General features: G+C 64.2%; 215 protein-coding genes and 2 tRNA genes (2 of these 217 only partly in view). 150 read left to right on the top strand and 67 right to left on the bottom strand.

Annotation, left to right across the window (positions count from 1 at the left end; all coding sequences use genetic code 11):
• The 3 genes from AC1D0O_RS03825 to mfd form a co-directional block, all read right to left on the bottom strand.
• Window positions 1-552, bottom strand: the start of a protein-coding gene (locus AC1D0O_RS03825; protein ID WP_477652211.1) for an ABC transporter ATP-binding protein. Its footprint begins 1,308 nt before the window's first position; the window shows 552 of its 1,860 coding nt (coding positions 1-552); its start codon is at window positions 550-552; the stop codon falls past the left edge of the window.
• Window positions 553-667: 115 nt separating this feature from the next.
• Complete coding sequence (gene serB, locus AC1D0O_RS03820; RefSeq protein WP_477652210.1) at window positions 668-1,378, bottom strand: phosphoserine phosphatase SerB; 711 nt, start codon at window positions 1,376-1,378, stop codon at window positions 668-670.
• The gene (mfd, locus tag AC1D0O_RS03815) at window positions 1,375-4,881 is read right to left on the bottom strand and encodes a transcription-repair coupling factor (protein WP_477652209.1); all 3,507 of its coding nucleotides are present in this window, start codon (window positions 4,879-4,881) and stop codon (window positions 1,375-1,377) included. Before mfd ends, serB begins: the two co-directional genes overlap by 4 nt.
• A gap of 136 nt (window positions 4,882-5,017) precedes the next feature.
• On the opposite strand from mfd, the gene ispD reads away from it, so the two are divergent.
• Complete coding sequence (gene ispD, locus AC1D0O_RS03810; protein ID WP_477652208.1) at window positions 5,018-5,749, top strand: 2-C-methyl-D-erythritol 4-phosphate cytidylyltransferase; 732 nt, start codon at window positions 5,018-5,020, stop codon at window positions 5,747-5,749.
• Between the two features lie 38 nt (window positions 5,750-5,787).
• Complete coding sequence (gene ispF / locus AC1D0O_RS03805; RefSeq protein ID WP_477652207.1) at window positions 5,788-6,270, top strand: 2-C-methyl-D-erythritol 2,4-cyclodiphosphate synthase; 483 nt, start codon at window positions 5,788-5,790, stop codon at window positions 6,268-6,270.
• Window positions 6,271-6,290: 20 nt separating this feature from the next.
• Here the strand turns inward: ispF and AC1D0O_RS03800 are convergent, their stop codons facing one another.
• From AC1D0O_RS03800 to AC1D0O_RS03790, 3 genes are all read right to left on the bottom strand, one after another.
• Window positions 6,291-7,667, bottom strand: coding sequence for a sensor histidine kinase (locus AC1D0O_RS03800; protein ID WP_477652206.1), 1,377 nt, complete (start codon window positions 7,665-7,667; stop codon window positions 6,291-6,293).
• A gap of 241 nt (window positions 7,668-7,908) precedes the next feature.
• Complete coding sequence (ompR, locus tag AC1D0O_RS03795; protein WP_007866319.1) at window positions 7,909-8,646, bottom strand: osmolarity response regulator transcription factor OmpR; 738 nt, start codon at window positions 8,644-8,646, stop codon at window positions 7,909-7,911.
• A gap of 134 nt (window positions 8,647-8,780) precedes the next feature.
• Window positions 8,781-9,059: a hypothetical protein gene (locus AC1D0O_RS03790; protein ID WP_477652205.1), complete on the bottom strand. Its 279-nt coding sequence runs from the start codon at window positions 9,057-9,059 to the stop codon at window positions 8,781-8,783.
• Here AC1D0O_RS03790 and AC1D0O_RS03785 point away from each other — a divergent pair.
• Window positions 9,059-9,775 (top strand): SIMPL domain-containing protein, encoded by a 717-nt coding sequence (locus AC1D0O_RS03785; RefSeq protein WP_477652204.1) that lies wholly within the window; start codon window positions 9,059-9,061, stop codon window positions 9,773-9,775. The genes AC1D0O_RS03790 and AC1D0O_RS03785 overlap by 1 nt on opposite strands.
• A gap of 40 nt (window positions 9,776-9,815) precedes the next feature.
• Here the strand turns inward: AC1D0O_RS03785 and AC1D0O_RS03780 are convergent, their stop codons facing one another.
• A complete protein-coding gene (locus AC1D0O_RS03780) occupies window positions 9,816-10,277 on the bottom strand; it encodes a multidrug/biocide efflux PACE transporter (protein WP_477652203.1) in 462 nt (153 codons plus the stop codon).
• Window positions 10,278-10,406: 129 nt separating this feature from the next.
• Here AC1D0O_RS03780 and AC1D0O_RS03775 point away from each other — a divergent pair, with 129 nt between their 5' ends.
• The gene (locus AC1D0O_RS03775; protein WP_477652202.1) at window positions 10,407-11,312 is read left to right on the top strand and encodes a LysR family transcriptional regulator; all 906 of its coding nucleotides are present in this window, start codon (window positions 10,407-10,409) and stop codon (window positions 11,310-11,312) included.
• 66 nt (window positions 11,313-11,378) lie between these two features.
• On the opposite strand, the gene AC1D0O_RS03770 is transcribed toward AC1D0O_RS03775, so the two are convergent.
• Window positions 11,379-11,999: an outer membrane beta-barrel protein gene (locus tag AC1D0O_RS03770; RefSeq protein WP_477652201.1), complete on the bottom strand. Its 621-nt coding sequence runs from the start codon at window positions 11,997-11,999 to the stop codon at window positions 11,379-11,381.
• Window positions 12,000-12,222: 223 nt separating this feature from the next.
• On the opposite strand from AC1D0O_RS03770, the gene AC1D0O_RS03765 reads away from it, so the two are divergent.
• From AC1D0O_RS03765 to AC1D0O_RS03755, 3 genes are read left to right on the top strand one after another with little or no spacing between them, the layout of a single operon-like run.
• Window positions 12,223-13,068, top strand: a complete 846-nt coding sequence (locus AC1D0O_RS03765; RefSeq protein WP_477652200.1) for an N-formylglutamate amidohydrolase — start codon at window positions 12,223-12,225, stop codon at window positions 13,066-13,068.
• 45 nt (window positions 13,069-13,113) lie between these two features.
• Window positions 13,114-14,154, top strand: a complete 1,041-nt coding sequence (locus tag AC1D0O_RS03760; protein WP_477652199.1) for a histone deacetylase family protein — start codon at window positions 13,114-13,116, stop codon at window positions 14,152-14,154.
• A complete protein-coding gene (locus tag AC1D0O_RS03755) occupies window positions 14,154-15,248 on the top strand; it encodes an NAD(P)/FAD-dependent oxidoreductase (protein ID WP_477652198.1) in 1,095 nt (364 codons plus the stop codon). The genes AC1D0O_RS03760 and AC1D0O_RS03755 overlap by 1 nt, the downstream gene beginning before the upstream one ends.
• Before the next feature lie 16 nt (window positions 15,249-15,264).
• Here AC1D0O_RS03755 and AC1D0O_RS03750 read toward each other — a convergent pair whose 3' ends face one another.
• Window positions 15,265-16,047, bottom strand: a complete 783-nt coding sequence (locus AC1D0O_RS03750; RefSeq protein WP_477652197.1) for a 3-hydroxybutyrate dehydrogenase — start codon at window positions 16,045-16,047, stop codon at window positions 15,265-15,267.
• Between the two features lie 118 nt (window positions 16,048-16,165).
• On the opposite strand from AC1D0O_RS03750, the gene AC1D0O_RS03745 reads away from it, so the two are divergent.
• The 5 genes from AC1D0O_RS03745 to rimO all read left to right on the top strand — a co-directional run bounded on the left by AC1D0O_RS03745 (window position 16,166) and on the right by rimO (window position 21,979).
• Window positions 16,166-17,077: an alpha/beta fold hydrolase gene (locus AC1D0O_RS03745; protein WP_477652196.1), complete on the top strand. Its 912-nt coding sequence runs from the start codon at window positions 16,166-16,168 to the stop codon at window positions 17,075-17,077.
• A gap of 29 nt (window positions 17,078-17,106) precedes the next feature.
• Entirely contained in the window at window positions 17,107-19,368 is a 2,262-nt protein-coding gene (locus AC1D0O_RS03740) for a RelA/SpoT family protein (protein ID WP_477652195.1), read from the top strand.
• A gap of 182 nt (window positions 19,369-19,550) precedes the next feature.
• Window positions 19,551-19,627, top strand: a tRNA-Val gene (locus AC1D0O_RS03735).
• Between the two features lie 277 nt (window positions 19,628-19,904).
• The gene (gene phaR / locus AC1D0O_RS03730; protein ID WP_477652249.1) at window positions 19,905-20,396 is read left to right on the top strand and encodes a polyhydroxyalkanoate synthesis repressor PhaR; all 492 of its coding nucleotides are present in this window, start codon (window positions 19,905-19,907) and stop codon (window positions 20,394-20,396) included.
• A 173-nt stretch (window positions 20,397-20,569) separates the two neighbouring features.
• Window positions 20,570-21,979 (top strand): 30S ribosomal protein S12 methylthiotransferase RimO, encoded by a 1,410-nt coding sequence (rimO, locus tag AC1D0O_RS03725; RefSeq protein ID WP_477652194.1) that lies wholly within the window; start codon window positions 20,570-20,572, stop codon window positions 21,977-21,979.
• A 132-nt stretch (window positions 21,980-22,111) separates the two neighbouring features.
• On the opposite strand, the gene AC1D0O_RS03720 is transcribed toward rimO, so the two are convergent.
• A tRNA-Leu gene (locus tag AC1D0O_RS03720) sits at window positions 22,112-22,196 on the bottom strand.
• Window positions 22,197-22,363: 167 nt separating this feature from the next.
• Between AC1D0O_RS03720 and rnr the strand changes: the two genes are divergently transcribed.
• Window positions 22,364-24,685 carry a ribonuclease R gene (gene rnr, locus AC1D0O_RS03715; RefSeq protein ID WP_477652248.1) on the top strand — a complete coding sequence of 774 codons (2,322 nt, stop codon included), beginning with the start codon at window positions 22,364-22,366 and terminating at the stop codon, window positions 24,683-24,685.
• 59 nt (window positions 24,686-24,744) lie between these two features.
• Entirely contained in the window at window positions 24,745-25,302 is a 558-nt protein-coding gene (locus tag AC1D0O_RS03710) for a YggT family protein (protein ID WP_477652193.1), read from the top strand.
• Here AC1D0O_RS03710 and AC1D0O_RS03705 read toward each other — a convergent pair.
• The 3 genes from AC1D0O_RS03705 to AC1D0O_RS03695 all read right to left on the bottom strand — a co-directional run bounded on the left by AC1D0O_RS03705 (window position 25,299) and on the right by AC1D0O_RS03695 (window position 29,581).
• Window positions 25,299-26,798, bottom strand: coding sequence for an NAD(P)H-hydrate dehydratase (locus AC1D0O_RS03705; RefSeq protein ID WP_477652192.1), 1,500 nt, complete (start codon window positions 26,796-26,798; stop codon window positions 25,299-25,301). The genes AC1D0O_RS03710 and AC1D0O_RS03705 overlap by 4 nt on opposite strands.
• A gap of 51 nt (window positions 26,799-26,849) precedes the next feature.
• Window positions 26,850-28,109 (bottom strand): D-amino acid dehydrogenase, encoded by a 1,260-nt coding sequence (locus AC1D0O_RS03700; protein ID WP_477652191.1) that lies wholly within the window; start codon window positions 28,107-28,109, stop codon window positions 26,850-26,852.
• Between the two features lie 119 nt (window positions 28,110-28,228).
• Window positions 28,229-29,581, bottom strand: coding sequence for an amidase (locus AC1D0O_RS03695; RefSeq protein WP_477652190.1), 1,353 nt, complete (start codon window positions 29,579-29,581; stop codon window positions 28,229-28,231).
• A gap of 189 nt (window positions 29,582-29,770) precedes the next feature.
• Here AC1D0O_RS03695 and rpsB point away from each other — a divergent pair, with 189 nt between their 5' ends.
• The 20 genes from rpsB to AC1D0O_RS03595 all read left to right on the top strand — a co-directional run bounded on the left by rpsB (window position 29,771) and on the right by AC1D0O_RS03595 (window position 50,827).
• Window positions 29,771-30,523, top strand: a complete 753-nt coding sequence (gene rpsB, locus AC1D0O_RS03690) for a 30S ribosomal protein S2 (protein WP_007866397.1) — start codon at window positions 29,771-29,773, stop codon at window positions 30,521-30,523.
• Window positions 30,524-30,649: 126 nt separating this feature from the next.
• Window positions 30,650-31,564, top strand: coding sequence for a translation elongation factor Ts (tsf, locus tag AC1D0O_RS03685; protein WP_477652189.1), 915 nt, complete (start codon window positions 30,650-30,652; stop codon window positions 31,562-31,564).
• A gap of 63 nt (window positions 31,565-31,627) precedes the next feature.
• On the top strand, window positions 31,628-32,338 hold the full coding sequence (gene pyrH, locus AC1D0O_RS03680; protein WP_477652188.1) for a UMP kinase: 711 nt from the start codon (window positions 31,628-31,630) through the stop codon (window positions 32,336-32,338).
• 49 nt (window positions 32,339-32,387) lie between these two features.
• A complete protein-coding gene (gene frr, locus AC1D0O_RS03675; protein WP_477652187.1) occupies window positions 32,388-32,948 on the top strand; it encodes a ribosome recycling factor in 561 nt (186 codons plus the stop codon).
• A 27-nt stretch (window positions 32,949-32,975) separates the two neighbouring features.
• The gene (gene uppS / locus AC1D0O_RS03670; protein ID WP_477652186.1) at window positions 32,976-33,716 is read left to right on the top strand and encodes a polyprenyl diphosphate synthase; all 741 of its coding nucleotides are present in this window, start codon (window positions 32,976-32,978) and stop codon (window positions 33,714-33,716) included.
• Entirely contained in the window at window positions 33,716-34,576 is an 861-nt protein-coding gene (locus tag AC1D0O_RS03665; protein WP_477652185.1) for a phosphatidate cytidylyltransferase, read from the top strand. The genes uppS and AC1D0O_RS03665 overlap by 1 nt, the downstream gene beginning before the upstream one ends.
• 6 nt (window positions 34,577-34,582) lie before the next feature.
• Window positions 34,583-35,773 carry a 1-deoxy-D-xylulose-5-phosphate reductoisomerase gene (ispC, locus tag AC1D0O_RS03660; protein ID WP_477652184.1) on the top strand — a complete coding sequence of 397 codons (1,191 nt, stop codon included), beginning with the start codon at window positions 34,583-34,585 and terminating at the stop codon, window positions 35,771-35,773.
• Between the two features lies 1 nt (window position 35,774).
• Window positions 35,775-37,124 (top strand): RIP metalloprotease RseP, encoded by a 1,350-nt coding sequence (rseP, locus tag AC1D0O_RS03655; RefSeq protein ID WP_477652183.1) that lies wholly within the window; start codon window positions 35,775-35,777, stop codon window positions 37,122-37,124.
• A 13-nt stretch (window positions 37,125-37,137) separates the two neighbouring features.
• Complete coding sequence (gene bamA, locus AC1D0O_RS03650; RefSeq protein ID WP_477652182.1) at window positions 37,138-39,435, top strand: outer membrane protein assembly factor BamA; 2,298 nt, start codon at window positions 37,138-37,140, stop codon at window positions 39,433-39,435.
• Window positions 39,435-39,941 (top strand): OmpH/Skp family outer membrane protein, encoded by a 507-nt coding sequence (locus AC1D0O_RS03645; RefSeq protein ID WP_477652181.1) that lies wholly within the window; start codon window positions 39,435-39,437, stop codon window positions 39,939-39,941. The genes bamA and AC1D0O_RS03645 overlap by 1 nt, the downstream gene beginning before the upstream one ends.
• A 49-nt stretch (window positions 39,942-39,990) precedes the next feature.
• Window positions 39,991-41,052 carry a UDP-3-O-(3-hydroxymyristoyl)glucosamine N-acyltransferase gene (gene lpxD / locus AC1D0O_RS03640; RefSeq protein ID WP_477652180.1) on the top strand — a complete coding sequence of 354 codons (1,062 nt, stop codon included), beginning with the start codon at window positions 39,991-39,993 and terminating at the stop codon, window positions 41,050-41,052.
• On the top strand, window positions 41,049-41,489 hold the full coding sequence (gene fabZ / locus AC1D0O_RS03635) for a 3-hydroxyacyl-ACP dehydratase FabZ (protein ID WP_122956731.1): 441 nt from the start codon (window positions 41,049-41,051) through the stop codon (window positions 41,487-41,489). The genes lpxD and fabZ overlap by 4 nt, the downstream gene beginning before the upstream one ends.
• Before the next feature lie 31 nt (window positions 41,490-41,520).
• The gene (gene lpxA, locus AC1D0O_RS03630; protein ID WP_477652179.1) at window positions 41,521-42,333 is read left to right on the top strand and encodes an acyl-ACP--UDP-N-acetylglucosamine O-acyltransferase; all 813 of its coding nucleotides are present in this window, start codon (window positions 41,521-41,523) and stop codon (window positions 42,331-42,333) included.
• A gap of 94 nt (window positions 42,334-42,427) precedes the next feature.
• On the top strand, window positions 42,428-43,558 hold the full coding sequence (lpxB, locus tag AC1D0O_RS03625; protein ID WP_477652247.1) for a lipid-A-disaccharide synthase: 1,131 nt from the start codon (window positions 42,428-42,430) through the stop codon (window positions 43,556-43,558).
• Window positions 43,530-44,147, top strand: coding sequence for a ribonuclease HII (gene rnhB / locus AC1D0O_RS03620; protein WP_477652178.1), 618 nt, complete (start codon window positions 43,530-43,532; stop codon window positions 44,145-44,147). The genes lpxB and rnhB overlap by 29 nt, the downstream gene beginning before the upstream one ends.
• On the top strand, window positions 44,144-44,959 hold the full coding sequence (locus AC1D0O_RS03615) for a TrmH family RNA methyltransferase (protein WP_477652177.1): 816 nt from the start codon (window positions 44,144-44,146) through the stop codon (window positions 44,957-44,959). The genes rnhB and AC1D0O_RS03615 overlap by 4 nt, the downstream gene beginning before the upstream one ends.
• A 373-nt stretch (window positions 44,960-45,332) precedes the next feature.
• Entirely contained in the window at window positions 45,333-46,514 is a 1,182-nt protein-coding gene (gene carA, locus AC1D0O_RS03610; RefSeq protein WP_477652176.1) for a glutamine-hydrolyzing carbamoyl-phosphate synthase small subunit, read from the top strand.
• Window positions 46,507-49,737: a carbamoyl-phosphate synthase large subunit gene (gene carB, locus AC1D0O_RS03605; RefSeq protein WP_436154250.1), complete on the top strand. Its 3,231-nt coding sequence runs from the start codon at window positions 46,507-46,509 to the stop codon at window positions 49,735-49,737. The genes carA and carB overlap by 8 nt, the downstream gene beginning before the upstream one ends.
• Window positions 49,738-49,881: 144 nt before the next feature.
• Window positions 49,882-50,358, top strand: a complete 477-nt coding sequence (gene greA, locus AC1D0O_RS03600; RefSeq protein ID WP_477652175.1) for a transcription elongation factor GreA — start codon at window positions 49,882-49,884, stop codon at window positions 50,356-50,358.
• A 10-nt stretch (window positions 50,359-50,368) separates the two neighbouring features.
• Window positions 50,369-50,827, top strand: a complete 459-nt coding sequence (locus tag AC1D0O_RS03595) for a DUF4149 domain-containing protein (protein ID WP_477652174.1) — start codon at window positions 50,369-50,371, stop codon at window positions 50,825-50,827.
• A 10-nt stretch (window positions 50,828-50,837) separates the two neighbouring features.
• Here the strand turns inward: AC1D0O_RS03595 and folD are convergent, their stop codons facing one another.
• From folD to AC1D0O_RS03580, 3 genes are all read right to left on the bottom strand, one after another.
• Window positions 50,838-51,683 (bottom strand): bifunctional methylenetetrahydrofolate dehydrogenase/methenyltetrahydrofolate cyclohydrolase FolD, encoded by an 846-nt coding sequence (gene folD / locus AC1D0O_RS03590; RefSeq protein WP_477652173.1) that lies wholly within the window; start codon window positions 51,681-51,683, stop codon window positions 50,838-50,840.
• A gap of 84 nt (window positions 51,684-51,767) precedes the next feature.
• Window positions 51,768-52,394: a response regulator transcription factor gene (locus tag AC1D0O_RS03585; protein WP_411877690.1), complete on the bottom strand. Its 627-nt coding sequence runs from the start codon at window positions 52,392-52,394 to the stop codon at window positions 51,768-51,770.
• A gap of 49 nt (window positions 52,395-52,443) precedes the next feature.
• Window positions 52,444-55,011: a PAS domain-containing sensor histidine kinase gene (locus AC1D0O_RS03580; protein WP_477652172.1), complete on the bottom strand. Its 2,568-nt coding sequence runs from the start codon at window positions 55,009-55,011 to the stop codon at window positions 52,444-52,446.
• A gap of 294 nt (window positions 55,012-55,305) precedes the next feature.
• Here AC1D0O_RS03580 and aceE point away from each other — a divergent pair, with 294 nt between their 5' ends.
• The 5 genes from aceE (at window position 55,306) to AC1D0O_RS03555 (ending at window position 63,969) form a co-directional block, all read left to right on the top strand.
• Window positions 55,306-58,041: a pyruvate dehydrogenase (acetyl-transferring), homodimeric type gene (aceE, locus tag AC1D0O_RS03575; protein WP_477652171.1), complete on the top strand. Its 2,736-nt coding sequence runs from the start codon at window positions 55,306-55,308 to the stop codon at window positions 58,039-58,041.
• Between the two features lie 52 nt (window positions 58,042-58,093).
• Window positions 58,094-59,752, top strand: coding sequence for a dihydrolipoyllysine-residue acetyltransferase (aceF, locus tag AC1D0O_RS03570; RefSeq protein WP_477652170.1), 1,659 nt, complete (start codon window positions 58,094-58,096; stop codon window positions 59,750-59,752).
• 14 nt (window positions 59,753-59,766) lie between these two features.
• Window positions 59,767-60,357, top strand: coding sequence for an MFS transporter (locus tag AC1D0O_RS03565; RefSeq protein ID WP_477652169.1), 591 nt, complete (start codon window positions 59,767-59,769; stop codon window positions 60,355-60,357).
• Window positions 60,354-62,192: a dihydrolipoyl dehydrogenase gene (lpdA, locus tag AC1D0O_RS03560; RefSeq protein ID WP_477652168.1), complete on the top strand. Its 1,839-nt coding sequence runs from the start codon at window positions 60,354-60,356 to the stop codon at window positions 62,190-62,192. Before AC1D0O_RS03565 ends, lpdA (AC1D0O_RS03560) begins: the two co-directional genes overlap by 4 nt.
• A gap of 358 nt (window positions 62,193-62,550) precedes the next feature.
• Window positions 62,551-63,969, top strand: a complete 1,419-nt coding sequence (locus tag AC1D0O_RS03555) for a reverse transcriptase family protein (RefSeq protein ID WP_477652167.1) — start codon at window positions 62,551-62,553, stop codon at window positions 63,967-63,969.
• Between the two features lie 6 nt (window positions 63,970-63,975).
• Here AC1D0O_RS03555 and soxA (AC1D0O_RS03550) read toward each other — a convergent pair whose 3' ends face one another.
• The 8 genes from soxA (AC1D0O_RS03550) to AC1D0O_RS03515 form a co-directional block, all read right to left on the bottom strand.
• Window positions 63,976-64,764, bottom strand: coding sequence for a sulfur oxidation c-type cytochrome SoxA (gene soxA / locus AC1D0O_RS03550; protein ID WP_477652166.1), 789 nt, complete (start codon window positions 64,762-64,764; stop codon window positions 63,976-63,978).
• Window positions 64,761-65,084, bottom strand: coding sequence for a thiosulfate oxidation carrier complex protein SoxZ (soxZ, locus tag AC1D0O_RS03545; RefSeq protein ID WP_477652165.1), 324 nt, complete (start codon window positions 65,082-65,084; stop codon window positions 64,761-64,763). Before soxZ (AC1D0O_RS03545) ends, soxA (AC1D0O_RS03550) begins: the two co-directional genes overlap by 4 nt.
• Window positions 65,084-65,557 (bottom strand): SoxY-related AACIE arm protein, encoded by a 474-nt coding sequence (locus AC1D0O_RS03540; protein ID WP_477652164.1) that lies wholly within the window; start codon window positions 65,555-65,557, stop codon window positions 65,084-65,086. Before AC1D0O_RS03540 ends, soxZ (AC1D0O_RS03545) begins: the two co-directional genes overlap by 1 nt.
• A 12-nt stretch (window positions 65,558-65,569) precedes the next feature.
• Window positions 65,570-66,022, bottom strand: coding sequence for a sulfur oxidation c-type cytochrome SoxX (soxX, locus tag AC1D0O_RS03535; protein WP_477652163.1), 453 nt, complete (start codon window positions 66,020-66,022; stop codon window positions 65,570-65,572).
• Entirely contained in the window at window positions 66,019-68,211 is a 2,193-nt protein-coding gene (locus tag AC1D0O_RS03530; RefSeq protein WP_477652162.1) for a xanthine dehydrogenase family protein molybdopterin-binding subunit, read from the bottom strand. Before AC1D0O_RS03530 ends, soxX (AC1D0O_RS03535) begins: the two co-directional genes overlap by 4 nt.
• A complete protein-coding gene (locus tag AC1D0O_RS03525) occupies window positions 68,208-68,711 on the bottom strand; it encodes a (2Fe-2S)-binding protein (protein WP_477652161.1) in 504 nt (167 codons plus the stop codon). Before AC1D0O_RS03525 ends, AC1D0O_RS03530 begins: the two co-directional genes overlap by 4 nt.
• A gap of 162 nt (window positions 68,712-68,873) precedes the next feature.
• On the bottom strand, window positions 68,874-69,989 hold the full coding sequence (locus AC1D0O_RS03520; RefSeq protein ID WP_477652160.1) for a winged helix DNA-binding domain-containing protein: 1,116 nt from the start codon (window positions 69,987-69,989) through the stop codon (window positions 68,874-68,876).
• Window positions 69,990-69,991: 2 nt separating this feature from the next.
• Window positions 69,992-70,900: a glycosyltransferase family protein gene (locus AC1D0O_RS03515; protein ID WP_477652159.1), complete on the bottom strand. Its 909-nt coding sequence runs from the start codon at window positions 70,898-70,900 to the stop codon at window positions 69,992-69,994.
• A gap of 442 nt (window positions 70,901-71,342) precedes the next feature.
• Between AC1D0O_RS03515 and AC1D0O_RS03510 the strand changes: the two genes are divergently transcribed.
• Both AC1D0O_RS03510 and AC1D0O_RS03505 read left to right on the top strand, forming a co-directional pair.
• Window positions 71,343-73,049, top strand: coding sequence for a ShlB/FhaC/HecB family hemolysin secretion/activation protein (locus tag AC1D0O_RS03510; RefSeq protein WP_477652158.1), 1,707 nt, complete (start codon window positions 71,343-71,345; stop codon window positions 73,047-73,049).
• A gap of 71 nt (window positions 73,050-73,120) precedes the next feature.
• Entirely contained in the window at window positions 73,121-78,181 is a 5,061-nt protein-coding gene (locus tag AC1D0O_RS03505) for a beta strand repeat-containing protein (protein ID WP_477652157.1), read from the top strand.
• 132 nt (window positions 78,182-78,313) lie between these two features.
• Here AC1D0O_RS03505 and AC1D0O_RS03500 read toward each other — a convergent pair whose 3' ends face one another.
• Window positions 78,314-79,009 carry a C40 family peptidase gene (locus AC1D0O_RS03500; protein WP_477652156.1) on the bottom strand — a complete coding sequence of 232 codons (696 nt, stop codon included), beginning with the start codon at window positions 79,007-79,009 and terminating at the stop codon, window positions 78,314-78,316.
• A 225-nt stretch (window positions 79,010-79,234) separates the two neighbouring features.
• On the opposite strand from AC1D0O_RS03500, the gene AC1D0O_RS03495 reads away from it, so the two are divergent.
• Entirely contained in the window at window positions 79,235-80,392 is a 1,158-nt protein-coding gene (locus AC1D0O_RS03495; RefSeq protein ID WP_477652155.1) for a PQQ-dependent sugar dehydrogenase, read from the top strand.
• Between the two features lie 6 nt (window positions 80,393-80,398).
• On the opposite strand, the gene AC1D0O_RS03490 is transcribed toward AC1D0O_RS03495, so the two are convergent.
• From AC1D0O_RS03490 to AC1D0O_RS03480, 3 genes are all read right to left on the bottom strand, one after another.
• Window positions 80,399-80,881 carry a RidA family protein gene (locus tag AC1D0O_RS03490; RefSeq protein ID WP_477652154.1) on the bottom strand — a complete coding sequence of 161 codons (483 nt, stop codon included), beginning with the start codon at window positions 80,879-80,881 and terminating at the stop codon, window positions 80,399-80,401.
• Window positions 80,882-80,939: 58 nt separating this feature from the next.
• Window positions 80,940-81,575, bottom strand: coding sequence for a LysE family translocator (locus AC1D0O_RS03485; protein WP_477652153.1), 636 nt, complete (start codon window positions 81,573-81,575; stop codon window positions 80,940-80,942).
• Window positions 81,576-81,638: 63 nt separating this feature from the next.
• Entirely contained in the window at window positions 81,639-82,007 is a 369-nt protein-coding gene (locus AC1D0O_RS03480) for a hypothetical protein (RefSeq protein WP_477652152.1), read from the bottom strand.
• Between the two features lie 191 nt (window positions 82,008-82,198).
• Between AC1D0O_RS03480 and AC1D0O_RS03475 the strand changes: the two genes are divergently transcribed.
• A complete protein-coding gene (locus AC1D0O_RS03475; RefSeq protein ID WP_477652151.1) occupies window positions 82,199-83,659 on the top strand; it encodes an aminotransferase-like domain-containing protein in 1,461 nt (486 codons plus the stop codon).
• Between the two features lie 4 nt (window positions 83,660-83,663).
• Here AC1D0O_RS03475 and rhtB read toward each other — a convergent pair whose 3' ends face one another.
• Complete coding sequence (gene rhtB / locus AC1D0O_RS03470; RefSeq protein ID WP_477652150.1) at window positions 83,664-84,314, bottom strand: homoserine/homoserine lactone efflux protein; 651 nt, start codon at window positions 84,312-84,314, stop codon at window positions 83,664-83,666.
• Window positions 84,315-84,415: 101 nt separating this feature from the next.
• Here rhtB and AC1D0O_RS03465 point away from each other — a divergent pair, with 101 nt between their 5' ends.
• Genes AC1D0O_RS03465 through AC1D0O_RS03450 form a run of 4 tightly spaced genes read left to right on the top strand, consistent with a single transcriptional unit; the run spans window position 84,416 to window position 87,263 of the window.
• On the top strand, window positions 84,416-85,219 hold the full coding sequence (locus AC1D0O_RS03465) for an MlaE family ABC transporter permease (RefSeq protein WP_477652149.1): 804 nt from the start codon (window positions 84,416-84,418) through the stop codon (window positions 85,217-85,219).
• Between the two features lie 22 nt (window positions 85,220-85,241).
• A complete protein-coding gene (locus AC1D0O_RS03460; RefSeq protein WP_477652148.1) occupies window positions 85,242-86,276 on the top strand; it encodes an MlaD family protein in 1,035 nt (344 codons plus the stop codon).
• A complete protein-coding gene (locus tag AC1D0O_RS03455; protein ID WP_477652147.1) occupies window positions 86,273-86,947 on the top strand; it encodes a hypothetical protein in 675 nt (224 codons plus the stop codon). Before AC1D0O_RS03460 ends, AC1D0O_RS03455 begins: the two co-directional genes overlap by 4 nt.
• Before the next feature lie 10 nt (window positions 86,948-86,957).
• The gene (locus AC1D0O_RS03450; protein WP_477652146.1) at window positions 86,958-87,263 is read left to right on the top strand and encodes a hypothetical protein; all 306 of its coding nucleotides are present in this window, start codon (window positions 86,958-86,960) and stop codon (window positions 87,261-87,263) included.
• A gap of 12 nt (window positions 87,264-87,275) precedes the next feature.
• Here AC1D0O_RS03450 and AC1D0O_RS03445 read toward each other — a convergent pair whose 3' ends face one another.
• A complete protein-coding gene (locus tag AC1D0O_RS03445) occupies window positions 87,276-87,515 on the bottom strand; it encodes a hypothetical protein (RefSeq protein WP_477652145.1) in 240 nt (79 codons plus the stop codon).
• Between the two features lie 147 nt (window positions 87,516-87,662).
• On the opposite strand from AC1D0O_RS03445, the gene AC1D0O_RS03440 reads away from it, so the two are divergent.
• Window positions 87,663-88,115, top strand: coding sequence for a nuclear transport factor 2 family protein (locus AC1D0O_RS03440; protein ID WP_477652144.1), 453 nt, complete (start codon window positions 87,663-87,665; stop codon window positions 88,113-88,115).
• A gap of 24 nt (window positions 88,116-88,139) precedes the next feature.
• Window positions 88,140-88,604: a MerR family transcriptional regulator gene (locus tag AC1D0O_RS03435; protein ID WP_477652143.1), complete on the top strand. Its 465-nt coding sequence runs from the start codon at window positions 88,140-88,142 to the stop codon at window positions 88,602-88,604.
• On the opposite strand, the gene AC1D0O_RS03430 is transcribed toward AC1D0O_RS03435, so the two are convergent.
• Window positions 88,601-89,161 carry a TetR/AcrR family transcriptional regulator gene (locus AC1D0O_RS03430; protein WP_477652142.1) on the bottom strand — a complete coding sequence of 187 codons (561 nt, stop codon included), beginning with the start codon at window positions 89,159-89,161 and terminating at the stop codon, window positions 88,601-88,603. The two genes, AC1D0O_RS03435 and AC1D0O_RS03430, sit on opposite strands and share 4 nt — an antisense overlap.
• Before the next feature lie 99 nt (window positions 89,162-89,260).
• Here AC1D0O_RS03430 and AC1D0O_RS03425 point away from each other — a divergent pair, with 99 nt between their 5' ends.
• The 7 genes from AC1D0O_RS03425 to AC1D0O_RS03395 all read left to right on the top strand — a co-directional run bounded on the left by AC1D0O_RS03425 (window position 89,261) and on the right by AC1D0O_RS03395 (window position 97,136).
• Entirely contained in the window at window positions 89,261-89,728 is a 468-nt protein-coding gene (locus AC1D0O_RS03425) for a nuclear transport factor 2 family protein (protein ID WP_477652141.1), read from the top strand.
• 149 nt (window positions 89,729-89,877) lie between these two features.
• The gene (locus tag AC1D0O_RS03420; protein ID WP_477652140.1) at window positions 89,878-90,402 is read left to right on the top strand and encodes a hypothetical protein; all 525 of its coding nucleotides are present in this window, start codon (window positions 89,878-89,880) and stop codon (window positions 90,400-90,402) included.
• Window positions 90,399-91,655 (top strand): Hsp70 family protein, encoded by a 1,257-nt coding sequence (locus tag AC1D0O_RS03415; protein ID WP_477652139.1) that lies wholly within the window; start codon window positions 90,399-90,401, stop codon window positions 91,653-91,655. Before AC1D0O_RS03420 ends, AC1D0O_RS03415 begins: the two co-directional genes overlap by 4 nt.
• 250 nt (window positions 91,656-91,905) lie before the next feature.
• A complete protein-coding gene (locus AC1D0O_RS03410; protein ID WP_477652138.1) occupies window positions 91,906-94,026 on the top strand; it encodes a TonB-dependent receptor domain-containing protein in 2,121 nt (706 codons plus the stop codon).
• 155 nt (window positions 94,027-94,181) lie between these two features.
• The gene (locus AC1D0O_RS03405) at window positions 94,182-94,523 is read left to right on the top strand and encodes a helix-turn-helix domain-containing protein (protein ID WP_477652137.1); all 342 of its coding nucleotides are present in this window, start codon (window positions 94,182-94,184) and stop codon (window positions 94,521-94,523) included.
• A complete protein-coding gene (locus tag AC1D0O_RS03400) occupies window positions 94,523-95,869 on the top strand; it encodes a type II toxin-antitoxin system HipA family toxin (protein WP_477652136.1) in 1,347 nt (448 codons plus the stop codon). The genes AC1D0O_RS03405 and AC1D0O_RS03400 overlap by 1 nt, the downstream gene beginning before the upstream one ends.
• A 454-nt stretch (window positions 95,870-96,323) precedes the next feature.
• Window positions 96,324-97,136 carry a hypothetical protein gene (locus AC1D0O_RS03395; protein WP_477652135.1) on the top strand — a complete coding sequence of 271 codons (813 nt, stop codon included), beginning with the start codon at window positions 96,324-96,326 and terminating at the stop codon, window positions 97,134-97,136.
• A 4-nt stretch (window positions 97,137-97,140) separates the two neighbouring features.
• On the opposite strand, the gene AC1D0O_RS03390 is transcribed toward AC1D0O_RS03395, so the two are convergent.
• A complete protein-coding gene (locus AC1D0O_RS03390) occupies window positions 97,141-97,917 on the bottom strand; it encodes a glutathione peroxidase (protein WP_477652134.1) in 777 nt (258 codons plus the stop codon).
• Window positions 97,918-98,160: 243 nt separating this feature from the next.
• Between AC1D0O_RS03390 and AC1D0O_RS03385 the strand changes: the two genes are divergently transcribed.
• The 15 genes from AC1D0O_RS03385 to AC1D0O_RS03315 all read left to right on the top strand — a co-directional run bounded on the left by AC1D0O_RS03385 (window position 98,161) and on the right by AC1D0O_RS03315 (window position 110,221).
• Window positions 98,161-98,916 (top strand): DNA-formamidopyrimidine glycosylase family protein, encoded by a 756-nt coding sequence (locus tag AC1D0O_RS03385; RefSeq protein WP_477652133.1) that lies wholly within the window; start codon window positions 98,161-98,163, stop codon window positions 98,914-98,916.
• Window positions 98,917-98,979: 63 nt separating this feature from the next.
• Entirely contained in the window at window positions 98,980-99,432 is a 453-nt protein-coding gene (locus tag AC1D0O_RS03380; RefSeq protein ID WP_477652132.1) for a DUF2721 domain-containing protein, read from the top strand.
• A gap of 196 nt (window positions 99,433-99,628) precedes the next feature.
• Window positions 99,629-100,174, top strand: coding sequence for a hypothetical protein (locus tag AC1D0O_RS03375; protein WP_477652131.1), 546 nt, complete (start codon window positions 99,629-99,631; stop codon window positions 100,172-100,174).
• Between the two features lie 759 nt (window positions 100,175-100,933).
• Window positions 100,934-101,557, top strand: coding sequence for a TetR/AcrR family transcriptional regulator (locus AC1D0O_RS03370; RefSeq protein ID WP_477652130.1), 624 nt, complete (start codon window positions 100,934-100,936; stop codon window positions 101,555-101,557).
• 27 nt (window positions 101,558-101,584) lie between these two features.
• Window positions 101,585-102,208: an isochorismatase family protein gene (locus tag AC1D0O_RS03365; protein ID WP_477652129.1), complete on the top strand. Its 624-nt coding sequence runs from the start codon at window positions 101,585-101,587 to the stop codon at window positions 102,206-102,208.
• A 29-nt stretch (window positions 102,209-102,237) separates the two neighbouring features.
• Window positions 102,238-102,570: an energy transducer TonB gene (locus tag AC1D0O_RS03360; protein ID WP_477652128.1), complete on the top strand. Its 333-nt coding sequence runs from the start codon at window positions 102,238-102,240 to the stop codon at window positions 102,568-102,570.
• Window positions 102,571-102,639: 69 nt separating this feature from the next.
• Complete coding sequence (locus AC1D0O_RS03355; protein WP_477652127.1) at window positions 102,640-103,137, top strand: DUF2059 domain-containing protein; 498 nt, start codon at window positions 102,640-102,642, stop codon at window positions 103,135-103,137.
• A gap of 84 nt (window positions 103,138-103,221) precedes the next feature.
• Complete coding sequence (locus tag AC1D0O_RS03350; protein WP_477652126.1) at window positions 103,222-103,725, top strand: anthrone oxygenase family protein; 504 nt, start codon at window positions 103,222-103,224, stop codon at window positions 103,723-103,725.
• A gap of 776 nt (window positions 103,726-104,501) precedes the next feature.
• Window positions 104,502-104,960 (top strand): hypothetical protein, encoded by a 459-nt coding sequence (locus AC1D0O_RS03345; protein ID WP_477652125.1) that lies wholly within the window; start codon window positions 104,502-104,504, stop codon window positions 104,958-104,960.
• A gap of 76 nt (window positions 104,961-105,036) precedes the next feature.
• A complete protein-coding gene (locus tag AC1D0O_RS03340) occupies window positions 105,037-105,510 on the top strand; it encodes a hypothetical protein (RefSeq protein WP_477652124.1) in 474 nt (157 codons plus the stop codon).
• Between the two features lie 97 nt (window positions 105,511-105,607).
• Window positions 105,608-106,138, top strand: a complete 531-nt coding sequence (locus AC1D0O_RS03335; RefSeq protein WP_477652123.1) for a hypothetical protein — start codon at window positions 105,608-105,610, stop codon at window positions 106,136-106,138.
• 116 nt (window positions 106,139-106,254) lie between these two features.
• A complete protein-coding gene (gene arr, locus AC1D0O_RS03330) occupies window positions 106,255-106,650 on the top strand; it encodes an NAD(+)--rifampin ADP-ribosyltransferase (RefSeq protein ID WP_477652122.1) in 396 nt (131 codons plus the stop codon).
• 54 nt (window positions 106,651-106,704) lie between these two features.
• Window positions 106,705-107,127: an SgcJ/EcaC family oxidoreductase gene (locus AC1D0O_RS03325; RefSeq protein ID WP_477652121.1), complete on the top strand. Its 423-nt coding sequence runs from the start codon at window positions 106,705-106,707 to the stop codon at window positions 107,125-107,127.
• 171 nt (window positions 107,128-107,298) lie between these two features.
• Window positions 107,299-108,276: an acrylyl-CoA reductase (NADPH) gene (gene acuI / locus AC1D0O_RS03320; RefSeq protein ID WP_477652120.1), complete on the top strand. Its 978-nt coding sequence runs from the start codon at window positions 107,299-107,301 to the stop codon at window positions 108,274-108,276.
• A gap of 31 nt (window positions 108,277-108,307) precedes the next feature.
• Complete coding sequence (locus tag AC1D0O_RS03315; protein WP_477652119.1) at window positions 108,308-110,221, top strand: propionate--CoA ligase; 1,914 nt, start codon at window positions 108,308-108,310, stop codon at window positions 110,219-110,221.
• 58 nt (window positions 110,222-110,279) lie between these two features.
• Here the strand turns inward: AC1D0O_RS03315 and AC1D0O_RS03310 are convergent, their stop codons facing one another.
• Window positions 110,280-110,537: a hypothetical protein gene (locus AC1D0O_RS03310; protein ID WP_477652118.1), complete on the bottom strand. Its 258-nt coding sequence runs from the start codon at window positions 110,535-110,537 to the stop codon at window positions 110,280-110,282.
• 351 nt (window positions 110,538-110,888) lie between these two features.
• On the opposite strand from AC1D0O_RS03310, the gene AC1D0O_RS03305 reads away from it, so the two are divergent.
• From AC1D0O_RS03305 to AC1D0O_RS03295, 3 genes are all read left to right on the top strand, one after another.
• Window positions 110,889-111,353: a (2Fe-2S)-binding protein gene (locus AC1D0O_RS03305; RefSeq protein WP_477652117.1), complete on the top strand. Its 465-nt coding sequence runs from the start codon at window positions 110,889-110,891 to the stop codon at window positions 111,351-111,353.
• A gap of 11 nt (window positions 111,354-111,364) precedes the next feature.
• A complete protein-coding gene (locus AC1D0O_RS03300) occupies window positions 111,365-113,512 on the top strand; it encodes a xanthine dehydrogenase family protein molybdopterin-binding subunit (protein WP_477652116.1) in 2,148 nt (715 codons plus the stop codon).
• A 63-nt stretch (window positions 113,513-113,575) separates the two neighbouring features.
• Window positions 113,576-114,631, top strand: a complete 1,056-nt coding sequence (locus AC1D0O_RS03295; RefSeq protein WP_477652115.1) for an XdhC family protein — start codon at window positions 113,576-113,578, stop codon at window positions 114,629-114,631.
• Here AC1D0O_RS03295 and AC1D0O_RS03290 read toward each other — a convergent pair.
• Window positions 114,628-116,796 carry an O-linked N-acetylglucosamine transferase family protein gene (locus AC1D0O_RS03290; RefSeq protein ID WP_477652114.1) on the bottom strand — a complete coding sequence of 723 codons (2,169 nt, stop codon included), beginning with the start codon at window positions 116,794-116,796 and terminating at the stop codon, window positions 114,628-114,630. The two genes, AC1D0O_RS03295 and AC1D0O_RS03290, sit on opposite strands and share 4 nt — an antisense overlap.
• 52 nt (window positions 116,797-116,848) lie before the next feature.
• Here AC1D0O_RS03290 and AC1D0O_RS03285 point away from each other — a divergent pair, with 52 nt between their 5' ends.
• The gene (locus AC1D0O_RS03285) at window positions 116,849-117,856 is read left to right on the top strand and encodes a glycosyltransferase family 4 protein (protein ID WP_477652113.1); all 1,008 of its coding nucleotides are present in this window, start codon (window positions 116,849-116,851) and stop codon (window positions 117,854-117,856) included.
• Between the two features lie 10 nt (window positions 117,857-117,866).
• On the opposite strand, the gene AC1D0O_RS03280 is transcribed toward AC1D0O_RS03285, so the two are convergent.
• The 3 genes from AC1D0O_RS03280 to AC1D0O_RS03270 form a co-directional block, all read right to left on the bottom strand.
• Window positions 117,867-119,222 (bottom strand): FecR family protein, encoded by a 1,356-nt coding sequence (locus tag AC1D0O_RS03280; RefSeq protein ID WP_477652112.1) that lies wholly within the window; start codon window positions 119,220-119,222, stop codon window positions 117,867-117,869.
• 68 nt (window positions 119,223-119,290) lie between these two features.
• Window positions 119,291-120,733, bottom strand: a complete 1,443-nt coding sequence (locus AC1D0O_RS03275; RefSeq protein WP_477652111.1) for a FecR family protein — start codon at window positions 120,731-120,733, stop codon at window positions 119,291-119,293.
• 25 nt (window positions 120,734-120,758) lie between these two features.
• On the bottom strand, window positions 120,759-122,093 hold the full coding sequence (locus AC1D0O_RS03270) for a surface lipoprotein assembly modifier (protein WP_477652110.1): 1,335 nt from the start codon (window positions 122,091-122,093) through the stop codon (window positions 120,759-120,761).
• Window positions 122,094-122,349: 256 nt separating this feature from the next.
• Between AC1D0O_RS03270 and AC1D0O_RS03265 the strand changes: the two genes are divergently transcribed.
• From AC1D0O_RS03265 to AC1D0O_RS03200, 14 genes are all read left to right on the top strand, one after another.
• Window positions 122,350-122,733 carry an ArsR/SmtB family transcription factor gene (locus AC1D0O_RS03265; protein ID WP_477652109.1) on the top strand — a complete coding sequence of 128 codons (384 nt, stop codon included), beginning with the start codon at window positions 122,350-122,352 and terminating at the stop codon, window positions 122,731-122,733.
• Window positions 122,734-122,752: 19 nt separating this feature from the next.
• The gene (gene soxC / locus AC1D0O_RS03260) at window positions 122,753-124,093 is read left to right on the top strand and encodes a sulfite dehydrogenase (protein WP_477652246.1); all 1,341 of its coding nucleotides are present in this window, start codon (window positions 122,753-122,755) and stop codon (window positions 124,091-124,093) included.
• On the top strand, window positions 124,080-125,222 hold the full coding sequence (locus AC1D0O_RS03255) for a c-type cytochrome (RefSeq protein ID WP_477652108.1): 1,143 nt from the start codon (window positions 124,080-124,082) through the stop codon (window positions 125,220-125,222). Before soxC ends, AC1D0O_RS03255 begins: the two co-directional genes overlap by 14 nt.
• Window positions 125,223-125,349: 127 nt before the next feature.
• Entirely contained in the window at window positions 125,350-125,817 is a 468-nt protein-coding gene (gene soxY, locus AC1D0O_RS03250) for a thiosulfate oxidation carrier protein SoxY (RefSeq protein ID WP_477652107.1), read from the top strand.
• Window positions 125,818-125,853: 36 nt separating this feature from the next.
• Entirely contained in the window at window positions 125,854-126,165 is a 312-nt protein-coding gene (gene soxZ, locus AC1D0O_RS03245) for a thiosulfate oxidation carrier complex protein SoxZ (RefSeq protein WP_477652106.1), read from the top strand.
• A gap of 61 nt (window positions 126,166-126,226) precedes the next feature.
• Window positions 126,227-127,033, top strand: a complete 807-nt coding sequence (gene soxA, locus AC1D0O_RS03240) for a sulfur oxidation c-type cytochrome SoxA (RefSeq protein ID WP_477652105.1) — start codon at window positions 126,227-126,229, stop codon at window positions 127,031-127,033.
• Between the two features lie 31 nt (window positions 127,034-127,064).
• Window positions 127,065-127,724: a sulfur oxidation c-type cytochrome SoxX gene (gene soxX / locus AC1D0O_RS03235; RefSeq protein WP_477652104.1), complete on the top strand. Its 660-nt coding sequence runs from the start codon at window positions 127,065-127,067 to the stop codon at window positions 127,722-127,724.
• 75 nt (window positions 127,725-127,799) lie between these two features.
• A complete protein-coding gene (gene soxB, locus AC1D0O_RS03230; RefSeq protein ID WP_477652103.1) occupies window positions 127,800-129,518 on the top strand; it encodes a thiosulfohydrolase SoxB in 1,719 nt (572 codons plus the stop codon).
• Between the two features lie 267 nt (window positions 129,519-129,785).
• Window positions 129,786-132,674 carry a 2-oxoglutarate dehydrogenase E1 component gene (locus tag AC1D0O_RS03225; protein WP_477652102.1) on the top strand — a complete coding sequence of 963 codons (2,889 nt, stop codon included), beginning with the start codon at window positions 129,786-129,788 and terminating at the stop codon, window positions 132,672-132,674.
• Between the two features lie 51 nt (window positions 132,675-132,725).
• Window positions 132,726-133,997, top strand: coding sequence for a 2-oxoglutarate dehydrogenase complex dihydrolipoyllysine-residue succinyltransferase (gene odhB, locus AC1D0O_RS03220; protein WP_477652101.1), 1,272 nt, complete (start codon window positions 132,726-132,728; stop codon window positions 133,995-133,997).
• A gap of 11 nt (window positions 133,998-134,008) precedes the next feature.
• Window positions 134,009-134,482 (top strand): hypothetical protein, encoded by a 474-nt coding sequence (locus AC1D0O_RS03215; RefSeq protein ID WP_477652100.1) that lies wholly within the window; start codon window positions 134,009-134,011, stop codon window positions 134,480-134,482.
• A gap of 5 nt (window positions 134,483-134,487) precedes the next feature.
• The gene (gene lpdA / locus AC1D0O_RS03210) at window positions 134,488-135,915 is read left to right on the top strand and encodes a dihydrolipoyl dehydrogenase (RefSeq protein ID WP_477652099.1); all 1,428 of its coding nucleotides are present in this window, start codon (window positions 134,488-134,490) and stop codon (window positions 135,913-135,915) included.
• A gap of 19 nt (window positions 135,916-135,934) precedes the next feature.
• Window positions 135,935-137,038: a cell division protein ZapE gene (zapE, locus tag AC1D0O_RS03205; protein WP_477652098.1), complete on the top strand. Its 1,104-nt coding sequence runs from the start codon at window positions 135,935-135,937 to the stop codon at window positions 137,036-137,038.
• Window positions 137,035-137,697 (top strand): hypothetical protein, encoded by a 663-nt coding sequence (locus AC1D0O_RS03200; protein ID WP_477652097.1) that lies wholly within the window; start codon window positions 137,035-137,037, stop codon window positions 137,695-137,697. Before zapE ends, AC1D0O_RS03200 begins: the two co-directional genes overlap by 4 nt.
• Here the strand turns inward: AC1D0O_RS03200 and AC1D0O_RS03195 are convergent.
• A complete protein-coding gene (locus AC1D0O_RS03195) occupies window positions 137,686-138,471 on the bottom strand; it encodes a PP2C family protein-serine/threonine phosphatase (RefSeq protein WP_477652096.1) in 786 nt (261 codons plus the stop codon). The genes AC1D0O_RS03200 and AC1D0O_RS03195 overlap by 12 nt on opposite strands.
• 84 nt (window positions 138,472-138,555) lie before the next feature.
• On the opposite strand from AC1D0O_RS03195, the gene AC1D0O_RS03190 reads away from it, so the two are divergent.
• Together AC1D0O_RS03190 and AC1D0O_RS03185 are read left to right on the top strand one after the other, a co-directional pair.
• The gene (locus AC1D0O_RS03190; RefSeq protein ID WP_092125858.1) at window positions 138,556-138,759 is read left to right on the top strand and encodes a DUF465 domain-containing protein; all 204 of its coding nucleotides are present in this window, start codon (window positions 138,556-138,558) and stop codon (window positions 138,757-138,759) included.
• A complete protein-coding gene (locus AC1D0O_RS03185; RefSeq protein ID WP_477652095.1) occupies window positions 138,759-140,765 on the top strand; it encodes an ATP-dependent DNA helicase in 2,007 nt (668 codons plus the stop codon). Before AC1D0O_RS03190 ends, AC1D0O_RS03185 begins: the two co-directional genes overlap by 1 nt.
• Here the strand turns inward: AC1D0O_RS03185 and AC1D0O_RS03180 are convergent.
• A complete protein-coding gene (locus AC1D0O_RS03180) occupies window positions 140,728-141,552 on the bottom strand; it encodes an outer membrane protein assembly factor BamD (protein WP_477652094.1) in 825 nt (274 codons plus the stop codon). The two genes, AC1D0O_RS03185 and AC1D0O_RS03180, sit on opposite strands and share 38 nt — an antisense overlap.
• A gap of 17 nt (window positions 141,553-141,569) precedes the next feature.
• Here AC1D0O_RS03180 and AC1D0O_RS03175 point away from each other — a divergent pair, with 17 nt between their 5' ends.
• From AC1D0O_RS03175 to AC1D0O_RS03070, 22 genes are all read left to right on the top strand, one after another.
• Entirely contained in the window at window positions 141,570-142,604 is a 1,035-nt protein-coding gene (locus AC1D0O_RS03175; RefSeq protein ID WP_477652093.1) for an RluA family pseudouridine synthase, read from the top strand.
• A gap of 121 nt (window positions 142,605-142,725) precedes the next feature.
• Window positions 142,726-143,538 carry an SMC-Scp complex subunit ScpB gene (gene scpB / locus AC1D0O_RS03170; RefSeq protein WP_477652092.1) on the top strand — a complete coding sequence of 271 codons (813 nt, stop codon included), beginning with the start codon at window positions 142,726-142,728 and terminating at the stop codon, window positions 143,536-143,538.
• A gap of 3 nt (window positions 143,539-143,541) precedes the next feature.
• On the top strand, window positions 143,542-145,161 hold the full coding sequence (locus AC1D0O_RS03165) for a pseudouridine synthase (RefSeq protein WP_477652091.1): 1,620 nt from the start codon (window positions 143,542-143,544) through the stop codon (window positions 145,159-145,161).
• Between the two features lie 127 nt (window positions 145,162-145,288).
• On the top strand, window positions 145,289-145,714 hold the full coding sequence (gene ndk, locus AC1D0O_RS03160) for a nucleoside-diphosphate kinase (protein ID WP_122956648.1): 426 nt from the start codon (window positions 145,289-145,291) through the stop codon (window positions 145,712-145,714).
• A gap of 80 nt (window positions 145,715-145,794) precedes the next feature.
• Complete coding sequence (gene rlmN, locus AC1D0O_RS03155; protein ID WP_477652090.1) at window positions 145,795-146,943, top strand: dual-specificity RNA methyltransferase RlmN; 1,149 nt, start codon at window positions 145,795-145,797, stop codon at window positions 146,941-146,943.
• Window positions 146,940-147,758: a type IV pilus biogenesis/stability protein PilW gene (gene pilW, locus AC1D0O_RS03150; RefSeq protein WP_477652089.1), complete on the top strand. Its 819-nt coding sequence runs from the start codon at window positions 146,940-146,942 to the stop codon at window positions 147,756-147,758. The genes rlmN and pilW overlap by 4 nt, the downstream gene beginning before the upstream one ends.
• Window positions 147,751-148,776 (top strand): helix-turn-helix domain-containing protein, encoded by a 1,026-nt coding sequence (locus AC1D0O_RS03145; RefSeq protein ID WP_477652088.1) that lies wholly within the window; start codon window positions 147,751-147,753, stop codon window positions 148,774-148,776. The genes pilW and AC1D0O_RS03145 overlap by 8 nt, the downstream gene beginning before the upstream one ends.
• A gap of 2 nt (window positions 148,777-148,778) precedes the next feature.
• On the top strand, window positions 148,779-150,053 hold the full coding sequence (gene ispG, locus AC1D0O_RS03140) for a flavodoxin-dependent (E)-4-hydroxy-3-methylbut-2-enyl-diphosphate synthase (protein WP_477652245.1): 1,275 nt from the start codon (window positions 148,779-148,781) through the stop codon (window positions 150,051-150,053).
• Window positions 150,054-150,058: 5 nt separating this feature from the next.
• On the top strand, window positions 150,059-151,411 hold the full coding sequence (hisS, locus tag AC1D0O_RS03135) for a histidine--tRNA ligase (protein ID WP_477652087.1): 1,353 nt from the start codon (window positions 150,059-150,061) through the stop codon (window positions 151,409-151,411).
• 93 nt (window positions 151,412-151,504) lie between these two features.
• On the top strand, window positions 151,505-152,197 hold the full coding sequence (locus tag AC1D0O_RS03130) for a YfgM family protein (protein ID WP_477652086.1): 693 nt from the start codon (window positions 151,505-151,507) through the stop codon (window positions 152,195-152,197).
• A complete protein-coding gene (gene bamB / locus AC1D0O_RS03125; protein WP_477652085.1) occupies window positions 152,194-153,348 on the top strand; it encodes an outer membrane protein assembly factor BamB in 1,155 nt (384 codons plus the stop codon). Before AC1D0O_RS03130 ends, bamB begins: the two co-directional genes overlap by 4 nt.
• A gap of 30 nt (window positions 153,349-153,378) precedes the next feature.
• Window positions 153,379-154,722 (top strand): ribosome biogenesis GTPase Der, encoded by a 1,344-nt coding sequence (der, locus tag AC1D0O_RS03120; RefSeq protein WP_477652084.1) that lies wholly within the window; start codon window positions 153,379-153,381, stop codon window positions 154,720-154,722.
• Between the two features lie 69 nt (window positions 154,723-154,791).
• On the top strand, window positions 154,792-155,043 hold the full coding sequence (gene hfq, locus AC1D0O_RS03115; protein ID WP_007871209.1) for an RNA chaperone Hfq: 252 nt from the start codon (window positions 154,792-154,794) through the stop codon (window positions 155,041-155,043).
• Window positions 155,040-156,221, top strand: coding sequence for a GTPase HflX (hflX, locus tag AC1D0O_RS03110; protein WP_477652244.1), 1,182 nt, complete (start codon window positions 155,040-155,042; stop codon window positions 156,219-156,221). Before hfq ends, hflX begins: the two co-directional genes overlap by 4 nt.
• A 57-nt stretch (window positions 156,222-156,278) precedes the next feature.
• Entirely contained in the window at window positions 156,279-157,703 is a 1,425-nt protein-coding gene (gene hflK, locus AC1D0O_RS03105) for an FtsH protease activity modulator HflK (RefSeq protein WP_477652083.1), read from the top strand.
• Between the two features lie 11 nt (window positions 157,704-157,714).
• The gene (gene hflC / locus AC1D0O_RS03100) at window positions 157,715-158,617 is read left to right on the top strand and encodes a protease modulator HflC (protein WP_477652082.1); all 903 of its coding nucleotides are present in this window, start codon (window positions 157,715-157,717) and stop codon (window positions 158,615-158,617) included.
• A 6-nt stretch (window positions 158,618-158,623) separates the two neighbouring features.
• Window positions 158,624-158,812 carry a DUF2065 domain-containing protein gene (locus AC1D0O_RS03095; RefSeq protein ID WP_477652081.1) on the top strand — a complete coding sequence of 63 codons (189 nt, stop codon included), beginning with the start codon at window positions 158,624-158,626 and terminating at the stop codon, window positions 158,810-158,812.
• A 117-nt stretch (window positions 158,813-158,929) separates the two neighbouring features.
• Window positions 158,930-160,120 (top strand): ATP phosphoribosyltransferase regulatory subunit, encoded by a 1,191-nt coding sequence (locus tag AC1D0O_RS03090; protein ID WP_477652080.1) that lies wholly within the window; start codon window positions 158,930-158,932, stop codon window positions 160,118-160,120.
• 54 nt (window positions 160,121-160,174) lie between these two features.
• Complete coding sequence (locus AC1D0O_RS03085; RefSeq protein ID WP_477652079.1) at window positions 160,175-161,518, top strand: adenylosuccinate synthase; 1,344 nt, start codon at window positions 160,175-160,177, stop codon at window positions 161,516-161,518.
• 83 nt (window positions 161,519-161,601) lie between these two features.
• Window positions 161,602-162,126, top strand: coding sequence for a phosphoribosyltransferase (locus AC1D0O_RS03080; RefSeq protein ID WP_436154379.1), 525 nt, complete (start codon window positions 161,602-161,604; stop codon window positions 162,124-162,126).
• Between the two features lie 253 nt (window positions 162,127-162,379).
• Complete coding sequence (locus AC1D0O_RS03075; protein ID WP_477652078.1) at window positions 162,380-163,558, top strand: PLP-dependent transferase; 1,179 nt, start codon at window positions 162,380-162,382, stop codon at window positions 163,556-163,558.
• Window positions 163,559-163,639: 81 nt separating this feature from the next.
• Window positions 163,640-163,825 carry a hypothetical protein gene (locus AC1D0O_RS03070; protein WP_477652077.1) on the top strand — a complete coding sequence of 62 codons (186 nt, stop codon included), beginning with the start codon at window positions 163,640-163,642 and terminating at the stop codon, window positions 163,823-163,825.
• A 128-nt stretch (window positions 163,826-163,953) separates the two neighbouring features.
• Here the strand turns inward: AC1D0O_RS03070 and AC1D0O_RS03065 are convergent, their stop codons facing one another.
• The 3 genes from AC1D0O_RS03065 to AC1D0O_RS03055 are packed head-to-tail and all read right to left on the bottom strand — an operon-like array spanning window position 163,954 to window position 166,804.
• Complete coding sequence (locus AC1D0O_RS03065) at window positions 163,954-165,051, bottom strand: SMP-30/gluconolactonase/LRE family protein (protein ID WP_477652076.1); 1,098 nt, start codon at window positions 165,049-165,051, stop codon at window positions 163,954-163,956.
• The gene (mnmH, locus tag AC1D0O_RS03060) at window positions 165,048-166,115 is read right to left on the bottom strand and encodes a tRNA 2-selenouridine(34) synthase MnmH (RefSeq protein WP_477652075.1); all 1,068 of its coding nucleotides are present in this window, start codon (window positions 166,113-166,115) and stop codon (window positions 165,048-165,050) included. The genes AC1D0O_RS03065 and mnmH overlap by 4 nt, the downstream gene beginning before the upstream one ends.
• On the bottom strand, window positions 166,112-166,804 hold the full coding sequence (locus AC1D0O_RS03055; RefSeq protein WP_477652074.1) for an arylesterase: 693 nt from the start codon (window positions 166,802-166,804) through the stop codon (window positions 166,112-166,114). Before AC1D0O_RS03055 ends, mnmH begins: the two co-directional genes overlap by 4 nt.
• A gap of 58 nt (window positions 166,805-166,862) precedes the next feature.
• On the opposite strand from AC1D0O_RS03055, the gene AC1D0O_RS03050 reads away from it, so the two are divergent.
• The gene (locus tag AC1D0O_RS03050; RefSeq protein WP_477652243.1) at window positions 166,863-167,582 is read left to right on the top strand and encodes an ABC transporter ATP-binding protein; all 720 of its coding nucleotides are present in this window, start codon (window positions 166,863-166,865) and stop codon (window positions 167,580-167,582) included.
• Between the two features lie 14 nt (window positions 167,583-167,596).
• Here AC1D0O_RS03050 and AC1D0O_RS03045 read toward each other — a convergent pair whose 3' ends face one another.
• Both AC1D0O_RS03045 and AC1D0O_RS03040 read right to left on the bottom strand, forming a co-directional pair.
• Complete coding sequence (locus AC1D0O_RS03045; RefSeq protein ID WP_477652073.1) at window positions 167,597-169,903, bottom strand: protein kinase domain-containing protein; 2,307 nt, start codon at window positions 169,901-169,903, stop codon at window positions 167,597-167,599.
• 40 nt (window positions 169,904-169,943) lie between these two features.
• Window positions 169,944-170,822, bottom strand: a complete 879-nt coding sequence (locus AC1D0O_RS03040) for a c-type heme family protein (protein ID WP_477652072.1) — start codon at window positions 170,820-170,822, stop codon at window positions 169,944-169,946.
• A 209-nt stretch (window positions 170,823-171,031) separates the two neighbouring features.
• Between AC1D0O_RS03040 and rlmB the strand changes: the two genes are divergently transcribed.
• Together rlmB and AC1D0O_RS03030 are read left to right on the top strand one after the other, a co-directional pair.
• Complete coding sequence (rlmB, locus tag AC1D0O_RS03035) at window positions 171,032-171,784, top strand: 23S rRNA (guanosine(2251)-2'-O)-methyltransferase RlmB (protein WP_477652071.1); 753 nt, start codon at window positions 171,032-171,034, stop codon at window positions 171,782-171,784.
• Entirely contained in the window at window positions 171,781-172,926 is a 1,146-nt protein-coding gene (locus AC1D0O_RS03030; RefSeq protein WP_477652070.1) for an NAD(P)/FAD-dependent oxidoreductase, read from the top strand. Before rlmB ends, AC1D0O_RS03030 begins: the two co-directional genes overlap by 4 nt.
• A gap of 15 nt (window positions 172,927-172,941) precedes the next feature.
• Here AC1D0O_RS03030 and AC1D0O_RS03025 read toward each other — a convergent pair whose 3' ends face one another.
• From AC1D0O_RS03025 to AC1D0O_RS03010, 4 genes are all read right to left on the bottom strand, one after another.
• Window positions 172,942-173,535, bottom strand: coding sequence for a chromate transporter (locus AC1D0O_RS03025; RefSeq protein ID WP_477652069.1), 594 nt, complete (start codon window positions 173,533-173,535; stop codon window positions 172,942-172,944).
• Window positions 173,532-174,107, bottom strand: coding sequence for a chromate transporter (locus AC1D0O_RS03020; RefSeq protein WP_477652068.1), 576 nt, complete (start codon window positions 174,105-174,107; stop codon window positions 173,532-173,534). Before AC1D0O_RS03020 ends, AC1D0O_RS03025 begins: the two co-directional genes overlap by 4 nt.
• Window positions 174,108-174,252: 145 nt before the next feature.
• On the bottom strand, window positions 174,253-175,236 hold the full coding sequence (locus tag AC1D0O_RS03015) for a bifunctional helix-turn-helix transcriptional regulator/GNAT family N-acetyltransferase (RefSeq protein ID WP_477652067.1): 984 nt from the start codon (window positions 175,234-175,236) through the stop codon (window positions 174,253-174,255).
• Window positions 175,237-175,317: 81 nt separating this feature from the next.
• The gene (locus AC1D0O_RS03010; protein WP_477652066.1) at window positions 175,318-175,677 is read right to left on the bottom strand and encodes a cupin domain-containing protein; all 360 of its coding nucleotides are present in this window, start codon (window positions 175,675-175,677) and stop codon (window positions 175,318-175,320) included.
• A gap of 73 nt (window positions 175,678-175,750) precedes the next feature.
• Between AC1D0O_RS03010 and AC1D0O_RS03005 the strand changes: the two genes are divergently transcribed.
• The 10 genes from AC1D0O_RS03005 (at window position 175,751) to AC1D0O_RS02960 (ending at window position 182,390) form a co-directional block, all read left to right on the top strand.
• Entirely contained in the window at window positions 175,751-176,602 is an 852-nt protein-coding gene (locus AC1D0O_RS03005) for a helix-turn-helix domain-containing protein (RefSeq protein WP_477652065.1), read from the top strand.
• Window positions 176,599-176,925 carry a hypothetical protein gene (locus tag AC1D0O_RS03000; protein WP_477652064.1) on the top strand — a complete coding sequence of 109 codons (327 nt, stop codon included), beginning with the start codon at window positions 176,599-176,601 and terminating at the stop codon, window positions 176,923-176,925. Before AC1D0O_RS03005 ends, AC1D0O_RS03000 begins: the two co-directional genes overlap by 4 nt.
• Window positions 176,926-176,996: 71 nt before the next feature.
• A complete protein-coding gene (locus AC1D0O_RS02995) occupies window positions 176,997-177,587 on the top strand; it encodes a DUF4240 domain-containing protein (RefSeq protein ID WP_477652063.1) in 591 nt (196 codons plus the stop codon).
• 53 nt (window positions 177,588-177,640) lie between these two features.
• Complete coding sequence (locus AC1D0O_RS02990; RefSeq protein ID WP_477652062.1) at window positions 177,641-177,868, top strand: hypothetical protein; 228 nt, start codon at window positions 177,641-177,643, stop codon at window positions 177,866-177,868.
• 26 nt (window positions 177,869-177,894) lie between these two features.
• A complete protein-coding gene (locus AC1D0O_RS02985; protein ID WP_477652061.1) occupies window positions 177,895-178,566 on the top strand; it encodes a hypothetical protein in 672 nt (223 codons plus the stop codon).
• Between the two features lie 46 nt (window positions 178,567-178,612).
• Entirely contained in the window at window positions 178,613-178,993 is a 381-nt protein-coding gene (locus AC1D0O_RS02980) for a RidA family protein (protein ID WP_477652060.1), read from the top strand.
• 33 nt (window positions 178,994-179,026) lie between these two features.
• Window positions 179,027-179,302: a hypothetical protein gene (locus AC1D0O_RS02975; RefSeq protein ID WP_477652059.1), complete on the top strand. Its 276-nt coding sequence runs from the start codon at window positions 179,027-179,029 to the stop codon at window positions 179,300-179,302.
• Between the two features lie 105 nt (window positions 179,303-179,407).
• Window positions 179,408-179,758, top strand: a complete 351-nt coding sequence (locus AC1D0O_RS02970) for a hypothetical protein (RefSeq protein ID WP_477652058.1) — start codon at window positions 179,408-179,410, stop codon at window positions 179,756-179,758.
• 74 nt (window positions 179,759-179,832) lie between these two features.
• On the top strand, window positions 179,833-180,240 hold the full coding sequence (locus AC1D0O_RS02965; protein ID WP_477652057.1) for a GNAT family N-acetyltransferase: 408 nt from the start codon (window positions 179,833-179,835) through the stop codon (window positions 180,238-180,240).
• 272 nt (window positions 180,241-180,512) lie between these two features.
• Window positions 180,513-182,390, top strand: a complete 1,878-nt coding sequence (locus AC1D0O_RS02960; protein ID WP_477652056.1) for a PAS domain-containing hybrid sensor histidine kinase/response regulator — start codon at window positions 180,513-180,515, stop codon at window positions 182,388-182,390.
• A 32-nt stretch (window positions 182,391-182,422) separates the two neighbouring features.
• Here the strand turns inward: AC1D0O_RS02960 and AC1D0O_RS02955 are convergent, their stop codons facing one another.
• Entirely contained in the window at window positions 182,423-182,665 is a 243-nt protein-coding gene (locus AC1D0O_RS02955) for a hypothetical protein (RefSeq protein WP_477652055.1), read from the bottom strand.
• A gap of 424 nt (window positions 182,666-183,089) precedes the next feature.
• Between AC1D0O_RS02955 and AC1D0O_RS02950 the strand changes: the two genes are divergently transcribed.
• The 7 genes from AC1D0O_RS02950 (at window position 183,090) to AC1D0O_RS02920 (ending at window position 188,385) form a co-directional block, all read left to right on the top strand.
• Window positions 183,090-183,398 carry a hypothetical protein gene (locus tag AC1D0O_RS02950; protein ID WP_477652054.1) on the top strand — a complete coding sequence of 103 codons (309 nt, stop codon included), beginning with the start codon at window positions 183,090-183,092 and terminating at the stop codon, window positions 183,396-183,398.
• 54 nt (window positions 183,399-183,452) lie between these two features.
• Complete coding sequence (locus AC1D0O_RS02945; protein WP_477652053.1) at window positions 183,453-184,013, top strand: hypothetical protein; 561 nt, start codon at window positions 183,453-183,455, stop codon at window positions 184,011-184,013.
• Window positions 184,010-184,384 (top strand): hypothetical protein, encoded by a 375-nt coding sequence (locus AC1D0O_RS02940; RefSeq protein WP_477652052.1) that lies wholly within the window; start codon window positions 184,010-184,012, stop codon window positions 184,382-184,384. Before AC1D0O_RS02945 ends, AC1D0O_RS02940 begins: the two co-directional genes overlap by 4 nt.
• Window positions 184,385-184,421: 37 nt before the next feature.
• Complete coding sequence (locus AC1D0O_RS02935) at window positions 184,422-185,336, top strand: helix-turn-helix domain-containing protein (protein ID WP_477652051.1); 915 nt, start codon at window positions 184,422-184,424, stop codon at window positions 185,334-185,336.
• Window positions 185,337-185,572: 236 nt separating this feature from the next.
• Window positions 185,573-186,043 (top strand): SRPBCC family protein, encoded by a 471-nt coding sequence (locus tag AC1D0O_RS02930; RefSeq protein ID WP_477652050.1) that lies wholly within the window; start codon window positions 185,573-185,575, stop codon window positions 186,041-186,043.
• An 89-nt stretch (window positions 186,044-186,132) separates the two neighbouring features.
• Complete coding sequence (locus tag AC1D0O_RS02925) at window positions 186,133-186,696, top strand: DUF4124 domain-containing protein (protein WP_477652049.1); 564 nt, start codon at window positions 186,133-186,135, stop codon at window positions 186,694-186,696.
• A gap of 138 nt (window positions 186,697-186,834) precedes the next feature.
• Window positions 186,835-188,385 (top strand): ankyrin repeat domain-containing protein, encoded by a 1,551-nt coding sequence (locus tag AC1D0O_RS02920; protein ID WP_477652048.1) that lies wholly within the window; start codon window positions 186,835-186,837, stop codon window positions 188,383-188,385.
• Between the two features lie 37 nt (window positions 188,386-188,422).
• On the opposite strand, the gene fabG is transcribed toward AC1D0O_RS02920, so the two are convergent.
• The 3 genes from fabG to AC1D0O_RS02905 are packed head-to-tail and all read right to left on the bottom strand — an operon-like array spanning window position 188,423 to window position 192,574.
• Window positions 188,423-189,166 (bottom strand): 3-oxoacyl-ACP reductase FabG, encoded by a 744-nt coding sequence (gene fabG, locus AC1D0O_RS02915; protein ID WP_477652047.1) that lies wholly within the window; start codon window positions 189,164-189,166, stop codon window positions 188,423-188,425.
• A 46-nt stretch (window positions 189,167-189,212) separates the two neighbouring features.
• Window positions 189,213-191,360 carry a 3-hydroxyacyl-CoA dehydrogenase NAD-binding domain-containing protein gene (locus AC1D0O_RS02910; protein WP_477652046.1) on the bottom strand — a complete coding sequence of 716 codons (2,148 nt, stop codon included), beginning with the start codon at window positions 191,358-191,360 and terminating at the stop codon, window positions 189,213-189,215.
• Between the two features lie 5 nt (window positions 191,361-191,365).
• On the bottom strand, window positions 191,366-192,574 hold the full coding sequence (locus AC1D0O_RS02905) for an acetyl-CoA C-acetyltransferase (protein ID WP_477652045.1): 1,209 nt from the start codon (window positions 192,572-192,574) through the stop codon (window positions 191,366-191,368).
• Between the two features lie 133 nt (window positions 192,575-192,707).
• Here AC1D0O_RS02905 and AC1D0O_RS02900 point away from each other — a divergent pair, with 133 nt between their 5' ends.
• Window positions 192,708-193,871, top strand: coding sequence for an acyl-CoA dehydrogenase family protein (locus tag AC1D0O_RS02900; protein WP_477652044.1), 1,164 nt, complete (start codon window positions 192,708-192,710; stop codon window positions 193,869-193,871).
• A 31-nt stretch (window positions 193,872-193,902) separates the two neighbouring features.
• Here AC1D0O_RS02900 and AC1D0O_RS02895 read toward each other — a convergent pair whose 3' ends face one another.
• Complete coding sequence (locus tag AC1D0O_RS02895) at window positions 193,903-194,307, bottom strand: GFA family protein (protein ID WP_477652043.1); 405 nt, start codon at window positions 194,305-194,307, stop codon at window positions 193,903-193,905.
• 63 nt (window positions 194,308-194,370) lie between these two features.
• On the opposite strand from AC1D0O_RS02895, the gene AC1D0O_RS02890 reads away from it, so the two are divergent.
• The gene (locus AC1D0O_RS02890) at window positions 194,371-194,898 is read left to right on the top strand and encodes a MarR family winged helix-turn-helix transcriptional regulator (RefSeq protein WP_477652042.1); all 528 of its coding nucleotides are present in this window, start codon (window positions 194,371-194,373) and stop codon (window positions 194,896-194,898) included.
• Window positions 194,899-194,913: 15 nt separating this feature from the next.
• Here AC1D0O_RS02890 and AC1D0O_RS02885 read toward each other — a convergent pair whose 3' ends face one another.
• The 7 genes from AC1D0O_RS02885 to AC1D0O_RS02855 all read right to left on the bottom strand — a co-directional run bounded on the left by AC1D0O_RS02885 (window position 194,914) and on the right by AC1D0O_RS02855 (window position 202,986).
• The gene (locus AC1D0O_RS02885) at window positions 194,914-195,084 is read right to left on the bottom strand and encodes a hypothetical protein (protein WP_175456022.1); all 171 of its coding nucleotides are present in this window, start codon (window positions 195,082-195,084) and stop codon (window positions 194,914-194,916) included.
• Window positions 195,085-195,174: 90 nt separating this feature from the next.
• The gene (locus AC1D0O_RS02880; protein WP_477652041.1) at window positions 195,175-196,371 is read right to left on the bottom strand and encodes an ROK family protein; all 1,197 of its coding nucleotides are present in this window, start codon (window positions 196,369-196,371) and stop codon (window positions 195,175-195,177) included.
• Window positions 196,372-196,386: 15 nt separating this feature from the next.
• The gene (locus tag AC1D0O_RS02875; protein WP_477652040.1) at window positions 196,387-197,184 is read right to left on the bottom strand and encodes an ATP-binding cassette domain-containing protein; all 798 of its coding nucleotides are present in this window, start codon (window positions 197,182-197,184) and stop codon (window positions 196,387-196,389) included.
• A gap of 1 nt (window position 197,185) precedes the next feature.
• Window positions 197,186-198,373 (bottom strand): sugar ABC transporter permease, encoded by a 1,188-nt coding sequence (locus AC1D0O_RS02870; RefSeq protein WP_477652039.1) that lies wholly within the window; start codon window positions 198,371-198,373, stop codon window positions 197,186-197,188.
• Window positions 198,374-198,475: 102 nt separating this feature from the next.
• Entirely contained in the window at window positions 198,476-199,492 is a 1,017-nt protein-coding gene (gene xylF, locus AC1D0O_RS02865; protein ID WP_477652038.1) for a D-xylose ABC transporter substrate-binding protein, read from the bottom strand.
• Between the two features lie 312 nt (window positions 199,493-199,804).
• Complete coding sequence (locus AC1D0O_RS02860; protein WP_477652037.1) at window positions 199,805-200,854, bottom strand: Ldh family oxidoreductase; 1,050 nt, start codon at window positions 200,852-200,854, stop codon at window positions 199,805-199,807.
• Between the two features lie 176 nt (window positions 200,855-201,030).
• Complete coding sequence (locus AC1D0O_RS02855) at window positions 201,031-202,986, bottom strand: PhoX family protein (RefSeq protein ID WP_477652036.1); 1,956 nt, start codon at window positions 202,984-202,986, stop codon at window positions 201,031-201,033.
• A gap of 367 nt (window positions 202,987-203,353) precedes the next feature.
• Here AC1D0O_RS02855 and AC1D0O_RS02850 point away from each other — a divergent pair, with 367 nt between their 5' ends.
• Window positions 203,354-204,022 (top strand): DsbA family oxidoreductase, encoded by a 669-nt coding sequence (locus AC1D0O_RS02850; protein WP_477652035.1) that lies wholly within the window; start codon window positions 203,354-203,356, stop codon window positions 204,020-204,022.
• Between the two features lie 10 nt (window positions 204,023-204,032).
• Here the strand turns inward: AC1D0O_RS02850 and AC1D0O_RS02845 are convergent, their stop codons facing one another.
• Window positions 204,033-204,377, bottom strand: coding sequence for a MoaF N-terminal domain-containing protein (locus tag AC1D0O_RS02845; protein ID WP_477652034.1), 345 nt, complete (start codon window positions 204,375-204,377; stop codon window positions 204,033-204,035).
• Between the two features lie 219 nt (window positions 204,378-204,596).
• On the opposite strand from AC1D0O_RS02845, the gene AC1D0O_RS02840 reads away from it, so the two are divergent.
• Window positions 204,597-205,325, top strand: coding sequence for a glutathione S-transferase (locus AC1D0O_RS02840; RefSeq protein WP_477652033.1), 729 nt, complete (start codon window positions 204,597-204,599; stop codon window positions 205,323-205,325).
• Window positions 205,326-205,513: 188 nt separating this feature from the next.
• Complete coding sequence (locus AC1D0O_RS02835) at window positions 205,514-206,497, top strand: ferritin-like domain-containing protein (protein WP_477652032.1); 984 nt, start codon at window positions 205,514-205,516, stop codon at window positions 206,495-206,497.
• Between the two features lie 101 nt (window positions 206,498-206,598).
• Here AC1D0O_RS02835 and AC1D0O_RS02830 read toward each other — a convergent pair whose 3' ends face one another.
• The 5 genes from AC1D0O_RS02830 to ku all read right to left on the bottom strand — a co-directional run bounded on the left by AC1D0O_RS02830 (window position 206,599) and on the right by ku (window position 211,546).
• On the bottom strand, window positions 206,599-206,925 hold the full coding sequence (locus AC1D0O_RS02830) for a hypothetical protein (protein WP_477652031.1): 327 nt from the start codon (window positions 206,923-206,925) through the stop codon (window positions 206,599-206,601).
• Window positions 206,926-207,187: 262 nt separating this feature from the next.
• Window positions 207,188-207,415 carry a hypothetical protein gene (locus AC1D0O_RS02825; protein WP_477652030.1) on the bottom strand — a complete coding sequence of 76 codons (228 nt, stop codon included), beginning with the start codon at window positions 207,413-207,415 and terminating at the stop codon, window positions 207,188-207,190.
• Between the two features lie 93 nt (window positions 207,416-207,508).
• Complete coding sequence (locus AC1D0O_RS02820; RefSeq protein WP_477652029.1) at window positions 207,509-207,799, bottom strand: hypothetical protein; 291 nt, start codon at window positions 207,797-207,799, stop codon at window positions 207,509-207,511.
• A gap of 144 nt (window positions 207,800-207,943) precedes the next feature.
• A complete protein-coding gene (gene ligD / locus AC1D0O_RS02815; protein WP_477652028.1) occupies window positions 207,944-210,592 on the bottom strand; it encodes a DNA ligase D in 2,649 nt (882 codons plus the stop codon).
• 27 nt (window positions 210,593-210,619) lie between these two features.
• Complete coding sequence (ku, locus tag AC1D0O_RS02810) at window positions 210,620-211,546, bottom strand: non-homologous end joining protein Ku (protein WP_477652027.1); 927 nt, start codon at window positions 211,544-211,546, stop codon at window positions 210,620-210,622.
• A gap of 182 nt (window positions 211,547-211,728) precedes the next feature.
• Between ku and AC1D0O_RS02805 the strand changes: the two genes are divergently transcribed.
• From AC1D0O_RS02805 to AC1D0O_RS02765, 9 genes are all read left to right on the top strand, one after another.
• Window positions 211,729-212,190 carry a CHRD domain-containing protein gene (locus AC1D0O_RS02805; RefSeq protein WP_477652026.1) on the top strand — a complete coding sequence of 154 codons (462 nt, stop codon included), beginning with the start codon at window positions 211,729-211,731 and terminating at the stop codon, window positions 212,188-212,190.
• Window positions 212,191-212,299: 109 nt separating this feature from the next.
• Window positions 212,300-213,943, top strand: coding sequence for an FAD-dependent oxidoreductase (locus AC1D0O_RS02800; protein ID WP_477652025.1), 1,644 nt, complete (start codon window positions 212,300-212,302; stop codon window positions 213,941-213,943).
• A 16-nt stretch (window positions 213,944-213,959) separates the two neighbouring features.
• Window positions 213,960-214,154: a hypothetical protein gene (locus tag AC1D0O_RS02795; RefSeq protein ID WP_477652024.1), complete on the top strand. Its 195-nt coding sequence runs from the start codon at window positions 213,960-213,962 to the stop codon at window positions 214,152-214,154.
• A 50-nt stretch (window positions 214,155-214,204) separates the two neighbouring features.
• Window positions 214,205-215,179: a Bug family tripartite tricarboxylate transporter substrate binding protein gene (locus AC1D0O_RS02790; RefSeq protein WP_477652023.1), complete on the top strand. Its 975-nt coding sequence runs from the start codon at window positions 214,205-214,207 to the stop codon at window positions 215,177-215,179.
• Window positions 215,180-215,221: 42 nt separating this feature from the next.
• Window positions 215,222-215,683: a MarR family winged helix-turn-helix transcriptional regulator gene (locus AC1D0O_RS02785; protein ID WP_477652022.1), complete on the top strand. Its 462-nt coding sequence runs from the start codon at window positions 215,222-215,224 to the stop codon at window positions 215,681-215,683.
• Window positions 215,684-215,707: 24 nt separating this feature from the next.
• A complete protein-coding gene (gene hmgA, locus AC1D0O_RS02780) occupies window positions 215,708-217,015 on the top strand; it encodes a homogentisate 1,2-dioxygenase (RefSeq protein WP_477652021.1) in 1,308 nt (435 codons plus the stop codon).
• A 28-nt stretch (window positions 217,016-217,043) separates the two neighbouring features.
• Window positions 217,044-218,312: a fumarylacetoacetase gene (gene fahA / locus AC1D0O_RS02775; protein ID WP_477652020.1), complete on the top strand. Its 1,269-nt coding sequence runs from the start codon at window positions 217,044-217,046 to the stop codon at window positions 218,310-218,312.
• 64 nt (window positions 218,313-218,376) lie between these two features.
• Entirely contained in the window at window positions 218,377-219,555 is a 1,179-nt protein-coding gene (locus AC1D0O_RS02770; protein ID WP_477652019.1) for a cytochrome P450, read from the top strand.
• 42 nt (window positions 219,556-219,597) lie between these two features.
• A complete protein-coding gene (locus AC1D0O_RS02765; RefSeq protein WP_477652018.1) occupies window positions 219,598-219,942 on the top strand; it encodes an antibiotic biosynthesis monooxygenase family protein in 345 nt (114 codons plus the stop codon).
• A gap of 12 nt (window positions 219,943-219,954) precedes the next feature.
• On the opposite strand, the gene AC1D0O_RS02760 is transcribed toward AC1D0O_RS02765, so the two are convergent.
• The gene (locus AC1D0O_RS02760; protein WP_477652017.1) at window positions 219,955-220,353 is read right to left on the bottom strand and encodes a DUF2784 domain-containing protein; all 399 of its coding nucleotides are present in this window, start codon (window positions 220,351-220,353) and stop codon (window positions 219,955-219,957) included.
• Window positions 220,354-220,510: 157 nt separating this feature from the next.
• Between AC1D0O_RS02760 and AC1D0O_RS02755 the strand changes: the two genes are divergently transcribed.
• The 3 genes from AC1D0O_RS02755 to AC1D0O_RS02745 form a co-directional block, all read left to right on the top strand.
• Complete coding sequence (locus AC1D0O_RS02755) at window positions 220,511-222,913, top strand: YgiQ family radical SAM protein (protein ID WP_477652016.1); 2,403 nt, start codon at window positions 220,511-220,513, stop codon at window positions 222,911-222,913.
• Between the two features lie 89 nt (window positions 222,914-223,002).
• Window positions 223,003-224,610, top strand: a complete 1,608-nt coding sequence (locus AC1D0O_RS02750) for a hypothetical protein (RefSeq protein ID WP_477652015.1) — start codon at window positions 223,003-223,005, stop codon at window positions 224,608-224,610.
• A gap of 1 nt (window position 224,611) precedes the next feature.
• On the top strand, window positions 224,612-224,784 hold the 5' portion of the coding sequence (locus AC1D0O_RS02745) for a hypothetical protein (protein ID WP_477652014.1). The gene runs 1,006 nt beyond the window's last position; only the first 173 of its 1,179 coding nucleotides appear in the window; the start codon lies at window positions 224,612-224,614; its stop codon lies off the right edge, out of view.

Here is a 224,784-nt window from a genome sequence, read left to right as displayed (position 1 = left end):
TTTCATGTCGAAGGCCGCGGCCAGCACCGTCATGGTGGCGATATAGACCCCCATGGCGACCAGCACGTCGGCCAGCACGAAGAGCGTGTCACGCACGGCCAGCGCGGTCTGCATGACCTTGGTGGTCAGCCGGCCGGCAAACTCGTCCTGGTAGAAGGACATGCTTTGCCCCAGCATCAGGCGGTGAAAGTTCCAGCGCAGCCGCATCGGGAAGTTGATGGCCAGCGTCTGGTGCTTCACGGTGGTCTGCAGCGCCACGGCCGCGATGCTGCCCACCACGATAAACGCGAGCCAGCCCAGCGCGGTGCCGTGCTCGGCCCACAGCTTGGCGGGTGCTGTCGCGCCCAGCCAGTCGACGATGCGGCCCAGCATGGCGAACAGCAGCGCCTCAAAAATCGCCAGGACTGCCGAGAGCAGCGCCAGCTGCAGGATGTAGCCGCGCGCGCCTTCGGTACAGGCCCACAGAAAGGCCATGAAGCCCTTGGGCGGCAGGGAGGGATCGGCCTCGGGATAGGCGGGTAGCTGGCTTTCGAATCGCTTGAAAAAAACCATGGATGTTGCTTGTCTTTGGGTGCAGGTTCCTGCTTATAAGGCCTTATGGCTGCGGGATCGTTGACTTATTCTGGAAGGATTGATGCGCCGGCGGAGATGTGGCCGTGTGGGCGCCTCAGCTGAAAAGCTCCAGCAGGCGGTCCAGGCCGCCTTCGTTGATGGCCACCATGGCCTGCTCGCGCACGCGCGGCTTGGCATGGTAGGCCACCGAGAGGCCGGCCACGCCCATCATGGGCAGGTCGTTGGCGCCGTCGCCCATGGCAATCGCCTGCAACGGGTTGATGCCCAGCTTGCCGCAGGTCTCCAGCAGCATCCTGCGCTTCTCGTCGCCGTCGCAGATGTCGCCCCAGGGCTGGTCCACCATGCGGCCGGTGAGGAAGCCGTCCTCGACCTCCAGCACGTTGGAGCGCGTGTAGTCGATGCCAAGCTCGTCGCGGACACGGTCGGTGAAGAAAGTGAAACCGCCGCTGACCAGCAGCACCTTCATGCCGGCCTCCTTGCAGGCGTGCACCAGCTCGGCGGCGCCTGGGTTGAGCTTGAGGCGCTCATGGTAGACCTGGTCCATGCTGGCCACGCTGACGCCCTTGAGCAGGGCCACGCGCTGGCGCAGGCTCTCCTTATAGTCGGCGATCTCGCCGCGCATGGCGGCCTCGGTGATGGCCGCCACCTCGGCTTTGCGGCCGGCGGCGTCGGCGATTTCATCGACGCATTCGATGTTGATGAGGGTTGAGTCCATGTCGAAGGCGATCAGCTTGAAGTCGCCGAGCTTCAAATCGGGCGTGGAGACGTTGACGACAAGGCCGGGAGAGATTTCTGCGGGGGTCATGCGGGAGTGGCTTCCGTGGTGGGCGTGGTGGGCGTAGTGGGTGTTCCGAGTGAACGCAGGACGTCGCGCACCATCTGGGCGCGGTCCTTGGGGTTGTCGAGCTCGCGCTCTATGCGCAGCTTGTCGTTGCCAGCCAGCCGGATATGCCGGTTCTTCTGGATCAGCTGCATGATGGCCATGGAGTCGATGGGCGGGTCCTTCTTGAAGGTGATGCTGATGGCGCCGGGGGCGGCATCGACCTTGACCACGCCGTAAGGCCTGGCGATCACGCGCAGGCGGTGCACGTCGATCAGCGTCTGCGCCTGCGGCGGCAGCTTGCCGAAGCGGTCGACGATTTCCTCGAGCAGCGCGTCGATCTGGTCGGTGTTCTTGGCCGTGGCCAGTTTTTTGTAGAAGGACAGGCGCAGGTGCACGTCGCCGCAGTAGTCGTTGGGCAGCAGGGCCGGGGCGTGCAGGTTGATCTCGGTGGTCACGCTGAGCGGCGAAAGCAGGTCCGGCTCGCGCCCGGCCTTGAGGGAGGCCACGGCTTCGCCGAGCATTTCGTTGTAGAGCTGGAAGCCGACCTCCAGCATGTTGCCGCTCTGGTTTTCGCCCAGCACTTCGCCGGTGCCGCGGATTTCCAGGTCGTGCATGGCCAGGTAAAAACCCGAGCCAAGTTCTTCCATCTGCTGGATGGCCTCGAGCCGCTGGCCGGCCTGCTTGGTCAGGCCCTCGATGTCGGGCACCATCAAGTAGGCATAGGCTTGGTGGTGGCTACGGCCCACGCGGCCGCGCAGCTGGTGCAACTGCGCCAGGCCGAACTTGTCGGCACGGCTCATCACGATGGTGTTGGCGGTCGGCACGTCGATACCGGTCTCGATGATGGTGGAACACAGCAGCAGGTTGTAGCGCTGGGCGATGAAGTCTTTCATCACGCGCTCCAGCTCGCGTTCGGGCATCTGGCCGTGGGCCACGGCGATGCGCGCCTCGGGCAGTATCTCTTCAAGTTTCTCGCGCCGGTTCTGGATGGTTTCGACTTCGTTGTGCAGGAAGTAGACCTGGCCGCCACGCTTCAGTTCGCGCAGCACGGCCTCGCGGATCACGCCGTTGTTCTCGCTGCGCACAAAGGTCTTGATGGCCAGGCGGCGCTGCGGCGCGGTGGCGATGACGCTGAGGTCGCGCAGGCCTTCGAGCGCCATGCCCAGCGTGCGCGGAATCGGCGTGGCCGTCAGCGTCAGCACGTCGACCTCGGCGCGCATGGCTTTCATGGCCTCTTTGTGGCGCACGCCGAAGCGGTGCTCCTCGTCGATGATCAGCAGTCCCAGGCGCTCGAACTTCACGTCCTGGCTCAGCAGCTTGTGCGTGCCGACCACGATGTCGACCGTGCCGTCGGCCAGGCCCTTGATGGCAGCCGTGATTTCCTTGCCGGAGCGGAAACGGCTCATCTCGGCGATCTTGACCGGCCACTTGGCGAAACGGTCCACCAGCGTCTGGTAGTGCTGCTCGGCCAGCAGGGTGGTGGGCGCCAGCAGGGCCACCTGTTTGCCGCCGGTGACGGCGATGAAAGCGGCGCGCAGCGCGACCTCGGTCTTGCCGAAACCCACGTCGCCGCAAACCAGCCTGTCCATGGGCCGCGGGCTGATCATGTCCTGGATCACGGCGTGGATGGCGGCGCGCTGGTCGGCGGTCTCTTCAAAGCCGAAGTTGTTGGCAAAGGTTTCGTAGTCGCCGGGCGAGTAGCGGAAGGCATGGCCTTCGCGAGCGGCGCGGCGGGCGTAGATGTTGAGCAGCTCGGCGGCCGAGTCGCGGATCTGCTCGGCGGCCTTGCGTTTGGCTTTTTCCCACTGGCCGCTGCCCAGCTTGTGCAGAGGGGCTTCCTCGGCGCTGACGCCGGTGTAGCGGCTGATCAGGTGCAGCTGGCTGACGGGCACGTAGAGCGTGGCCTTGTCGGCGTATTCGAGGTGCAGGAATTCCTGCAGCAGGGGTGTGCCGTCGGCATTCACGCCCTGGCCCAGATCCATGTTGATCAGGCCGCGGTAGCGGCCTATGCCGTGGGCGCTGTGCACCACCGGGTCGCCGACGTTGAGTTCCGAGAGATCCTTGATCAGCGCTTCGACATCGCTGACCTGTTCCTGCTTCTTGTTGCGGCGGCGCACCGTGACGCCCGCCGCGAACAGCTCGGTCTCGGTGATGAAGTCAATGCCTTCCTCTAGCCAGCTGAAGCCGGTGTTCAGCGCCGCGGTGGCGATGCCGAGTTTTTCGTCGCTGGCCTGGAAGTCTTCGAGGGAATCGAAGGCGGGCGGGCTGACGCTGCTGGCGCGCAGGAAGTCCAGCAGGCTTTCGCGCCGGCCCTCGCTTTCGGCCAGCACCAGCACGCGGTGGGCGGTGTTGCGCACATGGCCCTTGAATTTGGCCAGCGGGTCTTCGGCGCCGCGCACCACGGCCATTTCGCCGAGCTTCTGGAACTGGGCGTTGTCGGCCACGTCTTCGACCGTTGCCCGAATCGCCAGTTGCGCATAGTCGTTGGCGCGCGCGTAGAACTGCTCGGTGCCCAGGAACAGCGATTCAGGCGGCAGCGCCGGGCGGTCGGGCGCGTCGCGCACCAGCCGGTAGCGGTCCTTGGTGTCTTGCCAGAAGCGCTGGAAGGCCGGCTCCAGGTCGCCGTGCAGCACCACGGTCGCGTCATTGCCGAGGTAGTCGAACACCGTGGCGGTTTCTTCGAAGAAGAGGGGCAGGTAGTACTCGATGCCGGCGGTGGCCACGCCGTTGCCCATGTCCTTGTAGATGCGGCTCTTGGTCGGGTCGCCATCCAGCAGTTCGCGCCAGCGGCTGCGGAACTTGGCGCGCGCATCGTCGTCCATGGGGAATTCGCGGCCGGGCAGCAGGCGCACTTCGGGGACGGGATAAAGGCTGCGCTGGCTGTCGGGGTCGAAGGTGCGGATGCTGTCGATCTCGTTGTCGAACAGGTCGACGCGGTAGGGCACGGCCGAACCCATGGGGAACAAATCGATCAGCCCGCCGCGCACTGCGTATTCGCCGGGGCTGACGACCTGGGTGACGTGGCTGTAGCCGGCCAGCGTGAGCTGGGCCCTCAGGCGCGTTTCATCGAGCTTTTGCTTGACCTTGAAGTGGAAGGTGTAGCCGGCCAGGAAGCTGGGCGGCGCTAGCCGGTACAGCGCCGTGGTGGCGGGCACGATGACCACGTCGGCGCCGGTTTCCTTGTCGCGCTGCTGGATGCGCCACAGCGTGGCCAAGCGCTCGCTGATCAGGTCCTGGTGCGGCGAGAAGGTGTCGTAGGGCAGGGTTTCCCAGTCGGGGAACAGCGCGCAGCGCAGCTCCGGCGCGAAAAATGCGATCTCGTCCATCAGGCGCTGGGCCGTGGTGGCGTCCGAGGTGATGATGGCGGTGAGCTTGCCGGCGGCTTTTTCGCGGCTGCCCAGGCGTGCCAGCAGCAGGGCATCGGCGGAACCGGCGGGCTGGGGCAGGGTGTAGCGTTTGCCGGAGGCGAGTGGAGGTAGATGCATTGAGCGGTGCGCGGCTGGCCAGGTTTTCAACAAGTCAATCGGAAAATCATTCGGCAAAAGGCAGGCACCCCAAACCATCCGGAGTGGGGTGCCTGCGTGTGTTCAATCCCTTGATTTTAGAATCTATGATGAAGTTATGACGACAAGCCGCGCCAATATCCATTCCGAGTCCCGTTTTTTTGCCCTGATCCCCTGTGCCGGGCAGGGCAGCCGTGCCGGCACGGTCCAGGCCAAGCAGTACCAGGTGATCGCCGGACTGCCCATGGTGCGGCACACCGTGGAGGCTTTTCGGGCGCTCTCAGGAACTTTTGCCGCGCTCTGGGTGGTGATTTCGCCGTTCGATCAGGAGTTTTTGAGCGTCTTTCCCGATTACAAGCAGCCCAACGAGCACTTGCTGCCGGGCGGCGGCGCGACACGGGCGGCAACGGTGCTCAACGGCCTCAAGGCCATGGTGGCGCAGCCCGGCGGTGCCACGCTGGACGACTGGGTGCTGGTGCATGACGCCGCGCGCTGCCTGGTGATGCCCGAACAGATCGAAGCCCTGATTGCCGCCTGCCGCGACGATGCCGTGGGCGGCCTGCTGGCGCAAAAACTGCCGGACACGCTCAAAAGCGAGCGTGGCGGCCGCGTGGCGAGCACCATAGACCGCAGCGAAAAATGGCTGGCGCAGACGCCGCAGATGTTCCGCATCGGCATGCTGATCGACGCGCTGGAGAAAACCGGCGACCGCGTTACGGACGAGTCCAGCGCGATGGAGGCGGTGGGCCTGGCGCCCCGGCTGGTGAGCAGCAGCGCGGAGAACTTCAAGGTCACCTATCCGGAAGATTTCGCGCTGGCGGAAGCGATTTTCGGGCGGCGCGGCAAGTAGTCCCCGAGTCCCATCACAACTCCGACAAAAAGGCATCCATGAGCAGCGTCAACTTTCGAATCGGCGAGGGCTGGGACACGCATGCGCTGGTGCCCGGGCGCAAACTGATCATCGGCGGGGTGGATATCCCTCATAGCGTGGGCCTGCTGGGGCATTCGGATGCCGACGTACTGCTGCATGCGATCACCGACGCCTTGCTGGGCGCTGCGGCCCTCGGCGACATCGGTTCGCACTTCCCCGACACCGATGCGCGTTTCAAGGGCGCCGACTCGTCGGTGCTGCTGGCGGAAGTGGGGCGCCTGCTGAAGGAGCGCGGCCACAGCATCGCCAACATCGACAGCACCGTGATCGCCCAGGCGCCCAAGTTGGCCCCCTACATCGCGGCCATGCGGGCGAACATCGCCAAAACCCTGGGGCTGGAGGTGGGGCAGGTGAACGTCAAGGCCAAGACGGCCGAGAAGCTGGGCCCGGTCGGGCAGGGCCTGAGCATGGAAGCCCGCGCGGTGGTGCTGATTTACTGAGCGGCTTCCCGAGGGGAGGCCTAGCTCCGGCGCAGCTTGATGTGCGCGGCCAGTCCGCCCGAACCGGTGTTGGCCAGGCCGAACACGCCGCCCATGCGGTGAATGGTTTTTTCGACAATCGCCAGGCCCAGGCCCGCGCCGGTAGCCGCCGTGCGCGCCGCATCGCCGCGGAAGAACGGCCGCGTGAGCTTGGACAGGGTTTCGGGCGCCACGCCCATGCCGTGGTCGCGCACCTTGATCAGCACCCACTGGTCGCGGCTCTTGGCCGCGATGTCCACCAGCGCGATGCCGGTTTCAGGCGTCTTGCCGTAGCGCCTGGCGTTTTCCAGCAGGTTGGAGATCACGCGGGACAGCTCGACCTCGTCGGCCAGGACCGCCATGTCGTCGGGAATGGCGACGGTCACGCGCATGTCTTCGTAGTCGGCCACGGCATACACCGCGGCATCGACGACGGCATTGAGCGAAACGCGCTCCAGCCGTGGCGGCTCGGGCCGGGCGTAGTCGAGGAACTTATCGATGATGGCGTCGAGCTGGGTGATGTCGGCCGCCATGTGTTCGCGGGCGTCGGCGTCGGTGACGCTCATCTCGGTTTCCAGGCGCAGGCGCGCCAGCGGCGTACGCAAATCGTGCGAAATGCCGGCCAGCATGATGACCCGGTCCTGTTCGATCTTGGAGAGCTGCTCGGCCATGCGGTTAAAGCCGATGTTGACCTCGCGGATCTCGCTGGTCGCAACTTTCTCGTCGAGCAGGCTGGCGTCGAAATCGCCGTCGCGCATGCGGCTGGCCGCGAAGGACAGCTGCTTGAGCGGCCGGTTGATCAGCCTGGCGATAAAGGCCGCGCCCGCGAGCGACAGCACCGCCGCCGTGATCAGCCAGATGACCCAGGTGCTGTTGCGGGACGGGCCTATCTTGGAGGGGTCGGTGAGCAGCCAGTAGGAGTCGCCGTCGATGGCAAAGCCCACCCACAGGCCCTTCTGGCCGTTGACGCTGCTGGCCACGACGGTGCCGTTGCCCAGCCGTGCCTTGAGTTCCTCGGCGGTGCGCTCGCCCAGCTCGTCGCTCTCGAACAGCTCGAACTTGTCCTTGGGCTCACGTGGCGTGATGCGCACGCGTTCCTCGTCGGCCAGGGTCTTGATCAGCGAGACGCGGGCGATGGCGTCGGAGTAGCGCAGGGCGGCCCGGCTCAGGTTGACCAGCGAGGCCAGCTGCTGCGCGCTCTGGATGGCGCGCGGCTCGGATTCGAGTGCCCGGAAGGTCTGAAGCCAGGCCACGATGGAGCCGAACAGCAGCAGCGACAGGAAGAAAAACGTCCGCCAGAACAGGCTGAAGCCGCGCCGCGGGCGCATCTCCAGCGGTGCCGGGGCGGTTTCAAGGGGGACCGGGTTGGTGGCGTCCATAAAAAGTGGGTACGTGCCGCGAGTGCAGGCGATCAATCGATCATGGACGTTAGCACGATAAGCCTGCGCGGCAGCAGGCATGCTGTTGCCGCCTGTTGCGGGCACACGTCGTGTCCAGGCGGCCTCCACTGGCGATGGAATTCTTCAAGCCAGCATGAGCCGCGGAACTGGCTTTGCCAGGCCGCAGGCGGGCGGCCCCCTCGGGGGGCAGGGAGCTACACAAAGTGAGCGACCGTGGGGGCTAGTTAGTGCCGTCCGGCACGAACACGTAGCCAATGCCCCAGACCGTCTGGATGTAGCGGGGCACCGCCGCGTCCACTTCGATCAGCTTGCGCAGGCGGGAAACCTGCACGTCCAGGCTGCGGTCGAAGGGTTCGAACTCGCGGCCGCGGGCCAGCTGCGCCAGCTTTTCGCGGGACAGCGGCTGTCGCGGGTGGCGCACCAGGGTTTTCAGCATGGCGAATTCGCCGGTGGTCAGCGGCAGTTCTTCGCCGTTCTTGTGCAGGGTACGCAGGCCCATGTCGAACGAGAAGGGGCCGAAGGTGATGACTTCCTGGTCGCTGGATGGGGCACCGGGCACTTCGGCTGTCGGCCGGCGGCGCAGCACCGCGTGGATACGGGCCAGAAGCTCGCGGGGGTTGAAGGGCTTGGCGAGGTAGTCGTCGGCGCCGACTTCCAGGCCGACGATGCGGTCCACGTCCTCGCCTTTGGCGGTCAGCATGATGATGGGGGTGCGGTCGTTGGCGGCGCGCAGCCGGCGGCAGATGGACAGGCCGTCTTCGCCGGGCATCATCAGGTCCAGGACGATCAGGTCGACGGCATCACGCAGCATGATGCGGTTCAGGGCCTTGCTGTCTTCGGCCAGGATGACTTCAAAACCCTCCTGGGCCAGGTAGCGGCGCAGCAGGTCGCGGATGCGGGCATCGTCGTCAAGAATCAGGATTTTGTCGGCACGGGCGTTGGGTTGGGCTTGGGTCATAGTCGTCTGGTAATTTGTAACAGAGCCATTTTGAAGGCTGAAAACACGCGATGTCTCGTTTTTCAGTCACTTTGACACACTGTTACATAAGTTGCGGCTGCATGCACGCACGGGATTTGATTGTGGAAATCCTCCTACACCTGCCGGGAAAAGAGCATGTGAAAATCGCGGCCCACGCGTTGTGCGAAACGCCGGCACTTCCTCAAAACGGCCACTTGCCAAGCCGGAAAAATCCGGCGGACCGAGCGGCTACCGGCGAGCACGTGGCAGGCACGACTTGCCAAATCCCCAAATTCCTGGCCTTTATTCCTGGCCTCTCCAACCCCTTTTTGTTTTCTTTTTCGTTTCATGTCTTTCCCGGCTGCACAACTGTGGCCAAAAGCAAGATCAACCACCTGAAAGGTAAATTCCAATGCGAACTTCCAAATCGATTGCTGTCTGTGTCCTGCTGGCGGGCGCTGCCATCGCCTCCAGCGTGATGGCCCAGACCATGCGCCCTGAAACCCTACAGAACGTGGCCCAGCTGTCGGCCACGGGCTCTGTGGAAGTGCAGCAGGACCTGCTGTCAATTTCCCTGAGCACCACGCGCGACGGCACCGATGCCGGCGTTGTGCAGACCCAGCTCAAACAGGCGCTGGATACCGCGCTGGCGCAGGCCAAGCAGGCGGCCGCGCCGGGCCAGATGGACGTGCGCACCGGCAACTTCAGCCTCTACCCGCGCTACGGCAAGGACGGCAAGATCAACGGCTGGCAGGGCTCCACCGAACTGGTGCTGGAGGGAAGGGACTTTCCGCGCATCACCGGCACGGCGGGCAAGATCCAGACCCTCACCATGAGCAACGTGAGTTTTGCCCTGAGCCGCGAACAGCGCGCCAAGGTGGAGGGCGAGGCCCAGGCGCAGGCCATCGAGCGCTTCAAGGCCAAGGCCGGCGAAGTGGCGCGCAGCTTCGGCTTTTCGAGCTATAGCCTGCGCGAAGTCTCCATCAACGCCAACGACCAGAATCCGCCGCCGCGTCCCCGCATGATGGCGATGTCGGCCAAAGCCGAAATGGCCGATGCCAGCGTTCCGGTCGAAGCCGGCAAAAGCACGGTGCTGGTCAACGTGTCGGGCTCTGTGCAGATGAAATGACGGAGACGGGGCGGTGCAGGCTGCCCCCGGATTGGATCGCTCAGGCCGCCGAGGCGCAGGCCTTCTGCTTCTGGCGGCGCTTGCGGGCGACGACCTTGGCACGCAGGTGGTCGTATGCCCAGTTGAAGCAGAAGGTATAGGGCAGGAAGAACAGCACGATGGCGATGTCCAGTACAAAGGCTTCCCAGAGGCCGATGTCCAGCCACCAGGCGGCCAGCGGAACCACTGCGATGATCAGGCCGATCTCAAACAGCACGGCGTGCACGGCGCGGGCGCCCAGCGTGCGCTGAAAGCCCATGCGTTGCTGCGCCTGGTCGAAGAGGGCGTTGAACACCATGTTCCAGCTCATGGCCATGAGCGAAACCATCAAGGTCAGCAGGCCCATGTGCGCCAGCGAATAGCCAAGAAGCCAGGCGCCCAGCGGCGCACAAATGGCGATGGCCAGGATTTCGAACCCCAGGGCGTGGAAAAAGCGTTCCTTGACTGATTTCTGCGGACTCACGGTGCACTTCACTTTCTGCTTGATGTCGGCCCCCAAGCTTGATATCGGGTGGCGATGACTGTATTTTCATCGCTATTTTGGATGGATTAAAATCAATAATCATCTATTAAACAGATAAAAAGCCGCGCCATGCGCCATTCCCCGGAAGCACTGACCGCCTTTGCCGAAGCCGCCACCCTGGGCTCGTTTTCGGCTGCGGCCCGCAAGCTAGGCAAAAGCCAGTCGACCGTGAGCACCGCGATCGCCAACCTGGAGATCGACCTGGGCATCACCCTGTTTGACCGCGGCACCCGCAAGCCGGCGCTGACGGAGCATGGCCGGGTGATGCTGGGCAAGGTGCAGGAAATCCTGGCCGCCAGCGACCGGCTGGACCGCGCCGCCAGCCAGTTGGGCGGCGGCATGGAGCCTAAGCTCAGCGTGGTCTGGTCGGACACCTACCAGTCCGACCGATTTGAGGAAATGCTGCTGGCTTTTGAGCAGCGCTTTCCCGACCTTGAATTCGAATGCCTGATTGCCGAGCACGGCGACCTGGTCTCGCTGGTGCAGACCGGGCGGGCGCACATCGGCGTGGTGGCCGCGCAAAACGCTTACCCGCCCGACATCGGCTCGGCCACGATTGCCGAGCAGTCTGAAATCACCTTGTTCGTCGCCACCGCCCATCCGCTCGCCAGCCTCAAGGACCTGACGCCGGACCTGCTGACCGACTACCGTGAGCTGCGGCTGGATACCTATATAGAGCAGGGTGCCCAGGGCCTGCCCCAGTCGCGCCGCGCATGGTCGGCGCCCAGCTATCTCATGCTGATGGAAATGGCGGTGCTGGGGTTTGGCTGGGCGGCGATTCCGCGCTGGATGGTCACGCGCTTTGCCACCGGCAAGTTGGCGGAGCTCGACGCGCGCGGCTGGCCGCGGCGGGTGCCGGTTGATGCCGTGTGGTCGCGCCAGCGCCCTCTGGGGCGTGCCGGCACCTGGCTGTTGCAGGAAATGCTGGCGCCTGCGGGGCCCGCGAACCCAGGCGGGAGCCTGCCGGAGATGTGAAAAAGCCCGCGGCCTGTGACGGCGTGCGAGCTGGTGGCGGGCGCGGCGGGCGCGCCCGGAGGCCTATCAGAAGCGGTAGCGCAGGCCCAGGCTGGTGGTGCTGACGCGCTCCTTGCCGGTGCCGACGAACTTCAAGTCATGCTCGTCCCATGCCAGCACGGCCGACAGGGCCGGGGTGAAGGCCCATTCGGCACCTATGCCGTAAGAGATACCCCAGTTGCTCTCGCTGCCGGAGGCGAGGCCGGAAGCCGGCAAGGCGGACACGCGGGTGTGCCCGTAGGTCGTGCCGACCTTGCCCAGCAGGTTGAAGGAGTTGCTCAGCGGCAGGCGGCCGACCAGGCTCAGGTTGATGCCTTGCGCCTCTGTCTGTCCGCCGCCGCGGTTGGCCTTGCCGAAATCGGTATAGCCGAGTTCCAGGCCGAAGTTGTTATTGAAATAACTACCACCGTAGAGGTTGTACGAGGTGTCCTTGTTGTCCGAAGGGAAGGCGCCTGCGCCACTGGGCAGCGAGAAGTCCGATTGGCCCACGTTAAGGCCGAAATATCGCGAGCCCGGTGCATAAAACGAATAGTTGCTGCTCGACATGCCGGAGCTGGACGTGGAGCTTTGCGCTTGTGCGCCAGTGGCTGCTGCCAACGCGGCGACGGCCAGTACGGTGGCTGAAAAGGTTCGGGTCAATGATGGCATGTTGCTTCCTTCAAGAGATGAATGGACGGCGTCACGCTTGTGGCGAAACAGCCGCGTGTTGTTGCTTTCCGTCGTGAAATTTAAGGGCCGTGCGGGCCCATTTTTGTGGGTGCAACAGTTAAATCCCTGTAGGACAAACGGAAGTTTGCGCGCGGCGCGCGGCGGGGGCACATGGCCTTGCGGGATCGCTTGCGCTGATTTTTGCGGTGCTAAAGTCAAGGCCATGCAGCTCATTACCCACCTGCCCGGAAGCACCCCGCTGGTCCTGGATTCTCCCCACAGCGGAACGGTGTACCCGGCGGATTTCAGGCACGCTTGCGCGCTTGCCGTGCTTCGCAGCGCCGAAGACACCCACGTTGAAAAGCTCTACGACTTTGCCCCCGGCCTGGGCGTGCACTGGATTGAGGCGCACTTCCCGCGCAGCTACCTCGATGCGAATCGCAACACCACCGAAATGGACGTGAGCTTGCTGGACGGCCCCTGGCCCGGGCCGGTGGAGACCGACCCCAAAATATTGTCCAAGGTACGCCTGGGCAAAGGCCTGATCTGGCGCACCACCGATGAAGGGGTACCGCTGTACGACCGCAAGCTGGGCGTGGCGGAAATCCAGGCGCGCATTGAACAGTGCTGGAAGCCTTACCACGCGGCCGTCGCGCGGGCGATTGATGCCGCCCACGGGCAGCACGGCTACAGCATCCACATCAATTGCCACTCCATGCCCGCGGTGGCGTCCAGCAGCGCCACGGATTTTCCGGGTGAGGCGCACGCCGACTTCGTGGTGGGCGACCGCGAAGGCACGACCGCCGGCAAGGCCTTGTCCAGGCTGGTGTGCGAGCACCTGAAGGCGCGCGGCTACAGCGTGGCTTACAACCATCCCTACAAAGGCGTAGAACTGGTCCGGCGCTACAGCCGGCCGGCCGAACACCGGCACAGTATCCAGCTGGAGATCAATCGCAAGCTCTACATGGACGAAAGCTCCTTCGCGCTGGCGCCGGGCGCCGAACCGCTCAAGGCCAGCTTGCGCTCGCTGGTCGAATTGCTGCTCAAGACCGACCCGCGCAAGCTCTGAAACCTGTCAGCGGTCGCCTGCACTTTTTACCCAGGTACGTTCACCATGCTCACCTTTTTCAGCGACAGCCATCACGCCCATGCTCCGCAGTACGAATTTTTCCGCGGCGAGCGTGTGCCCTGTTTTGAAACGCCGGCGCGTGCCGAGTACGTCAAAGCCCGGCTGAGCGAGCGCGGCCACGTCCTGCGCACGCCGCATGCCGACAGCCGCGGGGTGCTGGCCAAGGTGCACACCGCCCGCTACCTGGCGTTTCTGGAGCATGCCTGGCGCGATTGGGTTGCATTGGAAGACGGCAACGATGGCCGCCAGCCTTTTCCCTCGGTATGGCCGGTACGCACCTTGCGCAGCGACGTCGAGCCCGTCAATTTCACCGCGCGGCTTGGCTTGTATTCGATGGACAACGGCTCGCCGCTGTCGGCCGGCACCTGGCAGGCCGCCAAGGCCGGCGCGGACGCCGCCGCCAGCGCCGCGGCCTTGCTGGGCAGCGGCAGTGAGCGCGCCGCCTTTTGCTGCAGCCGCCCGCCCGGCCACCATGCAGGGCCCGATTTCATGGGCGGCTATTGTTTCCTGAACAACGCTGCCGTGGCGGCCCAGGCCTTGCGCGACGGCGGCGCGGCGCGCGTGGCGGTGCTCGACGTCGATTACCACCACGGCAACGGCACGCAAAGCATTTTTTACCATCGTGCCGACGTGCTCTTCGTGAGCGTGCACGGCGACCCCATGACCGAGTACCCGTTCTACCTGGGCCATGCCGACGAGACCGGTGCGGGCGAAGGCGCAGGCTTCAACCTGAACCTGCCGCTGCCGGCGGGCTGCACGATGCCGCGCTGGTTCGAGGCGCTGGAAGCAGCGTGCCTGCGCATCAACACCTTCAGCGCCGACGCGCTGGTGGTGTCGCTGGGGCTGGATACCTTTGCCGAAGACCCGATTTCCAAGTTCGCGCTGCAACCCGGCGACTTTATCCGCCTTGGCGAACGCCTGGGCAAGCTGGGCCTGCCCACGGTGTTCGTGCTGGAGGGCGGCTATGCGGCCGCCGCGCTGGGCACCAATGCCGTCAACGTCATTGAAGGTTTTGAAGGCCGCTGATGGACAAAGTCGATTGCGTGGTGATTGGCGCGGGCGTGGTGGGCCTGGCCGTGGCACGCGCGCTGGCGCTGCGGGGCAGGGAAGTGATGGTGCTGGAGGCCGCCGATGCGATAGGCACGGGCACCAGTTCGCGCAACAGCGAGGTGATCCACGCCGGCATCTATTACCCGCAAGGCTCGCTCAAGGCGAAGCTGTGCGTTGAAGGCAAGGGCTTGTTGTATGCCTACTGCGCCGAGCGCGGCATAGGCCACAGGCGCTGCGGCAAGCTGATCGTGGCAACAAGCGAGGCCCAGGTCGCGCAGCTGCAAGGCATACGCGACAAGGCAGCCGCCAACGGCGTGAACGACCTGGTGCTGCTGACGCGTGAGCAAGCCCTTGCGCTGGAGCCGCAACTCGAATGCGTGGCCGCGCTGCATTCGCCCAGCACCGGCATTGTCGACGGCCACGGCCTGATGCTGGCACTGCAGGGCGACCTGGAGAATGCGGGCGGGCTGGTCGCGCTGAGTTCGCCGCTGGCGCGGGCTGAGTGCCAGCCGGCGGCGATTTACCTGGTAGCGGAGGACGGCACTGAACTCGAGGCCACCACCGTCGTCAACGCCGCGGGCTTGCAGGCACAGCACCTGGCCGCGCGCTTTGCGGGCCTGCCCGCGCAGCATGTGCCGCCCAGCCATTACGCCAAGGGCAACTACTTCACGCTGCCGGGGCGCTCTCCGTTCAGCCGCTTGATCTACCCGGTGCCCGAGGCCGCGGGCCTGGGCGTGCACCTCACCGTGGACATGGGCGGCCAGGCCAAGTTCGGCCCCGACGTGCAATGGGTGGATTCGCCCGAAGACCTGGTGGTGGACCCGGCGCGCGGCGACGCTTTTTATGCCGAGGTGCGCAAGTACTGGCCCGCGCTGGCCGACGGCGCGCTGACGCCGGGCTACGCCGGCATACGCCCCAAGATCCAGGCGCCGCACGAAGCGGCCAAAGACTTCTTGATCCAGGGACCGCGCGATCACGGGGTGGCGGGCCTGGTCAATCTTTTCGGCATTGAATCGCCGGGGCTGACGAGCTCGCTGGCGATAGGCGACTACGTGAGCCGGATGCTGTAAGGGGAAGCGAAGGCGCTTACTGCGCCGCCCAGCCGCCGTCCATGTTCCAGGCCACGCCGCGCACATTGTTGCCGGCCGGCGAGCAGAAAAACACCGCCAGCGCGCCCAGCTCTTCGGGCGTGGTGAACTGCATGGAAGGTTCTTTTTCGCCCAGCAATTGTTTGGTGGCGGCCTCGTTGCTGATGCTGCCGGCGGCGGCTTTGGCGTCCACCTGTTTTTGCACCAGCGGCGTGAGCACCCAGCCCGGGCAGATCGCGTTGCAGGTGACGCCGGTGGTGGCGTTCTCGAGCGCGGTGACCTTGGTCAGGCCGACGATGCCGTGCTTGGCTGCGACGTAGGCGGATTTTTCGGCGGAGCCGACCAGGCCGTGGACCGAGGCCACGTTGATGATACGGCCCCATCCCTTGCCGCCGTTGGCCGCCAGCATGGCGGGCAGGGCCAAGCGGGTGGCATGGAAGGCGCTGCTGAGGTTGATGGCGATCACGGCATCCCATCGTTCGACCGGGAAGTTCTCGACGCGGGCCACATGCTGGATGCCGGCGTTGTTGACCAGGATGTCGACCTGGCCGAACTGCGCGGCGGCGTAACGCATCATGTCCTCGATGTCGGCGACCTTGCTCATGTCGGCGCCGTGGTAAGCCACGCGCGCGCCCAGCGCTTCCACTTCGGCCTTGGGGCCGTCCACATCGCCGAAGCCGTTGATGACGATGTTGGCGCCTTGCGCCGCCAGCGCCTTGGCGATGCCCAGGCCTATCCCGCTGGTCGAGCCGGTGACGAGGGCTGTTTTACCTTTGAGCATATTGTTTCTCCGGATGATTTACGATGGTTGAACTGGGAGACCGGGCCTCGCGTTGTGCACGCCGCGCCTGGTTGATTTCTCAAGCAATTATCAAGCCTTTGAATTGAACTGCCGCGCCATGACCCAACCTACGCTGAACTACGTAAATTGCCCCGACGCCTCGGGCGGCCACCGCATGGCGTACTGGCAATGGGGCAGGCCGGACAGCGAGCACCTGGTGGTGTGTGTGCACGGCCTGTCGCGCCAGGGGCGCGATTTCGACACGCTGGCACAGGCCTTGTCCGAGCAGGCGCGGGACGGCATACGTGTGGTCTGCCCCGACGTCGTGGGCCGCGGCGAAAGCGACTGGCTCAAGGAGCCCATGGGCTATCAGTTGCGCACTTATGCGGGCGACATGCTGGCGATGCTGGGCCAGTTGCACGCCCAGGCGCCAGTTACCTCGTTGGACTGGGTGGGCACCAGCATGGGCGGGCTGATCGGCGTGGCGGTGTGTGGAACGCCTGACTTGCCCCTGCCGGCGCCGGTGCGTCGCCTGGTACTTAATGACGTGGGGCCGGCCATCGAGTGGCAGGCCATCGTGCGGATCGGCACCTATCTGGGCCAGGCCGGCCATTTCGGGTCGGTGCAGGAGGCGGCCGATGCGATGTGGGCGATTTCCCAAAGCTTCGGCCCGCACACGCCCGAGCAGTGGCTGTCGCTGTCACGCCCCATGCTCAGGCGCGTCTCGGACGCCGCCGATGCCCAGTGGCGGCTGCATTACGACCCGGCCATTGCCGTGCCTTTCAAACTGGAAACCGAGGAGTCCGCGCGCCAGGGTGAAACCATGCTCTGGCAGCTCTACGACAATATCAAGGCTGAAACCCTGGTCATACGGGGCCAGCAGTCCGACCTGCTCAGCATCCAGACAGCCCAGGCCATGACGCAGCGCGGGCCGCGCGCCCGCCTGGTGCAATTTGCGGGAGTGGGACACGCGCCCACTCTGGTTGCCGCTGACCAGGTCGCCGCCGTGGCGGGATTTCTGCTGGGCTGAGGCCCGCCAACTTATTTGACTGAAGTTTCATGAAAAGCAATGTGGTCGGGCCCGGTGGCCCGACAGCCTCCCAGGGGGCGAACGCCTCCATCGTGACCGCCACGGCCGACAGCCTTCCGGACCAGCCGCATGCGCTGGCCCGGGCCCGCGCGTTCGCCGAGCCCCTGATCGCCACGGAAACGCACGACACGGGCGAGAACATCCTGGCGCACGCCGATGCGGTTGCCTCCATCCTGAAAACCATAGGCGGCTCGGAAGCCATGCAGGCGGCCACCTATCTGGTCTATGCGTGCCAGCACCTGACCAAGCCGCAGGAAGTGATCACCAAAGCCTTCGGCGCCAACTATGCCGCGCTGGCGATGGAGACCACCAAGCTGGTGCAGGTGCAACGCCAGGCGCGCAGCGCCAATGCGAAGGCGCAGTTGCTGGACGACCCGGCCGCCCAGACCGAGAACGTGCGCAAGATGCTGCTGGCGTTTTCGCGCGACCTGCGAGTGGTGATGCTGCGGCTGGCGTCGCGCCTGCAGACCCTGCGCCACTATGCCGCGACGCGGCAGGCCGCGCCGCTGTCTTTGGCTTATGAGTCGCTGCACGTCTTCGCACCGCTGGCCAACCGACTGGGCATCTGGCAGATCAAATGGGAAATGGAAGATTTGGCCTTCCGCTTCCTGGAGCCCGAAACCTACAAGCAGACGGCGCGCCTGCTCGATGAAAAGCGTGTGGAGCGCGAGGGCTTCATGGAAGCCCTGCGCGCGCAGCTGGAACGCGAACTGAACCAGAACGGCATCGCCGCACTGGTGCAGGGCCGGCCCAAGCACATCTACAGCATCGTCAAGAAAATGCGCGGCAAGTCGCTGGACTTCGAGCAGGTCTTCGACATCCGCGCGCTGCGCGTGATCGCCGCCGACGTGAAGGGCTGCTACGCGGCACTTGGCTTCGTGCATTCACGCTTCACACCGGTGGACGGCGAGTTCGACGACTACATCGCCAAGCCCAAGACCAACGGCTACCAGTCACTGCACACCGTGGTGCGCGACGACGCGGGCAGGGCGGTGGAAATCCAGGTGCGCACCCAGGCTATGCACGACCACGCAGAGCACGGTGTCGCCGCGCACTGGGCTTACAAGGAGGCCGGCACCAAGGGTTATGGCGGGGTCTCGGCCAGCAGCGAATACGACGCCAAGATCGCCGTGCTGCGGCAGTTGCTGGCCTGGGAGCGCGATCTCTCGGGTCCCGCCGCCCAACGCGCGCGCGATGACAAACAAGGGCTGTTTGAAGACCGCATTTACGTGCTGACGCCTGACGCCGCCATTGTGGAGTTGCCGCAAGGCGCGACCACGGTGGACTTCGCCTACAGCGTGCACACCAGCCTGGGCCACCGCTGCCGCGGCGCGCGCATCGACGGTGTCATGGTGCCGCTCAATACACCGCTGCAGAACGGCCAGACCGTGGAAGTCATCACCGTCAAGGAAGGCGGGCCTTCGCGCGACTGGCTCAACCCCGAGTTGGGCTTTCTGTCCAGCCACCGTGCGAAATCCAAGGTGCGCGCCTGGTTCAACGCGCTGGCGATGGAGCAGACGGTGGCCCGGGGCCGCGAGGCCGTCGAAAAACTGCTGCAACGCGAAGGCAAGACGGCGATGAAGCTGGACGACCTGGCGGCGCAGCTCGGCTTCAAGGCGGCGGAGGATTTGTTTGAGGTCGTGGGCAAAGACGAGTTGTCCCTGCGCACGATAGAGAACATGCTCAGGCCGCCCGAGCCGGTGTTGAGCCAGGACGATTACGTGCTGGCAAAAAAGGCGCGTGCGCCCAACGCGAATGCAAAGAAGGCGGGCGGCGGTGTGCTGGTCGTCGGCATGGGATCCCTGCTGACGCAACTGGCCAAGTGCTGCAAGCCCGCGCCGCCTGATGAGATCCTTGGCTTTGTCACCAAGGGCAAAGGCGTCAGCATCCATCGCAGCGACTGCAGCAACTTTCGCAACATGGCGGCCGGCAGCCCGGACCGCGTGATCGAGGTGCAATGGAATTCGCCCAAGACGCCCGACGGCGCGGTCTACCCGGTGGATGTCGCCGTCGAGGCGGCCGACCGGCAGGGCCTGCTGCGCGATATTTCCGAAGTGTTCGCCAAGGAAAAAATGAACGTGATCGGCGTGCAGACGCAGTCGGTGAAAGACAATCGCGGCGGCACCGCCTGGATGACCTTCACCGTCGAAGTCGCGCAATCAGGCCGCCTCAACCAGGTGCTGGGCATCGTGGCCGAAGTGCCGGGCGTGCGCTCGGCGCGCAGGCGCTGAGTGCACCTCTCGCGGCAAGCAGCGAGCGAGTGTAGGAGGGCTGTATCCCACACCAGTAGGGGCCGCGGAACCGGCTTTGCCGGGCCGCAGGCGCAGCGGCCCCTCGGGGGCAGGGAGCTACACGCAGTGAGCGACCGTGGGGCTAAAAATAAATGCTATACTGCTAGCTTCGAACAGTCCTTAGGCGCGTAGCTCAGCTGGTTAGAGCACCACCTTGACATGGTGGGGGTCGTTGGTTCGAGTCCAATCGCGCCTACCAATTCCCTCAGAATGGTTCCTGTCCAGGCTTTCGCATCCACGGTGATGCGGGGCCCATCACACAGGGTAAACCAAGGGGATTGAGTACATCAGAATTCCTAGAATGTATGGAACTCCGGCATCTCAATGCCGGCCGTCATTCAGAGGAGAAATCAGTGCCAAAAAGCAAATCCACCAGCCCGGCATCCAGCCTTCCGCCTTCACAGGGCGAAGCGGCTGCCGACGGCAATTCCGGCGCCAAAAGCGGCCGGTCTGCCGGCAAGGCTGCGGCGTCTCGCGTGATCAAGAAATACCCGAACCGCCGGCTCTACGACACGGAAACGTCGACCTACATCACGCTCACCGAGGTTCGCCAGCTGGTGATGGACAGTGCTGATTTTGTGGTGCGCGATGCCAAGACCAACGAAGACCTGACGCGCAGCATCCTGTTGCAGATCATTCTTGAAGAAGAGAGCGGCGGCGAGCCCATGTTCACCGAAGCGGTGCTGGCCAACATCATCCGTTTTTACGGCAACGCGATGCAGGGCTTCATGGGCGCCTACCTGGAAAAAAATGTCCAGAGCTTCATGGATCTGCAGGTCAAGATGGCCGAGCAGTCCAAAGGGCTGAGCCCTGAAATGTGGGCGCAGTTCATGAACGCCCAGTCGCCCATGATGCAAGGCATGATGGGCACCTATGTGGAGCAATCCAAAACCGTTTTCACGCAGATGCAAGAGCAGATGCAAAAGCAGAGCGAGCAGATGCTGCAGGCCTTCGGCCTTAAAAAGTAGGGAATCGCCATAAATCCAATTTCCGGGCGCATGGCGGCGTTGCGCAGTGCTCGGAGTCCTCATGCACCGCAAGTGCATTCCGGTTCCTGCGCTCCGGGCGCCTTGCCCTGCATCCCGGCAATTGAATTTCTGGCGATCCCCATCAATCTTGCCGCCCTGAGACAATAGACCCCATGAGCGAAGTTATTTCCCCATCCTTACCCGTCAACAGCAAGGCCGCGCCGCGCGTCGGTTTTGTCAGCCTGGGCTGCCCCAAAGCCCTGACCGACTCCGAATTGATCCTCACGCAATTGAGCGCCGAGGGCTACCAGACCTCCAAGACCTTTGAAGGCGCGGACCTGGTGATCGTCAACACCTGCGGTTTCATCGACGATGCGGTCAAGGAAAGCCTGGACACCATCGGCGAGGCCCTCGCCGAAAACGGCCGGGTTATCGTCACGGGTTGCCTGGGTGCCAAGGCGGGCGAGGACGGCGGCAACCTGGTGCGCCAGATGCACCCCAGCGTACTGGCCGTGACCGGTCCGCACGCCACGCAGGAGGTCATGGACGCAGTCCACCTGAACCTGCCCAAGCCGCATGATCCTTTTGTAGACCTGGTGCCCAACGCCTTCGGCATTGCCGGCATCAAGCTCACGCCCCGGCATTACGCCTACCTGAAGATCAGCGAAGGTTGCAACCACCGCTGCACCTTCTGCATCATCCCCTCGATGCGCGGCGACCTGGTGTCGCGGCCCATAGGCGACGTGCTCAATGAGGCGCGTGCACTGTTTGAGGGCGGCGTGAAGGAGTTGCTGGTGATCAGCCAGGACACCTCGGCCTACGGAGTGGACGTGAAATACCGCACCGGATTCTGGGACGGTAAACCCGTCAAGACGCGCATGCTGGAGCTGGTGCAGGCGCTGGGCGAAATCGCCGAGCCCTACGGTGCCTGGGTGCGCCTTCATTACGTGTACCCGTATCCCCGTGTGGATGAAGTGCTGCCCTTGATGGCCACCGGCAAGGTGCTGCCTTACCTGGACGTTCCGCTGCAGCATAGCCATCCGGATGTGCTCAAACGCATGAAGCGGCCGGCCAGCGGCGAGAAAAACCTCGAGCGTATTGCGCGCTGGCGCGAGATCTGCCCTGAGATCGTGATCCGCAGCACCTTTATCGCCGGTTTTCCGGGTGAAACCGAGGCGGAATTCGAGCACCTGCTGGACTTCATGCGCGAAGCCAAAATTGACCGCGCGGGCTGCTTTGCTTACAGCGCCGTGGAAGGCGCGACGGCCAACGATATTCCCGGGATGCTGCCGATGGAATTGCGTGAAGAGCGGCGCGCCCGTTTCATGGCGGTTGCCGAGGCGGTGTCCAGCCAGAAGCTTCAGCAACGCATTGGCGCGACCATGCAGGTGCTGGTGGATTCGGCCCCGGCGCTGGGCCGAAAGGGAGGCACCGGGCGTTCTTATGCCGACGCGCCCGAGATCGATGGCGTGGTCAAGCTGTTGCCGCCCGAGAAAATCAGCAAGACGCTGAAAGTCGGTGAATTCACCCGGGCCCGCATCGTCGGAACCCAGGGCCATGACCTGATTGCCGTACCTGTTTGATTAAGACCGCGGACGAAAAGCCGGACCTGAAGATGGGGTCCGGCCACAAAAAAAGCCACTGGGTCACAGTGGCTTTAATCTTGCTTTCTTCCAGAGCTCGTTTCAGAGTCTGGCAAAGCTGTTTGGTGTATCTGGTGCCCGGGAGAGAACTCGAATCTCCACATCTTGCGATACACGGACCTGAACCGTGCGCGTCTACCAATTCCGCCACCCGGGCACAGCTAGCAGTGTACCATTACTTGAATGCTTTCTGAGGCCTCGGCCCGCAAATTTTCCTGAAATATTTCGGCTGCATACTCAAAGCCAGCAGCCTCCAACAAATAGAGACTTTTTATCAAAACAACTCACTCCCATGCGGGCGGATCGTCCGCCCATTCCTCCGGTCTGCTCGCTGAATTCGAGGGCACCGTTTCCGGCCACCGCGACGGCCATGGTTTCGTATTGCGCGATGACGGCGAGGCGGATATTTACCTGCCGCCCAACGAGATGCGCGCAGTGCTGCACAAGGACCGCGTCAAGGCGCGCATCGTGCGGCATGACCGCAAAAACCGGCCTGAAGGCCGCGTGACCGAAATCATCGAGCGCTCCTCCAACCCCATCATTGGCCGCCTGTTGCAGGAAAGCGGCGTCTGGCTGGTCGCGCCCGAAGACAAGCGCTACGGCCAGGACGTACTGATCCCCAAGGGCGCCACCGGCACGGCTAAAGTCGGCCAGGTGGTGGTGGTGCAACTCACCGAGCCACCGGCGCTGTTCGGCCAGCCTGTGGGCCGCGTCAAGGAAGTGCTGGGCGAGATCGACGACCCCGGCATGGAAATCGAGATCGCGGTGCGCAAATATGGCGTGCCGCATGAATTCAGCGACGAGGCCCTGGCCCTGGCCCGTTCCCTGCCGGACGCCGTGCGGCCGGCCGACAAAAAACACCGCATCGACTTGACCGACGTTCCGCTGGTCACCATCGACGGCGAAGACGCCCGCGACTTTGACGACGCCGTGTACTGCGAGCCGGCCAAGGTCGGCCGCGGCAAGGGCTGGCGCCTGCTGGTGGCGATTGCCGACGTGAGCCACTATGTGGAAACCGGCAGCGCCATCGACATCGACGCCTACGACCGCGCCACCAGCGTGTATTTCCCGCGCCGGGTGATTCCCATGCTGCCGGAGAAGCTCTCCAACGGCCTGTGCTCGCTCAACCCCAACGTCGAGCGCCTGTGCATGGTCTGCGACATGCTGGTCAACGCCAAGGGCGAGGTCCATGCCTACCAGTTCTATCCGGCGGTGATGTTCAGCCAGGCGCGCTTCACCTACACCGAGGTCGCCGCCATCCTGGCCAACACGCGCGGCCCCGAAGCCGCGCAGCGCAAGGCACTGGTGCCGCATTTGCTCGACCTGCACGACGTCTACCAGGCCTTGCTCAAGGAGCGCGGCGTGCGCGGAGCCGTGGATTTCGAAACCACCGAAACGCAGATCGTCTGCGACGAAGCGGGACGTATCGAAAAAATCGTGCCCCGCACGCGCAACGTGGCCCACCGCCTGATCGAGGAAGCCATGCTGGCCGCCAACGTCTGTTCGGCCGACTTCATTTCCCAGAGCAAGCATGTAGGCCTGTACCGCGTGCACGAAGGTCCGACCCCCGAGAAGAAGGAGATGCTGCGCAACTACCTGAAGGTGGCCGGCGTCGGCATGACCATCAGCGATGACCCGGAACCCGGCGAATTCCAGAAGATCGCGTTGGCCACCAAGGACAGGCCGGACGCGCAGCAAATCCATTCGATGCTGCTGCGCTCCATGCAGCAGGCCATCTACACGCCCATGAACAGCGGCCACTTCGGCCTGGCGTACGAGGCCTACACCCACTTCACCAGCCCGATCCGGCGCTACCCTGATCTGCTGGTGCACCGCGTCATCAAGGCGGTGCTGAACAAGGCCAAATACCAGTTGCCGACCCTGCCCACCCCGGGTGAGGCCGAAGCCAAGCTGTCCAAACGGCTGGCCTCGCGCGTCAAGGAGCCGACGCAGAAGCCGAAAAAAGCCAGTGCCGACGAACTCGCCTGGCAAGCGGCCGGCTTGCATTGCAGCGCCAACGAACGCCGTGCCGACGAAGCCAGCCGCGACGTTGAAGCCTGGCTCAAGTGCAAATACATGCGCGAGCATCTCGGCGAAGAGTTCGGCGGTGTTGTCACGGCGGCCACGGGCTTCGGCATCTTCGTCACGCTGGACGCGATGTACGTCGAAGGCCTGGTGCACATCACCGAACTGGGCGGCGAATACTTCCGCTTCGACGAAGCCCGCCAGGAACTGCGCGGCGAGCGCACCGGCATCCGCTACGCCATCGGCACGCGGGTGAGGGTGCAGGTCAGCCGGGTGGACCTGGACGGCCGCAAGATTGATTTCCGCCTGGTGAACGAGGGCCAAGACTTGGTCGGGCGTGCCATGAAGGACAAGACTGGCGGCCATGCGACGGAGTTGCCGGCCCAGGAACGCGGCGCCGCGCGCCACGCCGGCGAACCCCGAACCGGCAAGGCCGGCAAGAAGCCGGTGGGCAAGCACGCGGAAACCCGCTCCAGTAGCCGCACCAGCGGTTCAGGCCGGAGCACCGGCGGCGCCGGCAGCGAACGCACGCCCAAGTCGCCCATCCAGGCGCTGAAGGCGGCCGTCAAGAAAGCCGCCGGCAGCGCCGGGCGCAAACAGGGCAAGAAGCCACGCCGCTAGGAGTCCTGAATAGCCATGGATTGTTTTTCCCATCCTCTCTCGTACAGGGCAGGCCGCGCATGTTGATCCGTATCCTGTCGTTTCTTCTTGAAACCATTTTTTTCCTGCTGATTGCGGCGGCGCTGCTGCGTGCGTGGATGAACTGGGTCCGGGTCAACATGAGCGCCCAGCCGGGCAGTTTTGTGATGGCGCTGACCGACTGGCTGGTCAAGCCGCTGCGCCGCGCGCTGCCCAGGTCGCTGGCGCAGTCGCGGGTGGATTGGGCCAGCGTGATTGCCGCCGCCGTGCTGGCGCTAGCTTATGCGCTGCTGTGGGCGTTGCTGGTTGGCATGCTGTGGGGAGCGCTTGGGCTGGCGCCCCTGGTCTTGCTGACGCTGTTGTCTTTCGCGCTCAAGATGCTGGTCCGTGTGGCGCTGCAAACCCTGTTCATCCTGGTGCTGGGTTTTGCCATCCTCTCGTGGATACAGCCCGGCTCGCCTGCCTATGCCTTGCTGGGTCGCCTGACCGAACCCGTGCTGGCGCCGCTGCGCCGCGTGATACCTGTCGTGGGCGGGGTTGACATCTCGGCACTGGTGCTGATCGTGCTGCTGCAGATTGCCTTGATGGTCATCGTCTAGCAGCCGGCCAGTGCCGACGCCGTCAGCGTCTGGCCGCCGGCCTCCGCCGGCCATTCGTCGGCCATGCGGCCGTGGGCAAACACGGCGCTGCATGCCGCTTCAAAACCTCCCAACCCCCCGGCTATGCGGGCGCCCAGCATGCCTGCCAGCACGTCACCGGTGCCGGCCGTGGCCAGCAGGGCATTGCCGCTGTTGTTGATGGCGCTAGCCTGGCCCGGTGCGGCGATCACGGTCCCTGAGCCTTTGAGCACCACGACGCACTGAAAACGCTGAGCCAGCTGGCGGGCGGACGCCAGCCGGCCAGCTTGCACTTCTTTGGCGCTGCTTCCTGCCAGCCGGGCGGCTTCGAGCGGGTGGGGCGTGAGCACTGTCACATAGCCACGGTGGTGGCGGGCCGTGAGCTGGGTTTGCAGCTGCGTGTCTGCCGCGATCGCGTTGAGCGCATCCGCGTCCAGCACCAGCCGGGGCGCCGCCGACAGCACCTTGGGCAGCACTGCGCGCACGGCGTCGCCACCGCCACAGCCGCACACCACCACCTGCTGCGCCAGGTCCAGCGCCTCGGGGGCGCGAAACATCAATTCGGGTTGCTGGGGGTCCGTGCTGAGCGACGGCTTGCCGAGCAGCGCCACATACACCCGGCCCGCGCCTGCATGCAGCGCGGCCCGCGCGGCCAGCAGCGCCGCGCCCGCCATGTGGCTATGGGCGGTGGATTCGCCACCCAGCACCGCCACGTCGCCAAAGCTGCCTTTGTGGCTGGCGTGCGGGTTGGTATGCCTTGGGGCTTGCGAGGCCCGGTCGGCACCCAGCAGCCAGGCCTCCGGTGCCAGCGCGCCGGTGGGCGCCGTGGCAAGGCCGTCAAACCATACCTGACCCGCGCGGTCGCGGCCGTTCGCGGTGAACAGCCCCGGCTTCAGGGTCAAAAGGCTCAAGGTAAAGATCTCTGGTGCCGCGGCAAGCTCAAGGTTGAACGCCCCGGTGTCGGCATTCAGGCCGGTCGGCACGTCCACTGCGAGCCGCAGTGCGGCGCCGGCCTGCATGCGCGCCAGCCATTCCAGCATCAGGGCAGTGCCGGGCCGGGCCGGGTCCAGCGTGCCGCCTATGCCCAGCAGGGCGTCTATGCAGAAATCGAAGCCTTCAGGCGGCTCCGCGGCCATGGGCACGCCGGCCGCCAGGGCGCGTTCGCGCGAGGCCTGCGCGTCGGCCGGCTGGCCGGTTTTACCGGGCGGCGGACCCGTCCAGGTCAAGGTCACGTTTTTGCCCCAGCGGTGCAGGTGCATGGCGGCCTCGAAACCGTCGCCGCCGTTGTTGCCGGGCCCGCAGGCAATCCAGATGCGGCGCGCGTGCGGCGCCAGGGCCAGCGCCAGGCGGGCGACCGAAAGGCCGGCCCGTTGCATCAGCGTGTGCGGCGGCAGGCCTGCGGCGGCGAGCCGTTCAAGTTCGCGGGTGGCCGCCACGCTGTGAAGCGGCTCGCTGAGGGCGCTGGAAATTCTTCGCATGGCCCGATTGTGCGGCCCCGGGCGCCGTGCAGGAACGGGACCCGTCGGGTTTCAGGCAAGGCGAGCGACGTCCAGCCCTTCCATGTCGATGTCCGTGCTTTTCCCTGCCATCAGATCGGCCAGCGCCCGCGCGCTGCCGCAACTGAGCGCCCAGCCGCTGGATCCGTGGCCCAGGTTGAGCCAGAGCCCGGGGATGCCGCTGTCGCCGATGATGGGCGGCCCGTCAGGCAGCATGGGCCTGGCGCCTTTCCACTCCTGCACGCTGGCGCCGATGTTGGAGAGCTGGGCCGCACCCGGGAACCAGTCATGTAAAACCTTGTAAAGGGTTTGCAGGGAGCCGGCCCGTTTGTTGTCCAGCGAGCCGCCGATTTCGGCGCTGCCGGCCACGCGCACGCGATTGCCCAGGCGTGAAATCGCCACCTTGTAGCGTTCGTCCATCAGCGCGCTGCGTGGCGCGTTCAGGGGCTCGCGAATCGGTGCGCTGATGGAGTAGCCGTAAACCGCCGCCATGGGGATTTTCAGGCCCAGCGGCCTCAAGAGCTGCGCCGAGGCCAGGCCGGCGCACATGACCACCCGGTCGAAGCCGCGCGGTGTGCTTTCACCAGCGATGAGCAGGCTGGCGGGTTGCGCCTGCTCCAGCCCGGCCACCGTGGTGTTGAACTCAAAGTTCACGCCCAGGCGTTGGGCTTCGTTCTTCAGCAGCAGCGCAAACTGCCGGCAGTTGGCCACCTCGTCGTTCGGCAGATGCACCGCGCCCAGGAAGGGTGTGTCCGTGTTCAGCGCCGGCTCGATCTTGAGAACCTCCTCGGGGCCGATTTCCTTGAAGGCCACGCCTGCTTCGCGCAGCACCGCCAGGCCGGGCTGCACCAATTTGCTATCCTTTTCGGAGCGGAGCAAGACCATGTAGCCGGGGCTGCCGTCATATTCGAGTTGCAGCTCGGCGGTCAAGTGGTGCAGTCGTTCCCGGCTGTAAAAGGCCAGGCGCTGCATGCGTGCACGATTGGCCAGGTAGGTATCGAGCTTGCAGGCGCGAAACCATTTCCACATCCAGGCCAGTTCACCGGCCGACAGCGGCAGGGCGAGCTTGACGGGCGCGTGCCGGCTGAACAGGTGGCTGAGGACCTTGCGCGGCATGCCGGGCGCGGCCCAGGGCGTGACGTAGCCGGGCGCGACCAGGCCGGCGTTGGCGAAGCTGGTCTCCTCGGCCGCCGCGCCGCGGCGTTCGAACACGGTGACGTCATGGCCGTCCAGGGCCAGTTCGTAGGCGGTGGTGATGCCGATGATGCCGGCACCAATGACGGCGATCCTCATACGAGGGCGCCGCGGCGGCGTGGGGTGGGGGCGGAGCGCTCGGGGTAGGGAAACGTGTTCTGCATTGTTTTTATGAAGTGAAGCAGGCCGCTGGCCCGAACTGGATGGGTCCGCGGCGATTATTGCTGCAGCGACAGGGCCAGGGCGGCTTCCACCTGCATGGCCAGGTCCAGTACATCGTCATCATGCAGCGCCGCATGCCACAGCATCAGGCCCACGGGCAACTGGCCGGGCGTGTGGCAGGGCAGGGAAATCGCACAGCCGTCGAGCATGTTAACCACGGACGTGTTGCGCAGCAAAAGACCGTTGACCCTGAAAAACTCGGTGTCGTCGTTGAGCAGGCCGGCAATCGGCGGCGCGACGAGAGGCACGGTGGGCGACAGCACGGCATCAAAGCCGTCCAGGCGGGTTTCCATGCGGGTGATCCAGGCCTTGCGGGCTGCCACCAGGTCGATGTAGTCGGCCGCGCTCATGCTGGCGCCACGCAGGATGCGCTGCGCGACACGCGGATCGTAGCTGGCCTGGTGTTCGGCGATCAGGCTGCGGTGCCAGGCGTAACTTTCCGCCGCAGACAGGCCGCCGGTGGCGTTGATGGCCCCCAGTTCGGAGATTTCCTCCAGCATGATCTCCTCGATATGGGCGCCGGCCCGGCGCAAGACCTGCAGGCTGCGCTCAAACGCCTGGGCCACCGTGCGGCTCAACGCATCCTGCATCTGCGTGCGGGCCACGGCCAGGCGGCAGGCGGACAGCGGTTTGCCGGCCAGCCTCACCTGGCGTGCCGCCAGCACCTCGTGCACTGTGACTGCATCGCGCACCGAGCGCGTCAGGGCGCTCACGGTGTCCAGGCTGGTGGACAGCGGCAGGGCGCCGGCGGTTGGTACCAGGCGGGCCGTGCTCTTGAAACCGACGATGCCGCACAAGGCCGCGGGAATTCGGATCGAGCCTCCTGTGTCCGAGCCCAGCCCAACCAGGGCCGCGCCCGTGGCCACCGACACCGCCGCGCCTGACGACGAGCCGCCCGGGATGCGAGGCGTGGCCGGATCGGCCGGGTTGGCGGGCGTTCCGTAGTGCGGGTTGATGCCCACGCCCGAAAAAGCAAATTCGACCATGTTGGTGCGGCCCACCAGTGCCGCACCGGCGGCCCGCAGGCGCGCCACCGCGGGGCAGTCGGCCTGGGCCGGAGCGGACTGCGCCAGCACTTTGGACCCGGCGGCGGTGACCTGGCCCGCCACGTCGAACAGGTCCTTGATGGACACCGGAATTCCCGCAACCGCAGGCCAGGCATCGCCGGACGGGGCGGTTTTCGGCGTTTCGGGCGGATTTGCCAGCGAGCCAGGCATGAAAACATGCCGGCAAGCCTCGCTTTGTGCAGCCTGGGCGGCCTGCGCCAGGATGTCCGCGGCTTGCACATGGCCCGCCTGGAGTGCCTGGCGGACGGCATGGAGGTCGCCTGGGAAGGGAGTCTGGCTCATGGGGATGGGGAAGGTGCGGGAAAGGAGTGCGGGAGGATGTTATACTCGACAGGCTTTGCGAATGACGATTCTGTTGTTTGCAATGCAAATCGCAAATCAGCCACACCAAGGTGTTGTCCCGGGAATCTCAAAAAGAGAGCCTCGGGGCGATAAGCGCTGATTTTAGACACAACCTTTTGGAGTATTTTTATGTCGACCACTATGCGCGAAATGCTGGAAGCAGGCGTTCATTTCGGACACCAAACCCGTTTCTGGGACCCCAAGATGGCTCCGTACATCTTCGGCCATCGCAACCGCATTCACATCATCAACCTGGAAAAATCGCTGCCGATGTACCAGGAGGCGATGAAGTTCGCCAAGCAGCTGTCCGCCAACCGCGGCACCATCCTGATGGTGGGCACCAAGCGCCAGGCCCGCGAAATCGTCGCGACCGAAGCCAAGCGCGCCGGCGTTCCTTACGTTGATCAGCGCTGGCTGGGCGGCATGCTGACCAACTTCAAGACGGTCAAGACCTCGATCAAGCGCCTGAAAGAGATGAAGGCCCAGCAGGAAGCCGGCCTCGACTCCATCAGCAAAAAAGAACAGCTGACCTTCAAGCGTGAAATCGAAAAGCTGGAAAAAGACATCGGCGGCATTCAGGACATGAACGCACTGCCGGACGCCATTTTCGTGATCGACGTGGGTTTCCACAAAATCGCGATCCTGGAAGCCAAGAAGCTCGGCATCCCCCTGATCGGTGTGGTGGATTCCAACCACTCGCCTATCGGCATCGATTACGTGATCCCCGGCAACGATGACTCCTCCAAGGCTGTGGCGCTGTACGCCCGCGGTATCGCCGACGCGATCCTGGAAGGCCGTGCCAACGCCGTGAACGACGTCGTCAAGGCCGTGTCGGCTGAGAGCTCGGACGAGTTCGTGGAAGTGGACAACGCAGCCGCCTGATAGTTTTCGGCTCTGCGCCAGACGCGAAAAAGGGGCTCGCGTAGCCCCTTTTTCACAACTTAAGCATCAAGAAGGGGCGGGCCCTGTCGGCCCATCCTTGTGAACACGACAAAACGGAGAATCAAAATGGCAATTACTGCAAGCATGGTCGCTGAACTGCGCGCCAAAACCGACGCCCCGATGATGGAGTGCAAGAAGGCGCTGACCGAGGCGGAAGGCAACTTTGAAAAAGCGGAAGAAATCCTGCGCGTCAAGCTCGGCAGCAAGGCCGGCAAGGCCGCCTCCCGCGTCACCGCGGAAGGTGTTGTGGCCGCGCACCGCGAAGGCGATGTGGGAGCGCTGGTTGAAATCAATTGCGAAACCGACTTCGTGACCAAGAACGACAGCTTCCTGGCTTTCACCAAAGCCGTGGTCGAAGGCATCGTCAAGAACAACCCGGCCGACGTGGAAGCCGTGGGCGCAATGCCCCTGTCGCTGGACGGTTTCGGCCCCACGGTCGAAGACGTGCGCAAGGGCCTGATCGGCAAGATCGGCGAAAACATGAGCGTGCGCCGCTTCAAGCGTTTCAGCGGCAGCAAGCTGGCTTCTTACCTGCACGGCACGCGCATTGGCGTGGTGGTGGAGTTTGAAGGCGACGAGGCCGCCGCCAAGGACGTCGCCATGCATGTGGCCGCGATGAAGCCCGTGTCGCTGTCCAGCGCTGAAGTCCCTGCTGAGCTGGTCGCCAAAGAGCGCTCGGTGGCCGCCGCCAAGGCCGCTGAAGATGCCGCCAAGGCCCAGGCCGAAGGCAAGCCCGTGCAGTCCGCCGAAATTGTTGCAAAGCGTATCGAAGGCGGCGTGCAAAAGTACCTGAAGGAAGTCAGCCTGTACAACCAGACTTTCGTCAAGAACGACAAGCAGACCGTCGAGCAGATGCTCAAGGAAAAAGCGACCACGATCAAGTCCTTCACGCTGTATGTGGTGGGCGAAGGCATCGAGAAAAAGGTCGACGACTTCGCCGCGGAAGTCGCGGCCCAGGTCGCAGCCGCCAAGGCAGCTTAAGCATTCAGCCTAGCCGGAAGGCCGCTAAACTCCAATTCACTTTAACCACAGAAAGCTCCTCACATGCCAGCCTACAAGCGAATCTTGTTAAAACTGTCAGGTGAGGCCCTGATGGGCGACGACGCTTTCGGTATCAACCGTGCCACCATCGTGCGCATGGTTGAGGAGATCGCCGAAGTCACCCGCATGGGTGTCGAGGTGGCGGTGGTGATAGGCGGCGGCAACATCTTTCGCGGCGTGGCCGGCGGTTCGGTCGGCATGGACCGCGCCACCGCCGACTACATGGGCATGCTGGCCACCGTGATGAACGCCCTGGCTTTGGGCGACACCATGGACAAGGCCGGCCTGATCGCCCGCGTGATGTCGGCCATCGGCATCGAGCGTGTGGTCGAGCCCTACGTCCGCCCCAAGGCCCTGCAGTACCTCGAAGAGGGCAAGGTCGTCATCTTCGCGGCCGGCACCGGCAATCCGTTTTTCACCACCGACACGGCGGCCGCGTTGCGCGGCGCCGAGATCGGCGCCGAGATCGTGCTCAAGGCCACCAAGGTCGACGGTGTGTACACTGCGGACCCCAAGAAGGACCCGAAGGCCGCGCGCTACACCAACATCACCTTTGATGAGGCCATGGGCAAAAATCTCGAGGTCATGGATGCCACCGCCTTTGCGCTGTGCCGCGACCAGAAGCTTCCCATCAAGGTGTTCAGCATTTTCAAGCACGGCGCGCTCAAGCGGGTGGTGCAGGGCGAAGACGAGGGAACGCTGGTTCACGTCTGATCCTTCTTTGGCTTGCTTTTTTTCGCTATAAAAATCCGGAGATTCGACCATGAGCATTGTTGAAGTCAAGCAGCTGGCAGAGCAAAAAATGCTGCAGTCCATCGACTCGTTCAAGAACGGCCTCACCAAGATCCGCACCGGCCGCGCCAACCCCGGCCTGCTCGACACCGTGCACGTGGATTACTACGGTTCCATGGTGCCCATCAGCCAGGTGGCCAACGTGTCCTTGCTTGATGCGCGCACCATCAGCGTCTCCCCGTGGGAAAAAGGCATGGGTGCCAAGATCGAAAAAGCTATCCGCGATTCCGACCTGGGGCTCAACCCGGCGGCGCAGGGCGATTTGATCCGCGTTCCGATGCCGGCGATGACCGAAGAGCGCCGCAAGGAGCTCACCAAGGTCGTGCGCGGCGAAGGTGAACACGCCAAGGTCGCCATCCGCAACCTGCGCCGCGATGCCAACGACGGCATCAAGAAGCTGGTCAAGGACAAACTGGCGTCGGAGGACGAGGAGCGCCGTTCGCAGGAAGACATCCAGAAGTTCACCGACCGTTTCATTGCCGAAGTCGACAAACTGGTCGCCGGCAAGGAACAAGACATCATGGCGGTTTGACGCTTCAGCGTCCGGCCTGAATCGTCCATGGCCACCAGCACTAACCCGGTCCCGCGCCACATTGCCATCGTCATGGACGGCAATGGCCGCTGGGCGACCAAACGGTTTCTGCCCCGCATCGCGGGCCACAAGCAAGGCGTTGATTCGCTGAGCCGTTGCGTGCGCGCCTGCCTGGAGCGCGGCATCGGCGTGCTGACGGTGTTTGCGTTCTCCTCGGAAAACTGGAACCGGCCGTCCGAAGAGGTGTCCGGCCTGATGGAACTGCTGGCCTTGTCGCTGGCCAAGGAAGTGCCCAGCCTGAACGAGAACGGCGTGCAACTGCACTTCGTGGGTGATCGCCAGCGCCTGTCCGACAAGGTGCAGGCCGGGTTGGCCAAGGCCGAGCGCGACACCTCGGCCAACAGCCGGCTGGTCTTCAATGTGTGTTTCAACTACGGCGGGCGATGGGATATCGCCCAGGCCGCGCAGAAGCTGGCCAGCCGCGGCGAGGCCATCACCGAGCTGTCATTGGACCGGGCCATGGCGATGGCGCATGTGCAAGACCCGGATCTGCTGATCCGCACCGGCGGCGAACTGCGCATCAGCAACTTCCTGCTGTGGCAGGCCGCCTATTCGGAACTGCATTTTTCCGACAAGCTGTGGCCCGAGTTCGACGAGGCCGCGCTGGACGAGGCGATTGCCGTTTTTCGCACCCGCGAACGGCGTTTTGGCCAGACCTCCGCGCAGGTCAGCGGCCAGGTCAACAACGACAATGCAAAGGCGGCTTGATGCTTAAACAGCGTGTGATCACGGCGATTATCCTGCTGGCGATTTTGCTGCCCGCACTTTTTTACAAAACGCCCCAGCCTTTTTGCGCCGTGGCGCTGCTGCTGATCGCGGCCGGTGCCTGGGAGTGGGGCCGCCTCAACGGCTATGGGCAGGGCGTTTCCGCGGGGCTGGGCATTGCCTGCGTGGCGGCTTGCGCGCTGTCCTGGTACGGCGGCCTGCTGGAAAAACCTTTGCCCATGCTGTGGGCCGCGGGCGGCGCGGTGTGGGTGCTGGCCGGTGGCTGGCTGCTGCGCAATGGGGTGGCCGGCTGGCCGCGCATTCCCAAGGTGCTGCGGCTGGTCGCGGGCCTGGTCGCGCTGTGGCTGGCCTGGCTGGCTGTGGCCCAGGCGCGTGTCGCCGGTATCAATTTCCTGCTGTCCGTGCTGCTGCTGGTCTGGGTGGCGGATATCTTTGCCTACTTCGCGGGCCGCACCTTTGGCGGCCGCTTCAGCAAGGGCAAGCTGGCGCCTTCGATCAGTCCGGGCAAGAGCTGGGAGGGCGTCTGGGGCGGCATGGCCGGTGTGGTCGCGCTGTCGCTCGCCTGGGTCTACGCAGGCGGCGCCGCCGGCAGCACGGGTTTCTGGGGCGAGGCGACGCTTTACAGCCGGCTGGTAACGAACCACGGCCTGCTGGTCATGCTTCTGGCGGTCATTTTCCTGGCGGCCATGAGCGTGGTGGGCGACCTGGTCGAGTCCCTGATCAAGCGCAGCGCGGGCGTCAAGGACTCCAGCGGCCTGTTGCCCGGCCATGGCGGGGTGCTGGACCGTGTCGATGCGTTGCTGCCCACGCTGCCCCTGGCGATGATGCTGGTCACCCTTTAGGCCGGTATGCCGTTCTTCAGCAAGCAGCGCATCACCGTTCTGGGCTCCACGGGGTCCATAGGCGTCAACACGCTGGACGTGATTGCGCGCCATCCCGACCGTTTTGAAGTGTTCGCGCTCAGCGCGGCAACCCAGACCGACCTGATGCTGGCGCAATGCGTCCAGTTCAAGCCGCGCTACGCCGTGATGGCGAGTGAGCCGCATGCCCGCCTGCTGGCGGACAAGGTCAAGGCCCACCAGCTTCCCGTGCAGGTGCTGTGGGCGCCAGATGCGCTCGAAATGATCGCCTCGCATGAGTCGGTGGACACCGTCATGGCGGCGATTGTGGGCGCGGCCGGGCTGGCGCCCTGCATGGCGGCGGCCCGCGCGGGCAAACGCCTGCTGCTGGCCAACAAGGAAGCCCTGGTGGTGGGCGGCGAGGTCTTCATGCAGGCGGTGCGCGCCGGCGGCGCCAAGCTGCTGCCCATAGACAGCGAACACTCGGCCATCTTCCAGTCCCTGCCCGAGGATGCCACGACATGGGGCGACCGGGTCGAAAAAATCATTCTGACCGCGTCCGGCGGGCCCTTTCGCACCCGGGACGCCGCCAGCCTGCGCCACGTCACGCCCGATGAGGCCTGCGCCCACCCGAACTGGGTGATGGGCCGGAAAATTTCGGTTGACTCGGCCACCATGATGAACAAGGCCCTGGAGGTCATCGAGGCGAAATACCTGTTCGGCCTGACGCCGGAACAGATCGAGGTGGTGATCCACCCCCAGAGCATCATCCACTCCATGGTGCAGTACCGCGACACCTCGGTGGTGGCGCAGCTCGGAACACCCGACATGCGCGTTCCCATCGCCTACGGCCTGGCCTGGCCCGACCGGGTGGTGTCGGGAGCCAAGGCCCTGGATTTCAGGTCGCTGGCCACCATGACCTTTGAAGTGCCGGACAACGAGCGTTTTCCCGGCTTGCCGCTAGCCTGGGAGGTGCTCAACGGGCCCGTCGGCAGCACCGCCGTGCTCAATGCCGCGAACGAGGTGGCAGTCGCCGCCTTTCTTGAAAAACGCATCCGTTTTGACCATATTCACCATGTAAACCACGCAACTTTGGAGGCGCTGGCGCCCTCAGAGGTAAGTGATGTTGAAGGCCTGCTCGGTCTGGATGGGCAGGCTCGCCGCCTTGCCCTTCAAATTGCCGGACAACTGGAGTCTTGACATGCTGACCCTGATTTCTTTCGTTGTGACGCTGGGCATCCTGATTGCCGTGCATGAATACGGCCATTACCGCGTGGCTGTCGCCTGCGGCATCAAGGTCCTGAAGTTCTCCATCGGTTTCGGCAAGCCGATCTACACCTGGAAGCTCAAAAACAAATCCACGGAATTTTCCATCGGCATGCTGCCCCTGGGCGGTTACGTGAAGATGCTGGACGAGCGCGAGGCGCCCGTCGACCCGGCCGAGCGCCACCTGGCCTTCAATACCCAGCCGCTCAAATCCCGGGCGGCCGTGGTCGCGGCCGGCCCGGCGGCCAACCTGCTGCTGGCCGTGCTGCTGTACGCCATCCTCAACTGGAGCGGCCTGCAGGAACCCAAGGCCGTCCTGGCCACCCCCGTGGCTGGCTCGCTCGCGGAAAAAGCCGGCCTGCGCGGCCAGGAATTGGTGGCGCAGGCCGCCTTTGACGGTGATGAACTCCAGGACGTCCGCTCCTTTGAAGATCTGCGCTGGCGCCTGACCCAGGGCGCCCTGGACGGCCATGACCTCACGCTGGTACTGGGCGGTGAGGGCGCAAGCGCGGGCCGGACAGTGCTGTTGCCGCTCAGCACGCTGGGCGCTCCCGAGGCCGACGCCCAGTTGTTCCGCAGGATCGGCATCCTGGCGCCGTGGACCCGTCCCGAGATTGGCGACGTCATGGCCGGCGGCGCTGCCGAAAAATCCGGCCTGCGTGCCGGCGACGTGGTGCTGCGCGTCGGCGACACCGCCGTCATGGACGGGCCGCATTTGCGCGAACTCATACGCACCTCGGCCGCCGCGCCGCAAAGCTGGCAGCTCATGCGCGCCGGCCAGTCCCTGTCACTGCAGGTCACCCCTGAGCTGAAACCCGTCAACGGAACCATGGTGCCCCGGATTGACGCCTATGTGGGCGCGCCCGCGGAGCTCGTAACGGTTCGCTACGGCTTTGTCGATGGTTTGTGGCAAGGCGCCGTCCGCACCTGGCAGGTGTCCGCGCTCACGCTGCGCCTGATGGGGAAAATGCTGACGGGCCAGGCTTCCCTCAAAAATCTCAGCGGACCGCTCACGATTGCCGACTATGCGGGTAAATCGGCCAGCCTCGGCTTGAGCTATTACCTGACCTTCCTGGCCCTGGTCAGTGTGAGCCTGGGCGTCCTGAATTTACTCCCGCTGCCGGTTCTGGATGGGGGGCACCTGATGTATTATCTTTGGGAGGGGATCACTGGCCGAGGCGTGTCTGACGCCTGGATGGACCGGTTGCAGCGCGGTGGCGTTGCGATCCTGCTGGGCATGATGTGCGTTGCCCTGTTTAACGATGTCACCCGGCTCTTGGGCTAATTCCATAAATTTCATGCAAAAACAAGTAAATCGCTTCAAAGTTCGTGCAGTCTGCGCCATCGCCGCCGGTCTTTTTGCAGCCAGCACCGCCTGGGCGGTGGACCCTTTCACGGTGCGCGACATTCGGGTTGAAGGTTTGCAGCGCGTGGAGCCCGGGACCATTTTCGCGTCACTTCCCTTTCGGGTCGGCGAGACTTACAACGACGACAAGGGTTCAACCGCCATCCGCGCACTGTTCGGCCTGGGGCTGTTCAAGGACGTGAGACTGGAGGTCAACGGCGACGTGCTGGTGGTGATCGTTGAAGAGCGTCCCACCGTGGCCGACGTGGATTTCGTCGGCACCAAGGAATTCGACAAGGAAGTGCTGAAGAAGGCTCTTCGTGAAGCCGGCATCGCCGACGGCCAGCCTTTTGACAAAGCGCTTGCCGACAAGGCCGAGCAGGAACTCAAGCGCCAGTACATCAACAAAAGCCTGTACGGCGTCGAGGTCATCACCACCGTCACGCCGATCGAACGCAACCGCGTCAACCTGACGTTCAGCGTCGTCGAGGGCGACGTGGCCAAAATCAAGGAAATCCACGTCACGGGCAACAAGGCGTTCAGCGAATCCACGCTGCTGGGCCTGTTCGACCTGGACACCGGAGGCTGGCTCAGCTGGTACACCAAGTCCGACCGCTACTCGCGCACCAAACTCAACGCCGACATCGAGACGCTGCGCTCCTACTACCTGTCGCGCGGCTACCTGGAGTTCAAGGTCGAGTCGACCCAGGTCGCGATTTCCCCGGACAAGCAAAGCATCGCCATCACCGTCAATGTGAGCGAAGGCGAGCGTTTTGTGGTGTCGGGTGTCAAGCTGGAAGGCAACTACCTCAACAAGGAAGAAGAGTTCAAGACCCTGGTGAAGATTGAACCCGGCGAGCCCTACAACGCCGACCAGGTTGCGGAAACCACCAAGGCCTTCACCGACTACTTCGGCACTTTCGGATTCGCGTTTGCGCGCGTCGAGGCAGTGCCCGAGATCGACCGCAGCAACAACCGCGTGGCCTTTGTGATCCAGGCGGATCCGTCTCGCCGCGCTTATGTGCGGCGCGTGAACGTGGCCGGCAACAACCGCACGCGCGACGAGGTCGTGCGCCGCGAGTTCCGCCAGTTCGAGTCATCCTGGTACGACGGTGACAAGATCCGCCTTTCGCGCGACCGCGTGGACCGCCTGGGATACTTCAACGAAGTGAACGTCGACACGCAAGAGGTGCCTGGCACCAGCGACCAGGTCGATGTGACCATGACCGTGGTGGAAAAGCCCACCGGCAACCTGCAGCTCGGCGCCGGTTACTCCAGCGCGGACAGCGTGTCTCTCCTGTTTGGCATCAAGCAGGAAAACGTGTTCGGTTCGGGCAACTACCTGGGGATTGAACTCAACACCAGCAAGTCCAATCGCCAATTGGTGCTGAGCACCATCGATCCTTATTTCACGGCTGATGGTATTTCGCGCACCATCGACGTCTACGACCGCACCTCCAAACCGCTTTCCGGACAGGGCGGTGATTACAGCCTGAAAACCCGCGGCGCCAGCATCCGCTTCGGCGTGCCGTTCACCGAGAACGATACCGTCTATTTCGGCAGCGGCTACGAGCAGCTGACCATTGTCCCCGGCACCAACCTGCCGGCGAGCTACCAGACCTATGCCAATCAGTTTGGTTACAAAAGTGACTCCATCCCCTTGACGGTTGGATGGTCGCGCGACAGCCGGGACAGCTCCCTGGTTCCTACCACCGGCCGCTACCAGCGCGTGTACGGCGACTGGGGTGTCGCGGGCGACATCAAGTTCGTGCGCGCCAATTACCAGATCCAGCAGTACATTCCGCTGAACAAACAGTTCACCGTCGCGCTGAACGGTGAATTTGGCTGGGGTAAGGGCCTGAACGGCCAGCCGTATCCGCTGTTCAAGAATTACTACTCGGGCGGCCTCGGGTCGGTGCGCGGCTTCGAGCAGGGCTCATTGGGTCCGCGCGATACCTCCGACCTGGCCATTGGCGGGCCCAAAAAACTGACCCTGAACGCAGAAGTGATCGCGCCGTTCCCGGGCGCGGGCAACGACCGGACCCTGCGTTTGTACGGTTTTGTCGACGCTGGCAATGTGTTCGGGGAAAAAGAACAATACAAGCTGAATGACCTGCGCGTCTCCACCGGTATCGGCATCAGCTGGATTTCCCCATTGGGGCCTTTGCGCATCGCCATCGCGACGCCGCTGCGTAAAAAGCCAGGCGATAGAATAGAGCGGTTGCAATTCCAAATTGGTACATCTTTCTAATGAAGCATCTTTCAAACAAAATTTTCTTGGGTCTTGTCGTCGCATTGGCGGGTTTCTCGGCAAGCGCACAGGAGTTCAAGGTCGGTGTCGTCAATCTGGACCGGATTTTCCGCGAAGCCAACTCCGCCAAAGCCGCCCAGACCAAGCTGGAGCAGGAATTCAGCAAGCGTGAGAAAGAGCTGAACGACCTCGCAACGCAGCTTAAGACGCTGTCCGACAAGTTCGAGCGCGAGGCGCCCACCTTGGCCGAAAGCCAGCGCAACACGCGGCAAAAGCAACTGGTGGACCAGGACCGGGATTTCCAGCGCAAGCGCCGCGAATTCCAGGAAGACCTGAACACCCGCAAGAACGAAGAACTGCAGCAAGTGATTGAGCGCGCCAACAAGGTCGTGAAAACCCTGGCTGAAACCGAAAAATATGACCTGATCCTTCAGGAGTCGGTGTACGTCAACCCGAAACACGACATCACCGACAAAGTGATCAAGGCGCTGAACGCCGCCCGTTGATCGCGGGGGTGTTCACCACGATCACCATCGCCAAAACGGCAGGCGCAGTGTGACACTCCGTCTTGCCGATATTGTCCAATTCCTCGCCGGCGTCAATGCCGAATTGATCGGCGATCCCGGCCTGCAGATTGAGCGGCTCTCCACCCTGGAGGCCGCCGGCCCCCAGGACCTGAGCTTTCTCAGCCATCCCAAATACCTCGCCAAGCTCGCGCAGTCGGCTGCGGCCTGTGTCATCGTGGCGCCCGCCGCGCGGCAGGCCGCCCTCAGCCGGGGCGCTTGCATCGTGGTGGACGACCCTTACCACGCCTTCGCGCTGGTGACCCAGTTCTGGAAGCAGCGGCATGCGCCGCCGTCCGTGCCACAGATTCACCCCAGTGCCTTTATCGATCCCACGGCCACGCTGGCGCGCGGCGTATCGGTGGGGGCCTTCGCCTGCATAGGGGAGGGCGCCGTCATCGGTGCGGGCGCGCGCATTGCCGAACATTGCGTAGTGGGGCGGCATGCCCAGGTCGGGGCGGATACCCGCCTGTCGGCACGCGTCACCGTGGCGGACGGCTGCCGCATAGGCGCGCGCTGCATCGTGCATCCGGGCGCGGTGATAGGCGCCGACGGCTTCGGGTTTGCGCTGCACCAGGGACAGTGGATCAAGATCGAGCAACTGGGCGGTGTGCTGATCGGCGACGACGTGGAGATAGGCGCCAATACCTGCATAGACCGCGGCGCCTTGCAGGACACGGTGCTCGAAGACGGCGTCAAACTCGACAACCTGGTCCAGATCGGCCACAACGTGCGGGTCGGCAAGCACACCGCCATGGCCGGCTGTGCCGGTGTCGCGGGCAGCGCCACCATAGGCGCCCACTGCACAGTGGGCGGCGGCGCCATCGTGCTGGGCCACCTGAGCCTGGCCGACAACGTTCACGTTTCGGCGGCGTCCGTCGTGACAAGGTCCATTCTCAAGCCCGGAAATTACACCGGGCTCTTCCCCATCGACGACAATGCTGTCTGGGAAAAAAATGCCGCCACGCTCAAACAGCTCCACACGCTGCGCGAGCGCCTGCGGCTGGCTGAAAAAGCCATTCTGAACTCAGGACACATTGAAGAAAAATCATGATGGATATCCACCAAATTCTCAAGCAGCTTCCGCATCGCTATCCCATCCTGCTGGTGGACCGCGTACTCGAAATTGAAAAAGGCAAAAGCATCAAGGCGCTCAAGAACGTCACGATCAACGAGCCTTTCTTCATGGGGCACTTCCCTCACCACCCGGTCATGCCCGGCGTGCTGATGCTCGAAGCCATGGCGCAGGCCGCCGCCTTGCTGGCCTTTGAAACACTGGGTGTGACGCCCGACGACAAGACGGTTTATTACTTTGCCGGCATAGACGGCGCGCGCTTCAAGCGACCGGTCGAGCCCGGCGACCAGCTGATCATGGATGTCACGCTGGACCGCATGAAGGCCGGCATTTTCAAGTTCAAGGGCGTGACCCGTGTCGGCGACACCATTGCCTGCGAGGCCGAACTGATGTGCACCATGCGCACCATCGCGTGACCCGGGCCGCAACCATCCAGGCGAGCGCGACATGACTGCATCCCCTAACGCGCCGGGCGTCCATGCCACGGCCCTTGTGGACCCGCAAGCCCAGCTCCACGAATCGGTGAGCGTCGGGCCCTACACCGTCATCGGCCCGCACGTGAAAGTCGGCGCGGGCACGACCATAGGCGCGCACTGCGTGATCGAAGGCCACACCACCATAGGCCGCGACAACCGGATATTCCAGTTCAATTCGCTGGGCGCGATCCCGCAGGACAAAAAATACGCGGGTGAGCCCTGCGAGCTGGTTATCGGCGATCGCAACACGATTCGCGAGTTCTGCACCTTCAACATCGGCTCGCCCGGCGACACGGGCGTGACGCGCGTGGGCGACGACAACTGGTTCATGGCCTATGTGCACCTGGCGCACGATTGCGTCGTGGGCAACAACACCATTTTTGCCAACAACACCCAGCTGGGTGGGCATGTGCACGTGGGCGACTGGGTCATCCTGGGCGGTTTTACCGTCGCGCACCAGTTCGTGAAAATCGGCGCCCACAGCTTTACCGCCATGTGTTCGCTGCTGTTCGCCGATTTGCCGCCTTTTGTCATGGCACAGGGCCAGCCCGCCGAGGCGCGCTCCATGAATTTCGAAGGTTTGCGGCGTCGAGGTTTTTCACCTGACCGTATTTCCGCCGTCAAGGCCATGCACAAGGCGCTGTACCGCGACGACCTCACGCTCGACCAGGCCCGCGCGCGCATTGCCGAACTGAGTGCGAAACATCCGGAATCGGCGCCCGACGTGGAGATGATGCTCTCCTTCCTGGCGCAAACCTCGCCGCAACGCGGCATCGTCCGGTAAGGCCATGTCTCTCGAGACCAGCCCTCTGCCAGCCCGTGGAGAGGCTGGCGGCCTCGACGCAACACCGCCGGCCGGCCGCGCACCCAAGGTGGCTATGGTCGCGGGGGAAACCTCCGGCGACCTTCTGGCGGGTTTGCTGCTCGACGGCCTCAAGGCCCGCTGGCCCGCCTTGACCGCCAGCGGCATAGGCGGTCCGCAGATGGCCAAACGCGGTTTTGAGCCCTGGTGGTCCAGCGAGAAGCTCGCCGTGCGCGGCTACGTCGAGGTGCTGCGCCACTACCGCGAGATCGTCGGCATCCGTGAACAACTCAAACAACGCCTGCTGGAGCAGCGCCCCGATGTTTTCGTCGGCGTGGATGCGCCCGACTTCAACCTGGACCTCGAAGCCGCCTTGAAAGGGCAGGACATCAAGACCGTGCACTTTGTCAGCCCCTCCATCTGGGCCTGGCGCGCCGACCGTGTCGAAAAAATCCGGCGCAGCGTGGACCACGTGCTGTGCATTTTCCCGTTCGAACCGGCCTTGCTGGCCGCCCACGGCATTGCCGCGACCTATGTCGGGCACCCGCTGGCCAATGTGATTCCGCTGCAGCCCGACCGGGCCGCTGCACGGCGCGCGCTGGGCCTGCGGGACGAAAGCACCGTGGTCGCCATCCTGCCGGGCAGCCGGAAGTCGGAAATCCAGTACCTGGCGCAGCGGTTTTTCGCTGCTGCGGCCCTGATCCGTAGGTCGCAGCCCGCAATCCAGTTCGTCGTGCCCGCTATCCCGGCCCTGAAAGCCACGATCGAACACATCGCCGAGGAAACCGGCATGCGGGCTCATCTGCAAATCCTTGACGGCCAATCGCACGCCGCCCTGGCCGCGTGTGATGTCACCCTGATCGCCAGCGGCACAGCCACCCTGGAAGCCGCGCTGTACAAGCGGCCCATGGTGATTGCGTACAACATGAACTGGCTGTCCTGGCAGATCATGCGGCGCAAAAAGCTGCAGCCCTGGGTGGGCCTGCCCAACATCCTGTGCCGCGACTTTGTCGTGCCCGAATTGCTGCAGGACCAGGCCACGCCCGAGGCGCTCGCCGGGGCGGTCCTGCAATGGGTGGAGGCAAAATCCTCGGCACCTGACAAAATAGCGGCTGTGGAACAACGATTCGCCGCGCTGCATACCGAACTGCGGCGGGATACTTCAACATTAGCGACCGATGCGATCCAGCAAATTCTTGAAAGCTGAGCAAACCGCGCTGTCCTGGGACATTCCCGGGCTGGTGGCCGGCGTTGACGAGGCAGGGCGCGGCCCCTTGATGGGCCCGGTGGTGGCCGCCGCCGTCATCCTTGACGAACTGAACCCGATCCAAGGACTGGCCGACTCCAAAAAGCTCACGGCCTTGCGCCGCGAAAAACTCTACGACGAAATCCGTGCCAAGGCCCTGTGCTGCTCGATCGCGCTGGCTACCGCCGAAGAAATAGACAGCATCAACATCCTGCAGGCCACCATGCTGGCCATGAAGCGCGCCGTGGAAGGCCTGCGCCTCAAACCCAACAAGGTGCTGGTGGACGGCAACCGCCTGCCCACGCTGGTGATCCTGTCGGAAGCCATTGTGGGCGGCGACGCACTGGTGCCCGCCATCTCGGCGGCCTCCATCCTGGCCAAGGTGCACCGCGACCGCTGGTGCGCCGAGTTCCACCTGGAATACCCCCAGTACGGCTTTGCCGACCACAAGGGCTACAGCACGGCCGAGCACCTGGCCGCGCTGCGCGAGCACGGCGCCTGCCCGCAGCACCGCAGGTCCTTCGCGCCGGTTGCCGAGGTCCTCCGGTGAGCCAGGGTTCTTCTTCCTCTTCTTCCTCTTCCGGGCCTGCCGCCGAAGTCACCCACGTCACCTCACGCGACAACCCGCTGATCAAGGATTTGCGCAGGCTGTCCCAGGACAGCACGGCCTACCGCAAGCAGGGCCGCGTCTGGCTGGAAGGCGATCACCTGTGCCGCGCGGCGCTGGCGCGGGGGCTCAAACCCGCCCTGGCTGTTTTTTCGGAGTCCTATTGGCCGGTCGCTCCCGCGGAATGGACGCGTGCTGCGCCCAAAAGCATCGTCATCCCCGACGCCTTGCTGCCCGAGATCAGCGGCCTGGAGTCGCCCGCGCGTATGGGTTTTGTGCTCGACTTACCCGGCGCCACTGGCCTGCAGCCTGCTGCGGCCTCGGTGATCCTGGACAGGGTGCAGGACGCCGGCAACGTCGGCTCCATCCTGCGCAGCGCCGCGGCCTTTGGTTTCGGCCAGGTCATCGCCCTCAAAGGCACGGCGGCGCTCTGGTCGCCCAAGGTCTTGCGCGCCGGCATGGGCGCCCACTTTGCCCTGCAACTGGTGGAAGGCCTGGAGTCCGAGGCGCTGGCCGCGTTGACGGTTCCCATCGTCGTCACCAGCTCGCACCACGGCAGCTTTTTGCACCAGCAAAAACTGCCCATGCCCTGCGCCTGGGCCATGGGCCACGAAGGGCAGGGCGTAGGCGACGACCTGATGGCCAGGGCTGCCCTCAAAGTCCGCATAGACCAGCCCGGCGGCGAAGAGTCGCTCAACGTCGCTGCCGCAGCAGCGATTTGCCTCTATGCCAGCTCGTTGGTGAAGAGCTCTTAATTCCAGCCGGGGCCGCGGAACTGGCTTTGCCAGGCCGCAGGCGCAGCGGCCCCCTCGGGGGGCAAGGAGCTACACGCAGTGAGCGACTGAGGGGGCCTTTCTTCACCAGCATGAGCCGCGGAACCGGCTTTGCCGGGCCGCAGGTGGGCGGCCCCCTTCGTGATGAAAGGGGCAGGGAGAAAGGCCGTAGGCCACACGAAGTGAGCGACCGTGGGGGCACTACTTGTTCAGGCTATAATCAAGGGCTTTTCAAAACACAGCTTCGCCCGAGCGCATACAAAGCCACCACCCTCTCAAAAGCAGCCTGCAAGAGTCTTGACCGAGACGTTTCTTGTGCACGCTTGGGCGAACCGTAACCAACCCGGAGAACCCAGTGCTTTTGTCTCTACAGGGAAACACCCCTCACGCCATCCTGGCGCTCGCAGACGGCACGGTCTTTATCGGCAATTCGATTGGGGCCGCGGGCTCCACGGTCGGCGAAGTGGTGTTCAACACCGCGATGACCGGCTACCAGGAAATCCTCACGGATCCCAGCTACTGCCAGCAGATCGTCACCCTCACGTACCCGCACATCGGCAACTACGGCGTCAATGCCGAAGACGTCGAAGCTGAAAAAGTCCACGCCGCCGGCCTGATCATCAAGGACCTGCCGCTGCTGGCCTCGAACTTCCGTATGACGATGACCTTGTCCGAATACCTGGTCAAGGAAAACACCGTCGCCATCGCCGGCATAGACACCCGCCAGCTGACACGCCACCTGCGCACCAAGGGTGCGCAAAACGGCTGCATCCTGGCCTTGCCCGCGGGCGAGGCGGTGAGCCAGCCCGCGATAGAGAAAGCCGTCGCGGCAGCCCGCGGCGCCCCCAGCATGGCCGGCCTGGACCTGGCCAAGGTCGTCTCGGTCAAGCAGACCTACGAATGGACGCAGACCGAGTGGAAGCTGGGCGCCGGTTACGGCGTGCAGATTACGCCGAAATTCCACGTCGTGGCCTTCGATTTCGGCGTGAAGAAAAACATCCTGCGCATGATGGCCGAGCGCGGCGCGCGCATCACGGTGGTGCCGGCCCAAACGCCCGCCGCCGACGTGCTCAAGCTCAAGCCCGACGGCATCTTCCTGGCCAACGGCCCGGGCGACCCTGAGCCCTGCGACTACGCGATCACGGCGGTGCGCGAGTTGATCGAAACCGGCATCCCGACCTTCGGCATCTGCCTGGGCCACCAGATCATGGCGCTGGCCAGCGGCGCGAAGACCTTCAAGATGAAGTTCGGCCACCACGGCGCCAACCACCCGGTCAAAGACCTGGACAACGGCCGCGTCAGCATCACCAGCCAGAACCACGGTTTCGCGGTCGACGAGAAAAGCCTGCCCGCCAACCTCAGGCCCACGCACATCAGCCTGTTCGACGGCACGCTGCAGGGCCTGGCCCGCACCGACAAGCCGGCCTTCTGCTTCCAGGGCCACCCGGAAGCCTCGCCGGGCCCGCACGATATTTCATACTTGTTTGACCGTTTCACCGCGCTGATGGAACAGGCTGGGGAGAAAAAGAATGCCTAAGCGCACAGACATCAAGAGCGTCCTCATCATCGGCGCCGGCCCCATCATCATCGGCCAGGCCTGCGAATTCGACTACTCCGGCGTGCAGGCCTGCAAGGCCCTGCGCGAAGAGGGCTACAAGGTCATCCTGATCAACAGCAACCCCGCCACGATCATGACCGACCCGGCCACCGCCGACGTCACCTACATCGAGCCCATCACCTGGCAGACGGTCGAGAAGATCATCGCCAAGGAGCGGCCCGACGCCATCCTGCCGACCATGGGTGGCCAGACCGCGCTCAACTGCGCGCTGGATCTCTGGCACAACGGCGTGCTCGACAAATACAAGGTCGAGCTGATCGGCGCCAAGCCCGAGGCTATCGACAAGGCCGAAGACCGCCTGAAGTTCAAGGACGCGATGACCAAGATCGGACTGGGCTCGGCCCGCTCCGGCATCGCGCACAGCATGGATGAGGCTTGGGCGGTGCAGAAGACCGTCGGCTTTCCGACCGTGATCCGCCCCAGCTTCACGCTGGGCGGCACCGGCGGCGGCATCGCCTACAACTCCGAAGAGTTTGAAGTCATCTGCAAGCGCGGCCTCGAAGCCTCGCCCACCAACGAGCTGCTGATCGAGGAATCGCTGCTCGGCTGGAAAGAGTATGAGATGGAAGTCGTGCGCGACACCGCCGACAACTGCATCATCGTCTGCTCCATCGAAAACCTGGACCCCATGGGCGTGCACACCGGTGACTCCATCACGGTGGCGCCGGCCCAGACGCTGACCGACAAGGAATACCAGATCCTGCGCAACGCCTCCCTGGCCGTGTTGCGCGAAATCGGCGTGGACACCGGCGGCTCCAACGTGCAGTTCTCTATCAACCCGGTCGACGGCCGCATGGTCGTGATCGAGATGAACCCGCGCGTGTCGCGTTCCTCGGCGCTGGCTTCCAAGGCCACGGGCTTCCCGATCGCCAAGGTCGCTGCCAAGTTGGCGGTGGGCTATACGCTCGACGAGCTGCGCAACGAAATCACGGGTGGCGCCACCCCCGCGAGCTTCGAGCCCAGCATCGACTACGTGGTCACCAAGATCCCGCGTTTCGCGTTCGAGAAATTCCCGGCCGCCGACTCGCGCCTGACCACGCAGATGAAATCCGTGGGCGAGGTCATGGCCATGGGCCGGACCTTCCAGGAGTCTTTCCAGAAAGCCCTGCGCGGCCTGGAGGTCGGCGTGGACGGCATGAACGAAAAGACCCAGGACCGCGAAGTACTCGAGAAAGAACTCGGCGCCCCCGGCCCTGACCGCATCTGGTATGTGGGCGATGCCTTCGCCCAGGGCATGAGCGTCGACGAAGTCTTTGCCCTGACCAAGATCGACCCCTGGTTCCTCGTGCAGATCGAGCAGATCGTCAAGATCGAGCTTGAACTCGAAACCACCTCGCTCGACAAGATCGACGCCGTCACGCTGCGTGCGCTCAAGCAAAAAGGCTTTTCCGATCGCCGCCTGGCCAAGCAGCTCAAGACCACCGACACGGCCATCCGCGAAAAGCGCCGCGCGCTGGGCGTGCGCCCGGTTTACAAACGCGTGGACACCTGCGCCGCCGAATTCGCGACCAACACCGCCTACATGTATTCGACCTACGAGGCCGAAGGCAGCGAATGCGAAGCCGCGCCCACCGACAAGAAAAAAATCATGGTGCTGGGCGGCGGGCCCAACCGTATCGGGCAGGGCATCGAGTTTGACTACTGCTGCGTGCACGCGGCGCTGGCCATGCGCGAAGACGGCTACGAGACCATCATGGTCAACTGCAACCCCGAGACCGTCTCCACCGACTACGACACCAGCGACCGCCTGTATTTCGAACCGCTGACGCTGGAGGACGTGCTCGAGATCGTTGACAAGGAAAAGCCACTGGGCGTGATCGTCCAGTACGGCGGCCAGACGCCTTTGAAGCTGGCACTGGACCTCGAAGCCAACGGCGTGCCCATCATCGGCACCTCGCCCGACATGATCGACGCGGCCGAAGACCGTGAGCGCTTCCAGAAGCTGCTGCACGAACTCAAGCTGCGCCAGCCACCCAACGCCACGGCCCGCACCGAGCCCGAAGCACTCGAAAAAGCCGCCGCGCTGGGCTACCCCCTGGTCGTGCGCCCCAGCTATGTGCTGGGCGGCCGCGCCATGGAAATCGTGCACGAGCAGCGCGACCTCGAACGCTACATGCGCGAAGCCGTCAAGGTCAGCCATGACTCGCCAGTGCTGCTGGACCGCTTCCTGAACGACGCGATCGAATGCGACGTCGACTGCCTGCGTGACCCCGAAGGCCGCACCTTTATCGGCGGCGTGATGGAGCACATCGAGCAGGCCGGCGTGCACAGCGGTGACTCCGCTTGCTCGCTGCCGCCGTATTCGTTGAGCGCCGAAACCGTCACCGAGATCAAGCGCCAGACCGCGGCCATGGCCGAGGCGCTGACCGTAGTCGGCCTGATGAACGTGCAGTTCGCGATCCAGAACATTGACGGCAAGGACGTGATCTACGTGCTGGAAGTCAACCCGCGCGCATCGCGCACCGTGCCCTTCGTCAGCAAGGCCACCGGCATCCAGCTGGCCAAGGTGGCGGCGCGGTGCATGGTCGGCCAGTCGCTGGCCTCGCAAGGCATCAAGGACGAAGTCACGCCGCCTTACTTCAGCGTCAAGGAAGCGGTGTTCCCCTTCGTCAAGTTCCCCGGCGTGGACACGATTCTCGGCCCCGAGATGAAATCCACCGGCGAAGTCATGGGTGTGGGCAAGACCTTCGGCGAAGCCTTCGTGAAGTCCCAGCTGGGCGCGGGCACCAAGCTGCCGACCTCCGGCAAGGTCTTCCTGACCGTCAAGAACAACGACAAGCCGCGCGCCGTGGAAGTGGCGCGCGCGCTGGCCGCGCAGAAGTTCGAGCTGGTCGCGACCAAGGGAACGGCGGCGGCCATCCAGGCGGCGGGCATTGCCTGCACCGTGGTCAACAAGGTCACCGAAGGCCGGCCGCACGTGGTGGACATGATCAAGAACAACGAAATCGCCTTGGTCATCAACACCGTCGAAGAGCGGCGCAACGCGATCACCGATTCGCGCCAGATCCGCACCTCGGCGCTGTTGGCCCGCGTGACGACCTACACCACCATTGCCGGCGCCGAAGCGGCCGTGGAGGGCATGAAATACCTGGACAACCTGCCGGTGTATTCCGTGCAGGAGCTGCACGCCCAGTTGGCCTGAGAGCCTGGTAACCGGGGTTTTTCCCGGGCTATTTCCAGGTTGGGCCGGGCCCGATTTGCATTAAACTTGTTTCATTGAAATTTTGGATTCAAGCGCCGCCGCCAGGTGACTGGTGGCGGTTTCGCTTTTGCAGGAGCAAAAAACATGGCCACCATTCCCATTACCAAGCGCGGCGCGGAAAGCCTCAAGGCCGAGCTGCACCAGCTCAAGACCGTTGACCGCCCCTGGGTCATCAATTCGATCTCCGAAGCGCGCGCCCAGGGCGACCTGAGCGAAAACGCCGAATACGACGCCGCCAAGGACCGCCAGGGTTTCATCGAAGGCCGCATCCAGGAAATCGAAGGCAAGCTCTCCGCCGCGCAGATCATCGACCCGTCCGAGCTGGACGCGGGCGGCAAAGTGGTGTTCGGCTCGACCATCGAACTGGAAGACGAAGACACCGGCGACAAGGTGACCTACCAGATCGTCGGCGAAGACGAGGCCGACATCAAGCAGGGCCGGGTCAACATCAGCTCGCCGATCGCGCGCGCGCTGATCGGCAAGGACGAGGGCGACACCGCCGAAGTCCAGGCGCCGGGCGGCATCAAGCGCTATGAAATCATCGCGGTGATGTACATCTGAGCTTCCGTTGATGAAGCAGCGCTTCAATGTGATGGTGGCGGCCCTCTGGTGGGGCAGCCTGACAGCTTTGGGTTTTGTCGTCGTTCCTATGCTGTTCGCCAACCTAGGCGCGCCCGCTGCGGCCGGTGCCATGGCGGCCAAGCTCTTCACCGCGCAGACCTGGCTCAGCGCGGGCTGCACCATGTTGCTGCTGGTGGTACTCAATAAGAAGGACGACGCCACCCTTGCGCGGCAGGCGCAGGCAGTCATGAAATTTGTCGTGGCCGGCCTGCTGCTGGCCTTGCTGGTGGAGTTTGGTATCGCCCCGCGCATCGTCAGCGCACGTGCTGAAGGCGGCAACCTCAAGCTCTGGCATGGCCTGGGAACAGCCCTCTACATCGTTCAGTGGCTATGCGCCGGCCTGGCGCTTTGGCGCCTGGCGGCTGTTGCACCCGCGCCGCAGGCTGACGAGCCGCCCGTCGCGGACTGAGAAAAAGCGCTCAACCGCGCTCTGCGGCCTCTAGTGTGTTGACCAGCAGCATGGTGATGGTCATGGGGCCGACACCACCGGGCACCGGCGTGATGTAGCCCGCGACTTCCTTCACGCCCTCGAAATCCACGTCACCGCAGAGCTTGCCTTCGTCGTTGCGGTTCATGCCCACGTCGATCACGACGGCGCCGGGCTTGACCATGTCGGCCGTCAGCACATTGCGCTTGCCGACGGCGGCCACGATCACGTCGGCCTGCAGCGTCATGGCCTTGAGGTCCTTCGTCGCGCTGTGGCAGACGGTGACGGTGGCGTTCTTTTGCAGCAGCATCAGTGCCATGGGCTTGCCGACGATGTTGCTGCGGCCAATCACCACGGCATGCTTGCCCTTGAGGTCGTAGTGGATGCTTTCCAGCATCTTCATGCAGCCGTAAGGCGTGCAGGGCCAGAAGCCCGGCTGGCCGACCATCAGCGCGCCGGCGCTGGCGACGTGAAAACCGTCCACGTCCTTGGCAGGCGAGATGGCCTCGATGACCTTGTGTGCGTCGATGTGGGCCGGAAGCGGCAGCTGCACCAGGATGCCGTGGATGGACGGGTCATTGTTGAGTGCGTCGACGCGCGCCAGCAGATCGGCTTCGCTGAGCGTGTCGGAATATTTTTCGAGCACCGAATGCAGGCCGTTGTCTTCGCAGGCTTTGACCTTGTTGCGCACATAGACCTGGCTGGCCGGGTTTTCGCCCACCAGCACCACGGCCAGGCCGGGCGTGATGCCGCGTGCGCGCAGGGCGGCGGCCCGCCGGGCGACGTCAGCGCGTAATTGTTTGGAGAGGGCGTTTCCGTCAATCAGCTGGGCGGTCATTTGAATCGGTTTCTCAAAGTAAAAACGCCCGTTGGTCCAATCAATACGGGCGTTAAGGCTATCAGGGGATAGCGGAAGAGGGAGTCAGGCTTTGGGCGCGTTGGACCCCAGGGCGATTTTGAGCAGGTCGGCCACGGTGTTGGCGTTGAGTTTTTCCATGATGTTGGCGCGGTGTGCCTCCACCGTCTTGATGCTGATGCCCAGGTCGTCGGCGATCTGCTTGTTGAGGCGGCCCGCCACGATGCGCTCGAGCACCTGGGCTTCGCGCGAGGTGAGCTTGGCCAGCAGGGCGTCGCGGCTGGCGGACTGCTGGAATTCGCTGAAGGCCTCCTTGGCCTGCTCCAGCATGCGCTCGACCAGGTTGACCAGGGCTTCTTCCTGGAAAGGCTTCTGGATGAAGTCCATCGCGCCTTTTTTCATGGTGTTGACCGCCATGGGCACGTCGCCGTGGCCGGTGATGAACACGATGGGCAGCGGCGACTTGCGCTCGACCAGGCGGTCTTGCAGTTCCAGCCCGGTCATGCCGCCCATGCGGATGTCGACGATCAGGCAGGCCACTTCGCGCGGGTCGTAGCGGGAGAGGAAAGTTTCGGCGGAGTCGTAGCAGCGGACGCGGTAGTCCTTGCCTTCGAGCAGCCACTGCAGCGAGTCGCGCACGCCCTCGTCATCATCAACGACGTAGACGGTACCTTTTTTGGGAATCAAGCTCATGCCAAACTTTCTTTCGTGAACTTCTCAAGAGACGGTTCTTGAAGGGTTTTCAGTGAACGCCTGCGTTCCTGGCTGCCGTGTTGTCGCCGGCTGGCGCCGTCGGCAAGAGCAGGGGTGTCACAGGGATCCAGAAGGTAAACCGGCACCCCACCACTTCGTCCCCATTGTAGAGGTTCTCGGCCTCCATTCTTCCCTGGTGGGACTCGACGATGCTGCGGCACAGCTTCAGGCCAATGCCCATGCCTTCGGCCTTGGTGGAATAGAAGGCTTCATAGAGCCGGCCCATGACTTCGGGCGACAGGCCGCGCCCGGTGTCGAGCACCGAAAACTCCACCACGGCCTGGTCTTCAATCTGCTTGGGCACCACGCGCAGCTCGACGCTGCGGCGCGCCGTGGGCAGGTGCGCCTGCTCTATGGATTCGGCCGCGTTTTTCATCAGGTTGATCAGCACCTGCTCGATCAGGATGGGGTCCACCATGATTTCGGGCAGGCGGGCCGCGATGTAGTGGCTCAGGCGCACATGGTGGCGGCGCAGTTCGATGTCGGCCAGCTCCATGGCGTTGCTGACCATGGTGGCCACGTCGGCCGCCGTGCGGTTGGGTTCGCTGCGTTTGACGAAGGAGCGTATGCGCTGGATGATCTGCCCGGCGCGGTGCGCCTGCTTGGCGGTCTTGTCCAGCGCGATCAGCAGGTCTTCATTGCTGATCTGCTTTCCCTTGATGCGCGACACCATGCCGTTGCAGTAGTTGTTGATGGCCGTGAGCGGCTGGTTCAGTTCGTGCGCCACGCTGGAGGCCATCTCGCCCATGGTGATCAGGCGGCTGGCGGTCTGGGCCCGTTCGTTTTGCTGGGCGGCCTGTTCCTCGGCATGGCGCCGCGGCGTGATGTCGGTGGCGATCACCATCTGCGCCAGGCGGCCGTCCACCCACGTGAGGTAGCGCGAACGCACTTCCAGCCATTTGCTGAGCTCGGGCACAAAGATTTCGGCGTTTTCCGTTTGCGCCGCCGTCAGCGTATCGGTCGGAAAGCCGGCCAGGCCGTCGACCGCGTCCAATGTGTCGTCGGTAGGCACGGCGCTGGGCACGCCGGCCTGCGCGATCAGGTTCAGGTGGCCCGACACCTCGCCGCCGAACCAGGAGCGGTAAAGCTTGTTGGCGAACAGCAGTTCCTCGCTGCCCAGCGGCGCCACGGAGACGGCCGCATCCAGCCCCTCCAGCACTGTGGTGAAGCGCTCATAGGAGGCGGTCAGTTCCTCGCGGATGCGCTTGGGCTCGGTGATGTCCGTCATCGAGGTCATCCAGCCGGTCTGCTGCCCGCGGGGGTCTATCAGCGGCGACACATACATGCGGGCGTCGAAGATCTGGCCGTTTTTGCGCTTCACGCGCACCTCAAAGCCGCCCGGCGGCGTGCGGCCGTGCAGCTCGTCGTCCAGCCGCTGCATCAGGGTGTCGATCTCGCCTTCCGGCCAGTGCGGAAACGGCGGCGTGCGGCCCACCAGGTCGCCTTCGGTCAGGCCCGTCATCTGGCAGAAAGCCGGGTTGACGTAGGTGATGCGGCCCTGCAGGTCCAGCGCGCGCATGCCGGTCAGCATGGAGTTTTCCATGGCGCGGCGGAAGTTGGTCTCGGAGATCAGCGCCTGCTGGGCCTGCACGCGGCGGCGCGTGTGGCGCCAGGTGCCCAGCAGCATCCACACCGTGAGCGCGCTCAGGGCGCTGACCAGCCAGAAGAAGCCGCTGCCCACCACACCCAGCGAGGTGCGGTAGCCCTCGGCGCGTATCAGGAGGCCGTTGCCGACCGGTGAGACCGGTATCTCGTATTCGGCCGCGCCGTCTGACCAGGGCAGCAGCCGGGCCGCGGGATTGCGCGGCGGCGGCAGGTTGCCCGCCAGCACCTGGTTCTTGTCGTCGATCAGGGTTACCGCATATTTGGCCGTGACCTCGGTCGGCACGCCAAAACGCAGCAGGCCGTCGATGGAGTACTCGCCCATGATGACGCCGGCGAATTTTCCCTGGTCGTCCAGCGGCACCTGCAACTGCAGGGTGGGCGCGTTGTAGCCGCTGGCTTCCTTGGCCGCCAGCGGGCGTGAATACACCGGCTGGCGCAGGTCCCTGGCGAGGTCATAAGTGCCGTCGGTCTCGCCTACCTTGAGCTGTTCGCCCGCACCGCGCAACTGGCTGGCGTTGGCACTGGGCGATACGTAGGCGACCTTGATGCGCCGTTTGCTGTCCACCCAGGTCACCGCCATCAGCTCGGGGTACTGGTTGACCAGCGATTCAGCCTGGGTGATGAACTCCTCGGTGTCGATTTCCTTGTTCGATACATCGCGGCCTATGCGCATGAGCTGCTCCTGCCGCTCCAGCAGGCGCAGGCGCAGGCGCTGCTGGGCGTATTCCACGTCACGCTTGACGGCTTGCTGCTCACGGTCGATTTCCTCAATCCGCAGGTAGCCGAAAGCGGCGATCACGGCCGCCAGGAAAAGCACGACGGCCAGCAGCGGGCCCAGCGTGATGAAACGGTCCTGGCGCGACGGCGACTGCCGGCGCCACCAGTGGCGCCACAAGGCCAGGGGAGCGGGATTGGCCGCGATGTCGGCGGGGGCGGGGGCTTGCTGGGTCATAAGAGGAAGGGTGCAGTTTAAGGGAGATGCCCTCCGCGTAGCTGGGTTGACCCTGATCGTTTAAGGTGAAGCGAATCACCCTCAATGCGACGTATGCTTACTTTTAAATTTCTTAATGTGAAATGACTAAGCACTATTTGAAATTATGCGAATATTGTGGGAAACTAGAGACTTGAATCTAATTTGCGTTTACAACACGCTTAGACCCAAGTTGGAACAGGCTCTGTGCGCGGCTCGACAAGAGGCCGTAGCGCAGGTTAACAAAGCTCTATCAGGCTACTCAGGAGACAAAAAATGGCTGCCAATCCCACCCAAGCCGGCGACAACTTGCGCGCCGCCGCCAACGACGCACTGGACAAAGACAGCCAGGAAACCCGCGAATGGATGGACGCCCTGTCCGCCGTGATCGAAAGCGAGGGCCCGGAGCGCGCCCATTTCCTGCTCGAGCAACTGCTGGAGCATGCCCGCCAGAAGAGCATCGACATGCCTTTCTCGGCCAACACCGGCTACGTCAACACCATTGAGACCGACCAGGAAGAGCGCTCGCCCGGCAACCTCGAGATCGAGGAGCGCCTGCGCGCCTACATGCGCTGGAACGCCATGGCCATGGTGGTCAAGGCCAACCGCCTGCATCCCGCCGACGGCGGCGACCTGGGCGGCCACATCGGCTCCTTCGCCTCGCTGGCCAGCCTGTTCGGCGCCGGCTTCAACCATTTCTGGCATGCCGAGAGCACTGAACCGGGTAAAGAACACGGCGGCGACTGCCTGTACATCCAGGGCCACGTGTCGCCGGGTGTTTATGCCCGCGCCTACCTCGAAGGCCGCCTGACCGAAGAACAACTGCTCAACTTCCGCCAGGAAGTCGACGGTAAGGGCCTGTCCAGCTACCCGCATCCCAAGCTGATGCCCGAGTTCTGGCAGTTCCCCACCGTCTCCATGGGCCTGGGCCCGCTGATGGCGATCTACCAGGCGCGTTTCCTCAAGTACCTGCATGCCCGCGGCATCGCCAACACCGAAAACCGCAAGGTCTGGGCCTTCCTCGGCGACGGCGAGATGGACGAAGTCGAATCCATGGGCGCCATCGGCCTGGCCGCGCGCGAAAAGCTCGACAACCTGGTCTTCGTCATCAACTGCAACCTGCAGCGCCTGGACGGCCCGGTCCGCGGCAACGGCAAGATCATCCAGGAACTTGAAGGCGAGTTCCGCGGCGCCGGCTGGAACGTCATCAAGCTGCTCTGGGGCAGCAACTGGGACCCGCTGCTGGCCCGCGACAAGGACGGCGCGCTGCGCAAAGTCATGATGGACACGCTGGACGGCGACTACCAGGCCATGAAGGCCAATGACGGCGCCTACGTGCGCAAGCATTTCTTCGGCCAGGACCCGCGCACGCTCGAGATGGTCGCCAAGATGAGCGACGAGGACATCTTCAACCTGCGCCGCGGCGGCCACGATTCGCAAAAGGTCTATGCGGCCTTCCACAAGGCCGTCAACCACAAGGGCCAGCCCACCGTCCTGCTGATCAAGACCGTCAAGGGCTTCGGCATGGGCAAGATCGGCGAAGGCAAGAACAACGTCCACCAGACCAAAAAACTGGCCGACGAAGACATCAAGGCCTTCCGCGACCGCTTCAACATCCCGATCCCCGACAGCCAGCTGGCCGACATCCCCTTCTACAAGCCGGCCGAAGACACGCCCGAGATGCGCTACCTGCACGAGCGCCGCAAGGCTCTGGGCGGCTACCTGCCGCACCGCCGCGTCAAGGCCGACGAGCAGTTCACCGTGCCCGCGCTGGAGACCTTCAAGTCGGTGATCGAGCCCACGGCCGAAGGCCGCGAAATCTCCACCACCCAGGCTTATGTGCGCTTCCTCACGCAGCTGCTGCGCGACCAGGCCCTGGGCCCGCGCGTCGTGCCCATCCTGGTCGACGAAGCCCGCACCTTCGGCATGGAAGGCCTGTTCCGCCAGATCGGCATCTACAACCCCGACGGCCAGAAGTACACGCCGGTCGACAAAGACCAGGTGATGTACTACAAGGAAGACAAGCAGGGCCAGATCCTGCAGGAAGGCATCAACGAAGCCGGCGGCATGAGCAGCTGGATCGCGGCGGCCACCTCGTACAGCACCAACAACCGCATCATGGTGCCGTTCTACGTGTACTACTCGATGTTCGGCTTCCAGCGCATCGGCGACCTGGCCTGGGCGGCCGGCGACATGCAGGCGCGCGGCTTCCTGCTGGGCGGCACCTCGGGCCGCACCACGCTCAATGGCGAAGGCCTGCAGCACGAAGACGGCCACAGCCACATCCTGGCCGGCACCATCCCCAACTGCATCAGCTACGACCCGACCTTCGCGCACGAAGTCGGCGTCATCCTGCACCACGGCCTCAAGCGCATGGTCGAGAAGCAGGACAACGTCTACTTCTACCTCACGCTGCTCAATGAAAACTACGCCATGCCCGGCCTCAAGCCCGGCACCGAAGAGCAGATCATCAAGGGCATGTACCTCTGCAAGGAAGGCGCCAAGCTCACGCCGCGCGTGCAGCTGCTGGGCTCCGGCACCATCCTGCGCGAGTCCATCGCCGCGCAGGAACTGCTCGAAAAAGAGTGGGGCGTCGCCGCCAACGTCTGGAGCTGCCCGAGCTTCAACGAACTGGCCCGCGACGGCCAGACCGCCGAACGCTGGAGCCTGCTGCACCCGGCCGAAAAAGCCAAGGTGCCGTTTGTGGCCGAGCAGCTTGAAAAGCACACCGGCCCCGTCATCGCCTCGACCGACTACATGAAGGCCTACGCCGAGCAGATCCGCTCCTTCATCCCCAAGGGCCGCACCTTCAAGGTGCTGGGCACCGACGGTTTCGGCCGCAGCGACTTCCGCAGCAAGCTGCGCGAGCACTTCGAGATCAATCGCCATTACATCGTCGTGGCGGCCCTGAAGGCGCTCAGCGAAGAGGGCACGGTGCCCGTCGCCAAGGTGAGCGAAGCCATCAAGAAGTACGGCATCAATGTCGACAAAATCAATCCGCTTTACGCTTGAGTTAAAACCCTGACGTAGACGCCTGAACGCCTGAAGCAAACGGAGACAAGATATGGCAGTGGTAGACATCCAAGTTCCTGATATCGGGGATTTCGACGAAGTGACGGTGATCGAATTGCTGGTCAAGCCCGGCGATACCGTCAAGGCAGAGCAGTCGCTGATCACCGTGGAGTCCGACAAGGCCTCCATGGAAATCCCTTCCAGCCACGCTGGCGTGGTCAAGGAACTGCGGGTCAAGCTCGATGACAAGGTCAAGCAGGGCTCGGTCGTGCTGACGCTGGAAGTGGCGGGCGCTGCCGCCGCCCCAGCACCTGCCGCTGCTCCCGCGGCCGCAGCCGCGGTGCCGGCGGCAAGCAAGCCCGCCGCCGCGCCGGCGCCGGCGCCTGCCGCCGCACCTTCCGCTTCCGGCCCGGTCGAAGTCCGCGTGCCCGACATCGGCGACTTCAAGGACGTGTCCGTCATTGAGATCCTGGTCAAACCCGGCGACACCATCAAGGCCGAGCAGTCGCTGATCACCGTCGAATCCGACAAGGCCTCGATGGAAATCCCGTCGTCCGCCGCCGGCGTGCTCAAGGAGCTCAAGGTCAAGATGGGCGACGTCGTCAACATCGGCGACCTGCTGGCCGTACTCGAAGGCTCTGTTGCCGCCAGCGCAGCGCCCGCCGCCGCACCGGCGCCCGCAGCCGCTGCGGCACCTGCCACGGCATCCGCGCCTGCGCCTGCCGCCGCACCCACCGCCAGTCAGCCTGCCCACGACCCGACCACCGCCCCTCAGGGCAGCCTGCCGCATGCTTCGCCCTCGGTACGCAAGTTCGCGCGCGAACTCGGCGTGCCGCTGGCCGAAGTCAAGGGTTCGGGTCCCAAGGGCCGCATCACGCAAGACGACGTGCAGGCCTTCACCAAGTCGGTGATGGACGGTAGCGTACGCACCCAGGCGCAGGCCGCCAAGGCGCCCGCGTCTTCGGGCGGCGGGGCAGGCCTCGACCTGCTGCCATGGCCCAAGGTCGACTTCACCAAGTTCGGCCCGGTCGAGCGCAAGGACATGTCGCGCATCAAGAAGATCAGTGGCGCCAACCTGCACCGCAACTGGGTGATGATCCCGCACGTCTGCAACCACGACGATGCCGACATCACCGAACTCGAAGCCTTCCGCGTGCTTATGAACAAGGAAAACGAGAAAGCCGGCATCAAGATCACCATGCTGGCCTTCCTGATCAAGGCCTCGGTCGCCGCGCTCAAGAAATTCCCTGAGTTCAACGCCTCGCTCGACGGCGACCAACTGGTTCTCAAGCAGTACTACAACGTCGCCTTCGCCGCCGACACCCCCAACGGCCTGGTCGTCCCCGTCATCAAGAACGCCGACCAGAAGGGCATCGTGCAGATCTCGCAAGAGATGGGCGAGCTCGCCAAGAAGGCGCGCGACGGCAAGCTGAGCCCGGCCGACATGTCCGGCGCCTGCTTCACGATCTCGTCGCTGGGCGGCATTGGCGGGCGCTACTTCACGCCCATCATCAACGCGCCTGAAGTCGCCATCCTGGGCGTCTGCAAGAGCTCGACCGAGCCGGTCTGGGACGGCAAGGCCTTCCAGCCTCGCCTGATGCTGCCGCTGTCGCTGAGCTGGGACCACCGCGTGATCGACGGCGCCGCCGCCGCGCGCTTCAACGCCTACCTGGGCCAGATCCTGGCCGACTTCCGCCGCGTCCTGCTGTAAACAGGGGCGGAAGCATGACAACACTTGTAGTCGTCAAAAAGGCGGGGCAGGTCGCCATCGCCGCCGACACGCTGGTCACCTTCGGCGACACCAGCCTGGGCCAGCGTTTCGAGGCCAACAGCAAGATCTTCAAGGTCGACACGCCCGCCGGCCTGAGCTACGTCGGCATGGCCGGCACGGTGGCGCATTTCCCGGTGCTGCGCAAGGCCATGGCGGCCCTGCCCAAGGACCAGCTCAAGCTGGGTTCTCGCGACGAGGTGTTCGACACCTTCGTCAAGCTGCACCCGCTGCTCAAGGAGACCTTCTTCCTTCAGACCAAGGAAGACGACAACGACCCCTATGAGTCCAGCCAGTTCACCGTCGTCATCGCCAATGCCAGCGGCATCTACGGCCTCTACAGCTACCGCGAAGTCTTCGAGTTCAAGGAATTCTGGGGCATAGGCTCGGGCCGCAGCTTCGCGCTGGGCGCCATGCATGCCGCCTGGGACAAGGCCAAGACCGCGCGCGAAGTCGCCATGGCCGGCCTCAACGCGGGCTGCGAGTTCGACAAAAACTCGGCAGGCCCCGTCGACATATTCACCCTTAAATTGAAAGCCTCCAAATGAGCGCATCCAGCCTGCTAGACATCAAGGTGCCGGACATTGGCGATTTTGACGAAGTGTCCGTGATTGAAGTGCTGGTCAAGCCCGGCGACACCATCAAGGCCGAGCAAAGCCTGATCACCGTGGAAAGCGACAAGGCGTCCATGGAAATCCCGTCCTCCGCCGCCGGCGTGGTCAAGGAAGTCAAGGTCAAGCTCGGCGACAAGGTCAAGCGAGGTTCCGTGGTGCTGACGATTGAAGCGTCCGGCGCCGCTGTCGCCGCTGCGCCCGCGCCGGAGAAGAAGCAGGCCGCGGCCCCCGCAGCTGCGCCGGCGGCTAGCGCGACTGCCGCGCCCGCGCCAGCGGCCGCCAGCTTCAGCGGCTCCGCCGACCTCGACTGCGACGTGCTGGTGCTGGGCGCCGGCCCCGGCGGTTACTCGGCCGCCTTCCGCGCCGCCGACCTGGGCCTGAAGGTCGTGCTGGTCGAGCGCTATGCCACGCTGGGCGGCGTCTGCCTCAACGTCGGCTGCATTCCCTCCAAGGCGCTGCTACACGTGGCGGCCGTGATGGATGAGGTCAAGCATTTCGACAGCCTGGGCGTGAGTTTCGGGGAACCCAAGCTCGACATCAATAAACTGCGCACGCACAAGGAAAAAGTCGTCGGCAAGCTCACCGGCGGGCTGACGGCCATGGCCAAGATGCGCAAGGTCACGACCGTGCGCGGCGTGGGCCAGTTCGTCGGTGCCAACCACCTGCAGGTCGAGGAAACCGCAGGGGCCGAAGGCCAGGAAAAGACCGGCAAGAAGCAGACCATTGCCTTCAAGAACTGCATCATCGCGGCAGGCTCACAAGCCGTGCGCCTCCCTTTCATGCCAGTCGATCCGCGTGTGGTCGATTCCACCGGCGCGTTAGACCTCAAGGAAGTCCCCAAGCGCATGCTGATCCTGGGCGGCGGCATCATTGGGCTCGAGATGGGTACCGTGTACTCCACCCTGGGCGCGCGCCTCGACGTGGTCGAGATGATGGACGGCCTGATGCAGGGCGCCGACCGCGACCTCGTCAAGGTCTGGCAGAAGATGAACGCGCCGCGTTTCGACAACATCATGCTCAAGACCAAAACCGTGGGCGCCAAAGCGACCAAGGCCGGCATCGAGGTCACGTTTGAAGGCGAGGGCGCCCCGGCGCCGCAGACCTACGACCTGGTGCTGCAGGCCGTGGGCCGCACGCCCAACGGCAAGAAGATCGGCGCCGACAAGGCCGGCATCAGCGTGAGCGACCGCGGCTTCATCCCCGTCGACATCCAGATGCGCACCAACGTGCCTCACATCTTCGCCATCGGCGACATCGTGGGCCAGCCCATGCTGGCGCACAAGGCCGTGCACGAAGCGCACGTGGCCGCCGAAGTCATCGCCGGCGAACTGCAGGGCAACAAGGAACTCGCCAGCGCCGCCTTCAATGCGCGCGTGATCCCCAGCGTAGCCTACACCGACCCTGAAATCGCCTGGGTGGGCCTCACCGAAGACCAGGCCAAGGCGCAGGGCATCAAGGTCAAAAAGGGCCTGTTCCCCTGGACGGCTTCCGGACGCGCCATCGCCAACGGCCGCGACGAAGGTTTCACCAAGCTGCTGTTTGACGACAGCCCCGAAGCCCACGGCCACGGCAAGATCCTGGGCGGCGGCATCGTCGGCACGCACGCCGGCGACATGATCGGCGAAGTCGCCCTGGCCATCGAGATGGGCGCCGACGCCGTCGATATCGGCAAGACGATCCACCCGCACCCCACGCTCGGCGAAAGCATAGGCATGGCCGCGGAAGTTGCGCACGGCAGTTGCACCGACTTGCCGCCTGCGCGCAAGTAATTGCACCAGCGCCGGCCCCAAGCCCGAACCTTGATGGATTCGGGCTTTTGTTTGTTTGAGCCTTCAATGCCGGTAATGAACACACCTGAGATCGGCGATAAAAGCCTTCTTGTGTTGTTTTGCCGTCGTCGAAGCGATCAATAGTCGCTGTTTTCCGGGGCATCCCCTTAGAATTTCCGCGACGCCAGCATTCCAAGTGTTGCGAGCGGGACGCGATTCGTTGCTGCCTGTCCGCACCATGGGGTACCCCCATGGTTGTTTTGTACTTTGCGATTTCGGCGCGTGAGCGGCCTGCGCATTCTGCGCACCGAGCTCACGCAGGACCTGCTGGTTGGGATGCGGGCGTCAACCCAATTCCATGCGTGAAGCCAACTCCCGACATCTGATTGCACGCGGCCTGGCTCGCGCACTGCTCGCCGATGCGGACAGGCCGGGAGGCACCACCTTGCGTGCCCTTCAGGCCAGGGCTGCAGCAGCGCTCGGACAGCGCCCCGCGTGGCTTCGGGAGTTGCTTGAACCGTTGGCCCTGTTGTCGGCGATCACCTGGCAAAAATCTGACATCACTTCGCTTGCGCGGCGGCTGGAGTCATCGCATGCCTTTGACCTGGCCTTTGGGAAGGAGGATGACGAAGACGAAGAGACCTACGACTCCAGTGATGCGCAAACTTTGCCGCAGAACGTTGGCCGGGATGACCCTGAACCGGAAAAGCCGCCGCGCATTCGGCGGCTGATTCTGCGACCGCCGGTGATGCGGCCCCGGCCTATGGGGCTCGAAGCTTGCGCCTTGCCCGACGTCACCACGGAGTCCGATCTGGCGCGCTGGCTCCAGCTCTCACGTGTGCAACTGCGATGGTTGGCCCCGGCGACGCCGGCGATTGTCGAGCACTACCGTTACAGCTTGCAGGCCAAGCAGACGGGCGGCCTTCGTCTGCTTGAGACGCCCAAGGCGGAACTCAAGCGTGTGCAGCGCAACATCCTGCATACGCTGCTAAGCCAGGTGCCTGCGCATGAAGCCGCACACGGCTTTACCGCCGGCCGTTCAGTCAAAACCCATGCGGCGGCCCATGTCGGGCAGGCTGTGGTCATTCGGTTTGACTTGCGTGATTTCTTTGGCAGCATAGGGGCGGCTCAAGTCAACGCCATCTGGCGCACCTTGGGTTACCCCGAAGGTATTGCGCGAAGCCTCACCACGCTTTGCACACACCGCACGGCGGGGATGGTCATCGAGCGTTTGCGTGACGACGGTGGGCTTGACTGGATGGGTGCCAAGCGTCTTGCTTCTGCACATCTGCCGCAGGGCGCGCCGACCTCCCCGGCGCTGGCCAACCTCTGCGCTTTTAATCTCGATTTGCGGCTTGAGGGATTGGCCTGGGTGTTCGGCGCGAGCTATACGCGCTATGCCGATGATCTGGTATTTTCGGGTCCGGAATCGCTGCGCAGGCAGTTTCGCGCCTTACACGCCTGGGTTGCAGAGATCGTCCGCGATGAAGGCTTTACCCTGCATCCGGACAAGACGCGTTGCCTGCCGCAGCATCAACGCCAGCGTGTGACCGGCGTCGTGGTCAACGTCCGTCCGAATGTCCCGCGTGATGATTTCGATCGACTTAAAGCGTGTTTGCATCAAAGTGTGCTGTACGGGCCGGCGTCGCAAAACATAGACCAGCTTGCCGACTTTCGCTCGCACCTGCTGGGCCGGATCGGGTGGGTCGGGCAATTCAGCATGACGCGCCAAGCCAGACTCATGCGCCTGTTCGATCAGATCGACTGGCCAGGCTGAACCCTTCTAGGGCCGAACACCCGGCGACTCAACCCGCATGCCCTCTGCCCGCTGTTTTAGGTAAAGCTCCAACTCCACCAACTCCAGCGCGCCGTAGGCAAACGGCTGGGCGCGCACGCCGCTCATGCAGCCGCGCAGGCGGCGCTGCAGCGAGCCCAGTGCCTGCCATTCCAACCGATACACCGGATAGCCCGTGGGGTGCGCCTCGGGGATCAGGCTGCCGGCCAGGCGCTTGCTGGCCAGTCCGTCGTGGCATTGCGCGCAGGACAGGTTGAGCTGGCCCATGCGCTGTGTGAACAGCTGCTGCCCGCGCTGGCGGAAGGGCTCCAGCCTGGCGTCGTCGGGCGGCGCCAGCGGCAGGCCGCGCGACTGCAGCGCGACGTAACTTTCCAGGCTCAGCAGTTCGGGGCTTTCCGGGCGCAGCGAGGCAGCTTGCTGGTGCTGCTGTCGGCATTGGTTGATGCGCTGGCCCAGGGTGATGGGGCGGCCCAGCGGGGTGTCGAATGCCGGGTAGCGCGCCGCCACGCCGCGCATGCTGCTTTCGGCCGCCGCATGGCAGCTGATGCAGGCCTTGCCGCTGGTGCCGGCCGGCTGCTTCCACAGCGCCTCGCCGTCCTTGACCCACAGCATGCCGGGATTGAGCGCATCGTCTTTCTGCATGGCCTGGGTGGACGCGCCCATGTCTTCAAAACCCGAGCGGCGCGTGTCCTTGCCCGGCGCGGTCTGCGCGCCTGCGTGGCCTGTCAGCAGGCCCAGCAGCAGACTTGCTAGCAGGCCTTGCAAGACACGCCTCATGGCGAGACGGTCAGGTTGATGCTTTCCGTCTGCGTAAAACCGTTGTCGCCTTCCCAGTTGAGCACCAGCGTGCCGCTGTCGGTGGCCACGGTGTGGAAGGCGATGTAGGGGTTGGCCGAGACGGCTGAAAACAGCTCGACGCTGAAGACCAGTTCGCCGTTGTAGCGGCAACTGAAGGCCTGGATGATGTTGCGCGGCAGGATTTGGCCGTTCTCGCCCGGGCGAAAACCGGTTTCCATCGGGTGGCCTATGGTGGCGCGTATTTCGATGACCTCGCCGCGTTTGGCGCTGGTGGGTGCGTGGATCAGGGTGCGGGCCATCAGTAGTCCCCTTCAATGCAGGCGGCCAATGTGACGATGACGTCGACCGTGTGCGACCAGTAGCTGCCATCGCCCATCTGCGCAATGGCGACAAGCTGCTGTGAAGTCGCCAGCCGTATGCGCGTCGTCACACTCGCCTTGCCGGCGCGCGGGCCCAGGGTGAAGCGGGCCACGTCGCGCTGGGGATTTTTTTCGTTGAAGACGGCGATGCTTGTCACGTGGTCGGCCGCCGTCATGGGGCTGTCCACCGTGACGGTGATGGGCACCACATTGCCGTTGTCGACCAGCTCAGCCACGTCGAGCTTGACCTTGCCCGCGCGGACCGGCGCGCCTTTGGTATAGGCCGCCAAGGCCACGGCCAGGTCGCCCGCGGCGGCCTGTGCCGGACGCAAGGCCACTGCGATGACCGCGCCGGCGGCGCCCGCCAGCACATGGCGCCGGTTCAGAGGGGAAGAGCGGTAGAGCGAAGGCATGGTGGGTTTATCTCAGTTTCGCAAGGTCCGCAAATACGCCACCACGTCTTCAATTTGCTGGGCATCCAGGATGGTTTTTCCTTGCCAGGCGGTACCTACGCGCACCAGGCCCTCGCTGCGGTAATAGGCGGGCATGATGCAGGCCGGGTTCAGTCGCTGCGCGTCGGCGATGCGCAGGCGCAGCTGGCCTTCGTTCCAGCGCGTGCCCGCACCGGCCAGGTCGGGCGCCAGGTTGCCCTGGAAGCGTTCTTCGGGAACCGGCCCGGTGTGGCACAGCAGGCACAGGCCCAGCTGGCGGTTGGCGACGATGGCGCGGCCGCGCGCCGGGTCGCCGGGCGTGGCCGTCAAGGCCTGCGGGATCGCATCGCCGACGACCTGCAGCGGCGGCACCGCCGCCTGCTGTGCGAAGCTGGTCCAGGGCGCCATCATCATCATCCCGCCGGCGACGGCCCCTTGCCAGTTCATGCCTTCTTGAGGTCGTGGTTCTTCAGCGGCAGGTCGCGTATGCGTTTGCCCGTCGCCGCAAAAATCGCATTGAGCACCGCCGGCGCCGCCACGGCAATCGTCGGCTCGCCCACGCCGCCCCAGAAGCCGCCCGAGGGCATGATGATGGTTTCGACTTTGGGCATCTCGTCCATCTTCAGCACCTGGTAGGTGTTGAAGTTTTCCTGCTCCATGCGGCCGTCCTTGACGGTGCACTCGCCGTATAGCGCGGCCGACAGGCCGTAGACAAAGGAGCCCTCCACCTGCGCCTCGATCTGCTGCGGGTTGACCGCGTGGCCGGAATCCGTGGCGGCCACGATGCGGTGTACCGTGAGCTTGCCCTCGGCATTGACGGAAACTTCCGCGCAGGCGGCCACATAGCTGCCAAAACCCATGCATTGGGCCAGGCCGTGGAAGCGGCCGGCCGGCAGCGGCTTGCCCCAGCCCGCGCGCTCGGCCGCGGCATTGAGCACCGCCAGGTGCTTGGGATGGTTGGCCATCAGCTTGCGGCGCAGTGCGAGCGGGTCCTGCTTGGTCGCAAACGCGATCTCGTCGATGAAGGACTCGAGGTAGATGGTGTTCTGGTTCAGGTTCACGCCGCGCCAGAAGCCGGGCGGCACGTGCGGGTTGCGCATCGCGTGGTCGATCAGCAGGTTGGGAAAGCTGTAGCCGATGGAAGCCTCAGGCGCCGGCGGGTTAAGCCCCTGGAAGACAACGGGGTCTTTGCCGTTGACGATGCTTTGCGGGGCCAGGCCCGCGAGGATGGACTGGCCTGAAATGCGCATGTGCAGCGCGGTCACATTGCCTTGCTCATCCAGTGCCGCGCGCATCTTGCACTGGGTGATGGGGTGATAGCGCCCATGCAGCATGTCTTCCTCGCGCGACCAGATCAGCTTGATGGGCGTGCCGGGCATTTCCTTGGCAATCAGCACGGCCTGCGTCACGTAGTCGCTCTGGCCGCGGCGGCCAAAGCCGCCGCCCAGGTGGATCTTGTAGACGTCGCACTGCGTGCTGGGCAGTCCGGCCGCGGCCACGCAGGCGGCAAAGGCGGCTTCGCCGTTTTGTGTCGGCGTCCAGACCTCGCAGCGCTCAGGCGTCCACTTCGCCGTGGCGTTCATGGTCTCCATGGTGGCGTGGTTCTGGTAGGGGTAGGAGTACACCGCTTCGAGCTTGCGCGTGCTGGCGGCCAGCACGGCGCGCGCGTCGCCGTTGCTGTTGCCCAGGATGGCCTCGGGCGCATCCAGCCCCTCCTTCAGGAAGGCCTTGATGCTTTCGCTGGACACCTTCTCGTTCGGGCCGTTGTCCCAGACCACGGGCAGGATTTCGAGTGCGCTTTTGGCGCGCCACCAGGTGTCGGCCACTACGGCGACCGCGCTGTCGCCGACCCGCACTACCTTCTTGATGCCGGGGCGTTTTTCAATCGCGGCCGCGTCAAAACTTTTCAGCTTGCCGCCGAACACCGGGCAGTCCTTGATGGCGGCATTGAGCATGCCCGGAAAGACCAGGTCGCTGCCGTAGATCTGCTTGCCCGTCACTTTGTTGATGGTGTCCAGCCGCGCCAGGCGCTTGCCGGCAATCTTCCAGTCTTTGGGGTCTTTCAGCGCCACGGTTTCGGGCGGTGCCACTTTGGCCGCGGCCAAGGCGACCTTGCCGTAGCTGGTCTTGCGCCCCGAAGACGCGTGGGTGATGACGCTTTTGGCTGCCGTGCATTCGGCCGCCGGCACTTTCCAGCCGTCGGCCGCGGCCTGCACCAGCATCATGCGGGCGGTGGCGCCGCCCTTGCGCACGTAGTCCTGCGACTGGCGTATGCCTTGGCTGCCGCCGGTGCCGAAATTGCCCCACACGCGTTTGCGCGCCAGGTTCTGGCCGGGCGTCGGGTATTCGGTCGTGACCTTGGCCCAGTCGGCGTCGAGCTCCTCGGCCACCAGTTGCGCCAGGCCCGTCAGCGTGCCCTGGCCCATCTCGGAGCGGGCGATGCGGATGATGATGGTGTCGTCAGGCTTCACGACCACCCAGGCATTGACCTCGTTGGCCGCGGCCTCCTGCGCGCTGGCGGTGCCCACCAGCGGAATGTGGAAGGCGACCACCAGGCCCGCCGAGGCGGAAGCACCGATGAACTGGCGGCGCGACAGCCGGGGCAGGGCGCGCGGGGAAGTGGTGGCGGCGCTCACGTCGTGCTCTCGTCGGTGTGGACGATGGACAGTGCGGCGCTTTTGGTGTTGCCGCCCTGGGCCACGACCTTGATCGCGGCGCGCACCCGGTTGTAGGTGCCGCAGCGGCAGATGTTGGTCATGGTCTGGTCGATGTCGGCGTCGCTCGGGTTCGGCTTGTCCTTGAGGAGGGCGGCGGCGGCCATGATCATGCCGCACTGGCAGTAGCCGCATTGCGGAACGTCGAGCGCCACCCAGGCTTTTTGCAGCGGATGCGAGCCGTTGGGCGACAGGCCCTCGATGGTCACGATTTTTTCGGTGGCGCCGACGGTGGAGACGGGCCGCACGCAGCTGCGCGTGGGCACGCCGTCGATATGCACGGTACAGGCGCCGCATTGCGCGACGCCGCAGCCGTATTTGGTACCGGTGAGACCGAGCTGCTCGCGGATGACCCACAGCAGCGGTGTGTCGTCCTCCACTTCAAACTCACGCACGGTACCGTTGACGTTCAGCTTTGCCATGGATGCGCTCCTCAATATTTGAAGGAAGGATGGGCCGACTAGGACTGGGCGATAGTAGCGCCGGTGCATGTCGAACGCACCTGGGACTTCTATACCTGAGTAATGTGCTGACCCGCGACGGACTCTAAAGTTCGATCGGGTAAACCCTCGTAATGGAGGGCCTCAGCGAACTTCTCCCAGCGGCAGGCCGATGAAGGCCGCGTAGCGCTGGGCCGCAAGCCGCAGCGCGCCGGCACTGCCGCGCGGCAGCGGCGCGAAAGGCGCGGTGCTGATGTTGAGCGCGCCCTTTTTTGCCTCCGCTTGCCAGGTGCCGGCCACGCGGCCATCGAGTAGCAACGCCGGGCGGAACAGGCCGTTGGGTGTCATGAGCTTGCCGGCATGCGCGGGGTCGATGATGGCCTGGCGGTCCGTGTAGCCCAGCACGTATTCGTCAAAGCCCGCCAGCAAGTGCAGCGCCGGTTTGCCGGCCGACTGCGCAAGTCCTGCCGCGCGCTTGGACCACCATACGGTGCCGCCCTCAAACAGTGCATGGGTGAGGCCGGGCGCGGCCATCTCCAGCGCCGCCCTGGCTTCTCCGGCCGCCAGTCCCGACCAGCCCGTGAAATCGGCCAGCGTGGCGGGGCCGTGGCTGGCGAAGTAGCGCTGCGCCAGTTTCCGGAGCCCGTCCTCGCGAGGCAGTTCAGGCTCCAGCGGCAGCCATTCATCGAGCAGCGTGTAGCGCGCCTGCTTGCCCTGCGGATCGCCCAGGCAGATCAACCCGGTCTGGGCCGCGCGGTAGAGGATGCGTCCGCCGCGATGGCCTTCGGTGTCGATGCGGCGCTGCGCGAGTGCGGCAAAAAGTTCCACACGCGTGAGTTGCCTGTCGCCCTCCAGGCATTGGCGTATGGCCGGTAGGATTTTGCGGAAGGCGGCTTCATCAAGATTGACTTCACGGTAGGCTGCCGCGGTGCGGGTCAGCAAGGCCGGCGCGGCCAGGGCCAGCATCCAGCGCAGGTCGGCCGCCGCAACGATGTGCAGCGTACCGCGCAAGACCCAGCTGCGCACCACCTTGCGCTGGGCCAGTGCTTGTTCGACGGCCGCGTCGCTGATGGCGGCATCGCCTGTGAAGCGTGAACCGACAGCCCAGCGCGCATGGGCGTATTCCTGCGCCTGCACGGCGCCCAGCCATTGCACGGCTTGCGCTACCCGCTTGAACGGGGCCGGCTTCGAAGACAGAGGCGCCAGGCGATGGCTGGCCAGGCGCAGCGCGATCAGTTCCTGCCGGGAAATGTCTGCCATGCTCAGGCAATGCTTTCCATCATCGCCAGCATGCGGCCCTGCCATGCCGCCGGTGAAAAACGCTCACGCAGCAAGGCCTGCGAGGCCCGCACCATGGCTTCGCGTCGCGGCACGTCGGCCAGCAGCTCCGCGCAGGCCCGCGGCAGGTCTTGCAGTTCCGCCATGGCCATGTGCACGCCGGGCTGGATGCCGAAATCCTCCCAGCCTTCAAAGCTGTCGGACACCACGGCCGTGCCGGCCGCCCAGGCCTCGAAGGTGCGGAACTGGTCGAAGTAATGCAATTCGGAATCGGCGTGCACGTTGAGGTTGATGCGCGCCCCGGCGCGGCAGGCATCGCGCGCCGCGCCCCAGAGGCCGCTCCAGATGAACTCGGCCTTTAGGGGCGCGGCCGCGAGGAACAGGCGTTCGGCCTCGCGCCGCCGCGGCGTGTCGCCGCCCAGCATGACGACGTCCCGGCTTCTTGACGTTTCCGGAAACGGCTCACGCACGTGCTTGTCCGCCACCAGGTAGGGCAGGTGGAAAGTGGTGAGCGCCGGGAAATGCTGCGCGAGGTAACGCGCGATGGAGGCGTCCATGGCCATCACGGCATGCAGGCCGGGCGCGATGGCATCGAACAGCCCGGCCTTGTAACTGTGCACCGTGGCCGATGCGTCTCGCGTCAGCGGGTCGAACATCCAGAGCACATGCTTGCCGTGCCGCGGCAGGCCTTGCCTGGCAAAGCGCGGAAGGGCGTAGATGCCGGCGATCAGCAGGTTGATGTCGCTGGGGCCGGCGTCGGGCAGCGGCGCCTCGGTGCTGTTGCCCATGTCGATGAACTCGGCCTCGTGCCCGGCCTGCAGCAGCACGTCCATCCACAGGCGCGCGGCGCGGCCGAACAGGGTGTCGATGTCGGTATAGATGTGGACTCTCAATGCGATTCCCGTTTGTTTTGGCTCTCGCCGCTTATAGCGCAACTGCGAGTAAACGAGTTTGCAAGCGCTGCGGATGCCGGCCGGGCAATTGGGCGGCGGCCCTGGCCCAAAACTTTACACGGCGGCCTGGCACTTTTTAAAAATTTCCGGCCGTGATGTCGCGGCCGCGGCGTCGCTAAAAATACCTCGTAAGTAGTAACTAATCGGAGCTAAAAGTGACAAAAGCGGGGTATAGGTAAATGAATGTAAGTAACAAGAATTAGTGGTTAAAAAAATGGGGAAAGACTATTACACGAAGTTCGCCGGAATTAATCACTTTTCCTGGCTTGTATCAAGTTTGACAATTGGTTACTGTGAATTAATTCACGGAATTGGGATGCGGTAGATGCCGTCTGTGATGTTGCAGCGGCGCATAAATCTTGATCTTTAGGCAGGATGAACAATGAAGCGTACTGATGGCGTTGGCTTGCACGACGTTCTTTCCCATGTCTTTGCGCTGTGTCTGGTCATTCCGGCCGTCGCCTCGGCACAACAAGCCCCTTCGACCATAGACCCGGGCCGGCTTCGCGAACGCTTTGATTTCCAGCCTGAGCCCGCACCCGCGGCACCGCCCACACAAGTCAGGAGCGACTCCGCCGAGCCCTTGCCGGATTCACTCAAATCCATACGCGTCACGCTCAAGGAAATCCGCATCGAGAGCGCCACAGCGCTGCCGGGCAATGTGCTGCAGGCGCGGGCCGACAGTTACACCGGGCGTGAGATCACGGGCGGCGACATCCTCGAGCTCGCGTCTTCGCTGACCGCGATGTACCGCAACGCGGGCTACATTCTTTCGCTGGTCGTGGTGCCGCCGCAATCGCTCGCGGACGGCACGCTGACCTTGCGTGTCGTCGAGGGTTATATAGACCGCGTGAACATCCAGGCCGGTCCCGGCGTCAGCACCTCGGTGCAGGAACAGCTGATGCGCATCGGCGAAAAAATCCAAGCCTCCAGGCCCATAGAGGGCCGCGTGCTGGAGCGCTACCTGCTGATCGCCAACGACTTCCCCGGCATCGAACTGCGCAGCGTGCTCGCGCCTTCGCAGGCGCCGGGCGCGGCCGACCTCACGCTGGTCGCCAGCATGAAACGCGTGGAGGGCTTTGCCTCCATCGACAACTACGGCTCCAAATACCTCGGGCCCGGCCAGCTGACGCTGAGTGTGGCGGGCAACCAGTTGCTGGGCGTGAACGACCAGTGGCGTTTTGTCGGCGTGAGCAGCGGCAACTCCAAGATGGCGTATGCGCAGCTGTCCTATAGCCAGGTCGTCACGACCGAGGGCCTCCGGCTTTCGGCCGCCGTGTCCCAGGCACGCACGCAGCCCGGCGACATCCTCACGCCTTTCGAGGTGCGCGGCAACGCCGACACGGTGTCGCTGGGCGCCGCTTACCCCTTGCTGCGCACCCGCAATGAGAGCCTGATAGCGCGCGCAGCCTATGACCATTCCGATGTCCAGACCGAAATACTGGGCACCCGTGTGATCGAGGACCGCATACGCGCGCTGCGCCTGGGCCTGAGCTGGCGCCTGCTGGATCGCATGGACGGGCAGAACGCACTGGAGGTCGATTTCAGCCAGGGGCTGGGCGGCACCCAGGAGTCCGACCCGCTCAAGAGCCGGGTCGGCGCCAAGGGGGTGTTCAACAAGCTCACGTTCGACTACGAGCGCTCGCAGTTCGTGGGCCCGAATTTTTCGTTCACCGTGGGCGCGGGCGGGCAGTGGGCCAATACGCCGCTGCTGTCGTCCGAGCAGTATGCCTTGGGCGGGAGGCGCTTCGGCCGGGCTTATGAGCCGGCGGAGCTGGTGGGCGAACGCGCGCTGGCCTTTCGCATCGAGCCGCGCTTCGTCGGCGCGGGCACTGGCATGCCGGGGCTCAGGTCCTGGCAGTTGTTCGGCTTCTATGACATCGGCAAGGTCTGGAAGGTCGGCAGTGTCACGCCGGGTACGCCGGATAGCCAGAGCCTGGCTTCCGCCGGCCTGGGGCTGCGCCTTTTCCTTGAAAAAAATGTGGTGGCCGCGATCGAGGTGGCCTGGCCGTTGACCAAGTCCATCGCGAGCTACCAATCGGGCGGCAAGGATCCGCGGCTGATGGGTTCTCTGCTGGCGCGGTTTTGATGTGTGTTCGCTGAATTTATCCGTGTTGCTTTATATCTTTTTGCCTTCCTTTGCCCTCTAGAGGTGATTCCATGCAAGTCAAGTCCCATCCGCAAGGCCTGCGCCCTCCGTCCCGCCGCCGGCCGTCTTTTGCGCTGAAAACCCTTCCCGCCGCGGCGGCGCTGCTGTTCGCGCCGCCCGGCTGGACCGTCGACATCGCGGGCGCGGCGGGCTTGCCGCAAAACGGCACGGTGTTTCGCGGCGACGCTTCGGGCTCGGTGTCCGGCAACCAGATGACCATCACCCAGAACACCAGTCGGGCCGTGTTGAACTGGGGGACCTTCAACATCGATCTCGGCAAGACGGTGGAGTTCAGGCAGCTTGATGCCTCGTGGGCCATCCTGAACCGCATCACCGGCGACACCAACGCTTCGCAAATCCTGGGCGGCCTGTCGGCCACCGGCACGGTGATGCTGATGAATCCCAACGGCATCATGTTCGGGCCAAGCGCCGTGGTGAACGTGGGTTCGCTGATAGCGACCACGGGCAACATTGACGTGAGCAATTTCATGAGCACCGGCGGTGCTCAGATCACGGGCGCCACCGGCAGCATTGAGAACCAGGGCGGTATCACCGTGCAGGGCGCGGGGCTGGTGGCGCTGGTCGCGCCTTCGGTCACCAACCACGGCAGCATCAGCGCCACCAGCGGCACCATCGCGCTGGCCGGCGCCACGGCCGCCACCGCCACCGTGTCGCTCAACAGCGGGCTGTATGAATTCGCCATCGCTGGCGGGGCGACGGGCAGCAGCGTCTCCAACACGATCGGCGCCAGCCTGAACGGCGCGACCCTGCGGCTCGGTGTCGGCGACGCGGCCAACCTGCTGTCCGGCGTGATCAACCTCGAGGGCGTGCAGCAGGCCAGCAATGCGATTGTCGTGAACGGCAATGCGGTGGTGCTCAAGTCGGCGCTGCAGGCCTCCAGCGTCAGCGGCAATTCCAACCGGGTTGACGTCTACCAGGGCGCACGCATCCAGGATGCGGTGAACATCGCCAAGACCGGCATGCCCGGCGCGGGCGCAGCCGTGGACGTGCATGCCGGCAGCTATGCCGAGCAGGTGGCACTCAACAAGGCCAATCTCACGCTGACCGGCCTGCCGGGCGCGAAGATCGTGGTGCCCGACACCACGAGCCAGCTTAACGGCATAGGCATCACCGCCAACAACGTGACGGTCACGGGCCTGGAGATCGCCGGGCCGGTGGACCGGCCTTACACCAGCTACGCCTGGGGAGGCATCACCCGCGGCATTGCGGTTGGCGACGGCGTCACCGGCTTCACGATCAGCAACAACAACATCCACGATGTGCGCAACGGCATCCTGATTCACGGGCGCAACAACACCGGCAGCGTCACCGGCAACCGCATTGAAAACACCAAGAGCGCCATCTCGGTGCAGTACACCGACGGCAGCGGCATCGCGATGGCCGGCAATAGCCAGGGCCCGACGGGCAACGAATGGGGGCTGAACCTGCACTTGAACGGTTACGTGGACGGCTCGACGATCCGCAGCAACCCGATGGCCGCAAGCCCGACCCTGGCCTGGCAGCAGGCATTGCTGGCCCTGAGCGCCGCCAACGGCGGCTGGTCGGTGCAGGACCAGGGCTACACCTCATCCAATCGCACACACGTGAACGTGGCCACCACGGGTTCCGGCGGCGCGCAGGGTAGCGCGCTCACGCCGCTGGGCAGCGTCCAGGGTGGTGTGGACGCCGTGGTCACGGGCGGCACGGTCAACGTCGCGGCCGGCACCTACACCGGCGGCGTCAGCATCACCAAAGCGCTGACGCTGGATGGCGCAGGCGCGGGGCAAACGGTGCTGCAGGCCGCCTCGGCGGGCGTCGGTGACGGGGTGACCATCAACAACGCCTCCAACGTCACGGTCTCCGATCTGTCGATCGCCAACTACGGCAACGGCCTGCGCATAGACGGTACCTCCAACAACGTGACGGTCAATCGGGTCGCCTTCAACAACAACACCTCCGGTATGCGCAACGGCACGACGACCCGGGCCGATAACTTCCGCATGCTCAATAGCAGCATCACCGGCGGGCAGATCGGCGTGCAGACCTACAACAACTACCAGATGGTGGGCGGCCACGCGGTAGCTACGGGCTCTTTCAACAACGCTCTGTTCGAGAATGTCACGGTGGACGGGCCGAGCTTCAAGGGCTTTTACCTTGAAACCGCGAACGACCTGACGCTCAGGAACGTCACCGTCAGCAATGCCGGAAACTATGGTGCGCCACCTTCGTCATCGCTGCACCAGCGCTACGGCGCGGGCATAGACATCAACCTCAAGTACGACGCTTTCAATTCGATCAATTTCGACAATGTAGTGGTCAAAAACTCGGGCGGGAGTTCGGGCGACCCGACGGCCGCGGCGGTGGTCATCAAGACCCGCGGCATCCCTGGTGACAGCAGCGATTACACCGCCGCGCCGGCCAGCCTGCAAAGCGTCACCATTTCGGGCGGCAGCATCGAAGACTCCAGCCATGCCGGCATACGCTTTGAAACGCTGCGCCGTGGCAACAACAACGGCAACGGCAACGGCAACAACGGCAATGGAAATGGAAACGGAAACGGCGGACAGACCAGCGTCACCATCACCGGCACCCAGTTCAAGAACAACGGGCAGGACATCTCGGTCGATGCCACCTCGGTCGACGCCCGCGGCGCCGTCTTTGTGGGCGCGGCAGACGGTTTCGCCATTGAAGACCGCGTGACCCATGCGCTGGACACCACCGGGCGCGGCCTGGTGACCTGGACGGACGGCAATGTCTACGTCACGCAGGCCAGCGGCAGCATCCAGCGCGGCGTGGATGCCGTGGTCGCCGGCGGCACGGTCAACGTGGGCGGCGGCACCTTTGTGCAGCCTTCCACGCTGGTGGTCGACCGCGGCGTGACCTTGGCCGGTTCAGGCCAGGGCGCGACTGTGATCGACGCGCATAACGTCAGCGGCTACGGCATCAACGTGACGGCCGACAACGTGTCGCTCAGGGACTTCACGCTCTACGGGCCCAGCGCCAACTTGGCATCGTCCTACGGCATCAAGGTGGCGCCCGTGGGCGGAGCATCGGCCCGGTTGCGCAATTTTTCGATTCGCAACGTCACCAGCCGCGGCGCGGGCCGGGCCGAGCTGGACCTCAACGGCGTGGACGGCGCCCTTATCGACCATGTCACGGCCAACGGCGCGCCCGTGGGCAACGACGCGGGCAGCACGCAGGGGGCAGGCATCCAGCTGACCGACAGCGCCAACGTGACCGTCAGCAACTCCACCACGCGCAACAACGCCTGGGGCGGCCTGGCGCTTTACCAGGCCAACCGCTATTACAACCAGCAGATGAACAACATCACGGTGGCGGGCAACAACACGTTTACCGAGCGCAACCCGGTCTACCTGCAGGACGAGTCGGCCAGCCGCAACTTCGGTGCGCTCAGCATCGCCGGCTTCGACTTCGCGGTGCGCAACGCCAGCACGGCGGGCGACAACAACCAATACACCTGGCTGCAGGCCTCGCAGCAGAATGCCTACGACTACGCCGTCAACCTGGGCAGCTCGGCCTCCAGCTATGTGCAGGGCTGGAACGGCGCGCAGGCCACGCAGGATTTCCACGTCGGCATCGGCAGCCTGCTGAGCGGCGGCACGCAGGCCCTGTCTATCGGCACGGCGATGGGCAACGCGGGCAACGGCGCCAACATCCGCGTGGGCGCGGGCGCCTACGGCGAGAACGTGGTGGTGAACAACCCCTACAACTTCTACTTCAGTGACAGCACCGTGCACAGCCTGGCGCTCAATGCCGGCGCGGGCGGCTCCGGCGTCGCCGGCACGGTGACGGCTGACGGCGCGGGCGGCATTGTGTTCCAGGCACCGGTCCGCCTGCTGGGCGACACCACGCTGGCCACGCTGGGCGCTGATATCACGCTGGGCGGCGACATCCAGAACGGCGGCGGCGCGGCCAGCGCGCTGAGCCTGATGGCGGGTTCAGGCGCCAACCGCGGCAATGTGCACATGCTGTCGGGCGGCACCGAGGCCAATGCGCTGGGCCAGTTCGAGGTGGTGTCCAACGCGTTCAAACTGGACAGCACGCTGTGGGTCAAGGGCTATGGCATCGACGCACTGGGCAATGTCGCGCTGAGCAACCACACCCTGCGCGGCCAGGACGCCGGCGCCACCAACACCTTGAACGCCGGCGGCGACGTGAGCGGCTCCACCATCAGTGCGGGCGCCGTCCAGGTCACCAGCGGCGGCGACGTCTCGGCCAACGTCACCGCCAGCGAGGTGGCGGTGGCCGCCGTCGGCGACGTGAGCGGCACCACCACCAGCCAGGGCAATGTGCAGGTCAGCAGCAGCACCGGCGACATCAGCGGCAACATCAGCGGCAACAATGTGGTCGTGCAGGCGCAGGGCGACATCAGCGGCACCACCACCAGCCAGGGCAATGTGACGGTCAGCAGCAGTACCGGCGACATCAGCGGCAACATCAGCGGCAACAATGTGGTCGTGCAGGCGCTGGGTGACGTGAGCGGCACCACCACCAGCCAGGGCAATGTGACGGTCAGCAGTAGCACCGGCAACGTCAGCGGCAACATCAGCGGCAACAACGTGGTCGTGCAGGCGCCGCAGGGTGACGTGAACGTGGTGGTGGTGGCCACGGGCTCCGCCTCACTGGCCGGCGACTCGGTGGTCGCCAATGTCGTGGCGCCCGTGGTGACGGTGGCCGCCGTGGGCGAGGCCCAGCTCTCCGGCTCGTCCTCGCAGGTCACGATGAATGCGGGCAGCGGCAGCGTCAGCGGCAATTTCGGGCAGGTCACCAATTCGGGCGGCGGCCTCGTCAACGTCAACGGCAAACCGCAGGGCAACCAGCAGCTGTCGTCCAACACCGAAAACAACCGCGTGATCCCTTCCGGCAGCAATCTGGTGGAAGGCACCCCGGCCGAGCAGCCTGCGCTTCAGCTGGCCCAGGCTGCCAGCCTGGTGGCGGACACCGAGGTGCGCACGGTCCGGAGTTCACCGTCCGGCGCCGGCGAGGCCATCGACAACGGCCAAGCCGTGGAACTCGACATGTCGCCGAAAAACGAGCGCGAGAAGGAGTAAGAGAAAGAAAAAAAAGGCGAAGCGCCGTTCACAAAGCCCAGCGAAGCGGTCCTGGCTAGGCGCACCGCCGCAGACAGGGCTCCAGCCCGGCAAGGCGGTGCAACAACGCCAGGAGGGTTTTGTGAGCGGCGCTCAGCGCCGGTATTGTTCCTGCTGCATCACCTGCTGCGCCTGCAGGCTGGCTGCGAGTTGCGGTGCGGTGGTTTGCACGGCCTGGATTTCGGGGGTTGCGGCCGTCGCAGGCTGGGACACCGGCAGTGCCGCCGTGCGCTGGGTTTCCGGCGCGGTGTTGCCTTGCGGGGTGACGCGGCGGGCGCCGTCAAAGCGGCGCTGCCAGTAGCTCACGCCCATGCTTTCGACGCGCACTTCGGCGCCAGGCTTGGGGGAGTGGATGAATTTGCCGTCGCCGACGTAAATACCGACATGGCTGAAGGCGCGCCGCATGGTGTTGAAAAACACCAGGTCGCCGGGCTGCAGGTCGTTCTTGTCGATGCGCTGGGTGGCCGCGGCCTGTTGTTCGGCGCGGCGCGGCAGCAGCAGGCCGACGCTTTGTTCGTAAATGGCGCGCACAAAGCCGCTGCAGTCAAAGCCGGTTTCCACCGTGTTGCCGCCGCGCTTGTAGGGAACCCCCAGGAAACCCATGGCGTTGACCACCAGCTCGGAAGCCTTGTTGCTGACGTTCTGGCGAACGTGGTCAATCTTGGTGAGCAGGCCCTTGTCGGCCAGCAACTTGTCCATGTCGTCGCCAGAGCTGCCCGGTGCCGCGTGCACGCCCGCCGCCAGCAGGGCGGCAGAGGCAATGATGAGGGCAGGGGCAATTTTTCGCATGGCGCCTAGGATACTTGACAGATCTGTCCTACGTCAACCTCAAGTGGCTTCTGGATAAGCTTTACAAACCCTTGATTTGTAACGAGTTTATCTACGGGAAAACCCCTTTTTACGATTCAGGTGCTATGTTTGCATATGAAAAAGGCGCATTGGCTGACCGCCTGTCGCGGGTCTGGTGCCCAGACTTGTGGGTGCCGGCTCCCGCACAAATTTAAGGAATGAAATATGCCCTATCTCAAAGCGGTATCTGAAAAGTTCGCTCTTGTTTTGATAGCGACTTTCCTGGCCAGCCTGCCCGCCCAAGCGCAAGGTGTGCGCCCTGAAACCGTGGCGGCCGGCCTGCAAAACCCCTGGGGCCTGGCTTTTTTGCCAGGCGGCCGTTTCCTGGTGACCGAGCGCCCGGGCCGACTGCGGGTCATCGCCGCTGACGGCAAGCCGGCGGCGACCGTGGCCGGACTGCCCGAGATCGCCGCCGGCGGGCAGGGCGGCTTGCTGGACGTGGTCACCGACAGCGACTTTGCCCGCAACCGCACGGTCTTCTTCTGCTTTTCCGAGCCCGGGTCTGGGGGCCGCGGCAACAGCACGGCGCTGGCGCGGGCGACCCTGAGCGCCGACGACAGCCGGCTCGAGAACCTCAAGATCATCTTCAGCCAGAAACCCAAGGTGGCCAGCAGCTCGCACTTCGGCTGCCGCATCGTCGAAAGCCGGGCTGCCGGCGGCGCCGTGGACGGGAAGCTCTTCCTGACGCTGGGCGAGCGCTTTTCGCGCAAGGAAGACGCCCAGGCGCTGGACAACCACCACGGCAAGATTGTCCGCATCAACAAGGACGGCACCGTCCCCCAGGACAACCCTTTCGTGGGCAAGGCCGGCGCCCTGCCGGAGATCTGGAGCTACGGCCACCGCAATGCGCAGGGCGCGACGCTGGCGCCCGACGGCACTTTCTGGATGCACGAACACGGCCCGCAGGGCGGTGACGAAATCAATCTTCCCAAGGCCGGCGCCAACTACGGCTGGCCTGTCATCACCTATGGCGAGAACTACGGCGGCGGCAAGATTGGCGAAGGCCTGACCGAAAAAGCCGGCATGCAACAACCCTTGCATTTTTGGGTGCCCTCGATCGCGCCTTCCGGCATGGCCTTCCTGACGAGCGAACGCTATGGCAAAGCCTGGCAGGGCAACCTGTTTGTCGGTTCACTCAAGTTCGGTTACCTGGACCGCATCGAACTCTCCGCGCCCTTCACCGGCAAGGTGGTGCGCGAAAGCAAGCTGCTGAGCGAACTCGGCGAGCGCATACGCGACGTGCGCCAGGGCCCGGACGGCTTGCTCTATGTGCTGACCGACAACAGCAACGGTAAACTGGTTCGCCTGCTGCCCGGGAGCTGAAACCGCCTAGTTGGGCGTGACGGCGGCGATCAGGTCCAGCTCGACTGCTGCGTTCTTGGGCAGCTGCGCGACGCCCACCGAGGTGCGCGTATGCGTGCCGGCCGTACCCAGCACCGTGTGCAGCAGTTCCGACGCGGCATCGGCCACCTCGCTTTGCTGGGTGAAGTCGGCCGTGGACTGGGTGTAGACCGTGACGCGCAGGATTTGCGCTATGCGGTCCAGGCTGCCCAGGCTTTGCCGTAGCAGCACCAGCGCGCGCATGGCGCAGACCCTGGCCGCCAGCTGGGCCTGGGCCAGCGATACGTCCGCCCCGGCGCGGCCGGTGACGACGACCGTGCTGCCCACACGCGGCACCTGGCCGCTGACGTAGACGGTGTCGCCGTGCCTCAGGGTGGACACATAGTTGCCGCCTATCTTGATCTCGCCTTCAAAACTGTAGCCGAGGGCGGCTTCCTGGGCGGCAAAACGGGCGTCGCGTGAATCTTCCATGGCAGGGACTTTCTTGGGGGGGGTTATATATAGAGGGGAAGGCAGAAGTCCAGGGGAATCAGCTGGGGCTTTTGAGCCGCAGCAGGCTTAAGCCCAGCAGGCCGAAGGCGCCGCCGCAGATGCGGTTGAACACCCGGGCCCGGCGTGGCGTGCCGAACCAGCGGTGCGTGTGGCGCGCAAGCAGCACGTAAGCCATGTGCGAGACCAGTACGCAGGCGGCGAACGCGCTGGTCAGCGCCAGGAACTGCGGCAGCACCGGCGCTTCGGGATGGATGAACTGGGGAAACAGCGCGGTGAAAAACAGGATGCTTTTCGGGTTGGTCAGCGCCACCAGCAGGCCCTGGCGGAACAGCGCGGCATTGCTTTTGCCCGGCAGCGATTGTTCCGGCAAGGGCGCGTCGAACATCGAAGTCTTGCTGGTCCACTGGCGCCAGCCGAGGTAGACCAGGTAAACCGCGCCCACAGTTTTCAGGACAGCGAACAGCCAGGCCGAGGTGTGCAGCAAAGTGCCCAGGCCGGCCATGGCCGCGGCCGACACCGAAAACACGCCCAGCACATTGCCGGAAGAGCTCCACAGCGTCTTGCGCGGCCCCCAGGCCACGGCATTGGAAACCGCCAGCAAAATGCCCGGCCCAGGGCTGAGCGCGGTCACAAGTGAAATGGTGATGAACAAAAGCCAGGCGGAAGTGGTCATGGGCGTGGGTGAAAAGGAAAAAGGAAAAGGGCAGGGGTGAGGGTCGAATTTAGCGTGCCGGCTTTAAACCGGTTTGGCGCCGCGGTATCGGCCGCGCGCGGCGTGGGTGATTTCTGAAAGGCGGCTCAACCCTCTACTGACCGCAGCCGTCAGCGCTTCCCACAGCGAAACGCGGGCCGGCTGGCTCACGATGCAGGCCGCGCCGCCATGCTGGGCGGTCACCGTGATCCAGCCGTCCTGGTTGACGGTGTGTGCTTGTCCCGCCTCCAGCACCGCGTCATGGCAAACGACCTGTTCGCCCAGCCAGCGCGGCGCGCCCGTCACCAGCAGCGTGCCGGAGGTGCTGATCAGCGCGCTGCCGGCCTTGCTGTGGAAGAACAGGGATTCACCTGCGTCAAGTTCAAGGCGACGGGAAGCAAAGCGGTGTTCCATGGCGGCTCCATTGCAGGGTTGATGAACTGGGGTGGGCATGGCTGCAAGGTTAAGGAAAGCGCCGGATTCCCGACAGATGCACACAAGGCCTTTCTGTATCGGTACAGAAGACTTTTTCTTCATCTGTTATGGTCTGATTTCGCTCCATCTGTGGCTGTGTCGCCGCAGCCCCTTCACGGATCATTCAAGCCATGGACGTGTTACCCCTGACGCAACAACCCCTCTACCTGCGGCTTTCCAGCCACTACCGGCAGGCCATCCAGTCCGGCGTGCTGATGCCCGGCGAACGCATGCCTTCGGTCAGGGCGCTGACGCGGCTGCACCAGGTCAGCCTCTCCACCGCGGTGGAGGCCTGCCATACGCTGGAGGATGAAGGCTTGCTGGAGGCGCGGCCGCGGTCCGGCTACTTTGTGCTCAAGCGGCGGCGCACCGACCTGCAGCCGCCCAGCGAGCCCGAGTTGGGCCGCAAGCTGGACCCGGCCCAGTACGTCGGCATCCATGACCGCGTCTCCGACTTTGTCGCCAAGTGCGACTTCTATCCGCTGGTCACCAACCTGGCGGGTACTTACGGCTCGCCCGATATGTACCCCGCCGAGGCGCTCAAGAACGCCGCCACGCGGACCTTGCGCAAGCATCCCTTCCTGCTGGTGAGCGCGCCCGATTTTTTGCACGATTCACCGCTCAATGCGGTGCTGGCCAAACGCGCGCTGGACGCCGGCATGCAGCTGTCGCCCGAGGACATTCTGGTGACCCACGGCTGCATAGAGGCGCTCAACATCGCCTTGCGCGCGGTGGCGCAGCCCGGCGACACCGTCGCGGTGGAATCCCCCACTTACCACGGCCTGCTGCAAATCCTCGAAAGCCTGGGCCTGCGCGCGCTGGAGATCCCCACCAGTCCGCAGCAGGGCATTTCCGTCGAGGCGCTGGACCTTGCCCTGCGCACCCACGACCGCATACGCGCCGTGGTGGTCATGCCCAACTTCCACAATCCGCTGGGCAGCGTCATGCCCGACACCGAAAAAGAAAAGCTGGTGCGGCTGTGCGAGCGCCAGCAGATCGCGCTGATTGAAGACGACACCTATGGCGCGCTGGGCCCCGACGATGTCCCGCTCAAGGCCGCCAAGGCCTGGGACCACGATGGCTCGGTGATTTACTGCGCCTCGCTGCGCAAGACACTGGCGCCCGGCCTGCGCCTGGGCTGGGTCGCCGGCGGCCGCTGGCAGGCCCGCATCCAGATGATTAAGTACGCGCAAAGCCGCGCCAATGAAACCCTGGCCCAGTACACCGTGGCCGAGTTCATGGCCTCCAGCGCCTATGACCGCCACATGGCCAGGCTGCGCCGCATGCTCAACGCGCAGCGCGAGCAGATGGCCGAAGCCATCGCGGCCCATTTCCCGCCCGGCACCCGCTTGTCGGTGCCCCGGGGCAGCATGATGCTGTGGGTGGAACTGCCGGCCGGCACCTCGGCGCAGGCCGTTTTCGACACCGCCATACGCCAGGGCATACGGGTCGCGCCAGGCTCCATGTTTTCGAATTCGAACCGCTTCGACAATTTTCTGCGCATCAGCTGTGGCGCGCCGTTTTCCAGCCAGGCCGATGAGGCGCTGCGTACGCTGGCAGCCATCGTCTCGGCCCAGGTGGTGAAAGCTTGAGAGGCTAGTGCGCCGCCGCGTGGCTGCGCTTCACAAAGAACAGGCCCGCGCCCACCGCCATCAGCATGCCGCCGAAGATGCGGTTCTGCAGCCGTACCGCGCGCGCATTCTTGAAAAAGGTTTGCAAACGGCTGGCTGCGAAGGCATAGCCGTGCATCACCACGGTGTCTACCGCCACCGTGGTCACGGCCATCACCAGCAACTGCGGCCAGAGCGGCCGGCTGGGGCTGATGAATTGCGGCAGCACCGCCACCATGAACAGAATGCCTTTGGGGTTGGTCACATTGGTCAGCAGCCCGGTGAAAAAGCGCCGCCTGGCCGAGAGGTCGTTGCCATCGGCAACGCCGGCCTCGCCATCCGGCGCAATGCCGTTTGATGAACGCCACTGCGCCAAGCCGATGTAGATCAGGTAGGCCGCGCCCAGGATTTTGACGACGCTGAAAGCCAGCTCCGACGCCACCAGCAGCGAACCCACGCCCGCACCCGCCACCAGCAGGATGACGACCAGCCCGATCTGCAAACCGGCAATCGTCGCGCGCGTGCGCCGCATGCCAAAACTCAGGCCATGGCTCATGGCCAGTACCGCGCCCGAACCCGGGGACAAGGCAATCAGGATGGAGGCAAGGAAGTAGGCGGTCCAGGTGTCGAGGGCCATGGTGTATTTGCGATCAGGGAGGTATGAAGAAGGGGTGAGGGGAGGGCAAAACGCCTGCCATCCTACATGGAACCGGCAAGGCCCGCGGGTATCATGCCCGGATGGCATCCAAGGCACACGGACAGGATCGACTCACGCAAACCGGCCGTGCCGCGCAGCAGTGGGTGATCGAGTGGTGGCGGCTGGTGCACCTGGGGGCGCTGATCCTGGTGCTGACGCTGTCGCCTTCAAGTTACAGCCCGCAAAGCCGCGCGATCCTGGCGCGCCACATCTATATCAACACGGCGCCGATTCTTTTGTGGTTCACCGTGCTGTGCGCGCTGGTGACCGTGGTGTTGACGCGCATCGTGCTGGTGACGGCGCTCAGCTACGGGCTGTCGCAGTATGCCCTGCAGGTGGTGATTCGGGTGCTGGTGCTGGAACTGATCCCGCTGACGGCGGCGCTGTTTGTGGCGCTGCGCTGCACGATTCCCGACGGCGCGGAATTGACGGCCATGCAGGCTAGCGGCGAGCTCGACGAAATGCGGCGCAAGGGCATCGAGCCTGTGCGGCGCGAGGTGCTGCCGCGCGTGGTAGCGGGCATGTTTTCGGGCATCACACTGGCGGCGCTCAGCTGTGTGGTGGCGCTGGTGGTGGCCTACATCGCGACCTACGGCTTTACGCTTTCGGGCCTGGCGTCTTACACCCGGCTCTTCGGCCAGGTGTTCAGCCCGGCGGTCACGCTGATCTTTGTGCTCAAGACCCTGTTTTTCTGCCTGGCCGTGTCGCTGATTCCGATGGCTTCGGCGCTGTACGGCATGTCCGAAGCCAGCGTGCGCACCAGCGCCGAGATGCGCGGGCTGGTGCGCATGTTTGCCGTGATTTTGCTGATCGAAGTGGCGTCGCTGGTCGGCAATTACTATTGACTCAACAAAAAAAGTACATCCCATGAGTTCACCCCACGACACCCCCAACCCATCACCGCCGCCGCCGGGCCGGCCGGACCCGCTGCAGCCCTCGCGCGAGACGGAGTCCTCGCCGGCAGAAATCGCCGGCCTGGAGTTCAAGGCCAGGCTGCTGCTGCTCTTCATGCTGCTGCTGGTGTGCGGCTCGGCGCTGTATGTGATGTATGCCCGCGGCGCGTTTGAATCAACCCAGCGCCTGGTTCTGATCGCCGACGATTCGGACGGCGTGGTGGTCGGCATGGACCTGACCTTCTCGGGTTTCCCGATCGGCCGGGTCAACCGCGTCGAGCTGGCCGCCGACGGCAAGGCCCGCATCCTGGTCGACGTGGCCGCCAAGGACGCGCACTGGCTGCGCACCAGCAGCGTGTTCACGCTGGTGCGCGGGCTGGTCGGCGGCACAGGCTTGCGCGCATACACCGGGCTGCTGAACGACCCGCTGCTGCCCGAGGGCGCGGAGCGTACCGTGCTGTTGGGCGATGCCGCTGCCGAGGTCCCCAAGGTGGTCGCCGCGGCCAAGGAGCTGATCGAAAACCTCAACACCCTGACCGGTGAGGGCGGCGCGGTGGGCGCCAGCCTGGCCAACGTCAAAACCCTGACCGACCGGCTCAACGGCCCGGGCGGCGCGCTCACGGTGCTGCTGGGCAGCGAGGCCGAAGCGAAAAAATTCGCCGCCACGCTGGATCGCACGAATGCGCTGCTTACCAAGCTGGACGGCCTGGCCGCCAAGACCGACACCCAGGTCTTCGGTGACAAGGGCCTGATGCCGGAAACCCGCGCCACCGTGGTACAGCTCAACACCATGCTGGGCGAGGCCCGCACCAGCCTCAAGAAGGTCGATGCGCTGCTGCAGGACGCCCAGGCGGTGACCCGCAACGCCAAGGATGCCACCGCCGACCTCGGCGCGCTGCGCGCCGACGTGGAGGCCAGCCTGCGCAAGGTGGAAGGCCTGATCAACGAGATCAGCCGCAAATGGCCTTTCGCCAAGGATGCGAGCGAGGCGGAGATGAAACTGCCATGAACACCACCGCCACAAAACTTGCCGTGTTGCTGGCTGCCGCCGGGCTGCTGGCCGCCTGTTCCAGCGGCCCGCGCGCGCCGGACTGGCAACTGGAAGCCAAAGGCTCCATGGACCGTTCCGTCGCCGCCTATATGGAAGGCAACAGCCGCGTCGAGATGGCCGAACTGGAGCGCGCGCGCGGCCAGCTCACGCGCTCGGGCCGCGCAGACCTGCTGGCCACGGCCGAACTGCTGCATTGCGCGACACGTGTCGCCAGCCTGGTGCTGGACGAGCCCTGCGCCGGTTTTGAAAAACTGCGCCCGGATGCCACCGAAGCCCAGCGGGCCTATGCCGATTACCTCAAGGGCGGGGTCCAGCCGCAGGGGATTGCCTTGCTGCCCGAATCGCAACGCGCCGCCGCGGCCGGCAATGCGGGCGTGCTGGCCGGCATCACCGACCCGCTGTCGAAGCTGGTGGCGGCTGGTGTGCTGCTGCAAACCGGCAAGGCCAGCCCGGCCGTGATCAGCCAGGCGATCGATACCGCCTCGGCCCAGGGTTGGCGGCGCCCGCTGCTGGCCTGGCTGGGCGTGGAGCTGCGCCGGGTGGAGCAGGGCGGCGATGCCGCCGAAGCCGATCGCCTGCGCCGCCGCATCGAATTGACGCAGAACATTCCGGCGCCTGCGCAGCCATGAAGGAAATCCTGTGAGTTACAGGCTCAGGCTCTACGCCTATGAAGACGCGTCCGAGGGAGAACTGCAGGCGGCCGAGCAGCGCTTCAGGACGGCGCTGGAGGCCGCGCTGGGCCATGAAAGCCTGGTGCTGCCGGTCTACAACGCCTATATGCGGCTGGTCTCGACCTATGGCGAATCACCTGCGGAAGATGTGCTGTCGGCCGACGAGCTGGAGGTATTCAGCCAATGGCAGGCTGCGGAATTGGCGGCTGTCACGGCGGCTTTGGGGCCGAATCGTTATATGGGCGATGCCCAGTTCGAGATCCGCCCGGCCTAGCGGAGAGTCTTCTCAGGGCGAGCGGCTGAGCCGCGGCGAGGCCAGTGCCTGCAACTGGTCGGAAATCGCGGTGTCGACAGGGGCGAGCTGCTTGAGAAGCTGCGCCTTTTCGAGCGCGGCATGCAGTTGCCGCAAATCCTTGCTGCTGGTGGTGGCCTTGATCTGGGCGAGCGCCGCGGTGGTGTTGCCGGTTTTCAGCACCGCCAGCATTTTGCTGACCCATTCGCTGGTGGCAGGTCGTTTCTGGTTCATGGGGCATTGTAGGGTTGCCCTGCAAAACAACAACGCTGCCATGGCGGGGCTTGACCTTGAGTGCACTCAAGGTTTTCCAATTCCTTCAAGCCCTCGCAAATTGCCGGGCCCCACACCCGGTGTGACGGGCATTCAAGGAGCTTCCTCATGAACACAGCATCCACTACGAACACCACCGACGCCAACAGGCAACACATCCGCCAGGTCATGGCCGAACTGGACAAAGGCAATGGAACGGCTTTTGTCGACGCCATGGCCGACGATTTTTCATGGACCATCCCGGGCGACACGCCGTGGTCGCGCACCTACAGCGGCAAGCTGGTGGTGATCAATGAACTGCTGCGGCCCCTGTACGCCCAGTTCGCCACGCCCTATGTCAGCACCACGCGCCGCGTGATGGCCGACGGTGACATGGTCATCATCGAATTTGAAGGGCGGGTCACGACAAAGGCCGGCAAGGCCTACAACAACCGTTATTGCTACGTCTGCCGCATGGAAGACGGGAAGATGAAGGACTTGATGGAGTACCTCGACACCGCGCTGGTGAGTTCGGCGCTGGAAGCGCCTTCTTCGTCAGCGTCCACTGCGCTTGCCGCCTGAGCCGCGTCTGCCTACAGTTGGGGCATGGCTGAAAACTTCCTGATCGGGCAACTTGCCGCGCGCACCGGGCGCAGCGTGCACACCATACGCTGGTATGAGGCCCAGGGCCTGATTCCTGGCGTGGCGCGCGACGCCGGGCGCCGCCGCGTCTACGGCGAGCTGCACATCAGCTGGCTGGACCTGATGGACAGGCTGCGGCGCACCGGCATGTCGATCGCCGAAATGCGCGAATACACGGCGCTGGTCAAGCAGGGCAGCGGCACCCTCACCAAACGGCAGGCGCTGCTATCGGCACACCGCGAGCAGGTCAAGGGCATGATTGCCGAATGGCAGCTCGCGCTCAGGCTGCTGGACAGAAAAATCGACTTCTACGACGAGTGGGTGGCTTCGGGTAAACGGCCGGCGGTGAAGGTGGCGAAGATTGCCGGGCCTGCGCGGCCGGCGCTTAAATCCCGGGCCAAGGCTAAGCCGCGACCCGTGAAGGCCTAACCGGCGGGAGCGTCCAGCGCATCCAGCAGCAGGCGCAGGCCCGCCAGCGCCGATTCAGCGCTTTCCATCTGCGCCCGAACGATGGCGCCGTCCACAGCCAGCGCCGCCGCGCCGGCGAGGGCTTGCTGGCCCGGCCCGGCGGGCAGCAGGCCGGCAATCACCTGCCGCATGTCGTTTTTGTGGTTTTGCGCGATCGGCGCCACGCCGGGCAGGGCGCCGGCTTCGGCCATGGCGTTGATGAAGGCGCAGCCGCGAAACAGCGGGTCGGCAAACCATTCGGCCAGCGCGGGCAGCAACGGCGCCAAGCCGCCGCCCGCCGCTGCGCCGTGCCGCCCCAGGGCGTCGACAAACCAGGCCATCCAGCGCTCGTGGCGGTAATCTAGAAAGGTGCGTATCAGCTCGTCCTTGCTGGGAAAGCAGCGGTAGAAGGTGAGCTTGGCCACGCCGGATTCGGCAATGATGCGGTCTATGCCGGTGGCGCGCAGGCCGTCGCGGTAGAACAGGTCGTGCGCGGTGAGCAGGATGCGGTCGCGCGGGGAGGGGGTGGAGACGTCCATGGCGCGATTGTAGACAAGTCTGTCTACCTGTGCCAGAATCGCGGCGAGTAGACAAGTCTGTCTACCATCTTTCCCCCATCTCACCCAAAGGACTCCACCATGGAAACCCGGCCGCCCCTTCCGCCCTTTACCCACGACATCGCGGTGCAGAAAGTCCGCGCCGCCGAAGACGGCTGGAACACGCGCGACCCGCAGCGCGTGTCGATGGCCTACACGGCGCAAAGCCGTTGGCGCAACCGCGCCGAGTTCGTCACCGGCCGCGAGGAAATCGTCGGCCTGCTGTCGCGCAAATGGGCGCGTGAACTCGACTACCGGCTCATCAAGGAACTGTGGGCCTTTGGCGGCAACCGTATCGCCGTGCGCTTTGCCTACGAGTGGCATGACGATGCCGGGAACTGGTTCCGCTCCTACGGCAATGAAAACTGGGAGTTCGACGAGAACGGCCTGATGGCAGTGCGCCACGCCAGCATCAACGACCTGCCCATCAAGGCGGCCGATCGCAAATTCCACTGGCCGCTGGGGCGCCGGCCCGACGACCATCCCAGCCTGAGCGACCTCGGGATGTAAGGGGTTTAAGAGTGGTTTGGGTAAGTTTGGGTAGGGGCTGTAAAATCCACGTCCCCCATGCGCGCCGTGTTGGTTGAAGGCGGTGCGTGACCTGAATTTGCCCCCGGCCTGCACCTGCAGCTGGGGCGCCCCACCCGAGTGACCGCGTTTTGACAGACTCCCACACCCCGCCGGCCGGCCCGGACCACGAATCCCCCCACGACGACCAGCCCATCATCCAGGAGCCACGGCTTTGGTGCGGCGACGGCTGGACGGCCAAGGTGATCAAGAATGAAGACGACGACGGCTGGGCCGTCGCGATGATCAAGGACGGCGAACCCGAGCCCGCGCTGGTCGGCCCCTGGACCATGGGCCGCGACAAGAAAAATCCCAAGCCGCTGGACGGGCCCGCCTTCAGCACGCTGGTCAAGACGGCTTCGGAGTTCGTGCGCAGGCATGAGCAGCAGCTGCATGCCACGCTGCACCAGAGCATCACCGTGACCGCCAACGCGGCGCGCCTGACCATCTCGCTGGACATCGTTCCCGATGAGGACAACCCGCACGGCCTGCTCAGCGCCGCCGATGAAACCGGCGAGCAGCTGGCGCAGGTGCGCGTGGCGCCGTCCTTCAAGCTCAACCGCGCCAGCGCCGTGGCCTGGGCCGAAAACGGCTTCGCCAAGCCGGCCGGGCGGTGAGCGGCGCCCCGGCCTGCGGGATCGACTTCGGCACCTCCAACTCCACGGCGGGCTGGAGCCGGCCCGGGCTCCCGGCATTGCTCCCGCTGGAAGGCGGCAAGCCGACGCTGCCTTCGGTGGTGTTCTTCCATGCGGAAGACGAGCATGTGAGCTACGGCCGCGCGGCGTTGGCCGACTATCTGGCCGGTTATGAAGGGCGGCTGATGCGCTCGCTCAAAAGCCTGCTGGGCACGGCCATGATCGACGACCACACCGAAGTCGCCGGCCGCGCGCTGCCGTTTCGCGTGCTCCTGGCGCAGTTCATCGGCGAACTGAAACACCGCGCCGAAAAAGCTGCGGACCAGTCCTTCAGCCGCGCGGTGCTGGGCCGCCCGGTGTTTTTTGTGGACGACGACGCCACGGCCGACAAGAAAGCCGAAAACACCCTGGCCGAGATCGCCCACGCGGTCGGCCTGAAAGACATCGCCTTCCAGTACGAGCCAATCGCCGCGGCCTTCGACTACGAGTCGCAGATCAGGCGCGAAGAGCTGGTGCTGGTGGTGGACATCGGCGGCGGTACGTCAGACTTCGCGCTGGTGCGCCTGTCGCCCGAGCGCGCGAAAAAAGCCGAGCGGCGCGACGACATCCTGGCCAGCGGCGGCGTGCACATAGGCGGCACCGACTTCGACAAATACCTGAGCCTGGCCAGCGTGATGCCCACGCTGGGCCTGGGCAGCCGGCTGGCGAGCGGGCTGGAGGTGCCCTCGGCCCAGTACTTCAACCTGGCGACCTGGCACACCATCAACCAGGTCTACAGCAAGAAATCCTGGACGCAGATCAGCGACATCCGGCGCGGCGCGGTCGACAAGGACAAGCTGGACCGCCTGCAGAACCTGGTGCGCGAGCGCGCCGGCCACTGGCTGGCCATGCAGGTGGAAGCGGCCAAGATCGCGCTGTCCGATGCGCCCGAAGCCATCATGGATTTGGGACGCATCGCTCCGGGGGAGACCTTGACCTTGCACCGGCCCGATTTTGACGGCGCCATCAGCGAACTTGTGGGCACGGTGTCACGCACCGTCGTGGCGCTGCTCAAGCATGCCGGCGTCGATGGGGACGATATCGACACGGTGTTCTTCACCGGCGGCTCCAGCGGGGTGCCCTTGCTGCGCGAGCAGATCTCCGCGTTGCTGCCCCAGGCGCGCAGCGTGGAAGGAGACCGCTTTGGCAGCATTGGCGCCGGGCTGGCGCTGGATGCGGTGCGCAAGTTCGGCTGAGGTGCCTTGCTCCCTCTCCCTTTGGGAGAGGGCAGGGGTGAGGGGCTGCGGCCTGTGCATGTGACGGTAGGTATTTATGCGCCGCTAGCCCTTACCCCAACCCTCTCCCAGGGGGAGAGGGGGTAAAACCGTTTTCCAGGCAGTCACGCCGTTTTTGCGGTGCCGGCCTACAGCCGTGCGGTGGCAAGGGCCGCGGCGGCAGGCTACGATGGCCCGGCCCTTGTCCATAGTCCATCGAGTGCCCGCTTTCATGCCTTACCGCCTTCGCCTCTCCGCGCTGGCCTTGTCGCCCTTGCTGGGCGCGACGGCGCTGGCCCAGTCGCTCGCGCCTGTCACGGTCAGCGCCACCCGCACCGAGCTGCCGCCCTTTGAGGTGCCGGCTTCGGTCGACGTCATCGACGGCGAGCGGCTTCGCGCCGACGGCCGCGCGCAGCTCAACCTCTCGGAAAGCCTGGCGCTGACGCCCGGGGTGCTGGCGCGTGATCGGCAGAACCAGGCGCAGGACCTGCAGTTGTCGGTGCGCGGCTTTGGGGCGCGCTCCACCTTTGGGGTGCGCGGCGTTCGTATTTATGTCGACGGCATCCCGGCCACCATGCCCGACGGCCAGGGCCAGCTCTCGCACATCGATCTGGGCTCGGCCAGCCGGGTGGAGGTCTTGCGCGGGCCGTTTTCGGCGCTGTACGGCAATTCGTCGGGCGGGGTGGTGCAGGTGTTCACCGAGCAGGGGCAGGGTCCGCCCACCCTCACGCCCAACCTTGCCTGGGGCAGCGATGGTTTTTACCGCAGCGGCCTGAAAGCCATGGGCAGTGCGGGCGCATTGGGCTACACCTTGAATGCCAGCCAATTCAGCAGCGATGGCTTCCGGGCGCACAGCGCGGCACGGCGTGACTTGGCGAATGCGCGCCTCGACTGGCAACTCGCCAACGGCGGGCAGCTCATGCTGGTGGCCAACCATGTGGACCTTCGCGCCGACGACCCGCTGGGCCTCAGCCGCGCGCAGTTTGACGCCGCGCCTCAAAGCGCCGACCCCTCGGCCACCCAGTTCAACACCCGCAAGACGGTGCGCCAGACCCAGCTGGGCGTGGTTTACGAGTTGCCGCTGGACGGCGGCAACCGGCTGCGCGCCATGGTCTACCAGGGCCAGCGCGCCACGGTGCAATACCAGGCGATTCCCGTGGCGGCGCAGGCCAGCCCGCTACACCCAGGCGGCGTGATCGATTTGAATCGCTCTTATGGCGGCGCGGACCTGCGCCTGACGGCGCAGGCGCAGCTGGCCGGTTTGCCGCTGGAGCTGGTGGCCGGCCTGGCTTACGACAGCCTTCGCGAGCAGCGCCTGGGCTTTCAGAACTTCAGCGGCGCCAGCCTGGGCGTGCAGGGCCCGCTGCGCCGTGATGAAACCAACCGCGTCAGCAGCCTGGATCCTTATGCGCAGGCCACCCTCAAACTTTCCCCGCGCTGGACCTTGCATGCGGGCTTGCGCCGCAGCACGGTACGCTTTGATTCGGCTGATCATTACGTGGCGGGGCCCAACAGCGATGACAGCGGCGGCGTGCGCTACAGCGCCACCTTGCCGGTAGCGGGCCTGCTGTATGCGCCCGCCGACAACCTGCGTTTGTACGCCACCGCCGGCAAGGGCTTTGAAACCCCGACGCTGAACGAGACCGCCTACCGCGCCGATGGCTCGACCGGGCTCAACCTGGGCTTGAAGCCGTCACGCAGCAACAACCTGGAGGTGGGCGCGAAAGGGCATACGCCGGCCGGTGCTGCCACCCGGCTGGAGTGGAGCGCGGCTGTGTTCCAGACCGCCACGCGGGATGAAATCGTCAGCCAGACCAATGTGGGCGGGCGCAGCACTTTCCAGAACGCCGGCGCCACCCGGCGCCGCGGGCTGGAACTGGTCTCCAGCCTGGCCTTGCCCGGCGACTGGCGGGTGCAGCTTTCCTATACCTGGCTGGACGCGCGTTACCGCGATGCGTTTTTGACCTGCGCGGCCACGCCTTGCGCCACACCCAATGTGGCGGTGCCGGCGGGCAACCGGATTCCCGGGATCGCGCGCTCCGCCCTGGCGCTGGAAGCCGGCTGGCGGCCGCTGCGGGGATGGCGCGCAGGCGTCGAGGCACGCTACCTGGGCAGTGTTCCCGTCAACGACCTTAATTCAGACGCGGCCGCCTCGTTTACCGTCGCGGCGGCGCATGTCGGTTATGCCGTGGAGGCGGGCGGCTGGAAGATGCTGGGCACGTTGCGGCTGGACAATCTTTTCAACAAAAAGTACGCGGGTTCCGTCATCGTCAACGAAGGCAACGGCCGTTACTTTGAACCAGCCGCGGGGCGGACTTGGCTGCTCTCGTGGATGGGCAGCTACGCGTTTTAGTTTTAGGACTCGCGTCCTTTTTTATTGATTTGCAATAAAACTATATAAAACTATCTTTTATTAATTAAAAGATAGGTTTATATAGATTTTTTCCCACCGCAAGCCAATAAATAGATAAAATACTATTGTTTTTTGAAAAAACGATATTTTTATTTATGAAAACATTGTCTGAAATCGCGACACGCCTCGAAGAGGAACGGCAAGGCCTGAAGCTGGACTACCAGGCCCTGGCCGAAAAGACGGGGCTCACGCCCTTGTCCGTTCGCAACGTGCTTCAAGGGCGCACCGCGCCGCGTATCACCACGCTGATGGCGATTGCCGACCAGCTGGGGCTGGAAGTGCTGCTGCTGCCCAAGGTGGTGGCCGCCGGGCTGCAGGCGCACGGTGTCCAGGAGCCCGCGCCGCCCGCCTTGTCGCGGGTGGACCGCATCGTGGCGGAGACCTCGCAGCTCGCTGCGGCTGCGGCAGGCATAAGGAAAACCAAAGGCCCTTGGTAATGAATGTCCTGGCGCTTGATATCTATCTGGGATCCCTGCGCGCCGGGCTGCTGTTCCAATACGGCACGGGCAGCACGGCGCTCACGCGCTTCATTCCCGACGAGGCCTTCTGGTCCAACCCGGCATCGCCGGTGTTTTCCTGGTCGGCCACGGACGACGACGCGCAGCGCCGCGAGATTTTCTGGCGCAGCTACGTCAATACGCCGTTCTTCAATGCCGAAGGCGGCCGCTTGCCGGCCTTCTTTCAAAACCTCTTGCCCGAAGGGCCGCTGCGCCGCCACCTGGAGCAACTGCGCGGTTGCGGGCCCAACGACCACTTCGACATGCTGGCCGCCTGCGGCACCGACCTGCCGGGCAACGTTTACGCCTACCCGGCGCACCTCGATACCCAGGCGCTGGCCGGCGTGGTCACCCAGCACCATGACGCGCTTGAGATGTCCGTCACTGCCGACCCGCTGCCCGATGCGACCTCGCTGTCGGGCGTGCAACCCAAGCTGGCGCTGGTGCAGCAGCAGGGGCGCTATGTGGCGCGCACCCGCGACGCCCAGGGCACACACATCATCGCCAAGCTGCCCACGGCGGAATTCGCTCTTTTGCCCGAGGTGGAAGAACTCTCGCTGCGCCTGGCTCAGGCCGCGGGTGTGGATGTCTGCGAGGCCTGGCTGGCGCCCATGGACGAGATCGTGGCGGAACAACCCTTTGTGCTCGGCGAGAGCCGCCATTTCCTGGCCGTCAAACGTTTTGACCGCGGGCCACAGGGGCATATCCACTGCGAGGACTTCGCACAGATTCTGCGCATCCAGCCCGAAGAAAAATACACCCATCCCGCAGCCAGCTATGCCGCCATGGCCAGGACGCTGCGCGAAGGCATGAGTTTGCCGGCCGAGGTGGGCGAGGGCGCGGCGGAAGAGTTGATACGCCGCGTGATGGTCAATGAGATGCTGGGCAACTACGACGCCCACGTGAAGAATTTCGGCGTGCTCTACCGCGACGGCCGCACGCCCGGCTTGTCCCCGGCCTACGACGTGGTGGCCTACGCTGCCTACCTGGGCGGGCGCGGCCATGCCTTGCGCTTTGTGCCTGGCGGGGAAAAGCAGGCCAGGCTGACGGCCCAGACCTTGCGCAGCTTCTGCAACGCCACCGGCATGTTTGAAACGCGCGTGCGCGGCGTGCTCAATGAAGCGGTGGGCAAGGCCTGCGAGACCTGGCCGGGGATGATTGAGGCCAGCAGCCTGCTGGAGCGGCAAAAGCAGAATCTGCTCAAGCACTTCGAAGCCTGCGACGCGGTGAAGAGCTGGCGAGCCCGTCGCGCGGCGGGCGCCAGGCGCAGGGCGCAAGCGCTTTAGAGGATGCTCCCTTGGCCGGGACCGGCAGCCCGCGGCTTGTGGAAAGCCACTCGCAGGACAACTATTGGCTAGCCACAATGCTCGGAAGAAGAGCTGGGAACCCAATGCCGACGTACCTGGCGTGCTACCGATTTCATAGTTTCCTTCCGGCCGGGAGCGGGGGCCGGGCTGCCGGCTCGCCAAACTGATGGCAACGTCTACTGCCTAATATTCGGGTCAACCCCGGGTAAACGCCTGCCTTTCCAGCAGGGTCGTCCGTATCATGGCCCGATGTATGCATGTCATACTTTGTTACTAAATCCGGTGACCGCAGCCAAACTGCCCCAATTGGCAAATGCCACCGCTTCTGGAGCCAAACATGCACTATTTGTCCCGTATTTCCCTTTCGCTGGCATTGGCAGCCGCATGCTTGGCACCGGCTGCCCAGGCACAAAGCTGCGACGGAGGGGCCTACATGAACCCCCAACTCTTCCGTGGTGAAGCAGCCTATCAAAGCGCCGTGGCGGAACAGGAAATGCATGCCTTCATCGGTCGCGCCGGCCTGCCGCAGACGCCCTTGTATGCCATCAAGAAAGTGGACGACATCACCGCATCGGGGCGGACGCCTTATTGCTGGGTCTACACCAACCAGGTCATCGGCCTGATGAGCGGCTACAAGCTCGTGGTGTTCAACAATGAAGTGGTCCAGCCAGCGGTGCTGGCGATTACCGCTGCCGGCAAGGCCGCGACCGACGCGGGCGCCGTGGCGCTGAAAACCCTGCCGCCGGCAGAGCAGAAAGCCGTGCTGGACCAGCTCCAGCGCTCCAAGTGCTTTGGTACGGCTGCCGGCGTGGAGGCTGCCATCGCGAAAGCCGAGGGCCTGTGCGGCAATGTGGAGGATGTCGCGCCGCAAGCCACCGTCGGCCAGCAGGGCCTGATTGCAAAAGCCGTCTTTGCGTGGGAGGAGCAGTCCTGGGCAGGCGTCGTTACCCGCGAGCCCGCCGCACTGGGCGTCAGCCTCAAGGGCCTCGCCGGGCGCTCCGAAAAAGTGCACCAGGCACGCCTCGTGGTGGTTCCGACCAAAGCCACCAGCGTCGGCTTTGGCCTGTACCTGCACGCCAGCGTGCCGGATGCCACCGTCAAGAAGGCCGTTGCCGCCTTCCAGGGTCTGACAGCACCGTCCAAGCCGCTCGCCGTCGCGCTGGACCTGGGCCCGCAATTCTCTTTTGTGGCACCGACAGCGGACCAGCTGGAGAAGATGCGCGCGGCGATCGGACTGGGCAAGTAGAGCCCTAGCTGAGAAACTGGCGCGGCGATGCAGGTTCCGCCCTGGACTTCAACTCTTTCAGCCAGGCCTGCAGGTCTTCCGATCCACCGATTTTTTTCCCGCCCGCAAACACCTGCGGCGCCGTGGCGGCGCCGGCCACCGCCTGCAGCGTGTTGGTGCTGATGCCGTGGCCCAGTGTGATTTCCTCGTAAGAAAGGCCGGCTTCATCCAGCATGGCGCGGGCCTTGGCGCAAAACGGGCAACCCGGCTTGCTGAACAAGGTGATGGGTTCGGGCGCCACGGCATCCGGTGCGAGGTAGCTGAGCATGGTGTCGGCGTCAGAGACCTCGAAGGGGTCGCCGTCTTTCTCGGGCTCGATGAACATCTTCTCGATCAGGCCGTCGCGCACCAGCATGGAGTAGCGCCAGGAGCGCTTGCCGAAGCCAAGATCGCTTTTGTCGACCAGCATGCCCATGCCTTTTGAGAAATCCCCGTTGCCGTCGGGAACCAGGGTGATGTTGCCGGCCTCCTGGGCCTTGCCCCATTCGTTCATCACAAAGGCATCGTTGACCGAAAAACAGACCACGTCGTCAATGCCGTGGGCTTTGAAGGTTTTTGCCAGCGCGTTGAAGCGCGGCAAGTGGGTGGATGAGCAGGTGGGCGTGTAGGCGCCGGGCAGGGAGAAGGCCACGACGTTCTTGCCGGCGAACAGGTCGGCGCTGGTGACGTCGACCCATTGCTCGTTCTGGCGGGTCTTGAAGGTAACGTCAGGGACGCGCTGTCCCTCATTGTTGGAGAGCATGGGAGGTCCTTTGGTTGGGGCGCGCTGCTGCGCATCGCAGCCGCGCCGATGAAATGAATTTATTGTGCGGACCCTCGCGCGCCGCGAGCTGTCGGACAGCGACGACATTGCTGTAGGGCAATCCCACGAGCGGGCCGCGCGCGCACCGTCAGTTGCCACCGGCCTCGGCCCACATGCACCGGCATGGCGCGGACTCCAGAATCTCCTCACGCCTGCCTGCCACCGGGCGCTGGAGGAGCTTTCATGCCCGAAGGGCCGTCAATCCAAATCCTCAGGGAACAGGCCGCGGGCTTTGCCGGCAAGATCGTGCGGCGCGCCGGCGGCAACAGCCGCATCGACATCGCGCGGCTGGTGGGCCGGCGCCTTGTGGCCGTGCGCAGCTGGGGCAAGCATTTTCTGCTCGAGTTCGAGGGTTTTTCGGTCCGCATCCATCTGCTGATGTTCGGCAGTTATCGCATCAACGAAGGCAAGGAAGGCGCGGCGCCGCGGTTGAGCCTGGGGTTTGCCCGGGGCCAGGAGCTGAACTTCTACAACTGCTCGGTCCGCTACGTCGAAGAGCCCCTGGACACTGTTTACGACTGGAGCGCCGATGTGTTGTCGGATGCCTGGGATCCCGCGGCCGCCCGCAAGAAACTGCGGGCCATGCCCGACGCCCTGGTGTGCGACGCACTGCTGGACCAGACGGTGTTCTCCGGTGTCGGCAACATCATCAAGAACGAGGTGCTGTTTCGTATCCGGGTCCACCCTTTGTCAACGGTCGGGGCCTTGCCCGTGCCCAAACTGCGCGAGCTGGTGGCGCAGGCCCGGCAGTACAGCTTTGATTTTCTCGCCTGGAAAAAAGCCTTTGTGCTCAGGCAGCACTGGCTGGCCCACACCAAAACCATCTGCCCGCGCTGCGAAATCCCTTTTGTGAAAGCCCATCTCGGAAAAACCCAGCGACGCAGCTTCTTCTGCGAGAACTGCCAGCGACGCTACGAAGCGCCGTTCGAGCTCAAGTAGCACCGTGCCCCGGCGAGCGGCATGACAAAATGCAGGCCTTTCAACCCGCAGCTGGAGCTTTGCATGAACTTTGCACCCGACCTTGCCACGGTCACCCACGGCATCCAGCTGGCGGTGGCGCCGGTGTTTTTGCTCACCGCCGTCTCGGGCATGATCGCCGCCGTCGCCGGCCGGCTGGCCCGCATCATCGACCGTGCGCGCTTCCTGGAAAACCGGCTCGAAGCCGGTGGCGTGGAAGAGCCTCGCGCACACCGCATGTATGCCGAGCTGCGCGAGCTTCGCCACCGCGGCTGGCTGGTCAACATCTGCATCGCCTTGCTGACCTTTTGCGCCATCCTGATCGGCAGCACCATCATCCTGCTATTCCTCGGGGAAACCAGCGAGCTTCCGACGCTGCGGATTGCGACGGTATGCTTTCTGTCGGGGGTGGTGTGTTTTCTGCTGGCCCTGGTGTGTTTTCTGGCGGAGACCTTGCTGGCAACACGCTTGCTCAAATTCGCGGAGCCTTCGCCTTAGGGCGCGCGGCACTTGAATGTGAGCAAATGTAGGACGCTGCCGCAGCTTGTTTCCCTACAGTGCTTTTCATCTCACCGGAGCCAGAATGGGCGAAACACCGTCAACGGCATAAGACCACTTTCGTTGAACAGTTCAGGCATGCCCGCGTTGTCTGCCGCCGCATCGGCCTTCACCCCATAACTACCGGAGCACCACAATGAAAAACACCACGATGACCACTGGACCGCGCCTGCCCGGCCGCGGCCTTGCACTGCTGATGGCTGCCGCCATGGCCTGTTCCGCGAGTTTTGCCGAGAAACCCGAATGGGCGGGCGGCGGCAAAAACAAAGGCAACAAACATGAGCAGGCGGAACAGTCCGACCACGGTGATGACGGGCAGGGCGGCAAAAAGGCGAAGAAGAACAAGCATGCCGCTGATGTCAAAGTCGGCGGCTATTTTGTGCCGCAGCAGCGCGTCGTGGTCCAGAACTACTACGGCAAGCAATTCAAGGCCGGCCATTGCCCTCCGGGCCTGGCCAAGAAAAACAACGGCTGCCTGCCCCCGGGCCAGGCGAAGAAATACGCCATCGGCCAGCCGCTCCCTCGCGATGTCGTGTTCTATCCAGTGCCTTCGGCTGTCGTGGTGCAGTTGGGTGCGCCGCCAGCAGGGCATAAATATGTGCGGGTTGCCACTGACATTCTGCTGATTGCGGTGGGGACGAGTATGGTGGTGGATGCTATTCAGGATTTGGGGTCGATCTAAGGCCGGGGTCTTGCTCCCGGTGGCGCGCTCCCTCTGTTCTCTTTGCTGAGGGCGGCTGGCCGGGAGTCGCCCGGCATGCGACTTACTTTTCTTTGCTTCGCCAAAGAAAAGTAAGCAAAAGAAAGGCGACCCGCAGTCTGGGTCCCTACGCTTCGCTACGGGCAACCTGCGGTGCTCGAGCCAAGCGGGGTCCGGCTAAACTCGCCTTCGGCTCAGACAACGCCGGCCCTGATCCGCTTGTCTCTGCGCTCCTCGGCCCAGCCAGGACGGGGCAGTCGGGATCGGGGACGGGAACAGAAGAAAAATACCAAAGAACAAACCAAAACAAACAAGGACTCGCCAAGGCGAGTCCTTGTGGTTTTCAGTATTTGAATTTGGTATTCCTTCCCCACCCCTTGTGGATGCGCCGAGGAGCGCAGGGCCAGACGGATCAGGGATCGCGTTGTTTGAGCCGAAGGCGAGTTTAGCGAGACCCCGCCTGGACCGAGCACCGCAGGTTGCCCCGTAGCGAAGCGTAGGGGACGCAGGAACCAGGGTCGCCTTTTCTTTGGTGACTTTCTTTTGGCGAAGCAAAAGAAAGTTACTTGCCGCCGGGCAACCCCCGGCCAGCAAGCCTCAGCAGTGAGCGCACTCGCCAAGAACACCTCAAGCCATCAAAAAAGTTCTAAATATCTTTCAAATATCTAACAACGTTCAAAATAAAAAACAACAGTTAATTTTCACCAAAACCCCGGCAAGGCTTGCCTTTACATTTGAAGAATGCAAGCCCGACTAGACCGCCAGCAAGCCCAAAGCGATTCGCGCCGAAGGGGCGTGCTGGACGCGGCCCGCGCGGTGTTCGAGCGCCTGGGCATGGAGGGGGCCAGCATCCGTGAAATCGCGAAGGAGGCCGGCTACACCGCCGGCGCTATTTATTCCTACTTCGAGAGCAAGGAGGCGATCTATGGCGCCTTGCTGGCCGAATCGCTGGAGCGCCTGAACGCCGCGGTGCATGGGGCCGGCACAGGCTGCACCGAGCCGGCCGACCTGCTGGAAGCCAAGGCCGGCGCCTGGTTCGGTTTTTTCGCGGCCAACCCGCGCGACCTGGACCTGGGTTTTTACCTGATGCAGGGCATGCGACCGCGCGGGCTCACGGCCGAGCTGAACTTCCAGCTCAATGACCGCCTGCACGACGCGCTGCGGCCCTGTGAAGGCGCGTTGCAGGCCATGGGTTTGAACACCGAAGACGCCTTGCGTGAAAATACGGCTTTGTTCTCCCACGGCGTGGGCCTGCTGCTGCTTCAGCACACCGGGCGCATACGCATGTTCGGCCAGGACGCGACGCTGCTGTTTGACGCCTACCTGATCACGCTGGTGGAGCGCCTGCGCTGCGCCCCGGCCTGATCCGTTTTTATTTTTCCAGGAATTTCCATGCTGCTCGATGCCGACGACTCCCAACTGGTGCTGGTGGACTACCAGTCCCGCCTCATGCCCGCCATTTTTGAAAACAGCCTGGTGCTGGCCAATGCACTCAAGCTGGCGCGCATGGCCAAACTGCTGGCGGTGCCGGTCTGGGGCACCGCCGAAAACCCTGGCTCGCTGGGCCCCCTCGCGCCTGAACTGCAAGCCGCCATCGCCGCCGCCGGCGGCCGCACGCTGGACAAGATGTCCTTCAGCGCCGTCGCCGACGGCCTCGTCGACCTGCTGCGCCCGCCGGTGCGCAAGGTGCAGGCCGGCGGCAACGCGCGCAGCCTGCCCAAGCATCTGCAAAAGCCCGCGCCCGAACCGGAAGAGGGCAGGGGCACCATCGTCATTGCCGGTTGCGAAGCCCATGTCTGCCTGATGCAGACCGCGCTCGACCTGCTGGAGGAAGAGTTCGAGGTCTGGGTCGTGACCGACGCCTGCAGCTCGCGCACCGAACGCAACCGCGACGCCGCCTTTGACCGCCTGGCCGGCAACGGCGCCGAACTGGTGACCACCGAGATGGTGGCGTTTGAGTGGCTGCGCACGGCTGAGCATGAGGCCTTCAAGGATGTGCTGGAGCTGGTGAAGTGAGGCGGGCCGGCTTTCAAGCTGCCTATCTCATGCGCATACTCTGGCTTCTTCTTTTTACACTCCTTGCGGGCTGTGCCACCGGCGAAATCGTGCAGCCTGTGAGCCAGGCAAGTTCACCCAGCCCTGAATATCCCGCCGTCTCCAGGCGTCTTGGGGAGGAGGGCCGCGTGATATTACGAGTGCGGGTGCTGGCCAGCGGTGAACCCGGCGAGGTGCGGCTTCACAAAAGTTCAGGCTTTGACAGGCTGGATGCGGCTGCGGTGGCGGCCATGAAGCAATTCAAATTCAACCCCGCACGAACCCGCTGGGGCCGCGCCGTGGATTCGTGGGTAACCCTGCCGATCGAGTACGCCTTGAAATGAGCGGTTCATTCACCCGCTAACACCCGAGCATTCCAACGTATCTTGACATCCTTCACCATACCTTCAACCATGCGTAACTCATTCATCCTTTCCCTGCTGCTCTCCGCCTCCATCGCATGCTCCGCCGCGCCGGCGTCGGAAGAATCCATCAATACGCTGCTGACCGTGACGAAAGTCGAGTCGCTCATGAGCACCTTGCATGTGCAGATGGAGCAAATGATGGGCCAGACCCTGGCGCAATCTCTCGGTGGACGGAAAATCACGGAAGAGCAGCGGCGAATCATCGAGGCCGCGCAGAAGCAGGCTTCCATCGTCCTGAAAGACGAGATATCCTGGACCAACATGAAGGCGATGTATGTCACGATCTACCGGGAGACATTTACCCAGGACGAGATCGATGGGCTGATTGCCTTTTATCGCAGCCCCGCAGGCGCCGCCTTCATCGACAAAATGCCTCTGGTCATGCAGAAGTCATCCGCCTTGATGCAGGCTCGGATGCCGCAAATCTTGGGGAAAATAAATGCAGCGATGCAAAAAGCGATGATTGAAGCCGGCGTCGCGAGGTAGTTGCCAGGCGATCGCGCACGGTTGCCGCCATAGCCCCGCGGCATTACAGTAGTTCCTCGATTCCGCCCCGATTGTGAGGATTCCATGCCGCCTGCCGACACCTTGCTCTTTGCGCTGACCTTTCTCACGGCCCTGGGCTGTGCGCTCGTCGCCGGCATTTTCCTGGCGTTCTCGAACTTCGTGATGGGAGCCCTGGCCCGCATCAGCCCGCCCCCGGGCATTGCCGCCATGCAGTCCATCAATGTCGTGGTACTCAACCCCGGTTTCCTGGGACTCTTTATGGGTACCGCGCTGGCCTGCGCCGTGCTTCTTGTCTACGCGGTGATGCACTGGCAAGCGGCTGGCGCGCTTTGCCTGGCGGTGGGAAGCCTGTTCTATATCGTGGGCACTTTCGGCGTCACCATGGTTTTTAATGTGCCGCTGAACAACGCGCTGGCGCGGCAAGACCCCGCCAGCCCGGAGGCCGTCGGTTTCTGGCGCGGCTATGTGGCCGGCTGGACGATGTGGAACCATGTGCGCACCCTGGCGGCACTGCTTGCCGCGGTATTGCTGGTTTATCCGCTGATCCGGTTTTCGGGCGGCGCATAGGCTGAAGGGAAGTGCCCCGGCGAAAGTTCGGGCCGCTTGCTTCAAGCCATGCTAAAACTGCAAAATATTTGCTGAAATTCCAATCAACAAGAGAGTTCTGAAGGGATTCGATGGTCAAGTTAAACCGAAACCGGCGCAGCGCCAAAATTCGCTCCAAGTGAAACAATCGCTTAAGCCTTCAATCGAGAAGACGTACCGCGACAAGCCGGGTCACGGCTCTTATCTCAAACGTTCGGCGCCACAAATGCGAGTCTTGCTCCTGGCCATCTCAGCGCTTGTTACCGGCTGCGACCACATACATGGCGTTGCGCGCTACACCGACCCGATGCCATCGGCCCCGCCAGCCCGGTGCGTCCAGGACGCCGTCTCATCCGTCGAGGGCGTAAAGAATGTCAGCTATTCCTGGGAGCTAGGTAGCCGACCACTGACGCTTCACGGAATTGAAAGACCAGATCAGGTGCATCGATTCTGGTATGAATACAAAGGCATCAAGAGCAATCTCTATTTTGTGGCGCGCCACGATGGCTCTGCTACCTACCGTCACAGCTACGGCTGCCTCAACTGCACGCCACCTCAAAGCACCATCGATACCCTTTACCCGGGTATGCTTGCGATCGATGAAGCTGTCCGGTCACGGTGCGGGGTTTCAGTGCCCATCCACGAGTCCTGTTCGGGAGTGAAGTGCGGTGGCGCCTGACCCTTCGCTGCTACCAGCCTGCTACGGCTGGCTTCGCCGGCTTGCGCAGGCGGCTGGGCTCAAACCTTAGGCGCTTTGTATGTCTCGCGAAGGTGATTTGATGCGCAAGGCTCTCAAGAAGGTTCTGCTGCCGGAGCTGAGCCGCATTGGCTTTATTGGCACAAGCTCGAACTTTCAGCGCAGGTCCACTGAGAACCTCGATCTTTTGTCTATCCAGTACTGGAAGTACGGTGGGCAATTCATTCTGGAATTTGCGCGCGGCAAGAGAGGCGCTCTCAATACAAGTTGGGGTGAGGTCGTGCAGGAAGAAAATATTGGCGTGGCCCATATATCCCCACTCCAACGGGCGCGGCTTCAGCAAACGCTTGAAGCGTCCGAGGAACTCTTTCGCGGCTTCAAGTTCTCGGGCTTCGGGGAAGACTTGGCGAAATACGTCGCGCTGGCGAATGAAGTTGCATCATTGCTGCCTCAAATCAATGCGTGGCTTGAGAGTGGGGTGGCCGGAGAAAATATCCATACACTGGGCCGAAGCACTTAACCCTTCCATCGAGAGGGCTCGCCTCGGCAAGCTGGGCCGGGCCTCTCATGTCAAACATTAAAGGTTATCCCGTCGTATGCGAACAAAATCGGGACTCGTTTTAGCCTCGATGCTCACGGCGCCCTTGCTTCTATCCGCGCAAACAGAATCCAAGGCCCGCGAAGCTTTATTCGTGGGGAATATTGCCGATGCCTGCACAACTTCGGCCATGAGTGCAGGCATTCTCACGGCTTTGGGGGACAAAGGTGCCTCACGGGCGGAGGCAGAGTTGAAGGTGGCCGGGCTCCTGGTCAATGATCCCAACAGGGATTTTTATGTCGGATTGACTGCTCAAAACTCGAAAGTGGTCTTTGGCTTCCCTGCCGTACCCAAGACCTCACAGGAGCAAATAGCATTGGCTCGTTGCGCGCGCTTCGCGAAGAGTAAGCCAGTTCTAGCCGAAGAAATCGTTGTGGCGCTTATGCCCGCTGTCGTAAAGTGCCAGGTGTCTACCCTTCAGGAGGCCAGCAAGTGTGTGTTTTCAGTGGTGTACGAAGCGCAACCGCAATGACCTTTAACGGGTCGGCCAACACGAACCGGCAACAGCAAGAGGCGGCTTCGCCGCAGGTGTTGGTGGTCCGGCCATCTTCACGTTCGGCGGCATTCAATTGACCACGCGCCCAGAGTTCTCGCTGGTTGAAATTCGCCGGCTGCACGAACACTTTCCGCGATGGGGATTTCTCGTCGCCGAGGGGAAGTCGCTCGTCGCTCTGCATCAAGTCAGCGACAGCTACAGGCTCGACGGTTACTGCGTCATGCGCAGAGAAGACCTCGCGTCGTGCGTCACGAGATTCAAGAAGCGCTCACTTATCTCGACGGCGCTTCGGCTCAAAGGTCAAGCGCCTGCCCGTCCGGCCGACCTGCAAATCGGCTCAATGCGACTGGCCATGACTTCGGCCCAAGAGCAATTTGGCGTGGTGGTGATCAATCGCGAAAAAGTTCAACCCGGCGAAGTTGAGGTGGGCGCCATCCGCATGTCCACGGATCAAACTTATGTTCTGCGTTGGCTGAGTACGCTTGCAAAGTGGGAAAGTGATGATCGCGCGTTTCGATATCGTGATGTGACGTTTCTTGAATTCGGAACGGAATACGATCAGACTCTCCTGGCAATATCCAAGGCGAGAAAAAATGTCGGCTAACAGGTCATTCAACACGCACACTCAGCGGCAGGAGGTCGCTTCGCGGCTCTCGCTGGGTGCCGCTTACCTCCAACGTTAGGTCCCCTCAGCATCGACCCCGTTTCACTTCACAACCCATGGCAGCTTTGGACACAGGCCCTTTTTTTCATGGCACGAGAGCCGAATTGCAGCCAGGCGACCTGCTCAGCTCAGGCTTTCAATCGAATTACGACGAAAGCGTCGTGATGAATCATATTTATTTCACCGCCATCCCCAAAGGCGCTGGGCTTGCCGCGGAAATGGCCAAAGGCAATGGCAGGCCGCGGGTCTACATCGTTGAGCCGACGGGAGAGTTCGAGAACGATCCCAACGTAACGGACAAGAAATTCCCGGGCAACCCGACGCGGTCCTATCGAAGCAGGCTGCCTTTAAAAGTTGTCGGCGAACTCGAAAGCTGGGAACTCTATGACCCAGAGTTCATTCAACAACTGAGAGCCCGTGTAGAGAATGGCATGGGCAAAATCATCAATTGATGTGAGACACCGCTGTGAAACGGTGTCCCAGTCGTGGCAATAGGGCATGGGGGCATGACCAAGATGAAAAAACCTGAAGAGACACCCGGCGCCTTTCAAGACGCCTGGAACGCTCACGACATGGCGGCTCTCGGTGAGCTGTTCGACCTCGACGCAACCTTCGTGAATCGCTTTGGGCACTATGTCCGGGGCGTTCAACAGATCGTGGCGCTCCACGTCCCGATTCACGAAACAATTTATCGCGACTCCACGCTCCAGAACGAGCTGATCGATATCTCCCTTATTGCCGACGGGGCAGCGGTCATCCATTTCTGGAGTCGCCTGGCTGCCGGCGCCGCCCACCCGGCCGGGCCACACGTGGTGGATACGCTGATCCTTGCCGTGTTGACGAGACAGCACGATACCTGGCGCATTCGGGCGCTTGAGAACGTGACCCTTGTCAACCCGCGGACCGGTGAGGCGATCTTGCGCGACTAGCGCAGCTTGAACTTCCAGAGCATCCTTTCGGTCAAGTTTGGTGGTGAACTCCGCGTCCCCGGGAGCGCCGTCAGCCTCCTGAAAGCCCGTTATCCATAATTAAGAATTCAGTTTCACTGGTTTTCCATCGTTTTCCGGCACCTGAAACAACAATCCACTGGAGACAACGCCGTGTTCAAGTCACTTCTGCTCAGCAAGTCCGACGCCGGTTTTTCGGCGACGGTGACCGATACCGATGACGCCCAGCTTCCCGCCGGCGATGTGCTGGTGCAGGTCGAATACTCCACCCTCAATTACAAGGACGGCCTGGCGATCACCAACAAGGGGCCGGTGGTGCGCAGCTGGCCCATGGTGGCGGGTATTGACGGCGCGGGCACCGTGCTGGAATCGACTCACACGGGCTGGAAGGCCGGCGACCGGTTTGTGCACAACGGCTGGGGAGTGGGCGAGACGCGCTGGGGCCTGATGGCCGAACGCACGCGCCTGCAGGGCGACTGGCTGGTCAAGCTGCCGGCGGCCTTCACGTCGCGCCAGGCCATGGCCATAGGCACGGCCGGCTACACCGCCATGCTCAGCGTGCTGGCGCTTGAGCAGCACGGCGTGAAGCCCGGCGACGGCGAAGTGCTCGTGACGGGCGCCACCGGTGGCGTGGGCAGTGTGGCCGTGGCTTTGTTGGCCAAGTTGGGCTACACCGTGGTGGCGGCCACCGGCAAGGCCAGCGAGGAGGCCTACCTGAAGCAACTGGGCGCCGGCAGTGTGATCGACCGGGCCGAACTCTCGGCGCCCGGCAAGCCGCTGCAAAAAGAACGCTGGGCGGGTGTGATTGATGCGGTCGGCTCGCACACGCTGGCCAACGCCTGCGCGCAGACGCGCTACGGCGGCGTGGTCACGACTTGCGGGCTGGCGCAGGGCGCGGACTTCCCGGCGACAGTGATGCCATTCATCCTGCGCGGTGTCACGCTGGCCGGCATAGACAGCGTGATGGCGCCGTTGGTCAAGCGGCAGCAGGCATGGGATCGTTTGGCCAAAGATTTGGATCTGGCGAAGCTGGAGTCCATGGTCGAAGAAGTGCCGCTGGCCCGTGCCGCCGAAAAAGCCGCCGACTTGATGGCCGGCAAGGTGCGCGGCCGTGTGGTCGTCAAAATCTGAAGAATCTAAAAATTAAAAACGGAGACAAGCGATGACGAGCTACGCAGATTTCTACCGCCAGTCCATAGACCAGCCCGAGGCCTTCTGGACCGAGCAGGCCAAGCTGATCGACTGGCACAAGCCTTTTACCCGCGTCTGCAACAACGACAAGCCGCCGTTTTCCCATTGGTTTGAGGGCGGGCAAACCAATCTGTGCCACAACGCGGTGGACAGGCACCTCAAGGACAGGCCCGACCAGGCGGCGCTGATTTACGTCTCGAGCGAAACCGGTGTTGAAAAAACCTATACCTTTCGTGAGCTGCACGCCGAAGTGCAGCGCATGGCCGCCAGCCTGCTGGCCATGGGCGTGGTCAAGGGCGACCGTGTACTGATTTATATGCCCATGATTGCCGAAGCGGCCTTTGCGATGCTGGCCTGCGCACGCATAGGGGCCATCCACTGCGTGGTGTTCGGCGGCTTCGCCAGCGGCTCGCTGGCTTCGCGCATCGACGACGCGACGCCGCGTGTGATCATCAGCGCCGACGCCGGCTCGCGCGGCGGCAAGGTGGTGGCCTACAAGCCGCTGCTTGACGAAGCCATCCGCCTGGCCAAACACCAGCCCGAAGCGGTGCTGCTGGTCGACCGCGGCCTGGCCCCTATGCCCATGGTGGCCGGCCGCGACCTGCACTGGGAGACGCTACGCGCCAAATACCTGCACGCCCAGGTGCATTGCGAATGGCTGGACTCCACCGCCATCAGCTACACCATCTACACCAGCGGCACCACCGGCAAGCCCAAGGGCGTGCAGCGCGACACCGGCGGTTACGCCGTGGCGCTGGCCGCCAGCATGAAACACATCTTCGACGGCCGCGCCGGTGAAACCTATTTTTCCACCAGCGACATCGGCTGGGTGGTGGGCCACAGCTACATCGTCTACGGCCCGCTGATCGCCGGTATGGCGACCATCATGTATGAAGGCCTGCCCACGCAAGGCATGGACAAGCAGCCCAACGGTGCAATCTGGTGGAGCCTGGTCGAGAAATACAAGGTCACCGGCATGTTCAGCGCGCCCACCGCCGTGCGCGTGCTCAAAAAGCAGGACCCGGCCCTGCTTAAAAAGCACGACCTCTCCAGCCTGCGCGCCTTCTACCTTGCCGGAGAACCGCTCGATGAACCCACGGCGCGCTGGATCAGTGAAGGCCTTAACGTACCCATCATCGACAACTACTGGCAGACCGAATCGGGCTGGCCCATCATCACCATCGCCAACGGCGTCGAGAAGAAGGACAGCCGCTTCGGCAGCCCCGGCGTGCCCATGTACGGCTACAAGGTCAAGATCCTGCACGAATCCACCGGCGAAGAGCTGACGCAGCCCAACGAAAAAGGCGTGGTGGTGATCGAGGGCCCGACGCCGCCCGGTTTCATGCAGACCATCTGGAAAGACGACGCGCGCTTCGTCAACACCTACTGGAAGAGCGTGCCCGGCAAGATGGTGTATTCGACCTTCGACTGGGGCATACGCGACGAGGACGGCTACTTTTTCATCCTGGGCCGCACCGACGACGTGATCAACGTCGCCGGCCACCGCCTGGGCACCCGCGAGATTGAGGAAAGCATCTCAGGCCACGCGCAGGTCGCCGAAGTGGCGGTGGTCGGCGTGGCCGACCAGCTCAAGGGCCAGGTCGCGATGGCCTTTGCCGTGCCCAGGGACGTCGCCGTGCTGGCCGACAGCGCGGCTGCCCTCAAACTCGAAGGCGAAATCATGAAACGCGTGGACGGCGACCTGGGCGCCGTCGCCCGTCCGTCGCGCGTGCTTTTTGTGTCGGCCCTGCCCAAGACGCGCAGCGGCAAGATGCTTCGGCGCGCGATTCAGGCGGTGTGCGAGGGCCGGGATGCGGGGGATTTGACGACCATGGATGACCCGGCGGCGTTGCAACAGATTCGGGATCGGGTGACGGCCGCCTGAATCTGCGGCCGGGCTCTTCCATAAGGCGAGCGATTTTTGCCTCTCAACTTCTATGCGCTTACTCGAAAAAGAAGCGGATGAGTTTGACGGCGATGAGCCATCCCAGCAATCCGGCGATCACGGCGATCCCGAAATACAGGAATGATCGAAACAAAGGAATGCAGAGGAAGCCGCATTCGCCAGGGGGTGGGTAGGCGTTGACGCCAAGGATGAGAAAAGGTGCAGCGATAAGCAGGCCGCAGACAGCGCCGATGGACAGGCGTGCACTGACGATCTTCTGGTGAGAGGGCTGGGGAGAGTGTGGAACTTCATCCATTTTTTGGGCCTCTGGATGCCTTAAAAGGTGGTGACCGGAGTGAATTCGAAGGACATGAACCAGATCATGGTTTGATATCGCGTTTGAGAACACATCCAGTGTGCTGTATCGATGAATGCCGGTAGTACTTTATCTGGATAGGAGCATGGTGCGATGCCTTGGGCATCGGCTGGCGGTCCTGTCTCATCTTGAGAAATCTTCTCGACACTTTGTTTCAGCCAAGGGTTTCTACCCGGATACCCCCCAAAGCCCAGCCGTAGCATGAGTCCCGCAAGGCCTTCGGGTAGTAGCTGACTTGGGGCCTGCCCGATCCTGTGATGACAGACAGCGATTCAACAAAAGGGGACCCCGATGACCACAAAACTCAACGTGAACGGCCGCGCCGTTTCCGTCAATGCCGAACCCGACACACCCCTGCTGTGGGTGATACGCGATGAGCTGGGCATGACCGGCACCAAGTTCGGCTGCGGTGCCGCCCTCTGCGGCGCCTGCACCGTGCACCTGAACGGCAAGCCGGTGCGCTCCTGCCAGACGCCGCTGTCGGCTGCGGCGGGGCAGAAGGTGGCGACGATTGAAAGCCTCTCGCGCAACAACACGCATCCGCTGCAGGTGGCGTGGATCAAGCATGACGTGCCGCAATGCGGCTACTGCCAGTCGGGCCAGCTGATGAGCGCGGCGGCCCTGCTCAAGGACAACAAAAATCCCAGCGACGCGGACATCGACGCGGCGATGAGCGGCAACATCTGCCGCTGCGGCACCTACCCGCGCATCAAGGCGGCGATCAAGGATGCCGCTTCCACCCTGCGTAAAGCCTGAGGAGAACCATCATGACCATCACCTCACTGATTTCTCCGAACCGCCGCACCTTCCTCAAGACTTCGTCCGCCCTGACGGTTGCGGGGGGCGGGCTGATGCTGGGCGTCACGCTGGGCGTACCGTCGGCGCAGGCCGCCGGCACGCTGTATACGCCCAACGCCTGGGTGCATATTGCCGATGACAACACCATCACCTTGCTGTCCGCCCGCTCCGAGATGGGGCAGGGTGTGTACACCTCCATGCCCATGCTGATCGCCGAAGAGCTCAATGTGGACATCCGCAAGGTCAAGGTCGCGATCGCACCTCCGGGCAAGGTCTATACCAACGCCTTGCTGGGCGCGCAGATCACGGGCGGTTCGACCTCGGTGCGCGACGGCTGGGAGAAGCTGCGGATTGCCGGCGCGCAGGTGCGCATGATGCTGGTGTCGGCGGCTGCGGCCAAGTGGAATGTGGATGCGTCGACGCTCAAGGCTGAAAACGGCATGGTCATAGGCCCGAACGGCAAGAAGGCGACTTACGGCTCGCTGGCGGAGGCGGCGTCCAAGCTGCCGGTGCCTGAGAAAGTGGCGCTCAAAGACCCGAAAGATTTCACCGTCATCGGCAAGCCCACCAAGCGGCTGGACACGCCGATGAAGGTCAACGGCACGGCGGAGTTCGGCATCGACGTGAAGCTGCCCGGCATGGTCTACGCCAGCCTGCAGCAATGCCCGGTGATTGGCGGCAAGGTCACCAGCTTTGATGCGGCCAAGGCCAAAGCCATGCCGGGCGTGATCGACGTGGTGCAGATTCCCGATGGGGTGGCGGTGGTGGCCGACAGCTACTGGCACGCCTACAAGGCGCGCCAGGCGCTCACGGTGCAGTGGGACGAAGGGCCGGTCGCGGCCATCAGCAATGCCAGCATGCTGGACGGCATACGCAAAGCGGCCGACAGCGGCAAGGTGATTCCCATCATCGCGCCCAAGGGCGACACTGCCGGCGCCATGAAGGGCGCGGCCAAGACGCTGAAGGCCGAGTACGTGTCGCCGCTGCTGGCGCACGCCACGCTGGAGCCGATGAACTTCACGGCCGACTACAAGAACGGCAAGATTCTGCTGATAGGCCCGACGCAGTTCCAGCAGGGCGCTGAGGGCAGCGTGGCGGCGGCGCTGGGCATCAAGCCCGAAGACATCACGCTGAAAACCACCTTCCTGGGCGGCGGCTTCGGCCGGCGGCTGGAGCTGGACTTCATCGTGCAGGCGGCGCAGATCTCCAAGGCCGTGGGCAAACCCGTCAAGCTGCTCTGGAGCCGCGAAGACGACACCACGCACGACTTCTACCGGCCCATGGCGGTGAACCAGCTCTCCGCCGGGCTGGGGGCCGACGGCAAACCGGTGGCGCTCAATTTCAAGGTGACCTCGCAGTCCATCACGCAGCGCGCCTTCGGCCTGCCTAAGGACACGCTGGATCCTTTCATGGCCGAAGCGGGCGTGATGCCTTACGACATTCCAAACACGCAGTACGACCTGGTGATCCACGACACCGGATTGCGTGCGGGCTACTGGCGCTCGGTGAGCCATGCACTCAACGCCTTTGCCAACGAAAGTTTTGTTGATGAAATGGCGCTGGCCGCGGGCAAGGACCCGTATGCCTACCGTATGTCGCTGCTGGAAAAGCAGCCGCGCTTCGCCAACGTGCTGAAGATGGCAGCCGAGAAATCCGGCTGGGGCACGCCGGCGCCGGCCGGCCGCAGCCGCGGCATCGCGCTGATGGAGGGCTATGACACCTATATGGCGCAGGTGGCCGAGGTGTCGGTGAAGGACAACCAGGTGACGGTGCACAAAATGACGGTGGTGGCTGACCTGGGCCGCATGGTGAACCCCGACACGGTGCAGGCGCAGATCCAGTCCAGCCTCGTCTTCGGCCTGTCGGCAGCGTTGAACAACCAGATCACGCTGGACAAGGGCCGGGTGCAGCAGACCAATTTCGGCGACTACCCGGTGCTGCGCATGCATGAGTCGCCGGTGATGGACATCACCCTGGTTCCCAGCACCGAAAAACCCGGCGGCATCGGCGAGCCGGCGACAGCGCTGGTGGCGCCGGCGGTGGCCAACGCCGTGTTCGCGGCCACCGGCAAGCGGGTGCGCACGCTGCCGCTCAATGACAACCTGGCCAAAGCCTGACGACATATGGGGTTGGTGCTGGGGTTGAGGCAAAGATGAGCACGGACTGCTAGCATCCGGCGCATGGACAACATTGACCTCGAAGTTCTGAAAACCTGCTCGCAGTGGCTGGCCGCGGGCCTGCGCTGCGAGCTGGTCACCGTGCTCAAGACCTGGGGCTCCAGCCCGCGGCCCGAAGGCTCCATGCTGGCGATCTGCGAAGACGGCCGGGTGGTGGGGTCGGTCTCGGGCGGCTGTATTGAGGACGACATGATTGACCGGGCCCGCCGTGAGGGCCTGGACCGCGCGCGGCCGGCCATCGTCACCTACGGCGTGTCGGCCGACGAGGCGCGCCGCTTCGGCCTGCCCTGCGGCGGCACCATAGAACTGGCGATTGAGCCGCTGTCGGCGGACAGCCGCATCGACGAACTCCTGCGGCGACTGCAGGCCGGCGAGCTGGTGGCGCGCAGGCTGGACCTGCATACCGGCGCGGTGACGCTCAGCACGGCCCAGCCCACACAGTCGATGCAGGTGTCGGAAGCCGCGCTGGTGACCTTGCACGGCCCGCGCTGGCGCCTGCTGGTCATCGGCGCCGGGCAGCTGTCGCGTTTTGTGGCGCAGATTGCGCAGGGCATGGACTACGCCGTGACGGTATGCGACCCGCGCGAAGAGTACCGTGACAGCTGGCAGGTTGAGGGCGTCGAGCTGGCCACCGGCATGCCCGACGACGTGGTGCAGGCCATGAAGCTGGATGCGCGCTGCGCCGTGATCGCCCTCACGCACGATCCCAAGCTGGACGACCTGGCGCTGATGGAGGCGCTGCGCTCGCCGGCGTTTTACGTGGGCGCGATCGGCTCGCGGCTGAACAACCAGCGCCGCCGTGACCGGCTGGCCGAACACTTCGACATGAGCGAAGAAGAGTTGGGCAAGCTGCACGGCCCCATAGGCCTGTACATCGGCAGCAAGACACCGCCCGAAATCGCGATTTCCATCCTGGCCGAGCTCACGGCGGTGAAGAACCAGGTGGCCTTGCCGCGTGCGGTGGGCATCGCCGAAGCCAAGGCGCAGGCCGGACTGGCGCCCACGGGCGAGGTGTGTGAATTGCCGGTGCCTGTATCGGCCGGCAAGCCCGCTGCTTAGGCCGGGGCTACGTCGAAAGCTGTGGGCGGCAACCCTGCGCGTGAGCGCTCGGCCATGACCGTCCAGGCCGCTTCCCATTCCTTCACACGTGCCGCCAGGTCAAACAGCGGCGCGCCGGCGGCAGCTGCTTCGACGCGCTCCCGCAAGGCCTGCAGCGCACCAGGGTCGCGCCCCAGGCGCACCGCTTCGGCCCGATAAGCTTCGGGGCTGTCCAGGACACATTGCGCAAGGCCGGCGGCATGCAGGATGCTACCGCCCAGGCGTGATGCAGGGCGCTTGCCTGCACAGGTGATGGCCGGTACGCCGAGGTGCAAGGCGTCCTCCAGGCCCTGCACGGCATTGAGCCGCAAGGTGTCCAGAAACAGGTCGGCATGCCGCATGGCGGACAGCGCCTCGCCTCTAGCCATGGGCGTCGAAAAAAGCAGGCGGGCCGGGCCTACACCGGCCGCCTGCGCTTCCCGCGCCAGGTTGACCGCCGCCGCGCCGCAGCGGGGAAGCCACAGCACGGCATCGGGCAACGCGCGCAGTATTTTCATCCACACGGAAAAACTGTGCGGATCGATGCTTGCCGGCGCGCTGAATGAAGCCAGCACCAGCGCGTCGGTGGGCAGCCCCGCGTCTTCGCGCGAGAGGGTGCGTCCGGTCTCCTGCCGGCCGGCGCTTGCCAGCCAGCAGCTATGCGGCAGGCGGACGATGGCGCCGTCCTGTGAAAGCCCGGCGGCGTCTGGATGGGCAAAGCGGTCCGACAGGCTGTAGTCCCAATGCCCGGGCACATGGCGTTGGTAGAGGCCGGTCTGGCGCAGTTGCACAGGCGCTACCCGCATGGCCGCGATGTCTTGCCGGCTCCAAGGGGAATCCGAAGCCATTTCGATATAGATATCCAGTTGGTCCAGCCGCATGCGTCCGGCGGCTTCCGCCGCCGCCATATGACCGATTTCGCTGACGCTTGCCGCGTGAGGCCGCAGCGAGTCGGCCGGCAGGGGACCGGGCCGCAGCGTGAAGGCGTAGATATGGATGGCAAAGCGCGAGGCGTCATGCCGCGCAAGCTGCTGGGTGAGTGCCTGCAGCTGGCGCGAATCATGAAGGCTTTGTACGGCCAGGCCCACGCGGATACGGTCGTCTTGCCGGGAAACCGGCTTTTGCCGCCTTGTAAAAGCCGGCAACGATGCCTTGAGCCGAGCGTCGAGCACGGGGATGGATTCGCTGTGCATCTGCGCCAGCTCGTCATCCCGCAAATCCAGCAGCAGGCCGTAAAAGGGCGCGTCACCCCAGTTGCGGCCGAGGCCGGTGGCGGCATTTTTTTCAAGGGTGGCACGCAGCAGGGTGGTGAGCTGGGTGTTGTTTTGCCAGTCACCTGCTGCCAGGCCGCGGAATGCCTGGTCAAGATGGATCTGCAATGCGTCGGGCGGCTGAAGCGTGAGCTTGTGCGCGTGGCTGACGGCGCTGCCGTACAGGTCATCCGGGATATCGAGTTTCGACAGGAATTTTTCAAAAAGCAGGCGCGTTTCACCGTCGAGGCCGGCCAAGGCCAGGTCTGCTTTCTCAAGCTCGCCGTGGGAGGCGAGAAGGACGATGTGGCGTATTCGCAGTTCGCCCTCGAGAGGGAATTGGGCCATGGCGGCGGTCACCACATCGAGGGCCTCGGCATAGCGCCGCGCGCCTGAAAGGTACTCGGCGAGATTGGCATGGTAGGGCGCATGGCCGGGCTGCAGCTCCACGCACTTTCGCGCCAGCCCGATCGCGATGTCCCAGCGCGACGACCCCGCTGCCAGGATGCCGACATTGTTCAGTGAGCGCAGGTGCTTCGGGTCAAGCTGCAGGGCCGTCGCATAAGCGGCCTCAGTCCTGGCCAGGTCGCCGCAGGCTTCGGCCGTGATCGCGAGGTTGGCCGCGCCGTCGGCATCCTGCATCAGTTGGGCCTCTACCGACAGCAGTGTCCTGTAGGCGGCCATGGGCCGGTCGAGCAGGCTCAGCAAGGTTGCGCAGGCCGACGCTGTGTTCACGTCCTGCGGGCTCAGCGCCAAGGCCTGCTCAAAAGAGAAGAGCGCCTGTTCAAGCTGGCCGGCCGCATGCAGTTGTGCGCCGCGCAACATCCAGTCGCCATGGCCTGTGGCGGCCGCAGGCAGCGGGGGCTGTTCGGGCGCGGCGGGTGGGCTATCTTGCATGTCGGGATTATGTGGCACCGACCTGTGCCGGCCCCGGGGATAATCCGGGTCAATGACTGATCCGTCCGCCAGCGCCCCAACCGCGCCCCTGCATTTGCTGGGACGCTTCGGTGAGCTATTTACCGGCGCGGAACGGGAACTGCTGGACCTCGGACGGCTTCTGGCCGGCAGGCGCCCGGTCAAGCTATGGTCCGACGTGCCGGTGCATCCGGCCTATGCCCGCGAAGGCATTACCGCGGTTCAGCCTTTCGCGCAGCAGTTTCCCAAGGACGGCACGCTGCTGATCGGTGGCGTGCATCTGCAGCCGGGGATCTGGCTCAAATACACGCGCTTCACGCGCATTGTTCTTTTCCACAACCTCTCCAACCAGGGGCAGCTTTTTTCCATCATCGAGGGTGTGCGCGAATCAACCGGGCTCGATCCCGAAATCGTGTTTGTATCGGATTTTGTGCGGCGCAGCGCCGCGCTGCCGGGCCGTGTGATACCGAGCATGCTGGACCTGGAGCCTTTCCTGCGGGTGGCCGAACAGCGATTCGAGGCCACGCAAAAGCCCGGGCCTTTTACGGTCGGGCGTGCCAGCCGTGACCTGCTCGAAAAGCACCACCCGGACGACCTGAGCCTTTACCGGATGCTTGCCAGCAGGGGCATCCGGGTGCGCATCATGGGCGGCACCTGCCTGGCCCCGGGGCTGGGCGGAGTGGCCGGCATTGAACTGCTGGCGGCCGGAACGGAAAGCATGCCTGAGTTTTACCGCTCGCTCGACGCGGTTTTCTACCGGACGGGGGCCTTGTTCATCGAAGCCTATGGCCGCGTGGTGCTGGAGGCCATGGGGGCGGGCTTGCCGGTGGTGGCGCATGAGGCAGGCGGCTACGCGGAGATGATGGCCCATGGGACATCGGGCTTTCTCGTGAGGACCCAGGAGCAGGCCTATGATAGCTTGATGGCCCTTAGCGACTCGCCCGAACTCTGCCGCCGGGTCGGTGAGGCCGCCACGCGGCAAGCGATCAACGCCCACGGCCCCGAAGCCATAGCGCGCGACCTGGCTTTCTATTTGCGCTGAGGCGCTTGGCTCACGGTGCCTGGAAGGCTGCCGCGCCGGAGAAAATCGTTGTGCCGGGACCTGTATAGACCAGGCCCGCCCGGTTGGCATTGACGCCTGTGAAAAATCCGTTGACGTAAATGCCTGTGCCGGAGCTGTAGGTGAATTGCGCGCCGGAAATCGCGATGAGGCTTCCCACGCTGATGTTGCCCAGGGTGGTGTTGATGGTCACGCCAAGTTTGCTGTTGACGAAATCGACCGCCATCGATGCGGAGGTCAGCGTTCCCATGGCGGTCGCCGGCCCGCTGGGGCTGGTATAGCCGGTGACCGGGGTGGCGCCGATCAGGGTGTAGGTGGCGATGCCGGTGGTGGTGGGCATGACCGCCGTGGGCTGGCCGATGATGTAGTGGAGGTCCGCAAGATTCGTCCCGCTGTTTTTCGTGGCCGTCGTCCAGGTACCCCATCCAATGAAGTCGCCGGCCGCGATGGTGCCGGCCGAACCGAAGCTGTTGGCCACGGTGGGCTTGAAAACGTTGCTTCCACTGGTGAAGTCCGTGACTTTCCCGAGATCCAGGGTCGCGGAGGTCGCCACCACGGGGCCAACCTGGGGCCCGGGCCCGGAGACCAGGGGGACGTAATAGCTCGCCGCCACCTTGAGGTTGGTGAAGGTGCCGGTGTTGACTGGCGGGGTGGGGACGGGTGTGGGCTTGTTGATGATGCCGCCCGGGCCTGCGGGGTCGGGGTTGTTGCCTATAACTACAGGATCCTGCGTCGGGGGAGGGGTTGGCACCGGTGCCCGCACATTGGTGCGCACCGGCGCATCGGTGTTGTTGATCACGCGCACCGATTCGCCGGCCGTCAGGCCCACGCAGCCGCCGGCGTTGCAGACCTCGATGGCATCCAGCTCTGTCGTCACGCCCAGCGAGCCGTCGGGGTTGTAGCCGACATTGAAGCCGGAGCCGCGTATACCGATGGTGGCGGTGGTGGTGGTGACCTTGTAGTTTTCGCGGTTGCGCTTGCCGATCAGGCCGGTGATGGCCCGCATGCTGCCGCGCAACAGGTCGACCAGGAAACGGTCTTCCTTGGGATCGGCTTTGTCGACATAGTTGGCGACCTTGAACTCGGTGTTGGGCTGCAGGGACACCAGCCCGCCGTCGGTGAAGCGCACCTGTGCGCGGCCGCTGGCGCCGGTCAGGATGGCTTGGCCGCTTTCGATGTCCTTGCCTTTGGTGAGCGGTGAGGTACCGCCGTCGGCGCGGCGGACGTTGACATCGCCCACGGTGAACTGGGCCACTCCCGCGGAAGGCGCGGCGGAGGCTTGCAGCGGGTAAATGGCGGCTAGCGCCATGGTCAGGACGGTGTGTTGGAGCTTGAAGTGCGGTGTCATGGTGAACTCTCCGGTATTTTTTTAGGCGGTGCGCGCTGGGCTGGTGTGAGGAGCTGGGGGAGGCCTGCTCAGAGGGGCGGTCTCAGGACCAGGGTGCTTTGCTGGAAAACGGCCGCACCGGAAACCTGTCCCGCGTTGGCGCCTGCACCGGTAACGGAGGGAGCGCTGTAGACCAGCGCGGCGCGGCTGGCATTGTTGCCGGTGAAAAAACCGGTGACATTCGCGCCCGAATTGTTGGTGATTTTGGCGTTGTTGATGTCCAGCTCGCTGCTGACGCCATAGTCGTTGCCGCCGAAGCGCGTGGTGAGGCTGAGGCTGCCATAGCCCTGGCCCGCACCGTAGGCGCCGAAGTTGGCGACCAGCGAACCGCCGACAAGCTGGCCCGCGCCGAGCAGGCTTGAAAAGGCTGTGCCGCCGGCAAACTGGTAGGTGCCCTGCATGTTGTCGGCCGGCATCTGGGCCAGCGGCGTCGGCCGGCCCATCACGAAGTGGACGGATTCAATCGCTGTGGTCGAGCCCGCCACGATTTTTTGCCCCGTCACCCAGCTGCCCCAGCCGACGAAGTCGAGATCGGTCGGTACGCCCAGCGCGCCTTTTTCCATCGTCGTAAGGCCGGGCGTGCTGCGGAACTGGGTCCGGACGTTGCGGCTGTCGACGCTGTCGAAGTCGATCGGTTTGCCGCTGAGGAAGCTGGTCAGCACGGCCGTGCCGCCCTCGGGGTAATAGCTCTCAACCACCGAGCTGGACGCCGAGGGATCGGTGAACGCAACAGCCGCGGCCAGGTCGGTGAACACCTGTTTGACGGGCGCCGGCGTCGCGGCGGGCGGAGGAACAATGGCGGGTTTGCCGTCGGAGGTGGTCTGGTTGCCGGCCACGGCCACTTCCTGGGTGGGCGGCGGTGTCGGCACATTGGCCCGCACATTGGTGCGGACAGGCGCCTCGGAGCTGTTGATGACACGCACCGATTCGCCGGCCGTCAGGCCCACGCAGCCGCCGGCATTGCAGACCTCGATGGCATCCAGCTCGGTCGTGATGCCCAGGGAGCCGTCGGGGTTGTAGCCCACGCTGAAGCCGGAGCCGCGTATGCCGATGGTGGCCGTGGTGGTGGTGACCTTGTAGTTTTCGCGGTTGCGTTTGCCGATCAGGCCGGTGATGGCCCGCATGCTGCCGCGCAACAGGTCGACCAGGAAGCGGTCCTGCTTGGGGTCGGCCTCGTCGACGTAGTTGGCGATCTTGAAGTCAGTGTTGGGCTGCAGGGACACCAGGCCGCCGTCGGAAAAGCGGACTTGGGCGCGGCCGGCATTGCCCGTCAGGATGGATTCGCCGCTTTCAAGCGCTTTGCCTTTGACCAGGGCCTCGGTTTTTCCGTTCGCGCGCTGCACGTTGACGTCGCCGGCGATGAACTGGGCCACGCCGGCCGATCCGGCGGCCATGGTCTGGACGGGAAAGGCCGCGGCGATCACCACCGAGAGGGCGGCTCGCTTGAGCGGGAATTTCCGTGTTGTTTTCATGGGGCGTTGTTGGCCGGCAAGCCGGTCAGAAGTCGCGGCGCACCGTGACCGAGAACAGGCTGCGGTTGTAGTCGGAAATAACGACGTTGGACTTCACCGAGGTCAGGGCCAGCTGGGGCGTGACGCGCCACAGTTTGGCGGGCACCCAGTTCAGGCCCAGGTTCAGGTTCCACTGCTTGTCATGGCGGGTGACGAGGAAGAGCGGGTCGGTGCCGCCGTATTTGCGGTCTTCGTAGGCGAGGCTGCCGAACAGCGCCAGTACATCCGAGAGGGTTTTCTGGATACCGGTGCGAACGCCGACAAGGTCATGGCCCAGGTGCGGGACGCCTGAGGCGCGCTCTTTTTCCTTGCCGACGTAAGCGCCGCCGAAGACGACGATGTTGCTGTCGCGGAAGGCATGGGCATACGAGGTCCCGATCACCGTGCGCGTGGCGTCGCGTAGCGACTGGCCGGGATAGCTCAGGTCGCCCCACTGGATGTAGCTGCTCCACTGGCGGAAACCGTCGATGCGGTAGGTCCATTCGCCGACCAGGCCTTGCTGGTCGCGGGCGCGCGAGCCGGCGACGGTGTAGGTTCCGGCCTGGACGACGCCCGAAAATTCGTGCTTGTCGTAGCGATAGCTGGCGCCGAAATTGAGGTCCACCTGGCCGGTGTTGAAGTCGTTGTACTTGGCGTTGACGCGCGCATTGCCGTAGACGTTGCCGATCAGCGACCAGCGCGGATCGACCACGTAGCGGGCCGACAGGCCGCCGCCCAGGCTGGCAAAGGCGTCCTTGGTTTCCACGCCGGCGCTGTTGAGCGTGAAGATCAGGCCGCCGAACGCGGGCACGGCCACATTGGGATTGCCGGGGCCGCTGTTGATGTTGGTGTCGTAGCCGATGCTGGCTTCGATGAAGGGCTTGATCGAGGAGCGGGCGGCTTCTTCCGTCCGGTCTATGGCCTGCAGGAACTGGTCGATGGTGGCGGCGGCTTCGGCCGGGATGTTGTCCTGCTTGGTTTCCAGCAACACCTGCCGGGAGGCCTTGGTGTCGCCGACCGAGAAGAGTGCGCGGCCGAGTTCGGCGCGTGCCCTTGAATTGCCGGGTTGCACGGCCAGCACGCGTTCCAGGGCGAATACCGCGCGGGTGTATTGGCCGGTTTCGTTGGCGGCGATGCCCAATACGGTGTCGAAGTCCGGGTCTCCCGCACGAGCGGCCTCTTGCGGCTCCAGCAGGTCGAAGGCTTTCTGCGCCTGGCTCTGGTCCAGCAGGGTGCGTGCGTTGGTGACCAGGGCGTCGACTTCCGCATGTGCCAGGCCGCTGAGGAGGCCTGCAAACAGGAAGAGAATGCCGCCCGAGAAAAGTCTGTGTTTTGAATACATAAGTATTATTTTATAAAGTTCCCAGGTAACAACCCGTAAGTAACAAAAGTTTTATATCACGGAGGCATGACTTTCAGGGTTTTATTACACCTGCTACAGAGGGGCGGAGTGCGTTGCGGCAACACCTTTTGGGACCTTTGGCACCGGCTTGGTGATATTCACCAGTTTCGGGAGGCTGCCAAGGGTAATCACGGAGGAAAGCTCCCCAGTTTGGATGAATAATATTAGTCATTGCTTATATTAAGAAGAAGTCACTATGGACGAGATGATCCAGGCCAGTGCCCAGGTTGAACGGGGCCGGGTGTTTGAACTGGCGGCCGAGCTGTTCGGTGTACTCGCAACGCCGATGCGCCTGCGTGTGCTGAGCGCCCTGTGCGAGCGTGAAAAATCCGTCAACGAGCTGCTGGCCGAGATCGACACCACGCAGCCCAACCTTTCGCAGCACCTGGCCGTGCTGTACCGCACCGGCGTGCTGGCCAAACGCAAGGAAGGCACCCAGGTGATCTACCGGGTGCAAAGCGAAAAAGCCGTGGCGCTGTGCCGCAGCGTCTGCACCCAGATCGCCATCGAACTGGATGAGCCGGGCGCGTTGCCCCCGGCGCAAAGCCTGTCGCCGCGCTCCGGCACACAGGACGCCTGAACCGAAAGATGCCTTCATGATGTTGAACCGATTCCTTCAGCGCGCCCCTGAGAACTTCCTTTCTCGCGAGCAGATACAGGATGTGCGGGCCGGGCGCCGCGGCTTTCTGGCCGGCGCTTTCGCCGCCGCGGCCGGCACGCTGGCCGCGGGCCAGGCCGTTGCGCAAGGCGCTGCAACTGCTGAAGGCGAGCCCGAAATCCTGAACCTTCCGCCGCACAGCAAGGGCCTGGGCCAGCCGGTGGCGGCGCGCCCTTACGGCCTGCCCAGCGAATTCGAGAAAAACCTGCAGCGCCGCGAAAGCCCGGGCCTGACGCGTGTCGGCCAGGCCAGCGTGAGTTTTTGCCCCCTGCAAGGCCTGTTCGGCATCATCACGCCCAGCGGCCTGCACTTTGAGCGCCACCACCAGGGCTGGTGGGACATCGACCCGTCGAAACACCGGCTGATGCTCAACGGCTCGGACGAGGCCATGCTCAAGCGTCCCATGGTTTTCAATATGGACGAATTGATGCGGCTGCCCAGCGTGAGCCGCATGCACTTCATCGAATGCGGCGCCAATACCGGCATGGAATGGGGCAATGCCGCGGTGCCGACGGTGCAGTACACCCACGGCATGCTCAGCTGCAGCGAATTCACCGGCGTGCCGCTGCGCACCTTGCTGGAACTTTGCGGCGCCGACCTCAAGCGCGCCAGGTTCATCCTGGCCGAAGGCGCCGACGGCTCGGGCATGACGCGCACCATTCCCATGGACCTGGTGACGAGCGGCGAGGTGCTGGTCGCCTACGGGCAGAACGGTGAAATGCTGCGGCCCGAAAACGGCTACCCGCTGCGGCTCATCGTGCCCGGCGTGCAGGGCGTGAGCTGGATCAAATACCTGCGCCGGATCGAGGTGGGCGACATGCCCTACGGCGCCAAGGACGAAACCATTCACTATGTCGACCTGCAGCCCAGCGGCCTGCACCGGCAGTACACCAGCATCCAGGAAGTCAAAAGTGTGGTCACCTCGCCCAGCGGCGGCCAGGTGCTGCTGCAAAAGGGCTTTCACAACCTCACGGGCCTGGCCTGGAGCGGGCGCGGCAAGATACGCCGGGTCGACGTCTCGGTGGACGGCGGGCGCAACTGGACGCAGGCACGGCTCGAAGGGCCGGTACTGGCCAAGTGCCTTACGCGCTTTAACGCCGACTTCGTCTGGGACGGCAAGCCGGCGATTTTCCAGAGCCGCGCGGTGGACGAAACCGGGCAAATCCAGCCGACCTACAGCGAGCTGCGCAAGGTGCGCGCCTCGCGCAGCATTTATCACAACAACGCCATCCAGTCCTGGGCGCTGGCAGAAAACGGCGAGGTGAAAAATGTCCAGGTTTAAACACGCTCCCCTCGTGCTGCTGCTGGTGCTGGCCGGCTTGGCCTCAGGTTTTGCGCAGGCGCAGCCGGCTGCGCGCCAGGCGGCGCTGGCCGGCGTCGGCAGAACCGCCACGCCTGCCGAGGTCAAGGCCTGGGACATCGACGTGCGGCCCGATTTCAAGGGCCTGCCCAAGGGGCAGGGCACGGTGCGGCAGGGCGAAGTGCTGTGGGAGGCGCAGTGCGCCTCCTGCCACGGCAGTTTTGCCGAGTCGTCCGAGGTGTTCACGCCGATTGCAGGCGGCACCACGGCGCAGGACATCAAGAGCGGCCGGGTTGACGGCCTGATGCCGGGCGCCAACCAGCCCAACCGCACCACGCTGATGAAGGTGTCCACGCTGTCGACGCTGTGGGACTACATCAACCGCGCCATGCCCTGGACCGCACCCAAGACGCTGACGCCCGACGAGGTTTATGCCGCGACGGCCTACATCCTGTTCCTGGGGAATGTGCTGCCGGAAGACTTCACGCTGTCGGACACCAACATCCGCGAGGTACAGGCCCGCCTGCCCAACCGCAACGGCATGACCACGGCGCACGCGATGTGGCCCGGCAAGGAGCTTGGCGGCAGCGCCAAGCCCGACGTGCAAGGGTCCAACTGCATGGCGAACTGCAAGGCCGAGGTGGTGGTCAAAAGCTTTTTGCCGGACTATGCGCGCAATGCCCATGGCAACCTGGCCGAGCAGTCACGCCTGGTGGGCCAGAGCCGCGGCGTGGATACGACACGGCCGGCTTTGGCCGCCGAGGCAAAATCCGCCGTCGTCATGGCGCAGGCGGAACGCGCGCCCGTCGCTGCGGCCCCGGTGGCCGCCGTGGTGAAGACGGCCGCTTCCGGCTCGGCGTCCGTGATGCCTCTTTTGCAGAAAAATGCCTGCGTGGCCTGCCACGGCATGGACAACAAACTCGTGGGTCCTTCGTTCAAGGATATAGCCAACAAATATAAGGACCGCGCCGATGCGGTGAATTACCTCTCGGGCAAAATCAAGGCCGGCGGGCAGGGCGCCTGGGGTGCGATCCCGATGCCGCCGCAGGCTTTGAGCGCGGCGGAGTCGGCGCAGATTTCCCAATGGCTGGTGCAGGGCGCGGCGAAGTAGGGCGTGCGGACTGGCGGTGTTTTTTTTGAGGGTGCTGGGAGAAATACCCTCCCGGAGTTTTGCGGTTTTGTGTCCAATCGGGCTAAGTTTTTAAAGACATTCAAGTTATATACAGAGGAGTTCAACCATGGAACGTCGTGATTTTTTGGCTAGCAGTTCCGGCGCCACAGCGCTGGCGCTGGCGGCTGCTTCGGGCCTGAGCCCGGCCTATGCGCAAAACGCCCCGGGCTGGAACAAGGCGGCTTTTGAGAGCAAGTCCCTGGCCGATGCGGCCAAGGCCATGGGCGCCACCAGCGCACCGGTCGAAAGCAAGGACCTGCTGCTGCAGGCGCCTGAAATCGCCGAAAACGGCAACGTGGTGCGCGTCGGCGCGCAGAGCAACATCGCCAACACGACGCAGATCGCCCTCGTCGTCGAGAAAAACCCGAGCGCGCTGGCCGCCATGTTCGACATCCCGGCCGGCACCGACGCCAATGTCTCGACCAACATCAAGATGGGCCAGTCCTCCAATGTCTATGCGTTGGCCAAGGCTGGTGACAAGTACTTCTATGCGGTGAAGGAAGTCAAAGTGACTCTGGGCGGCTGCGGCGGCTGAGCCTTGCAACACCCGAACGACTGAAAGGAACAAGATATGTCAGACCCAATGCGGATCCGGGCCCAGGCCCAAGGCGATAAAACCACGGTGCGTGTGCTCGTGAGCCATGAAATGGAAAGCGGCCAGCGCAAAGACGCCGCCGGCAAGACCGTGCCGGCCTGGTTCATCCAGAACATCAACGCTACCTGGAACGGCAAGACCGTCATGAGCGCCCAGTGGGGCACGGCCGTGTCCAAAAACCCTTTTGTGCAGTTCAGCTTCAAGGGCGGCAAGGCCGGCGACAAGATCGCGGTCAGCTGGACCGACAACCACGGCGACAAACGGACCGACGAGGCCGTCATCTCCTGAGTTCGCCGGTTTTCGCGCCGCGGCCCCGGCCGCCTACAACGATATTTGAGGAGAGACCACGATGAAATCAAGCCTGTTCGGGCTGGCGGCCCTGGCCGCGATAGCCGCCTTGCCTTTGCCGGCGGCGGCGCAGAAAAGCACGGCCGAAGGCATTGCCGAATACCGCGCCATGCTGGCCGACGGCAACCCCGCCGAGCTGTATGAAGCCAAGGGAGAGGCCCTCTGGAAACAGGCGCGCGGCCCGAAAAACGCCTCGCTGGAAAAATGCGACCTGGGCAAGGGCCCGGGCGTGGTCAAGGGCGCTTTTGTCGAGCTGCCGCGTTTCTTTGCCGACACCCAGCGTGTGCAGGACCTGGAGTCGCGCCTGCTGACCTGCATGGAGCAACTGCAGGGCTTCAGCGCCGCCGAGATCGCCAAGACACCGTTCGGCGCGGGCGAGCAGAAATCGATTGAATCGCTGGTGGCCTATCTCTCGGCTGAATCGCGCGACATGGCGTTTAACGTGCCCCAGTCGCATGCCAAGGAAAAGCTCATGTACGAAGTGGGCAAGAAGGTGTTTTACCTTCGCGGCGGCCCTTACGATTTTTCCTGCGCGTCCTGCCACGGCGAGGACAACAAGCGCGTGCGCCTGCAGGACCTGCCCAACCTGACAAAGCAGCCCGGCGCCGGCAACGGCTTCGGCGCCTGGCCGGCCTACCGCGTCTCCAGCGGCGACCTGTGGAGCATGCAGCGACGGCTAAACGATTGCTACCGGCAGCAGCGTTTCCCCTTCCCGGGTTATGCCTCCGACGCCACCATCGCCTTGGGCGTGTACATGGGCGTCAACAGCAAGGGCGGCGTGTCGATCGCGCCCGCCCTGAAACGTTAATCCCTCAAGTCCGGTACCGGGAAAAATCCACATGAACAAGTCATACACACAAGCAGCGCTGTCCGCGGCAGGCCTGGCTTTCGCCGCCTTTTTCCTGGCCAGCTGCGCCACCGCGCCCACGGCCCAGCAGGTCGATGAGGCCACGCAGCAGGTGCTCAAGAGTTCCTTCCGCGAACAGGGCATCGCGAAGATGGACCGGCTGACGCTGGACGCCTCCAACCAGGCCTGTTCGGAAGCGGCCGGCAAACCGCTGGATGAAAAACTCGCCAAGTCGATTGAAGAGGCCAATCTGCAGACCGTGAAACTGCCTTCGGACGGCAAGTACCTTGGCAACTGGAGCGAAGGCGAAAAAATCGCGCAGAATGGCCGCGGCCTGACCTGGAGCGACAAGCCCGGCGAGGCCAACGGCGGCAGTTGCTACAACTGCCACCAGATCAGCAAGGCCGAGCTGTCCTTTGGCTCCATAGGCCCCAGCCTTTACAACTACGGCAAGCTGCGCGGCGTGAGCAACCCCGCGTCGCCCGAGAGCAAAGCCATCGTCGACTACACCTGGGGCAAGCTGTGGAACGCCAAGGCCTACAACGCCTGTTCCGACATGCCCAGGTTCGGCCATGCGTCCATCCTGAACGAGCAGCAGATCCGCGACGTGATGGCGCTGCTGCTGGATCCGAACTCGCCCGTCAACAAATAACCGGTCGCGCTCCGGCGCCCGGATCGATCGCAACCTGAAAGCATGCCTGGTGCGCCGGGCAGGATGTCCAACGCCATGAATCTCTCCCGCCGCGAGTTCGCAAGTGTCATGGCAGCCGCCCTGGCCGCCGGTTTCCCCCTGCAGCGTGAGGCCGGTGCGGCCCAGGCCGCCGGCCTGTACGAGCTGCCGCGCAGCGGCAACGTGCACCTGCTGCACATGACCGATTGCCATGCCCAGCTGCTGCCGATTTATTTCCGCGAACCTTCCGTCAACCTGGGCGTGGGCGCCATGCGCGGACAGGCGCCGCACCTGGTCGGCGAACACCTGCTCAAGGCGGCCAGCCTGAAGTCGGGCACGCCCGAAGCCCATGCGCTGACTTTCCTCGACTTCGAGCGGGCGGCCCGCCAGTACGGCAAGGTGGGCGGCTTCGCCCATCTCGCCACGCTGGTGAAACAGCTCAAGGGCGGGCGCCCCGGCGCCTTGCTGCTGGATGGCGGCGACACCTGGCAAGGCAGCGCCACGGCGCTCTGGACGCAAGGCCAGGACATGGTCGACGCGGCCAAGCTGCTGGGCGTGGACGTGATGACCGGCCACTGGGACTTCACTTACGGCGAAGAGCGCATCAAAAAAATCGTCGAGCAGGACTTCGCCGGCAAGATCGACTTCATTGCCCAGAACGTCAAGACCAGCGACTTCGGCGACCCGGTGTTCAAGCCTTACGTCATCAAGGAAATGAACGGCGTGCCGGTGGCCATCGTCGGCCAGGCTTTTCCCTACACGCCGATCGCCAACCCGGCCTGGCTCACGCCCAGCTGGACTTTCGGCATCCGCGAAAGCGAAATGCAGGAAACCGTCAACGAGGCGCGCGCCAAGGGTGCCCAGGCCGTGGTGCTGCTGAGCCACAACGGCATGGACGTGGACCTCAAGATGGCCTCGCGTGTCACCGGCATCGATGCGATCCTGGGCGGCCACACCCATGACGGCGTGCCGGTGCCCGTCATCGTCAAAAACCCGGGCGGCCAGACCATCGTGACCAATGCCGGCAGCAACGGCAAATTCCTGGGCGTGCTGGACCTCGACGTCAAGGACGGCAAGGTGGCCGGCTTCAATTACCGGCTGCTGCCGGTCTTCGCCAACCTGCTGCCGGCCGATGCGGCCATGAACGAATTGATCGCGAAGGTGAGGGCGCCTTACACCGCCAAACTCGACGAAAAACTGGCGGTGACCGAAGGCACGCTGTACCGCCGCGGCAATTTCAACGGCAGCTTCGACCAACTGATCCTCGATGCGCTCATGAAGGTGCGCGGCGCCGACATCGCGTTCTCGCCGGGGTTCCGCTGGGGCACCTCGCTGCTGCCCGGCCAGGCCATCACGCGCGAGCATGTGATGGACCAGACCGCCATCAGCTATCCCTGGACCACGCTGACCGACATGCGCGGCGACATGATCAAAACCATCCTGGAAGACGTGGGCGACAACCTCTTCAACCCCGATCCTTATTACCAGCAGGGCGGCGACATGGTGCGCGTGGGTGGCCTCACCTACACCTGCGAGCCCGGCGCAAAAATGGGCGAACGCATCCAGGACATGCGCCTGGGCGGCAAGCTGATTGAGGCCGGCAAGACTTACAAGGTGGCCGGCTGGGCGCCGGTGGCCGAAGCCAGCAAAAACGCCGGCCCGCCGGTCTGGGAGGTGGTGGAAAGCTACCTCAAGACGCAGAAAGTCATCAAGCCCGTCAAACCCAACACGCCGAAGTTGGTGGGCGTGGCCGGCAACCCGGGCCTTGCCGCCTGAGCTTTCGCCCCAATCTGCCAAACAGCTGTCAAGGCCGGGCGTGTGAAGGTATGTGAGCCATGTAAAAGACATGACCTATTCGAAATGGGCATGGCATGGTCTTTCGGCTGTCACAGTTCGGTGGCACAATCTGGGTTGTTTCTGAAGGCCCTTCCTGCCACAGTCGCATCCGCTAATCGGTCCAGCCGTGTTGCGGAAGGTTAATCAACCAGCCATATCCTGTTGTGGCCAGCTAATGTTTCCCAAAGGGAAACGGAGGTCAGCGTAATGAGTTCCAACCCGACGGCATCGTCCGTCTATTCTGCCTATCAAGGCAACACCTATCTCTTCGGCGGCAATGCGCCCTATGTCGAAGAGATGTACGAAAACTACCTCGCCAACCCCGGCAGCGTGCCTGACAACTGGCGCGAGTATTTCGACGCACTCCAGCACGTTCCCGCCGTCGACGGCAGCAATGCCAAGGACGTTCCGCATCTGCCGGTCGTCAACGCCTTCGCCGAACGCGCCAAACAGGGCCAGACCAAGGTTGTCGTCGCCAGCGGCGCCGACTCCGAAATGGGCCGCAAGCGCACCGCCGTCCAGCAACTGATCGCCGCCTACCGCAACGTCGGCGCACGCTGGGCCGACCTGGACCCGCTCAAGCGCGCCGAGCGCGACAAGATTCCCGAACTGGAGCCCTCGTTCTACGGCTTCAGTGACGCCGACCAGGAAACCGTGTTCAACACCAGCAACACGTTCTTCGGCAAAGACACCATGAGCCTGCGCGAGCTCATGAACGCGCTGCGCGAGACCTATTGCGGCACGATTGGCGCCGAGTACATGTACGCCACCGACCAGAACCACAAGCGCTGGTGGCAGCAAAAGCTCGAATCGATTCGCAGCAAGCCCAATTTCACCAAGGAAAAGAAGCTCCACATCCTGGACCGCCTGACGGCCGCCGAAGGCCTGGAGCGTTTCCTCCACACCAAGTACGTCGGCCAAAAGCGCTTCTCGCTCGAAGGCGGCGAAAGCTTCATCGCCAGCATGGATGAGCTGATCCAGTCGGGCGGCATCAAGGGCGTGCAGGAAATCGTGATCGGCATGGCCCACCGCGGCCGCCTCAACGTGCTGGTCAACTCCCTGGGCAAGGTCCCGGCCGACCTGTTCGCCGAGTTCGACCACACCGCTCCCGAAGACCTGCCCAGCGGCGACGTCAAATACCACCAGGGCTTCAGCTCCGACGTGACCACCCCCGGCGGCCCGGTCCACCTGACGCTGGCTTTCAACCCCTCGCACCTGGAAATCGTCAACCCCGTGGTCGAAGGCTCGGTGCGCGCCCGCATGGACCGCCGCGCCGACCCCAAGGGCCTGCAGGTGCTGCCGGTGCTGGTGCACGGCGACGCGGCCTTCGCAGGCCAGGGCGTGGTCATGGAAACGCTGGCGCTGGCCGAAACCCGTGGTTATTTCACGGGCGGCACGGTGCACATCGTGATCAACAACCAGATCGGTTTCACCACCAGCGACCCGCGCGACAGCCGCTCGACGCTGTACTGCTCCGACGTCGTGAAGATGATTGAAGCGCCGGTGCTGCACGTCAACGGCGATGACCCCGAAGCCGTCGTGCTGGCCACCCAGCTGGCGCTCGAGTTCCGCATGGAGTTCCAGAAGGACGTCGTAGTCGACATCATCTGCTTCCGCAAACTGGGCCACAACGAGCAGGACACCCCTGCGCTGACCCAGCCTTTGATGTACAAAAAGATCGCGCAGCACCCCGGCACGCGCAGGCTGTACGCCGACAAGCTCACGGCCCAGGGCATGGGCGACACGCTGGGCGACGACCTGGTCAAGGCCACGCGCGCGGCGCTGGACGCCGGCAAGAGCACCTTCGACCCGGTGCTGACCAACTTCAAGAGCAAGTACGCGGTCGACTGGACGCCTTACCTCGGCAAGAAGTGGACCGACGCGGGTGACACCGCCATCCCTATGGCCGAGTGGAAGCGCCTGGCCGACAAGATCACCGCCATCCCCGGCACCGTGGCGCCGCACCAGCTGGTCAAGAAGGTGTATGACGACCGCGCCGCCATGGGCCGCGGCGACATTCCCGTGGACTGGGGCATGGGCGAGCACATGGCTTTCGCCTCGCTGGTGGCCAGCGGCTACCCGGTTCGCCTGTCGGGGGAAGACTGCGGCCGCGGCACCTTCACGCACCGCCACGCCGTGATCCACGACCAGAACCGTGAAAAGTTCGACACCGGCACCTATGTACCCCTGCAGAACGTGGCCGACAACCAGGCCCCGTTCGTTGTCATCGACTCCATCCTGTCCGAAGAGGCGGTGCTGGCCTTCGAATACGGCTACGCCTCCAACGACCCCAACACGCTGGTGATCTGGGAAGCCCAGTTCGGCGACTTCGCCAACGGCGCGCAGGTCGTGATCGACCAGTTCATCGCCTCCGGTGAAGTGAAGTGGGGCCGCGTCAACGGCATCACGCTGATGCTGCCGCACGGCTACGAAGGCCAGGGCCCCGAGCACAGCTCGGCTCGCCTGGAGCGCTTCATGCAGCTGTCGGCCGACACCAACATGCAGGTGGTGCAGCCCACCACGGCCAGCCAGATCTTCCACGTGCTGCGCCGCCAGATGGTGCGCAACCTGCGCAAGCCGCTGGTCATCATGACGCCCAAGTCGCTGCTGCGCGCCAAGGATGCGGCATCTCCCTTGAGCGAGTTCACCAAGGGCAGCTTCCAGACGGTGATTCCCGAGAACAAGGAAGAGATCAACAAAAAGGCCGACAAGGTCAAGCGCATCATCGCGTGCTCGGGCAAGGTCTACTACGACCTGGCCAAGAAGCGCGAGGAAAAAGGCGCGGACGACACGGTCATCCTGCGCGTTGAGCAGCTCTATCCCTTCCCGCACAAAGCGTTTGCCACCGAGCTGAAACGCTACCCGAACGTCACCGACATCGTGTGGTGCCAGGACGAGCCGCAAAATCAGGGAGCCTGGTTCTTCGTGCAGCACTACATCCACGAAAACATGCTCGACGGCCAGAAGCTGGGCTACTCGGGCCGTGCCGCTTCGGCTTCGCCGGCAGCGGGTTACTCGCACCTGCACCAGGAACAGCAAAAGGCGCTGGTGGATGGCGCCTTCGGCAAGCTCAAGGGCTTTGTGCTGTCCAAGTAAGGCCGGCCTTCCCGCAACAAAGAACACTAGAACGCACACGAAAGAAACAACATGGCTATCGTAGAAGTCAAAGTCCCCCAGCTGTCCGAGTCCGTGGCCGAGGCCACCATGCTGCAGTGGAAGAAAAAAGTCGGTGAAGCAATCGCCGTGGATGAAATCCTGATCGAGATCGAAACCGACAAGGTCGTGCTCGAAGTGCCCGCGCCTTCGGCCGGCGTACTGACCGAACTGGTGGTTGCCGACGGCGGTACCGTGGTCTCCGACCAGGTGATTGCCCGTATCGACACCGAAGGCAAGGCGGGCGCCGCCGCGCCTGCGGCTGCCGCGGCAGCCGCACCGGCTGCCGCGGCAGCCTCCGCGCCGGCCCCGGCCGCCGCTCCCGCTGCTGCGGGTGGCTCCATGGCCGGCGTTCCCATGCCCGCCGCCGCCAAGCTGATGGCCGACAACAACCTGGCCGCCGGCTCCGTGCCCGGCACCGGCAAGGACGGCCGCGTCACCAAGGGCGACGTCCTCGGCGCGACTGCCGGCGGCGCCAAGCCGGCCGCTGCCGCCATCCCCACGGGCGCACCGACCACGGCCCTGCCGCAGGTTGCAGCCTCGGCCAAGCCCGCCGACCTGGGCGAGCGTCCCGAGCAGCGCGTGCCCATGAGCCGCCTGCGCGCGCGTATCGCCGAGCGCCTGCTGCAATCGCAGGCCACCAACGCCATCCTGACCACCTTCAATGAAGTGAACATGGCGCCCGTCATGGAAATGCGCAAGCGCTTCCAGGAAAAGTTCGAAAAAGAGCACGGCGTGAAGATCGGCTTCATGAGCTTCTTCGTCAAGGCGGCTGTGCATGCGCTGAAGAAGTACCCAGTGCTCAACGCCTCGGTCGACGGTAATGACATCGTCTACCACGGCTATTTCGACATCGGTATCGCCGTCGGTTCGCCGCGCGGCCTGGTGGTGCCCATCCTGCGCAATGCCGACCAGATGAGCTTTGCCGACATCGAAAAGAAGATCGCCGAGTACGGCGCCAAGGCGCGCGACGGCAAGCTGGGCATTGAAGAAATGAGCGGCGGCACCTTCTCGATCTCCAATGGCGGCGTGTTCGGCTCCATGCTGTCCACCCCCATCATCAACCCACCGCAGTCCGCGATCCTGGGCGTGCACGCCACCAAGGACCGCGCCGTCGTCGAAAACGGCCAGATCGTGGTGCGCCCGATGAACTACCTCGCCATGAGCTACGACCACCGCATCGTGGACGGCCGCGAAGCCGTGCTGGGCCTGGTGGCCATGAAGGAAGCGCTGGAAGATCCTGCACGCCTGCTGTTCGACATCTAAGGCTGCCGTCGATGCGCCGCCTCATCGCCTGCCTGGCCTGCACGTTGAGCGTGGGCCTGGCTGCGGCCGCGGCGCCGGTTGGCGACAACTGGAGCGGCCATTACGGGCTGCAATGGCTCAGCGTTTCCCAGGCGGGAACCAGGGTAGTGTTGGCAAAAGCGCCGGATGCCGACCCCGGGAAGCAGGTTGAAGAACTCCAGTCGGACCTGGTTCGCTGGACCATTGCCGATGTGCGGACCCCCACCGAGACCGTGAAACTGCGCCGCTTTCTCGCGGCGGAGTACGAGGGCTTTGGTTGGGCCGCGCTGCATGCCGAGGGCCGGATTGAATGCCTCGATGCCAGGCACCTTTTTGTCTGCAGGACCACGCCCGGCACGACCGTGAAAATTGGCCGCGATGGCCCCCAGCAGGAAAGCCTGCTGGCGAGTACCGGTGTATTTGGAATCGTCCTCCACGCGGGGGCGTTTGAACTCAAGAAGGAATAGAAAACATGTCTAAACAATTCGACGTCATCGTCATCGGCGGCGGCCCCGGCGGCTACATTGCCGCCATTCGTGCCGCCCAGCTGGGTTTTAACGTCGCCTGCATCGACGAATGGAAAAACGCCAAGGGCGGTCCCGCCCTGGGCGGCACCTGCACCAACGTGGGCTGCATTCCCTCCAAGGCGCTGCTGCAGTCGTCCGAGCATTACGAGCAGGCCGGCCACCACTTCGCCGACCACGGCATCGAGGTCAAGGGCCTGAGCCTGGACGTCGCCAAGATGCTGGGCCGCAAGGACACCGTCGTCAAGCAGAACAACGACGGCATCGTCTACCTGTTCAAGAAAAACAAGGTCACCTTCTTCCACGGCCGCGGTTCCTTTGCCGCCGCCAAGGACGGCCTCTATGACGTCAAGGTTGCCGGCGCCGCCGAAGAAACCATTTCCGGCAAACACATCATCGTGGCCACGGGCTCCAATGCCCGCGCATTGCCCGGTGCACCGTTCGACGAGGAAAACATCCTGTCCAACGACGGCGCGCTGCGCATAGGCGCGGTGCCCAAAAAGCTGGGCCTGATCGGCTCCGGCGTGATCGGCCTTGAAATGGGTTCGGTCTGGCGCCGCCTGGGCGCCGAGGTGACGGTGCTCGAAGGCCTGCCGACCTTCCTGGGCGCGGTGGACCAGCAGATCGCCAAGGAAGCCCACAAGGCTTTCACCAAGCAAGGCCTCAAGATCGAGCTCGGTGTCAAGGTCGGCGAGATCAAGTCCGGCAAGAAAGGCGTGTCGGTCGCCTATGTCGATGCCAAGGGACAGGCGCAGGCGCTGGAGGTCGACAAGCTGATCGTTTCCATCGGCCGCGTGGCCAATACCATAGGCCTGGCGCCGGAAGCCGTGGGCCTTAAGCTCGACGAGCGCGGCGCGGTGGTGGTCGATGACCAATGCAAAACCAACCTGCCCAATGTCTGGGCCATCGGCGACGTGGTGCGCGGCCCCATGCTGGCGCACAAGGCCGAGGAAGAGGGCGTGGCGGTTGCCGAGCGCATCGCCGGCCAGCACGGCCACGTCAACTTCAATACCATTCCCTGGGTGATCTACACCAACCCCGAGATCGCATGGGTGGGCCAGACGGAAGAGCAGCTCAAGGCCGCCGGCCGCGCCTACAAGGCCGGCACCTTTCCCTTCATGGCCAACGGCCGTGCGCGGGCGCTGGGCGACACCACCGGCATGGTCAAGATGCTGGCCGACGCCGCCACGGACGAAATCCTTGGCGTGCACATCGTCGGGCCTTTCGCCAGCGAACTGATCGCCGAATGCGTGGTCGCCATGGAGTTCCGCGCCAGCAGCGAGGACATCGCCCGCATCTGCCACGCGCACCCGTCGCTGAGCGAGGCGACCAAGGAAGCCGCGCTGGCGGTGGACAAGCGCACGCTGAACTTCTGATCTGGCCGGGCACGGGTCCGTGACTCAACCGGTACGCGCGGCGTACGACGCTGAACTGGCGGCGCGGGGTTATCAAAGCGACCCCGCGCAGCTGCGCGCCGTGGAGGCGCTGGAACGCTGCGCCTCGGAATGGGCCGAGTTCAAGGAACAGCGCTCCAATGCTTTCAAGAAGCTGATCAACCGGCCCGACATTCCGCGCGGCGTGTACATGTACGGCGGCGTTGGGCGCGGCAAAAGCTTTTTGATGGATTGTTTTTTCGGCGCCGTTCCGCTGCGCCGGAAAGTCCGGCTGCATTTTCACGAGTTCATGCGCGAGGTGCACCGTGAACTGCAGGACCTGCAGGGCACGGCAAACCCGCTGGACGAACTGGGCCGGCGCATGGCCAAGCGCTATCGCCTGATCTGCTTTGACGAATTCCACGTGGCCGACATCACCGATGCCATGATTCTTCATCGCCTGCTGTCGGCGCTGTTCGAGAATGGCGTCGGCTTTGTCACTACTTCCAACTTTCACCCGGACGAGCTGTACCCGAACGGCATGCACCGCGACCGCGTGTTGCCGGCCATCGAACTGCTCAAGGCCAACCTGGAGGTCATCAGCGTCGACAACGGCACCGACTACCGCAGGCGCACCCTGGAGCAGGCCAGGCTCTACCACACGCCGCTGGGCCCCCAGGCCGATGCCGAAATGACGGAAACTTTCAACGCGCTGGCGGAGTCTCAGGATGAAAACCCGGTATTGCAGATCGAGGCCCGGCAGATCCAGGCCAGGCGCAAGGCGGGCGGGGTGGTGTGGTTCGACTTCAAGACGCTGTGCGGCGGCCCGCGCTCGCAAAACGACTACCTGGAGATCGCGACCCAGTTCCATACCGTGCTCTTGAGCGACGTGCCTTACATGCCGTTACGGATGGCTTCCGAGGCGAGGCGCTTTACCTGGCTGGTGGATGTGTTGTACGACAGGCGGGTCAAGCTCATCATGTCGGCAGAAGTGCCCCCGGAGGCGTTGTACACCGAGGGGCCGCTGGTGCACGAGTTTCCCCGCACCGTCTCCCGGCTCAACGAAATGCAGTCGAAGGAATTCCTGGCGCTTGAACGCCGAAACGTGGATACGACCCTCACATGAAAAAATTCGCCGTCGCATGCTTTATCGCCACCCTTGGCGTGCTTGCGGGCGCGCAACCCGCGGCGCAGCAGCCGGCCGCGCCCACCGAAGCGCCGCGCAGCATTGATGCCGATCGCGCCAGAATCAACGCGGACCGCGCGCGGCTCGAAGCGGGTTTCCTGGCCGAGGACGCCGAGTGCTATAAAAAATTCGCCGTCAACAGCTGCCTCGGGAAGATCAACGAGCGGCGGCGCGAGGCAATGGGCGACCTGCGCCGGCAGGAGATCCTGCTCAACGATGAAGAGCGCCGCATCCGGGGCGCCGAGCAGGTTCGCAAGACCGAAGAAAAATCCTCCCCTGAGAAGCAGCAGGAAGCCGCGGACCAGCGGGCCAAAGCCGCGGCCGACTACCAGTCACGCGTGGAGCGGGAAAAGAAGAAGAACGAAGACCGTGCCGCCGCCAAAGCCGGTGAGCAGGGCAACAGCGACGCCAGCGCCGCCCGGTTAAAGGGAAGCCAGGAGAAATCCCAGGGCAGGGCTGACAAGCAGGCCACGGCGGCCGCCGAAGCCAAGAAATTGAGTGACCGCCAAAAGGAAGCGCAGGAGCGCAAGGCCCAGCACGAAAGCGACCGTCTGAAGCAGACCAAGCCGCCGGCCAAGTCCCTGCCTCTACCCAACTAGGCGTGCAGGGGGCTCAGGGGCCAGTGGCTCGAGCTTGACGATCACCAGCGAGAGGTTGTCGCCGCCGCCCCGTGCGCGGGAGCGCGCTTTCTGGATCAGGAATTCGGTGGCCTCACGAGGCGACAGCATGGACAGGGCGGAGCCCATTTCGCTGGCGCTGAAGTAGTGCCACACGCCGTCGCTGCAGGCCAGCAGCACGTCTTCGGGGCGCAGCTGGGGGATGAAGTGGTGCGTGATGGGCGGCGCCTCTTCGGTCCCCAGGCAGCCCATCAGGATGTTGGATTGGGGATGGACATTGGCCTCGTCCTCGGTGATTTCGCCTTTGTCGACCAGCGTCTGCACATAGGAATGGTCCACCGTCCGGTGCACCAGTTTGCTGCCCTGGTAGTGGTAGATGCGGGAATCGCCGGTATGCACCCAGTGGCAGTCGCCGCCCGGGTTGATCAGGAAAGCCGCCAGCGTGCTGTGCGGTTCCTGTTCGGCCGAGATCGCGGTGAGCTTGATCACGATGTGCGCCTCTTCGACGATCTGCTTGAGCATCGCGGGAGCGTCATCGGTCGCGGGGTCATAGCGGTCAAACAGCTGCTTGGCGGTCAGCATGACCTGATCGGAGGCTTTACGCCCGCCGCTGCGTCCTCCCATGCCGTCGGCCACGATGCCCAGCATGCAGCCGGGAATCCGCGAGTGGCTGAACAGGTTGACCTGGTCTTGCTGGTAGTCCCGATCCCCTTTGTGGATACCGGTGGAGGCGGTGATTCGATAACCTTTGGACATTGTGTGGTCGTTCGGGCGCGAGGCTCGATTTATGGTCGCAATCGACGTATTATCAAGCGAAGCAGCGCGTACGGATAAAAAACCTTGGACTTAAATTTACATTCCCCGGAACGGCAGCTGATCGAACTGAAAATGGAGCACGCGGACCTCAATGCCCTGGTGGACATTGCGGCGCACTCCTTGCCCATCGACGAACTGCTGCTCAGGCGCCTCAAAAAGCGGCGCCTGCAGCTGCGTGACCAGATCGCTCAACTTGAGCTGTCGCTGGATCCCCCCGAGCCCGCCTGATGACGCTTGCGCTTGAAGTCGAAGAGGCTTTTGCCCCCGGCGGCGTGCTGTCGCGGGCGGCCGAGCATTTCAGGCCGCGCGCTGGGCAGACCGAGATGGCCCTGGCCGTGGCACGTGCCATAGAGGGGGCGTATCCCCTGGTGGTCGAAGCCAGCACCGGTGTCGGTAAAACTTTTTCCTACCTGGTCCCGGCCCTGTTGAGTGGCGAGCGCGTGCTGCTGTCGACCGCGACCAAGGCTTTGCAGGATCAGCTCTTCGGCCGCGACCTGCCACGCCTGGTCGAAGCGCTGGGGCTTCCCGTAAGCACGGCCTTGCTCAAGGGGCGGGCCAGCTACCTTTGCCTGCACCGCATGGAAATGGCTCGTCAGGAGGCTTATTTGCCCGACGGCGTCTCGGTGCGCGCCCTGGCCAGGATCGAGGAGTGGTCCAAGGTGACACGCACCGGCGACTTGGCCGAACTGCCGGGGCTGGACGAACGCTCCCCCATGATCCCGCTGGTAACTTCGACGCGTGAAAACTGCCTGGGCGCCCCATGCCCGCGATTTCGTGCCTGCCATGTGAACCTGGCCCGCAGGGAGGCCATGGCGGCCGACGTGGTGGTGATCAACCACCACCTGTTTTTTGCCGACCTGGCGGTGCGTGAGTCCGGTGTGGCCGAACTGCTGCCGTCGGTGCGCATCGCGATCTTCGACGAAGCGCACCAGCTCAACGAAACCGGCGTGCAGTTCCTGGGCACCAACCTGACGACCGGACAGCTGCTGGATTTCGCGAGGGACATGCTGGCCACCGGCCTGCAGCTGGCCCGCGGGCTGGTCGACTGGCAGGAGGTCGTGTCCGCCGTCGAGCATGCCGCGCGCGAGCTGCGGCTGTGCGCCGGCAAGCAATACCCCGGCACCAAGCTCCGGTGGGTGGATGAATGCCCCGAAGGCCTGGATGCGGACGAGTGGAACGGCGCGCTGCAAGCCGTTCATGCCTCCTGCGAGCAGGCCTGCGCCGCCCTGGATACCGTCAGCGAGATCGCACCTGATTTTGTCCGTTTGCATGAACGCGCCGCCGAGCTGGCCGAACGCGCCCGGCGCTTTGTCCATGCCTGCGAGCCGGGCTGCGTGCGTTGGGCGGACGTGGGCACCCAACTGCGGCTGGTGGAGTCCCCGCTGGATATTTCCAAGGCCGTCAAGAGCAAGGTGCTGGGCGGCGGGACGGGCGCCGATAAAACCTGGATATTCACCTCGGCCACCCTGGGCGACGACGACAAGCTCAGCTGGTTCACCCAGCCTTGCGGGCTGGAGGATGCCGAGGTCTTGCGGGTGGGCAGCCCTTTTGACTATGAACGCCAGGCGGCGCTGTATGTGCCGCCGGCCTTTCCCAAGCCGGGCGACCCCGCCCACACCGTGAAGGTGGCCGAATCCGCCGCCAGATGGTCGCGACGCCTGGGCGGCCGCACCATGGTGCTGACCACCACGCTGCGGGCCTTGCGCACCATCGGCGATGCGCTCAGGGAAGCTTTCCAGGAATCGTCCGACATGGAAGTGCTGGTGCAGGGCGCCATGCCCAAGCGCGTGCTGATCGAGCGCTTCCGCGAGGGCAACGCCAACGGCGGCAAGGGCTGCGTGCTGGTGGCGTCGGCTTCGTTCTGGGAGGGCATTGACGTGCCCGGTGATGCACTGCAACTGGTCATCATCGACAAGCTGCCGTTCCCGCCGCCGAACGATCCGCTGGCCGAAGCCCGCTCAAAATTGCTGGAGTCACAGGGACGCAGCGCGTTCAACGATTATTTTCTGCCCGAAGCGGCCGTCGCGCTCAAGCAGGGCGCGGGCCGGTTGATACGCCGCGAGAGCGATGAAGGCGTGCTGGTAGTCTGTGACAGCCGCCTGGCGTCCATGGGCTATGGCAAGCGCCTGCTGAGGGCGCTGCCGCCCATGCGGCGCCTGGCGTCAGAGCAGGAACTGGCGGACAGGCTGGACGCGCTTACCAGAACTTGTACCAGGGATTGTCTGCAGACTTGAAGCCCCTGGTGATGAAGTGGCTCTGGGGGTAGTTTTTCTCCATGATGCGGCGGGTGTCGTCGCGCAGCTCGGCCATACCCAGGGCATCATAGGATTTGTACAGGATGTAGATGGCTTCTTCCAGGGCGGGCACATCGCGATAGTCGGCGATCGCGCTTTGCGCGCGATTGATGGCGGCCACGTAGGCGCCGCGCGAGTAGTAGTAGCGCGCCACGTGCACTTCGGACTGCGCCAGCGAGTTCACGATGTAACTCATGCGCAGGCGGGCGTCCGAGGTGTACTTCGATTCGGGGAAACGGGTGACCAGTTCCCTGAATGATTCAAACGATTCCTTGGCGGCCTTCTGGTCGCGTTCAGAGAGATCCTGGCGCGAGATGAAGCCAAAAATGCCCAGGTTGTCGTTGAAGTTCACCAGGCCCTTGAGGTAGAGCGCATAGTCGTAGGCAGGGCTGGCGGGGTGCAGCTTCATGAACCGGTCCAGCGTCGCGATGGCTTGGGGCTGCTCGCCGCCTTTGTACTGGGCATAGGCTTTTTCGAGCTGGGCTTGCTGGGCCAGCGGCGTGCCCGCCGCGCGGCCTTCGAGTTTTTCGTACAGGGGAATGGCCTTGTCGTAGGCCCCCGAGTTCGCTTCGTCCTTGGCCTCGGCGTAGATCTTGTTGGGGCTCCAGGAGGCCGTCTTGTCAGGGGCGGGTGTGCTGGAGCAACCGGCGATCACGAAGGACAGTGCGCAAACGGCTGCAAAAAGCGGCATTGCATTGGGAACAACCGATAATTTGGTGGAAAACATTGCAATCGACCTTCTTGATGACTGATTCAGAACAAAGCAAATTAATTATATCGGCCGCTGCTGCGCCCGAAAACGTCCCGGACGAAGCCCAGGAGGAGGGGGATACCACGGCCGAGATGGAATTGCGACAGGTGATGGTTCCCGCGGAGAGTCACGGCAGCCGGCTTGACCGCGCTTTGGCTGCCATTGTGCCCGAGTTCTCGCGCACTTATCTCCAGCAACTCATTGAAGCCGGTGTGGTCAAACTGGGCGGTGTTCCGGCGACCAAGGCCTCGGCCAAAGTCAAGGCCGGCGATGAGCTGCTGATCGAACTGCGCCCCACGCCGCAAAGCCAGGCCTTCAAGCCCGAGGCCATGGCGCTGGACATCGTGTTTGAAGACGCTCACCTGATGGTGATCAACAAGCCCGCGGGGCTGGTGGTGCACCCGGCGCCCGGCAACTGGAGCGGGACCCTGCTCAACGGCTTGCTGGCGCATGACCCGCAGGCCGTGTTCCTGCCGCGCGCCGGCATCGTCCACCGCCTCGACAAGGACACCAGCGGCCTGATGGTGGTCGCCCGCCAGCGCACCGTGATGGACCAACTGGTCGGCCTGATCGCCGCCCGCGACGTGAGCCGGGAGTATGTGGCCCTGGCCCACGGCGCCTGGCAGGGCGCAAAGACCCGCCAGGTCGACGCCCCCATAGGCCGCGATCCGCGCAACCGGCTGCGCATGGCAGTGGTCGACCTGGAGAAAAACGCCGGCAAGACCGCCTCCACGGTCGTCTCGCTGCTGCAAACCGCCGGCAAGCACTGCCTGGTGCGGTGCAAGCTGCACACGGGGCGCACCCACCAGATCCGGGTGCATATGGCGTTTCTCGGCCATCCGCTGGTGTCCGACGATCTTTATGGCGGGGCATCCGCGGCGGGATTGGGCCGACAGGGCCTGCACGCTTGCCGACTGGCCTTTGAGCACCCGGTGACCGGCGAGGCCATGGAGTTCAGGTCCGGGCTTCCCGCCGACCTCCAGGCCGCCGTGGACGGTTTGGGGCTGATATACAATCAAATTCAGTAGTTTCCAGCTACCTGCACCATGGCTCCTGACGGGAGATTGCGCATGGATGCATGCGCAAACTAGCGCCGAACCCACGTTTTCCCGGCCTTTTTTTCCGCCCTTTTTCGGAACGACCACAATCATGAATACGACGGATGCAAAGCGCGTCCTCGAAACAGCACTTATTTGCGCGCAGCAACCGCTGCCACTGCGTGAAATGGGTGTCCTGTTCAACGGGGTACTGACAGCCGACAGCCTCAAGCTGGTGCTTGAAGAGTTGCAGAACGACTGGTCGGGCCGAGGCGTCGAACTTGTGCATGTCGCGACGGGCTGGCGTTTTCAGAGCCGGCCCCAGATGCGCGAATACCTGGACCGGCTGCATCCTGAAAAACCGCCGCGCTACAGCCGGGCCACGCTGGAAACGCTGGCCATCATTGCCTACCGCCAGCCCGTGACGCGCGGCGACATGGAAGACATTCGCGGCGTGACGATCAACAGCATGATCCTCAAGCAGCTCGAAGACCGCGGCTGGGTGGAGGTCATAGGCCACCGGGAGACCGTGGGACGGCCCGCGCTGTACGCGACCACCCGGCAGTTCCTCGACGACCTGGGTGTCGAGTCGCTGGACCAGCTTCCGGTCATGGACAGCAACACTTCCACGCCGGTCGCGATGCTCGAGCAGATCGAATTCGGCATGGCCGGGTTGGCGGATGGTGCGCCGCAATTGCAGGGGCTGGAACTTGCCGCGCAGGACGCCGCTCCCGCTGAAGAGCTTGTTGACGCAAGCGAACATCCAGCATCGGCGGAATCCCCCGAATCGACCGGCAGCGCTGAGACGGCTGACACGCCCGAACTCGCGGAGGCACTCGCCGAGGCCCCGCTTTCGCAGTCCACCGAGGACGGTGACTCCGAACCTTCCGACCAGGCCGACGGCGATTTCCCCGCACGAATGTAAAAAATGACCCAACAAGATCCCCCCGCCTCCGAACCCGTGGACGTGCCCGCTGGTGAAGACCAGACCAAGACGCTGGCCCAGGAGCCGCTTGTGCAGGAGGCTACCGAGGTGATCACACCGGCGCAAGCCGACACGGTGCGGCCGCCGCGGCCCGCCAGGGGCCGCAACGCCGCTCCCGCCGTCGGGGCGATACGGTTCGAGGACGTGGTGACGGGGCAGTTTGACGCTGACGAGGAAGACGTTGCCCTCGCGCCGCCCAAGCGCGTGCTGTCGCCGCAACCCGAAACCCCCAAGCTGCACAAGGTGCTGGCCCAGGCCGGCCTGGGCTCACGCCTGGAGATGGAGCAACTGATCCTGGAAGGGCGGATCTCGGTCAATGCCGAGCCGGCCCACATCGGGCAGCGCATCCAGTTCGGCGACACGGTCAAGGTCAACGGCAAGCCGATCCGGGTGCGCATAGATCCGCCGCCGCCGCGCGTGATCGCCTATCACAAGCCCACGGGTGAAGTCGTCACGCACGACGACCCGCAGAACCGCCCGACGGTTTTCCGGCGCCTGCCCAAGCTGTTCCAGGGTAAATGGCAGTCGGTGGGTCGCCTCGACCTGAACACCGAAGGCCTGCTGCTGTTGACCAGCTCCGGTGAACTGGCCAACAAGCTGATGCACCCGCGCTTCGGCTTGGAACGCGAGTACGCGGTCCGCGTGCTGGGCGCCCTCAACAATGAAGAGAAAAAACGCCTGCTCGAAGGCGTGACCCTGGATGACGGTATCGCCCAGTTCAGCTCCATCGAAGCCGGCGGCGGCGAGGGCGCCAATTGCTGGTACCGCGTCACCATCTCCGAGGGGCGCAACCGCGAAGTGCGGCGCATGTTTGAGGCGGTCGGCCACGCCGTCAGCCGTCTGATCCGCATTCGCTACGGCGCCATGGTGTTGCCGCGCGGCCTCAAGCGCGGTGCGTTTGTCGAACTGGATGAGCGCGATATCTGGGCCTTGACCAGCGCGCTGACGCGCTCCGAATCCCGTGCCGACCCGCGCGCGGCTGCTGGAGGCCCGCAAGCGGGTGCACCCGGCAGCGAGGGTGGCGAGGCGCGCCAGGGCCGTGGCCCGCGCAGGAACGAGCGGCCCCGCGGTGGACGTGACCGCTTTGCGGCGCCGCCGGCCGACGTGGACGCCTCCAATGCCGCGCCGCAAGACGGCGCCGAGCAGGAGTCCGATGATTCGCAGCCGCCGCTTCCGCGCAATGATTCCGCGCCGCGCGGCAACCGGCGCCGCGGCGGAAAAAGCCGGGGGCAGGGCGGCAACGCCGGCCCCGGTCCCCGCAGCGGGCCGCCTCCGGGCAACGGCATGCAGGGGCAAAAACGGCGTGATGACCGCGGGGATCGCGGCGACAAGCTTCCCGGCGGCGCCCAGCCCGATCCCATGAAAACCTCGTTTGGCTACATCGGCGCGGACACGTTCACGCGGCAACGCCAGGGCCAGGGCCAGGGGCAACAGCGCCGCGGCGGCTCGGGCATGGGTGGCGGCAACAATGCCGGCGGCCAGCGCCGTGGCGGCGGCGGTGGAGGCGGTGGAAACCGCGGTGGCGGCAATCGCGGCGGTGGAAACCGTGGCGGAAACCGCTGAGCATTCCGCAGAAGCACTCCGGATCACAGGGTTGATCTGAACCGCGGAGCCCACAGGTTAAAATCATGGGCTTTATTCAATTTTTGAATAATTTAAAAATCCAAAAAATTCAAGTTAAGGAACTCTCATGGCAATCGAACGCACTCTCTCCATCATCAAACCCGACGCAGTGGCAAAAAACGTGATCGGCCAGATCTACGCGCGTTTTGAAGCCGCAGGCCTGAAGGTCGTGGCTGCCCGTATGGCTCACCTGTCGCAAGGCGAGGCCGAGGCTTTCTACGCCGTGCACAAAGAGCGTCCTTTCTTCAAGGACCTGGTTTCCTTCATGATTTCCGGCCCGGTGATGATCCAGGCGCTGGAAGGCGAAGGCGCCATCCTGAAAAACCGCGACCTGATGGGCGCCACCGACCCGAAGAAGGCCGCCGCCGGCACCATTCGCGCCGACTTCGCCGACAGCATTGACGCCAATGCCGTGCACGGTTCCGATGCCGCGGAAACCGCCAAGGTGGAAATCGCCTTCTTTTTCCCCGGCATGAACGTCTACTCGCGTTAAACCATGTCCGACCCCATGCCTTGCTACCCCTTTCCAGGGCCGTCGCTTGCTTGGGGCGGTTCAGCCGGCTGCCTGCTGCGATGACGGCCAACCTTCTTGATTTTGATCTGGATGGTTTGGCCGCCTTCTGCGAGCGGCTCGGTGAAAAGCGCTTTCGCGCCACGCAGCTCTTTCGCTGGATCCACCAGAAGGGGGCGACCGATTTCACGCAGATGACGGACCTCGCGAAGTCCCTGCGCGAAAAGCTCCCCGAGTCGGCCCATATCGAGGGCCCCAAAGTTGTCTCCCGCCACGACTCCGCCGACGGCACCATCAAATGGCTGTTCGACGTCGGTGCCGGCGATGTCATTGAAACCGTTTTCATTCCCGAAACCGACCGCGGAACCCTGTGTATTTCCTCGCAGGCCGGCTGCGCCGTCGGCTGCCGTTTCTGCTCGACAGGCCATCAGGGCTTCAGCCGCAACCTGACCACCGGGGAAATCATCTCCCAACTGTGGTTTGCCGAACACTTCCTGCGCCAGCACCTGGGCCGCGAGGAGCGGGTGATTTCCAACGTCGTCATGATGGGCATGGGCGAGCCTCTGCAGAACTACTCGCAGCTGCTTCCCGCACTAAAGGTCATGCTGGACGACCACGGCTACGGCCTGTCGCGGCGCCGGGTGACGGTGTCCACCTCGGGCGTGGTGCCCATGATTGACCGGCTTGCCAAGGATTGCCCGGTGGCCCTGGCCGTCTCGCTACATGCGCCGGAAGACGTGCTGCGCGACAACTTGGTGCCGCTGAACAAAAAATACCCCATCGCGGAATTGCTGGAGGCCTGTACCCGTTACCAGGCTTCGGCGCCCCGTGATTTCATCACCTTCGAATATTGCATGCTCGACGGCGTGAACGACCAGCCCGAACACGCGCGCCAGCTGGTGTCGCTGGTCCAGGCGCACGCGACGCGCGGCCTGTCCTGCAAATTCAACCTGATTCCCTTCAACCCGTTTCCGGCCTCCGGCCTGAAGCGTTCTGACATGCCGCAGGTCAGCGCATTTGCGAAAATCCTGATGGACGCAGGCATCGTGACCACCGTGCGCAAAACCCGCGGAGATGACATCGACGCGGCCTGCGGGCAGCTCGCGGGCGATGTGCAGGACCGCACGGGCGTGGACCAGCGCATGGCCGCCCAGCGGCAAGGTATGCTCGGGGGAATTAAAGTCGTTGTGGCCAAGGGGATGGGTGTATGAGGTTTCTCTCCAATGTGATCTGGTTGCCGGTATGCTGGCTGGTTGTGATGCTGGCGGGATGCGCCGGCCAGCCGGGCGCCCCCGGCGCCGTCGGGGCTTCCGGCGGCCGCAGCGACATCGTCACCGAATCGGACGAGCCCGATGGGCGCCGGCGCGCGCGGCTGCGGCTTGAGCTGGCCTCGGGCTATTTCGAACAAGGCCAGACCAATGTGGCGCTCGATGAAATCAAGCAGTCGCTATTGGCCGACCCGAGCTTCGGCGATGCCTACAACCTGCGCGGCCTGGTGTACATGCGCCTCAACGACATTCCAATGGCTGAGGACAGCTTTCGCCGCGCGCTGGCGCTGAATCCGCGCGACGCGGACGTGGCCCACAACTACGGCTGGCTGATGTGCCAGCAGTCGCGTTTCACCGATGCGATGCGCTTTTTCGGCCAGGCGATGTCCAATCCCACCTATGGCGGCAGAGCCAAGACGCTGATGACGCAAGGGGTCTGCCAGATGCGTGCCGGGCAGCGCGCCGAGGCCGAGCAAAGCCTCATGCAGTCCTACGAGCTGGACGCGGGCAATCCCGTGACCGGCTACAACCTGGCCCATCTTTTGTATGAGCGCGGTGAACTGACACGCGCCCAGTTCTACATCCGCCGCATCAACAACAGCGATCTGGCCAATGCCGAAAGCCTGTGGCTGGGCATCAAGACCGAGCGCAAGCTGAACAACCGGGAGTCGGTAGTGCAACTGGGCGACCAGCTGAAAAAGCGGTTTGCGCAGTCCCGCGAAGCGGCTGCCTATGAAAAGGGCTCTTTCAATGAGTGAGCTTGACCTGACACCAGCGGGGCAGTTCGGGGGTGAGGCGGCGCCTGCCGGTTTCAGCCACAGCGGCATGCCGGCGCCAGATGCGACGGCGGGCGGCCTGCTTCGCCAGGCCCGGGAGGCGGCGGGCATGCACATTGCCGCGCTGGCGGTGTCGCTCAAGGTGCCCGTGAAAAAACTCGAAGCGCTGGAGCAAGACCGCTTCGACCTGCTGCCCGATGCCGTTTTTGTGCGCGCGCTGGCCTCCAGCGTGTGCCGCACCCTGAAACTCGATGCCGCCCCGGTGCTGGGCCTTTTGCCCCAGACCAGCGCACCCAAGCTGACTTACCAGGGCGCGGGCATCAACGCCCCGTTCCGCTCGCCGGGCGAGGGCCCCGGGCCGTCGATCTGGACCCAGGTTTCCAGGCCGGCCGTGCTGGCGGGACTTCTCCTGCTGCTCGGTGCTCTGGTCCTGATTTTCCTGCCGGCCGTCAAGCACGACGGCAGCAAGACGGAAACCGCCGATACCACCATGCCGCCGGGCGGCGCCGACGCCGGAAAACCGCTGCCGGTGGCCATCGCCGGCCCGGGCCTCGCCGACATCGCCAAGCCGGCCGAACAGGCCAACGCGCCTGTTGCCGCTGCCAGTGCCGGCGGCGTCTCGACGACGGTTCCCTTGTCCCTCTCGACACTGCCTCCGGCGGTGCTCAGCCCCACGCCGCCAGCCGCCGTCGCCGCTCCCGCGCCGGCTGTCGTCGCACCCGCCGCACCGGCGCCTGTGGCCGCCGCCTCGCAGGCAATGCCCGCGGGCATCGTGACTTTTCGCGCCAAAGGCGAGTCCTGGGTGGAAGTGACCGACGCCAAGGGCACGGTCGTGCTGCGTCGCACCCTGACGGCCGGTGAGGTCGCCGGCGCGTCCGGCGTATTGCCGTTGGCCGCTGTGGTCGGCAAGGCCGACCTCACGCAGGTGCAGGTGCGCGGGCAGGCCTTTGACCTGAATGCGGTCGCCAGGGACAACGTTGCCCGCTTCGAGGTGAAATAGTGCTGCAGGCCTGCCTTCCCATCGAGTCCGCCTTTCCCAAGGCGCGGCGCTCCCTCCAGGCGCAGGTCGCCTGGGGTTCGCGCATCGTCACCGTGGGCGGCGACGCGCCTGTACGCGTGCAATCCATGACCAACACCGACACGGTGGACGCCATAGGCACCGCCATCCAGGTCAAGGAACTCGCACTGGCGGGCTCCGAGATGGTCCGCATCACGGTCAACACGCCGGAAGCCGCCCAGGCTGTGCCTTACGTGCGCGAACAGCTGGACCGCATGGGCGTCGACGTGCCCCTGATCGGCGATTTCCACTACAACGGCCACCGGCTGCTCACCGACTATCCGGCCTGCGCGCAGGCCTTGTCCAAATACCGCATCAATCCCGGCAACGTCGGCAAGGGCGACAAGCGCGACCGCCAGTTCGGCCAGATGATCGAAGTCGCCATGCGCTGGAACAAGGTCGTGCGTATCGGTGTGAACTGGGGCAGCCTGGACCAGGAACTGCTGGCCAGCCTGATGGACGAAAACAGCAAGCGCGCGGTGCCTTGGGACGCGCGCCAGGTGATGTACGAGGCCTTGATCACCTCCGCGGTGGACTCGGCCCAGCGCGCCGAGGAAATGGGCATGGTCCGCAACCAGATCATCCTGTCCTGCAAAGTCAGCGGCGTGCAGGACCTGATCTCGGTCTACCGCGAGCTGGCCCGGCGCACCGACCACGCGCTGCATCTGGGCCTGACCGAAGCCGGCATGGGCACCAAAGGCACGGTGGCCTCGGCCACGGCGCTGGCTATCCTGCTGCAGGAAGGTGTGGGCGACACCATACGCGTCTCCCTGACCCCGCAGCCGGGCGAAGCCCGCACCCAGGAAGTTGTGATCGCCTCCGAAATCCTGCAGGCGCTGGGCCTGCGGACATTTGTCCCCAGCGTGACGGCCTGCCCGGGATGCGGCCGCACCACCAGCACCACCTTCCAGGAACTGGCCAAGCAGATTGACGACTTCCTGCGCGCCCAGATGCCCGTCTGGCGCGAGCAGTACCCGGGTGTCGAAGGCCTCAAGGTCGCCGTGATGGGTTGCATCGTCAACGGCCCGGGCGAAAGCAAGCATGCCGACATCGGCATCAGCCTGCCCGGCTCCGGCGAGGCACCGGCCGCGCCGGTGTTCATCGACGGCGAGAAAAAGTTGACCCTGCGCGGCGACAACATCGCGCAAGAGTTCCAGGTCATCGTTGAAAACTACATTGAAAAACGTTTCGGCGCGCACGCTGTCGCTGAAACTGCCTGACATCCATGGTTGAAAAAACAATAGCTGCCGCGACGGCGGAGAAGCCCGCTTTGGCGAAGACGGAAAAGCTCACCGCCGTCAAGGGCATGAACGACATCCTGCCGCCCGAATCGGCGCGCTGGGAGTGGTTCGAGGCCAAGGTGCGCGCGCTGATGGCGCGTTATGCCTACGCCAACGTGCGCACGCCCATCGTCGAGCCGACGGCGCTGTTCGTGCGCGGCCTCGGCGAGGTCACCGACATCGTCGAAAAAGAGATGTACTCCTTCGTGGACTCGATGAACGGCGACAAGCTCACGTTGCGTCCCGAGGCCACCGCCGGCATCGTGCGCGCGATGGTCGAGCACAACGCGCTGTACAACGGGCCCATGCGGGTCTGGTCCGCGGTGACGCTGTTCCGCCACGAGCGGCCGCAGAAAGGGCGCTATCGCCAGTTCCACCAGATCGACGTCGAAGCCCTGGGCTTTGCCGGGCCCGACGTGGATGCCGAGCAGATCCTGATGTGCCGCGCGCTGCTGCGCGACCTGGGCATTCCCATGGAGCACGTGCGGCTCGAACTCAACAGCCTGGGCCAGCCCGGCGAGCGCATGGCGCACCGCGCCGCGCTGATCGCCCACTTCGAGGCGCATGCCGACGTGCTGGACGAGGACGCCAGGCGCCGGCTGCACAGCAACCCGCTGCGCATCCTCGACACCAAGAATCCCGCCATGCAGGCCATCGTCGAGGCGGCGCCGCAACTGATGGACTTCCTTGGCGAAGCCTCGCTCGCGCACCTGAACGCCGTGCGCGCGGTGCTTGACGCCGCCGGCGTGGCCTACCGCATCAACCCGCGCCTGGTGCGCGGCATGGACTACTACAACCTCACCGTGTTCGAGTGGATCACCGACAAGCTCGGTTCGCAGGGCACGGTCTGCGGCGGCGGGCGCTACGACGGCCTGTTCGAGCAACTGGGCGGCAAACCGACGCCGGCGGTCGGCTGGGGCATGGGCGTGGAGCGCATGCTGCTGCTGCTCGAAGCAGTCGGCGTGCTGCCGCCGGAGAATGCGCCCGACGCCTACGCCGTCCTGCCGTCGGCCGAGGCCTTGCCCACCGCCATGGCCGCCTGCGAGGCCCTGCGCGGTGCCGGTATCAAGGTGCAGATGCACGGCGGCACGGGGGAGGGCATGGGCAGCATGAAATCCCAGTTCAAGAAGGCCGACGGCAGCGGCGCGCGCTATGCGCTGATTTTCGGCGCGGACGAGCTCGCCCAGGGCCGCGTGGCCGTCAAGCATCTGCGCGGCGAAAAAGACCAGGCCTTGCAAGCCCAGGTACTCCAGCCGCTGGCCGATGTGGCGGCTTGGGCCGGCACCTTGCGCGGCTGAACACCGGGACGCGCCGGCGGGCGCATGTCCTCGGGCCTCTACAATCACCCCAACTCAATCCGCGCCGTCACCGGGCCGCACAAGAAGACTTTTATGGCAAAACATCTCGATTTGGAAGAACAGGAACAGCTTGACGAACTCAAGCACTTCTGGAAGCAGTACGGTGACAGGATCACCTGGACGCTGATTGTCGTATTGGGCGTCTTTGCGGCCTGGACCGGCTACCAGTACTGGGAACGCACCAAGGCGGCGCAGGCCGCGGTCATGTATGAAGAAGTCGAGCGCTCCGTACAGTCGGGCGACGCGACCCGGATCGACCGCTCCCTGGCGGACATGAAAGAGCGTTTCAGCAGCACGGCTTATGCCCAGCAGGCTGGTTTGCTGGCCGCCCGGGCTTATTACGACAAGGGCAACGTCGACTCTTCGCGTGCCGCCCTGAACTGGGTCGCCGAAAAAGCCTCCGACGAAGGCTACCAAGCCATCGCGCGCCTGCGGCTGGCGGGCCTGTTGCTCGAAAAGAAGGCCTACGACGAAGCGCTCCAGCAGGTTTCGGGCGCTTTCCCCAAGGGTTTCACGGCGCTGGCCGCCGACCGCCGCGGCGACATCCTCGCCGCTCAGGGCAAAAAAGCCGAAGCCAGGGCGGAATATGAAAAGGCCTACAAAGACCTCGACGAGCGCGCCGAGTACCGCCGCCTCGTGGAAGTCAAACTCAACGCGCTGGGCGTAGACCCGGCAGCCAAGGCCAAATCCGAAACCCCCGCATCGAATCCCGAGGTGAAGAAATGATCCATCCGTCTTTCAGGCCTCTGGCCCAGGCCGTGCGCGCCCCGGCTCTCATCCTGCTGGTGGCCGCCTTGGGCGGATGCTCGATGTTCGGCAGCGGCCCTGCCAAGCCCCAGCCCGCTGAGCTCCAGCCCGTGACGGCCTTGGTGGCCGCCCGCCAGACCTGGACCACGCGCGTAGGCCAGGTGAATTTCCCGCTGCAGACCGGGGTTTCCGGCAACAGCGTGGCGGTGGCCAGCGGCGACGGCACCGTGGCCTTGCTGGACGCCCAGACCGGCCGCGACGTCTGGCGCTTTTCGCTGAACACACCGCTGGCCGCGGGCGCCGGCAATGACGGCAAAGTCGTGGCCGTGGTGACCAAAGCCAATGAAATTGTCGCCTTGCAGGGCGGCCGCGAAGTGTGGCGCCAGAAGCTGGGCGCCCAGGCTTTCACCGCGCCTTTTGTTGCCGGCGAGCGCGTGTTTGTGCTGGCTGCGGACCGCTCGGTTACCGCCTTTGACGGGCAGACCGGGCGCAAGCTCTGGGCCCAGCAGCGCCCCAATGAGCCCCTGATCCTGCGCCAGTCCGGCGTGATGCTGGCTGTCGGCGACACCCTGGTGGTAGGCCTGGCCGGCCGCCTGGCCGGCCTGAATCCTTCCAACGGCAGCATCCGCTGGGAAGCCCCTATCGCAACGCCGCGCGGCATCAATGACGTGGAACGCCTGGTCGACCTGGTCGGGCGTGTCAGCCGGCAGGGCGACGTCGTGTGCGCGCGGGCCTTCCAGGCCAGCGTCGGCTGCGTCAACGCCGCGCGCGGCAACCTGCTCTGGACCAAGCCCGCCAACGGCGTGCAGGGCCTGGACGGCGACGACCGCTTTGTGTTCGGCACTGAAGCCGACGGCAACGTGATTGCCTGGCGCCGCACCGACGGCGAACGCGCCTGGACCACGGACCGCCTGCGTTACCGCAGCCTGACAGCGCCGGTGGTGGTGGGACGTTCCATCGCCATCGGCGACTTCTCGGGTTTTGTGCACCTGCTGTCGCGTGAAGACGGCTCCCTGCTCAACCGCCTGCCCACCGACGGCACCGCCATCGCGGCCACCCCGGTGCTGGTCGGCAATACGCTGATCGCCGTGACCCAGGGCGGCGGTATTTACGGCTTCCAGCCCCAATAAAGGGCCTTGGGCCCCGCCTGAAACTGATTGATGAAACCTGTCATTGCGCTAGTCGGCCGCCCCAACGTGGGCAAGTCGACGCTTTTCAACCGGCTGACCAAGACGCGGGATGCGATCGTGGCCGACTTTGCCGGCCTGACGCGGGATCGTCATTACGGTAACGGCAAGCTGGGTCCCCACGAATACATCGTGATCGACACCGGCGGCTTTGAGCCCGACGCGGCCTCCGGCATCTACAGGGAAATGGCCAAGCAGACCCGGCAGGCGGTCGCCGAGGCCGACGTGGTGGTGTTTGTGGTCGATGCCCGCGCCGGCATCAGCGCGCAGGACCACGACATTGCCAAATACCTGCGTAAGCTGGGCAAACCCACGGTGCTGACGGCCAACAAGGCCGAGGGCATGACCGAAGGCGTGCAGCTGTCCGAGTTCTTCGAACTGGGCCTGGGCGAGGTGCTGCCGGTTTCCGCCTCGCACGGCCAGGGCATGCGCTCGCTGGTCGACATGGCGCTGGCGCCGCTCAATCTGCCCGACCCGGAAGAAGAAGCCGAGCCGCAGGACCCCTCCGTCATCCGCCTGGCCGTGGCCGGACGCCCCAATGTCGGGAAGTCCACGCTGATCAACACCTGGCTGGGCGAAGAGCGCCTGGTCGCCTTCGACCTGCCCGGCACGACCCGGGACGCCATTTCGGTGCCTTTCGAACGCGCCGGGCAAAAGTTTGAGCTCATCGACACCGCCGGGCTGCGCCGCAAAGGCAAGGTTTTCGAGGCCATCGAGAAGTTTTCCGTCGTCAAGACCCTGCAGGCCATTGAAAACGCCAATGTGGTGCTCTTGCTGCTGGACGCCACCCAGGGCGTGACCGACCAGGATGCCCACATCGCCGGCTACATCCTGGAAAGCGGGCGTTCGGTGGTTCTGGCCGTCAACAAATCGGATGCGGTGGACTCCTACCAGCGCGAACTGCTGGAGCGTTCCATCGAAACCCGGCTGGGTTTCCTCAAATTCGCCTCCATCCATCCGATTTCGGCCATCAAGCGCCAGGGCCTGGGCCCCGTCTGGAAATCCATCGTGCAGGCCCATGCCTCGGCCAACCGCAAGATGTCTACCCCGGTGCTGACCCGGCTGCTGCTCGAGGCGGTGCAATTCCAGCAGCCCCAGCGCTCCGGCGTGTCCCGCCCCAAGCTGCGTTACGCCCACCAGGGCGGCATGAACCCGCCCATCATCATCATCCACGGCAATTCGCTGGAGCACGTCACCGAGTCGTACAAACGCTACCTCGAAGGGCGCTTTCGCAAGGAGTTCGACCTGGTCGGTACGCCCCTGCGGATCCAGATGAAAAGCTCGCACAACCCCTTTAAGGACAAGGAATCGGCCTAGGACTACATGGCCGGGCCCACGCCCTGTGGTAAGGTCAGGTTCTATTAACTTTTGAACACGGAAAATATCGTGAGCAATAACAAAGGCCAGCTCTTGCAGGATCCATTTCTCAACACCTTGCGTCGCGAGCATGTTCCTGTTTCCATCTATCTCGTCAACGGGATCAAATTGCAAGGCCAGATCGAATCCTTCGATCAATACGTGGTCCTGCTTCGCAACACTGTGACCCAGATGGTCTACAAGCATGCGATCTCCACCATCGTTCCAGGCCGCGCGGTGAATTTCGCGACCAGCGAGTCTGAAGAAAGCCCCGCCAGCTGAGTTCGTCCGATGCTCCGGTGAACCCGAAACCCCTCGTGCTCCTTGTCGGGGTGGATCTCGGATTCCCGAACTTTGATGCTGGCCTGCAGGAACTGGGTTTGCTCGCGCAAACAGCGGGCCTGCAGCCGGTTGCGCGCGTCACCTGCAGGCGTAAGGCGCCCGACGCCGCGCTCTTCATCGGCAGCGGCAAGGCCGACGAAATCAAGCTGATGGCGCTGGACACCGGCGCCACCGAAGTCCTGTTCGACCAGTCCTTGAGCCCGGCGCAGCAGCGCAACCTGGAGCGCCACCTGGACATGCCGGTCAACGACCGGACCCTGCTGATCCTCGAAATTTTCGCCCAGCGCGCGCGCAGCCACGAGGGCAAGCTGCAGGTCGAACTGGCCAGGCTGCAATACATGTCCACGCGCCTGGTGCGGCGCTGGTCCCACCTGGAGCGGCAGACCGGCGGCGCCGGCGTGCGCGGCGGCCCCGGTGAAAAGCAGATCGAGCTCGACAAGCGCATGATTGGTGACGCCATCAAACGCACCAAGGAGCGCCTGGCCAAGGTCAAGAAGCAGCGGCAGACCCAGCGCAAGCAGCGCGAGCGCCGTAATTCCTTCACGATTTCCCTGGTGGGCTACACCAACGCGGGCAAGTCCACGCTCTTTAATGCGCTGGTCAAGGCGCGCGCCTACGCGGCCGACCAGCTGTTCGCCACGCTGGACACCACCACGCGCCAGCTCTACCTGGGCGATGCCGGGCGTTCGGTGTCGCTCTCGGACACCGTCGGTTTTATCCGCGACCTGCCGCACGGCCTGATAGACGCCTTCGCCGCGACCCTGCAGGAGGCGGCCGACGCCGACCTGCTGCTGCACGTGGTGGACGGCGCCAATCCCGATTACCTTGAGCAGATCGAACAGGTGCAGCGCGTGCTCTCGGAGATCGGCGCGGCCGACGTGCCGCAAATATTGGTGTTCAACAAGCTGGATGCCATTGAAAAGAACAACTTCCCCCTGCACCTGCAGGACATGTTCGAACTCAGGGACGCGTTTGAGGGCTCCAGCCGCAGCGTTGAACGGGTGTTCGTGAGCGCCCAGACAGGCGAGGGCCTGCCGCTTCTGCGGGCCTTGCTGGCCGGCTATGCGGCCAACCCGCCGGCCGAGGAAATCCCCCTGACTGCCGAGGACCTTGCCTGATATGGCGAATTCATTAGGCACAATGTCGGTGTAATGAAAAAAAGTGAGTTTGATCCCATGAATCTGAACCCCGTGCTGCAGACTTTGACGACCTTGCCAGGCCGGCTCAGGCATCGCGCCCAAGGCATGTTCAACCTCAATGATCCGCGCTGGGGCCGGGACGACGATAAAGCCTCGTCCGACGACAGCAAGCCCGAGGCACCCCGGGACGACAAGCAGCCGACCCGACCCGCCAATCGCCCGCAAGGGCAGGGCCCCAACCAGGGCCCCCCCGACCTCGACGAACTCTGGCGCGACTTCAATCGCAAGCTGGGTGGCCTTTTCGGCGGCGGCAAGAACAACCCCAATCGCGGCGGTTTCGGCCGCGGCAATGGCGGCGGAGGCGGTGGGAATAACGGCGGCTTCCAGCCCGACATGAAAAGCGCCGGCATCGGCGTAGGCCTGATCGCCAGCGTCGCCGCGCTGATCTGGCTGGGAACCGGCTTTTTCATCGTCCAGGAAGGCCAGCAGGCTGTCATTACCCAATTCGGCAAATACCACTCCACCGTGGGCGCGGGCTTCAACTGGCGCCTGCCTTATCCCGTCCAGCGCCACGAGATCGTCGTGGTCACGCAAATCCGTTCGGTCGACGTGGGCCGCGACGTCATCATCAAGGCCACCGGCCTGCGCGACTCCGCCATGCTGACCGAGGACGAAAACATCGTCGAGATCAAATTCGCCGTGCAGTACCGTCTGAACGACGCGCGCGCCTATCTGTTTGAAAGCAAGGACCCGGCAGCCGCGGTGGTGCAGGCCGCCGAGACCGCCGTGCGCGAAGTCGTCGGCAAGATGAAGATGGATTCCGCGCTTGCCGACGAGCGTGACCAGATCGGGCCGCGCGTGCGTGCCCTGATGCAGACCATCCTGGATCGCTACAAGGTCGGCGTGGAAGTCGTCGGCATCAACTTGCAGCAAAGCGGCGTGCGACCGCCCGAGCAGGTGCAGGCAGCCTTCGACGACGTGCTCAAGGCCGGCCAGGAGCGCGAGCGCGCCAAGAATGAAGCCCAGGCTTATGCCAATAACGTGATTCCGCGCGCCGTCGGTTCCGCCTCGCGCCTGAAGGAAGAGTCCGAAGCCTACAAGGCCAAGATCGTGGCCCAGGCCCAAGGTGACGCGCAGCGCTTCCGCTCGGTGCTGGTCGAATACCAGAAGGCGCCCCAGGTCACGCGTGACCGTATGTACACCGACGCCATGCAGCAGGTCTATACCAACGTCACCAAGGTGCTGGTCGACTCGCGCCAGGGCAGCAACCTGCTGTACCTGCCGCTGGACAAGATCATGCAGATGAGCTCCCAGGGCGGCGATGCGGCGGTTCCCGGCGAAACACCGCTGATCGCCGGCTCGGCCTCTTCATCCGCGCCCGCCGCGCCCACCTCCAGCCTGCCACCCCTCGATGCCCGTTCACGCGACTCCGCCCGCTCGCGCGACCGTGAAACACGCTAAGGAAGACGATCGTGAATAGAGTTGGATTTATTGTTTCCTCGCTGCTGGTCCTCCTGGCGCTGCTCAGTTCCACGCTGTTCGTGGTCGACCAACGCCAGTTCGGCGTGGTCTATGCCCTGGGGCAGATCAAGGACGTGGTCACCGAACCCGGCCTGCATTTCAAGATGCCGCCGCCGTTCCAGAACGTGTCGTACATCGACAAGCGCCTGCTGGTGCTCGACAGCGTGGATGCCGAGCCCATGCTCACGGCCGAAAAGCAGCGTGTCGTGATCGACTGGTACGTGCGCTGGCGCATCATCCAGCCCAGCGACTACATCCGCAATGTCGGCCTCGATGAAAAAGCCGGCGCCAACCAGCTCAACCGGGTGGTCCGCAACGCTTTCCAGGAAGAAATCAACAAGCGCACCGTCAAGGACCTGCTGTCGCTCAAGCGCGAAGCGCTGATGGCCGACGTCAAGCGCGAAGTGCTGCAGGCCGTGCAGGGCGCCCAGCCCTGGGGCGTGGACGTGGTCGACGTGCGTATCACGCGCGTGGACTATGTGGAAGCCATCACCGATTCCGTCTACAAGCGCATGGTGGCTGAGCGCCAGCGCGTGGCCAATGAGCTGCGCTCTACCGGTTTGGCGGAAGGCGAAAAAATCCGCGCCGACGCCGACCGCCAGCGCGAAGTGACCATCGCCAACGCCTACCGCGATGCGCAAAAGGTCAAGGGCGAGGGCGATGCCGAAGCCGCCCGCACCTATGCCGAATCGTTCGGGCGCGACCCGCAGTTCGCCCAGTTCTACCGCAGCCTTGATGCCTACAAAGCCAGCTTCAGCAAGAAAAGCGACGTGATGGTGCTCGACCCTTCGTCCGACTTCTTCAAGGCGATGCGCGGCCCGGGCTCCGGCAGCGCCGCACCGGCCAAAAAATAAGCCGGCGTGGACGGCAGCACCTTCTGGCTGGCACTGGCCTTGATGCTGGTCATCGAGGGCCTGTTGCCTTTCATCTCTCCCGGCGGCTGGCGCCGCATGTTCGAGCAGATCCTCACCCTGGGCAACGGCCAGATCCGCTTCTTCGGGCTTTGCAGCATCGCGGCGGGCTTGATTCTGCTGGCCGTGCTGGCCTGAATTCCACATCGCAGCCGCACCCCTATTTCGCCCCGCGGGCCTTATCAGTCTCCGGCAAGCCGAAAACCGGCTTCAAGCCCGGTAAAATGCTGTTTTTAACAGCCCACGAAAATTACAATGCCCGCCTGGTCGTCATCATGGCAATTGCCCGATCAAATTGCCGATGTCCTGCCCTCCGAGGCGCGCCACATCGAAGAGCTGCGCCGCCTGTTCCTGGACACCGCCCGCAGCTACGGCTATGAACTGGTCATGCCGCCGCTGCTCGAGCACCTCGAGTCGCTGCTGACCGGCACCGGCGAAGCACTGGACCTGCAGACTTTCAAGCTGGTCGACCAGCTTTCCGGCCGCACCCTGGGCCTGCGCGCCGACACCACCCCCCAGGTCGCCCGCATCGACGCCCATTTGCTCAACCGCAGCGGCGTGGCCCGCCTCTGCTACTGCGGCCCGGTGCTGCACACCCGCACAGACCGCCCCCACGCGACCCGCGAGCCGCTGCAGTTCGGCGCTGAGATCTACGGCCATGCTGGGCTGGAAGCCGACCTGGAAGCCCAGCAGCTGGCGCTTGAGGGCCTCAAAGCGGCCGGTGTGACCGCATTAAGCGTCGACATGGCCGACGTGCGCATCGTCAACAGCCTGCTGGCCGGCGCCACTGTCAGCGGCAAGACCCTGGCACTGATCCACACTGCGCTGGCGGCCAAGGATGCCAGCGAGCTCGACAGCCTCACTGCCAGCCCGAGCAGCGGCATTTCCGCCGAAGCGCGCGCCGGCCTCAAGGCACTGCTGCAGCTCTACGGCGACGAAAAAGTCCTGGCCGAAGCCGAAAAAGCCTTGCCACCCTCGACCGGCCTCAAGGCGGCGCTGCAAAACCTCAAATGGCTGGCGGCCCACACCGGCGGCGAAAAAGGCGAGGTCAAGGTCAGTTTCGACCTGGCCGACCTGCGCGGCTACGCCTATTACAGCGGCACGCGCTTTGCCATTTACGGGCAGGGCGCCGAACTGGCGCGCGGCGGCCGTTATGACGAAGTCGGCGCCGTGTTCGGCCGCAACCGCCCGGCGGCCGGTTTCAGCCTGGATTTGAAGGAGCTAGTCAGCGTGCTGCCGCCCCGGCCCCTGAAGGCGGCCATACGCGCGCCCTGGAGCGAAGACGCCGGCCTGCGCGCGGCTATCGCCCGGCTGCGTGCCGGCGGCGAAACCGTGGCCTGCGTGCTGCCCGGCCACGAACATGAAGTCAATGAATTCGATTGCGACCGCGAACTGGCCCAGGCTGCCGGTCAATGGGTGGTCCAGCCCCTGAAGAAAGCCGCGTGAGGGCCATGTGCCCCCGTCCGGCTTGATCCCAACACACCTTAACGAGAATTGAAGATGACAAACAAACAAACCGCAGACGCGGGCCGCAATGTCGTGGTCGTGGGCACCCAGTGGGGTGACGAAGGCAAGGGCAAGCTGGTCGACTGGCTGACCGAGATGTCGCAGGGCGTGGTGCGCTTCCAGGGCGGCCACAACGCCGGCCACACGCTGGTCATCAACGGCGTCAAAACGGCGCTGCACCTGATCCCCAGCGGCATCATGCGCCCCGGCGTGAAGTGCTACATCGGCAATGGCGTGGTGCTGTCGGCCGCCAAGCTGTTTGAGGAAATCGAAGGCCTGGAGAAAGCCGGCGTTGAAGTCCGTTCGCGCCTGCGCATCAGCGAAGCCTGCCCGTTGATCCTGCCTTTCCACGCCGCGCTCGACATCGCGCGCGAAGCCTACCGCGAGAAGGGCGGCACCACCAAGATCGGCACCACCGGCCGCGGCATAGGCCCGGCCTATGAAGACAAGATCGCCCGCCGCGCGCTGCGCGTGCAGGACCTCAAATACCCCGACCGCTTCGCCGCCAAGCTGCGCGACCTGCTGGAGCTGCACAACTTCGTGCTGACGGGCTACCTGCATGCCCCGGCCATCGACTTCGACACCGTCTACGCCGAAGCCATGCGCCACGCCGAGCTGCTCAAGCCCATGATGGCCGACGTCTCGCGTGAACTCAACGACGCCCATAGCGACGGCGCCAACCTGCTGTTCGAAGGCGCGCAGGGCACCTTGCTCGACGTCGACCACGGCACCTACCCCTACGTCACTTCCAGCAACTGCGTGGCCGGCAACGCCGCCGCCGGTGCCGGTGTGGGCCCGGGCATGCTGCACTACATCCTGGGCATCACCAAGGCCTATTGCACGCGTGTGGGCGGCGGGCCGTTCCCGACCGAGCTCGACTGGGAAAAGCCCGGCACCGTGGGTTACCACCTGAGCACCGTGGGGGCCGAAAAAGGCGTGACCACCGGGCGCAGCCGCCGCTGCGGCTGGTTTGACGCCGCGCTGCTCAAGCGCTCGGCCCAGGTCAACGGCCTGTCGGGCCTGTGCATCACCAAGCTCGACGTGCTCGACGGCATCGACGAGCTCAAGCTGTGCACCGGCTACGAACTCGACGGCCACATCACCGACATCCTGCCCATGGGCGCCGAAGAAATCGAGCGCTGCAAGCCGATCTACGAAACCATGCCCGGCTGGAGCCAGAGCACGGTCGGCGTCACCGAGTACGACAAGCTGCCCGCGGCTGCGCAGAAATACCTGCACCGCATCGAGGAAGTGACCGGCGTGCCCATCGACATGATTTCCACCAGCCCCGACCGCGACCACACCATCCTGCTGCGCAACCCTTACGCCGCCGCTTGACCGGATACCCGCCACAGCTTTAGCCAAACAGCCTGCCGTCCTTGAAAAGGGCGCGGGCAGCGAATACATCAGGAGCGCCACCCATGTTGACAGAAGACGGCAAGCATCTCTATGTGAGCTATGACGAATACCACAACCTGATTGAGAAACTGGCCATCAAGATCCACCAGTCCGGCTGGCAGTTCGACACCATCCTGTGCCTGGCCCGCGGCGGCATGCGCCCCGGCGACATCCTCTCGCGCATCTTTGACAAGCCGCTGGCCATCATGTCCACCAGCTCCTACCGCGCCGATGCCGGCATGACGCAGGGCAACCTCGACATCGCCCGCTTCATCACCACGCCCAAGGGCGAGATCGCCGGCAAGGTGCTGCTGGTCGACGACCTGGCCGATTCCGGCCACACGCTCAACGCCGTGATTCACCAGCTCAAGAACAACTACAAACCCATCACCGAACTGCGCAGCGCCGTCATCTGGACCAAGGGCGTGTCCAGCTTCCAGCCCGACTATTCGGTCGAACTGCTGCCCACCAATCCCTGGATTCACCAGCCGTTCGAAGGCTATGACTCGCTGTCACCCGCGCAGCTGATGGCGAAGTGGAAAATTTAAGCCCCCACGCTTTTCACTTCGTGTAATGCGCGAGGCCTTGCAGGCCGCGGCTCGCGAGACGCTTCGCCTCTTGTCGCCTGTCCAAAGCTGCTCAAGCAGCTTTGGAGCCGCAGGCTCCAGCCCCTCGGTGGCGCTGCGCCTGCGGTCTGGCAAAGCCAGTCCCGCGGCCCCTGCTTGAATCGAGAAGCCCCTGCGGACGCGGCTTTTGTTCTGCTGCTCTTCAAGCCTCTGAGCTTGCCGTTAATATGCGGTCATGAGCGACATTTCCACCACCCTGATCCACCACCCCTACAAGCCGCCCGCCGACTTTGACGCGATTCCGCCCGGGGTCTACAAGGCTTCCACCATTGCCTTTCCCACCGTCGCCGCGCTGCGCCGCCGGGACTGGAAGCACAAGACCGGCTACACCTACGGCCTGCACGGCACGCCCACCACCTTCACGCTGGAAGAGCGCATCGCCACCCTGGAAGGCGGCAAGTACTGCACGCTGGTGCCCAGCGGCCTGGCGGCCGTGGTGCTGGTCGGCATGGCGCTGCTCAAGGCCGGCGACGAACTGCTGATTCCCGACAACGCCTACGGGCCCAACAAGAGCTTTGCGCAGGGCGAGCTGGCCGCCTGGGGCATCACCCATCGCTTTTACGACGCGATGAACCCCGCCGACCTGGCCGCCAAGCTGGGCCCGAAAACCCGGCTGGTGTGGATAGAGGCGCCGGGCTCCATCACGCTGGAATTCCCCGACATGCCCGCACTGGTCGCGGCCGTCAAGGCGCACAAGAATACGCATCCCTCGGGCATCGTGACCGCGCTCGACAACACCTGGGGCGCCGGCCTGGCTTTCAACGCTTTTGATCTCGGCCTGGACATCTCGGTCCAGGCGCTGACCAAATACCCCAGCGGCGGCGCCGATGTGCTGATGGGCTCCGTCGTCACGCGCGACGAGGCGCTGCACCACCTGGTCCACTTTTGCCACATGCGTGTCGGTTACGGCATAGGCGGCAACGATGCCGAACTGGTGCTGCGAGGCCTCCACAGCATGGCCTTGCGCTACGCCGCCCAGGACGCCGCCACGCGGGAACTGGCCGGCTGGCTGGCTGGCCGCCCCCAGATCGCCACCGTATTGCACCCGGCCCTGCCCGGATCGCCCGGCCATGAGGTCTGGAAGCGCGACTGCAGCGGTGCCGCCTGCCTCATGAGCGCCGTCTTCAAACCCGAGTTCGCCCAGGCACGGGTGGACCGTTTTTGTGACAGCCTGAAACTTTTCAAACTAGGTTACAGCTGGGCTGGCCCCATGAGCTTGTGCGCGCCGTACGACATCCCGGCGCTGCGTACCACGCCCTGGCCCTATAAAGGCGGCCTGGTGCGCTTTTCGGTAGGCCTGGAAGCCGTCGCCGACCTGCGGGCCGACATTGCGCAGGCCCTGGAAAAAGCCTGATCCAAAAGCGGGGCAAACGACTGGTATCCGGCGGCGGCAATGCAGTACAGTAAGGCTTACTTATTCAGATGAAAGCACGCAGTGGCAACTCCCAACTATTCCTACGAAAAGCGCCAGAAAGAGCTTGCGAAAAAACGCAAAAAAGAAGAAAAGCTCAAGCGCAAGGCCGAGGGCAAGCCGGATGATGTAGCTGACGATGGGAACGATGCGCCGCCCAATGACGGCGATGCGCCGGCTGGCGTGCCACCCGCTGACCCGGCGCCCTGAATTTTCAAACTTCCAGTTAAGGATGAGCGTAAACGGCTACCAGCGCATACCCCTCGAAAACCCGGAACACCCAGCGTGTTGCCGGGTTTTTTGTTGGTGGCCGGTACTGGGCCGGACGGTACGCCAGCCTATTTAGGCAACCAGCCCAGCTCCCTGGCATGCAGGCTTTGCACATACAGCCTGTCCGCCGTCTCCGTCACGGCGGTTGTTTCGGGGTAGGCGCCTGTCGGGTCCTGCAGGTCGGCCACCACTTTTCCTTCTTCCGTGAACGCCACCACGTGGCCATAGGCCTTGGGAATAGGCCACAAGGCGCGCGGCAGACGAAGTATGAGTTTGCGCATGAAGGGCTTGCGGGCCAGGCCGTCAATCGTCGGGTTGCGCGGCTTGACGAGGCCCACCCAGACCTTGCCGTCCAGGCCGCGCATCAGGTTGTCGGGGTAGCCCGGCAGATTGTCAAAAAGCGGCCGGAGGCCGCTGCCGGGCTGGCCGATGTCCTGTTCCCGCGCATCCACCGGCAGTTTCCAGATGCGGTATTTGCCGGTTTCGGCCACAAACAGCGAGCGCTCGTCCTGGCTCAAGGCCACGCCGTTGGCAAAGCTCAGACCCTTGGCTACGATGCGGGTGGCTTGGGTTGCCGGGTCGTACTCAATGACCCGGCCTGTGGCGGACTGCTCCAGGATGTCGAGAATGCTGGCTTCGAAAGTGCCGCCCCATTGCCGGGCCCCAAAGCGGGTGGATGCGTCGCTGAAGTACACCTTGCCGCTGCGGGCCACCACCACCGCATTGGCATACAGAATCGGACTGCCACCGGCTTTGTCAGCCAGCACCGTCACCTTCCTGTCCGGCGAAATCGACAGCAAGCCTTTGAATGCATCGGCGGCAATGAGATTGCCGGCCGCATCGAAATCAAAACCAAGTACGCGGCCGCCGGTATTGGCCACCACCTCCTGGCCGCTGCCATCGGGATTCATCCGCAGGATGGCGCCGCTGGCCACCGTGGCGTAGAGTTTTCCATCCCGGGCCACCACCAGGTGCTCGGGACCTTCTTCGGCCCCCAGCGGGATGGTTTTCAGGGTGGCGAGTTTGTTGTTGGCGGCGAAAGGGCCGGTGTAGCCGGGTGCCGCGGGCGCTTCCCAGCTTTGCGGCGCGATGGGCACCGGCCACAGGCACAGGTAGGCGGCCAGCCCGGCCAGGGCGATGCCGATGGCGGCAAGGGTTTTTTTCATGGTGTTTTCTCCCCCGCAAGAATGGATAGCGCCAGCCCCGCCAGGGTCTGCCTCGATCGGTCGGCCGCGCTGAGCACAGTGGCTTTCGGGTACTGGCTGAAGTTGCGCTCCATGGAGCGCGCATAGCCCGGGTCGTAGTGAAGGGTGAGCAGCTCGCGGACCACTGAGGCCACGTCGCCGCCTTGGGCGCGTGCCTGCCAGTCCTGCACCACGGCCTTGCCGCGGGCCTCTGTCAAGGCGCCGAGGCGTTCGCAGAAGTGCGCGATGTCCTTGACGAAGAAGGCATAGTCTTCGAGCAGCAGCGCCACGCGCTCGTCATTCGCAAGCTCGATCTGCAGGCAGGGGCTGGCCCGCATGGCGGCGATCAGGCCGTCGGGCACCGCCACGTTGCCGACCTTTTTACTTTCGCTTTCAACGTAGACCGGCCTGGCCGGGTCGAAGCCGCGCAGGGCGGACCAAATGCCGCTGTCAAAGGCTTTCTGGCTGGGCTGCTGAACGCCGGGAATCGCGCCCAGCACAGAACTGCGGTGATTGGCCAGCGCTTCCAGGTCCAGCACCTGCGCGCCCTGTTCTGACAAGGCCTGTAGCAACCGCGTCTTGCCTGAGCCCGTGGGGCCGCAAACGACACGGTACTGCAGGCGCGCGGCCAGCTGCGGCAGGTCGGCCAGCAGCGCCGCCCGGAAGGCCTTATAGCCACCGTCCACCAGTGTGACCCTGAAGCCGATCTGGTCCAGCACCAGCGCCAGCGAGCCGCTGCGCTTGCCGCCGCGCCAGCAATAAAGCAGGGGCTGCCATTCACGTGGTTTGTCGAGCACGTCACGCTGTATGTGTTCGGCGATGTTTTTCGCCACCAGCGCCGCCCCCAGTTTTTTGGCCTCGAACTGGCTGATCTGCTTGTATTTGGTGCCGACGATCTTTCGCTCTTCGTCGTGCAGGCTGGGCCAGTTCAGCGCGCCGGGCAGGTGGTCTTCGGCGTATTCCCCCTCGCTGCGGGCATCGATGATGTCGGAGTAGCGGCCCAGCGCGGCCAGCGCTTCTTCGGCGGAAATGCGTTCAAGCGTCACTTGATCAGTTTCTTGAGTTCGGGCCACACATTGGCCAGCATGCGGGCCTGCGATTGTTCGTTCGGGTGGATGCGGTCGGCCTGGAAGCTGGCAGTCGGGTCGGCGGCGTCCGCGATGCCTTTCAGGAAAAAGGGCACCAGCGCGACTTTTTCCGCCTTGGCGATCTTGGCGAACAGCCCCGAAAAAGTCGCCGCATAGGCGCTGCCGTAGTTGGGCGGCACCTGCATGCCGACCAGCAGCACGCGCGCGCCGGCCTTTTTGGCGGCCTGCGTCATCGCGCTGAGGTTTTGCTCGGTCATGTCCAGAGGCAGGCCGCGCAGGGCGTCGTTGCCGCCCAGCTCTATCACCACCACGGCGGGCTTGTGCTGCGACAGCAGGGCCGGCAGGCGGGAGCGGCCGCCCGAGGTGGTGTCGCCGCTGATGCTGGCGTTGACGACCCGGGCGTTCTTTTTCTCTTCGGCCAGCTGCTTTTCCAGCAGCGGCACCCAGCCGGTGCCGCGCTTGAGGCCGTATTCGGCGCTCAGGGAGTCGCCGACGACCAGCACGGTAGTGGCCTGGGCGGCGGAGGCGGGCGCCTGCGCGTGGGCGGCCGGCACTGCGCCCAGCAAGGCGGCCGCGAGCAGCGCGGCCAAAGGTTTTACCAGGCGCCTGGCCGTTTGGCCGGCAAGCTTGGTAAAGTCGGATTTCATATTTTCTGACAAGGCTGACATGTTTGAACCCGCGGTGAGTGGCGTGAATGATGCTTCCATGGCCTCCACAGCGCCCGGCGTTTCCGGTGCGGCTGCAAAGCCTGCAACAGCTTCAATTATTTCCGTGGAGCACGTTTTCAAGTCGGTCACCGACTCCACCGGCACATTGGCCATTTTGCGCGATATTGACTTCGCGCTCGCCGCGCGCGAAACCGCCGCCATTGTCGGCGCCTCGGGTTCGGGCAAAAGCACCTTGCTGTCCATCATTGCTGGCCTGGACACCCCCACCGAGGGCACAGTCAGGCTGGCCGGGCAGGACCTGTTCGCCCTGGGCGAAGACGACCGCGCGGCCTTGCGCGCCCAGAAGGTCGGTTTTGTGTTCCAGAGCTTCCAGCTCATGGGCAACCTGAGCGCGCTGGAGAACGTCATGCTGCCGCTGGAGCTGTCGGGCACCCGGAACGCCCGCTCGCAGGCCACCGAGATGCTCAAGCGGGTCGGCCTGGGGGAGCGGCTGGGCCACTATCCCAAAGTGCTGTCGGGCGGCGAGCAGCAGCGCGTAGCGCTGGCGCGGGCCTTCGTGGTGCAGCCGGCGGTGCTGCTGGCCGACGAGCCCACCGGCAGCCTGGATTTCGCCACCGGCGAGACCGTCATGTCGCTGATGTTCGAGCTCAATCGTGAACTCGGGACCACGCTAGTGCTAGTGACCCACGACCAAGGCATCGCCGCGCGCTGCGAGCGGCGCATCACCATAGACGCGGGCCGGGTCGTTTCGGCCTGAACTTGCCCGGGGCTTCAGCGCCCCGAGTGCAGCTTTTGCGCCGCGGCCAGGAACTTCGCCCTGTCGTCGGGTTTGTCGATCAGCTGCGCCAGGGCCTTTGCCAACGCGCCCAGGCTGGTCTGGCGCGCCGATTCCTTGCGCACCAGTGTCTTGGCCAGCGGGCCGATGTAAAGGCTCAGCATGCGTTCGAGCTGGGCCTGCAGTTCCGCGCTGAAATACTGCAGGTTAATGGAGGTGGACGTCGCTGACGGCGATGACGGGCCCGTCGGGCGGCTCATGTCCTGGGGCCGCAGGCCGGACACCGGCATGGAATGCAGGCGGCTGGGCGTACCGGTGGTGGCACCTATGGCGCTTGTGGCGCCGGTGCGCGGACCCGAGGCCCCATGCAGCCCCGAATGCACGGGCATGCTGGCATTGCGCGGCCGCGCAAAGGCCTCGCGCGCCGTCGCGTCGGGGATGGAGACGGCCAGCAGGTCGCGCAGGCCCTGGGCGCTCACCGTGCGCGGCACCGCCTTCTTGACCAGCACCCGGGCCAGCGGGCCGATCAGCTTGGCCAGCTCGGCCTCGATGTCGTGCACCATTTCCGGCGTGAGCGAGGCCAGCGCGGCGAACGAGGCCGTGTGCTCGAACTCCAGGTTGCGCGATGCCGCGGCTGCCGCGGGTGCGGCATTCGGGTCCAGCACCGCGTAGATCTCGTGCGAGCGCAGGTGCTTGTCCATGTGCGGGCCGAGGTAGTCGAAATGGCCGGCCGCGCTGTCGGTGATGCGCGAGATCACGTCGTAATAGGCCCGCGAGACCACCACCTGGTTGGGCCTGGCGAAGTCCATGATGCGCTGGGCCACGTTGATGCCGTCGCCCACCACGTTGACCCGGTTGTTGATGTCGAACACCATGCGGATGGGCCCCAGGTGCAGGCCCACGCGCAGGGACAGCTTGCGGCCGTACTTTTGCGCCAGCAGGTCGCGCAGCAGCAGGGCCGACTGCAGCGCCTCCTCGGGATCCCCGAGGAAACAGATCGCAGCGCCGTCGCCGGTGTCTATCATGATGCGCGACGACTCCTTCACACCGCCTATGGCCTTGGTGATCAGCTCGTTGAACAGCGCCTTGACCACCACCTGCTGGTCCACCGAATAGGTGGAGTAGGACACCAGGTCCAGGAACATGATGGTGCCCAGCACGTTCTTGCGCAGATTCTCGGCGCTGTTGAGCGGGATGGACTGTGTATTGGCGGCGTAGGCGAGCAGGGCGTTGTCGGGCGGCGCGGCGGTGGTCGTCCTGCTTTCGGCGGGTGCCGGCGCGGGTGCGGGTGCGGGTGGGGAAGGCGGGGCCGCAGGTGTGGGGGGCGCCAGTACGCTGGCCGCGCGCAACGTCTGCGTCTTCACGAAGTCCGAACTCAGCAACGCCTGGCGCAGCGCAGCCACGTCCTGCGGCCGCTGGTTTTCGTTGGGCGTCATCGCCCAGTCGATGGCGCGCAGCAGCGGCGCGCCGAAGACCACCGCGCTGGCGGTGTCGGCGGCCTTGGGCATGCTGTCCTCGCGCACGCGCGAAGCCGATTCCATGGGCTTGTGGCCGGTCGTCATCCAGTACATCACCGCGCCCAGCGAATAGACGTCCGTCCACGGCCCTTGGTGGCCTTTGCTGTGGTACTGCTCGAACGGCGCGAAGCCCGGGCTCACGATGTTGGTCATGTCCTGGTTGCCGGTGACGCGGCGCGCCGCGCCGAAGTCCAGCAGCACCGGCGTGCCGTCCGCGCGGATGTAGATGTTGTCCGGCTTGATGTCGCGGTGCAGGAAGTTCACCTTGTGCACGGCTTCCAGGCCGTCCATCAACGGGTAGATGATCTTCAGCAGGCCTTGCTGGTCCAGCGCGGGTTGCTTGGCCAACCAGCGCTTGAGCGGGTCGCCCGACTCGTACTCCATCACGATGTAGGCCGTGCCGTTTTCCTTGAAGTAGCGCAGCACCCGCACGATGTTGGGATGGCGAAACGATGCCAGCGCGCGCGCCTCGTCGAGGAAGCGCTCCAGGCCCCACTTGAACTGCGCCCTGTTTTCGCTGGACCGGACGCTGACCGACAGGTCGGCCGCGCGCACGGCCAGCTCGCCCGGAAAGTATTCCTTGATGGCCACCGGCAACTGCAGGTTGATGTCCTGCGCCAGGTAGGTGATGCCGAAGCCGCCGCCGCCCAGCATTTTGTCGATGCGGTACTCAAAGACCGTCTGCCCCGGCATCAGCGCGGCAGCGTCGCCTTCGCCAACGACAGCCGGAGCGGCGTCGTCGGGGCGCACGGGCTGGGTGCGGGTCTTGTCTTCAGGGTCGGTCATGCGTGCGCGGTCGTCGTGGGGGCTTGAAGTTCGATGCGTCTCAGTCGCCGCGGTCTATCATCTGCATGGCTTTTTCCAGGCTGCGGCGCATGCGGTTGAAAGAGTTGCCCAGCACGGCCACTTCGTCCTTGCCGCCGTCCGCAAACTCGGGCACCTCGAAGTCGCCGGTGCTGACCTTGTCGGCCGCCTGCGACATGCGGCGTATCGGCCGCACAATGAGCCAGCTTAGCATCAGGTTGAGCACCACGAACACCACCACGAACACCGCGGCCAGTGAGGCCATGAAGGTCTTGAACGTGCGTTCGGCGTTGCGGATGGGGATCTCCATGGGCACCGTCACCACCTGCGCGCCAATGATTTCATTGTGTTTCCAGCCGAAGCCGTTGGCTTCGCCGTAGATCTTGATCATGCTGGCCGGTGCGGCGGCCGGCACGCTGTGGCACTGCAGGCAGGCCGCGTTGGTGATCTGGATCGGCTTGGCGATGTAGAGCAGTCGCCCCGTGGCCGCCGCGCGCTCCGAAATGAGTTCTTTCGAATCGGAATTCTGGCGGAACTGCTGGACGATGTCGGCTTCCCAGTCGGTGGCGCGGTCGCGCGGGTTGGTCGGGTTCAGCGTAGCTTCCTTGTAGCCGTAGTCGCGGTACTTCTTCTGGATGTGGCCCAGGGTTTCGGTGGCCGCATAGGCCGGCACGGTCTGGGGCAGGAAGACCTCTTCGAGCTGCTTGTCCAGGTGCGGCTTGATCTGCTCCACCGTGTAGGCGCGCACCGAGAGGGCGGTGTCCATCATGAGCCGCGCATTGCGCAGGACTTCCTCGCGGGCGTTTTCCTGCAGCAGCTGGCGCGACATGAACCCGGCGGCGCCGAAGCCGGCCAGGAACACCACGATCAACACCAGGTTAAATTTAAGCCTCAATCCCATAACGACCCCACTTGTGTATGTTTTTGTCGCGAAGCATCGTCAGCCTGCGCCGGCCAACAAATTGTTACTATTTTAGTCTTACCCAGCACGCATTGTGACCGCCGGTCGGTCCTGGCGCACCGGTAGTAATGCCAATGAGTGGCCAATGAGTGGCCAATGAGGGGTGAAGAGTCCGGGCCGCCCAGACTCCTGGCAGTGATAATCCCCGCATGTCATCCACCCCCAAAGTCCTTTTTGGCTTCCATGCCGTCGGCGTCCGCATCAAAACCACTCCCAAGTCCGTCCTGGAGGTGTTTTTCGACGTCTCGCGCCGCGACGCGCGTATGCGCCAGTTCACCGACCGGGCCCGCGAGGCCGGCATACGGCTGATCGAATCCGACGGCCTGCGCCTGGCCAAGATGTGCGGCAGCCACGGCCACCAGGGCGTGGTGGCCCGGGTCGATGCACTGGCCCAGGTCAAGTCGCTTGACGAGTTGCTCGAGCAGCTCGAAGAAGCCGGCACGGCCCAGCCGCTGCTGCTGGTGCTGGACGGCGTGACCGACCCGCACAACCTGGGCGCCTGCCTGCGCGTGGCCGATGGCGCCGGCGCCCATGCGGTGATTGCCCCCAAGGACCACGCGGCCGGCATCAACGCCACCGTTGCCAAGGTTGCCAGCGGCGCCGCCGAAACCATGCCTTATTTCATGGTCACCAATCTGGCCCGCACCCTGGGTGAGCTCAAAGAACGCAACATCTGGTGCATAGGCACCAGCGACGACGCTGAAAAAACCATTTACGACGTGGACTTGAAAGGCCCGGTCGCCCTGGTGCTGGGCGCCGAAGGCGAGGGCATGCGCCAGCTCACGCGCAAGACCTGCGACGAACTCGTCAGCATTCCCATGCGTGGCGCGGTGGAAAGCCTCAACGTGTCCGTCGCCAGCGGCGTCTGCCTCTACGAAGCCTTGCGCCAACGCGGCGCATGACGCCGCAACGTTTTGACCTGGTCGTCATAGGCGCCAGTTTTGCCGGGCTGGCCTGCGCGCGCGCCGCGGCCCGCGCGGGCCTGCGGGTCGCCGTCGTAGAAAAGAAGTCCTCCTCGGGGGACAAGCTGCACACCACCGGCATCATCGTCAAGGACGCCATAGACACCATCCCCTGGCTGCAGCAGGTGCCCGCGGCGCTGGTGCGGCAGGTGGACGGCGTGCGGCTGTATTCACCCAACCTGCGCCACGTGGACCTGCATGCGCCAGGTTATTACTTCTGGGCGACCGACACGCCGGCATTGCTGGACTGGATGTGCGCCTCGGTCCAGGCCGACGGCGTCACGCTGCTGGTGGGCACGCTGTTTGAGCAGGCCGCGCGGGACAGCGGCGGCGGCTGGGCCGTGTCGGTCAAGTCGGTCGCCTCGCAGGAGCCGGTCGTGCTGCAGGCCGGCTACCTGGTCGGCGCCGACGGCCCGCATTCACGCGTCGCCAAGGCTTTAGGCCTGTCGCTCAATACCCAGTTCCTGTTCGGCATCGAGCATGAATACGGCCAGGCCAGGCTGGACGCCAACCTGCTGCACTGCTTCATAGACCGCAAGCTCGCGCCCGGCTATATCGGCTGGGCTGTTGCCGGCGTCGGCATTCAGCAGATCGGACTGGCCCGGCGGATGTTGCCTTCGGGCGTGCCGCCCAAGCAGGCCTGGATGGCCTCTTTCACGGCCAAGATCGCGCCGCACGTCGATGTTGGCGACGCCGCGCCCCTGGCGACGCGCGCCGGCATGATTCCCTGCGGCGGGGTGCTCAAGCGCGTATCCGATGCACGCGTCATGCTGGTCGGCGACGCCGCCGGCATGGTCTCGCCCGTGACGGCCGGCGGCATCCATACGGCGCTGGAGCATGGCGATGCGGTGGGCGGCGCCGTGGCGGCGTTCTTGCAAAGCGGGGCGGTCGACGGCGGCGACCCGGCTGATCCGATGCACGGACTGGTGCGGAGTTACCCGAAATTTCGCGCCAAGCGCACGCTGCGCTGGCTGTTCGATCATTTCCAGGCCGACTGGATCTTCAACATGGCCCTGGACACCGAACCCATGCGGCAGGCCGCACGCATGGTGTACTTTCACCGGCGCGGCAAGCCACAGTAGCTTTCCGGCAGCGGCTCAGACCAGCCCGTACCAGCCCAGCAGCGCGCCCGCGCCCAGCAGCCACAGCAAATGGATGCGGGTGCGCCAGACGATGACGGCCGAGGCCGCGGTCAGCAGCCATACCGGCCAGTCCTTCAGCGAGCTGCCGTTGGCGGCGGCCAGGATCCAGCTGGTGGCGATCAGCAAGGCCACCACGATGGGGGCCATGCCCTGCTTGAAAGCGCGCACCGCCCGCAGTTCGCGGTTGCGGTGGCCCCATTGCGCCGCCGTATAGGTCAGCGTGGTGCTCGGGATCAAAATGCCCAGCAGTGACAGGAACACGCCCAGCAGACCGGTCAGCATGCCGCCGGCGTTCAGGCCTACGTTCCAGCCCATCAATGCGATGAACAGCACGTTAGGCCCCGGCGCCGACTGCGCGATGGCGATGGAGGCGTTGAACTGCGCGTCGGTCAGCCAGTGCTGCTTGTCGACCAGGAAACGGTGCATGTCGGGCGCGGTGCTGATGGCCCCGCCAACCGACAGCAGCGACAGCGAGAGGTAGTGCAGGAACAGGTCGAACCATTCGCGCGCGCCGAAGACCAGGTGCAGCGTTGGCAGTTGTTCGTTCATGGTTTGAGCCCGCGGTAGGCCAGCACGCAGGCCGTGAAGCCCAGGCTCAGCAGCACGTAAGCCAGCGGGATGCGCAGCAGCGCGATGGACACAAAGCACAGCAGGCCCAGGCCCGCGCACAACCGCAGGCCCAGCACGTTCTTTTTGAGCGCGCCGAAAAGCTTGAGGCCGGTCGCTCCGATCAGCCCTGCCGCCACCGCCGCCATGCCGCGCAGGGCGCCCGCGACACCGGGGTGCCCGGCGAACTGGGCATACAGCACCGCCAGCAGCAGCACCAGCACCAGCGGCAGCGTCAACATGCCGGCCAGCGCCGCCATCGCGCCCTTGAGGCCGAAGTAGCGCCCGCCCACCATCAAGGAAAGGTTCACCACATTGGGGCCCGGCATGATTTGCGCCACCGCCCAGTCTTCGATGAACTCCTCACGCGTCATCCAGCGTTTTTTCTCGACCAGCTCACGCTGCACGACGGCGAGGACGCCGCCGAAGCCCTGCAGGGCCAGCAGGGTGAATGAAACAAAAAGATCGGTGAGGGATTTGGGTTGCGGGCGCTCTTCCGCGGGCAGGGGGCTCATACGCCCATTATCGCCGCGCGTGCCGCATGCCCCGGCCGGCCCGCGAGAAGCCGAGGCGCTTCATCCGCTATTAAAACAATAGCCCGCTCTTCTTTATTCACGAGGGCCAACGCGCAAAGCCTTAGAAACTTTCGGCCCTATACACCTAAAGCTTTAGCGCCCAGGTTTCGCCAACCAATTCATGACCAAAACCCTGATACGGCTCGCTCTTGACCAGTTCAAAGCCGCGCCTGGCATAAATCGCGCGCGCCGCCGTCAGGCAGCTGTTGGTCCAGAGCACCATTTTTTTGTAGCCCTTGGCGCGCGCGAACGCGATGCATTCGTCCGACAGGCGCCCGCCGAGGCCCAGTCCGCGCGCCCCAGGCGTGAGGATCAGCATGCGCAGCTGCGCCACCGTGGCCGACTTGCGCACCACGAACACGGCACCCACGCGCTCGCCGTCGAGTTCGGCGATCCAGCATTTCTCGCAGTCGGGCCGGTGGTGCTTGAGGTACTTGCCCGCGATGTCGGCCACCAGCGCCTCGAACTCGCTGTTCCAGCCGTATTCGCGCGCATAGATTTCACCGTGCTGCTGCACCACCCAGCCCATGTCGCCCGGCTGCGGGTCGCGCAGGACGACGGTGCGCGTCGCCGCTGCCTCGTTGGGCCCGGCCAGCAGGCGCTGCACCGTGGTCATCGCGCCCACCACCTTGTGCTGGTCTTCCGGCGGCAGCGCCGCCAGCAGGGCGGTCGCTTCATCGCGCGACTGCTGCTGCAGCGGTGCGAACGCCGCGTGCCCGGCCTCCGTCAGCTTGAGCAGGCTCTGCCGCGCGTCGGCCGGCGAAGGCACGCGCGCCAGCCAGCCCTTGCCTTCAAAGCGCCGCAGGATGCGGCTCAGGTAGCCGGCGTCCAGCGACAGGTCGCGCCCCAGCTCGGTGGCCGTCGGCTGGTCGCGGTGGGCAAGTTCGTAGAGCACCCTCACCTCCGTCAGCGAGAACTCGCTGCCCAGGTAAGGGTCCAGCACGCCGATGCGCTGGGTGTAGAAGCGGTTGAAACTGCGGATCGCCTTGATGTGGGCGGTGCTGGCGGCTGGCGCGGAAGGCGCCGGAATGAAGGGAGTGGGGAGGGTCGGGGAGTTTGACGAGGCCATGCGGCTATCGTCAAGCAATTAATTGACAAAGTCAAGTAATTGGATTTCCCCTGCCTCTCCGCCAGGTTTGGGCTGCCTGCCTCAGATCACCCGCCGCGGCGCCGCCGTCGCCGCATCACCGCTGTTGGGCGCGCCGGTCGGCTCTATCAGCAGCAAGTGCGCTTCCTGAACCGCGCGCGGCCGGTGCCGCACGCCGCGCGGCACCACATGGAGCTGGCCGGGCTTGAGCATCACGGTGGGCCGGCCCTCGATATCGATGTGCAGCTCGCCCTTGAGCACCAGGAAGAAGTCGTCGCTGTCGGGGTGCGAATGCCAGCTGTACTCACCTTGCACCTTGACCACCATCACGTCGTGGCCGTTGAACTCGCTCACGGTGCGCGGCTGCCAGTGGCCTTCAAAGCTCGCGAGCTTGGCCTGCAGGTCTATGGCGTCTGTTTTCATGAAAACTCCTCTTGCGTGTATGAAAGAGGAGAGTCTGCTTGTCCGTGCCCGCCGCGTCTTGTACGATTGTTTCATGCACCATGCCCAGGAAACCACCCCCAAAGACTGGGCAAACTTTCGCCCAGGCGCCCTGGCCGGCGTGACGCAGATGAAGGCCCACTTCACCGAGCACAGCTTTGAACGCCACAGCCATGAAACCTATTCCATAGGCGTCACCGCCTCCGGGGTGCAGACCTTTCATTGCGGCGGCACGCTGCACGCCAGCCTGCGCGGCGACGTCATCCTCTTCAACCCCGACGAGCCGCACGACGGCCAGCGCGGCACACAGGAGGGTTTTGGCTACAGCATGCTGTACGTGGCGCCGCAGGTGGTCGACGAATGCCGCGACAAGGAGGCTGGCGTCGACATGGCCGCCTACTTCCGCCAGCCGGTGGTGCGCGACGCAGCCATGGGGCGCGCGTTGGCACTGGCCATAGGCGCGGCCGGGCAGGCCCAGGAATCGCTGCGCGCCGAGGAGCTCACGCGTGATGTGCTGGTGCGGCTGCTGCAGCGCTACGGTGAACGGCGCAGCGCGGGCAATGACACCCAGGCGGCCGGCGCCACCCGCATGGCCCGCATCCGCGACTATTTGCGTAGTCATTACGGCCAGGACATCACCGTGGATGCCCTGGCCCGCGAGGCCGGCCTCTCGCGCGTGCACCTGACCCGCGCCTTCGCCCGGCAATTCGGCGTGCCGCCCCACATCTACCTCAACGCGGTGCGCCTGGAACGCGCCCAGTCCGCCATGCTGGCCGGGCAGGGCCTGGCCGAGGTCGCAGCCGCCTGCGGCTTCGCCGACCAGAGCCATTTCAGCCGGCGCTTCAAGGGCAGTGTGGGTCTGGCGCCTGGGGCCTGGTTGCGGCAGATGAAGGCGGGGTGCCAATGAAGTCCTTGCCAGCGCCTCAATATCTCTTGTTCGCCGGTAAAGTCGCTACCGCAACACTTGCTGGTGCAGCAGCATTGGCCGTGTCCTTGCTTGCGGCTTTTTATGCGGTGGTTCTTTGTGGTCGTTTTGTTGAGGATCGCGCGATCAGTGTTGTTTTCGGCCTGGTCGCTTTGGCAATGCTGGCGGCGCTTGGCTATGCTTTTCGGAAATTGTCGTGGCCGCTGAGGGCCGTGGTGGGGGCGGCGTTGCTCGCCGGCAGCTTCCTGCTCCTGCCGCGTCCGGTATGCGCGGCCGAGCCTCAAGCCACCACGGATTGCCAATGATTTGTCGACGTACGATTAATGGCATGGCAATGCCGGGATGATTGAACACAAAGCAGCCCAGGCGTCATGTCATGAATACCCGTCGTGCATATCTCAAACTTATTTCCGGAGCTGTGGCGCTGGCATTTTTATGCGCGCCCGCTCCTGGATTCACCAGGACCCTCATGGACGAACAAATATTCTGGAAAATCATTGGCGCGGCGAAAGCGGCAGCCGGTGAGAGCGTCGATGCAAGGCCCAAGGCGCTGGAGGCGCAGTTGGGCTCTCTCGATCTTGCGGCGCTGGGTGCTTTCCAGCGCACCTATGAGTCTCTGTTGATCAAGGCCGACCGCTGGGATCTATGGGGTGCGGCCTATCTCATGAACGGCGGCTGTTCCGATGACGGGTTCAAGTACTTTCGTGACTGGCTCATCTCCGAAGGCCGGGATACTTACGACAAGGCGCTTGCCGACCCGGCTTCGCTCGTGTCTTTTCCGGTTCGGGAGTACTTCGAACTTGAGTCCTTCGGTTATGCCGCGTCCAAAGTCTTTGCCCGCAAGGGCGGTGGGGAACTGGAGCGCGACTTCAAGGTCGAGACGGCGGTGACGGTCGGCAAACAATGGGAGGAATCGGAGCTTCCCGCCATGTTTCCCAAGTTGGCCGCAAAGTTCCTGAGCAGGTAGTCGCCAGAGATAGCTCGCATGGCCGCTGGTAATCCGTCGATACGTCAACGTTAATGAACACCACAAAGCGCCTCATCATTGCATTCGTCGGCTGGATACTGCTCGGCCTGGCCGTCATCACCTATGGAGGGCCGCATGCCCGGGGAAGCGCGCTCTTCGTGGTGTGGTCCCTGTATTCATTCTTCGCCGGAGTCTGGGTTGTCATGCCGTTGCTGAAAATAGTCAGTGCCGCCATAGACAAGGAAAAGTCGCGCGGGTCAAGCCATCCGGATCAAAGCTAGCGCTCGGGGCTGTAAAGGGAAGATAGATGAAACGTGACACTGTGAAACTCATCGCCCGCTTGATGGTTGCGGGCAGCATCTGCCTCTTGGGGCCGATGGCGAGCGCGCAGCAAGCTGCGGCGCCTTTCACCAAGTCGGCTTATACCGAGGGCTCAAGCACCAAAGGGGTGGTACTGGTTTCCACAAATTGGGGGCGTAAATGGAGATGTGGAAAGTTCGAAAACGCGCAACTGCGCAGCCTTGCTTTTGACAAATCGGATCGTCCGAAGAATGGGAATGATGCACAGCCCGACCTGCTGCTGGAGGACACATCGATTCTTCCCGCCTCGCCCAGGTTCATCAACCATGCCTTTATCGTCGAGCCGGGTGAATACCTGATGAGTGGATTCAGTGTGAAAGCTGCCCGGTCGGTATCGAATGTCGGGTACCTCACCGCAAGCCGGAATGATCTGCTCAAGGACGGGAAGTCAAAGGCGGGGTTCTTTACCGTCGGGCCGGGCGAGATCGTTTATATCGGTCATTTTTTCCTGGATTGCGAACAGGATCCCATGCCTTGGCGCTACTATCCAAGCGACAAATCCGATTTTGAAAAATATCTGTCCGACGTCAGGAAGGAGTTTGGGGAATTCGATGTGGAGAAGGTCAAATTCAGACTGTTTGACACCTCTACGATGGGTAAACCATTTACCCTTCCATAGCTGCTTTCGCTGTTATCTCAAGTACCCGGCAATACAGGTGACATTCATGGCAAGAGACATCATTCGAACCTTCGACGCTCCAAGCCCGCCACCGACTTACAGCCAGGCGGTGCGGGCCGCAGGCCTTGTGTTCGTCTCAGGCACGGGGCCGCACGATCCCGCCACCGGGAAGATTGCGGGCGAGACCATCCAGGAGCAGACCCGGCAATGCCTGCACAACGTGTCCGCCATCCTCAAGGCCGCGGGCTCTTCCCTCGACAAGGTTGTGAGCGCCACCGTCATCATCCTGGAAGAAGCCGACTTCGCCGGCATGAATGAAGAGTGGCTTAAATGGTTTCCGGTGAACCCGCCCGCGCGGCAGGGCGCGAAGCTGCCGGTTCGGGTGCCCGGCCTCAAAGTGTCCATCGCGGTGATTGCCGAGGCCTGAACACTTCACGCGCAACACGCATCTCCTGCATTCATGATTGATGCCTTCGCCGTCCTCTGCTGCTTTATCGGCGGCCTGTTTCTGGTGGGGGCCTGGAAGGTCCTGGTTTCCAGGCACGAGCCGGAAATCCGGACGCAACCCGTGCGTTGGATCGACATGTTCCTGGAACTGCTGACAGATGGCTGCTGGATCGAGATGACCGCTGTCGACCGGTTCACCGCGGTCCTTGTGCTGTTTGCCATTGGCATGTTTTTTCTCTGGGGCGGGCTGTATATCGGGCTGGCATGGGGCGATGTGGTCGTGGCCTGAGACCGCCGGAATCCGGCCGGCCGGCGGGCGCGCCGCCCACCTAGAATCGTTTGCGGATCCGATTCCGTTTTGTCCAGCTGAACGACAACCTCAGGCCACCTCCCTATGAAGCTTCAACACTTTGCCGGCATTCTCATACTGTCCTTCGCTCTTGGAGGCTGCGATTTCCAGAAAGAGGCCGACGCCAAGTTCGGCGACCAGCATTTCAAGACCGCCATCTCCCTGGTGGAGCTTCACAAGGTGCGCACAGGTGCCTACCCGCAGAAGCTCAGTGATCTCACATTCACGGGCGAGTGGGATGCCATCGCGCTCAATTCCGTCGAGTACAAACAGCTGGCCACCGGCTATGAACTGAACGTCACCCGGGGTTGGGTGGGCCAGCCTGAATTGGTTTATCCCAAGGAGTTCTGGCAAGGTCTCGGACTGGTCAAATCCAACTTGAAACCTGGCGTGTGAAACCGCCCGGCCGGCTGTTTATCCGGACACACAAAACCTCTAAATCCAGAGACCCTTTCGACCCTCGTAACGCCATGACAAACATCAACGTTGAATACCGCCACAACTACCCGCTGGATCCCGTAGACGTCGTGCGCGTCTTCGAGCAATCGGGCATCAAGCGCCCCACCGGCGACCTTCCGCGGATTGCCCGCATGTTTTCCGCGCCCAGCTTGCTGTTATCGGCATGGGTGGGCAACGAGCTGGTGGGCTTGAGCCGCTCGCTGACCGACCATGCCTACTGCTGCTATCTCTCAGACCTCGCCGTGGACAAAAAATACCAGGGCGCCGGCATCGGCAAAGAACTCATCCGGCGCACCCGCGCAGTGATTGGAGACCAGGTGTCACTGATCCTGCTCTCGGCGCCCGACGCCATGTCTTACTACCCCGCGCTGGGTTTTGAGCAAGCCGGCAACGCCTTCGTCACACGACGAAAGCAGTAAGGCCTCGCGGCCGCGGCCGTCCGGCCGCGTTGCTGCATTGCCGGAAGCTGCAAATGCGGTGTTCTCCTACACAATGTTACTAATGGCTTGGCTATATTGAAGCTGCGAGCCCTTCTAGGGGGCCGCACTCACTCCTCTGGATTTACCAGTTTTGAGGCCCGGGCCGCCCGGGTTTTTTTTTGCCGGTCTCCTGGGACGCCGTATTGATACGCAGCTAGCCTTAATCATGACGTGAACCTGCGCGCCTTGCCAAAAGCAGGAGATTGACTGCCATGACCCTCACCACCGTTCTCCCCGTGGATTCCGTCAGCATCGAGCGCTTCCGCCTGCTGGTCGATTCCGTGGTCGATTACGGGATTTTCATGCTGGATCCGGGCGGCCACGTGGTGTCATGGAATACCGGCGCGACCCGCATCAAGGGTTACGTCGCCGATGAAGTGATGGGGCGGCATTTCTCCCTGTTTTACACGGACGAAGCCCGGGCCACCGGATGGCCCCAGCAGGAACTCAAGCTCGCCAAACAAAAGGGGCGCTTCGAGGATGAAGGCTGGAGGGTCCGCAAGGATGGCTCGCGCTTCTGGGCCAATGTGGTCATCACCTCCCTGACCGACCCGGACGGAAGCCATGCGGGCTTCGCCAAGGTGACCCGCGACCTTACCGAAAGGCGCCGGCACGAGCAGGCCCTGCGGGAAAGCGAGGAACGGCTGCGCCTGATGGTGGAGGGCGTGCAGGACTATGCCATCTACATGCTCGACCCCGAGGGCATCATCCAGAGCTGGAACACGGGTGCGCAGATACTCAAAGGCTACAGCGCGGCCGAGGCCATAGGCCGGCACTTCAGCATGTTTTACCGGCCCGAGGAACTGGCGCTCGGCATGCCCGAGAACGAGCTGCGGGCAGCGCTTGAAAAAGGCCGGGCGGAAGAAGAGGGCTGGCGGGTCCGCAAGGACGGCTCGCGGTTCTGGGCCAATGTCGTCATCACCGCCATCCGGGACGCCGAAGGGCAGTTGCGCGGCTTCGCCAAGATCACCCGCGACATGTCCGAGCGCCGGCGGCTCGAGGAGCTGGAGCGCTCCAGCCGGCGCATGAATGAGTTCCTGGCCATGCTCGCGCATGAGCTGCGTAACCCGCTGGCGCCCATCCGTAACGCGGTCACCGTCCTGCAGCTCGAGCCCTCGCCGAGCCCGGTCGTCAAGAACAGCCGCGAGATGATAGACCGCCAGCTGACCCACATGACGCGGCTGGTGGACGACCTGCTGGACGTCGGGCGCCTGAGCACCGGCAAGATACGGCTCAAGAAAGAGACCATCCTCTACAACCAGGTCCTGAGCCGGTCGGCCGAAGCCATGCGTCCGATCATGGACGCCAGGCACCACACTTTTGCCGCGGAGCTGCCACAGGACGAGGTCTATGTGGACGCCGACGGCATCCGGCTGACCCAGGTGATCCAGAACCTCCTGACCAATGCCGCCAAATACACCCCGGCGGGCGGGCGCATCGCGCTGCGCTGCTGGGTGGAGGGCGCCCAGGTCTGGACCGAGGTGTCGGACAACGGGCTGGGCCTCACGAAAAGCGCGATCGGGCAGATTTTTGAGTTGTTCTCCCAGGGCGACATGCAGTCCGCCGCCAAGGAAAGCGGCCTGGGCATAGGCTTGACGCTGGCAAAGTCCCTGGTGGAAATGCACGGCGGCGTACTCAGCGCCGAGAGCGAGGGCCCCGACAAGGGAAGCCGGTTCAGGTTTTCCATCCCCGGGAAAAGTGTGGACAAGGCCGCGGCGACCGATGCGCCCGTGAAAAAATTCCTGGTCGTAGACGACAACCGCGACGCGGCCGACAGCCTCGCGGAGATTCTCAGGCTGTTGGGACACTCGGCGAAGGTCGCCTACAACGGGGCGGATGCACTGGAGATCGCCAAAACCTACAAAGCGTCAGCAGCCCTGGTTGACATCGGCATGCCCGGCATGAATGGGTTTGAGGTCGCCGGGCATTTGCGCGGCTTGCCGCACGGCTCCGGCATGCTCATCGCGGCCGTCACCGGCTATGGCAATGAAGAAGAAAAGAACCGGACCCAGAGCGCCGGTTTCGACTGCCACCTGGTGAAGCCGGTGGATTTCCAGTCCCTGGAAGACCTGATCCAGCGTCTGGCCTGAGCTGCCGGGGCTTCCCGTCGTTTGCCCCAGGCTCAGTGGGTCAGGGGTGGCGCGCCCGCCAGCAGCCTTTGCATGGCCTGGCTGTAGGCGACGTCTTCTTTCCATTGTTCGAATTCCGCGATCGTCGGCATGGGGCCGCTGCCTTGCTGGTGCGCGGCCATCTTTGCGATCAGGCTGTTGTAGCGGTTCTCACGCGCGGCATTTTCGGCGTGCCCAAGGTTCTCGAGCGTGGCAGATTCGGGAAGGGGCGAGCGGGTGGTCAGAACGGCGGGCATGTGTTTCCTTGACGATTACCGAATACTGACAGGTCGGGCGCCGGCACGCCATGTCATTTTGCACACCTTCGCTGGGTAGTTTCCCGAGGGGCGACTCCAGGACGGGGAATGCGGAATATGTCACGGGCGCAGGGCCCTGGCCCGTATATCCCCCAAATAGGGGAGGGCCCGGATGGCGCTTGCTCAAACCCCGGAGCATTCATCGTTTGCGGGTTGCCCGGCCTCGCAGGCTCCCTTCCCGGCGACAGTTCCCCGGGTCGTTTGGGATTAATCCGTCAATAGCCCAAGCCGGTTTTTGAACGAAAAAGCAGGAACTAATTTCGGTGAAAAGTTCCGTTTCCTCATGATCTTGTTGACGAGCCCTTGCTGTGCAGCATCATCTGGCATCGCTGATTTACCGCGTTGCGGACTCACATCACATCCCATGGGTACCTTTACTTCCCAGCCGGAACTTCCTGAAAAGGTAGCCGCCGCTTTTGTCGAGGCAACGGCTGCCCGGTGGTCTTTCCCGCAAGTTGAGCTCTATGAAAAAGAGGCCCTGGTGATGCTGACGGTTGAAACGCCGTCGCCGGACGGGCAAAGCATTGATCCGGCGCTCAAACAATCCGTCGCCAAGGCGCTCAACCAGCTGATACCCGCTGATCCAGCGCATCAGTTTGGACTCTGGATGGTGGTGTTCTGTTGCGAAGGCCATGTCTACGAGACGATTCATCCGAGTGAATTTAACGACTGAATGCAGGGGCGGCTGAGGAGGCCATTCGCAGGCTGCACGCCTAGAATCGCCTGCATGATTCATCGATCGCAGAACCTGCATACGCGCAGACCGCCCAGCCTCAAAGTCGTTGCGGCATGCTTTCTGGGGATCGGGCCCTTGCTGTGGATGCCCTGCCTCACGGCGCTCGAGGCATTTTCTTCCGGCGCAATCTCTTGGGGATGGCCGAGCGCAAACCAATTGGCCTCGGGCCTTGGGAACGCGATTTTTCTGGCCTTCTGGTGGTGGGTGATGGCGTTGGCGGGAGGTGTCTGGCTCGCCACCATCGGGTCGACCTTGCTGGCGGCCGTGGCCACCTGGCAACTCCTCCTTCTCATCGGCCGTGACTACCCCCATTTCTACCGCTTGCCGGTGGCGCGTTTTGCGATCTGTTTCACCGCGGCGAGTTCAATGTCGGCGCTCGCATTTTTTCTGTGCACCATAGGGACGCCTATGCTTCACGGATTTTCCCTGATTGGCTCTGTCGTCCTGGTCGGTGGGGTGCTGGGCTTGTTGCTTGGGCTGTGCTTTCGCAAGATGAGTCCTGATGCCGACGCTTCGGCACTTGAGGAGCCGAGGAACGGGATATCGCCATGACCGGGCTTGCGCGGCGTCGCCTCATTGCAGCAGCTGTAGCGATCAGCGCGTGCGCCAACGCGCTGGCTACCAGCTCCGTTTCATTCGAAGCCGAGGGCTATCTTCTGGACATCGTCGTGGGTGGCGACAGCCGGCCGTCCATTGCCGGCCTTAGCATTGCCACACCTGGGAGCTTCCGCAGCGTGGAGGTTCCTGTGCGCCACCTAAAGGTCGAGGCCTTTGACACCACGCAAAAGGTCTTGCTGCTCCGATTCACCAATCCTGGGGATTCGCAGCTTCCCGGGGATTTTTTCCTCAGCGTCAGAAATGACGCCGGTATATTGCAGATTCAGGGGAAGTCGGTTGCCGGCCGTTTTTCGTGGGGACTGTGACTGTAGGCGGTGATCGCCTGGTTGTTGAATGCAGAACATGGCAATAAACCATCTTGATGTGGATGACGGGGCAATACACCCCGGCACGCGCACATCGCTATTCCTGCCTTCGCCCTTGCTGGCGGATTGCGTGTGTGCTTATGTGGTGCGCGACACTCTGGACGCCCAACTGAGTCCCAAACAAAGCTTCAGCCATTTGCCGGTATCTCCGCTGGTCAGCATTGTCTGGTTGATTCACGGTGGAAGGTCATCGATGCCTATCGGTGTTGATGACTGGCCCCCGTCGTCAAGGCGGGTTGTCTTGCGCGGCCCCCGCACGCAACCCAGCGTCTGGAAAAACCACGGCCCCGCTGTTGGATTTTCACTGACTATTTTTCCGGATGCCTTTCATGCGCTGACACATTTGAATGTGGCCGGTTTGCTGGATCAGGCCAGGAATTTACAAACCGTGCTCGGCAAGGACTGGCAGCAGATGGCGATTGCCGTCCTGCACGCCGGTGATGACCTGGAACGCATTCAAATCATTGAAGCATTTTTAACGCCTCGCTGGATGCCCGTGCGTTCCCCGCAGCCGGCGGCAACGCCACCGGACGGCCTGTCCTTGTTCAACGACTGGGTTGATGCGGTGGCGCTGCGTGCCTCCGCTTCAACCCTGGGGCAAAGCACGCGCCAGCGAGAGCGGCTCATTAAAGGGCAATTGGGACTTCCCATGCGTGCGATCCGTGGGCTGGTACGCATGGAGTCGACATTGGCGCGGGGACACGGCTCCAACGCGTTTGGAGGCCGGTCTTTGGTGGATGTCGCCCTTGCCATGGGGTTCTCCGACCAGGCGCACTTGAGCCGGGAAGTGAAACGCTACTCGGGACTGAATCCAACGGATCTGCAACGCGCCATTGAAACCCAGGAATCCTATTGGCCTTACCGCTTGAGGCAGGCACTGAAGCTGCGGTGATCGCTCCGGACCCCGCCCGCAGGTGTGTATCTGTGCCCGAAATTCCTGTTGCACCCAGTTCCACTGGATTCACCGGAAATGTCGTTTTGATTCAAGACTGCATCCCCGTACCCCCGTAACATTCGAGGCTTTTGTTTGCCCCGCGAACAAAGGTGTTCGGTCATGCCTCCTTCTGCGGCTGTGTTGGGTGGGGCAGCAGCGTTGGCTCCCGATAGGTTTGAAAAATTGGAATTGCATTGCAGCTACTCACTGAACAGACCGTAACCATTGCCAGATCGGTCGAGGCCACGTATCAATACGCGACAAATCTTGAGCATTTTGCCGAGTGGTTTCCGGGTGTTTTATTCATAGAGTCAGCCAACACGCTTGAGCACGCCCAGCGCGGCAAGGAATATCTGGAAACAGTCACCCTCCCTCTCAGAGGCAAGAGAAAAATCAAAATCAGCGTTAAAGAGGCCCAATCCAACAAGGTGTTGATTACAGAGGGCGAGTTCTCGCCTTTGATGCCCAGAATGGAAATGCTATTTCAGGCAAGGGGCGCTGATTCCTGTCGCGTTACATGGCGCATGCTCAGTCGCAACGAGAACTTGCTATTCAAAGCCACGCTCCTGCCTTTGTTCAAGAGCGTCATGACCAAGAGGGCGGTGATCGGTGTGAATCGGTTGCAGCTAAAACTCGAAAACCTGGCGACTGAACCCGCTCGCTGAAACATGGCGAGGCCTTGCGCCATGGAAGCCCGCCCACGCTTCGCTGCGATTTTTTCCCGGTGAATTTTATTTTTTATCTTGACCCCACCATGCGCCTGCAAATCAATTCCCAATTTCTCGGCATGAGCCTGGCTCTGCTGTTCGCCACCTCCCCGGGCCATGCCCAGGGCGTCTACAAATGGGTGGATGCCGAGGGCAAGACCCACTACGGCGCGCAACCGCCCGCCACCGAAAAGAGCGTCGAACCACTGAAGTTGCACAGCAACAGCAGTTTTGGCGGCGACAACAACGGCAAGGTGCGCGCCACCGAGTACAACGCCGACGGCACCAAAAAGGTTCCCAAAGACGTGCAGGACTTTGCCAAGGGGATGGAAAAGGCCCTGGGAACCAAAGACAGCAAAGAGGTGCCGCTGGACTGCGCCAGTGCGGTCAGGAATGCGCAGGACCAGGCGGATACGGCGCTGGAAGTGAGTGCCAAGAACCTGAAAACCGGCTACATCACCCAGGCCGACTACGACAACAACGCCGCCAGGCTTCGTCGCGCCAAGGCAGAGACCAATCTGGGCAGTTGCCAGTCCGCCACGGGCAGGGACCGCGCCTTCTACCAATGCATGTCCAACGGCAACAACCACTTCACGGCGTGCATCAAGTAGGCAAGCGCTGCGCGACTTTGATGGACCTGATCGACCGCCCCAGACCCGGCGCGCAGTTCCCGACCCCACCAGCTTCCATAAGACGCAGGCAACTCCAGATGCCCCGTTTCACACCAAGATGAACGCCAGTAGTACCCCATGTCAGAAGTAAGAACGATTGCCACCCTCTGTTTTGAAGACGACGCTACCAGCCAGCGCTGGCTGGAGGCTTTAAAGCCTGCTTCCGGTGATGCGTGGGATGCCGCCCGCCTGGCCCTTGGGGCGCTGGGTTTGCGTTGCGTGCAAGCGAATGCAGGTGAACAGATTCGCGTCGAGCGCCTGGAACGCTTTGGCAGGCGCCTGGAATTGCGGTTCATGGAGCTGGGCCTGGACAGCCAGACACTGCTGAGCGAACTGATTGAATTGGGCGCCACACACCTGCGCGCCAGCATCGACGACAGCCGCACAGGCGACGTCACCAAGCTGGTTCGAATCGGCAAGGCCAAGGCGAAAGAGGCGGAGTTTGTGGCCGCCGTGGCCGAGTTCGATGACGACTTTGCCCTCATCACGGCCCTGGAAAAAGGCAAATCGACCGAGATCAAGCGGCTTCTGGCCAAAGGCATCAGCCCGAACCAGGAGGTGCGGCCCGGTGTGTACCCCATCCATGTGGCGGTCCTGAAGGACAAGAAGCCCATCGTCAAGCTGTTGATCGCAGCAGGCGCGGATGTGAACGTTCAGACGCCTGACAAGCGAATCAAGGAGGATGGGTTCAGAACGCCCCTGCACCTCGCCATCAACAACGAATCGCTTGATGTCATCGAGATGCTGGTCAAGGCCGGTGCGGACCTCACGCTCCGAAACGCTGCCGGACAAACACCGCTTCACTATGCGATCGTCTATCGGTGTCAAGGCGCCTGCAAACTGCTGATGGAACATGGCGCAGATCCTTCTACGCTTAACGCAAACGGAGTTCCGGCGTTACTCGACTTGAGAACACACAGCGAAGAAGAAGTTCCGGCGTTTCTGGCCTTCGCCCATTCGATGGGGCTAGATCTCAACGTCAAGCTGGAGAATGGAGAGAATCTTTACTGGAGGCTTGGGTACATCAAGGGTGCGGTGGATTACCTGAAGGCGCGGGGCATGATTTCCTCACCGCCCTCCGACGCCTACACCGGTGATGTGCCACGCGATCTTCATAAGGCAATTCGCGGGCATGACCTGGCCAAGATCAAGGTGCTGGCAAAGTTGGGCGTTGATCTGGATACGCCATATGCGGCGTTTAGTTCTTTTGAGCCTGAACCACCCATATTGGATGCTGCACGTGATGGACATGCCGACGTGGTCGAACTGCTGTTGGATGCTGGCTGCAATGTCAACGCGACTGGCACCGACCAGATAACGCTCCTGCACAAGGCGGCAAAGAACGGAAACGTTGAACTCGTCAGCATGCTGCTCAAGCGCGGCGCCAATCCCAACGCCATTGAGCACTATGGATTTGCGTTGAGCCAAAAAAGTGATGATCCCATGCTGAAGGCATTGGATGAAGGCCATATCGCGGCGGCGGAAATCCTCATGCCGCATTGGTTGCCAACTCAAGCACGCCTGGAGAAAGCCAAGACGCTTCTTGAGCATCACATCAAGCACAACAACAAAGGCGCGGATGCGGTGGATATGCTGAAGGCGATTGAAGCGCGGCTCGCTGAAGTTTGATCTCCCAGCGCCGATACTCAAACGGTTTCGCCTTTGCCTAAACCGACATCCCCCCAGACACCTCAATCACCGCCCCATTGACATAACTCGCCTCATCGCTGGCCAGAAAGGCGTAGACATTGGCGATCTCTTCGGGCCGCCCCAGGCGCTTGAGCGGGACGTGGGCTTCCATTTCCTTCAAGACTTTCTCGGGAATCGTGTCCAGGATGTGCGTCGCGACAAAACCCGGCGCGACGGCGTTGACGCGCACGCCCTTGGGGCCGAGTTCGCGGCTCCAGGTTTTGGTGAAGCCTATGACGCCGAATTTGCTGGCGGCGTAGTTGGTCTGACCGAAGTTTCCGTAGATGCCCACGACCGAGCTGGCGTTGAGGATCACGCCGTTGCCCTGGGCCACCATGATGTCGGCCACGGCTTGCGCGCAGTGGAAGACGCCGCGCAGGTTGACGTCGATCACCTTGTCGAACTGCTCCAGCGTCATTTTCTGCAGGCGCGCGTCCTGGGTGATGCCGGCATTGTTGACCAGCACATCGATACGGCCGAACTGGTCTTTGACCTTGCCGACCACGGCGTCGACCATGCTGCGCTGCGTCACGTCCATGACATAACCAACGGCCTGGGCGCCCAGGGCCTGGCATTGTTTGACGGCTTCGTCGACGCCGGCCTGCTTGACGTCGCAGACGATGACGGTGGCGCCTTCTTTTGCGAACTTGAGGGCGGTGGCGAGGCCTATGCCCTGGGCGGCGCCGGTGATGAGGCTGATCTTGTTTTGGAGTCTTGGCATGGAATGGAGAACGTTGAGGTGAATGGGAGAAGGGGAGTGAGGCGGCTCAATACACCGGCTGATGTTTGCGTATCGCGTCCTTGACCGCGTCGCTCAGCGCAAAGCCGGGACCGAATCTGGCGGCCAGTTCATCGCAGCGCCGGGCAAAGGCCTCAAGTCCCATGCCGTAGATGAACTGCATGGCGCCGCCTGTCCAGGCCGGGAAGCCTATGCCGAAGATGGAGCCTATGTTGGCGTCGTGCACCGTGGTGAGTACGCCTTCGCTGAGGCAGCGTGCGGTCTCCACGGCCTGGCGGTAGAGCAGGCGGTCCTTCAGTTCCTCGATGTCCCAGGCGGCGCCGGGTTTCTCGAACAAGGGCTTGAGTTCGGGCCACAAGTGCTTCTTCGCGCCGGGCTCGGCCGGGTAGTCGTAAAAGCCGCCGCCGGCCGCGCGGCCGGGGCGATGCAATTCTTTCACCATGCGTTCGACCAGTAGTTCGCCCGGTGTGGCGGTGTAGGTTTTGCCTTCGGCGCTGAAGTCGGTGCGGGTCTGGTCCAGCACATGCACGCTCAGCGAGAGCGCGGTTTCGTCAAGCACGGCCAGCGGGCCCACCGGCATGCCGGCCTGGATGCCGGCGTTCTCGATGGCGGCGGCGGGGATGCCTTCGCCCAGCATGGCCGCGCCTTCCATGACAAAGGTGCCGAAGGTGCGGCTGGTGTAAAAACCCCGCGAATCGTTGACGACGATGGGGATCTTGCCCAGGGCCTGCACATAGTCAAAGGCGCGGGCCACGGTTTCGTCGTCGGTCTGTTTGCCGCGGATGATCTCGACCAGCTTCATCTTGTCGACCGGACTGAAGAAGTGGATGCCGATGAACTTCTCGGGCTTGTCGCTGGCCGTGGCCAGGCTGGAGATGGGCAGGGTCGATGTGTTGGAGGCAAAGAAGCCGCCAGGCGCAAGCAGGGGTTCTGCCTCCTGCGTGACCTTGGCCTTGAGGTCGCGGCGCTCGAACACGGCTTCGATGATGAGCTCGCAGCCGGCCAGGTCGGCGGCCTGGCTCGTGGCGGTGATGCGCGAGAGCAGGGCGCTTTGTTCGGCCGCCGTCATGCGGCCTTTCTCGACGCGCGGCGCGGTGATCTTGCCGGTATAAGCCTTGCCGGCCTCGGCCTTCTCCTGGCTGACATCTTTCAGCACGGTGGTAATGCCCCGGCTGGCCTGCGCATAGGCGATGCCCGCGCCCATCATGCCGGCGCCCAGGATGCCGACCTTGTTGGGCCTGAACTTCGGCACGCGCGGCGGGCGAGACTGCCCGCTCTTGATGGCGTTCATGTTGAAGAAAAAGGTGTTGATCATGGCCTTGGCATTCGTGCCGGTCATGAGCTTGGCGAGGTAGCGGCTCTCGATGCGGAGCGCGGTTTCCAGGTCCACCTGCGTGCCTTCGACCATACAGGCCAGGATGGTTTCGGGCGCCGGGTAGAGGCCGCGCGTCTGCTTCTTGAGCATGGCGGGTGCGACGCTGAGGGCCGCGGCGATCTTGGGGTTGGCGGGTGTGCCGCCGGGGATTTTGTAGTCCTTGGCTTCCCAGGGGTGTTGCGCCTGCGGGTTGGCAGCCAGCCACGCCAGGGCCCTGGCGCGCAGCGCGCCGGCGTCGGCCACCAGTTCATGCACCAGGCCCAGCTCCAGTGCCTGGCGCGGATTGAAGGTCTTGCCTTCGACCAAGTAGGGCTGCGCGCCCATCAGGCCCAGGTGGCGCGTCATCTTGGTCACGCCGCTGGCGCCTGGCAGCAGGCCCAGGGTCACTTCGGGCAGGCCGAACTGTGTCTTGCTGTCGTCCACCGCCACGCGGTAGTGCCCGACCAGCGCGACCTCCCAGCCGCCGCCCAGCGCCGTGCCGTTGAGGCAGCTGGCGACAGGGATGCCCAGGGTTTCGAGCGTGCGGAAGTTTTTCTTGACGCGCTCGACTTCGGCATAGGCTTTGGGCGCGTCGGCGGGCGTGAGGCGCATGATCGCCTTCAGGTCGGCACCGGCAAAAAAGGTGGATTTGGCGGAGGCGAGGATCAGGCCCTTGAGGCCGGCTTTGTCTTTCAGCACCTGGGCGGTGACTTCGCTGAGGTCGTCCTGCCATTGCAGGCACATGGTGTTGACGGGGGAGTCGGGCTCGTCGAAGGTGATGGTGGCGATGCCGTTATCGATCTGGTACTGGATGGTCTTCATGGCGTTCAGATTCTTTCCACGATGGTCGCGATGCCCATGCCGCCGCCCACGCACAAGGTGGCCAGGCCGTAGCGCAGTTTTCGCCTGTGTAGCTCGTCGACCAGCGTGCCCAGGATCATCGCGCCGGTGGCGCCCAGCGGGTGGCCCATGGCGATGGCGCCGCCGTTCACGTTGACCTTGTCGTGCGGCACCTTCATCTCTTTCATGAAACGCATCACCACGGCGGCAAAGGCCTCGTTGACTTCGAACAGGTCTATCTGGTCCACCGTGAGGCCGGCCTTGGCCAGGGCCTTGCGCGTGGCGGGCATGGGGCCGGTCAGCATGATGGTCGGGTCGGCGCCGCTGAGCGCCGCGGCCACGATGCGGGCACGCGGCTTCAGGCCGTGGGTCTTGCCGGCGGCTTCCGAACCGACCAGCACGGCGGCCGCGCCGTCGACGATGCCGGATGAGTTGCCGGCATGGTGCACGTGCCGGATGCGCTCGACCTGCGGGTAGCGCTGCAAGGCCACGGCATCAAAGCCCATGGCGCCGAGCTGGTCGAAGGCTGGCTTGAGCGAGGCCAGGCCTTCGAGCGTGGTCTGGGGTTTGATGAATTCGTCTTCGCCGAGGATGGTCTGGCCGAGGAAGTCTTTCACCGGCACGACGGAGTTGGCAAAGTAGCCCGCGGCACGCGCCCTGGCGGCGCGCTGCTGGCTTTCGAGCGCGAAGGCGTCGACGTCGACGCGGCTAAAGCCTTCGAGCGTGGCGATCAGGTCGGCGCCTATGCCCTGGGGCACGAACAGCGTGGCGCTGTTGGTTTCCGGGTCCTGCGCCCAGGCGCCGCCGTCGGCACCGATCGGGACGCGGCTCATGCTTTCGACGCCGCCGGCCACCACCAGATCTTCCCAGCCGGAGCGCACTTTCTGCGCGGCCAGGTTGACGGCCTCCAGGCCTGAAGCGCAAAAGCGGTTGATTTGCACACCCGAGGCGCGGAAGTCCCAGCCTGCCTTGAGCGCAGCAACCTTGGCGATGACCGCGCCCTGTTCACCGACCGGCGAGACCACGCCCATCACCACGTCGTCGACGGCGGCGGTGTCAAAGCCGTTGCGCTGCTGCAGCTCGGCCAGCACGCCGGCCAGCAGGTTGACCGGCTTGACCTCGTGCAGGCTGCCGTCTTTTTTGCCCTTGCCACGCGGTGTGCGGATGGCGTCGTAGATAAAGGCTTCGGTGCTCATGGCTTTCCTCGGGAAGGCAGGGATGATGGGGATGCGGGAGGGGAGGCTGTTGAAGTATATTCATTTCACAAAGCGGACGCTTTGTATAAATACTTCCCCAGCCTTATCCCTCAGCCTTACCCCAGGTGACCCCATGATCGAACGCAGCCTCTTCAGCACCGACCACGAAGCCTTTCGCGACGCCTTTCGCCGCTTCATGGACAAGGAAATCGCGCCCTTCCACGAGCAATGGGAGGAGCAGGGCTACGTGGACCGCAAGGTCTGGAACAAGGCCGGCGAGAACGGTTTTTTGTGCATGACCATGCCCGAGGAGTACGGCGGCTCGGGCGCGGACAAGCTGTATTCGGTGATCCAGATGGAGGAGCTGGGCCGCGGCGGTTTCTCGGGCATCGGCTACAGCTTGCATAGCGAGATCGTCTCGCCTTACATCCTGCACTACGGCACCGAGGCGCAGAAACAGAAGTACCTGCCCAAGCTGGCCAGCGGCGAGATGGTGGGTGCCATCGCCATGAGCGAGCCCGCGGCCGGCTCGGACCTGCAGGGCGTGAAGACCACCGCGCTGAAGCAGCCCGACGGCAGTTACCTGCTCAACGGCAGCAAGACCTTTATCACCAACGGATGGCATGCCGACCTGGTCATCGTGGTGGCCAAGACCAACCCGGCGGCGGGTGCCAAGGGCACCAGCCTGATGCTGGTGGAGCGCGGTATGCCGGGTTTTGAAACCGGCAAGCGGCTCAAGAAGCTGGGCCTCAAGGCCCAGGACACTTCGGAGCTGTTCTTCACCGACGTGAAGGTGCCGGCGGAAAACCTGCTGGGCGGAGAGGCGCATGAGAACCGCGGTTTTATCTGCCTGATGGAGCAGCTGCCCTGGGAGCGTTTGCAGATCGCCATCACGGCGGTGGCTTCGGCGCAGGCGGCGATCGACTGGACGCTGGCCTATGTGAAGGAGCGCAAGGTTTTCGGCCAGCCGGTGGCCAGCTACCAGAACACACGCTACACGCTGGCCGAACTGCAGACCGAGGTTCAGGTGGCGCGCGTGTTTGTCGACAAATGTGTGGAGCTGGTCGCTCAGGACAAGCTGGACACCGCGACCGCCAGCATGGCCAAGTACTGGTGCAGCGACCTGCAGTGCAAGGTGATGGACGAATGCGTGCAGCTTTTCGGCGGCTACGGTTATATGTGGGAGTACCCGATCACGCGCGCCTATGCCGACGCGCGCGTGCAGCGTATTTACGGCGGCACCAACGAGATCATGAAAGAGGTGATTTCGCGGGCCATGGGCCTGGGCGCGAAATAGCGCCCGGCTTTAAATGGCCTAAGAGCGGCTCTTACAGGTGGCGTGTCTCCGCAGGGGTGTTCCACCAGGCGTTGTTGCGTCCGTCCGAATAATTGACAGGCGCGCTGATGAGTTCGGCCGGTTCGGCGTTGTCCAGGGCGGCGATGTTGATGGAGACATAGTCGCCGCCAATCTGCTCGATATAACCCCGGCCGAAAGGCCGCACGCCGCAGTGCTTGCAAAACAGGTGATGGCCGCTTTTGGTGCCGAACTGGTAGTCGCTAAGTTCGCTCTCCCCGGCCAGCAGGCGGAAGGCGTCCGGCTTGATGATGGTGCCCCAGTTGCGGGTCTTGGTGCAGATGGAGCAGTTGCAGCGGCCGGTGCCCTTGCTGAGGTCGATGTCGGCTTCAAAACGGACGGCGCCGCAGTGGCAGCTTCCGGTGTAGGTTTTCAGCATGGCGGGAGTTCCTTTCAGAGCGGGCGGATGGAAGGGGAGGACTGAATATGACAGAATGTTGTCATGTCTGAAAGTATAGTTAAACGACAGCATGCTGTCAAATCAAGAGTTGCCGGCGAGGATGTCGAGCGCACGCCGGCCGCCAACACCCTGAGCTGGCTGGTGGTGCAGGTGATGCAGCTCAACGGCCTGTTGATTGCGGCAGGTGACGCGCTGGCCGCGCCTGCCGGGCAGACCTCGTCGCGCTGGCAGGTGCTGGCGGCGGTGGAGGATGAGCCCTTGTCGGTGGCGCAGATTGCGCGCGCCATGAACCTCACTCGGCAAAGCGTGCAACGCGTGGCGGATTTGCTGGTCGAAGACGGGCTCTGCGCCTATGAAGACAATCCGGCCCATGCCCGGGCCAAACTGCTAAGGCTCACGCCCAAAGGCCGCAAGGCGCTGCAAACCATACAGGCAGGCCAGAAGGTATGGGCCAATGCGCTGGCCGTGCAAATGGACGAAGCCCAGTTGGGTACCGCGAGCGCAGTGCTGGCGCGGTTGCAGCAGGCCTTGAGGACGCAGGAGATGCCGCAGGAAACGCCGAAAGAATAGCGGGCGGGTTCCCGCTTAAGACGGGTCTTTGCTGCGGGTGCGGCTTACAGCGCTGAAGATGCCTATGCCCAGGAAGATCAGCGCGCCTATGCCGATGTAGAGGTGCGGCACGCCGGCTTCCACGGCGCCCCAGATGACGCCGGCCAGGAAGATCACGAACCCGAGCATGTACAGCGCAAAAGACATTTTCTTCTCCAGAAATGCAGTGCTTTTACTGTGCGCGCCGGGCAGGTGGCGCCTTATCGGGGAAAAGCGCCGATGCGTGTCAGCGCAGGCCTACCGTGCGCAGGCGGGCTCGCCCGAGGTGCGCGGCGCCTGGAGCAGCGCTGGGTCCCGCGCAGGCTGGCCGTTGCCCGCAAGGCGGCCGGTCGGATGCATGGGGCGCAGGTACTGGTGCAACACCATGGCGGCGGCACCCACCGCTGAGGCCAGCAAGCCATAACGTGCGACGCGCACCGTGGGAGCGGCGACGCCGGCAGCGCTGGCGTAGCTTTGCAGCGTCTCCTGGGCAACCTTCACCATGTCGGGAAAATGGTGGCATGACGAGCCGCCCACCACCAGCACGCTGGGATCGAAGGTAGTCCACAGGTTCTGCAGCAGCACGCCCAGGTAGTGCCCTGACCGTTCGGCATTCGCCAGCTGGCCCAGGGCGCCTGAACCGATGAAGGTCTCCGCGCAGCCGCGCCGTCCGCAGGAGCAAGGGGGACCGTCGAGTTCCAGAACGCTGTGGCCGATCTCGCCGGCCATGCCGCGCATGCCGGTGAACAAGCGGTCGTTGAGCACGATGCCCGCGCCCACGCCGACATCACAGCTCACAAAAATCAGCGAGTCCTTGCCGTCGTTTTCTGAAAACTCGTATTCGCTCAGCGCGGCGGTGTCGGCTTCGTTCTGCACATGCACCGGTACCGGGGGCAGGCCCGCATGAGTCAATGCCTGGGTGATCTGCGGCAAAAAGTCGACGTTGCGCCAGCCAAGGTTGGGGGCAAAGCGGACCACGCCGGTGGCCTCGTCAAACGCGCCTGGCAGGCCGATGCCGATACCCGAGAGCTGCGCGCCCCGCGACACCAGCTGCTCCTGGGCCGTCACCGTGAGCTGGGCAATCCGGCTGCAGACGTCCTGCGGCTGGGTGCTGCGCAAAGGCTCCTGCGTTGACCACAGCACCTGTCCCAGCAGCGACACGCTGGCCACCCGCAAGGTATCGACCGCCACTTCCACGCCAATCAAGCCGCGCGACCGGCAGTCGATTTGCAGGGGAGTGGAGGGCCGCCCGACGCCGTTGGCGGCGGCCATGCTGATTTCACTGAGCCAGCCTTCGTCGATGAGTTCGCGCACCAGCAGGCTGACGGTCGACTTGGTCAAGCCGCTGTAGTTGGCCAGTTGCGCGCGCGAGCGGCCCGGCTGGTTTCGCAGCAGGCGCATCAGCACGCTGCGATTGATACGCTTGACGAGCTGCTGGTCACCTGTGGTTTTCATGGCCGATGGCATGGTTCAGTCGATGCGGTGGGGCGCCTGTGCGCGTCCTTCCGGCTGCTTGCCGGCGATGATCATGCCGAGGATCTGGTCTTCGTTCAGGTCGGCCGTGCGGTAAGTGCCGACCATGCGGCCGTTTTTCATCACCGAGAGGCGGTCGCTGAGCGAAAAGACATCCTGCATGTCGTGCGTGATCAGGAAAATGCCCACGCCTTCGGCCTTGAGCTGGAGCACCAGCCTGGCCACCATGGCGGATTCCTCCGGGCCCAGGGCGGCACAGGGTTCGTCCATGACCAGGATGCGGGCATTGAAATAGATGGCGCGCGAGATCGCCACCACCTGGCGCTGCCCGCCCGACAGGCGCCGCACCGGGGTATGGATGTTGGTGAAGTTTTTATTCAGGCGGCCGAACACCTTGCGAGCCTGAGCCTCCATGAAGTAGTCGTCCAGGGTATTCCATGCCGTCATTTTTTCGCGGCCCAGGAACAGGTTGGCCACGGCATCCAGGTTGTCGGCGAGGGCCAGCGTCTGGTAGATGGTTTCGATGCCCTGCTGCTGCGCATCGGCCGGGCTCCGCAGATTCACTTTCTGCCCCATCACATGGATCTCGCCCGAATCGATTGGGAAAGCGCCGGCCAGCATTTTCATCAGCGTTGATTTGCCGGCGCCGTTGTGGCCCAGCACGGCAACCACTTCGCCCGGGTAGAGATTCAGGTTCACGCCGTCCACGGCATGGACGCCGCCAAAGGCTTTGCGGATGTCCTTGAATTCGACCAGGGGTTCGGTGGTGGCTTGGGTGGTTTGCATGGTTTGCATGTCAGCTTTCCTGCACCCACTTGCGGTAGAGCACGTCGAAGACCACCGCGACAATCAGCACCTGCCCGATGATGATCATGCGTTTTCCGATGGAGACGTCCAGCAGCAGCATGCCACTGTCCAGCGACTGCATGATGAGCGCGCCCAGGACCGAGCCGATGATGGTTCCGCTGCCGCCGGCCAGCGCGGTACCGCCGATCACGGCGGCGGCAATGACGAATAGCTCCATGCCGGTGCCCAGCGAATTGGTGCCCGCGTTCAGACGGGCCACCGACACGATGGCGGCGATGGTGATGAGCACGCCAAGCAGGGCAAACAGCATGAGCGTGACCCGCTTGACCGGGATGCCGACCAGGACCGCGGCATCGGGGTTGCCGCCCATGGCGTAGACATAACGGCCGAAACGGGTCCGCTGGGAGATGAAGGACATCACCACCGCCACGGCCGCCCAGATGAGCACCGGGATCGGGATGCCCTGGGGCGCGTCCTTGTTGGGAACCAGGTAGCTGTTCATGGCCGCGGCAAATGCGGCCAGCAGGAGCACAGGTGCGGCCACCAGCAATGCATCCACCCATACGGGCTGGTTGGGCATCTCGTGGCGTGTGGAGGCGCGGCGGCGCAACAGCATGCGAAGCACCAGCACCAGGCTGACGCATGCAGTCAGGACCCAGGTGGCGGTCACCCCGATACCTCCGTCATAGCCACCGCCGAGCAGTAAAAATGTGTCGTCGCTGACGGGCTGGGTCTTGCCGTCGGCTACCAGAAAGGCCGCGCCGCGCAGGGACATCAAGCCCCCCAGCGTGACCACAAAAGACGGAACGCCGAGCATGGCGGTCAGCCACCCCTGGTACACCGACACCACCAGCGCCGCGGCCAGCCCGGCGAGTGACGCCGCCGGCCAGGACCATCCCAGCGTGTATTGAAGATAGGCGATGAGGACGCCGACAAAACCGATCACCGAGCCGACCGACAGGTCGATATGCCGCGCCACGATGATCAGCACCATGACCGTGGACACGATGCCCACCACGGCCGTTTGCTGGGCGATGTTGTAGAGGTTTTCAGGCGACAGGAAAATGCCGCCCGACAGGGCCTGGAATACGCCCGCCAGGACGGCGAGCACGCCCCCCATGAACACCAGCCGCCAGTCGACGGCGGCGTTGTGCAGGAATCGGGCAGGAAGTTGCATGGTCTTGAGGATGCAGCGCTCCCAGGCAACCTGCAGGCCGGTTGCCTTGCCTGCTTGCGCAGGACAGGGAGCAGGTGATTGAAAGCTGTGTTGCCTGCGTGCTTACTTGCAGACGGCAACGTTGCCGGTGACTCCCTTGCAGAGTTCCTCTTTTTTGATCCAGCCGGCCTTCACCACCACGTCAAGGTTGTCGCGGGTGATGGGCACGGGCTTGAGGAATTGGGCCTGCAGGGCCACCTTTTTCTCGCCACCGTTCCAGGAGGTCGCGCCATCGACTTTTTTGCCGGCACCCAGATTGACGGCCGCGCTGGCCGCCTGTTTGCCGAGGTCGCGGGCATCTTTCCATACCGACACGGTCTGCGTGCCCAGGGCTACGCGGTTCAGCGCGGCAAAGTCACCGTCCTGGCCCGACACCGGCACACCCTTGAGGCCCTTGGAACTCAGCGCCGCCACGACACCGCCGGCGGTGCCGTCATTGGAGGCGACCACGGCATCGACCTTGCCGCCGTTCTTGGTCAGGATCTGCTCCATGTTTTTCTGCGCGACTTCGGGTTTCCAGCCTTCGGTGTATTCCTCGCCCACGATCTTGATGTCACCTTTCTTGACGGCGGCGTCAATGATTTCCTGCTGGCCCTCGCGCAGGAAATTGGCATTCGGGTCGGTGGGGGAGCCCTTGATCATCACGTAGTTGCCCTTGGGCTTGGCCTGAAACACGGCACGCGCCTGCATGCGGCCGACTTCCTTGTTGTCGAAGGTGATGTAGAACACGCCGGGCGCCTCGATCAAGCGGTCGTAGGCGATGACAGGCACTTTTTGTTTGGTGGCCTTGTTCACGGCGGGCAGGATGGCGTCTTTGTCCATGGCCAGCACGATCAGGACCTTGGCGCCCTTGGCCATCAGCCCGTCAATGTCCGCCAGCTGTTTTTCGGGAGAGCCGGCGGCATCCGCGCTGATGTACTTGGCGCCCAGCTTTTCAAGCTGCGTCTTGATGGCGGTCTCGTCGGTTTTCCAGCGTTCCTCCTGGAAGTTGGACCAGCTGACGCCGACCGTTACCTGCGCAAATGCGCCGGCGGCGGCCAGGCTGAGTGCCATTGCAGTAAGAGATGCTTTTAATTTCATTTGTGTCTCCGATGGTTCTGCCCAGATCAGGCATGTGGTTTTTAAAACTCAACTGAATCCCGGTCATCGTTCCGCTGCAAACGCAGCACTTGGTAATTAGTTTGAACGACGCACTAATTATGTGAAGCTGAAAAATTCCGCGTCTAGGGAGAAACCCCGGCATGGCGGAGCTCCTTTGGCGTTTTGGACAGTTTCTGTAACGCCAAGGTGTTAACCGGCGAGGTGCCGGCGGGGCGTATGGGTCTTTTTTCGCGGAAGGCTTGTCAGTGGCGCTGCCTGGCCGGGTCGGTTCTCTTCCGGAAAACCTGCGCTTCAGTTCGCGGCGGCGGGCTCCGTCACACCGAGCTTGATGGCCCAGCTGGCCAGCGCCGGCAGTATGGACGGGTAGAGCGCCACGCCGGCCTGCTTTTGCCGAGCCGCCAGTGCGATGCCTTTCTCGCCGGGTGTGCGCACGGCCATGCCTTCTCGCGCGGGGCGCGAGGCGCGGCAGGCGTCGGCGACGTGGCCGGTCTGCCGCTCGAAAGCGTCCAGGCCGGCGAAGGCGCGCGGGTCCATGATCTGCAGGAACACCGTCGCGCCCCAGCCTTCCTTGGGGTCGGCGCGGCCGTGGCCGGCCAGGCCGCCGGTCAGGGCCTCGACCAGCAGCGTGAGGCCGTAGCCCTTGTGGCCGGAGTCCATACCGCCCAGCGGCAGGATGGTGCCCTTGGGTTCTTCAAACAGCACGGAAGGGTTGTCGCTGGCCGTGCCGTGGCCGTCCATCACCCAGGCGGCGGGCAGGCGCTTGCCTTCCTTGTGCAGCCGGTTGGTCAGGCCGTTGGTGGTGGCCGAGGTGGAGACGTCCATCAGCACCGGCACGCCACCCGTGGGGATGCCGGCCGAGACCGGGTTCGGCGTGAACACCGCGTCCAGGCCACCAAAGGGCGCCACGCTGGCGGTGTTGGGGTCTGAGCAGGTCAGCAGCATCAGCAGGCCTTTGTCGGTGGCGCGTTTCAGGTAGGCGGCCAGGCAGGCGATGTGGTGGCTGCGGCGTATCACCACGGTGCAAGTGCCCTGGATGGCGGCGCGTTCAGTGGCCTGTGCCATGGCCTCGAGCACCAGCCAGGGACCGGGTAGGCGGCGGCCGTCCCAGGTCAGCGCGGCCGGACGGTCGGCCAGCACGGTGGGCGCACCGAGTTTTTCCATGGAGCCGGATTCGAGTTCGCCAAGGTAGCCGGGCAGCAGGGCCAGGCCGTGGGTGTTGTGGCCCATCAGGTCGCCTTCGACCAGGATTTCCGCAACGGCTGTGGCCTTGGCCGGCTCGAGTCCGGCAGCGGTGAGCAGGGATTGCGCGTAGTGGATCAGGTCGGCGTAGCGGTAATGCATGGGGTTCCCATTGGGCTATGGTGCCCAGGCGATGCGCCGCGGGCTTGCAGGGCATTTTAGGGAAGAAGGGCTTTTCAATGCAGTTCGCCCCGAGGCTGCCGAATTGCTTCGGCAAGCTCAGGGCGAACGGCGGCGTCTGATCCCGGCCGTGCGCTTGCACGGCCTGGGTTCTGCTCTTAACCCAGCTTGATGCTGCTGGGGTCGGCCGTCAGGTAGCCCACAGCCGCGCCGAAGCGATCCTTGTAATTCGCGCGCACCAGCGGGTCCAGCACGGCCTGCACCTTGCCGTGCAGAGCCGGGATCCAGTCACCGGCGTGCTGGAAGTTGCTCATGATGTAGGTCCAGCCATTCAGGTCGTCCACCACGTGCAGGCCGGTGGCCTCGGCGCCCGAGGGCATGGACATCAGGCGCGACAGCTGTTTCGTGTCGACGTTGTAGGCCCAGATGAAGTTGTTGACGTGGGTGCTGCTGTCTTCACCGATGAAGAGGGTGCGCATCTTTTCCGAGAATTTCAGGTTGTCGGGGTTGGAGACCTTGTTGGGATTGGCCTTGTTGCCCAGCGCATCCCCGGCGATGTCTTCACCGACCAGCAGGGCCTTGGTGTGCACCGGCATCCACTCGCTGTCGATGGCGTTGCCGCCCAGGTCTTTCTGGCCGCCGTCCAGCTTGTGCATCATCACGCCGCCGGCGATCAGGGCCTTGTCCAGGGCGATGCCGCTGGCCGCATTCCAGCCCTTGCCGGTCTTGACCATGGAGTCCTGCATGTTCTGCAGCGCCGAGTAGGCGACCTTGTCCTTGATGTTGACGGTTGTGCCTTCCATCTTGGAGAAGCCCATGCTGCCGCCCATGAGGTAGGCATAGCGGTGGGTTTCGAGGAAGGCGGCGGCTTTTTCCATGCCGGGCTTGACCTTGATCCAGTTCGCGTTGCCGCCGTAGAACACCTTGGTGAAGCTGGCGTCGGACGGGTCGGCCTTGAGCACCGTCATGATGTCGGCCGGCTTGAGCGTGTCGGCCATCTTTTCGATCTCGGCGCTGCTGGCGTGTCCCAGCTTGATCCAGGAGATCTTCGCGCCTTCGGCGGCCGGGTCGACCGAGAAGCCGCTGCCCAGCTTGCCGACGTACAGCGTGCCGGACGAGAGGTCTTTCTCGCGGTCGGCCACGAAGACGAAGAGGCCGCTGTTGGTGGCGTCGTCGCCCATCAGCACGGTGCGGTTGTCGGGCATGACCTGCACGAGCTCGTGCGAGATGCGGCCCATGTTGTAGTGCTTCCTGACCGTGCCGGTGCCGTCGGGGTGCACGGTGACTTCGGGCAGGTGGCCGTAGTGGTAGGGGTTGGCCTTGGTTTCGTCGCCGTAGACGTTCTTGCTGAACTTCTTGAACTGCGCGCTTTCGGCGGCAAAGGGGGCGTCGGGCTCGTACTCTTCGCTGGACAGGTGGGTGTTCCAGGGCGACAGGCTGGCGCCGCAGGTGATCCACAGGCCGTGCGCCTTGGACATGTCGACGTTGTGGTATTTCACGAGGCTGAGCTTGCCGGTGGCGGGGTCCTGGTCCAGTGTCAGCACGGCGATGGGCGAGGGCAGGTTGCCATAGGCGTCGGCGCCGGCCTGGTCGCGCGTGGTGTATTCAAACTGCACGACGGCGAAGACCGCCTTGCCCTTGACGCCGGGCACGTTGGCGTTGGGCAGGCCCAGCAGCGAGGTGCCGTCGGGCGAGTCGGAGAACATCTGGCGTTCCTTGCCGGGCACCGAGCGGTCGATGATGGGCTGGTTGTTGATGTCCACGTAGCCGCCGCTCAGGATGGTGCCGCCCTTGCCGTCCGGCACCATGTCGCCGGTGACGAAGAAGGGCTGGTAGGCCAGCTTGTAGCTTTGCGTGCTGTTGTCCTTGAGGCGGACCTGCAGGCTGGAACCCACGGTGGTGGTGGCCATGGCGGCCGTGTCGGCCAGCGAGGGCGCGGCCATGGACGTGAAGCTGGAAGACAGGTAATTGCCCGCGGCGGCGGGTCCGCTGGTGGCGCAGCCCGACAGCAGCGAACTCGAGGCCAGGGCACCCAGCGGCAGCATGGGGGCGGTCGCCAGGAACTTCAGGGCGGTGCGGCGGGACGGGAGGGAAGGGGTGGCCAAGTCGGACATTGTTGGTGTTTTCCAGTTTTTCAGGTGGGGATGATCGCGAAGCTGCGGTCATGCTGCGCTGCGGGAATCTTAGGAAGCTTGTGTGACAGTTTCTTGAAATGGGCTGCCAGGAGGCTCCCGCCAGCGGCGCCGATCCTCTGCCGGTTCGGCTGCAAAATTAGCGGGGGCCGCGGAACCGGCTTTGCCGGGCCGCAGGCGCCGCCCCCTCGAGGGGGGAACAGGCTACACGCAGTGAGCCTGGACGGGGGTGTATCTTGTTAATGGATTAACCACGCATCGGGTACTTGAATATCCCGGGGCGCACCGCAAGCTGACCCGTTGCGGGCCAAAATCCGGCTAACGCAGAACAACTCCCAAGGCCAGTCCCATGACCACCCAACTCAAGATCGATTTTGTGTCCGACGTTTCCTGCCCCTGGTGCGTGATTGGCCTGAAGTCGCTGGACCAGGCACTCGAGCGCGTGCGCGGCGACATCCGGGCCGAACTGCATTTCCAGCCTTTTGAGCTCAATCCCAAGATGACGCCCGAGGGCCAGGAGATCACCGAGCACATCACCCAGAAATACGGCATCTCGGCCGAGCAGGCCCAAGCCAACCGCGAGAACATCCGCGCCCGCGGCGCCCAGGTCGGCTTCAAGTTCAGCATGGCCGACGAGCCAGGCGGCGGACGCAGCCGCATTTACAACACCTTTGACGCGCACCGACTGCTGCACTGGGCCGAACTTGAAGGCGCGGACAAGCAAAAGGCACTGAAAGAGTTGTTGTTCCAGCGCTATTTCACCGATGGCCAGAGCCCGGCCTCGCACGAGGTGCTGGTGAAGGCGGCTGTGGAGGCAGGCCTGGATGAGGCCCGCGCACGCGAAGTGCTGGCTTCAGGCGAGTACGCGCGCGAGGTGCGCGAACGCGAACAGTTCTACCTGACCCAGGGCATCCATTCGGTGCCGGCCGTCATCATCAATGACCGCCACCTGATTTCCGGCGGGCAACCGGTGGAAGTGTTTGAGCAGGCTTTGAGGCAGATCGCTGCCGGTGCTTAACGGCTAACGGCTAACGGCTGGCGCCTACGACCTCGAAGGTGCCCGACTGCTGCACCCAGTCCTTGCCGTTGGAGGCAAAACCGATGGCCTGGCCGGTCTTGAGGTTGAGCGCCACCGTCAGCGTGTAGCCGCTTTCCCTGGAGAGATAGGACACCACGTGCACGTCGTCCGACACTTTCACGGCGGCGCTGGCGTTTTCGTGGTGGTCTTTGGCGTCCGGGCTGGCACCGCGCCAGGTGAGGGAGCCGTCGCCGGCAAAGGTGTGCTCAAAGGTATGGCCCCGTGTCGGGCCGTCCTTGAAGGTCCAGCGCAGGGTTTTGCCGTGCAGGGATGCGGGGAGGGTGGTGGCTGTCATGGGAACTCCAGAACTAACGCCAGAAATAGACCTTGAACGCCGTAGCGTGCAGGCCTGGGTAGACGTAGTTTCAACGTAGTTCCGCTCCAGGCGGCGGCTTGTCGGAGGAGGGCGAAATCTTCGTAGGATAAGCGGACGCGGCGGCATTTCCCATGGATTCAAGCCATGGTTTCGCGCAGAATGAAACGACCCTCACAGGATTTGCAGGAGTTGTCATTCATGCCTTACGAACTTCACTACTGGCCCGGCATCCAGGGGCGCGGCGAATTCGCCAGGCTGGCGCTGGAGGCCGCCGGCGCCGACTATGTGGATGTGGCGCGCGGCTGCGAGGAAGACGGGCAGGGCATTCGCGCGATGACCTACGTCATGGAAAGCAATGGCGTGCGGCATCCGCCCTTCGCGCCGCCTTTCCTGGTCGACGGCAAGACCATCGTCGGCCAGTCGGCCGCCATCCTGCTGTACCTGGGCCCGCGGCTGGGCCTGGTCGGTAAAAGCGAAACGGCCCGCCTCTGGACGCACCAGATCCAGCTCACGATCGCCGACATCGTGGCCGAAGCACACGACTCGCATCACCCGGTGGGCACCGGCCTCTATTACGAAGACCAGAAGAAGGAGGCGCTCAGGCGCGCGAAGGAGTTCAGGACGGCGCGCATCAAAAAATTCCTGGCCTGGTTTGAAACCGTGCTCGAGCGCAACCCGCGCGGCGATGCGCACCTGGTGGGCGGCCGCCTGAGTTATGCCGATCTTTCGCTGTTCCAGCTGGTGGAGGGGTTGCTGTATGCCTTTCCCAAGGCCGCCCGCCGTGCCCTGAATAATGCGCCGCGTGTGATGGATCTGCATGACGGCGTCGCGAAGCACAGGCGTGTGGCGGCCTACCTCGTGAGCGAGCGGCGCATTCCGTTCAACGAGGACGGCATCTTCCGCCGCTACCCGGAGCTTGATGCCTGAAAGGGTATGGCTCACGGTCACCAGCGGCGCGCATTTCCGCGCGGCGCTCTCCTACATGCCTGTCTGTGCTTGCCTGACCGTATGGCCTTGCACCGCGCGAGACCATGGTGGCCAGTGTCCGGCCAGGTGAGGTGATGAGCTGATGGCCCGGACGTCTTTCAAACCCGCGTTCGACAAAGGAGATACACATGGCCAAAGAACACGATCCCAATCTTGACCCGATCAGCAAAGAACCCGGTTCACATCCGGTGGGCACCGGCATAGGCGCGGCCATGGGCGGCGTTGCCGCAGGCGCGGCCGCCGGTGTGGTGGCCGGCCCCGCCGGCGCTGTTGTCGGCGGCGTGGCCGGTGCGATTGCCGGCGGCATGGGTGGCAAGGAAGCCGCCGAGGCCCTGGACCCCACGGCCGCGGAAGCCTGGTGGCGCGACAGGCACACGCTGGAGCCCTATTACGAAATGGGCCGCCCCTTTGACGACTATGCGCCCGCCTACCGGCTGGGCGTGGAAGGACGGCGCGATTACCCCGGCTCGTTCGAGGAGGCTGAAATGCGCCTGGCGGACCGCTGGGATACCTATAGGGGGCGTTCGACCCTGGACTGGCCGCAGGCCCGCCAGGCCAGCCGCGCGGCCTGGAACCGCGCGCACGAGCAGGTCAGCGCTTATGAAACCGCGGCCTCCCGCAGCGATGCAAGCCTCAGCAACGCCGACACCGTCGGCGTGGCGGACGACGAGGAAATCGTCGACACGCTCAACGACCTGCTGGAATCCTGCCGCGACGGCGAGTACGGTTTCCGCGAATGCGCCGAACACGCGCGTTCGGAGGACATCAAGGTGCTGCTGCACCGCCATTCCGGCGAATGCCGGGCCGCAGGCCTGGAGCTGCAGACCCTGATACGCCAGCTGGGCGGCAAGCCCGATGACGGAGGCTCGATGGCCGGTGCGCTGCATCGCGGATGGGTGTCCGTGCGGGCGACGCTGAGCGCCTACAGCGACCAGGCCATGCTCAATGAATGTGAGCGCGGCGAAGACGCGGCCGTGGCGCGCTACCGCAAGGCCTTGAAGCAAAACCTGCCGTCGTCGATCAGGGCGGTGGTGGAGCACCAGGCCCGGGGCGCGCAGCGCAACCATGACCAGGTCAAAGCACTGCGCGATGCCTTGAAGGCATCAACATAAGGCCGCGGTTTCAGGAGAAATTTTTTTCGTTTCTTGCCGGCACTCGAGGTTCGGCAAACCAGGGGCGGCGCAGGCTGCCCCTTTTTTTCGCCGGAGCCCGCTTAATTTTTGAGGCGGCTGGCGCAATCCACCTGCGCATCCAGCTGCATGCCGCCGCGCGAATAGTCGACGTCGGTGACCTTGCAGCCAGAGCGTTGCTCGATGGCCGCCAGCAGGGCGGTGCGTACCGAGGGCATGGTGGAGATGGGGCTTGCTGCCGGTGACGAGGTGGCCGTCCAGGTGCCGGCGGTCAACGGGCTGAGCAGGTAGGCCCGGCCTTCGACGGTGACGCGTTGCGCGAGAGGGTCGCTTGAGGTGGCGCAGCCGGCCAGCCAGGCGCCGCACAGCAGTGTGAACAAGAGGACAAAGGCGCGGTGGAGGGGCTTCATGCGCGCGTGTTGTGCTGTGCTGCTGTGGGTTGCGTCGGCACCGGAGCCAGGGCTGAGTCGACAGCGGCTTTGGGCTCGGGCACTTTGGGAGGGGCCTTCGGCGATTTGGGATCGGGGCAAGCCGACAAAAGCAGCAAGCCGGCCAATGTGAGGGGCAAGAGGGGCTTCATGTTGTCTCCAGGGCGCATGCGGGTGCGCTGCCTGAATGATAGGACGCGGGCAGGCGCAAGGCCAGTGCTCGTGGGCAAGTCGCGGCGGCGACCTACAGGCGGCGGCGCGGATGCGCGCCGGCCACGCCCATGCGCTGCAGCGCTTCGCTGAGGCTACGCGCTGGGCGCTGGATGCCGGGTTGCGCGGCGGCGCACTGCTGCTGGGCGGAAGAGGGCCGGGATGCGGTCGGGGCGGGCCGGTGCTTCGCGAGTTCCGCCGCGAGCCGGCGGCCTTCGGTTTGCAGATAAAGCGTCAGGTCCATTTCATCGGGCTGGTTCATGGGGCGTCTCGCAGGCCCGTTTGAGTGGGCGTAAAAAAAGCGGAGGCACATGGCCTCCACTTGTCTTTTGGGGAAATGCGGTCCACAGCGCGATCAGTTGTTGCTGCGTCCCGACTGCCGGCTGCCGGAGTCCTGGGGCTCCATGTTCTCGTCGCGCTCCGAGGGGTTGCGCGACTGCTTCTGCTGGTTGCCCTGGGCGCTGCCGTGTTGGCCTTGCTGCCCCTGGCGCTGGTTGCCCTGGCCCTGGTTCAATTGCGCATCGCTGGACTGGTTGACGTTCTGGCGGTCCTGCTGGCCGGGCTGCTTGCGCTGGCCTTGTTGCTGTTGCTGTTTGTCCTGGGCTTGGGGATTGTTGCGTTGCTGGTCATTCTGGTTCGAAGGCATACGGGTCTCCTTGAGTGAGTGGATGAATGCGAAATGCGAGGTTTGGAACCCCCACAAGCTCAATTTAAAGGCTGCTTGCGGCCGGCCATGTCGGGCCGCTGGCCCTGCCGGTGTAGGAAGTGGATGACAGTTCGATCCCCTGTGTCAGGCACGGCGTGCCGGCGGCTTGAAGCCAAGCTGTTTCATCGCGGCGGTCAGGCTGTTGCGTGAGGCCTCGTAGGCGTCCCAGGGCCGGTTGCCGACGCCCAGGCGGCCGCCCAGGGTTTGCGCCGTCCAGTGCGCGCCGCTGGTCAGCGAATCCAGTTCATCCCAGGCGACGGGCACCGACACGCCCAGCCCGGGCCGGGCGCGCAGCGACCAGGCCGACACGGTGGTCGCGCCGAAACCGTTGCGCAGGTAGTCCGGGAAAATCTTGCCGACACGGTTTTTAGGGCCGCTCTTGGCGACAAAGCGCTGGGGAATCACCGAGGCCAGGTGCATTACCAGCGCGTGCGAGAAATCCTTGACGGTGTCGAAGTCGTACTGCCGCTTGAGCGGCACCACCACGTGCAGGCCCTTGCCGCCGCTGGTCTTGAGGAAATTGGACAGCTTCAGTTCGTCGAGGAAGGCCCGCACCAGCTGCGCGGCCTCCTGCATCTGCGGCCAGGCCACGCCTTCGCCGGGATCCAGGTCAAAGGTCATGCGGTCGGGTTTGTGGATGGCGCGCGTCGTGGCGTTCCAGGTGTGGAACTCCAGCACATTGACCTGGGTGGCGGCCAGCAGGGCGGCGGTGGTGGGGATTTCCAGCAGCGGCTCGTGGTCGGGGTCGAGCGCGGGGTCCAGTAGTTTGATGCCCGGGACAGAACCGGCCTCGGCGTGCTTCTGGAAGAACAGCTCCCCGCCTATGCCCGAGGGGGCGCGCACCAGCGAGGTCGGGCGCGCCTTGAGGTGCGGCAATATCAGCGCCGCGACCTGCGCATAGTGCTCGACCACGTTCTGTTTGGTGAAGCCGGTGCTGCTGTCGACCACGCGGTCGGCATGCGTGACGCGCAGGGATTTCAGCGCGGCCGGGGTGGCTTTGGCGGGTGTTTTTGCCGCGGCTTTCAGGCTGCCCTTGGCACTGGGTTTTTCGCTGGCGGGTTTTTTCGCGAGGTTCACGGCGGCGCCTTTCTTGCCGCGCTGCGGGGCGGCGGGTTTTTCACGAACGATGTGGGTGGCGGGCTTGTCGCTGCGCAGGCCCTGGAACACCGAATGGCGGATGTGGCCGCCGTGGGTCCATTCACCGAAGGCGACTTCGGCCAGCAGTTGCGGTTTGACCCACTGGCCCTTGACGCCGGCGGGCAGCTTCGCGAAGGGGCTGCGTTCCGTATGGATTTTCTGCAGCCGCGCCTTGAGGTCCTTGAGCACCTTGTCATTGAAACCGGTCCCGACGTTGCCGGCATACTTCAGCGCGCCGTCCTCGTCGTGCACGCCCAGCATCAGCGCGCCCAGGCCGGCACGCGAGCCCTTGGGTTCGGTGTAGCCGCCGATGACGAACTCCTGGCGCAGCTGGGTCTTGAGCTTGATCCAGTCCGGTGAGCGGCGCGAGACATAGGCCGAATCCATGCGCTTGCCGATCACACCTTCGAGCCCGACTTGCCGCGCCGACTCCAGCAGGTCTTGCGGTGCTTCCTCAAACGTGTCGCTAAAGCGTATGGTCTCCTGCGGATGGCGGGTGACCAGCGCGCACAGTAGCTCCCGGCGCTGGGCCAGCGGCAACTGGCGCAGGTCCAGTCCGTCGAAGTAGGGCAGGTCGAACACGTAGTAGAGGATGCGGGCCGTGCTGGCGTGGTCGAAAGCGTTTTGCAGCGCGCCGAAGTCGGGCACACCGTGCTCGTTCATCACCACGATTTCGCCGTCGACCCAGCCCGAAGGGATTTCCAACGCGGCGACGGCCTGGGCCAGCTTGGGCAGCTTGTGCGTCCAGTCATTGCCGTTGCGCGTCATGAGGCGGACCGAGGTCCCGTCTATGCGGGCCAGCAGGCGGTAGCCGTCGTACTTGATCTCGTAGGCCCAGCCCTGCGGGTCGGCCGGCGGGCGCGCGACCAGCGTGGCGAGTTGCGGTGAGAGTATCTCGGGCAATTTGGCCTTGACGGCGCCTTCGGGAATACCGTTGTTTGTTTGCGCTGCGGTTTTTTTTGCTGATGCGGCTGAGGCCTTCTTCGCTGCCGTCTTGCGTGGCGATTTACCGGGTTTTCCCGCGGCGTCACGAGGAAGGGGCTGGCCCGAGAGCACGCTGTTGGGCAGGGCCTCGCGCACGTCGTATTCTTTTTCGGGGCGGGCGTGTTCGTCGTGTTCCTTGATCAGCAGCCAGGGTTCCTTGCTGTCGTCGCCGCGGCCGTGCATGCGCACCAGGGTCCAGCCGCCTTTGAGTTTTTCACCGTGCAGGTCGAATTTGAGTTTGCCCTGGCGCAGGCTTTTGGCGGGGTCGCCGTGCGGTGCCCACAGGCCGCGGTCCCAGACGATCACGTCACCGGCGCCGTATTGCCTGGCGGGAATGCTGCCTTCAAAACCCCCGTAAGAGATCGGATGGTCTTCCACGCGCATCCCCATGCGTTTGACAGCCGGGTCCAGGCTGGGGCCCTTGGGCACCGCCCAGCTTTTGAGCGCACCCTGCAGCTCCAGGCGGAAGTCGTAATGCAGGTTGCGGGCGTCGTGCTTCTGAATCACGAAGCTCAGGGCCTTGTCCGAACGCGTGCCGCCCTCCGCGGGTTCGGGCGTGCGCGTGAAGTCGCGTTTGGCGCGGTAGTGTTTCAGCGAATCGCGGGTGCCCATGTCGTCGGCCTGCGCGGCAGTGGCCGGCTAGGCGGCGCGCCGCCTGGCGGGGGCATGCGCAGCGCTTTTGGCCGCGGGCTTCCTGCGCGCCGGCGTTTTGGCGGAGGCCTTTGTTTTGGCGGCCGACTTGGACTTGGGCGCATCGCCGCCACCTTTGCGCAGGCTGCGCTGCAGCAGCTCGGTCAGGTCGATGATCTTGGCGCCGGAACGGGTTTCGGCTTCGTCGGATTCCTCCGGCTGCACCACGTTCTCCAGTTTGCCTTCCTTGGCCTTGCGCTTGACCAGCGCCATGATGTCGTCCTTGAAGGAATCGGTGAACTGTTCGGGGTCCCATTTGCCGGTCATGTCGTCTACCAGCTGTTTGGCCATGGCCAGTTCCTTGTCGGAAAGGCCGGCGGCCTTGGCGCCCACGGGCGGCAGGTTCAGCTCTTCGATCGAGCGGATGTCGGCGCCCCAGCGCAACAGGTTCAGCACCAGTACCGGGCCCGCGGGCACCAGCACGGCCAGGTGCTGCTTTGTCTGGATGATGACGCGGGCAACGCCGACGCGCTGCGTCTTCAGCAAGGTGTCGCGCAGCAGCGCATAGACCTTCTGGCCCTTGTTGATGGGCGCAACGTAGTAGGGCCGCTCAAGGTAGACAAAGGGAATCTCGGTGTTGGGCACAAAACTTTCGATTTCAATGGTCTGGGTGGTCTTGGGATAGGCCGCGGCGATTTCGTCTTCCGACAGCACCACGTACTGGCCGTCCTCGTATTCGACGCCCTTGACGATGTTTTCCTTGGTGATTTCGCGGCCGGTACGCTTGTTGATGCGCTTGTAGCCCACCGGGTCCATGCTGCGCTTGTCCAGCCAGTCGAAGTTGACGCCGCTCTCGGACGTGGCCGAATGCAGCGCGACAGGAATGTGGACCAGGCCGAAGCTGATGGCGCCTTTCCATAAAACGCGGGATGCCATGGGGTGTCTTTCTTGCGGATGTGGCTATCTCCGCAGTCTCCGGCTCGCGCGCATGCGGTTGTGTCGGCGCGCGGTGGGGTAGGGGCGTCGTCCGGAACCGACTGTTCGCATGGGGTTTGTCCTACGGGTCCGGGCGCGGTGCGACACGCACAATCGGCTGCAACTTTTCAAGGAGCCGACCCATGCTTTCACGCCGTACCGCCACCCGAATGTCCCTGGCCGCCCTGGCTGTGGCCGCTGCCGCCATCACCGGCTGCGGTGTGATGAACAAGCAATCCAGCCTGGTCGCTTTCACCACGCAGCTTCGCGGCGCCAATGAAGTGCCCGCCAATGCCAGCCCCGGTAGCGGCTCGGTCGATGCCGTGTTCGACCCCAGCACCAACCTGCTTCGCTGGAAGGTCAACTACACCCGTCTCACCGGGCCTGCAACGGCAGGGCACTTTCACGGCCCCGCCGCCATTGGCGCCAACGCCGGCGTGGCCTTGGGATGGGCCGGCCCTCCAAGCAGTCCCATGGACGGCAGCGCAACGCTGACAGCCGCCCAGGCCGCCGACCTGATGGCAGGCCGGTGGTATGCCAATATTCATACGGCGGCCTATCCCGCTGGTGAAGTGCGCGGCCAGATGACGGTGGTGCGCAACTAAATTCGGGTTCCCCGGCCTCTGCGGAGGTTGTCGAATAAATGGTTGCGGGCGCAACCGGATGGGTTTATAGTTGCGAACGCAACCATAAATCAACCGGGACAAGCGCATCGTGACAACGCCTCTTTCTTCGGGTTCCCCCGGCTGGCCGCACCGCGTGCCGGTGCTGATTGCCGGCGGCGGCCCGGTGGGCATGACGCTGGCGGCTTTGCTGGCGCGCCACGGCATTGCCAGCCTGGTGGTGGAGGCCGATGCCGGTTATTGCGCCGGCAGCCGGGCCATCTGTATGTCGCGCCGCTCGCAGGAAATTTTCGGCTGGGTCGGCGCCGACAAGGCGCTGGTGGACAAAGGCCTGTCGTGGGTGGGCGGGCGCAGCTACTTCCGCGACCAGGAGGTGCTGCATTTCCAGATGCCCAGCGAGCCCACGCAGCGCTTCGCGCCCATGGTCAACATCCAGCAGTTCTACGCCGAGGAGTTCGCGCACAAGGCGGCACTCGCCCAGGGCGGCCTGGTTGATGTGCGCTGGTCCAGCAAGGTGATGGCCGTGCGGCCCGAGGCCGGCGGCGCACAGGTGGACATCGAGGCGCCCGACGGCACGCATACCGTGCAGGCCGACTGGGTGGTGGCCTGTGATGGCGGCCGTAGCACGGTGCGCGAACAGCTGGGCCTGCAGCTTGAGGGCACACAGTACGAGGGTCGTTACGTGATCGTCGACGTGGTGCAGAAAACCCGCCGCGCGGTCGAACGCCTGGCCTGGTTCGACCCGCCGTCGAACCCCGGCTCCACCATCCTGATGCACCGCCAGCCCGACGACGTCTGGCGCATCGACTACCAGATCCGCGACGACGAGGATCCGCTGGAGGCGGTCAAGCCCGAAAACGTGCTGCCGCGTGTGCAAAGCCACCTGTCCATGATCGGCGAGGACCAGCCCTGGGAGCCGCTGTGGATTTCGATCTACAACGCCAAATGCCTGACCTTGCCCAGCTACCGCCACGGCCGCGTGCTGTTCGCCGGCGATGCGGCCCACCTGGTGCCCATCTTCGGCGTGCGCGGGCTCAACTCGGGCCTGGACGACGCGGGCAACCTGGCCTGGAAACTGGCGCTGGTGCAACAGGGCCGCGCCGCGGATTCGCTGCTCGACAGTTATTCCAGCGAGCGCGTGCAGGCCACGCGCGAGAACATCCGTTACGGTGCCAAGAGCACCGAATTCATGGCGCCGCCCAACCACGGCTTCAAGCTGCTGCGCGAAGCCGCGCTGCGCCTGGCGACCGAGGACGCGGCCGTGGCCTCGCTGCTGAACCCGCGCCAATCCACGCCGGTCGAATATGTGGGCTCGCCGCTGAACCTGGCCGCGCGGGAAAGCGTTTTCGGCGCCGGTGCGCGCGCCGGCATGCCCGCACCCGAAGCCAGGCTTCGCAGTGCGGACGGCGACGTTCATCTCACGTCGTGTTTCGGCGGCGGTTTTGTGCTGCTGTATTTCAGCGAGAAGGGCGTACTGCCAAAAGACATCGCCGCCTTGGCGGCCTCCGGCCAGGACGGCCCCGCTTCCGTCAAGGTGATCGCTATTGGCAAGCAGGGCGAGCCCGCCAATGACGTCCTGCTCGATGAGCTCGGCCAGGCTCGCGAGCGCTACGGCGCTGGTGAGGGCTCGGCCTTCCTGGTGCGGCCCGACGGCTACCTCATGGGCCGCTGGAAGGCGGCTTCAGCGGCGGAAATTGCATCCGCGTTGAAGCCTTTCCAGCAGCGGCCAACTTGATGATTGAGGAGACGCCATGAACCCGACACTGTCCCAAACCGACGACCTTGACCAGGCCTATACAGCGCTCGCGGAGGCCACGGCCCGCGTCGGCGAGGCGAGGGCGCCATTGCTGCTGGCCACGCTGGCACTCGCGTTGCTGAGCCGCCAGCCCGACGCCGGCGAGGCCCTGGCGCTGATCGCCCAGGCCGAGCGCCTGGCGGCCACCTGATTTTCGATACACCTTCCCGATCACCCATAACCATTTCACGGAGACAAAACATGCACCGCCTTCCCGCTTCCCTTCGCCGCCTGCTTGCCGTACTGGCGCTGGCCGTCACCGCCGCTTCCGCGCAGACCTGGCCGGCACGCCCCATTGAATGGGTGGTGCCTTACCCGGCAGGCGGCGGCTCCGACGTGGTGGCGCGCGCGCTGACCGAAGCCATGGGCCAGGCCCTGGGCCAGCCTCTCATCATCAACAACAAGCCGGGGGCAGCGACCAATATCGGCGCCGACTACGTGGCCCACGCCAAACCCGACGGCTACACCGTACTGACCGGCGACACCGCCACGTTGGCGGCCAACCCGGCGCTCTACACCAAGCTCAGCTACAGCGCTGAAAAAGACCTGGCGCCCATAGGCCTGCTGGCGCGTTTCCCGATGATCCTGGTCGTCAACCCCGCCGTGCCGGCCAAGAACCTGGCGGAGTTCACGGCCTGGGCCAAGACCCAGAAGGGCGGCGTCAGCTACGCCACGCCGGGCGCCGGCAGCCCGCACCACCTGGCCACGGAACTGTTCCGTGGCAAGACCGGCCTCAACCTGGTGCATGTGCCGTATCGCGGCGCCGCACCGGCGGTGCAGGACGTGGCGGGCGGGCAAGTGCCTTTCATGTTTGTCGACACTGCCAGTGGCATGGGCTTTATCAATGCCGGGCGCCTGCGCGCCATTGCCATCGCGAGCCCGCAGCGCGTGAAAAACTTCGAGACCATCCCCACGCTGGACGAGCAAGGCCTCAAGGGTTTTGAAGCCTATGCCTGGCAGGGCCTGGCCGCGCCGGCCGGCACGCCGGACGCCGTGGTCGCAAAGCTCAACAAGACGCTGGTGGACGCCCTGAACTCCACGCCTGTCAAGGCGCGCTTCCAGGTGCTGGGCCTGGAACCCACGCCCAGCACGCCGGCGCAGATGGCGAGCTATGCCAAGGCCGAACGCGAAAAATGGGCGCAGGTCATACGCGCCAGCGGCATCAAACTGGATTGAGTGGGCTGAAAATGGAGTCCCTGCCACCAAGGTAAGACCGACATGATCAAGCTCGACAGAACCCTGACCTACCGCCTGCATCTGCTGCACAAGCTGACCGACCTGGAAAGCCAGCGCGCCTATGTGGCCGGGGCCGGCCTGTCGATGAGTGACGGCCGCTGCCTCACGGCGGTCGGCACCTTCGCGCCGCTCTCGGTCAACGACCTCGCGCAAAAAGCCAACCTGAACAAGGGCCAGGCCAGCCGCGCAGCGCAGTCGCTGGTCGAGCAGGGCCTGGTGGTCAAGGCCGCCAGCCCGACCGATGGGCGCGGCGTGGTGCTGACCATGACGCCCAGGGGCAAGGCCGCCTGGCAGCGCGCCATGCAGGTGGTGGGCCGGCGCAACCAGGACATCTTTGGCGTGCTGAGCGCGGCCGAGCGCGAGCAGCTCAGCGGTTTTTTCGACCGGCTGATCGCCAAGGCCAGGGCCGACGGCGGTGCGGTGGAAGATACCGGCGAAGAATGACATGGGAACTTTGGAGAAACTTCAATGAACACGACGACCACTTTGCGTTACCAGTCCGGCTTCGGCAATGAATTCGCCAGCGAAGCCGTCGCCGGCGCCTTGCCCGAAGGCCGCAACAGCCCGCAGCGCGCGCCGCACGATCTGTACACCGAGCTGATCTCGGGCACGGCCTTTACCGCGCCGCGCGCCGACAACCGCCGCACCTGGCTGTACCGCCGCCAGCCGTCGGTGGTGGCGGGCGGCTACCAGGCTTACGCGCAGCCGCAGTGGACCACGGGCGCCGCGGGCGGTGTGGCCGTGCCGCCCGACCCTTTGCGCTGGAGCCCATTCGCGATTCCCGCGCAGCCGCAGGATTTTGTCGACGGCCTGCGCACCGTGGCGGCCAACGGCGACGCCGATGCGCAGACCGGCATTGCCGCGCACATGTACGTCGCCAACCGGTCGATGGCGCGGCGCGCGCTGGTCAACGCCGACGGCGAAATGCTGCTGGTGCCGCAGCAGGGCCGGCTGGTGCTGACGACCGAACTCGGGATCCTGGACGTCAAGCCTGGTGAGGTCGCGCTGCTGCCGCGCGGCATGGCTTTCAGCGTGACCCTTCCCGACGGCGCCTCGCGCGGTTACGTCTGCGAGAACTACGGTGCGCATTTCCGCCTGCCCGAGCTCGGCCCCATAGGCTCCAACGGCCTGGCCAATGCGCGTGACTTTCTGGCGCCCGTGGCGGCTTTCGATGCCGACGATGAAGCTGGAAAGCCTTACGAGATCATCAAGAAGTACGGAGGCCGTTTGTGGTCGGCGCAGCAGCCGCGCAGCCCCTTCAATGTGGTGGCCTGGCACGGCAACCTGGTGCCCTGCAAGTACGACACGGCGCACTTTATGACCATAGGCTCCATCAGCTACGACCATCCGGACCCGTCCATCTTCACCGTGCTGACCTCGCCCTCGGACACGCCGGGCACGGCCAACTGCGATTTCGTGATCTTCCCGCCGCGCTGGATGGTGGCCGAGAACACCTTCCGCCCGCCCTGGTACCACCGCAACCTCATGAGCGAATTCATGGGCCTGGTCTACGGCCAGTACGATGCCAAACCCGAGGGCTTCAAGCCGGGCGGCGCCTCGCTGCACAACTGCATGGTGCCGCACGGCCCCGACACCGAGGCGTTTGAAAAAGCCAGCACGGCCGAGCTCAAGCCGCACAAGCTCGACAACACCCTGGCCTTTATGTTTGAAAGCCGCTACCGCTTTATCCCCACGGCCTATGCGATGGAAGGCGGTTCGCTCGATACCGCCTATGCCGGCTGCTGGGCCGGGCTCAAGGACCAGTTCAAGGCTTGATGCCGTTCCTCTCACTTTTAAGCCGACCATGAACGCACAACTGAACGCCACCCACGACTCCCAACTGCGCAGCTGGGTAGGCTCCGCCAACGGGACCACCGACTTCCCCATCCAGAACCTGCCTTTCGGCACGTACAGCCTGACGCCGCAGGGCGAGCGCCGCATCGGTGTCGCCATCGGCGACCAGGTGCTGGATTTACGCGCGGCCGGGCTGATCCATGCCAGCGACATGAACGCGCTGATGGCGACAAGCCCGCAAGAGATGAGCGCGCTGCGGGCTGCGATCTCGCAAGGCCTGGCTGAAGGCAGTGCGAAGCAGCGCGAGTGGTCGGGCATGCTGCATCCCCAGGATGCGGTCACCCTGCACCTGCCTTGCCGCATCGGTGACTACACCGATTTCTACACCGGCATCCACCATGCGACCGCGGTCGGCAAGCTGTTCCGGCCCGACGCGCCGCTGCTGCCCAACTACAAATGGGTGCCCATCGCTTATCACGGCCGGGCATCGTCCATTGGCGTCAGCGGCCAGCAATTCCCGCGGCCGCTGGGGCAGACCAAGGGCCCGAACGAGGAGGCGCCGGTCTTGCGGCCCAGCCATCGCCTGGACTACGAACTCGAACTCGGCGTGCTGGTGGGGCAGGGCAACGCGCTGGGCGAAGCGATGGGCATGGAGCAGGCCGAGGCCCATGCTTTCGGGATGGTGTTGCTCAACGACTGGTCGGCGCGTGACGTGCAGGCCTGGGAATACCAGCCGCTGGGCCCATTCCTGGCCAAGAATTTCGCGAGCACGATCTCTCCCTGGATCGTCACCCTGGAGGCGCTCGCGCCGTTTCGCACGGCTTTCTCGCGCCCCGAGGGCGACCCCCAGCCCTTGCCCTACCTCGACTCGCCGGGCAACCGCGAGCAAGGCGGCCTGGACGTGGCACTCGAGGTCTGGCTGGAGACTCAGTCCATGCGCGACGCCGGTCAGGGCCCCGAGCGCCTGTCGCAATCCAACTTTCGCGACGCCTACTGGACGGTCGCGCAAATGCTCACGCACCACACCGTCAACGGCTGCAACCTGCAGCCTGGTGACTTACTAGGATCGGGCACCTTGTCGGGTGCGCGGCCCGAACAGGCCGGATCGCTGCTGGAGCTCAGCGCCGGCGGCAAAAACGCCTTGAAGCTGGCCAACGGCGAGACACGCACCTTTCTTGAGGACGGCGACACCATCATCCTGCGTGCCTGGTGCGAGCGCGAGGGTTTTCAACGCATAGGCTTTGGCGAATGCCGGGGGCAGGTGCTGCCGGCGCGTTGAAAAGCGGTCACGTTTCGTCCGCGAGCGAAGCATAGGGTCGGTGTTTGGGGCAAAAATGATGGCCATGCACCTCGACACTAACCCTGAAAACATTCTGGCGGCCTCCGCCCACCGCAATCCCTATCCGTATTACGCGACGCTGGCCGCGGGCCCGGCGCTGGTGCTTGACGCACCGCGCAAGCTTTGGATCGCCAGCAGCGCCGCGAGCGTCAAAGAGGTGCTGGGCAACCCGGCCTGCCGCGTGCGCCCCGTCGCCGAGCCTGTGCCCGCGGCCATCGTCGGCTCGGCGGCCGGCGAGGTCTTTGGCCAGCTGGTGCGCATGAACGAAGGCCTTAGGCATGACGCGCCCAAGCTGGCTTTGCAGCGTTTCCTGGCGGCGGTGGATCTGGAGCGCGTGCAAGCCAGGACGGAAGCGCTGGCCTTGCAAGTCGCCGGGGAGGGCGCTTTGCGAGGCGCCGCACTGTCGCGCTGGGCCTTTGAGGTTCCCGTGATGGCCGTGGCCGACCTGCTGGGTTTTGACGAGGCCGAGTTGCCCCAGGTGGCGCGTTGGATGGCCGACTTTGTCGCCTGCCTCTCCCCGCTCAGCACACCGGGCCAACTCGCGGCCGCTGGCGATGCCGCGTCGGCTTTGCTCGCGCGCTTTTCAGAGTTGGTGAAAGGCGCCGCAGCCCAGCCCGGTAGCGCACTGGCACGCCTGCAGCAGGAGGCGGCGCAGGCCGGCTGGCACGATGCGCGGGCGCTGCTTTGCAATGCCGTCGGCCTGCTGTCGCAGACCTATGAAGCCACGGCGGGTTTGATCGGCAACAGCATCGTCGCTTTGGCCACGCAGCCCGGTCTGCTGGACGCCATGGAACGCGAGGCCGGCCAGCTGCTGCAGATGGTCCTTGAGGTCAGCCGCTATGACCCTTCCATCCACAACACGCGCCGTTTCGTGGCCGAGGCCACTGAAGTCGCGGGTATTCCGCTACAGGCCGGCGATGTGGTGTTGTTGCTGCTGGCCGCCGCGGGCCGCGACCCCGCGTGCAACGCCCGGCCCGGCGAGTTCCTGCTGGAGCGCCCGGACCGCGAGGTGCCCGGCTTCGGCCATGGCGCTCACCAGTGCCCGGGCCAGGCGCTGGCCTGCGTGATCGCGGCGGCGGCCGTCCGGGCCCTGCTGGTGTCGGGCCGGCTCAAGGATGCCGCGTCGTTCAGCTGGACTTACCGGCCCTCCATGAATGCCCGGATTCCCGTTTTCACCGCTTGATGCCACCATCACATCCAGCTCAGCAGCAACAAAAGGCCCCCCATGATCGCGATTATTTTTGAAGTGCTGCCCGCCCAGGGCCAGAAGCAGACCTACCTCGACATCGCCGCGGCGCTCAGGCCGCAGCTCGAAAAAATCGACGGCTTTATTTCTATTGAGCGCTTTGAAAGCCTGAGCACGCCGGGCAAGCTGCTGTCGCTGTCCTTCTTCCGCGATGAGGCCGCCGTGCTGGAATGGCGCAAGCTGGAAACCCACCGTAATGCGCAAAGCCGCGGGCGCGGCGGGGTGTTTGAGGACTACAGGCTGCGTGTGGCCCATGTGCTGCGCGATTACGGCATGACCGAACGCGACGAAGCGCCGGCGGACAGCCGGCAGGTTCATGGCTGATTAACGGTCGATTCAGCGCGCGCGGCGCGGCGGCCACCACCACCAGCTCAGCAGGACCAGCACGCCGAACGCGGAGTAGGCCACCATGAACATCCAGGCCGGCGCGTTGAAAAAGATCAGCCTTGAAAGCCAGTGCTCGATAAACGATTCGGTATAAGCTTCTTGCCCGGCCTGCAATCGCAGCGACTGTTCCCAGAGGGTGAGGGGGCAAGTCTGGTCCAGCCAGCTTTGCAGTACCACAAAGGCGATCAGCGCCAGGTGCGCCAGCCGGACCCACAGCTTGCGCACCCAGGCCCAGCCGCGCAGGCCGCCGGCCATGAAGAGCAACTGCCCCAGCACGGCAAAAGCCACGATGGCCACGTGCAGCAGCAACATCAGGTCGGCGAGCAGGCTGGCGGTGTAAGGTGTCATGGCTTTGATTTGGAGGTGAAAAGCGGTGCAATCCGTCGCCGCCAAGCCACTTTAACCACGCTGAGGGTCCGTAGTGAGGCCTTTGTAGGGCTTAAATGCCGGATAAAGAGGCACAACTCAGGGTAAACCTTACAATCGAGGGTTACCCAAAGCCCCCATGAACGCCCCCGTCGACGTCTCCTTCTTCACGCGCGCCGCCAAGCCGCTGACCAGCTACCGCAAGTACTGGGCGGCCCGCTTCGGCACCGCCAAATTCCTGCCCACCAGCCGGGCCGAGATGGACGCGCTCGGCTGGGACAGCTGCGACATCATCGTGGTCACGGGCGACGCCTATGTGGACCATCCGAGCTTCGGCATGGCCGTCATCGGCCGCATGCTGGAGGCTCAGGGCTTTCGCGTCGGCATCATCGCCCAGCCCGAATGGCAAAGTGCCGACCCCTTCAAGGTGCTGGGCAAACCCAACCTGTTCTTCGGCGTGACCGCCGGCAACATGGATTCGATGATCAACCGCTACACGGCGGACCACAAGATCCGCAGCGACGACGCCTACACCCCCGGCGACGTGGGCGGCAAGCGTCCCGACCGCGCGGCGCTGGTGTATTCGCAGCGTTGCCGCGAAGCCTATAAGGACGTGCCCATCATCCTGGGCGGCATCGAAGGCTCGCTGCGCCGCATCGCGCATTACGACTACTGGTCCGACAAGGTGCGCCGCAGCGTGGTGGTCGATGCGAAGTGCGACCTGCTGCTCTACGGCAATGCCGAGCGCGCCATCGTCGAGATCGCGCATCGCCTGGCCGCCAAGGAACCGGTCGCCAATATCACCGACGTGCGCGGCACGGCCTTCATACGCCGCAGCGGCGACGAAAGCGCCCAGGGCTGGTTCGAAATCGACTCCACCAGTGTGGACGCGCCGGGCCGGGTCGAAGCACACGTCAACCCGTATTTGATGATTTCCGACCAGGCGCGCGAGCAAGGCGCGACCTGCGCACGTGAGGATGAAGCCACCGAAGTGGCGGTCAAGGCCGAATCGGCAGGCTCGCCCATGGTGGCCAAGGCTGCGCCGGCCAACCCGGCCATCAAGCCGCTGACCTTTGTCGCCAACCCAAACCTCCCGTCCACGGTGCACACCGCGCAGGGAAAGATCAAGGTCCCGCCGCGCGACCGCTCGGTGATACGCCTGCCGTCCTACGAACAGGTCAAGAGCGATGCGGTGCTCTATGCCCACGCCAACCGCGTGCTGCACCTGGAAACCAACCCCGGCAACGCCCGCGCGCTGGTGCAGGCCCACGGCGAAGGCGCCACGGCGCGCGACGTGTGGATCACGCCGCCCCCCATCCCGCTGACCACGGCCGAGATGGACTACGTGTTCGACCTGCCTTACGCCCGTTCGCCGCACCCGCGTTATGCCGACGAAAACGGCAGCCACGACGGCGCGACCAAGATTCCCGCCTGGGAGATGATCCGCTTCTCCGTCAACATCATGCGCGGCTGCTTCGGCGGCTGCACCTTCTGCTCCATCACCGAGCATGAAGGCCGCATCATCCAGAGCCGCTCCGAAGACTCGGTGATCCGCGAGATCGAGGCGATTCGCGACACGGTCAAGGGTTTTACCGGCGCGATCTCCGACCTGGGCGGGCCCACCGCCAATATGTACCGCATAGGCTGCAAGTCGCCCGAGATCGAGGCCGCCTGCCGCAAGCCTTCGTGCGTGTACCCGGGCATCTGCTCCAACCTCAACACCGACCACAACCCGTTGATCAAGATGTACCGCCGCGCGCGGGCCTTGAAGGGCGTGAAGAAGATCCTCATCAGCTCCGGCCTGCGCTACGACCTGGCCGTGCAAAGCCCCGAGTACGTGAAAGAGCTGGTGACGCACCACGTGGGCGGCTACCTCAAGATCGCGCCCGAGCACACCGAGCAGGGCCCGCTCACCAAGATGATGAAGCCCGGCATCGGCAGCTATGACAAGTTCAAGCAGATGTTCGAGAAGTACAGCCTCGAAGCCGGCAAGAAGCAGTTCCTGATCCCGTACTTCATTGCGGCCCATCCGGGCACCAGCGACGAAGACATGATGAACCTGGCGATCTGGCTCAAGAAGAATGGCTTCCGCGCCGACCAGGTGCAGACCTTCTACCCCAGCCCCATGGCCACGGCGACGACGATGTACCACACCAACAAGAACCCGCTGCGCAAGATCACGCGCGACAGCGAGACGGTGGACATCGTGCGCGGCGAGCGCCGCCGCCGGCTGCACAAGGCCTTCCTGCGCTACCACGATCCCAACAACTGGCCGGTGCTGCGCGAGGCGCTCAAGGCCATGGGCCGCGCCGACCTGATCGGCAACGGAAAACACCACCTGATCCCGACCTTCCAGCCGATGACCGACGGCAGTTACACCAGCGCGCGGCGCAAGAACTCGACGCCGTTGGCGGGCAAGCCCGCCGGCTCCGGGGTCGCATTGAAGAGCGCCACCCCGGTCAAGGGCCGCATGCTGACCCAGCACACGGGGCTTCCGCCCCGCGTGACCGGTTCAGCCAAACCCCGCAAGACAGGCCGCTAGAAAGCGATTACGGCATCCCGATCCCCGAGGTGCCGTCCAGACTCCTAGAATGCCTGATGAGAATAAAAGGGCTATCCGGGAGGGGAACCATGCAGGCAGGCTTCACAAAGCGGTTCATCTCGGCTCTGTTGCTGTGCGTGGCCGGTACGAGCGTCATCGCTCAGACGCAACAAACTTACCAGGCACAGGCGGGGCGCGTCCTGTCCGCCGACGAGCAGCAGGTTGTGCTCCTGGTCAACGAGTCGGCTGCCCTGCTTGACCAGGGCCGCACCGAGCCCGCGGCGGCCGTCGCCCGACGGGCGCTGGAGCTGGCTAAAACAACCCGTATGCGCGACATTGAGGCGCTGGCCTTGCACAACCTTGCGCGGCTGGAATTCAAGGGCGGCCAGAGCGATCTGGGGCTGCGCCTGTTGCGCCGTACCCTGTTGCTGTACGAAATCGAAGGCAATATAGGCGGGCAGGGGATGACTCGTCTGGAGATGGCCGAGATGCTCTCCCAGCTGGGCCAGCCCGAAGCCTCCAGGGCGCAGGCCGATGCCGCTCGCAAACTATCTGCCGCCGTGGGCGACAGCCTGGGCTTGCTCAACGCCACCAGCCTGGCCGTGCGGACTCACCGCGGCGATCCCGCAAGCAAAGAGGCCCAGATCGAAAGCCTGCTGGCGCAATCCCAGGCGCAGGGAGCGCCTCTGGCCGAGGCCACCGCATTGCGCCAGCAGGGCCGCCGGGCCATGGAGGAAGGCCGGCTGCAAGATGCTCAGCAGTTTTTCGATCGCGCCCTTGCCCGTTCCCTGACCGCCTTGAATCCGGAAGCGGAGTCCTATTCGCTGGTGGCGCTTGGCGAGCTTGCCGCCGCGCAATACAAGCTGTCCGAAGCACAGGCCTTCTACCAGCGCGCCCTGGGCGCGGCGCATAAAAGCAAGGATTCCGGCGCCGTGGGCAATGCCTTGCTGAAGTCCGCGCTGCTGCAGGGACTGATGGAGAACGCGGCGCTCATGCGCGAGCAGGCGACGCAGGCGCAAGCCGCTTTCAAGGCCGATGGGCAGCTTGTGGGCCAGGGCTTGGCCAGCGAAGCGCTGGGTGACGCCGAGTGGATGGAAGGCCGCAGGCCGCGAGCTGAAGCCTTCTACCGTGAGGCCATCAGGGCGGGCGAAACGACAAAACAGCCGGAGAACGAGGCCAGCGCGCGCTTGCGCCTGGCCTCGCTGCTGCGCCCCAAGGCTTTCGAGGCGGCAAAGGCCGAAGCCGAGCGCGCCATCGAGCTCTACAAGGCGGCAGGCATGAAGTCTGGCATGGCGCAGGGCTTGTTCGAACTGGGGCGTATCCACGGCGCTGCCGGCGACGTTCCCAAAGGCCTTGAGATGGTCCAGAAAAGCCGCGATGCGTTTGCGCAGATCAACCGTCAGGACAAGATGGCCATGGTGGATTTGATGATCGCGGGTGCCCAGCGCTATGCCGGTAATCTGCCCGAAGCGCTGGTCGCCGTCCGGCGTGCGATTGACGGCTACGGCAAGGCCGGCATACCGGCGGAAGAGGCCAGCGCAGAGCAGGAACATGCCGACATACTGGCAAGAATGGGCGACGCGCAGGGCGCGCAAGCCGCGTTGCAGCGCGCGCTGCTGCTGGCCCGGCAAAGCAGCCGGCCAAAGCTTGTCGACGCCGTCCAGCGGAAAATCGACTCACTGAGGAAAGGAGGCTGAAATGGCGCAGCCTTTTGACGACACCCGCCCGGACACGCGGCCGGCAGCCCTCGATGCCGGGATCACCCGCAAGCGCGCATGGGCATGGTGCACCCTGCTGATCCTGCTGGCGATGCTGGGCCTGACCGCCACGGCGCTCTACAGTTCCAACGCCTGGTTTGCCCCCAATGACGC

It is taken from the genome of Polaromonas sp. P1_F2, from assembly GCF_056405735.1.
This window is presented reverse-complemented; position numbering and strand designations above follow the sequence as displayed.

Coding starts and splice junctions, on each gene's coding strand:
- serB (WP_477652210.1), bottom strand. CDS start 1,378: ATGACCCCCGCAGAAATCTCTCCCGGCCTTGTCGTCAACGTCTCCACG.
- mfd (WP_477652209.1), bottom strand. CDS start 4,881: ATGCATCTACCTCCACTCGCCTCCGGCAAACGCTACACCCTGCCCCAG.
- ispD (WP_477652208.1), top strand. CDS start 5,018: ATGACGACAAGCCGCGCCAATATCCATTCCGAGTCCCGTTTTTTTGCC.
- ispF (WP_477652207.1), top strand. CDS start 5,788: ATGAGCAGCGTCAACTTTCGAATCGGCGAGGGCTGGGACACGCATGCG.
- AC1D0O_RS03800 (WP_477652206.1), bottom strand. CDS start 7,667: ATGGACGCCACCAACCCGGTCCCCCTTGAAACCGCCCCGGCACCGCTG.
- ompR (WP_007866319.1), bottom strand. CDS start 8,646: ATGACCCAAGCCCAACCCAACGCCCGTGCCGACAAAATCCTGATTCTT.
- AC1D0O_RS03785 (WP_477652204.1), top strand. CDS start 9,059: ATGCGAACTTCCAAATCGATTGCTGTCTGTGTCCTGCTGGCGGGCGCT.
- AC1D0O_RS03775 (WP_477652202.1), top strand. CDS start 10,407: ATGCGCCATTCCCCGGAAGCACTGACCGCCTTTGCCGAAGCCGCCACC.
- AC1D0O_RS03770 (WP_477652201.1), bottom strand. CDS start 11,999: ATGCCATCATTGACCCGAACCTTTTCAGCCACCGTACTGGCCGTCGCC.
- AC1D0O_RS03765 (WP_477652200.1), top strand. CDS start 12,223: ATGCAGCTCATTACCCACCTGCCCGGAAGCACCCCGCTGGTCCTGGAT.
- AC1D0O_RS03760 (WP_477652199.1), top strand. CDS start 13,114: ATGCTCACCTTTTTCAGCGACAGCCATCACGCCCATGCTCCGCAGTAC.
- AC1D0O_RS03755 (WP_477652198.1), top strand. CDS start 14,154: ATGGACAAAGTCGATTGCGTGGTGATTGGCGCGGGCGTGGTGGGCCTG.
- AC1D0O_RS03750 (WP_477652197.1), bottom strand. CDS start 16,047: ATGCTCAAAGGTAAAACAGCCCTCGTCACCGGCTCGACCAGCGGGATA.
- AC1D0O_RS03745 (WP_477652196.1), top strand. CDS start 16,166: ATGACCCAACCTACGCTGAACTACGTAAATTGCCCCGACGCCTCGGGC.
- AC1D0O_RS03740 (WP_477652195.1), top strand. CDS start 17,107: ATGAAAAGCAATGTGGTCGGGCCCGGTGGCCCGACAGCCTCCCAGGGG.
- rimO (WP_477652194.1), top strand. CDS start 20,570: ATGAGCGAAGTTATTTCCCCATCCTTACCCGTCAACAGCAAGGCCGCG.
- AC1D0O_RS03710 (WP_477652193.1), top strand. CDS start 24,745: ATGTTGATCCGTATCCTGTCGTTTCTTCTTGAAACCATTTTTTTCCTG.
- AC1D0O_RS03705 (WP_477652192.1), bottom strand. CDS start 26,798: ATGCGAAGAATTTCCAGCGCCCTCAGCGAGCCGCTTCACAGCGTGGCG.
- AC1D0O_RS03700 (WP_477652191.1), bottom strand. CDS start 28,109: ATGAGGATCGCCGTCATTGGTGCCGGCATCATCGGCATCACCACCGCC.
- AC1D0O_RS03695 (WP_477652190.1), bottom strand. CDS start 29,581: ATGAGCCAGACTCCCTTCCCAGGCGACCTCCATGCCGTCCGCCAGGCA.
- rpsB (WP_007866397.1), top strand. CDS start 29,771: ATGTCGACCACTATGCGCGAAATGCTGGAAGCAGGCGTTCATTTCGGA.
- tsf (WP_477652189.1), top strand. CDS start 30,650: ATGGCAATTACTGCAAGCATGGTCGCTGAACTGCGCGCCAAAACCGAC.
- pyrH (WP_477652188.1), top strand. CDS start 31,628: ATGCCAGCCTACAAGCGAATCTTGTTAAAACTGTCAGGTGAGGCCCTG.
- frr (WP_477652187.1), top strand. CDS start 32,388: ATGAGCATTGTTGAAGTCAAGCAGCTGGCAGAGCAAAAAATGCTGCAG.
- uppS (WP_477652186.1), top strand. CDS start 32,976: ATGGCCACCAGCACTAACCCGGTCCCGCGCCACATTGCCATCGTCATG.
- AC1D0O_RS03665 (WP_477652185.1), top strand. CDS start 33,716: ATGCTTAAACAGCGTGTGATCACGGCGATTATCCTGCTGGCGATTTTG.
- ispC (WP_477652184.1), top strand. CDS start 34,583: ATGCCGTTCTTCAGCAAGCAGCGCATCACCGTTCTGGGCTCCACGGGG.
- rseP (WP_477652183.1), top strand. CDS start 35,775: ATGCTGACCCTGATTTCTTTCGTTGTGACGCTGGGCATCCTGATTGCC.
- bamA (WP_477652182.1), top strand. CDS start 37,138: ATGCAAAAACAAGTAAATCGCTTCAAAGTTCGTGCAGTCTGCGCCATC.
- AC1D0O_RS03645 (WP_477652181.1), top strand. CDS start 39,435: ATGAAGCATCTTTCAAACAAAATTTTCTTGGGTCTTGTCGTCGCATTG.
- fabZ (WP_122956731.1), top strand. CDS start 41,049: ATGATGGATATCCACCAAATTCTCAAGCAGCTTCCGCATCGCTATCCC.
- lpxA (WP_477652179.1), top strand. CDS start 41,521: ATGACTGCATCCCCTAACGCGCCGGGCGTCCATGCCACGGCCCTTGTG.
- lpxB (WP_477652247.1), top strand. CDS start 42,428: ATGGTCGCGGGGGAAACCTCCGGCGACCTTCTGGCGGGTTTGCTGCTC.
- rnhB (WP_477652178.1), top strand. CDS start 43,530: ATGCGATCCAGCAAATTCTTGAAAGCTGAGCAAACCGCGCTGTCCTGG.
- carB (WP_436154250.1), top strand. CDS start 46,507: ATGCCTAAGCGCACAGACATCAAGAGCGTCCTCATCATCGGCGCCGGC.
- greA (WP_477652175.1), top strand. CDS start 49,882: ATGGCCACCATTCCCATTACCAAGCGCGGCGCGGAAAGCCTCAAGGCC.
- AC1D0O_RS03595 (WP_477652174.1), top strand. CDS start 50,369: ATGAAGCAGCGCTTCAATGTGATGGTGGCGGCCCTCTGGTGGGGCAGC.
- folD (WP_477652173.1), bottom strand. CDS start 51,683: ATGACCGCCCAGCTGATTGACGGAAACGCCCTCTCCAAACAATTACGC.
- AC1D0O_RS03585 (WP_411877690.1), bottom strand. CDS start 52,394: ATGAGCTTGATTCCCAAAAAAGGTACCGTCTACGTCGTTGATGATGAC.
- AC1D0O_RS03580 (WP_477652172.1), bottom strand. CDS start 55,011: ATGACCCAGCAAGCCCCCGCCCCCGCCGACATCGCGGCCAATCCCGCT.
- aceE (WP_477652171.1), top strand. CDS start 55,306: ATGGCTGCCAATCCCACCCAAGCCGGCGACAACTTGCGCGCCGCCGCC.
- aceF (WP_477652170.1), top strand. CDS start 58,094: ATGGCAGTGGTAGACATCCAAGTTCCTGATATCGGGGATTTCGACGAA.
- AC1D0O_RS03565 (WP_477652169.1), top strand. CDS start 59,767: ATGACAACACTTGTAGTCGTCAAAAAGGCGGGGCAGGTCGCCATCGCC.
- lpdA (WP_477652168.1), top strand. CDS start 60,354: ATGAGCGCATCCAGCCTGCTAGACATCAAGGTGCCGGACATTGGCGAT.
- AC1D0O_RS03555 (WP_477652167.1), top strand. CDS start 62,551: ATGCGTGAAGCCAACTCCCGACATCTGATTGCACGCGGCCTGGCTCGC.
- soxA (WP_477652166.1), bottom strand. CDS start 64,764: ATGAGGCGTGTCTTGCAAGGCCTGCTAGCAAGTCTGCTGCTGGGCCTG.
- soxZ (WP_477652165.1), bottom strand. CDS start 65,084: ATGGCCCGCACCCTGATCCACGCACCCACCAGCGCCAAACGCGGCGAG.
- AC1D0O_RS03540 (WP_477652164.1), bottom strand. CDS start 65,557: ATGCCTTCGCTCTACCGCTCTTCCCCTCTGAACCGGCGCCATGTGCTG.
- soxX (WP_477652163.1), bottom strand. CDS start 66,022: ATGAACTGGCAAGGGGCCGTCGCCGGCGGGATGATGATGATGGCGCCC.
- AC1D0O_RS03525 (WP_477652161.1), bottom strand. CDS start 68,711: ATGGCAAAGCTGAACGTCAACGGTACCGTGCGTGAGTTTGAAGTGGAG.
- AC1D0O_RS03520 (WP_477652160.1), bottom strand. CDS start 69,989: ATGGCAGACATTTCCCGGCAGGAACTGATCGCGCTGCGCCTGGCCAGC.
- AC1D0O_RS03510 (WP_477652158.1), top strand. CDS start 71,343: ATGAAGCGTACTGATGGCGTTGGCTTGCACGACGTTCTTTCCCATGTC.
- AC1D0O_RS03505 (WP_477652157.1), top strand. CDS start 73,121: ATGCAAGTCAAGTCCCATCCGCAAGGCCTGCGCCCTCCGTCCCGCCGC.
- AC1D0O_RS03500 (WP_477652156.1), bottom strand. CDS start 79,009: ATGCGAAAAATTGCCCCTGCCCTCATCATTGCCTCTGCCGCCCTGCTG.
- AC1D0O_RS03495 (WP_477652155.1), top strand. CDS start 79,235: ATGCCCTATCTCAAAGCGGTATCTGAAAAGTTCGCTCTTGTTTTGATA.
- AC1D0O_RS03490 (WP_477652154.1), bottom strand. CDS start 80,881: ATGGAAGATTCACGCGACGCCCGTTTTGCCGCCCAGGAAGCCGCCCTC.
- AC1D0O_RS03485 (WP_477652153.1), bottom strand. CDS start 81,575: ATGACCACTTCCGCCTGGCTTTTGTTCATCACCATTTCACTTGTGACC.
- AC1D0O_RS03480 (WP_477652152.1), bottom strand. CDS start 82,007: ATGGAACACCGCTTTGCTTCCCGTCGCCTTGAACTTGACGCAGGTGAA.
- AC1D0O_RS03475 (WP_477652151.1), top strand. CDS start 82,199: ATGGACGTGTTACCCCTGACGCAACAACCCCTCTACCTGCGGCTTTCC.
- rhtB (WP_477652150.1), bottom strand. CDS start 84,314: ATGGCCCTCGACACCTGGACCGCCTACTTCCTTGCCTCCATCCTGATT.
- AC1D0O_RS03465 (WP_477652149.1), top strand. CDS start 84,416: ATGGCATCCAAGGCACACGGACAGGATCGACTCACGCAAACCGGCCGT.
- AC1D0O_RS03460 (WP_477652148.1), top strand. CDS start 85,242: ATGAGTTCACCCCACGACACCCCCAACCCATCACCGCCGCCGCCGGGC.
- AC1D0O_RS03455 (WP_477652147.1), top strand. CDS start 86,273: ATGAACACCACCGCCACAAAACTTGCCGTGTTGCTGGCTGCCGCCGGG.
- AC1D0O_RS03445 (WP_477652145.1), bottom strand. CDS start 87,515: ATGAACCAGAAACGACCTGCCACCAGCGAATGGGTCAGCAAAATGCTG.
- AC1D0O_RS03440 (WP_477652144.1), top strand. CDS start 87,663: ATGAACACAGCATCCACTACGAACACCACCGACGCCAACAGGCAACAC.
- AC1D0O_RS03435 (WP_477652143.1), top strand. CDS start 88,140: ATGGCTGAAAACTTCCTGATCGGGCAACTTGCCGCGCGCACCGGGCGC.
- AC1D0O_RS03430 (WP_477652142.1), bottom strand. CDS start 89,161: ATGGACGTCTCCACCCCCTCCCCGCGCGACCGCATCCTGCTCACCGCG.
- AC1D0O_RS03425 (WP_477652141.1), top strand. CDS start 89,261: ATGGAAACCCGGCCGCCCCTTCCGCCCTTTACCCACGACATCGCGGTG.
- AC1D0O_RS03410 (WP_477652138.1), top strand. CDS start 91,906: ATGCCTTACCGCCTTCGCCTCTCCGCGCTGGCCTTGTCGCCCTTGCTG.
- AC1D0O_RS03405 (WP_477652137.1), top strand. CDS start 94,182: ATGAAAACATTGTCTGAAATCGCGACACGCCTCGAAGAGGAACGGCAA.
- AC1D0O_RS03400 (WP_477652136.1), top strand. CDS start 94,523: ATGAATGTCCTGGCGCTTGATATCTATCTGGGATCCCTGCGCGCCGGG.
- AC1D0O_RS03395 (WP_477652135.1), top strand. CDS start 96,324: ATGAACCCCCAACTCTTCCGTGGTGAAGCAGCCTATCAAAGCGCCGTG.
- AC1D0O_RS03390 (WP_477652134.1), bottom strand. CDS start 97,917: ATGCTCTCCAACAATGAGGGACAGCGCGTCCCTGACGTTACCTTCAAG.
- AC1D0O_RS03385 (WP_477652133.1), top strand. CDS start 98,161: ATGCCCGAAGGGCCGTCAATCCAAATCCTCAGGGAACAGGCCGCGGGC.
- AC1D0O_RS03380 (WP_477652132.1), top strand. CDS start 98,980: ATGAACTTTGCACCCGACCTTGCCACGGTCACCCACGGCATCCAGCTG.
- AC1D0O_RS03375 (WP_477652131.1), top strand. CDS start 99,629: ATGAAAAACACCACGATGACCACTGGACCGCGCCTGCCCGGCCGCGGC.
- AC1D0O_RS03370 (WP_477652130.1), top strand. CDS start 100,934: ATGCAAGCCCGACTAGACCGCCAGCAAGCCCAAAGCGATTCGCGCCGA.
- AC1D0O_RS03365 (WP_477652129.1), top strand. CDS start 101,585: ATGCTGCTCGATGCCGACGACTCCCAACTGGTGCTGGTGGACTACCAG.
- AC1D0O_RS03360 (WP_477652128.1), top strand. CDS start 102,238: ATGCGCATACTCTGGCTTCTTCTTTTTACACTCCTTGCGGGCTGTGCC.
- AC1D0O_RS03355 (WP_477652127.1), top strand. CDS start 102,640: ATGCGTAACTCATTCATCCTTTCCCTGCTGCTCTCCGCCTCCATCGCA.
- AC1D0O_RS03350 (WP_477652126.1), top strand. CDS start 103,222: ATGCCGCCTGCCGACACCTTGCTCTTTGCGCTGACCTTTCTCACGGCC.
- AC1D0O_RS03345 (WP_477652125.1), top strand. CDS start 104,502: ATGTCTCGCGAAGGTGATTTGATGCGCAAGGCTCTCAAGAAGGTTCTG.
- AC1D0O_RS03340 (WP_477652124.1), top strand. CDS start 105,037: ATGCGAACAAAATCGGGACTCGTTTTAGCCTCGATGCTCACGGCGCCC.
- arr (WP_477652122.1), top strand. CDS start 106,255: ATGGCAGCTTTGGACACAGGCCCTTTTTTTCATGGCACGAGAGCCGAA.
- AC1D0O_RS03325 (WP_477652121.1), top strand. CDS start 106,705: ATGACCAAGATGAAAAAACCTGAAGAGACACCCGGCGCCTTTCAAGAC.
- AC1D0O_RS03315 (WP_477652119.1), top strand. CDS start 108,308: ATGACGAGCTACGCAGATTTCTACCGCCAGTCCATAGACCAGCCCGAG.
- AC1D0O_RS03310 (WP_477652118.1), bottom strand. CDS start 110,537: ATGGATGAAGTTCCACACTCTCCCCAGCCCTCTCACCAGAAGATCGTC.
- AC1D0O_RS03305 (WP_477652117.1), top strand. CDS start 110,889: ATGACCACAAAACTCAACGTGAACGGCCGCGCCGTTTCCGTCAATGCC.
- AC1D0O_RS03300 (WP_477652116.1), top strand. CDS start 111,365: ATGACCATCACCTCACTGATTTCTCCGAACCGCCGCACCTTCCTCAAG.
- AC1D0O_RS03295 (WP_477652115.1), top strand. CDS start 113,576: ATGGACAACATTGACCTCGAAGTTCTGAAAACCTGCTCGCAGTGGCTG.
- AC1D0O_RS03290 (WP_477652114.1), bottom strand. CDS start 116,796: ATGCAAGATAGCCCACCCGCCGCGCCCGAACAGCCCCCGCTGCCTGCG.
- AC1D0O_RS03285 (WP_477652113.1), top strand. CDS start 116,849: ATGACTGATCCGTCCGCCAGCGCCCCAACCGCGCCCCTGCATTTGCTG.
- AC1D0O_RS03280 (WP_477652112.1), bottom strand. CDS start 119,222: ATGACACCGCACTTCAAGCTCCAACACACCGTCCTGACCATGGCGCTA.
- AC1D0O_RS03275 (WP_477652111.1), bottom strand. CDS start 120,733: ATGAAAACAACACGGAAATTCCCGCTCAAGCGAGCCGCCCTCTCGGTG.
- AC1D0O_RS03270 (WP_477652110.1), bottom strand. CDS start 122,093: ATGTATTCAAAACACAGACTTTTCTCGGGCGGCATTCTCTTCCTGTTT.
- AC1D0O_RS03265 (WP_477652109.1), top strand. CDS start 122,350: ATGGACGAGATGATCCAGGCCAGTGCCCAGGTTGAACGGGGCCGGGTG.
- soxC (WP_477652246.1), top strand. CDS start 122,753: ATGTTGAACCGATTCCTTCAGCGCGCCCCTGAGAACTTCCTTTCTCGC.
- AC1D0O_RS03255 (WP_477652108.1), top strand. CDS start 124,080: ATGTCCAGGTTTAAACACGCTCCCCTCGTGCTGCTGCTGGTGCTGGCC.
- soxY (WP_477652107.1), top strand. CDS start 125,350: ATGGAACGTCGTGATTTTTTGGCTAGCAGTTCCGGCGCCACAGCGCTG.
- soxZ (WP_477652106.1), top strand. CDS start 125,854: ATGTCAGACCCAATGCGGATCCGGGCCCAGGCCCAAGGCGATAAAACC.
- soxA (WP_477652105.1), top strand. CDS start 126,227: ATGAAATCAAGCCTGTTCGGGCTGGCGGCCCTGGCCGCGATAGCCGCC.
- soxX (WP_477652104.1), top strand. CDS start 127,065: ATGAACAAGTCATACACACAAGCAGCGCTGTCCGCGGCAGGCCTGGCT.
- soxB (WP_477652103.1), top strand. CDS start 127,800: ATGAATCTCTCCCGCCGCGAGTTCGCAAGTGTCATGGCAGCCGCCCTG.
- AC1D0O_RS03225 (WP_477652102.1), top strand. CDS start 129,786: ATGAGTTCCAACCCGACGGCATCGTCCGTCTATTCTGCCTATCAAGGC.
- odhB (WP_477652101.1), top strand. CDS start 132,726: ATGGCTATCGTAGAAGTCAAAGTCCCCCAGCTGTCCGAGTCCGTGGCC.
- AC1D0O_RS03215 (WP_477652100.1), top strand. CDS start 134,009: ATGCGCCGCCTCATCGCCTGCCTGGCCTGCACGTTGAGCGTGGGCCTG.
- lpdA (WP_477652099.1), top strand. CDS start 134,488: ATGTCTAAACAATTCGACGTCATCGTCATCGGCGGCGGCCCCGGCGGC.
- AC1D0O_RS03200 (WP_477652097.1), top strand. CDS start 137,035: ATGAAAAAATTCGCCGTCGCATGCTTTATCGCCACCCTTGGCGTGCTT.
- AC1D0O_RS03195 (WP_477652096.1), bottom strand. CDS start 138,471: ATGTCCAAAGGTTATCGAATCACCGCCTCCACCGGTATCCACAAAGGG.
- AC1D0O_RS03185 (WP_477652095.1), top strand. CDS start 138,759: ATGACGCTTGCGCTTGAAGTCGAAGAGGCTTTTGCCCCCGGCGGCGTG.
- AC1D0O_RS03180 (WP_477652094.1), bottom strand. CDS start 141,552: ATGTTTTCCACCAAATTATCGGTTGTTCCCAATGCAATGCCGCTTTTT.
- AC1D0O_RS03175 (WP_477652093.1), top strand. CDS start 141,570: ATGACTGATTCAGAACAAAGCAAATTAATTATATCGGCCGCTGCTGCG.
- scpB (WP_477652092.1), top strand. CDS start 142,726: ATGAATACGACGGATGCAAAGCGCGTCCTCGAAACAGCACTTATTTGC.
- AC1D0O_RS03165 (WP_477652091.1), top strand. CDS start 143,542: ATGACCCAACAAGATCCCCCCGCCTCCGAACCCGTGGACGTGCCCGCT.
- ndk (WP_122956648.1), top strand. CDS start 145,289: ATGGCAATCGAACGCACTCTCTCCATCATCAAACCCGACGCAGTGGCA.
- rlmN (WP_477652090.1), top strand. CDS start 145,795: ATGACGGCCAACCTTCTTGATTTTGATCTGGATGGTTTGGCCGCCTTC.
- pilW (WP_477652089.1), top strand. CDS start 146,940: ATGAGGTTTCTCTCCAATGTGATCTGGTTGCCGGTATGCTGGCTGGTT.
- AC1D0O_RS03145 (WP_477652088.1), top strand. CDS start 147,751: ATGAGTGAGCTTGACCTGACACCAGCGGGGCAGTTCGGGGGTGAGGCG.
- hisS (WP_477652087.1), top strand. CDS start 150,059: ATGGTTGAAAAAACAATAGCTGCCGCGACGGCGGAGAAGCCCGCTTTG.
- AC1D0O_RS03130 (WP_477652086.1), top strand. CDS start 151,505: ATGGCAAAACATCTCGATTTGGAAGAACAGGAACAGCTTGACGAACTC.
- bamB (WP_477652085.1), top strand. CDS start 152,194: ATGATCCATCCGTCTTTCAGGCCTCTGGCCCAGGCCGTGCGCGCCCCG.
- der (WP_477652084.1), top strand. CDS start 153,379: ATGAAACCTGTCATTGCGCTAGTCGGCCGCCCCAACGTGGGCAAGTCG.
- hflK (WP_477652083.1), top strand. CDS start 156,279: ATGAATCTGAACCCCGTGCTGCAGACTTTGACGACCTTGCCAGGCCGG.
- AC1D0O_RS03090 (WP_477652080.1), top strand. CDS start 158,930: ATGCCCGCCTGGTCGTCATCATGGCAATTGCCCGATCAAATTGCCGAT.
- AC1D0O_RS03085 (WP_477652079.1), top strand. CDS start 160,175: ATGACAAACAAACAAACCGCAGACGCGGGCCGCAATGTCGTGGTCGTG.
- AC1D0O_RS03080 (WP_436154379.1), top strand. CDS start 161,602: ATGTTGACAGAAGACGGCAAGCATCTCTATGTGAGCTATGACGAATAC.
- AC1D0O_RS03075 (WP_477652078.1), top strand. CDS start 162,380: ATGAGCGACATTTCCACCACCCTGATCCACCACCCCTACAAGCCGCCC.
- AC1D0O_RS03065 (WP_477652076.1), bottom strand. CDS start 165,051: ATGAAAAAAACCCTTGCCGCCATCGGCATCGCCCTGGCCGGGCTGGCC.
- AC1D0O_RS03055 (WP_477652074.1), bottom strand. CDS start 166,804: ATGAAATCCGACTTTACCAAGCTTGCCGGCCAAACGGCCAGGCGCCTG.
- AC1D0O_RS03050 (WP_477652243.1), top strand. CDS start 166,863: ATGGCCTCCACAGCGCCCGGCGTTTCCGGTGCGGCTGCAAAGCCTGCA.
- AC1D0O_RS03045 (WP_477652073.1), bottom strand. CDS start 169,903: ATGACCGACCCTGAAGACAAGACCCGCACCCAGCCCGTGCGCCCCGAC.
- AC1D0O_RS03040 (WP_477652072.1), bottom strand. CDS start 170,822: ATGGGATTGAGGCTTAAATTTAACCTGGTGTTGATCGTGGTGTTCCTG.
- rlmB (WP_477652071.1), top strand. CDS start 171,032: ATGTCATCCACCCCCAAAGTCCTTTTTGGCTTCCATGCCGTCGGCGTC.
- AC1D0O_RS03030 (WP_477652070.1), top strand. CDS start 171,781: ATGACGCCGCAACGTTTTGACCTGGTCGTCATAGGCGCCAGTTTTGCC.
- AC1D0O_RS03025 (WP_477652069.1), bottom strand. CDS start 173,535: ATGAACGAACAACTGCCAACGCTGCACCTGGTCTTCGGCGCGCGCGAA.
- AC1D0O_RS03020 (WP_477652068.1), bottom strand. CDS start 174,107: ATGAGCCCCCTGCCCGCGGAAGAGCGCCCGCAACCCAAATCCCTCACC.
- AC1D0O_RS03015 (WP_477652067.1), bottom strand. CDS start 175,236: ATGGCCTCGTCAAACTCCCCGACCCTCCCCACTCCCTTCATTCCGGCG.
- AC1D0O_RS03010 (WP_477652066.1), bottom strand. CDS start 175,677: ATGAAAACAGACGCCATAGACCTGCAGGCCAAGCTCGCGAGCTTTGAA.
- AC1D0O_RS03005 (WP_477652065.1), top strand. CDS start 175,751: ATGCACCATGCCCAGGAAACCACCCCCAAAGACTGGGCAAACTTTCGC.
- AC1D0O_RS03000 (WP_477652064.1), top strand. CDS start 176,599: ATGAAGTCCTTGCCAGCGCCTCAATATCTCTTGTTCGCCGGTAAAGTC.
- AC1D0O_RS02995 (WP_477652063.1), top strand. CDS start 176,997: ATGAATACCCGTCGTGCATATCTCAAACTTATTTCCGGAGCTGTGGCG.
- AC1D0O_RS02990 (WP_477652062.1), top strand. CDS start 177,641: ATGAACACCACAAAGCGCCTCATCATTGCATTCGTCGGCTGGATACTG.
- AC1D0O_RS02985 (WP_477652061.1), top strand. CDS start 177,895: ATGAAACGTGACACTGTGAAACTCATCGCCCGCTTGATGGTTGCGGGC.
- AC1D0O_RS02980 (WP_477652060.1), top strand. CDS start 178,613: ATGGCAAGAGACATCATTCGAACCTTCGACGCTCCAAGCCCGCCACCG.
- AC1D0O_RS02975 (WP_477652059.1), top strand. CDS start 179,027: ATGATTGATGCCTTCGCCGTCCTCTGCTGCTTTATCGGCGGCCTGTTT.
- AC1D0O_RS02970 (WP_477652058.1), top strand. CDS start 179,408: ATGAAGCTTCAACACTTTGCCGGCATTCTCATACTGTCCTTCGCTCTT.
- AC1D0O_RS02965 (WP_477652057.1), top strand. CDS start 179,833: ATGACAAACATCAACGTTGAATACCGCCACAACTACCCGCTGGATCCC.
- AC1D0O_RS02960 (WP_477652056.1), top strand. CDS start 180,513: ATGACCCTCACCACCGTTCTCCCCGTGGATTCCGTCAGCATCGAGCGC.
- AC1D0O_RS02955 (WP_477652055.1), bottom strand. CDS start 182,665: ATGCCCGCCGTTCTGACCACCCGCTCGCCCCTTCCCGAATCTGCCACG.
- AC1D0O_RS02950 (WP_477652054.1), top strand. CDS start 183,090: ATGGGTACCTTTACTTCCCAGCCGGAACTTCCTGAAAAGGTAGCCGCC.
- AC1D0O_RS02945 (WP_477652053.1), top strand. CDS start 183,453: ATGATTCATCGATCGCAGAACCTGCATACGCGCAGACCGCCCAGCCTC.
- AC1D0O_RS02940 (WP_477652052.1), top strand. CDS start 184,010: ATGACCGGGCTTGCGCGGCGTCGCCTCATTGCAGCAGCTGTAGCGATC.
- AC1D0O_RS02935 (WP_477652051.1), top strand. CDS start 184,422: ATGGCAATAAACCATCTTGATGTGGATGACGGGGCAATACACCCCGGC.
- AC1D0O_RS02925 (WP_477652049.1), top strand. CDS start 186,133: ATGCGCCTGCAAATCAATTCCCAATTTCTCGGCATGAGCCTGGCTCTG.
- AC1D0O_RS02920 (WP_477652048.1), top strand. CDS start 186,835: ATGTCAGAAGTAAGAACGATTGCCACCCTCTGTTTTGAAGACGACGCT.
- fabG (WP_477652047.1), bottom strand. CDS start 189,166: ATGCCAAGACTCCAAAACAAGATCAGCCTCATCACCGGCGCCGCCCAG.
- AC1D0O_RS02910 (WP_477652046.1), bottom strand. CDS start 191,360: ATGAAGACCATCCAGTACCAGATCGATAACGGCATCGCCACCATCACC.
- AC1D0O_RS02905 (WP_477652045.1), bottom strand. CDS start 192,574: ATGAGCACCGAAGCCTTTATCTACGACGCCATCCGCACACCGCGTGGC.
- AC1D0O_RS02900 (WP_477652044.1), top strand. CDS start 192,708: ATGATCGAACGCAGCCTCTTCAGCACCGACCACGAAGCCTTTCGCGAC.
- AC1D0O_RS02895 (WP_477652043.1), bottom strand. CDS start 194,307: ATGCTGAAAACCTACACCGGAAGCTGCCACTGCGGCGCCGTCCGTTTT.
- AC1D0O_RS02890 (WP_477652042.1), top strand. CDS start 194,371: ATGTCTGAAAGTATAGTTAAACGACAGCATGCTGTCAAATCAAGAGTT.
- AC1D0O_RS02885 (WP_175456022.1), bottom strand. CDS start 195,084: ATGTCTTTTGCGCTGTACATGCTCGGGTTCGTGATCTTCCTGGCCGGC.
- AC1D0O_RS02880 (WP_477652041.1), bottom strand. CDS start 196,371: ATGAAAACCACAGGTGACCAGCAGCTCGTCAAGCGTATCAATCGCAGC.
- AC1D0O_RS02875 (WP_477652040.1), bottom strand. CDS start 197,184: ATGCAAACCATGCAAACCACCCAAGCCACCACCGAACCCCTGGTCGAA.
- AC1D0O_RS02870 (WP_477652039.1), bottom strand. CDS start 198,373: ATGCAACTTCCTGCCCGATTCCTGCACAACGCCGCCGTCGACTGGCGG.
- xylF (WP_477652038.1), bottom strand. CDS start 199,492: ATGAAATTAAAAGCATCTCTTACTGCAATGGCACTCAGCCTGGCCGCC.
- AC1D0O_RS02860 (WP_477652037.1), bottom strand. CDS start 200,854: ATGCATTACCGCTACGCCGACCTGATCCACTACGCGCAATCCCTGCTC.
- AC1D0O_RS02855 (WP_477652036.1), bottom strand. CDS start 202,986: ATGTCCGACTTGGCCACCCCTTCCCTCCCGTCCCGCCGCACCGCCCTG.
- AC1D0O_RS02850 (WP_477652035.1), top strand. CDS start 203,354: ATGACCACCCAACTCAAGATCGATTTTGTGTCCGACGTTTCCTGCCCC.
- AC1D0O_RS02845 (WP_477652034.1), bottom strand. CDS start 204,377: ATGACAGCCACCACCCTCCCCGCATCCCTGCACGGCAAAACCCTGCGC.
- AC1D0O_RS02840 (WP_477652033.1), top strand. CDS start 204,597: ATGCCTTACGAACTTCACTACTGGCCCGGCATCCAGGGGCGCGGCGAA.
- AC1D0O_RS02835 (WP_477652032.1), top strand. CDS start 205,514: ATGGCCAAAGAACACGATCCCAATCTTGACCCGATCAGCAAAGAACCC.
- AC1D0O_RS02830 (WP_477652031.1), bottom strand. CDS start 206,925: ATGAAGCCCCTCCACCGCGCCTTTGTCCTCTTGTTCACACTGCTGTGC.
- AC1D0O_RS02825 (WP_477652030.1), bottom strand. CDS start 207,415: ATGAACCAGCCCGATGAAATGGACCTGACGCTTTATCTGCAAACCGAA.
- AC1D0O_RS02820 (WP_477652029.1), bottom strand. CDS start 207,799: ATGCCTTCGAACCAGAATGACCAGCAACGCAACAATCCCCAAGCCCAG.
- ligD (WP_477652028.1), bottom strand. CDS start 210,592: ATGGGCACCCGCGATTCGCTGAAACACTACCGCGCCAAACGCGACTTC.
- ku (WP_477652027.1), bottom strand. CDS start 211,546: ATGGCATCCCGCGTTTTATGGAAAGGCGCCATCAGCTTCGGCCTGGTC.
- AC1D0O_RS02805 (WP_477652026.1), top strand. CDS start 211,729: ATGCTTTCACGCCGTACCGCCACCCGAATGTCCCTGGCCGCCCTGGCT.
- AC1D0O_RS02795 (WP_477652024.1), top strand. CDS start 213,960: ATGAACCCGACACTGTCCCAAACCGACGACCTTGACCAGGCCTATACA.
- AC1D0O_RS02790 (WP_477652023.1), top strand. CDS start 214,205: ATGCACCGCCTTCCCGCTTCCCTTCGCCGCCTGCTTGCCGTACTGGCG.
- AC1D0O_RS02785 (WP_477652022.1), top strand. CDS start 215,222: ATGATCAAGCTCGACAGAACCCTGACCTACCGCCTGCATCTGCTGCAC.
- hmgA (WP_477652021.1), top strand. CDS start 215,708: ATGAACACGACGACCACTTTGCGTTACCAGTCCGGCTTCGGCAATGAA.
- fahA (WP_477652020.1), top strand. CDS start 217,044: ATGAACGCACAACTGAACGCCACCCACGACTCCCAACTGCGCAGCTGG.
- AC1D0O_RS02770 (WP_477652019.1), top strand. CDS start 218,377: ATGCACCTCGACACTAACCCTGAAAACATTCTGGCGGCCTCCGCCCAC.
- AC1D0O_RS02765 (WP_477652018.1), top strand. CDS start 219,598: ATGATCGCGATTATTTTTGAAGTGCTGCCCGCCCAGGGCCAGAAGCAG.
- AC1D0O_RS02760 (WP_477652017.1), bottom strand. CDS start 220,353: ATGACACCTTACACCGCCAGCCTGCTCGCCGACCTGATGTTGCTGCTG.
- AC1D0O_RS02755 (WP_477652016.1), top strand. CDS start 220,511: ATGAACGCCCCCGTCGACGTCTCCTTCTTCACGCGCGCCGCCAAGCCG.
- AC1D0O_RS02750 (WP_477652015.1), top strand. CDS start 223,003: ATGCAGGCAGGCTTCACAAAGCGGTTCATCTCGGCTCTGTTGCTGTGC.